General features: G+C 68.4%; 186 protein-coding genes, 1 tRNA gene and 2 pseudogenes (1 of these 189 cut by a window edge). 82 read left to right on the top strand and 107 right to left on the bottom strand.

Annotated features, from left to right (window positions below):
* From KY572_RS26390 to rfbB, 5 genes are all read right to left on the bottom strand, one after another.
* Positions 1 to 414 carry the 5' end (the start) of a hypothetical protein gene (locus KY572_RS26390; RefSeq protein ID WP_224245729.1) on the bottom strand. The gene continues 624 nt to the left of window position 1, outside the view, so 414 of the gene's 1,038 nt are visible here — the first part of the coding sequence; the start codon lies at positions 412 to 414; the stop codon falls past the left edge of the window.
* Between the two features lie 124 nt (positions 415 to 538).
* The gene (gene rfbC / locus KY572_RS26385) at positions 539 to 1,093 is read right to left on the bottom strand and encodes a dTDP-4-dehydrorhamnose 3,5-epimerase (protein WP_224245728.1); all 555 of its coding nucleotides are present in this window, start codon (positions 1,091 to 1,093) and stop codon (positions 539 to 541) included.
* Complete coding sequence (gene rfbA, locus KY572_RS26380) at positions 1,090 to 1,971, bottom strand: glucose-1-phosphate thymidylyltransferase RfbA (protein WP_224245789.1); 882 nt, start codon at positions 1,969 to 1,971, stop codon at positions 1,090 to 1,092. The genes rfbC and rfbA overlap by 4 nt, the downstream gene beginning before the upstream one ends.
* Positions 1,971 to 2,882, bottom strand: coding sequence for an SDR family oxidoreductase (locus tag KY572_RS26375; RefSeq protein ID WP_224245727.1), 912 nt, complete (start codon positions 2,880 to 2,882; stop codon positions 1,971 to 1,973). The genes rfbA and KY572_RS26375 overlap by 1 nt, the downstream gene beginning before the upstream one ends.
* A 19-nt stretch (positions 2,883 to 2,901) precedes the next feature.
* A complete protein-coding gene (gene rfbB / locus KY572_RS26370; RefSeq protein ID WP_224245726.1) occupies positions 2,902 to 3,921 on the bottom strand; it encodes a dTDP-glucose 4,6-dehydratase in 1,020 nt (339 codons plus the stop codon).
* A 112-nt stretch (positions 3,922 to 4,033) separates the two neighbouring features.
* Here rfbB and KY572_RS26365 point away from each other — a divergent pair, with 112 nt between their 5' ends.
* The 10 genes from KY572_RS26365 to KY572_RS26320 all read left to right on the top strand — a co-directional run bounded on the left by KY572_RS26365 (position 4,034) and on the right by KY572_RS26320 (position 15,523).
* Positions 4,034 to 5,665 carry a glycosyltransferase gene (locus KY572_RS26365; protein WP_224245788.1) on the top strand — a complete coding sequence of 544 codons (1,632 nt, stop codon included), beginning with the start codon at positions 4,034 to 4,036 and terminating at the stop codon, positions 5,663 to 5,665.
* Entirely contained in the window at positions 5,655 to 6,113 is a 459-nt protein-coding gene (locus KY572_RS26360) for a hypothetical protein (protein ID WP_224245725.1), read from the top strand. The genes KY572_RS26365 and KY572_RS26360 overlap by 11 nt, the downstream gene beginning before the upstream one ends.
* Positions 6,114 to 6,282: 169 nt before the next feature.
* The gene (locus tag KY572_RS26355; RefSeq protein WP_224245724.1) at positions 6,283 to 6,867 is read left to right on the top strand and encodes a D-sedoheptulose-7-phosphate isomerase; all 585 of its coding nucleotides are present in this window, start codon (positions 6,283 to 6,285) and stop codon (positions 6,865 to 6,867) included.
* A complete protein-coding gene (locus KY572_RS26350) occupies positions 6,864 to 7,463 on the top strand; it encodes a D-glycero-alpha-D-manno-heptose-1,7-bisphosphate 7-phosphatase (RefSeq protein WP_224245723.1) in 600 nt (199 codons plus the stop codon). Before KY572_RS26355 ends, KY572_RS26350 begins: the two co-directional genes overlap by 4 nt.
* Positions 7,460 to 8,458 (top strand): class I SAM-dependent methyltransferase, encoded by a 999-nt coding sequence (locus tag KY572_RS26345; RefSeq protein ID WP_224245722.1) that lies wholly within the window; start codon positions 7,460 to 7,462, stop codon positions 8,456 to 8,458. The genes KY572_RS26350 and KY572_RS26345 overlap by 4 nt, the downstream gene beginning before the upstream one ends.
* A 10-nt stretch (positions 8,459 to 8,468) precedes the next feature.
* Positions 8,469 to 10,883, top strand: coding sequence for a methyltransferase domain-containing protein (locus KY572_RS26340; RefSeq protein WP_224245721.1), 2,415 nt, complete (start codon positions 8,469 to 8,471; stop codon positions 10,881 to 10,883).
* On the top strand, positions 10,880 to 12,070 hold the full coding sequence (locus KY572_RS26335; RefSeq protein WP_224245720.1) for a hypothetical protein: 1,191 nt from the start codon (positions 10,880 to 10,882) through the stop codon (positions 12,068 to 12,070). The genes KY572_RS26340 and KY572_RS26335 overlap by 4 nt, the downstream gene beginning before the upstream one ends.
* 3 nt (positions 12,071 to 12,073) lie before the next feature.
* Complete coding sequence (gene rfaE1, locus KY572_RS26330; protein ID WP_224245719.1) at positions 12,074 to 13,546, top strand: D-glycero-beta-D-manno-heptose-7-phosphate kinase; 1,473 nt, start codon at positions 12,074 to 12,076, stop codon at positions 13,544 to 13,546.
* A gap of 21 nt (positions 13,547 to 13,567) precedes the next feature.
* Entirely contained in the window at positions 13,568 to 14,335 is a 768-nt protein-coding gene (locus KY572_RS26325; RefSeq protein WP_224245718.1) for a class I SAM-dependent methyltransferase, read from the top strand.
* A gap of 36 nt (positions 14,336 to 14,371) precedes the next feature.
* On the top strand, positions 14,372 to 15,523 hold the full coding sequence (locus KY572_RS26320) for a phytanoyl-CoA dioxygenase family protein (RefSeq protein ID WP_224245717.1): 1,152 nt from the start codon (positions 14,372 to 14,374) through the stop codon (positions 15,521 to 15,523).
* Between the two features lie 35 nt (positions 15,524 to 15,558).
* On the opposite strand, the gene KY572_RS26315 is transcribed toward KY572_RS26320, so the two are convergent.
* The 5 genes from KY572_RS26315 to KY572_RS26295 form a co-directional block, all read right to left on the bottom strand.
* Positions 15,559 to 16,221: a hypothetical protein gene (locus KY572_RS26315; RefSeq protein WP_224245716.1), complete on the bottom strand. Its 663-nt coding sequence runs from the start codon at positions 16,219 to 16,221 to the stop codon at positions 15,559 to 15,561.
* A gap of 145 nt (positions 16,222 to 16,366) precedes the next feature.
* A complete protein-coding gene (locus KY572_RS26310) occupies positions 16,367 to 19,855 on the bottom strand; it encodes a HEAT repeat domain-containing protein (RefSeq protein ID WP_224245715.1) in 3,489 nt (1,162 codons plus the stop codon).
* 97 nt (positions 19,856 to 19,952) lie between these two features.
* A complete protein-coding gene (locus tag KY572_RS26305; protein ID WP_224245714.1) occupies positions 19,953 to 23,678 on the bottom strand; it encodes a rhamnosyltransferase WsaF family glycosyltransferase in 3,726 nt (1,241 codons plus the stop codon).
* Positions 23,679 to 23,686: 8 nt separating this feature from the next.
* Positions 23,687 to 25,024 carry an ABC transporter ATP-binding protein gene (locus KY572_RS26300; protein WP_224245713.1) on the bottom strand — a complete coding sequence of 446 codons (1,338 nt, stop codon included), beginning with the start codon at positions 25,022 to 25,024 and terminating at the stop codon, positions 23,687 to 23,689.
* A gap of 14 nt (positions 25,025 to 25,038) precedes the next feature.
* Positions 25,039 to 25,818 carry an ABC transporter permease gene (locus KY572_RS26295; protein ID WP_224245712.1) on the bottom strand — a complete coding sequence of 260 codons (780 nt, stop codon included), beginning with the start codon at positions 25,816 to 25,818 and terminating at the stop codon, positions 25,039 to 25,041.
* Positions 25,819 to 26,058: 240 nt separating this feature from the next.
* Between KY572_RS26295 and KY572_RS47880 the strand changes: the two genes are divergently transcribed.
* Positions 26,059 to 29,313 (top strand): AMP-binding protein, encoded by a 3,255-nt coding sequence (locus tag KY572_RS47880; RefSeq protein WP_224245711.1) that lies wholly within the window; start codon positions 26,059 to 26,061, stop codon positions 29,311 to 29,313.
* A gap of 72 nt (positions 29,314 to 29,385) precedes the next feature.
* Here the strand turns inward: KY572_RS47880 and KY572_RS26285 are convergent, their stop codons facing one another.
* The 4 genes from KY572_RS26285 to KY572_RS26270 form a co-directional block, all read right to left on the bottom strand.
* Positions 29,386 to 30,774 carry a TolC family protein gene (locus KY572_RS26285; protein WP_224245710.1) on the bottom strand — a complete coding sequence of 463 codons (1,389 nt, stop codon included), beginning with the start codon at positions 30,772 to 30,774 and terminating at the stop codon, positions 29,386 to 29,388.
* 222 nt (positions 30,775 to 30,996) lie between these two features.
* Entirely contained in the window at positions 30,997 to 34,101 is a 3,105-nt protein-coding gene (locus KY572_RS26280; RefSeq protein ID WP_224245709.1) for an efflux RND transporter permease subunit, read from the bottom strand.
* A gap of 26 nt (positions 34,102 to 34,127) precedes the next feature.
* On the bottom strand, positions 34,128 to 35,252 hold the full coding sequence (locus KY572_RS26275) for an efflux RND transporter periplasmic adaptor subunit (RefSeq protein WP_224245708.1): 1,125 nt from the start codon (positions 35,250 to 35,252) through the stop codon (positions 34,128 to 34,130).
* Positions 35,253 to 35,275: 23 nt separating this feature from the next.
* Positions 35,276 to 35,806, bottom strand: coding sequence for a GbsR/MarR family transcriptional regulator (locus KY572_RS26270; protein ID WP_224245707.1), 531 nt, complete (start codon positions 35,804 to 35,806; stop codon positions 35,276 to 35,278).
* Between the two features lie 352 nt (positions 35,807 to 36,158).
* On the opposite strand from KY572_RS26270, the gene KY572_RS26265 reads away from it, so the two are divergent.
* The 3 genes from KY572_RS26265 to KY572_RS26255 all read left to right on the top strand — a co-directional run bounded on the left by KY572_RS26265 (position 36,159) and on the right by KY572_RS26255 (position 40,070).
* Positions 36,159 to 37,352, top strand: coding sequence for a vWA domain-containing protein (locus KY572_RS26265; protein ID WP_224245706.1), 1,194 nt, complete (start codon positions 36,159 to 36,161; stop codon positions 37,350 to 37,352).
* Between the two features lie 102 nt (positions 37,353 to 37,454).
* Positions 37,455 to 38,678, top strand: a complete 1,224-nt coding sequence (locus KY572_RS26260) for an extracellular solute-binding protein (protein ID WP_224245705.1) — start codon at positions 37,455 to 37,457, stop codon at positions 38,676 to 38,678.
* A gap of 48 nt (positions 38,679 to 38,726) precedes the next feature.
* On the top strand, positions 38,727 to 40,070 hold the full coding sequence (locus KY572_RS26255; protein ID WP_224245704.1) for a hypothetical protein: 1,344 nt from the start codon (positions 38,727 to 38,729) through the stop codon (positions 40,068 to 40,070).
* Here KY572_RS26255 and KY572_RS26250 read toward each other — a convergent pair.
* The 4 genes from KY572_RS26250 to KY572_RS26235 all read right to left on the bottom strand — a co-directional run bounded on the left by KY572_RS26250 (position 40,001) and on the right by KY572_RS26235 (position 42,881).
* Entirely contained in the window at positions 40,001 to 41,050 is a 1,050-nt protein-coding gene (locus tag KY572_RS26250) for an MvdC/MvdD family ATP grasp protein (RefSeq protein WP_224245703.1), read from the bottom strand. The genes KY572_RS26255 and KY572_RS26250 overlap by 70 nt on opposite strands.
* On the bottom strand, positions 41,047 to 42,069 hold the full coding sequence (locus KY572_RS26245; RefSeq protein WP_224245702.1) for an MvdC/MvdD family ATP grasp protein: 1,023 nt from the start codon (positions 42,067 to 42,069) through the stop codon (positions 41,047 to 41,049). The genes KY572_RS26250 and KY572_RS26245 overlap by 4 nt, the downstream gene beginning before the upstream one ends.
* Before the next feature lie 32 nt (positions 42,070 to 42,101).
* On the bottom strand, positions 42,102 to 42,293 hold the full coding sequence (locus KY572_RS26240; RefSeq protein ID WP_224245701.1) for a microviridin/marinostatin family tricyclic proteinase inhibitor: 192 nt from the start codon (positions 42,291 to 42,293) through the stop codon (positions 42,102 to 42,104).
* Between the two features lie 162 nt (positions 42,294 to 42,455).
* Positions 42,456 to 42,881 carry an ester cyclase gene (locus KY572_RS26235; protein WP_224245700.1) on the bottom strand — a complete coding sequence of 142 codons (426 nt, stop codon included), beginning with the start codon at positions 42,879 to 42,881 and terminating at the stop codon, positions 42,456 to 42,458.
* A gap of 174 nt (positions 42,882 to 43,055) precedes the next feature.
* Here KY572_RS26235 and KY572_RS26230 point away from each other — a divergent pair, with 174 nt between their 5' ends.
* Together KY572_RS26230 and KY572_RS26225 are read left to right on the top strand one after the other, a co-directional pair.
* Positions 43,056 to 43,997 carry a polyprenyl synthetase family protein gene (locus KY572_RS26230; RefSeq protein WP_317987902.1) on the top strand — a complete coding sequence of 314 codons (942 nt, stop codon included), beginning with the start codon at positions 43,056 to 43,058 and terminating at the stop codon, positions 43,995 to 43,997.
* A gap of 104 nt (positions 43,998 to 44,101) precedes the next feature.
* Positions 44,102 to 45,325 (top strand): hydroxymethylglutaryl-CoA reductase, degradative, encoded by a 1,224-nt coding sequence (locus tag KY572_RS26225; protein ID WP_224245699.1) that lies wholly within the window; start codon positions 44,102 to 44,104, stop codon positions 45,323 to 45,325.
* Between the two features lie 71 nt (positions 45,326 to 45,396).
* Here the strand turns inward: KY572_RS26225 and KY572_RS26220 are convergent, their stop codons facing one another.
* A complete protein-coding gene (locus KY572_RS26220; RefSeq protein WP_224245698.1) occupies positions 45,397 to 46,785 on the bottom strand; it encodes an FAD-binding protein in 1,389 nt (462 codons plus the stop codon).
* 210 nt (positions 46,786 to 46,995) lie between these two features.
* Here KY572_RS26220 and KY572_RS26215 point away from each other — a divergent pair, with 210 nt between their 5' ends.
* Positions 46,996 to 47,967 (top strand): aromatic prenyltransferase, encoded by a 972-nt coding sequence (locus tag KY572_RS26215; protein ID WP_224245697.1) that lies wholly within the window; start codon positions 46,996 to 46,998, stop codon positions 47,965 to 47,967.
* Between the two features lie 46 nt (positions 47,968 to 48,013).
* On the opposite strand, the gene KY572_RS26210 is transcribed toward KY572_RS26215, so the two are convergent.
* Entirely contained in the window at positions 48,014 to 49,432 is a 1,419-nt protein-coding gene (locus KY572_RS26210) for an FAD-dependent oxidoreductase (protein WP_224245696.1), read from the bottom strand.
* 261 nt (positions 49,433 to 49,693) lie between these two features.
* Here KY572_RS26210 and KY572_RS26205 point away from each other — a divergent pair, with 261 nt between their 5' ends.
* From KY572_RS26205 to cysC, 3 genes are all read left to right on the top strand, one after another.
* Positions 49,694 to 50,671 (top strand): L-tyrosine/L-tryptophan isonitrile synthase family protein, encoded by a 978-nt coding sequence (locus KY572_RS26205; protein ID WP_224245695.1) that lies wholly within the window; start codon positions 49,694 to 49,696, stop codon positions 50,669 to 50,671.
* Positions 50,668 to 51,501 carry a TauD/TfdA dioxygenase family protein gene (locus KY572_RS26200; protein ID WP_224245694.1) on the top strand — a complete coding sequence of 278 codons (834 nt, stop codon included), beginning with the start codon at positions 50,668 to 50,670 and terminating at the stop codon, positions 51,499 to 51,501. Before KY572_RS26205 ends, KY572_RS26200 begins: the two co-directional genes overlap by 4 nt.
* Before the next feature lie 151 nt (positions 51,502 to 51,652).
* Positions 51,653 to 52,288 (top strand): adenylyl-sulfate kinase, encoded by a 636-nt coding sequence (gene cysC, locus KY572_RS26195; RefSeq protein ID WP_224245693.1) that lies wholly within the window; start codon positions 51,653 to 51,655, stop codon positions 52,286 to 52,288.
* Between the two features lie 152 nt (positions 52,289 to 52,440).
* Here cysC and KY572_RS47875 read toward each other — a convergent pair.
* A pseudogene (locus KY572_RS47875) lies at positions 52,441 to 52,674 on the bottom strand (serine/threonine protein kinase); the annotation flags it as partial.
* Positions 52,675 to 53,159: 485 nt separating this feature from the next.
* Between KY572_RS47875 and KY572_RS26185 the strand changes: the two are divergent.
* Positions 53,160 to 53,525, top strand: a complete 366-nt coding sequence (locus KY572_RS26185) for a helix-turn-helix domain-containing protein (RefSeq protein WP_224245692.1) — start codon at positions 53,160 to 53,162, stop codon at positions 53,523 to 53,525.
* 12 nt (positions 53,526 to 53,537) lie between these two features.
* On the opposite strand, the gene KY572_RS26180 is transcribed toward KY572_RS26185, so the two are convergent.
* Positions 53,538 to 54,125, bottom strand: a complete 588-nt coding sequence (locus KY572_RS26180) for a head protein (protein WP_224245691.1) — start codon at positions 54,123 to 54,125, stop codon at positions 53,538 to 53,540.
* Between the two features lie 218 nt (positions 54,126 to 54,343).
* Between KY572_RS26180 and KY572_RS26175 the strand changes: the two genes are divergently transcribed.
* Entirely contained in the window at positions 54,344 to 54,703 is a 360-nt protein-coding gene (locus KY572_RS26175; protein WP_224245690.1) for a hypothetical protein, read from the top strand.
* Between the two features lie 298 nt (positions 54,704 to 55,001).
* On the opposite strand, the gene KY572_RS26170 is transcribed toward KY572_RS26175, so the two are convergent.
* The 4 genes from KY572_RS26170 to KY572_RS26155 all read right to left on the bottom strand — a co-directional run bounded on the left by KY572_RS26170 (position 55,002) and on the right by KY572_RS26155 (position 58,528).
* Positions 55,002 to 55,076 (bottom strand) — tRNA-Gly (locus KY572_RS26170).
* A gap of 74 nt (positions 55,077 to 55,150) precedes the next feature.
* Positions 55,151 to 55,831, bottom strand: coding sequence for a CDP-diacylglycerol--glycerol-3-phosphate 3-phosphatidyltransferase (pgsA, locus tag KY572_RS26165; RefSeq protein WP_224245689.1), 681 nt, complete (start codon positions 55,829 to 55,831; stop codon positions 55,151 to 55,153).
* 11 nt (positions 55,832 to 55,842) lie between these two features.
* Positions 55,843 to 57,888, bottom strand: a complete 2,046-nt coding sequence (locus tag KY572_RS26160; protein ID WP_224245688.1) for a tetratricopeptide repeat protein — start codon at positions 57,886 to 57,888, stop codon at positions 55,843 to 55,845.
* Positions 57,845 to 58,528: a lytic transglycosylase domain-containing protein gene (locus KY572_RS26155; protein ID WP_224245687.1), complete on the bottom strand. Its 684-nt coding sequence runs from the start codon at positions 58,526 to 58,528 to the stop codon at positions 57,845 to 57,847. Before KY572_RS26155 ends, KY572_RS26160 begins: the two co-directional genes overlap by 44 nt.
* A gap of 83 nt (positions 58,529 to 58,611) precedes the next feature.
* Between KY572_RS26155 and nadB the strand changes: the two genes are divergently transcribed.
* Genes nadB through KY572_RS26140 form a run of 3 tightly spaced genes read left to right on the top strand, consistent with a single transcriptional unit; the run spans position 58,612 to position 61,534 of the window.
* Positions 58,612 to 60,201 (top strand): L-aspartate oxidase, encoded by a 1,590-nt coding sequence (gene nadB / locus KY572_RS26150; protein WP_224245686.1) that lies wholly within the window; start codon positions 58,612 to 58,614, stop codon positions 60,199 to 60,201.
* A gap of 6 nt (positions 60,202 to 60,207) precedes the next feature.
* Positions 60,208 to 60,939 (top strand): rhomboid family intramembrane serine protease, encoded by a 732-nt coding sequence (locus tag KY572_RS26145; RefSeq protein ID WP_224245685.1) that lies wholly within the window; start codon positions 60,208 to 60,210, stop codon positions 60,937 to 60,939.
* A gap of 1 nt (position 60,940) precedes the next feature.
* A complete protein-coding gene (locus KY572_RS26140) occupies positions 60,941 to 61,534 on the top strand; it encodes an LOG family protein (protein ID WP_224245684.1) in 594 nt (197 codons plus the stop codon).
* Positions 61,535 to 61,570: 36 nt separating this feature from the next.
* Here the strand turns inward: KY572_RS26140 and KY572_RS26135 are convergent, their stop codons facing one another.
* The 9 genes from KY572_RS26135 to KY572_RS26095 all read right to left on the bottom strand — a co-directional run bounded on the left by KY572_RS26135 (position 61,571) and on the right by KY572_RS26095 (position 70,419).
* Positions 61,571 to 62,200 carry a hypothetical protein gene (locus KY572_RS26135; RefSeq protein ID WP_224245683.1) on the bottom strand — a complete coding sequence of 210 codons (630 nt, stop codon included), beginning with the start codon at positions 62,198 to 62,200 and terminating at the stop codon, positions 61,571 to 61,573.
* Positions 62,197 to 62,763: an orotate phosphoribosyltransferase gene (pyrE, locus tag KY572_RS26130; protein WP_224245682.1), complete on the bottom strand. Its 567-nt coding sequence runs from the start codon at positions 62,761 to 62,763 to the stop codon at positions 62,197 to 62,199. Before pyrE ends, KY572_RS26135 begins: the two co-directional genes overlap by 4 nt.
* Positions 62,764 to 63,693 (bottom strand): ParB/RepB/Spo0J family partition protein, encoded by a 930-nt coding sequence (locus KY572_RS26125; RefSeq protein WP_224245681.1) that lies wholly within the window; start codon positions 63,691 to 63,693, stop codon positions 62,764 to 62,766.
* Positions 63,694 to 63,761: 68 nt separating this feature from the next.
* A complete protein-coding gene (locus KY572_RS26120) occupies positions 63,762 to 64,415 on the bottom strand; it encodes a bactofilin family protein (RefSeq protein ID WP_224245680.1) in 654 nt (217 codons plus the stop codon).
* Positions 64,416 to 64,418: 3 nt separating this feature from the next.
* A complete protein-coding gene (locus KY572_RS26115) occupies positions 64,419 to 64,742 on the bottom strand; it encodes a bactofilin family protein (RefSeq protein WP_044192222.1) in 324 nt (107 codons plus the stop codon).
* 57 nt (positions 64,743 to 64,799) lie between these two features.
* Entirely contained in the window at positions 64,800 to 65,141 is a 342-nt protein-coding gene (gene bacN, locus KY572_RS26110; protein ID WP_224245679.1) for a bactofilin BacN, read from the bottom strand.
* Positions 65,142 to 65,190: 49 nt separating this feature from the next.
* A complete protein-coding gene (locus tag KY572_RS26105; RefSeq protein WP_224245678.1) occupies positions 65,191 to 66,030 on the bottom strand; it encodes an alpha/beta hydrolase in 840 nt (279 codons plus the stop codon).
* A gap of 14 nt (positions 66,031 to 66,044) precedes the next feature.
* Positions 66,045 to 67,811 (bottom strand): tetratricopeptide repeat protein, encoded by a 1,767-nt coding sequence (locus tag KY572_RS26100; protein WP_224245786.1) that lies wholly within the window; start codon positions 67,809 to 67,811, stop codon positions 66,045 to 66,047.
* Positions 67,812 to 67,956: 145 nt separating this feature from the next.
* A complete protein-coding gene (locus tag KY572_RS26095; protein WP_224245677.1) occupies positions 67,957 to 70,419 on the bottom strand; it encodes an ATP-binding protein in 2,463 nt (820 codons plus the stop codon).
* A 569-nt stretch (positions 70,420 to 70,988) separates the two neighbouring features.
* Between KY572_RS26095 and KY572_RS26090 the strand changes: the two genes are divergently transcribed.
* From KY572_RS26090 to KY572_RS26070, 5 genes are all read left to right on the top strand, one after another.
* The gene (locus tag KY572_RS26090; protein WP_224245676.1) at positions 70,989 to 72,812 is read left to right on the top strand and encodes an OmpA family protein; all 1,824 of its coding nucleotides are present in this window, start codon (positions 70,989 to 70,991) and stop codon (positions 72,810 to 72,812) included.
* A gap of 35 nt (positions 72,813 to 72,847) precedes the next feature.
* Positions 72,848 to 74,449, top strand: a complete 1,602-nt coding sequence (locus KY572_RS26085) for a hypothetical protein (protein WP_224245675.1) — start codon at positions 72,848 to 72,850, stop codon at positions 74,447 to 74,449.
* A 27-nt stretch (positions 74,450 to 74,476) separates the two neighbouring features.
* Entirely contained in the window at positions 74,477 to 76,762 is a 2,286-nt protein-coding gene (locus KY572_RS26080; RefSeq protein WP_224245674.1) for a protein kinase domain-containing protein, read from the top strand.
* A gap of 120 nt (positions 76,763 to 76,882) precedes the next feature.
* A complete protein-coding gene (locus KY572_RS26075; protein WP_224245673.1) occupies positions 76,883 to 79,330 on the top strand; it encodes an ABC transporter permease in 2,448 nt (815 codons plus the stop codon).
* 453 nt (positions 79,331 to 79,783) lie between these two features.
* On the top strand, positions 79,784 to 80,170 hold the full coding sequence (locus KY572_RS26070; protein WP_224245794.1) for a hypothetical protein: 387 nt from the start codon (positions 79,784 to 79,786) through the stop codon (positions 80,168 to 80,170).
* A 150-nt stretch (positions 80,171 to 80,320) separates the two neighbouring features.
* Here the strand turns inward: KY572_RS26070 and KY572_RS48205 are convergent.
* The 27 genes and pseudogenes from KY572_RS48205 to KY572_RS25935 all read right to left on the bottom strand — a co-directional run.
* Positions 80,321 to 80,500: pseudogene (locus KY572_RS48205) on the bottom strand (FadR/GntR family transcriptional regulator); the annotation flags it as partial.
* A gap of 109 nt (positions 80,501 to 80,609) precedes the next feature.
* On the bottom strand, positions 80,610 to 81,359 hold the full coding sequence (locus KY572_RS26060; RefSeq protein WP_224245672.1) for a TlyA family RNA methyltransferase: 750 nt from the start codon (positions 81,357 to 81,359) through the stop codon (positions 80,610 to 80,612).
* Positions 81,356 to 83,104, bottom strand: coding sequence for a 1-deoxy-D-xylulose-5-phosphate synthase (locus tag KY572_RS26055; RefSeq protein ID WP_224245671.1), 1,749 nt, complete (start codon positions 83,102 to 83,104; stop codon positions 81,356 to 81,358). The genes KY572_RS26060 and KY572_RS26055 overlap by 4 nt, the downstream gene beginning before the upstream one ends.
* Positions 83,101 to 83,994 carry a polyprenyl synthetase family protein gene (locus tag KY572_RS26050; protein WP_224245670.1) on the bottom strand — a complete coding sequence of 298 codons (894 nt, stop codon included), beginning with the start codon at positions 83,992 to 83,994 and terminating at the stop codon, positions 83,101 to 83,103. Before KY572_RS26050 ends, KY572_RS26055 begins: the two co-directional genes overlap by 4 nt.
* 4 nt (positions 83,995 to 83,998) lie before the next feature.
* Positions 83,999 to 84,388, bottom strand: coding sequence for a response regulator (locus KY572_RS26045; protein WP_224245669.1), 390 nt, complete (start codon positions 84,386 to 84,388; stop codon positions 83,999 to 84,001).
* A 23-nt stretch (positions 84,389 to 84,411) separates the two neighbouring features.
* Complete coding sequence (locus KY572_RS26040; RefSeq protein WP_224245668.1) at positions 84,412 to 84,738, bottom strand: exodeoxyribonuclease VII small subunit; 327 nt, start codon at positions 84,736 to 84,738, stop codon at positions 84,412 to 84,414.
* Between the two features lie 82 nt (positions 84,739 to 84,820).
* Positions 84,821 to 86,605, bottom strand: coding sequence for an exodeoxyribonuclease VII large subunit (gene xseA / locus KY572_RS26035; RefSeq protein ID WP_224245667.1), 1,785 nt, complete (start codon positions 86,603 to 86,605; stop codon positions 84,821 to 84,823).
* Entirely contained in the window at positions 86,602 to 88,350 is a 1,749-nt protein-coding gene (locus tag KY572_RS26030) for an FHA domain-containing protein (RefSeq protein WP_224245666.1), read from the bottom strand. The genes xseA and KY572_RS26030 overlap by 4 nt, the downstream gene beginning before the upstream one ends.
* A 40-nt stretch (positions 88,351 to 88,390) precedes the next feature.
* Entirely contained in the window at positions 88,391 to 89,983 is a 1,593-nt protein-coding gene (locus KY572_RS26025; RefSeq protein WP_407660000.1) for an FHA domain-containing protein, read from the bottom strand.
* 78 nt (positions 89,984 to 90,061) lie between these two features.
* Positions 90,062 to 90,952, bottom strand: a complete 891-nt coding sequence (locus tag KY572_RS26020; protein WP_224245665.1) for a type II secretion system F family protein — start codon at positions 90,950 to 90,952, stop codon at positions 90,062 to 90,064.
* A 12-nt stretch (positions 90,953 to 90,964) separates the two neighbouring features.
* Complete coding sequence (locus tag KY572_RS26015; protein ID WP_224245664.1) at positions 90,965 to 91,810, bottom strand: type II secretion system F family protein; 846 nt, start codon at positions 91,808 to 91,810, stop codon at positions 90,965 to 90,967.
* A gap of 40 nt (positions 91,811 to 91,850) precedes the next feature.
* The gene (cpaB, locus tag KY572_RS26010; protein WP_224245663.1) at positions 91,851 to 92,669 is read right to left on the bottom strand and encodes a Flp pilus assembly protein CpaB; all 819 of its coding nucleotides are present in this window, start codon (positions 92,667 to 92,669) and stop codon (positions 91,851 to 91,853) included.
* Positions 92,670 to 92,937: 268 nt separating this feature from the next.
* Entirely contained in the window at positions 92,938 to 93,672 is a 735-nt protein-coding gene (locus KY572_RS26005) for a hypothetical protein (protein ID WP_224245662.1), read from the bottom strand.
* Positions 93,669 to 93,896, bottom strand: a complete 228-nt coding sequence (locus KY572_RS26000; RefSeq protein ID WP_224245661.1) for a hypothetical protein — start codon at positions 93,894 to 93,896, stop codon at positions 93,669 to 93,671. Before KY572_RS26000 ends, KY572_RS26005 begins: the two co-directional genes overlap by 4 nt.
* Positions 93,893 to 94,657, bottom strand: a complete 765-nt coding sequence (locus KY572_RS25995; protein WP_224245660.1) for a hypothetical protein — start codon at positions 94,655 to 94,657, stop codon at positions 93,893 to 93,895. The genes KY572_RS26000 and KY572_RS25995 overlap by 4 nt, the downstream gene beginning before the upstream one ends.
* Positions 94,654 to 95,454 carry a hypothetical protein gene (locus KY572_RS25990; RefSeq protein ID WP_224245659.1) on the bottom strand — a complete coding sequence of 267 codons (801 nt, stop codon included), beginning with the start codon at positions 95,452 to 95,454 and terminating at the stop codon, positions 94,654 to 94,656. The genes KY572_RS25995 and KY572_RS25990 overlap by 4 nt, the downstream gene beginning before the upstream one ends.
* Positions 95,435 to 96,646, bottom strand: coding sequence for a TadE/TadG family type IV pilus assembly protein (locus tag KY572_RS25985; protein WP_224245658.1), 1,212 nt, complete (start codon positions 96,644 to 96,646; stop codon positions 95,435 to 95,437). Before KY572_RS25985 ends, KY572_RS25990 begins: the two co-directional genes overlap by 20 nt.
* A 10-nt stretch (positions 96,647 to 96,656) precedes the next feature.
* Positions 96,657 to 98,729 (bottom strand): pilus assembly protein TadG-related protein, encoded by a 2,073-nt coding sequence (locus KY572_RS25980; protein WP_224245657.1) that lies wholly within the window; start codon positions 98,727 to 98,729, stop codon positions 96,657 to 96,659.
* 3 nt (positions 98,730 to 98,732) lie between these two features.
* Positions 98,733 to 99,701, bottom strand: a complete 969-nt coding sequence (locus KY572_RS25975) for a TadE/TadG family type IV pilus assembly protein (protein WP_224245656.1) — start codon at positions 99,699 to 99,701, stop codon at positions 98,733 to 98,735.
* Between the two features lie 100 nt (positions 99,702 to 99,801).
* The gene (locus KY572_RS25970) at positions 99,802 to 101,388 is read right to left on the bottom strand and encodes an anti-sigma factor family protein (protein WP_224245655.1); all 1,587 of its coding nucleotides are present in this window, start codon (positions 101,386 to 101,388) and stop codon (positions 99,802 to 99,804) included.
* Entirely contained in the window at positions 101,385 to 102,020 is a 636-nt protein-coding gene (locus KY572_RS25965; RefSeq protein ID WP_224245784.1) for an RNA polymerase sigma factor, read from the bottom strand. Before KY572_RS25965 ends, KY572_RS25970 begins: the two co-directional genes overlap by 4 nt.
* 74 nt (positions 102,021 to 102,094) lie before the next feature.
* Positions 102,095 to 102,502 (bottom strand): DUF2085 domain-containing protein, encoded by a 408-nt coding sequence (locus tag KY572_RS25960; RefSeq protein ID WP_224245654.1) that lies wholly within the window; start codon positions 102,500 to 102,502, stop codon positions 102,095 to 102,097.
* Positions 102,471 to 103,517 carry an ABC transporter ATP-binding protein gene (locus tag KY572_RS25955; protein ID WP_224245653.1) on the bottom strand — a complete coding sequence of 349 codons (1,047 nt, stop codon included), beginning with the start codon at positions 103,515 to 103,517 and terminating at the stop codon, positions 102,471 to 102,473. The genes KY572_RS25960 and KY572_RS25955 overlap by 32 nt, the downstream gene beginning before the upstream one ends.
* Entirely contained in the window at positions 103,514 to 104,506 is a 993-nt protein-coding gene (locus tag KY572_RS25950) for an ABC transporter ATP-binding protein (protein WP_224245652.1), read from the bottom strand. Before KY572_RS25950 ends, KY572_RS25955 begins: the two co-directional genes overlap by 4 nt.
* Before the next feature lie 43 nt (positions 104,507 to 104,549).
* A complete protein-coding gene (locus KY572_RS25945) occupies positions 104,550 to 105,527 on the bottom strand; it encodes a GspE/PulE/PilB domain-containing protein (protein ID WP_224245651.1) in 978 nt (325 codons plus the stop codon).
* Positions 105,528 to 105,536: 9 nt separating this feature from the next.
* Entirely contained in the window at positions 105,537 to 106,301 is a 765-nt protein-coding gene (locus KY572_RS25940; RefSeq protein ID WP_224245650.1) for a GspE/PulE/PilB domain-containing protein, read from the bottom strand.
* Between the two features lie 88 nt (positions 106,302 to 106,389).
* On the bottom strand, positions 106,390 to 107,217 hold the full coding sequence (locus KY572_RS25935) for a DUF4292 domain-containing protein (protein WP_224245649.1): 828 nt from the start codon (positions 107,215 to 107,217) through the stop codon (positions 106,390 to 106,392).
* 43 nt (positions 107,218 to 107,260) lie between these two features.
* On the opposite strand from KY572_RS25935, the gene KY572_RS25930 reads away from it, so the two are divergent.
* From KY572_RS25930 to KY572_RS25920, 3 genes are all read left to right on the top strand, one after another.
* On the top strand, positions 107,261 to 107,962 hold the full coding sequence (locus tag KY572_RS25930) for a MotA/TolQ/ExbB proton channel family protein (protein WP_224245648.1): 702 nt from the start codon (positions 107,261 to 107,263) through the stop codon (positions 107,960 to 107,962).
* A 15-nt stretch (positions 107,963 to 107,977) separates the two neighbouring features.
* Positions 107,978 to 108,436 carry an ExbD/TolR family protein gene (locus KY572_RS25925; RefSeq protein WP_224245647.1) on the top strand — a complete coding sequence of 153 codons (459 nt, stop codon included), beginning with the start codon at positions 107,978 to 107,980 and terminating at the stop codon, positions 108,434 to 108,436.
* Between the two features lie 88 nt (positions 108,437 to 108,524).
* Positions 108,525 to 109,883, top strand: coding sequence for a hypothetical protein (locus KY572_RS25920; RefSeq protein WP_224245646.1), 1,359 nt, complete (start codon positions 108,525 to 108,527; stop codon positions 109,881 to 109,883).
* 71 nt (positions 109,884 to 109,954) lie between these two features.
* Here KY572_RS25920 and KY572_RS25915 read toward each other — a convergent pair whose 3' ends face one another.
* Both KY572_RS25915 and KY572_RS25910 read right to left on the bottom strand, forming a co-directional pair.
* The gene (locus KY572_RS25915; protein ID WP_224245645.1) at positions 109,955 to 111,289 is read right to left on the bottom strand and encodes a hypothetical protein; all 1,335 of its coding nucleotides are present in this window, start codon (positions 111,287 to 111,289) and stop codon (positions 109,955 to 109,957) included.
* Positions 111,290 to 111,331: 42 nt separating this feature from the next.
* Positions 111,332 to 114,046: a TonB-dependent receptor domain-containing protein gene (locus KY572_RS25910; protein ID WP_224245644.1), complete on the bottom strand. Its 2,715-nt coding sequence runs from the start codon at positions 114,044 to 114,046 to the stop codon at positions 111,332 to 111,334.
* Positions 114,047 to 114,289: 243 nt separating this feature from the next.
* On the opposite strand from KY572_RS25910, the gene KY572_RS25905 reads away from it, so the two are divergent.
* Together KY572_RS25905 and KY572_RS25900 are read left to right on the top strand one after the other, a co-directional pair.
* Complete coding sequence (locus KY572_RS25905) at positions 114,290 to 115,369, top strand: M35 family metallo-endopeptidase (protein WP_224245643.1); 1,080 nt, start codon at positions 114,290 to 114,292, stop codon at positions 115,367 to 115,369.
* Between the two features lie 169 nt (positions 115,370 to 115,538).
* Positions 115,539 to 116,033, top strand: coding sequence for a protease (locus tag KY572_RS25900; RefSeq protein ID WP_224245642.1), 495 nt, complete (start codon positions 115,539 to 115,541; stop codon positions 116,031 to 116,033).
* Between the two features lie 84 nt (positions 116,034 to 116,117).
* Here the strand turns inward: KY572_RS25900 and KY572_RS25895 are convergent, their stop codons facing one another.
* The 4 genes from KY572_RS25895 to KY572_RS25880 all read right to left on the bottom strand — a co-directional run bounded on the left by KY572_RS25895 (position 116,118) and on the right by KY572_RS25880 (position 120,290).
* On the bottom strand, positions 116,118 to 117,965 hold the full coding sequence (locus KY572_RS25895; RefSeq protein WP_224245641.1) for an acyl-CoA dehydrogenase: 1,848 nt from the start codon (positions 117,963 to 117,965) through the stop codon (positions 116,118 to 116,120).
* 201 nt (positions 117,966 to 118,166) lie between these two features.
* Positions 118,167 to 118,820: a MaoC family dehydratase gene (locus KY572_RS25890; RefSeq protein ID WP_224245640.1), complete on the bottom strand. Its 654-nt coding sequence runs from the start codon at positions 118,818 to 118,820 to the stop codon at positions 118,167 to 118,169.
* On the bottom strand, positions 118,820 to 119,269 hold the full coding sequence (locus tag KY572_RS25885) for a MaoC family dehydratase N-terminal domain-containing protein (protein ID WP_224245639.1): 450 nt from the start codon (positions 119,267 to 119,269) through the stop codon (positions 118,820 to 118,822). Before KY572_RS25885 ends, KY572_RS25890 begins: the two co-directional genes overlap by 1 nt.
* A gap of 19 nt (positions 119,270 to 119,288) precedes the next feature.
* Positions 119,289 to 120,290, bottom strand: coding sequence for an NAD(P)H-dependent amine dehydrogenase family protein (locus tag KY572_RS25880; protein WP_224245638.1), 1,002 nt, complete (start codon positions 120,288 to 120,290; stop codon positions 119,289 to 119,291).
* A gap of 248 nt (positions 120,291 to 120,538) precedes the next feature.
* Between KY572_RS25880 and KY572_RS25875 the strand changes: the two genes are divergently transcribed.
* From KY572_RS25875 to KY572_RS25865, 3 genes are all read left to right on the top strand, one after another.
* A complete protein-coding gene (locus KY572_RS25875; RefSeq protein ID WP_224245637.1) occupies positions 120,539 to 121,660 on the top strand; it encodes an HD domain-containing phosphohydrolase in 1,122 nt (373 codons plus the stop codon).
* Between the two features lie 189 nt (positions 121,661 to 121,849).
* Positions 121,850 to 122,275: a hypothetical protein gene (locus KY572_RS25870; protein WP_224245636.1), complete on the top strand. Its 426-nt coding sequence runs from the start codon at positions 121,850 to 121,852 to the stop codon at positions 122,273 to 122,275.
* Positions 122,272 to 122,874, top strand: a complete 603-nt coding sequence (locus KY572_RS25865) for a hypothetical protein (RefSeq protein ID WP_224245635.1) — start codon at positions 122,272 to 122,274, stop codon at positions 122,872 to 122,874. Before KY572_RS25870 ends, KY572_RS25865 begins: the two co-directional genes overlap by 4 nt.
* A 10-nt stretch (positions 122,875 to 122,884) precedes the next feature.
* Here the strand turns inward: KY572_RS25865 and KY572_RS25860 are convergent, their stop codons facing one another.
* Together KY572_RS25860 and KY572_RS25855 are read right to left on the bottom strand one after the other, a co-directional pair.
* Complete coding sequence (locus KY572_RS25860; RefSeq protein WP_224245634.1) at positions 122,885 to 124,951, bottom strand: peptidylprolyl isomerase; 2,067 nt, start codon at positions 124,949 to 124,951, stop codon at positions 122,885 to 122,887.
* Between the two features lie 182 nt (positions 124,952 to 125,133).
* Entirely contained in the window at positions 125,134 to 125,343 is a 210-nt protein-coding gene (locus KY572_RS25855) for a hypothetical protein (RefSeq protein ID WP_224245633.1), read from the bottom strand.
* A 118-nt stretch (positions 125,344 to 125,461) separates the two neighbouring features.
* On the opposite strand from KY572_RS25855, the gene KY572_RS25845 reads away from it, so the two are divergent.
* The 9 genes from KY572_RS25845 to KY572_RS25805 all read left to right on the top strand — a co-directional run bounded on the left by KY572_RS25845 (position 125,462) and on the right by KY572_RS25805 (position 137,615).
* Complete coding sequence (locus tag KY572_RS25845) at positions 125,462 to 126,016, top strand: hypothetical protein (protein WP_224245632.1); 555 nt, start codon at positions 125,462 to 125,464, stop codon at positions 126,014 to 126,016.
* 46 nt (positions 126,017 to 126,062) lie between these two features.
* Positions 126,063 to 126,998 carry an AAA family ATPase gene (locus KY572_RS25840; protein WP_224245631.1) on the top strand — a complete coding sequence of 312 codons (936 nt, stop codon included), beginning with the start codon at positions 126,063 to 126,065 and terminating at the stop codon, positions 126,996 to 126,998.
* Entirely contained in the window at positions 126,995 to 128,320 is a 1,326-nt protein-coding gene (locus KY572_RS25835; RefSeq protein WP_224245630.1) for a DUF58 domain-containing protein, read from the top strand. Before KY572_RS25840 ends, KY572_RS25835 begins: the two co-directional genes overlap by 4 nt.
* A 363-nt stretch (positions 128,321 to 128,683) precedes the next feature.
* Positions 128,684 to 131,410, top strand: a complete 2,727-nt coding sequence (locus KY572_RS25830; protein WP_263452007.1) for an SNF2-related protein — start codon at positions 128,684 to 128,686, stop codon at positions 131,408 to 131,410.
* Positions 131,411 to 131,773: 363 nt separating this feature from the next.
* A complete protein-coding gene (locus KY572_RS25825) occupies positions 131,774 to 132,253 on the top strand; it encodes a hypothetical protein (RefSeq protein WP_224245629.1) in 480 nt (159 codons plus the stop codon).
* A 64-nt stretch (positions 132,254 to 132,317) separates the two neighbouring features.
* Positions 132,318 to 133,751 carry a SitA5 family polymorphic toxin gene (gene sitA5, locus KY572_RS25820; protein WP_456077670.1) on the top strand — a complete coding sequence of 478 codons (1,434 nt, stop codon included), beginning with the start codon at positions 132,318 to 132,320 and terminating at the stop codon, positions 133,749 to 133,751.
* Between the two features lie 17 nt (positions 133,752 to 133,768).
* The gene (locus KY572_RS25815) at positions 133,769 to 134,491 is read left to right on the top strand and encodes an immunity 52 family protein (RefSeq protein ID WP_224245627.1); all 723 of its coding nucleotides are present in this window, start codon (positions 133,769 to 133,771) and stop codon (positions 134,489 to 134,491) included.
* Positions 134,492 to 134,609: 118 nt separating this feature from the next.
* Positions 134,610 to 136,712, top strand: a complete 2,103-nt coding sequence (locus tag KY572_RS25810) for a trigger factor (RefSeq protein WP_224245626.1) — start codon at positions 134,610 to 134,612, stop codon at positions 136,710 to 136,712.
* A 21-nt stretch (positions 136,713 to 136,733) separates the two neighbouring features.
* Positions 136,734 to 137,615 carry a hypothetical protein gene (locus tag KY572_RS25805; RefSeq protein ID WP_224245625.1) on the top strand — a complete coding sequence of 294 codons (882 nt, stop codon included), beginning with the start codon at positions 136,734 to 136,736 and terminating at the stop codon, positions 137,613 to 137,615.
* Positions 137,616 to 137,875: 260 nt separating this feature from the next.
* Here KY572_RS25805 and KY572_RS25800 read toward each other — a convergent pair whose 3' ends face one another.
* The 3 genes from KY572_RS25800 to KY572_RS25785 all read right to left on the bottom strand — a co-directional run bounded on the left by KY572_RS25800 (position 137,876) and on the right by KY572_RS25785 (position 142,635).
* Complete coding sequence (locus tag KY572_RS25800; protein ID WP_224245624.1) at positions 137,876 to 138,697, bottom strand: alpha/beta fold hydrolase; 822 nt, start codon at positions 138,695 to 138,697, stop codon at positions 137,876 to 137,878.
* A gap of 186 nt (positions 138,698 to 138,883) precedes the next feature.
* A complete protein-coding gene (locus KY572_RS47870) occupies positions 138,884 to 141,931 on the bottom strand; it encodes a sensor histidine kinase (RefSeq protein ID WP_317987900.1) in 3,048 nt (1,015 codons plus the stop codon).
* A 65-nt stretch (positions 141,932 to 141,996) separates the two neighbouring features.
* The gene (locus KY572_RS25785; RefSeq protein ID WP_224245623.1) at positions 141,997 to 142,635 is read right to left on the bottom strand and encodes a response regulator; all 639 of its coding nucleotides are present in this window, start codon (positions 142,633 to 142,635) and stop codon (positions 141,997 to 141,999) included.
* Between the two features lie 124 nt (positions 142,636 to 142,759).
* Between KY572_RS25785 and KY572_RS25780 the strand changes: the two genes are divergently transcribed.
* The 11 genes from KY572_RS25780 (at position 142,760) to KY572_RS25730 (ending at position 153,124) form a co-directional block, all read left to right on the top strand.
* Positions 142,760 to 143,131 (top strand): hypothetical protein, encoded by a 372-nt coding sequence (locus tag KY572_RS25780; protein ID WP_224245622.1) that lies wholly within the window; start codon positions 142,760 to 142,762, stop codon positions 143,129 to 143,131.
* Positions 143,132 to 143,253: 122 nt separating this feature from the next.
* Positions 143,254 to 143,913, top strand: a complete 660-nt coding sequence (locus tag KY572_RS25775; protein ID WP_224245621.1) for a hydrolase — start codon at positions 143,254 to 143,256, stop codon at positions 143,911 to 143,913.
* 88 nt (positions 143,914 to 144,001) lie between these two features.
* Positions 144,002 to 145,858, top strand: a complete 1,857-nt coding sequence (locus KY572_RS25770) for an amidohydrolase (protein WP_224245620.1) — start codon at positions 144,002 to 144,004, stop codon at positions 145,856 to 145,858.
* The gene (locus tag KY572_RS25765; protein WP_224245619.1) at positions 145,848 to 147,473 is read left to right on the top strand and encodes an MFS transporter; all 1,626 of its coding nucleotides are present in this window, start codon (positions 145,848 to 145,850) and stop codon (positions 147,471 to 147,473) included. The genes KY572_RS25770 and KY572_RS25765 overlap by 11 nt, the downstream gene beginning before the upstream one ends.
* A complete protein-coding gene (locus KY572_RS25760; RefSeq protein ID WP_224245618.1) occupies positions 147,470 to 147,697 on the top strand; it encodes a DUF1427 family protein in 228 nt (75 codons plus the stop codon). Before KY572_RS25765 ends, KY572_RS25760 begins: the two co-directional genes overlap by 4 nt.
* The gene (locus KY572_RS25755; protein WP_224245617.1) at positions 147,694 to 147,858 is read left to right on the top strand and encodes a DUF1427 family protein; all 165 of its coding nucleotides are present in this window, start codon (positions 147,694 to 147,696) and stop codon (positions 147,856 to 147,858) included. The genes KY572_RS25760 and KY572_RS25755 overlap by 4 nt, the downstream gene beginning before the upstream one ends.
* A gap of 63 nt (positions 147,859 to 147,921) precedes the next feature.
* Positions 147,922 to 148,110, top strand: coding sequence for a DUF2380 domain-containing protein (locus tag KY572_RS48200; protein ID WP_224245781.1), 189 nt, complete (start codon positions 147,922 to 147,924; stop codon positions 148,108 to 148,110).
* A 4-nt stretch (positions 148,111 to 148,114) separates the two neighbouring features.
* Positions 148,115 to 148,837, top strand: a complete 723-nt coding sequence (sitI6, locus tag KY572_RS48195; protein ID WP_224245616.1) for a SitI6 family double-CXXCG motif immunity protein — start codon at positions 148,115 to 148,117, stop codon at positions 148,835 to 148,837.
* Positions 148,838 to 149,026: 189 nt separating this feature from the next.
* Positions 149,027 to 150,118 (top strand): hypothetical protein, encoded by a 1,092-nt coding sequence (locus tag KY572_RS25740; protein WP_224245615.1) that lies wholly within the window; start codon positions 149,027 to 149,029, stop codon positions 150,116 to 150,118.
* Between the two features lie 206 nt (positions 150,119 to 150,324).
* A complete protein-coding gene (locus KY572_RS25735) occupies positions 150,325 to 151,665 on the top strand; it encodes an ISAs1 family transposase (protein WP_317987899.1) in 1,341 nt (446 codons plus the stop codon).
* Between the two features lie 685 nt (positions 151,666 to 152,350).
* A complete protein-coding gene (locus KY572_RS25730) occupies positions 152,351 to 153,124 on the top strand; it encodes a hypothetical protein (RefSeq protein WP_224245613.1) in 774 nt (257 codons plus the stop codon).
* Between the two features lie 188 nt (positions 153,125 to 153,312).
* Here the strand turns inward: KY572_RS25730 and KY572_RS25725 are convergent, their stop codons facing one another.
* The 3 genes from KY572_RS25725 to KY572_RS25715 form a co-directional block, all read right to left on the bottom strand.
* Complete coding sequence (locus tag KY572_RS25725) at positions 153,313 to 153,900, bottom strand: ATP-binding protein (protein ID WP_224245612.1); 588 nt, start codon at positions 153,898 to 153,900, stop codon at positions 153,313 to 153,315.
* Between the two features lie 89 nt (positions 153,901 to 153,989).
* Positions 153,990 to 155,486 carry an IS21 family transposase gene (istA, locus tag KY572_RS25720; RefSeq protein WP_224245611.1) on the bottom strand — a complete coding sequence of 499 codons (1,497 nt, stop codon included), beginning with the start codon at positions 155,484 to 155,486 and terminating at the stop codon, positions 153,990 to 153,992.
* Positions 155,483 to 155,869: a hypothetical protein gene (locus KY572_RS25715; protein ID WP_224245610.1), complete on the bottom strand. Its 387-nt coding sequence runs from the start codon at positions 155,867 to 155,869 to the stop codon at positions 155,483 to 155,485. The genes istA and KY572_RS25715 overlap by 4 nt, the downstream gene beginning before the upstream one ends.
* A gap of 426 nt (positions 155,870 to 156,295) precedes the next feature.
* Here KY572_RS25715 and KY572_RS25710 point away from each other — a divergent pair, with 426 nt between their 5' ends.
* From KY572_RS25710 to KY572_RS25700, 3 genes are read left to right on the top strand one after another with little or no spacing between them, the layout of a single operon-like run.
* Complete coding sequence (locus KY572_RS25710; RefSeq protein WP_224245609.1) at positions 156,296 to 157,420, top strand: hypothetical protein; 1,125 nt, start codon at positions 156,296 to 156,298, stop codon at positions 157,418 to 157,420.
* Between the two features lie 45 nt (positions 157,421 to 157,465).
* The gene (locus tag KY572_RS25705) at positions 157,466 to 157,939 is read left to right on the top strand and encodes a DUF7452 domain-containing protein (protein ID WP_224245608.1); all 474 of its coding nucleotides are present in this window, start codon (positions 157,466 to 157,468) and stop codon (positions 157,937 to 157,939) included.
* A gap of 29 nt (positions 157,940 to 157,968) precedes the next feature.
* Positions 157,969 to 158,442 carry a DUF7452 domain-containing protein gene (locus KY572_RS25700; RefSeq protein ID WP_224245607.1) on the top strand — a complete coding sequence of 158 codons (474 nt, stop codon included), beginning with the start codon at positions 157,969 to 157,971 and terminating at the stop codon, positions 158,440 to 158,442.
* Between the two features lie 529 nt (positions 158,443 to 158,971).
* Here KY572_RS25700 and KY572_RS25695 read toward each other — a convergent pair.
* Both KY572_RS25695 and KY572_RS25690 read right to left on the bottom strand, forming a co-directional pair.
* The gene (locus KY572_RS25695; RefSeq protein ID WP_224245606.1) at positions 158,972 to 159,226 is read right to left on the bottom strand and encodes a Flp family type IVb pilin; all 255 of its coding nucleotides are present in this window, start codon (positions 159,224 to 159,226) and stop codon (positions 158,972 to 158,974) included.
* Between the two features lie 408 nt (positions 159,227 to 159,634).
* Complete coding sequence (locus KY572_RS25690; RefSeq protein WP_224245605.1) at positions 159,635 to 161,059, bottom strand: serine/threonine-protein kinase; 1,425 nt, start codon at positions 161,057 to 161,059, stop codon at positions 159,635 to 159,637.
* Between the two features lie 185 nt (positions 161,060 to 161,244).
* Here KY572_RS25690 and KY572_RS25685 point away from each other — a divergent pair, with 185 nt between their 5' ends.
* Positions 161,245 to 162,159, top strand: a complete 915-nt coding sequence (locus KY572_RS25685; protein ID WP_224245604.1) for a DUF1444 family protein — start codon at positions 161,245 to 161,247, stop codon at positions 162,157 to 162,159.
* Positions 162,160 to 162,180: 21 nt separating this feature from the next.
* Here the strand turns inward: KY572_RS25685 and KY572_RS25680 are convergent, their stop codons facing one another.
* The 9 genes from KY572_RS25680 to KY572_RS25640 all read right to left on the bottom strand — a co-directional run bounded on the left by KY572_RS25680 (position 162,181) and on the right by KY572_RS25640 (position 178,301).
* Positions 162,181 to 163,578: a DUF1552 domain-containing protein gene (locus KY572_RS25680; protein ID WP_224245603.1), complete on the bottom strand. Its 1,398-nt coding sequence runs from the start codon at positions 163,576 to 163,578 to the stop codon at positions 162,181 to 162,183.
* Between the two features lie 2 nt (positions 163,579 to 163,580).
* On the bottom strand, positions 163,581 to 165,884 hold the full coding sequence (locus tag KY572_RS25675; RefSeq protein ID WP_224245602.1) for a DUF1588 domain-containing protein: 2,304 nt from the start codon (positions 165,882 to 165,884) through the stop codon (positions 163,581 to 163,583).
* Between the two features lie 81 nt (positions 165,885 to 165,965).
* Positions 165,966 to 171,254 carry a trifunctional serine/threonine-protein kinase/ATP-binding protein/sensor histidine kinase gene (locus KY572_RS25670; protein ID WP_224245601.1) on the bottom strand — a complete coding sequence of 1,763 codons (5,289 nt, stop codon included), beginning with the start codon at positions 171,252 to 171,254 and terminating at the stop codon, positions 165,966 to 165,968.
* Positions 171,255 to 171,368: 114 nt separating this feature from the next.
* Positions 171,369 to 172,190 (bottom strand): trypsin-like peptidase domain-containing protein, encoded by an 822-nt coding sequence (locus KY572_RS25665; protein ID WP_224245600.1) that lies wholly within the window; start codon positions 172,188 to 172,190, stop codon positions 171,369 to 171,371.
* Between the two features lie 59 nt (positions 172,191 to 172,249).
* Positions 172,250 to 172,438, bottom strand: coding sequence for a hypothetical protein (locus tag KY572_RS25660; protein WP_224245599.1), 189 nt, complete (start codon positions 172,436 to 172,438; stop codon positions 172,250 to 172,252).
* A gap of 45 nt (positions 172,439 to 172,483) precedes the next feature.
* Entirely contained in the window at positions 172,484 to 174,337 is a 1,854-nt protein-coding gene (locus KY572_RS25655) for a c-type cytochrome (RefSeq protein WP_224245598.1), read from the bottom strand.
* A gap of 37 nt (positions 174,338 to 174,374) precedes the next feature.
* Positions 174,375 to 175,904, bottom strand: a complete 1,530-nt coding sequence (locus tag KY572_RS25650) for a c-type cytochrome (RefSeq protein WP_224245597.1) — start codon at positions 175,902 to 175,904, stop codon at positions 174,375 to 174,377.
* Positions 175,894 to 177,339, bottom strand: coding sequence for an NADH:flavin oxidoreductase (locus KY572_RS25645; RefSeq protein ID WP_224245596.1), 1,446 nt, complete (start codon positions 177,337 to 177,339; stop codon positions 175,894 to 175,896). Before KY572_RS25645 ends, KY572_RS25650 begins: the two co-directional genes overlap by 11 nt.
* Positions 177,340 to 177,371: 32 nt before the next feature.
* Positions 177,372 to 178,301 (bottom strand): lysoplasmalogenase, encoded by a 930-nt coding sequence (locus tag KY572_RS25640; protein ID WP_224245595.1) that lies wholly within the window; start codon positions 178,299 to 178,301, stop codon positions 177,372 to 177,374.
* Between the two features lie 33 nt (positions 178,302 to 178,334).
* Between KY572_RS25640 and KY572_RS25635 the strand changes: the two genes are divergently transcribed.
* A complete protein-coding gene (locus tag KY572_RS25635) occupies positions 178,335 to 183,842 on the top strand; it encodes a trifunctional serine/threonine-protein kinase/ATP-binding protein/sensor histidine kinase (RefSeq protein WP_317987898.1) in 5,508 nt (1,835 codons plus the stop codon).
* 19 nt (positions 183,843 to 183,861) lie between these two features.
* On the opposite strand, the gene KY572_RS25630 is transcribed toward KY572_RS25635, so the two are convergent.
* From KY572_RS25630 to KY572_RS25610, 5 genes are all read right to left on the bottom strand, one after another.
* The gene (locus tag KY572_RS25630) at positions 183,862 to 184,353 is read right to left on the bottom strand and encodes a hypothetical protein (RefSeq protein WP_224245593.1); all 492 of its coding nucleotides are present in this window, start codon (positions 184,351 to 184,353) and stop codon (positions 183,862 to 183,864) included.
* Between the two features lie 103 nt (positions 184,354 to 184,456).
* The gene (locus KY572_RS25625) at positions 184,457 to 184,828 is read right to left on the bottom strand and encodes a Smr/MutS family protein (protein ID WP_263452004.1); all 372 of its coding nucleotides are present in this window, start codon (positions 184,826 to 184,828) and stop codon (positions 184,457 to 184,459) included.
* The gene (locus KY572_RS25620; protein WP_224245591.1) at positions 184,767 to 185,060 is read right to left on the bottom strand and encodes a hypothetical protein; all 294 of its coding nucleotides are present in this window, start codon (positions 185,058 to 185,060) and stop codon (positions 184,767 to 184,769) included. Before KY572_RS25620 ends, KY572_RS25625 begins: the two co-directional genes overlap by 62 nt.
* A gap of 60 nt (positions 185,061 to 185,120) precedes the next feature.
* The gene (locus KY572_RS25615; RefSeq protein ID WP_224245590.1) at positions 185,121 to 186,173 is read right to left on the bottom strand and encodes a DUF72 domain-containing protein; all 1,053 of its coding nucleotides are present in this window, start codon (positions 186,171 to 186,173) and stop codon (positions 185,121 to 185,123) included.
* Between the two features lie 213 nt (positions 186,174 to 186,386).
* A complete protein-coding gene (locus tag KY572_RS25610) occupies positions 186,387 to 187,310 on the bottom strand; it encodes a diacylglycerol/lipid kinase family protein (RefSeq protein WP_224245589.1) in 924 nt (307 codons plus the stop codon).
* A gap of 142 nt (positions 187,311 to 187,452) precedes the next feature.
* Between KY572_RS25610 and KY572_RS25605 the strand changes: the two genes are divergently transcribed.
* Positions 187,453 to 188,073, top strand: coding sequence for a hypothetical protein (locus tag KY572_RS25605; RefSeq protein ID WP_224245588.1), 621 nt, complete (start codon positions 187,453 to 187,455; stop codon positions 188,071 to 188,073).
* Between the two features lie 3 nt (positions 188,074 to 188,076).
* Here the strand turns inward: KY572_RS25605 and KY572_RS25600 are convergent, their stop codons facing one another.
* A complete protein-coding gene (locus KY572_RS25600) occupies positions 188,077 to 188,697 on the bottom strand; it encodes a hypothetical protein (protein ID WP_224245587.1) in 621 nt (206 codons plus the stop codon).
* An 86-nt stretch (positions 188,698 to 188,783) separates the two neighbouring features.
* On the opposite strand from KY572_RS25600, the gene KY572_RS25595 reads away from it, so the two are divergent.
* Positions 188,784 to 189,545, top strand: a complete 762-nt coding sequence (locus KY572_RS25595) for a hypothetical protein (RefSeq protein ID WP_224245586.1) — start codon at positions 188,784 to 188,786, stop codon at positions 189,543 to 189,545.
* Positions 189,546 to 189,569: 24 nt separating this feature from the next.
* On the opposite strand, the gene KY572_RS25590 is transcribed toward KY572_RS25595, so the two are convergent.
* The 7 genes from KY572_RS25590 to aspS all read right to left on the bottom strand — a co-directional run bounded on the left by KY572_RS25590 (position 189,570) and on the right by aspS (position 196,990).
* The gene (locus KY572_RS25590) at positions 189,570 to 189,770 is read right to left on the bottom strand and encodes a hypothetical protein (protein WP_224245585.1); all 201 of its coding nucleotides are present in this window, start codon (positions 189,768 to 189,770) and stop codon (positions 189,570 to 189,572) included.
* Positions 189,767 to 190,624 carry a hypothetical protein gene (locus KY572_RS25585; protein ID WP_224245584.1) on the bottom strand — a complete coding sequence of 286 codons (858 nt, stop codon included), beginning with the start codon at positions 190,622 to 190,624 and terminating at the stop codon, positions 189,767 to 189,769. Before KY572_RS25585 ends, KY572_RS25590 begins: the two co-directional genes overlap by 4 nt.
* Positions 190,625 to 190,664: 40 nt before the next feature.
* Complete coding sequence (locus tag KY572_RS25580) at positions 190,665 to 191,765, bottom strand: TadE family protein (protein ID WP_224245583.1); 1,101 nt, start codon at positions 191,763 to 191,765, stop codon at positions 190,665 to 190,667.
* A 7-nt stretch (positions 191,766 to 191,772) separates the two neighbouring features.
* Positions 191,773 to 193,317 carry a TadE/TadG family type IV pilus assembly protein gene (locus KY572_RS25575; protein WP_224245582.1) on the bottom strand — a complete coding sequence of 515 codons (1,545 nt, stop codon included), beginning with the start codon at positions 193,315 to 193,317 and terminating at the stop codon, positions 191,773 to 191,775.
* A 46-nt stretch (positions 193,318 to 193,363) separates the two neighbouring features.
* A complete protein-coding gene (locus tag KY572_RS25570) occupies positions 193,364 to 194,101 on the bottom strand; it encodes a pilus assembly protein (RefSeq protein WP_407659997.1) in 738 nt (245 codons plus the stop codon).
* Positions 194,102 to 194,320: 219 nt separating this feature from the next.
* Complete coding sequence (locus KY572_RS25565; protein WP_224245580.1) at positions 194,321 to 195,091, bottom strand: hypothetical protein; 771 nt, start codon at positions 195,089 to 195,091, stop codon at positions 194,321 to 194,323.
* A 75-nt stretch (positions 195,092 to 195,166) separates the two neighbouring features.
* Complete coding sequence (gene aspS, locus KY572_RS25560; RefSeq protein WP_224245579.1) at positions 195,167 to 196,990, bottom strand: aspartate--tRNA ligase; 1,824 nt, start codon at positions 196,988 to 196,990, stop codon at positions 195,167 to 195,169.
* Between the two features lie 63 nt (positions 196,991 to 197,053).
* On the opposite strand from aspS, the gene KY572_RS25555 reads away from it, so the two are divergent.
* The 6 genes from KY572_RS25555 (at position 197,054) to KY572_RS25530 (ending at position 203,095) form a co-directional block, all read left to right on the top strand.
* Entirely contained in the window at positions 197,054 to 198,133 is a 1,080-nt protein-coding gene (locus KY572_RS25555) for a hypothetical protein (protein WP_224245578.1), read from the top strand.
* A 32-nt stretch (positions 198,134 to 198,165) separates the two neighbouring features.
* Positions 198,166 to 199,428, top strand: a complete 1,263-nt coding sequence (locus KY572_RS25550; protein WP_224245577.1) for a hypothetical protein — start codon at positions 198,166 to 198,168, stop codon at positions 199,426 to 199,428.
* Between the two features lie 18 nt (positions 199,429 to 199,446).
* On the top strand, positions 199,447 to 200,199 hold the full coding sequence (locus KY572_RS25545; RefSeq protein ID WP_224245576.1) for a hypothetical protein: 753 nt from the start codon (positions 199,447 to 199,449) through the stop codon (positions 200,197 to 200,199).
* A gap of 206 nt (positions 200,200 to 200,405) precedes the next feature.
* The gene (locus KY572_RS25540) at positions 200,406 to 200,630 is read left to right on the top strand and encodes a YHS domain-containing protein (protein WP_224245575.1); all 225 of its coding nucleotides are present in this window, start codon (positions 200,406 to 200,408) and stop codon (positions 200,628 to 200,630) included.
* Positions 200,631 to 200,758: 128 nt separating this feature from the next.
* Positions 200,759 to 202,081 (top strand): hypothetical protein, encoded by a 1,323-nt coding sequence (locus KY572_RS25535; protein WP_224245574.1) that lies wholly within the window; start codon positions 200,759 to 200,761, stop codon positions 202,079 to 202,081.
* Positions 202,082 to 202,147: 66 nt separating this feature from the next.
* Positions 202,148 to 203,095, top strand: a complete 948-nt coding sequence (locus KY572_RS25530; RefSeq protein ID WP_224245573.1) for a threonine/serine dehydratase — start codon at positions 202,148 to 202,150, stop codon at positions 203,093 to 203,095.
* Positions 203,096 to 203,099: 4 nt separating this feature from the next.
* Here the strand turns inward: KY572_RS25530 and recJ are convergent, their stop codons facing one another.
* Complete coding sequence (gene recJ / locus KY572_RS25525) at positions 203,100 to 204,812, bottom strand: single-stranded-DNA-specific exonuclease RecJ (protein ID WP_224245572.1); 1,713 nt, start codon at positions 204,810 to 204,812, stop codon at positions 203,100 to 203,102.
* Positions 204,813 to 205,230: 418 nt separating this feature from the next.
* Here recJ and KY572_RS25520 point away from each other — a divergent pair, with 418 nt between their 5' ends.
* The 4 genes from KY572_RS25520 (at position 205,231) to KY572_RS25505 (ending at position 209,096) form a co-directional block, all read left to right on the top strand.
* The gene (locus tag KY572_RS25520) at positions 205,231 to 205,815 is read left to right on the top strand and encodes an outer membrane beta-barrel protein (RefSeq protein WP_224245571.1); all 585 of its coding nucleotides are present in this window, start codon (positions 205,231 to 205,233) and stop codon (positions 205,813 to 205,815) included.
* Positions 205,816 to 206,042: 227 nt separating this feature from the next.
* Positions 206,043 to 206,612 (top strand): hypothetical protein, encoded by a 570-nt coding sequence (locus KY572_RS25515; RefSeq protein ID WP_224245570.1) that lies wholly within the window; start codon positions 206,043 to 206,045, stop codon positions 206,610 to 206,612.
* A complete protein-coding gene (locus KY572_RS25510; RefSeq protein ID WP_224245569.1) occupies positions 206,609 to 207,547 on the top strand; it encodes an SEC-C metal-binding domain-containing protein in 939 nt (312 codons plus the stop codon). The genes KY572_RS25515 and KY572_RS25510 overlap by 4 nt, the downstream gene beginning before the upstream one ends.
* 175 nt (positions 207,548 to 207,722) lie before the next feature.
* Positions 207,723 to 209,096 (top strand): deoxyguanosinetriphosphate triphosphohydrolase, encoded by a 1,374-nt coding sequence (locus KY572_RS25505; RefSeq protein WP_224245568.1) that lies wholly within the window; start codon positions 207,723 to 207,725, stop codon positions 209,094 to 209,096.
* A gap of 150 nt (positions 209,097 to 209,246) precedes the next feature.
* Here the strand turns inward: KY572_RS25505 and KY572_RS25500 are convergent, their stop codons facing one another.
* Positions 209,247 to 210,785 carry a serine/threonine-protein kinase gene (locus KY572_RS25500; protein ID WP_224245567.1) on the bottom strand — a complete coding sequence of 513 codons (1,539 nt, stop codon included), beginning with the start codon at positions 210,783 to 210,785 and terminating at the stop codon, positions 209,247 to 209,249.
* 238 nt (positions 210,786 to 211,023) lie between these two features.
* Here KY572_RS25500 and KY572_RS25495 point away from each other — a divergent pair, with 238 nt between their 5' ends.
* The 3 genes from KY572_RS25495 (at position 211,024) to KY572_RS25485 (ending at position 213,140) form a co-directional block, all read left to right on the top strand.
* Complete coding sequence (locus KY572_RS25495) at positions 211,024 to 211,494, top strand: NUDIX hydrolase (RefSeq protein WP_224245780.1); 471 nt, start codon at positions 211,024 to 211,026, stop codon at positions 211,492 to 211,494.
* A 355-nt stretch (positions 211,495 to 211,849) separates the two neighbouring features.
* Complete coding sequence (locus tag KY572_RS48190) at positions 211,850 to 212,569, top strand: immunity 52 family protein (RefSeq protein WP_407659996.1); 720 nt, start codon at positions 211,850 to 211,852, stop codon at positions 212,567 to 212,569.
* A 100-nt stretch (positions 212,570 to 212,669) separates the two neighbouring features.
* Entirely contained in the window at positions 212,670 to 213,140 is a 471-nt protein-coding gene (locus tag KY572_RS25485) for an NUDIX hydrolase (protein WP_224245565.1), read from the top strand.
* 313 nt (positions 213,141 to 213,453) lie between these two features.
* On the opposite strand, the gene KY572_RS25480 is transcribed toward KY572_RS25485, so the two are convergent.
* Entirely contained in the window at positions 213,454 to 214,125 is a 672-nt protein-coding gene (locus tag KY572_RS25480) for a hypothetical protein (protein ID WP_224245564.1), read from the bottom strand.
* A 284-nt stretch (positions 214,126 to 214,409) separates the two neighbouring features.
* On the opposite strand from KY572_RS25480, the gene KY572_RS25475 reads away from it, so the two are divergent.
* Positions 214,410 to 215,909, top strand: a complete 1,500-nt coding sequence (locus KY572_RS25475) for a protein kinase domain-containing protein (protein ID WP_224245563.1) — start codon at positions 214,410 to 214,412, stop codon at positions 215,907 to 215,909.
* Positions 215,910 to 216,265: 356 nt separating this feature from the next.
* Here the strand turns inward: KY572_RS25475 and KY572_RS25470 are convergent, their stop codons facing one another.
* Positions 216,266 to 218,839 carry a glycosyl hydrolase family 18 protein gene (locus KY572_RS25470; RefSeq protein WP_224245779.1) on the bottom strand — a complete coding sequence of 858 codons (2,574 nt, stop codon included), beginning with the start codon at positions 218,837 to 218,839 and terminating at the stop codon, positions 216,266 to 216,268.
* Positions 218,840 to 219,875: 1,036 nt separating this feature from the next.
* Positions 219,876 to 220,001 carry a hypothetical protein gene (locus tag KY572_RS47365; RefSeq protein WP_263452000.1) on the bottom strand — a complete coding sequence of 42 codons (126 nt, stop codon included), beginning with the start codon at positions 219,999 to 220,001 and terminating at the stop codon, positions 219,876 to 219,878.
* Between the two features lie 270 nt (positions 220,002 to 220,271).
* On the opposite strand from KY572_RS47365, the gene KY572_RS25465 reads away from it, so the two are divergent.
* Positions 220,272 to 221,783 (top strand): sigma 54-interacting transcriptional regulator, encoded by a 1,512-nt coding sequence (locus tag KY572_RS25465; protein WP_224245562.1) that lies wholly within the window; start codon positions 220,272 to 220,274, stop codon positions 221,781 to 221,783.
* Positions 221,784 to 222,035: 252 nt separating this feature from the next.
* The gene (locus KY572_RS25460) at positions 222,036 to 222,308 is read left to right on the top strand and encodes a hypothetical protein (RefSeq protein ID WP_224245561.1); all 273 of its coding nucleotides are present in this window, start codon (positions 222,036 to 222,038) and stop codon (positions 222,306 to 222,308) included.
* A gap of 72 nt (positions 222,309 to 222,380) precedes the next feature.
* Here KY572_RS25460 and KY572_RS25455 read toward each other — a convergent pair whose 3' ends face one another.
* Both KY572_RS25455 and KY572_RS25450 read right to left on the bottom strand, forming a co-directional pair.
* Entirely contained in the window at positions 222,381 to 225,818 is a 3,438-nt protein-coding gene (locus tag KY572_RS25455) for a serine/threonine-protein kinase (protein ID WP_224245560.1), read from the bottom strand.
* A gap of 478 nt (positions 225,819 to 226,296) precedes the next feature.
* The gene (locus KY572_RS25450; protein WP_224245559.1) at positions 226,297 to 229,257 is read right to left on the bottom strand and encodes a hypothetical protein; all 2,961 of its coding nucleotides are present in this window, start codon (positions 229,255 to 229,257) and stop codon (positions 226,297 to 226,299) included.
* A gap of 216 nt (positions 229,258 to 229,473) precedes the next feature.
* Between KY572_RS25450 and KY572_RS47865 the strand changes: the two genes are divergently transcribed.
* Positions 229,474 to 230,613, top strand: a complete 1,140-nt coding sequence (locus KY572_RS47865) for a peptidoglycan-binding domain-containing protein (protein ID WP_317987897.1) — start codon at positions 229,474 to 229,476, stop codon at positions 230,611 to 230,613.
* Positions 230,614 to 230,686: the final 73 nt, after the last annotated feature.

Genomic DNA, 230,686 nt, shown 5'->3' with positions numbered 1-230,686 from the left:
GCGCGGAACGTTGATCGTCGAGCCCGTCGCCTGGGCGATGGTGCTCTGGTTGGGGTTGGCGACGGCGGCGCTGATGTGCTGGGCCGCGGTGATGCCGGAGAGCGGAATGGCGGCGAGCGAGCCCACGCCATTGAGCCGGTTGAGCCCCAGCGACAGGCCCGGAGCCGTGGTCGGATTGAGGCCCGCGAGGCCGGAGGGCACCTGGATGCCGTTGGCCACGTTGTTGGCCACGGTGAACGCCGACTGGAGGAACTCCGACGCGGAGCTGTGACCCGTCTGCTGGGGAGCCGGAGGCGTGGGACGCGCGGTCGGGGTGGGCTGCGGCGTCGGCGCGGGGCGAGCCGTCGGAGTGGGACGGGTCGTCGGCGTGGGCTGCGGGGCGGGGCGAGTCGAGGCGTCTCCAACACGAGACATGTAAAACTCCTGTACGAGTGAATTCCTTGCCCAGGATTATAGCGAAATACCCCCCCGGAGTTGCTTCCGGGCCTCCTGTCCATTCACCTCTGGAAGCAGGAGAAATACCTCCTCCTACACCGCCTCACCCCGCGTACACAGGGAGGACGGGAGCATCCTTCAGGCGCGGAGCGGCGGCGTCCTTGGCGGACAGCTTGGGCGCGCCGGAGATGGGCCACGGGATGGCCAGGTCCGGATCATTCCAGATGATGGCGCGCTCATGCTCGGGGGCGTAGAGCGCGGTGCACTTGTACTGGAAGTCAGCGGACTCGGAGAGGACGCAGAAGCCGTGGGCGAAGCCCGGCGGCACCCAGAACTGGCGCTTGTTCTCCGAGGACAGCTCCACGCCGACCCACTTGCCGAACGTGGGCGAGCCCTTCCGGATGTCCACCGCCACGTCGTAGACGGCGCCGGCCACCACCTGGACGAGCTTGCCCTGGGGCTGGGGCTCCTGGAAGTGGAGCCCGCGCAGGGTGCCCTTCACGGAGCGCGAGTAGTTGTCCTGCACGAAGGGCCCGGGGATGCCGGCGTCCGCGTAGCGCTTCGCGTGGAACGTCTCCAGGAAGAAGCCGCGCTCGTCACCGAAGACCTTGGGCTCGAGGATGAGGACGCCGGGAATCTCGGTGGGGATGACCTTCACGACACCGCCCCCTTGGGCCCGAGCAGCGCCAGCAGGTACTGGCCGTACTCGTTCTTCTTCATCGGCTCGGCGAGCGCCGCCAATTGGGCCGGGTTGATGTAGCCCATGCGGTAGGCGATCTCCTCGGGGCAGGCCACCTTGAGGCCCTGCCGCTGCTCGATGATCTGGATGAAGTTGGAGGCCTGCATGAGCGACTCGTGGGTGCCGGTGTCCAGCCACGCGTAGCCGCGGCCCATCACCTCCACCTGGAGCTGGCCGCGCCGCAGGTACTCGGCATTCACGTCGGTGATCTCGAGCTCGCCGCGCTTGGACGGCTTGAGGTTGGCGGCGATGTCGAGCACCTGGTTGTCGTAGAAGTACAGCCCGGTGACGGCGTAGTTGGACTTGGGCTGCGCCGGCTTCTCCTCGATGCTCAGCGCGCGGTTGTTGGCGTCCATCTCCACCACGCCGTAGCGCTCGGGATCCTTCACGTAGTAGCCGAACACGGTGGCGCCGTTCGGCTGCTTCGCCGCGCGCTGCACCATGTCGCTCAGGCCGTGGCCGTAGAAGATGTTGTCGCCCAGGATGAGGCAGGAGTTGTCCTGGCCCACGAACGGCTTGCCGATGATGAACGCCTGCGCCAGGCCCTCGGGGCGCGGCTGCTCGGCGTACTCGAAGCGGACGCCCCACTGCTCGCCACTGCCGAGCAGCTCCCGGAAGCGCGGCAGGTCCGTGGGCGTGGAGATGATGAGGATCTCCCGGATACCCGCCAGCATCAGCGTGGTGACCGGGTAGTAGATCATCGGCTTGTCGTAGATGGGCAGCAGCTGCTTGCTGACGACGCGAGTCAGCGGGTACAGGCGCGTGCCGGAACCGCCGGCGAGAACAATGCCTTTCATCATCCACCTCGAGGGGGCGTGGTTCCAGCCTTCCACGCCGCATGGAACCGAGCGAGCGACTCGGACAGGGACAGGGGCTTGGCCGCGAGCTGGGACTGGACCTTGTCCACCTTCAGCCCGCTGCGCAGCGGCCGGGGGCTGGGCAGCTTGAGGTCCGCCAGCTTCGAGGGCGTGATGGCGCTCGCATCGAAGCCGAACACCTCGCACAGCGCGCGGCCGAAGGTGACGCGATCGACCACCTCTCCGCCGCAGGTGTTCCAGATGCCGCCCAGCTTGCGAGCGCCCAGCTCCACCAGCATCGCCGCGACGCTGTCGGCGAAGCTGGGCGAGACGAACTGATCCTCGAAGAGCTTGATGGGCTGCTTCTTCTCGAGCGCGCCCACCAGCCACGCGCCGAAGTTGGGGCGGCCCGCGGCGGGCCAGCCATACACCACCGCCGTGCGGGCAATCGCGCAGCCGGGAGCGAAGACGCGCGCGGCCTGCTCGCCCATGTGCTTGGTGATGGCGTAGACGCCGCGCGGGTTGGGCAGGGCCTCCTCGTCGTAGGGGCCGTGGTCGCCGTCGAAGACGTAGTCCGTGGAGACGTGGACCAGGTGCGCCCCCACGCGGCGCGCGCCCTTGGCCACGGCGGCCACGGCGGTGACGTTGGCGGCGTAGGCCTGCTCCGGGTTCTTCTCGCAGGCATCCACCTCCGTCATGGAGGCGGGGTGGATGATCACCTCGGGCGAGGCGGCCTCGATGGCGGTGAGCACATCCGCCTCGAGCGTGAGCTCGACGGGCACGTAGCGGTACGCGCCGCCAGTGCGCTTGCCTCCCCTGCCGAGCCCCACCACCTCATGTCCGGCCTGCACCAGCTGCTCGCAGACGCGGCTGCCGACCAGCCCGTTGGAACCCGTGACGAGGAAGCGCATGTGCGTGCTCCGGCCGGTGCTAGCCCTTGAGGCGGGCGCGGTACTGGGTCTCGAAGTACTGACGGTAGGCGCCGCTCGTGACGCGCTCCCACCAGGAGGAGTTGTCCACGTACCACTTCACCGTCTCGGCCAGGCCCTGCTCGAAGGTCTGCGAGGGCGCCCAGCCCAGCTCCGCCCGGATCTTCGAAGGATCGATGGCGTAGCGGCGATCGTGGCCGGGCCGGTCCTTGACGAACTTGATGAGGGACTCGGGCTTGCCGACCAGGCCGAGGATGGCCTTGACGATGTCGATGTTCTTGCGCTCCGAGTTGCCGCCGATGTTGTAGACCTCGCCGGCCTTGCCCTTCTCCAGCGCGGTGACGAGCGCGGAGCAGTGGTCATCCACGTGGAGCCAGTCGCGCACGTTGCCGCCGTCGCCGTAGACGGGCAGCGGCTTGTCGTGCAGCGCATTGACGACCATGAGGGGAATCAGCTTCTCGGGGAACTGGTAGCGCCCGTAGTTGTTCGAGCAGCGGGTGACGACGACGTCCATCCCGAAGGTGTGGTGGTAGGCGAGCGCGATGAGATCCGAGCTCGTCTTCGACGCCGAGTAGGGGCTGGACGGCTGGAGCGGAGACTTCTCGGTGAACAGGCCGGTGGGCCCGAGCGAGCCGTACACCTCGTCGGTGGACACCATGAGGAAGCGCTTGAGGCCGCGCGAGCGAGCCGCCTCGAGCAGCCGCTGGGTGCCCAGCACGTTGGTGGCGACGAAGACCTCGGGGCCGAGGATGGAGCGATCCACGTGGCTCTCGGCGGCCAGGTGCATGATGGCGTCGATGGAGTGCTGCGCCATCAGGTGCTCGACGAGCTCCGGGTTGCCGATGTCGCCGCGCACGAAGACGTGCTTGGGGTCGCCCTCCAGCTCCGAGAGGTTCTCGAGGTTGCCCGCGTACGTGAGCTTGTCGAGGTTGACGACCTTCCACTCCGGGCGGTGCTTGCGGATGTACTTCACGAGGTTGGAGCCGATGAACCCGCAACCCCCCGTAATCAGGACGTTCATTTCGACTTACTCTGAGAAATCAAGGGATTTGGCCTGGGTATCGGATCGGCTCCGTCACGTCAAGGTTACCTTGTGCGAGCGGCGCTCCGAGGGTAGAGGCGCACCCATCGTGATGCGTCGGAAAAGCAGGCGTGCCAGCGGACCATCGGCCGCCCGGGCCGTCCACCAGCTGTTGCCCAGGCTCGCCTGGGGTGACGCGGTGGGCAATCAGGTGCGCTACCTCCAGGCGCTCCTGCGGAGCTGGGGCTACGCCTCGGAGATCTACGCGGATCAGTGGGACGCCGAGTGCAGCGAGCAGGTCCGGCCGGCCGAGACGTGGCCGCGAGAGGCGGACGAGGACTCGGTGCTGCTCATCCACCACAGCTTCGAGTCGCGGCAGGTGCCGCTCATTGCGCGGGGGCCCGGGCGCAAGGCGCTCGTGTACCACAACGTGACGCCGGCCTCGCTCTTCGAGGGCTTCGACCGGAAGGTGGCGGCGGCGTGCGAGGCGGCCCGGGAGGAGCTGCTGGCGCTGCGGCCCCACGTGGAGGCGGCGTACGCCTACTCGCGCTTCAGCGCCGAGGAGCTGACGGCGGGGGGCTTCGAGCACGTGTCGGTGCTGCCCTTCGCGCTGGACTGGAACGCCTTCCACGCGCCGCCGGATCCGACGTTCCAGGCGGAGTTCGACGACGGCTGCGCGAACATCCTCTTCGTGGGGCGGGCCGTGCCGAGCAAGCGCATCGACGACGTGATGCGCGTCTTCGCGGCGTACCAGCGGCTCTACCAGCCGCGCAGCCGGCTGCTGATCGCGGGCTACCTCAACCGGGAGACGCCCTACGGGACGTACCTGCACGGGGTGAAGGAGCTGCTGGGAGCGGAGCGTGTCCACCTGCTGGGCCGGGTGAGCGCCGCGCAGCTCTCGGCCTGCTACGCGGTGGCCACGGCGTACCTCTCGATGAGCCGACACGAGGGCTTCGGCGTGCCGCTGCTGGAGGCCATGGAGCGCGGAGTGCCAGTGGTGGCGTATGGCGCGGCGGCGGTGCCCGAGACGATGGGCGGAGCCGGGCTGGCCACGCGGACGAGGGAGCCGATGGAGGTGGCGCAGCTGCTCGCGGTGCTGGAGCGGGAGCCGAAGCTGCGACAGAAGGTCATCGAAGGGCAGCGGGAGCGGCTCGCCTCGCTCGGGCAGCAAGCCGTGGCCGAGCAGCTCCGGGAGGGCTTGCGTCCCCTGCTCGAAGGCACGCTGGCTCCGCCGGCGAAGCCTCCCTCCTCCGCGCGAGTCGAGCTCGTGTGCCCGGGCTATGCCAGCCACCCACGGGCTCCCGCGTCCCTGCTGGCGCGAAGGCTGGCGGAGCAGCTTCCCGAGGCTCGCGTGCTCACGCTGAGTGCCACTCCCCTGCGCTCCGTCAGCCCTCGCGTGGAGCAGGAGGGCGGCACCGCCGTCTGGCACTTCAGCCCGGATCAGCCGCTGTCTGGAGCGCCAAGCGCGGGCACGCCGCTGCCGGGCTCCGCGTCGCTGGAGCTGGCCGTGCGGACCTCGAGCGCGAGCGCGGTGTTCCTCGATGTGGGGACAGGCGTGGCGCGAAGCGTGCTGCCCCACGTGCAGGCACGCGCGTGGGCGGTGCACGAGGCCACGGCGTCCGTGCCAGCCGAGGCCCGGTCCCTGGGCGAGCGGCTCATCCCTTACGATGCCGGCGAGGTGGAAGCGGCCGTCCGCCGGCTGGTGGAGCCCCTGCGCCGCCCAGGAGTCACCCATGCGCGCTGACGAACTCTTCACGGACCCGGCGCTCGCCGCGACGGTGGCGGCCGCGACGGAGCGGCTCCCCTCCCCCACCCCCGAGGCACGCGAGTCCCTGCGGGCCACGCTGGATCGGACCGAGCGCGCGCCCACCGAGGCGCAGTGGCCGCCGCTGCTGGAGACTCCGCGCCAGAAGAAGGACTCGCGCTACGCGGAGCCGGCAACGTCCCACCGCCCCGTGGTGGGCCCGGCCCTGGTGCTGGCCAAGCGCGCCTTCCGGCTGGCCTTCCAGCCGTTCATCAACGAGGTGCTGCGCAAGCAGGTGGAGTTCAACGAGGCCATCCTGGACTCGCTGGCGCTCATCTACGAGCAGCAGCGGGAGAGCGCGCGCACCCAGGCCGCCTGGCGCAGGGAAGTCACCGAGCGACTGGCGCGACTCGAGGCGTCTCGCCCCCGGACACCCCGTCGCAAGTAGGCCGCCCCGCCTCCTTATATGTACGTTTACACCTGCTGTCGGGGGACAGGCATCCAGGTGAGCGTCACCCTCTGCCTCTGGAGATGATCGATCAGGTCCGGTAAGGGTCTGTGTCTGGACATCCAAGCGGGGCCTGGGCTAGGTTGCGCGCCGCTTTAGGGGGTTTTCCGTGGCTTTGCCGTCTCTTGAGGAGTCCCTTGCGCTCGTTCGCCGTCGGCGCCGCGAGTGCATCGAGGCCCTCTCCAGCTTCACACCTGAACTCGACGAGCGGATCGCCCAGGCGGGAACGCTCCTTCGCACCGCACTGGCCTCGGGCAAGCGCGTGTATGCCTTTGGCAACGGCGGCTCGGCCTCGGACGCCGAGCACTTCATCGCCGAGCTGGTCGGCCGCTACCTCAAGGAGCGGCCGGGCCTGCCGGGTCAGGCCTTCACCGTCAACAGCTCCACCATGACGGCCGTGGGCAACGACTACGGCTATGAGCGGGTCTTCGAGCGCCAGGTCGAGGCCTGGGTGCAGCCGGGCGACGTCGTCATCGGCATCAGCACCAGCGGCAACTCGCCCAACGTGCTGCGCGGCATCGAGGCGGCCCGCAGCCGGGATGCGCGGGTGATCGGCCTCACGGGCGGCCAGGGCGGCAAGATGGCGGCCCTGTGCGAAGTGAGCCTCATCGTCCCCTCCAAGGACACGCCGCGCATCCAGGAGGGACACATCCTCATCCTCCATACGCTGGCGGAGCTGGTCGATCAGGCGTGAGTGTCGGCACGCCAGCCGTCTTCCTCGACCGGGATGGCGTCCTCGTCGATGAGCTCGGCTATTTGACCCGCGTAGCGGATCTGCGCCTGTTTCCGGGCGCGGGTGCCGCCGTCCGGCGCATCCACGCGCTGGGATACCCGGTGGTGGTCGTCACCAACCAGTCCGCCGTGGCGCGCGGGATGGTGAGCCCGGCCGGGCTCGAGGAGATCCACGCGGAGCTCCGCGCGCAACTGGGTCGGGAGGACGCCAGACTGGCCGGCCTGTACATGTGCCCGCACCACCCCGAGGCCCCGCTGCCCGAGTGGCGGCAGGACTGCGACTGCCGCAAGCCACGCCCCGGCATGCTGGTGCGCGCGGCGCGGGAGCTCGGGCTGGCGCTGGATGAGCGCTCGGTGCTGGTGGGAGATCAGCATACGGACCTGGAGTGCGCTCGACGGGCGGGCATCAGCGCGCTGTTGGTCCGGACTGGTAAGGGACAAGACACTGCTCGCACGCTGTCCGAGCGGGGCGGCGTCATCGGCATTTGCGATTCGGTCGCGGACGTGCCAGACGTCCTCCGCGCATGGGCCGGGCGACATTCGGGAGTGATGACATGAATTCACAGAGTCCAGCCAAGCGCCTGCCGGGTCAGGAGGGCGCCGAGCCCTCCCCGGTGGTGCGCCTTCCCCGCCTCAACGCCGAGCGCATCCGCGAGATGAGCGCGCGCGGCGCGGAGAGCGTGCGGGAGTCTCCGGTGCGCTGCCCGGCCTGCTCTGGCCCCTGCGCCAACGTCAACTTCGAGGAGCGGTGGACGCTCTTCGGGGAGACGTACACCCTGGTGCGCTGCGCCGACTGCCGGACGATGTCGACGTTCCCGCTGCCGACGCCGAAGGTGCTCGATCAGGTCTACGCCACGTTCGCCTATCAGTGGTACGCCGACCATTACCCGGCCAAGTTCCTGGACAGCATGCAGCGGCTGCTGGAGCTGCGCCGCGAGCGCATCCCGCTGGGCAAGCGCATCCTCGATTTCGGTGGTGGGCAGGGCTACTTCTCGGCCGCGGCCCGGCTGCTGGGCTACCAGTCGGAGACGTATGATCCGGTGCTCGGCGCGGGCCGTCCGCCGGCGCCCGGCTCCTACGACACGGTGGTGTCGTTCCACGTGCTGGAGCACTCGCCGGATCCGGCGGGCACGGTGGAGCTGATGCACCGCTTCCTCAAGCCTGGGGGCACGCTGGTGCTGGTCGTCCCCAACGGGCTGGGCGAGGGCTACGAGAAGCTGGGCAGCGCGTGGACGTGGGCGCAGCCGCCGCTCATCCACCTGCACCACTTCAGCGAGCAGGGCCTGGCGGTGCTGCTGCGCCAGGTGGGCTTCGAGCTGTCGCGGGTCTCCTTCCACGAGCGCTGGGATGCCAACCGCGTCAGTGACGTGGCGCTGGCGAAGACGTTCGCCCGGCTGGACAGCGCCTGGGGCACCACGCGCACCAGGCGGCTGGTGGCTGCACGCAACTCGTTGCTCCGCTTCGGGACGTTGATGCTGGCGCAGGCCTGGTCGCGCGTGACGCCCTCGTCCGCCCTGTCCGAGCTGCGCATCATCGCCACCCATCGTCCGTGAAAGCCTCGCCATGAAGCAGATCGCCATCGGAATCGCCGCGCCCGGCTTCACCGCGGTCGCGGGCCCCGTGCTGCGCGACGCGCGCTGCATCAACTTCCGCCTCGCTCCGCACCGCCTGTCCCCGGTGGACATGCTGGATTCCGTCTTCGCCTCGCCCGGGCGCTACACCGCCGAGATGCTGCGGCGGCTGGTGCGCCACGAGCGCTCGTCCGAGGGCTACATCGTCGTCAACCCGCGCTTCGCGCCGCAGCTGCACGCGGTGGCCAACGCCGTCCAGGTGGCCAACGCCCACCGGGCCGGCGCGGACGCGCTCCTGGTCCATGATCGGCACGGCCGGGTGGCCGCCACGTATTTCCGCCACGGCATCGAGGACGCGGACGTGCCCACGCTCTCGGCGCTGAGCGCGCTGGACGCTTCCGCGGACCGCGCCCTGCTCGAGGCGGCCTTCGGCTGGAAGACGGGCGTGGTGGGCTGCGACGCGGACTTCGGCGGGGTGGACGCCAACGGCTTCCTGCTGGGCAGCTTCGATCCGGTGTCCGCCGCGTTCCCCGCGGCCATGGCCGTGGAGGCGCTGGGAGAGCTCGTCCGGGCGCACGGCCACAAGGAGGCGCGCCGCCGCGTGCGGCAGGTCGCCGTGCTGCCCTTCCACGCCGGGGACATCCTCTTCCTCTGCCAGGCGCTGCAGGCCGAGCCGCTGGCCAGCGCCATCGTGGTGCTGCGCGACTACGCGGACATCGTCCGGGACGTGGCGCCGTGGCTGGAGGTGTTCGAGGTGGACGCTCCGGCCCCGGGCCGGGACGGCTACCAGCCCTCCAACGAGCTGCTGCTGCTGGTGGACATGGTGAAGAAGGCGCGCGCGCAGGCGGCTCGCAAGGGCGCGCGGCTGGAAGGCGTCTTCCACCTGATGCGGCCGCTGCGGGACTACGCGCGGACCAGCTACCACCTGCGGCAGGCGGCGTGGTTCGCGCTCGGGGGCGACGCCGAGCAGGACGCCGACATCTGGCCGCAGTGGCGCGCCCAGCCCCGGCAGCTGCGCTGCACGCCGGGGCGCCGCGAGCGCGTCATCGTCCACTTCGACGGCGGCTGGTCACTCAAGTCCTTCCCCTACGCCCACCGGCAGCCGCTGGTGTCGCTGTTGCGGGATGCGGGCTTCCGGCCGACGGTGCTGGGCAAGCCCGATCCGCGCCTGGTGGGCTGCGACTTCGTGCCCTTCACGACGGTGGGGAAGTTCCGCAAGCTGCTGGAGGACTCGGCGGCGGTGGTGGGCGTGGACTCGTTCCCGGCGCACTACGCCGTCCACCAGGGCGTGCCCACGCTGCACCTGTTCGGGAGCACCCACCCGCGCAACTCCGAGTATCCGGCCTCGTCCCTCACCGCGACGCTCCACCACATCCAGCCCTGCGTGCCGTGCGGCCACCCGACGACGTGCAAGCTCGACCAGAGCGACACCTGCCGCGCCTTCAGCAGCCCGCACGACATCGTCGCGGCGCTGCTGCGGATCTGCCCGCCGCCCTCGCGGGTGAAGGCTCCGGTCGTGAGCAGCCCGGCGGAGGAGCTGTCCGCGGCCGTCGCCTACGCGCAGGCGCATGTCCCCTTCCCGCCCGCGCCGCGCAGCCTGGAGCCTGGCACTCGCGCCGAGCTGGTGCGCTCCCTGCGCGAGCGGCTGCGCACCGAGCCGGTGGACCGCTGCCCGCTGTGCGCGACGCGTGAGCGCGACACGCTGGGCTCCAAGCACGGGCTGCCCATCGCGGAGTGCAAGCAGTGCGGCCTCTGGTACGCCTCGGAGCGAATCCACGAGGAGGACGTGCCCCGGCTCTACGACGGCTCCTACTGGACGCGGATGATGGACGCGCACGGCTACCCCACGGCGCCGGAGCGCTACGCCTTCGACTACGCGCACGCGCTGGAGCGGGTGGCCTTCTGCCGGAGCTACGTGCCCGGCGGCAAGGCCCTGGACGTCGGGTGCGGCTACGGCGCGCTGGTGCGCCGGCTGTCGGAGTACGGCTACGACGCCATCGGGTGGGACATGCCGGACACGGCGCGGCAGGCCCGGCGCAGCTCCGGTGTCCGCGTCGTCACCTCGCTGCCCGAGGGCAGCCAGTTCGAGCTGATCACCGGCTTCGACGTCGTCGAGCACTTCTACCACCCGCGCGAGCAGCTCGAGCGACTGGTGGAGGCGCTGGCGCCGGGCGGGGCGCTGATCCTGGAGACGTTCCGCACGGACTGCGCCGACGTGCAGGCGCAGCGGCTGGAGCACGAGGACATCAAGCCGGTGGAGCACCTGCACATGTACCGGGAGGCCCACGTTCGCCAGCTCGTCGAGGCCGCGGGGCTCCAGGTGGAGACCGTGCACTATCCGGAAGGCGAGAGCCGGGCCCGGTTCCGGCTCGTGGCAAGAAAGTCCAACGAGGAGTCGAAGCGGTGAAACGCGTCATCTATTGCACCATCGCCAGCGCCAACTACCTGCCGCGCGTGTTCGCGCTCAAGGAGAGCATCGAGCGGAACCGCCGGGGCGCGGACGTCCGCATCCTCCTGTGCGAGCACCCGCGCGTGGTCCGCGAGCTGGAGGAAGAGCTGAAGCAGGAGTTCTACGCGCCGGACGAGATCGGCTGCCCGCAGTGGCGGCAGATGGCCTTCTATTACGACTGCATGGAGTTCAACACGGCGGTCAAACCCTTCTTCCTCAAGACGCTGATGGATGAGGGCGCCGACGCGGTCGTCTACTTCGATCCGGACATCGTCGTCTTCGGCGGGCTGGAGGAGCTCGAGTCCTCGCTGGAGACCCACGACGCCATCCTCACCCCGCACCTGTGCGAGCCCATGGAGGATGACGGGCACACGCCGGCGCTGATCGACTTCAACCGGGTGGGCCAGTTCAACCTGGGCTTCATCGGGTTTGCCCGCAACGAGCGCTCGGAGCGCTCGCTGCGCTGGTGGGCAAACCGGTGCGAGCGCGACTGCATCTCGGATCTGAGCCAGGGGCTCTTCACGGACCAGGCGTGGGCGAACCTGTTCGCCTCGTTCCTGGAGGTGAAGATCCTCCGCTCGCAGGCCTACAACATGGCCTACTGGAACCTGTCGCAGCGCAAGCTGTCGCGCGCGGCGGATGGGCGGTGGATGACCGGGGACGGCCCGCTGGTGTTCTTCCACTTCTCGGGGCTGCCGCTGAACCAGGTGTCGCTGGTCTCCAAGCACCAGACGCGCGTGCGCGCGCCCGAGGGCACGCCGCTGCACCAGATCCTCGGCGAGTACGCGCAGCAGCTGCAGCGCAGCCCGTACGCGCCGCTGGAGAGCTTCGAGTACTCCTTCTCCCGGTTCACGGACGGCACCGTCATCCCCCTGTGGATGCGCCGCCGCTTCCGGGACATGAGCGGGCCGGAGCGCGCGCTGGTGGCCAACCCGTTCGCCGAGCGCGGCATGCTGGAGCGCATGCAGGAACTGCTGAACGTGCCGCCACCCCCGGGCTCCCCCGGCAACCCCCTGCCCCTGCGCTACAAGGCCGTCGACTTCCTCAACGAGCAGGTCAAGCGGCAGATGCCCGCGCTGCACACCAACGCCAAGCAGGCGGCCTCCCGCGTCTCCGCGGGCCTCAAGCGCATCCTCCGGAGCTGACCGATGAGCCTGTCCCGACGTGAAATCCTGGAGCGGATGGAGGGCCTGAGTGTCCTCGTCCTGGGCGACGTGATGCTGGACGAGTACCTCTTCGGGGACATCCAGCGCATCTCCCCCGAGGCGCCCGTGCCGGTGGTGGCGCTGGGCCGTCAGCAGTTCCGCCTGGGCGGCGCGGGCAACGTGGCCAGCAACCTGGCCGCGCTGGGCGCGCGGCCGATCCTCGCGGGCGCGGTGGGCGCCGACGCGGACGGGCAGCGCCTGGAGTCCATCCTCGCCGAGCACAAGGTGGAGCACCGGCTGGTGCGCCTGCAGGGGCGCCCCACCACGCGCAAGACGCGCGTGCTCGCCCGCAACCAGCACGTCGTCCGGCTGGATCAGGAGGCCAGCGCCCCGCTGGATGAGACGGCGCGCGCGGGCCTGCTGGACGCGGTGAAGTCCACGAAGCCGCAGCTCCTCATCGTCTCGGACTACGGCAAGGGCGTCATCTCGCGCGGGCTCATGCGCGAGGTGGTGGCCTGGGCGCGGAGCCAGGGCATCCTCATCCTGGTGGATCCGAAGAGCACGGACTTCACGATGTACGCCGGCGCCGACTACGTGACGCCGAACGCGCGAGAGGCCTCGCTGGCCTCCGGGCAGCCCACGGGCACCCAGGAGGAGTGCGTCACCAGCGGGCGCACGCTGCTGGGGCAGACGGGCGGCAAGGGCATCCTGCTCACGCGCAGCGAGCGGGGCATGGGGCTCATCGACTCGCGCGAGGCCCACTTCGTGTCGGCGCGCGCGCGCACGGTGTACGACGTCACCGGCGCGGGAGACACCGTCATCGCCACGTTCGGCCTCGCCCTGGCGGCGGGCGCCGAGCCGGTGGAGGCCATGGCGCTGTCCAACTTCGCCGCGGGCGTGGTGGTGCAGCGGGTGGGCGCCGCGAGCTGCACGCGGGAGGAGATCGCTCGCGAGGCGGGCATCGAGTACCCGGCGAGCGGCCCCTCCTCGGACGATCTCCGGCTGCGCACGCCGCGGATGATGTCGCTGACCGAGGCGGCGGCGGCGGCCGAGCGGTGGCGCGCCGAGGGCAAGCGCGTCGTCTTCACCAACGGCTGCTTCGACATCCTCCACGCCGGCCACGTCGTGCTGCTGGAGGAGGCTCGCTCACGTGGCGACGTGCTCGTCGTGGGGCTCAACACGGACGACTCGATCCGCCGACTGAAGGGGCCCACCCGGCCCGTGCAGCCGCTCCAGGACCGGGCGCGCGTCATGGCCGCGCTCCACGCGGTGGACGCCGTGGTGCCCTTCGCCGAGGACACCCCGCTCAACGTGGTGCTGGCCCTGCGGCCGGACGTGCTGGTGAAGGGCGGCGACTACGAGGTCGCCACCATCGTGGGCGCCAAGGAGGTCCAGGGCTGGGGCGGAGAGGTGGCCGTCATCTCCCTGGTGCCCAACCGCTCCACCACCTCGCTCATCCAGAAGAGCAAGTCGTAACCCGCCTTCAGGACCTCCGAAATGCTCAGCCCTCCCTTCCCCCCCATCGAGCTGCGACGCGTCGTTGGCCCGACCGACGAGCGCTCCTTCGACAACCCCACCGGAGACAACATCTGGGGGGATCTCGCGTTCGGTCCGCTACGTCCGGGAGAGGCCTATCGCAAGGTGTTCGACTTCGGATGCGGGTGTGGCCGCGTGGCTCGCCAACTCATCCTCCAGCGCAAACCGCCGGAGCGCTATGTGGGCGTCGACATCGCGCGGAAGCTGATCACGTGGTGCCAGGAGAACCTCACCCCGTTCAACCCCAGCTTCCACTTCCACCACCACGACGTCCACAACCCCACCTACGCCCCGGAGAACGCTCCCAACCGCTTCCTGCCCTTCCCCGCGGCGGACAACAGCTTCACCCTGGTCAACGCGCACTCCGTCTTCACCCACATCTACCTGGACCAGTCCATCAGCTACCTCGAGGAGTGCAAGCGCATCCTGGACGCCGACAAGGGCATCATCCGGTCCACCTGGTTCCTCTTCAACCGGGACTGGTTCCCCATCCTGGCGGATGAGCAGCAGTGCCTCTACGTCAACGTGCTCGATCCCACCCAGGCCGTCTATTACGACTGGAAGTGGCTGTGCTCCCTCTTCCGACAGCTGGAGCTCAAGGTCGTCCACATCGAGTGGACCCAGCTCCGCGGCCATCAGAGTGTGCTCTACCTCGCCAAGGGCGAGAAGTTCCAAGACCGGCTGTCAGAGCTCAAGCCTCCTCGCGAGGTGCTGGGTTTCTGGGATTGATTCCAGCCGAAGCAGATTCAAGGAGTTCATTCCATCATGATGCGTGAGTTTCTGAAGCAGCGAGTCCTGGATGCGGGGCGCCTGGCGCTCCAGAAGGTCGAGCAGTACAACCCGGGCCTGGCGCAGCGCCTGCGCCAGGAGGCGAAGCAGATCCTGGGACGGCCCGCCGCCGTGAACCCGGCGCCCGTGGCGGCGCCCCCCGTGGCCAGCGAGCCCCCGCGCGCGGAGGTCAAGCCCAAGATCATGGAGTTCGAGCCGGCCACCCTGCCCTGGCTGGACAAGCCCGAGGCCGACATCGAGGGCTACGTGAAGGGCCTCGGCGGCGCGGTGGAGAATCCGGAGGAGCTCATCGGCCAGCTGCGGAGCTGGCGCGACAACGGCTTCGTCATCCTGCCTCGGGCGATCGAGCCGGAGCTGATCGATGCGCTCCTGGCGGACGTGGATGAGCTCTTCACGAACTGCTCGAAGTACTCCATCCTCATCAACAGCGAGAGCAAGGGCATCCGCCCCGCCCGGGACTTCAAGCCCGAGGACTTCACGGAGCACCACTCGCGCGTGCTCGACTTCCACAACAACTCCATCGCCGGCAAGCGCATCTCGCTGCACCCCAAGCTGGTGAAGATGCTGGAGCACATCTTCCGCGAGCCCATCGTGGCCATGCAGTCGCTGACGTTCACCTACGGCAGCGAGCAGACCACCCACGCGGACTACGCCTACGTGGTCCCCCGCATCCCCAGCCACCTGGCGGCCACCTGGGTCGCGCTCGAGGACATCAAGCTCGAGGCCGGCCCGCTGGGCTACTTCCCGGGCTCGCACCACCTGCCGAAGTTCGACTTCGGCAACGGCATCTTCCTCACGCCCGAGTCCACGAAGAACGAGTTCCACTTCCGTGACCACCTCGAGGCGCAGTGCCGCAAGGCGGGCATCGAGCGGCAGATCTACCTGCCGAAGAAGGGCGACGTCTTCGTGTGGCACGGGTCGCTGGCGCACCAGGGCAGCCCGCAGCTGACGCCCGGCCTGACGCGCAAGGCGTTCGTCACGCACTACTCCACGGTGCGAGCCTACCCCTACGATCGCCGGCAGGACGGCGTGGAGCCGAAGAAGCACTACCTCAACGGCGGCGTCATCTACAGCAACCCGAAGAACCCCAAGGAAGAGGACATCTTCACCCGGGGCGGGAAGGTCTGATCCGCCGCTGAGCCGGCGCCACGCCCTTCGGCTGCTCAGAAGCGCTGGCGCCGGTCCTCGCGCGTCTCGCGCCGGTCCTCGCGCAGCTCGCGGCGGTCCTCGCGCAGCTCCTCGTGGTTCTGGTGCATCTCCTGCTGCGCCAGCCCGATGAGCTCCACGATCAGCGAGCGCATCCGCTGCAGATCCGCGGGCCGGCGGCTGCCCATGAGGGGAGACATCTCCCTGGCGATGATGGCCCGGGACCGCTGAGAGGCCGCCTCGGCGCGCGCGTCCCGGATGTCGTCGCGCTTGTCCCGGCGATCGTCCCTCAGGTCCCGGCGATCATCCGCGAACGTCGTCGGCCGGCCCCAGAGCTCCTCGCGGCGGCTTCCCCGCACCTCGCGGGTGTCCTGCCGGATCTCGGCTCGATCCCGCGCCATCTCGGCGCGCCCCTCGGCCAGCTCCTGGCGCAGCAGCTCTCGCAGCCGGTTCTCCACCGCCGACATGTCCCGCTCGTTCCGCCGCGACCACGCGGAGTCGAAGCGAGCCAGGGCGTCCTGCAGCTCGGCGAGATCCCGGCGATCGTCCCGGATCTCTCGCTTGTCCTGGCGCAGCTCCCTGCGGTCCTGGGTGCGCTCATGGCGGTTGCGCCCGTCCTGGGCGTACGCGGCGCTGGAGATGAAGAGAGAGGCGATGAGGGCGGCAGAGAGGCGTTTCATGGTGTTCATCCTGGGGTGCTGGGAGAGCCTTTCTGGCTCCCGTCCACGCTGACATGGACGGACCCGGGCTCTCTTTATTCGGCCACCCACGTCAGAGGCAGTCTACCCCCTGCGCGCCGCTGGGAGCAGCTTGCCTGCCCTGCACCTACCTGGGCTGGACGAGCGGGAGCACTGACGCGCCGCCCCTCTGAGAGGAGGCTCGGGCCTTGTCCGCGCCCTCCCGCGCCTTGAGCAGCTTGACGAAGTCGTCACTCACCGTGTGATCGCGCGTCTCGGCGGCGTACTCCACGAGGAGATCCCTCAGCTCCCGGGCCTTCTCCGGAGGAAGCAGGTAGGCCATGAGGAAGTAGACGCCACGGAAGCGCGGGTCGCCCAGGTGCTCGAGGACGCGCAGGTTCCCGTCCGCCAGGAAGGTCTGGGCGATGAAGAACTCCTGGATCTTGTCGTGGCGGAAGCGCCACTCGCGGTGCGGCTGGCCATCGGAGCCCTGCCACTGGCGGCAGACCACCAGCTTGAAGGCCTCCATGCGCAGCAGCTCGCGGTCGAACGGCTTCTCGGAGATGATCGTCCGATCCTCGCGCCGCATCCGGTACGCCTCCTCGGCGAGCTCCTTCAGCGGGAACTCGGCCAGGTGGACCTCGGCATAGTCCCGGGCCATCAGCTCGTACTGCTGCTGTCGCAGGTGGGAGAGGTCGGGCTCATGCCCGTCCGCCAGCAGCTGCGCAACCACCGTGAGGTCCATCGGGTTGGAGAGCACCTCGCGCATGGCCCGGCGCAGCTCCTCGGGCAGCTCGGGAGACAGGGCCCGCGACACGAAGTCCTCGCAGGCCTGGCGGTAGGCCTCGCCCTGGCGACGCGCCTTCGTCCCCTGCGCCGGCTCGCGGCTGGAGAGGAAGCCGGCGGCCTCGGCCTCGGAGAGCGGCTGCAGCACGAGCAGGCGGGCCGTCGCCGGAGGCGTCCACTCGATGCGCTGCGTGGTGAGCAGGATGTTGCCGTGGAAGTTGCGCTCCACGAACTGGACGATGCGGGCGCGGGTGTCCGCCGTCACCTCGTTGAGCCCGTCGATGTAGATGTCGAGCGCTCCGCTATAGATGATGCTCTGCAGGAAGCTGCTGTCCCGGGCGTGCCCCTCCAGCTTCGCCTGGATGGCCTCGATGACGCCGTTCTTGCACCGCTCCGCGGGCAGATAGACCGCCAGGCGCTTCGAGTGGAGCAGCAGGTACCGCAGGAACATCGACTTGCCGAGCCCCGAGGCTCCCTCCAGCACCACCTGTCCCTGCAGCCGAGGCAGGACCTCGAGCAGGCGCTCACGCTTGCCAGTGGAGGACAGGACCTCGGAACGGCTGAAGTAGGCCTCCGCGGAGAAGCGCTCGAGCTCGGCGTCCGCGAGGAGCGGGCGGCTGAAGGGCACCAGCAGCCGGCGCCGCAGGAACGGCACCCACGTCAGCAGCAGGCTCACGTAGCCCAGGCCGGTGATGTTGCGCACCCAGGGGTTCCAGAAGAAGAACGCCTGCACCTTGGGTGAGCGGGGATAGAAGAAGAGGAGCAGGATCCAGAAGCCGGCATGGGACGCCCAGCCCCAGCTGAAGGTCTTCAGCATCCGCCAGCGCTCGATGGAGTCGATGCTCCCCTGCACGGTCTCCGCGTGCATGGGCCGGAACTCCTGCAGGGCCTTCTTGTGCCCCTGCAGCAGGGCGACATCCGAGGCGGACCACTGGCCTCGGGTGAGGCGCGCCACGGTGGCAATCCGCTCGGAGAGCTCTTCTCGAAGCGCGGGGTACTTCGCGGAGAGCTCCCAGAGCTCGGCGAAGGCCTCGAGCGTCAGCCGTGCCTCGTCGATCGAGATCTCCCTGGGCTGATCCTGGATCGCCCGTCGGCCCAGCCAACGAAGCGCCCGCTCGACCCGGGGATCTCCTCCTCCGACGAGGTGCGCGCATGCCATCCACAGCCAGTACCGACTCGGATCGGCACTGGCCTTCGCGATCAGGCCCGCGACCACGGGGAGCTCGAGAGGAGCCATGCGCGCCAGGGCCACGGCAACTCGAGCATCTTGATCGATGCTCTCATCGAACCGGATAGCGGGGTCCTGCAGGAACAAGCTGGCGAGGCGTGAAGCCTCGTTCCGGGCCGCATGTCCCATGGCCGCCAGCGCCTGAAGCGCTGCGACACGAACGAGCTCGTTCTCATCTGTCAGGCGCTGGGCAACGCGATGTGCCTGGGGGCCAGCCGCCGGACCCACGGCTTGCAACACCCGGAGCGCTCCCTCACGGACGGCAGGCATGGGCTCATCCAGGTGCGCACCGATGCTCGAGAGGTGCTCGGGAGTCAGATCCTTCATGCCTATCAGGACTGCCTTCACGACTTCACGCACCCCGAACTCTGGATCCTTCAAGAGCTCGATGATGTCCGGAATGTGCTTCCTGGCAGCCGGGCCCGAGCTCGCCAGGGCGAGCACGGCCGCCCCGCGAACCCTGTCCACTGGATCCTTCAAGAGCAGCGAGAGCGCGGGGATGTATTCCTGGGACTTCTCTCCCAGCTGCGCGAGTGCTCTCGCGGCGGATGCTCGATCGGAGGGATTCGAGCCCTCCAAGAACCCGACGATGACCTGGGAGCGCTGTCCAGCCATGCCTTCCAGGCTCACCAGCGCGCCGATCGCCGCCTCGCGAATGGTGTGCTCGGGATCCTGATGAAATCGTGCAGCTTGCTCCCGGGTCATGCCCTTCATCCCCACGAGTGCTTCCATCGCGGATCGACGCACGTCCCTGTCCGGATGGCTCGTGAGTGCGAGAATGCGGGGAATGTGCGGGCGAGCCACATCCGCCCACTGCACGAGCACCTTCACGGCCTGTTCACGCGAATCCCAGCTCGAGTCCTTCAGCCGTTCGATGATGACGAGGGCCCGCTCCTCGGAGGCACCTCCCAGCTGGAGCAGCGCCTCCATCGCCGCCACACGGACGTCAGCGGCGGGGTCCTCGAGCAGCCGTGTCACTTCGGGAGCATAGGGCCTGCCCGCGTCTCCCAGCGCTCCCAGGACACGAACGACTTCCGCACGAGGAGCTTTGGAGTGATTCAGGAGCTGAGCAATCTCAGCGGCACGAGGGCCGGCAAGAGCCCCTAGCCGCTGCAGCTCTTTCGCCGCCACTTGCGCGCTCTCCTTATGACCGTCGCGAAGCAGCCCGACGAGCAGGGGCGAGAGCTGGGCCTTCCCTTCCACGCGGGCCAGCGTCCTGATTGCCTGAGCCTGCACGGGGGAGCGCGAGTCCTGCGCCTGCTCGAGGACGAGCGGCGCGAGCTCTGGCGAGACCTCTCCAAACCGCTCCAGGATCTCCAGCATCGTGCCTCGGACGAAGGAACTCTTCGCTCGCAGCAATTCAGCGACGCGGGCGCCACGAGTGAACGCCCGCACCTGCTGTTCGAGGGCTGGCTCGAGGCTCGACTGCTGCAGCTGGTCATCGACGAGCAGCACCAGCAAGGCCCCCGCCACGATGTCTTCGTTGGGGTCCTCGAGCGCCGCGAGGAGGCCCCGAGCCTTCGTCGGAGCCTCCGTGGGCGTGCTCGCTGGAGCAGCCCAGGCGACACCACCGAGCGCCATGCACGCGCTCGCCATCAGCACCAAGAGGGTCCGTCCGCGCACAGCCACTCCGATCGCTCGGGCCCCCCACCCCTGGCCCAAGGAGGCATTCTGCCCCGCTCCGCAGGAAGAGGACAGCCGAGGCTCAGGTGCCTTCGGGCTACGTCCGCCCCAGCAGCTGGGCGAGCACCTGGTCGACCTGCTCCTCCCAGGTGGTGCGCCCCACCCGCTCGATGGCCGCCGCGGAGAGCCGCGCGCGCAGCCCCGTGTCCGCCACCGCCCGGCGCAGCTGCTCCAGGATGCAGGACAGGGTGGGCTCGGCCAGCAGGCAGTTGCGCTCGTGCTCCAGCAGCCAGCGGTTGGCCGGGTTGTCGTTGGTGACCACCGTCACCCCGCAGGCCATCAGCTCGAAGGGCAGATACGACGGGTGCTTGGTGAACATGAAGCACAGGCCCACATCGCACTCGCGATACAGGTCCGCCGTCTTCTCGTAGGGCAGCACGCCCAGGTTGGTGATGACGCCCTGGAGCCCGTAGTGCTCCGGGCTCCACCGCTCGCCCGCGGAGACGATCTCCACCGCGCCGCCCAGCTCCGCCTTGAGCTGGCGCAGCGTGGCCATGCCGAGCTCGAAGGCGTTCCGCTCGCTGCCCGGCCGCCCGTAGAAGAAGATCCGGATGGGCCCCTGCCGCCGCGGCCGCTGGGCGTGGAAGATGGAGCGCTCCACCGCGGGCTCGAACCAGCACCCCTCCATCGGGTAGTGCGAAGTGATGTAGTCGTGCAGGCCGCGCGTGTTGAAGATGCCGTAGAGCCCCAGCCGGTACGTCTGCTCGGCCAGCGCGGACTCGGCCCCCGCGGGAAGGAACGCCGGCTCGAAGTCCTGGACGAAGTAGGCCTTCGCCGTCGCCCGGGGATGCGACAGCACCGGGTAGGCGGACTTCCAGAGCGTCGCCACCGCCAGGTCGCACTCGGGCAGGTCGGCCACCTCCTCCAGCCCCTGGAGCACACGGAACGTCCCGGGAGGCTTTGGGAAGAGCACGGAGACTCGCGCCGCCATCTCCGCCGCCGTCACTCCGGGGTTGTCGTAGATGATGAACTCGCTCTGCGTCCCGTGGCGCTCGCGGAGCAGCTGCGCGAACCGGAGGATGGTGTGGATGCCCGCGTACGGGTGGTGGAACGAGGGCAGGAACCAGGTGACGCGCTCCAGCTTCCCCTTCTGGCGCAGCGCCGCCAGCCTCGCCGGCGCCTGGGCCCGAGCCTCCCGAACCTGCGCGGAGGTGTGGTCCAGCGCCGAGAGGTGATCGGCCACGTGGCGCTGCCTGCGGGCACGCTCGACGGCGGCCGGGTCCTGCGCGCTGGGGAGATCGCGTGACAGCGTCCGCAGCGCCAGCTCCTCGCCATTCTCCGGGTGGCGGCGCAGCGAGCAGTCCGGCCCGAGCAGCGTGAGGTTCGGGTTGTAGAAGGGGTCCCCGTCGCGCAGGTACGGCCGATAGGAGACGAAGGACTCCCAGAAGTCCCCCTCCGGCATGCTGTCCAGGCGCCGGCTCGCGGACTCGTGGTGGTACAGCTTCGCGTGCGGCGTGTAGACGACGCGCAGCCCCCTGCCCACCGTCCGCAGGCCCAGGTCCACATCGCTGCCGCAGACGATGAAGCGCTCGTCGAAGCCGCGCAGCGCCTCGAAGAACTCGCGGCGCACCATCACGCAGGCGCTCGTCACCGCCAGGAAGTCGCGCGTCCAGTCCGGCAGGCCGAAGGGCGTCCACCGGCCCTCGTCCGGCAGGCGCCAGAACGGATGGCCCGCGAAGCCCGTCATCCCGACCATCACGCCCGCGTGCTGCACCGTGCCGTCCGGGAACAGCAGCTTCGCGCCCACCTGCCCCACCTCGGGGCGCTGGGCCTGGCCGATCAGCTCCTCCAGCCAGTCCGGGTGGATGATCTCGATGTCGTTGTTGAGGAACAGCAGCAGCTCGCCCCGAGCCTCGCGCGCCGCGAAGTTGTTGATGGCCGGGTAGTTGAACGGGTGGTCCCACGTCAGCTTGCGGATGCGCGGATCGGTGAGGCTCTCCAGCAGCGCGAACGTCTCCGGCTTCTTGCTGTTGTTGGAGACCAGCAGCAGCTCGTAGTTCGAGTAGGCCGTCTTCCCCAGCAGGCTCGTGGTGAGCGTGCGCAGCAGCTCCGGCTTGTCCTTGAAGGGGACGATGATGGAGACGAGCGGCTGGCCCTTGACCGGGTAGCGCACCCGGTAGTGTCCCGGCCCCACCGCCTCGGCCACGCCCTCCTCGCCCTGCCGCTTCAGGTGCTCGTTCAGCGCGCGGACCGCCGCGTCCGTGGCCTCCCTGCCCTCCCGTCCGCCCGAGCCCCGCCGGTGGTACAGCACCGCCGGCACGTGGCCGATGTGGCGGGCCCGCTCGGACAGGCGCAGCAGCAAGTCATAGTCCTGCGCGCCCTCGAACTCCGGCCGCATGGCTCCCACGGCGTCCAGCAGCGCCCGGCGCACCACCGCGAAGTGGTGGATGTAGTTCACCGAGCGCATCAGGTCCGGAGACCAGTCCGGCTTGAAGAAGGGCTCGAAGCGACGGCCCGACTCGTCACAGCGGTCCTCGTCCGAGTACAGCAGGTCCGTCTCCGGCTCCCGCTCGAGGCGCAGCACCACCTCCGCCAGGGTGTGCGGCGACAGCAGATCGCCCTCACCCAGCAGGCCGACGAGCTCACCCTGGGCCAGCGCGAGGGCGGCATTGGCGGCCGCCGCACGCCCAGAGGCGCCTGGACGGGCCACACGGATGCGCGAGTCCTCTCGAGCGAACTTCTCCAGCACCCGCGCGGCCTGGGGCGCCTTCGTCCCGTCGTCCGCCAGGCACAGCTCCCAGTTCTCGTAGGACTGCGCCCGGACCGACTCGATGCAGGCGCGCAGCAGGGGCTCCGGCGTCCCGGAGACCACCGTGATCAGGCTGACGAGGGGCCGCCGCTGCAGCCCCTTCACCGCCTCCGCCGCACGAGCGAACGCCTGGGGCTCCCGCTCGCGGTACCAGGCCGCGTAGTCGTCCTGGCTGGGAACCGACGCCGGGGTCCGCGTGCCCAGCATGTCCGCCAGGCAGAGGGTGATCTCCTGGTTGTAGGTGATCTGCCGGCGGAACACCTCGCGCCACAGCGGCGAGGACACTCGCGCCCCGAGCGACTGCGCCCGCCCGAGCGGATCCGCCAGGTTCAACAGCTCGGCCACCCGGCTCGCCGCCTCGTCCGGTGAGGGAGGCCGGGGCTTCACCGCATCCGCGAGCAGGTCCACCGCCTGCTGGTTCCACTGCCGCTGGCCCGCCAGCAGCTCCCGCAGCAGCGGCCCAAGCGCCGTCAGGTACGAGCGCTTCACGAGCCTCACCGCCCGCCCGAGCCCCTGCCGGCGATGGGTCGGGATCTCCCACTCGGTGGGCTCCAGCAGCGGGGTGAGCCGCTTGCGCACCCACTCCGAGAGGTCCGTCTGCGTGCTCGTGGCCCGCATGCCGAACAGGTGCTCCAGGACGGCGAGCATCTCCCGATTGAAGGCGTGCTGCGGTCGCAGCATCTCCACGTGGAAGGGCTTCAGCCCCTTCGTGAAGACGCTCTTGGCCGCGGTGATGGCCCGCCCCAGCTGCTGGCGGTGGGAGCCAGGCACCTGGAACTGGAAGACATCCGCCACGCGCTGGGCCGCCTGCATGGGCGTGTGGGCCCGCGCCTGGGACTCGGGCATGCGCCGCCGCAGCTCCTCCTCCAGGAAGCGCAGGGTGCGCTCGTGGGCCGTCAGTTGCTCGCAGCCTGGACCGCTGCAGGGCCTCAGCCCCTCCACCAGGCGGCGCTGGGCCGCGATCATCTCCGCCAGATCGCCGACGGGGACAGGAGTCTGGGTGTCTTGGGACATGGAGGCGATCAGATCTCGGCGGCCCGGGGAGCCGCGGACTCGACCGGGTGGGCGACTTCCACGGACCAGGTGTGGGGCGGCCGCATGATGCCCTGGTCCGCCACGTTCGAGCGCACCTTCAGCTGGTGGAGATCCCGCTGCCAGTCATAGTCCGGCCCATGCTTCGGGTGGGCCCGCACCTGGATGGAGTAGCTCCCCGGAATCAGCCCCACCCGCCCGAGCGACATGCGCAGCCTGCCCGACGGCGGCAGCGGCACCGGCAGCGCCACGCCCTCGATGAAGGTGCTCGTCTCATAGACGCGTGTCCCGTTCGCATCGAAGAGCGCGATGCTGAACCCCACGTCCTCCACCGGGCGCCGGGCCATGAACTCGAGGGTGATGTCCAGCGGCTCCTCGGTGTCCACCTCCTGCACCTCTTCCCCCGAGGGCTTGCAGAAGCGCACCGAGGAGATCTCCACGTCGTAGGTGCCCGAGCGCATCTGCGGCGCGCCCTTCGGACCGGTGAGCGGCTCGTTCGCCGGCACCGGCGCCACCTGCGGCAGCTGTCCACCGTCCTTCGACAGCGCCGGAGGCCCCAGCGACACCGACTGCTCCTCCGCCAGCGCCACCGCCCTGCGGTACTCCTCCACCAGCGCCGTGGAGTTGCCCACCCCGCGGATGCGCCCCGCGTCGATCCACACGCCCAGATCGCACCAGCGCTCGATGGTGCCCAGATCGTGGGTGACCAGGACGATCGTCTTCCCGGCCTTCTTGAACTCCATCATCTTCGCCATGCTCTTCTTGGCGAAGTGCTCGTCACCCACCGAGAGGATCTCGTCGACGATCAGGATCTCCGGGTCCACGTGCGTGGCCACCGCGAACGCCAGCCGCGCGTACATGCCGCTGGAGTACGTCCGCACCGGCTCGTCGACGAAGTCCCCCAGCTCGCTGAACTCGATGATCTGGTCCATCCGCGCGCGGATCTCCGCCCGCGTCATCCCCAGGATGATGCCGTTGATGAGGATGTTCTCCCGCCCTGAGAAGTCCGGGTGGAAGCCGGCGCCCAGATCCAGCAGCGCCGAGATGCGGCCCCTCATCTCGATGGACCCGGACGTCGGCGAGTAGATGCCCGTCATCAGCTTGAGCAGCGTGCTCTTGCCCGAGCCGTTGCGTCCGATGATGCCCACCGTCTTGCCACGGGGGATGGTCAGATCGATGCCTCGGATGGCCTCGATGTACGTCTTGTCCTCGGGCAACCGCTGGCCCTTCAGCCAGCGCACCAGCTCCGACTTGAGCGTCGTGTACTCGCGCCGGATGGTGCTCTTGCGGAAGCGCTTGACGAGATTGCGAATGACGATGGCGTCCATGATCGGTGTCTCGCTCAGACGATCTCCGCGAACTCCTCGCGGCGACGCTCGAAGATGCCGGAGGCCACCCACAGCAGGGCCACCGCGATGCCCATCCACAGCGCCAGCGGCGCCAGCGCGGGCACCCGCCCGTCGTAGAACAGGGCCTGGTACGAGGTGACCATCACCGCCATGGGGTTGGCCATCACCAGCACCTCCCGCAGGTGCTCGGGCAGCGTCTCCGCCCGGTAGAAGATGGGCGTGACGAAGAACCACATCGTCACGATGTTGCTGAGGATCTGCTGCAGGTCCCGAAACGCCACGTTGATGGCCGAGAACAGGTACACCAGCGCCAGCGTCACCCAGAGCTGGACGAACAGCACCAGCGGAAACAGCAGGATGTGCCAGCTCAGCGGGTGGCCCAGCGCCAGCCCCAGCAGGAGCAGCAGCGGCACGGCGAGCAGGAAGTTCACCAGGTTGGTCGTCACGATCGTGGCCGGCAGCACCTGCGCCGGGAAGCGCACCTTGGTGAGCAGATCGCGCCGGTCGCTGATGGCGCTGGCCCCGCCCACCACCGAGCTGGTGAACCAGATCCACGGCAGCAGGCCGATGAAGACGAAGTACGTGTAGTGCTCGATCTTCTGCCGCATCCACACCGAGAAGAGCAGCGAGTACACCGCCATCTGCATCGTCGGGTTGAGGAACGTCCACAGGAACCCGAGCACCGAGCCGCGGTAGCGCGCCTTCAGCTCCCGCTGCGTGAGGCTCAGCAGCAGGCCACGGTACTGATAGAGTTCTCGGAGGTTGCGAAGCATGCGGCGGTATCCCTACACCAGAGGATGGCGGCCCGCGAGCGTCCCGAGCCCTCCAGGCAGGCAGCCAGGCCCGACACGGGGGGCTCGCTCCCTCCGGCCGCACGCCTCGTTGGGGGGCCCAGGATTGGATTTTTCCGTTGCTTTTCCAAGGGATGGACAGCTCCCCGCCCTTCGATGGATTCTCGGAGGTCCAGGCCCGGGCCCAGGCGCCGGACCTTTCCTCGCGGGTGACAGGACGCCGTGAAAGAGCAAGCACACTCCCCAGGCAGCGGTGGGGTTCGTCAGGTCTGGAAGGATGCGCGGACCTTCGCGGACATCCTCCGGCGCCGCGCGGCGGAGCTGGGCCAGGCTGCGGCCTTCACCTTCCTGGGCGCCACGGCTTCCGAGGACGTCACCCTCTCGTACGCGGAGCTGGATCGGCGCTCGCGCGCCATCGCCATGGAGCTGGAGTCGCGCGGGCTGTCCGGGCAGCGCGTCCTCATCGTCCTGCCGCCGGGCCCCGCCTACGTCACCAGCCTCTTCGGCTGCCTCTATGCGGGGGTGATCGCCGTCCCCGTGCCGCCGCCGCTGTTCGACTCGCCCAGCGCGGGGGTGGACCTGCTGGCCAGCATCGCGCAGGACTCGGGCGCCGCCGCCGCGCTCGTGGGTGGGCAGCGCCCCCCGGAAGGCCAGCGCCTCACCATTGACGGCCTGGCCTCCCACATCGAGCTGATCCCCGCCGAGGCCCCCGCGCCCTCCGGACCTCCGGCGGACTGGACGCCGCCGTTCGTGGACCCGCGAGCCATCGCCTTCCTGCAGTACACGGCGGGCAGCACCGCCACCCCCAAGGGGGTGCGGGTGACCCACGCCAGCCTCCTGGACAACTCCGAGGCCCTGCGCCGGGGGCTGGGGCATGGCCCCACGGACAAGCTGCTCCTGTGGCTGCCCACCCACCAGGGGCTGGGGCTGCTCGAGGGCGTGCTCCAGCCGCTGTTCTCGGGCATCCCCGCGCTGCTGATGGCGCCGCAGCTCTTCTTCCAGCAGCCCCGGCGGTGGCTGGAGGCCATCTCCACCCACGGCGTCACCATCAGCGGCGCTCCGGACTTCGCCTACGAGCTGTGCGTGCGCGCCGTCAGCGAGGAGGAGCGGGCCGGGCTCGACCTGAGCCGCTGGCGCGTCGCCTTCACCAGCGGCGAGCAGATCCGCGCCGAGACGATGGAGCGCTTCTCGGCGCACTTCGCGCCCTGCGGGTTCCAGCCGAAGACGTTCCGGGCGGTGTACGGGCTGGCCGAGTGCACCTACCTGGTGGCCTGCGGCAGGTCCGAGGACGGCCCTACCCTGCGCGGCGTGGGAGTGGACGCGCTGGCCCAGCAGCGCATCACCGAGCGCCGCGGGGCCGCGACGAAGCTGGTGAGCTGCGGCCCGGCGTCCAGCGTGCAGGTGATCATCGTCAACCCCACCACGCGCGCGCTGCGCGGCGAGCAGGAGGTGGGGGAGATCTGGGTCACCGGCCTCAGCGTGGCCGATGGCTACTGGGGCCGGGTGGGCACCACGTCCGAGGCGTTCCGCGGACGGCTGTCCGGCTCGGCCGCCGGCATGCGGGCCTTCCTGCGGACCGGCGATCTCGGGGCCATCTCGGGCGGCGAGCTGTACGTCACCGGGCGCGTCCAGGACGTCATCATCTGGCAGGGCCAGGATCTGCGGCTGCACGACTTCGAGTTCGACGTGGAGGCAAGCCACCCGGCGCTGGTGCCCGGCGGCTGCGCGGCCTTCGCGCACAAGCAGGGGCGAGAGGAGCAGCTTCTCGTCGTCGCCGAGGTCTCCCCGCGCGACGTGGCCCAGGCTCCGCCCGCGAAGCAGCAGGCCCTGCTCCGGGACATCACCCGGGCCATCCGCCTGAACGTGAACCAGCGCCACGGCGTGCTGCCCACCGAGATCCTGCTGGTGGGAGCGCGCACCCTGCCGAGATCCTCGCTGGGGCGTGTCTCACGGAACGCCGTGCGCTCGGCGTACCCGTCCATCGCGTCCCCGCCGCTCCTGCGCGATCGCGGCGAGGAGCCCACCCCGGAGGCCGCGCCGGCCGAGCCACCTCCGCCCGCGCCCCCCGTGGAGGCCGCGCCCCAGCAGGAGCCCCCCGCTTCGGCGCCGACGCCGACGGGCCTCGTGCCGTTGACGCCCGCGATGTACGCGGTCCATGCACCGGGCCGAGGCCTCCAGCACCCCACCGGCACCAGCCGGATCTTCGAGCTGCCCGAGGGCACTCGCGGCCACCACGCGGAGGAGGCCCTCCACGCCGTGTGGGCGGCGCACGAGACGCTGCGCCTGCGCTTCACCCGCTCCGTTCAGGGCGGGGCCGAGGGCTGGTCCGCGCTCATCATCCCCGAGAAGAGCCCCGTGCCGCTGACGCGGATCGACCTCACCGCCCGCTCGGATGAGGAGTCCTGGCAGACGGTCGAGGGGATGGCTCGCGGCCTGTGCGAGGAGATCGGCCAGTGCACGGGCGCCCTCGTCTCCTTCGTCTTCTGTGAGCGAGGCACTCGGAACCCACCCTGGCTCCTGGTGGCCTGCCACCCCGCCCTGCTGGACGAGTCCTCCTGGCGCATCCTCGCCACGGATCTCGCGGAGGCGTGCGATCAGGCGCGGACCCGCGGGCGTGTCCGGATGACGCCCCAGAGCGGCTCACTGGCGCGCTGGGTGCTCGAGCTCATCTCCGAGACCCAGCTCCCCCGGATCGCCACCGATGCGCGAGCGCACTGGCTGGGTCGCTCGCTGGAGCCCGCCCCGGAGCGGCCTTCCGCGGCGAGCACCTCGGCGACGCCCGCGCCCGGAGCCCTGGCCGTCGTGGATGCCGCCGCGCTCCAGCGGGCCGCGACGCTCTACGAAGTCTCCCGCGAGGCCATCCTGCTGGCCGCCTGCGCGTTCGCCTACCGCTCCCAGGTGCAGCGCTCCACGGTGCGGGTCAGCCTGCGGCAGAGCGCGCGGACGAGCAGCCACTACCAGGTGGACGCCTCGCGCATGCTGGGAAACCTCGACTACTCCTTCCCCGCCGTGCTCGCCCTCGAGGCGGAGGCGCCTCCGCAGGAGCTGGCCCGGCACGCCCACGTGGAGCTGCTGGAGGCACCGCTGGGAGGCCTCGCCTACGACGCCCTGCGCGCCTACGGCTCGGACCCGGCTCTCACCGACGAGCTCTCGGCGCTGCCCGCGGCCGACTTCAGCCTGCACCTGAAGGACGAGGGAGCCCCCTCGAGCCGCGAGACGCTGCGCACCCTGGCCATCTTCGAGCATGGCCCGTCGGGAGTGAGCGCCATGCGGCTGCGGGTGGAGGCCCAGCTGTCCGCGGGACAGGCGCAGCTGCTGTGGCACGGCGCGACTTCGGATGGAGCGCTGCTCAGCGCCCTGGCGAAGCTGACCGAGCAGACGATCCGCACGCTCTGCGCGCACGCGGACAGCGCCCGGGCGACGGCCGCGCTCGATCGCGGCACGTCACGGGCGCCCAGCGCGCGCCACTCGCACTGAGGAGAGGCGCGCGCTGGCTTCCAGGCACGGCAGGGAGGGGCATCCGCTTCCCTGCCGCGCCACCACCTCGAGCTACTGCTCGCCCTGCTGCGGCGCCAGAGGCGTGGGAGCGAACATGCCGGCGGCCTTGAGCACGCGCAGCGCGGCCAGCGAGGCGTTGAGCGTCTCGCCCACGAACCCCGTCTCCGCGGCCGCCAGCGAGGTGTTGGCGTCCGTCACCTCGAGGTACGTGGCCGTGCCCGCCTTGAAGCTCACGTCCACCAGGCGCTGGCTCTCCCGCGCCAGGCGCAGCTGCTCCTCGGCCTTGAGGCGGTTGGCGCGCGCGCTGGCCAGGTCCAGCAGCCCGCGGCGCACCTCGTCCCGCGCCCGGTTCTCCGCGGCGCTGGCGTTGGCCTTGGCCTCGGCAATCTTCGCGCTGCTCTCGCGCAGCTCCGCCTCGCGCAGGCCGCCGTCCCACAGCACCCACTGCAGGCCCAGGGTGATGGCCCAGCTGGTGTTCTGGCCCGTGAAGCCCGCCGCGTTGGCCCACCGGTAGGCGGCCGACAGGCCCAGGGTGGGCGCGTACCGCCACTTCACGCTGCTGCGCCCCGTCTCCGCCAGCTCGATGTTCCGCTGCGCCGCCACCACGTCCGGCCGCTTCTGCACCGCGGCCTCCAGCTGCTCGATGCCCTCGGGCAGCACCGGCTCCTCCGGCACCACCACGTCGAAGTCCGCCGGCTCGTTCAGCAGCGTGGCCAGCGCCTGGATGGTGCTCAGGTAGGAGTTGCGCGCGCGCAGCAGATCCTGCTCGGCGCGGGCCCTGTCGATCTGGGCGCGCAGCAGCGCCACCTTGGGCTGGGCTCCCACGTCGAAGCTCACCTGCGCGTCCTTCTCACGCGCGGTGTACACCACCAGCAGCCGCTCCTGCACCGTGACGGCCTGCAGCAGCCCCGCCGCGCCGAAGTAGAGCTGCGCGGCGCCGAAGAGGATCTCCCGGCGCGCCGCCTCCACGTTGAGGGTCGCCACGTCCTCGGCGATCCCCGCGCTCTTGATGGCCATGCACAGCGCCGGAGCGAAGATGGCCTGGTTGAGCTGCACCTGGGCGCCCAGCTGGTTCAGCTTCTGGATGGGCACCTCCTGGACGCCCACGGGGACGAGGGCGAAGTTGGTGGGCGCGCCCGGCAGGTTCGGGTCATCGCTCGTCGGCCCGCCGACTTCCCGGATGGCGTAGCCAGTAGGAAGCGCGAAGGTAGCCTCGACATTGTTGCGGGTATAGGAGGCCCCGGCGGAGATCTGCGGCAGGTAGCCGCTCCACGCCTTCGAGGACAGCTCCTGGGCCTGGGCCAGCCGGGCCCGCGCGGCCTGCAGCTCCAGGCTCTGGGACTCCGTCCGGGTGAGCACCTCCTGGAAGGTCAGCTTCCGGGGCGCGGCGCCTGGCTCCGCGGCCAGGGCGACGAGGGCAACGAGGGCAAGGGGGTTCATGAGACCCTCCAGGGCACTGCGAGACTCACGACGAGAGACAGCAGGTGGAAGCGCATAAAGACGGTTCGTCCTGTCTGAGGAAGTACTGCGGGACGAGGGCGGACACACTACTCCCGTCCAGGTCCAAGACCACGGAAACACTCAGGGCGCGGAGGACGGCTGAGTCCTCTTCCCGTCTGGGAGGAGCGGGGCGGAGGCCACCTCCGTCCCCCGCGCCGTGAATCAGGCGGCGTCGGCCTTCGGGTGCAGCTCGCCGGCCGCGGGCTTCTCGGTGTCGGTGGGGCGCTTGCCAGACACGCGGCGCCGCAGGCCGTCCACCAGCGAGTAGAAGACGGGCACCACGCCCAGCGTCAGCACCGTGGAGGTGGTGAGGCCGCCGATGATGGCGATGGCCATGGGCACGCGCGTCTCCGCGCCGTCGCCGCGAGCCAGCGCCACCGGCACCATGCCGGCGATCATCGCGATGGTCGTCATCAGGATGGGGCGCAGGCGGATGGGGCCCGCCTCCAGCAGCGCGTCCCGCGTGCTCTTGCCCTGCTCCTTGAGCTGGTTGGTGAAGTCCACCAGGAGGATGCCGTTCTTCGTCACCAGGCCCATGAGCATGATGATGCCGATCATCGCGAACATGGACATGTACTCACCCGACAGCAGCAGGCCTCCCAGCGCGCCGATGATGGCGAAGGGCAGCGACATCATGATCGTGACCGGATCCAGGAGGCTGCCGAACTGGGCCGCCAGGATCATGTACACGAGGATGATGCCCAGGAAGAGCGCGAGCACGAAGGCCTTGCCGGCCTTGGCCAGCTCCTTACCCTGACCCTCGAAGTCGGTGACGATGGTGGGCGGCAGCTCCTGCTTGGCGAAGTTGGTGAGGAACCCGATGGCCTCGCCGAGGCTGTAGTTGCGCAGCTCCGCCAGCACGGTGATCTGACGCTTCTGCGCCTGGCGATCGATCTGCGAGGGGCCCTCGTCCGGGCGGATGTCCGCCACGGTGCGCAGCTCGACGAGCTGTCCCATGGGCGTGCGCACCGCGAGGGCGCCGACCTGATCGGGATCAGCCAGCACCTCGGGAGGCAGCTTCACCTTCACGTCGAAGGTGTCACCGCCCTCGCGGTACTGGATGACGGCGTCACCGCCCAGGAACGAGCGCAGCGTGGTGCCGAGCATGGCGGCGGGCACGCCGATGCTGGCGGCGCGCTCGCGGTCGATCTCCACCGAGAGCTGCGGCTTGCCCGAGCGGTAGGAGAGGTCCACGTCCACGAAGCCCGGCTGCTTCCTCATGGCGTCACGCGTCTTCTCCGCCGCCGCGATGACCTCCTGCCAGTTGTCGCCACGGATGTTGAACTGCACCGGCTGGGAGCGAGCGCCACCGCCGCTCACGGCCGCGTAGTCCTGCGCGTTCAGCAGCACTCCCGCGCTGCGCACGATGTTCTGGCGCACGAACTGCTTGAAGTCCTGCTGGCCATACTCGCGATCGTGCAGGGGCACGAGGTTCACCATCAGCTCGCCCTTGTGGACCTCCTCCTGCACGCCACCCCCCGCGGAGGTGTAGACGCTGTCCACGCCCGGCAGCTTCTCCAGCTGGGCGCGGACGCTGGCCAGCTCCTGCTGCGTGCGCTCCAGCGGCGTGCCCACCGGCATCTCCACCGTCACCTTCGTCATGCTCATGTCCTGAGCGGGGATGAAGGTGAAGTTGATGAAGCGCGCCAGGAAGAGCGTGAGGAAGAGCACGCCCACCGCGAGGCCCATGGTCACGGCCCGGTGATCGAGCATCCACCGCAGGGCGCGCCGGTAGGTGTTCTCCGTGGCCGTCAGCACCCGCTCGATGCCCCGGGAGACGGCGCCCGGCTCGCCGTGGTGCTTGAGCAGGCGGCTGGAGAGCATGGGCGTGAGCGTCATCGAAACGAAGTACGAGATGGCCACCGCCACGGCCACCGTGACGCCGAACTGGTAGAAGAACTTGCCCATCATGCCTTCCATGAAGGCCACGGGGATGAACACCGCCACGATGGAGAGCGTCACCGCGAGCACCGCCAGGGCGATCTCCTTGGTGGCCTCGTAGGCCGCCTCGAAGGGGCCAGCGCCCTCTTCCATGTGGCGGATGATGTTCTCGATGACCACGATGGCGTCGTCGATGAGCAGACCGATGGACAGCGTCAGCGCCAGCATCGTCACGACGTTGAACGTGAAGCCCAGGGCCTGCATCACCGCGAAGGTGCCAATCACGGAGGTGGGCAGCGCCACCGCGGACACCAGCGTGGAGCGCCAGTTGCGCAGGAACAGCAGCACGATGACCACGGCGAGGATGCCGCCCAGCACCAGGTCCTCCTGCACCGCCGCGATGGAGGAGCGGATGAACCTGGAGCCGTCCGTCACCGTCGACACCTTCACGCCCTTGGGCAGCAGCGCGGTGATCTCCTCCAGGGACTCCATGACGTCATGGGCCACCTGCACGGTGTTGGCGCCGGACTGCTTGCGCACCACCATCGCCACGGCGCGCTCGCCGTTGAACGTCGCCCCCGAGCGCGCCTCCTCGGGCCCGTCCACCACGTTGGCCACGTCCCGGATGCGCACCGGCGCTCCGGCGGGGCTGGCGATGATGAGGTTGCGCAGCGCGTCCACGCTGCGCGCCTCGCCCTCGAGCTTCACCACGCGCTCGGCGCCGGGCTCCGACGTGCGGCCGCCCGGGATGTCCACGCTCTGCGCGCGCAGCGCCTGCGTCACGTCCGAGATGGACACGCCGTAGCTGCGCAGCAGGCCGGGATCCACGATGACCTGGATCTCGCGCTCCTGGCCACCGACCAGATCGATGCCGCCCACGCCCTGCTTGCGCTGCAGCGCCGGCTTCACGACGTCATCGGCCAGGCGGGTGATCTCCTGGATGGGCAGCGAGCCGCTGACCGCCAGGGTGAGGATGGGCGCGGCGCCGATGTCGAACTTCTCCACCACGGGCGCCTCGGCCTCGTTGGGGAGCTTGGACAGGGTGGCCTGGACGCGGTCACGCACGTCCTGCGCCGCCACGTCCACGTTCTTGTCGAGCGAGAACTGGACGATGATCTGCGACACGCTCTCCACGTTCACCGAGCGCAGCGTCTCCACGCCGCTGAGCGTGTTGAGCGCCTCCTCGAGCGGGTCGCTGATGTTGTTCTCCACCGTCTCCGGGTCCGCGCCGGGCAGGATGGTGGTGACGGTGACGACGGGGAAGTCCACGTCGGGGAACTGATCGACGCCGATCTTCGGATAGGCGAAGAGGCCGAACACCACCACCGCCATGATGAGCATGGCGGTGAAGATGGGCTGACGGATGAATGTCTTGATGGGATCCATGAGATGTACCCGTTCGGTCCTCTGAGTTACTGCACCACGCTCACGGCGAGCCCCTCACGCAGGGAGGCGGCACCCTCCACCACCACCTTGTCCTGGGGCTGCAGGCCGGAGCGCACCTGGGCGAAGCGCGGCGTCACGGGGAGCGCCTGCACGTCGCGGCGCACCAGGCGCCCGTCCTCGACGATGAACACGTAGCTGCCCTTGTCGTCCTTCAGCAGCGCCTGCGACGGCAGGAAGAGGCCGGCGAGCGCCTCGCTGCGGGAGAAGTCCAGCTCCGCCAGCGAGCCCGGCCGCAGCGGCGTCTCCGGCTTGCCCGTCACGTCCGCCAGCACCTCCACGGTGCGGCTGCTGGCGTCCACCACCGCGCCCACCGTGCGCACGGTGGCCTCGAAGGGCGTGTTGCCGGGGATGACGCGGCCGCTGAGCTTCATGCCGTCCTTGAGCGCGCTGGCCAGGGACTCGGGCACCGGCAGGCGCACCTCCAGCTCGTCCACGTTGGTGATCATGAAGATGGGCGTGGGCGGCATCATCGCCACCGTGTCGCCAATGTTCTTCATCCGCGCCGTCACCACCCCGTCGAAGGGGGCGCGCAGGGTGTGGTCACGCAGCGTCTCCTGGGCGGAGCGCCAGGCGGCATCGGCCTGGGAGAACCCCGCGGCGGCCTGACGCTGACCGGCCTGGACCTTGTCGAGGATGGCCTGGGCCGCGCTGCCGCCCTCGAAGAGCTTCTTGGTCCGCTCCAGCTCCGTGTTGGCGTTGTCCAGCGCCGCCTTCGCCATCTCGCGGGCGGCCGCGGCCTGATCCACGCCGATGGCGATGTTGGAGGTGTCCAGCACCATCATCGGGGCGCCCTTCTTCACGCGGTCACCCACGTTCACCAGCAGCTTGTCGATGGTGCCGGTGGCCGGAGCGCTGAGCGTGGCCTCGAGCCGGGCGCGCACCTGGCCCGTCACGCGAGCGACGTCCCCCTGCAGCTTGTCGAGCGCGGGCGTCGCGCGGACACCCACCGTGGGCTGGCCGTTGCCGGCGCTGGCCCCCGCGGGCAGCTGAGCCTTCTCGCCCTTGTTGGCGCGAGCCTCGGAGCAGCCCATGCCCGCGGTGGTGGCCAGCGTGCCGATCAGGAGGAGACGGGAGAGGGAGCGTGGATTCATATGCGTGGGACCTCGAGAAGAACTCAGGAAACGGAACGAGAGGGCTCGGGCGTGGAGGGCGCCTCGGACGGCTTGGCGCGGGTGCGCCAGCGCTCGCGCGCGGAGGTGAGCATGCCCAGGAAGAAGTCGAAGAACTCGATGGCGGACAGCAGCCGCTGCTTGCACGCGCTCTCCTCGCGACCGAGGTAGTCCAAGCGGCTGCGCATGATCTGCAGGAACTCCGTGATGCCCTTGTTGGCGTCCTCGAACCGATGCTCCCAGGCCGAGTCGCTGAAGATGTAGTAGTGGCGGCGATCCCCCGGCAGGCCGATCTCCTCGACCAGACCCTTCTCGTGGAAGTGCCGGATGTTCGTGGACACCGAGGCGGGGCTCACCTTGAGCAGCTCGGCGATGCTCCCGAGCGCCAGCGGCTTGGGGGCCAGCATCAGCAGCCCCAGCATGCGCCCGCCAATCCTAGGGAAGCCCGCCCTGTTCTCGAAGTGAAGTCCCAGCGCTTCGATGAACCGCTGGTCATCGGCTGTTAGACACAGCCCATCCTTCTCATCCACCTCCATGGCAGCCTCCTTTCCCCTGGGTTGGTTGAACGCCGTGCTCAAATAGTTTCTTCGGTTCGTTCAGTCAAGACTGAAAGATTAAGAAATATAAAGGGTTCCGATGACGATTAGGTCACAGAGCCCCAATTCCATGTGGGATGAGGCCCGCCAGGTGGCCAAGGGTTCAAAAAGACTGGCGTCCTGCGTCAAGACCCGGGAGGTCTCCAATCCATGCACTCCTGGTGAGGGCGGGTGGGCGCGGGCGCGCGGCGTCTTCCAAAGGGCGTAGACCTTTTTCGAGCGAGGCCCGTTTGAGGGTGTGCACGGCCGCTTCCACTGCGTGCCGCCAGACTTCCCCACATCGGAGACGCTCATGCTCAAGCCCCTCGCTCTCGGCCTTGGTCTGCTCACTTTCCCTACCGTGGCCCTGGCCAACGGCCCCACCGCGCCCCACCAGGCCCAGCCCGCGAAGGAGAAGCCCGCGCCCACGGGGGCCTCGCCGGCGGCGCTCGACGCGGCTCACAGCGCTCCGCGGGTGCAGATCGCGATCCTGCTCGACACCAGCAGCAGCATGGATGGGCTCATCGACCAGGCCAAGCGCCAGCTGTGGACCGTGGTGAACACGTTCCAGAAGGCGCGGCGAGGCACGAAGCTGGCGCACCTGGAGATCGCCCTCTACGAGTACGGCAAGAGCTCGCTGGCGGCCGAGGGCGGCTACATCCGGCAGATCCTCCCCTTCACCACGGACCTGGACAAGGTGTCCGAGGAGCTGTTCGGCCTGAAGACCGGCGGCGGGGACGAGTACTGCGGCATGGTCATCCAGAAGGCCACGCGCAACCTGGAGTGGAGCAAGGCCCAGGGGGACCTGAAGCTCATCTACATCGCGGGCAACGAGCCCTTCTCGCAGGGGCCGGTGACGTACGAGAGCGCCATCTCGGATGCGAAGGAGCGAGGCATCACGGTGAACACCATCCACTGCGGCTCGGCGCAGGAGGGCTCGAGCACGGGCTGGACGGCGGCGGCGAAGTTCGCGCAGGGCCAGTCGCTCAACATCGATCAGAACCGGGCCGTGGCGTACATCGCCGCGCCGCAGGATGACGAGATCGCCCGGCTGGGGCGCGAGCTGAACAAGACGTACATCGGCTATGGCAGCAAGGGCGTGGAGGCCAAGCGGCGCCAGGAGGCCCAGGACACCAACGCCTCGGCGTTCGCGGGCAGCGCCACCACCCGCGCGATGTCCAAGGCGAGCCGCCTCTATGACAACTCGGGGTGGGACCTGGTGGACGGGACGAAGAAGGGCAAGGTGAAGCTGGACGCCCTGAAGGATGAGGAGCTGCCGGAGGAGCTGAAGGGCAAGAGCGCGCAGGAGCGCCAGGCCCTCGTCGACGCGAAGGCGAAGGAGCGCGAGGAGATCCAGGCGAAGATCCAGAAGCTGCAGGCCGAGCGCCAGAAGTTCGTCGCGGAGAAGGAGAAGGCCGCGGCCTCCGCGGGGGCCGACACGCTCGACAAGGCCATCATCGAGTCGGCCACGAAGCAGGCCGCCGCGCAGGGCATGGCGCTGGAGTGAGCCGTGCGTATGTCGGGCCGCGCACGCCTCCCGGTGGGGCGCGGCTTGACGCGACGGAGTGAAAGAGGTTCCCGTAGGGCCCTCACCTTCGAGGTCCCTCGCATGAGACGCGGCTTCCTCTCCCTGCTCCTCCTCTGGCTGACGACGCCCCTGCTCGCGTGGGCCCAGGGCGGGCCCACCGAGCTTCAAGTCTGGCACGGCTACCGGGCCGCCGAGCGCGCCGGGCTGGAGAAGGTGGTCGCCGCCTACAACGCGGCCAAGGGCGGCTCGGGTGTGAAGGTCGCTCTGCGCGCCATTCCCTCGGACGCCTTCACGGACAAGATCACCGCCACCGTGCCGCGAGGCGTTGGGCCGGACATCTTCATCTTCCCGCAGGACCGGCTCGGAGGCTGGGTGGAGAGCGGCAACACGCTCGAGCCGCTCGACTTCTTCCTGGATGACGCCGTCAAGAAGCGCTTCATCCCCAGCACGCTGGAGGCGATGACCTATCGGGGCTCCGTCTACGGACTGCCCCTGAACTTCAAGGTCATCACCCTCATCTACAACAAGAAGCTGGTGGCCAGGCCGCCGAAGACGACGGGGGAGTTGCTGGCCGCCTGCAAGAAGGCAGCGCCGGCCCAGGGCTCCACGTGCCTCGTCTACCCGTACACGGACTTCTACTACCACGCGGCGCTGATGAACGCGTTTGGCGGCCGCGTGTTCGATCCGGGCCCCACGCCTCGCCTGGACGCGCCCGAGAACGTGAAGGCGATGGAGCTGCTGCTGCGCTGGGTGGACAAGGATCGCATCCTGCCGCCCGAGCCCTCCACGGTGCTGACCACCTCGCTGTTCAACGCCGGCCAGGCGTCCATGGTGTTCTCGGGCCCGTGGTTCCTGGGAGAGATTGCCCCGGAGATCGACTACGGGCTGGCCCCGCTGCCCACGGTGGACGAGGCCGGTGGCAAGCCGATGCGGCCGTGGATGACGGTGGAGGGTGTCGCCGTGGCCGCGCCGTCCAAGAACAAGGAGGCGGCGTTCGACTTCGTGAGCTACCTCACGGGCCCGGAGGGAGCGAAGATCATGGCGCAGGTGGGGCGCCAGAACCCCGCCTTCGAGCCCATCTATAAGGATCCGGAGATCGCGAAGGACGCGACGCTGGCCGCGTTCCGCACTCAGGCGGAGACCGCCGTCCCCATGCCCAACGTGGCGGAGATGACGATGCTCTGGTCCCCGATGACCTCGGCCATGAACGCCATCACGCGCAAGGCCTCCTCCCCGAAGACGGCGCTTCAGGAGGCGCAGAAGGCCGTGCGGAAGGACGTGGCGAGCCTGCGGCGGAAGCGGTAGCGCGCGCGCGGTCCCTCCTGGCAGCTTCAACATGCGATGAGGACTCTCATGATGCTCTCTCGGACGCTCCGTCTCGCCGTTGCCGCCTCGACGCTGCTCGGGCTCTCGGCCTGCTCGGATGATGCCCCGCCTCCCCCTGAGTGCTTTGTCATCGGCTCGCAGCCCCCGCCGGTGACCGGGCTGGGGCTCTTCCTTTCGGGCCAGCAGGTCACCGTGGACGTCATGCCCTTCAGCAGCAGCTGCGGCATCGACGATCCCCAACCCACCTCCGTCACCGCCGAGGTGGAGGGGCCGAGCGGCGAGCCGGTCGCCCACCAGATCGAGCTCGGTGAGCGCGGCCTGCCCTCGGTCCTCACGTTCACCCCCGAGCGCCCGGGGCCGCACCACATCCTTGTGGCGTTCTCCCAGGTGGGAGGCATCCACCAGTTCGACTTCCTCGTAGCGAGCGACCGCACCGCGGAGACTTCCAGCACGCCGCTGCCTGGCACGTGTGGCTCGCTCGAGCGCACGCTCCAGGGCGCCTGGGTCTGTGACACCCGCGTGCTGCGCGACAGGACGAGCGCGCGGGTCTTCTCCAGCAGCTCCAGGCTGGCCGTCTCCGGGGATGTGATCTGGGTGGTGGGGAGCTCGACCGTCGAGCGGTACGTGGACACAGGCACGGAGCTGCTGCTGACGGGCTCCCTCTCCCACTTGCAGAGCACTCCGGAGTTCCTGGTCGCGGTCGCGGAGGAGCTGGTCGTGCTGCATCAGCACTCGCTGGTGCGCTACACCTTCCAGGACGGTGACCTGGAGGCTGGAGCCGCCGAACCCTGGACGCGCCCCATCGCGCAGATCCAGTCGCACAGCCCCTATGCGGCCCTGGTGCGCAACGGAGACTGGCTGGCTGTCGCCACCCGCGCCAGGTTGGGGAACGACTCCGCCGTGCAGGTCTGCCGGCACCAGCTGCTGTCCGGGAGGTTCCAGCGCGCGCCAGGGGAGTGCCTGCTGCTGCCCGGAGAAATCTACGGCTTCGAGCCCGGCATCCTGTGGACCAAGGATCCGCCCGTGCCCGCGCCCTCGGGGCTGACCATGGGGCTCATCCGCCGCTGGGTGTGGGCCCAGGGGCAACTCCAGGAGCAGGGCTCGCTGTCGATCGGGGCCAACATCGTCCCGCTCGCCACGCCGCTGATGCGCCCCTCGGCGGTTCCCATCGTCGCTCGTACCGACTCGGCGCTCTGGAAGCCCTACATCGCCGGCGTGGTGACCTGGGTTCCGCGGCAGAAGACGCTCGTCCTCGAGGCGCTCGACACGAAGCTGTTCAGTCCCTATGCCTCTCATGGCTTCTACTGGGGAACGGAGGTCTCGAGCTCGACGTCGAGCACCTGGGTGCGGATCCGACCGCCGGTTCCCTGAGCCCCATACCGGCGCACCGCGCGTCCGGTCAGCACGTCCGCCAGGGCCTCGGCGATGGGCAGCCCCGGGTACTGCGTCAGCCACATGAACTCGCCCGCCGGGTTCACCTCGAGGAAGACGTGGCGTCCCTCGGGCGTGACGATGAAGTCGAAGGCGCCATAGTTGAGCCCCAGCGCCGCCATCAGCGCCAGCACCTGGCGCTCGACCGGCTTGGGCAGCGTGTAGTGCTGCCAGGCCTCCAGGAGCGCCAGCCCCTGCCGGCGCCAGTCGTTGCGGGCCCCGGGGAGCGCCTGCGAGTCGATGGCGGCGGCCATCACCCGGTCTCCCACCACCGTCACGCGCAGCTCGAGCGCCTTGGCGATCCGCTCCTGGAAGGTCATCGGACACAGCTCCAGGCCCTCCAGGTCCTCAAGCGCCGGAGCCTCCAGGGGCGTCGTGAACACCACCTGCTCCTGGCCTTGCTCGTCGTAGACGGCGAACGACGACATCATCTTCGTCACCACGCCTCCGGCGCAGCTCGCGGCGAAGGCGCGCACCGCCTCCGCGTCGTTGGTCATGATCGTCCGGGGAACATCCAGCCCCAGGGAGCGCGCCAGCTCGAGCTGCAGCGGCTTGTGCTCCGCGCGCCGCACGGTCTCGAGCGCGTCCAGCTGGAAGACGCCGAGCGCCGCCAGCATCCCGAACACCACGCGCCGGCTCTCCTCCACCGAGGGCTGGCGCAGCTGCGGATCGAGCTCCCTGGGAATGCGCTCGCCCGTCGCGCTGCGGCGATACCAGACCGCCGAGATGTCCTTCAGCGCGAGCACCCCCTCGGGTCCGGACAGCCAGCCGCCACCGCGCTCATCGAGCACGAGCCGGACCTGGGTGGGGAACAGATCGGTGTCGAAGCGGTAGGACGGCACGCCCCGGTCCGCGAGGGCGCGTGCCACGGCCGCGGGCGCCATCTGGTCACTGGAGCGGGTCACGATGAGGATGGTCATGGGCTCTCCGGAGCAGGCTGTCGGGGGAGGCCGTCTTCGACGACGAGCGCATCGGCCAGGGCCGCGGCAATGGGCAGGCCGAGATCGCGCTCGAGCATTCCCCACTCACCCCCAGGGTTCACCTCGAGGAAGACGTGCCTCCCGTCGGGTGTGACGATCAGATCCGCGGCGCCGTACACGAGCCCCAGGCTCGCCACCAGGCGCTGCAGCCGAGCGGCCACGTCCGCTGGCAGCTCACCCGGCGCCCAACCACACTCCCCGCGCCCGGCCCGCCTCCAGTCCACCTGGCCCGCCGCCGAGCCCGAGGCATCGATGGCGCCCACGAAGCACTGGTGGCCTACGACGATGACCCGCAGCTCGCGGGCCTTGTCGATGCGCTCCTGGAACACCATGGGGCTCTGGCTCAGACCGTCGAGCTCCTCGAGGTGCTCGGGGCCGATGGCGCTCGTGTAGACGAAGGGCTGGTCTCCCTCCATGGACTGGCTCAGGGGCGTCAGCATCTTGGCGACCATGCGGCGCTCGACCTGCTCGAAGAAGGAGCGCACGCGGGCCGGCTCATTGGTCACCAGCGTGCGTGGTACCTCGAGGCCCAGCGAGCGAGCCAGGCGGAGCTGCTGCAGCTTGTGGGTGGCGGCGCGCCCGGCTTCGAGCGGGTTGATGAAGCGGCAGCCGGCGGCCTCCAGCCCCCCGAGAAATCCCTCGATCGCCGCCTGCGACTCGCGCACGCAGCCTTCGCGCCAGACGGGCTCCATGTCCTCGGCGATCCGAGGGAGCCCCAGCCGCCGCAACCACGCGGCGCGGATGGCCTCGCCCGGAATCTCCTGGGTGGCGGTGCGCAGCGTCACCCCACCGCTGTCGCCATCCATCTCGGTCGTCAGCTCGAGTTCGGAGGGAAAGCCATCGGTGTCGACGCGCAGCGGATGTGCTCCCCGCCGCGACACCTCCTGCGCGACCCGGTCCACCGTGAAGTGGTCCCGGCTGTGGGTGACGAGCAGGACGATGTCGCGAGCGGGGAGCATGGGAGAGGTCCTCGGGGTGAGACGACGAGTGGCTACTTGGAGAAGTCCTCGTCCGAGTCCGAGGGGTACTTCATCGTGAAGAACTCATCCGAGTCCGAGGGGTACTTCTTGGTCTGGAAGGTGGTGCCTCCCGACGCCTGCTCCAGGTCCTGCGCCTCCAGCAAGCGCGCGAAGAACGGCTTCTTTCCCTTCTGCTGTGCCTTGTCCGCTGCGGTCTTCTTCATCACCCGTCTCCTTTGCCGCCTGTTCATCAGGCGGCTGCGCGAGGACTCGACGCGGTGCGCGCCGTGTCCTCGATGAGGTTCGACAGGTCGGAGACCGGATGTGAGGAACCAAGATGTCGAGCGGGGCCCCCTGCCCGTCCAGCGCGGGAGCACTCGAAGCACTCAGGCAGCTGGCAGTACGCCGATCTGCCGCAGCAACCGGAGGTTGTCGGCGAGCTGCCATGTCTCGGCGATCTTCCCGTCGACCAGGCGGTAGATGTTGATGCCCTCCCAGCGCACGGGATTGCCCGTGCCAGGCCGCCCGAACAGCTCTCCCGTGTGGGTGCCATGCGCCACATAGCGCGCACACACCCGATCTCCCTCCGCGAACACGTCGATGAGATCCATGCGGATGTCCGGGATCCCGGCCAGCAGCATCGCGACATGATCCTTGGTGCCCTCGGCCCCGACGCGATCCGGGAACAGCTGGCCGATGTCATGACGCTCGAAGCCAGGGCTCAGGAACTCGGAGACCCGAGAGACATTGCGCTGGTTGAGCAGCTCTTCGAACAGCCTCACCACGAGTGCCTTGTTCTGTTCCGGGGTCACGCGTCGTCTCCAGTGCAGAGTGCTCGGCCACGAGGCGACCGTGCGGGGGCAAGCTCCCCCATCGTCACTCTGAGGGCCTGAGGGTTGAAAAGCCAGCGTGGCCCCTCGGGAGGATTCCGGCCGGGGCACATCACACATTCAGGGAGCCTGCTCCATCGAAGAAGACTCCTCTGGATGGCGGTGATGATGATGCTCGAGTCGATGGATGTGGAACAGGGTGCGGTCCCCTCCCCCTTCGAAGCAGACACCTACGTGGCGTCGCGGAAGGCGCAGCTGGAAGCGCTTCTGCTCGCCCGTCTGGTCGAACTCCCCCCCAGCTCGCCGCTCCTCGTCAGGAAGGCGTTGCGCTACTCGCTGCTGGCCGAGAGCGAGCGAAGACGGGCGGTGCTGTGCCTGGCTGTCGCGGAGGCCGTGAGCGGCGCGCGCGTGCCCCCTCGGGTGGTGGAGGACGCCGCATGCGCGCTCGAGCTCATCCAGACCTGCTCGCAGATCCACGAAGACCTGCGGGCCATGGACGACAGAGCCCTGAGCCGCGGACGGCCCTCTTCCTCGAGAGCCTTCGGCGAGACCCTGGCCACCCAAGCGGGCGACGCTCTGATCCTCGAAGCCTTCCGTCTGCTCTCGAGCGGACCGGAGCCAGTGCGCGCCCGGCTCTCCCGGGAGCTGGCCATGGGCACGGGCCTGATGGGCATGGTGAGCAGGCAGGTGCCCGACCTCGTCAACGACCGTGACGCCCGCCTGGCCTACCTGCTGCAGGTGCACTCGATGAAGACCGGCGGCTTCATCCGCGCCTCGTGCCGCATGGGAGCGCTCGCCGCGGGAGCGGACGAGGACACCCTGGCGCGCGTGGATGTCTACGGAGACGCCGTGGGGCTCGCCTTCCTGATCGGCGACGACCTGCGGGCCAGGGCGAGCGACGCGACCGCTGAGACGGAGACCGTCGCCGGCCGTATCACCTTCGCCTCCGTGCTGGGTCTGAAGACCTCGAGAGCCCTCGCGGTCCGGAAGGTGGCCGAAGCGATCGCCGCCATCGAGCCACTCGAGGGACCAGACGGCCCCCTGGCCGCGATCGCTCGTGACGCATTGGATCCCCTACACCCGGAGCAAGTGCAATGAAGCATGACTGCGATGCAGCTCCCCTCCTTCGACAAGTCCTTCCAGACGCTCCCGAGCCGCGCGGCTCGCAGCGAAGCGGCGAACCGGAGACGTGCCCCGTACCGGTGACGTCCCGGCTGGCCGGCTTCCACAAGCTGTCGCGGCGGGAGCGCCTGGAGAAGCTCCAGCGGATGCTCCAGCTCACCGATGAGGACTCCGAGCTGCTCCAGGACTCCCCCGGGCTCCCGGCGGAGCTGGCGGACCGGATGATCGAGAACATGGTGGGCGTCTTCTCCCTGCCGATGGGGCTGGGGCTCAACCTCTCCGTCAACGGGCGCGACCACCTGGTACCCATGGCGGTGGAGGAGCCGTCCGTGGTCGCGGCCGTCTCGTTCGCCTCCAAGATCGTGCGAGAGGCTGGCGGCTTCCAGGCCGAAGCCGACCCCTCCATCATGATCGGCCAGGTGCAGGTGGCGCACTACGGCGATCCCACCGAGGCCTCGAACCGCATCCTGGCGGCGAGGGAGGAGCTCCTGGCGCTGGCCAACAGCTTCCATCCCACCATGGTGCGCCGGGGCGGCGGAGCCCGGGATCTGGCGGTGCGCGTGCTCCCGGCTCCCGAAGGCCCGAGCGGAGAGCCGCTGCTCATCGTCCACCTCCACATCGACTGCCTGGAGGCCATGGGCGCCAACCTGACGAACACGATGGTGGAGGGGATCGCCCCGCTCATCGAGCGGCTCACCGGAGGCAAGGTGTATCTGCGCATCCTCTCCAACCTGGCGGATCAACGCCTGGCGCGAGCCTCCTGCCGGATCCCCGTGGAGCTGCTGACGGATGGCCATCGACCGGGCCTGGCCCTGGCCGAGGGCATCGTCCAGGCCAGCCGCTTCGCCCAGGCCGATCCCTACCGCGCCGCCACACACAACAAGGGCATCATGAATGGCATCGACCCGGTGGCCATCGCCACCGGGCAGGACTGGCGGGCCATCGAGGCCGGGGCGCATGCGTTTGCCTGCCGCGATGGGCGCTACCGGCCGCTGTCCACCTGGGCGCTGCAGGAGGGCTCCCTGGTGGGAAGCATCGAGCTGCCGCTGGCGCTGGGAATGGTGGGCGGGCGCGTCAACGTGCACCCGGGAGTGAAGCTGGCGCTGAGGCTGCTGCGCGCCACCAGCGTGCGGGAGATGGCGCAGGTGTTCGCCGCGGTGGGACTGGCGCAGAACCTGGCGGCCCTCCGGGTCCTGGGCTCCGAGGGCATCCAGAAGGGCCACATGGCGCTGCATGCCCGCGGCCTGACGGAGCGACAGGTGGAAGCGCAGGCTGCGTCCTCCTCCCTGAAGCAGAGCGCCTGAGCCGAGCAGCAACTGGCCCGGGCGCGCACCGCCCCCAGCGCAGGCTGAACGCTGGGGGCGGCCCTCGGAGCTCACTGAAGAGCGCCGGGGCCAAAGATGCCGGGGCCAGGCGTCAGCACGTTGTCCGGATCGTAGCGGCGCTTGGCGGCCGCGAAGCCTTCCCAGACGGAGCCGTAATGACGGCGCCAGTCCTCGTGAGAGAGCGGAATGGCGCTGATCGCGTAGTGCGTCCCACCCCAGGAGCGGTTGCGCTCGAAGAGCTGGCGGTTGTGGGCAACCATCCGAGCGGCATCCACCGTCTCCGGAGACGCGGTCCGCAGGATGTCGACCAGGAAGAAGGTGTCCTCCTCCGGGACGCGGAACAGCGGCCGGGTGAGGCGGTCCCGCTTGAACGGATACAGCAGGATCGGGAAGTAGGGAGACAGCTCCGCGTGAGCGACCTCCTGGAGCACCTGGCCGAGGAACTCCTCGAGCCTCGAAGCCGGCACCAGCAGATCGCACCACGGATGCGGATGGGCGAGCAGTCCGAGCCGCTCGACCTCGGCGAGCGGAGGCACGAGCCGGTTCAGGAACTCGAAGTACGTGCAGTCCATGATCTGCTCCGAGCCCCGCTGGTACGAGAGGCCCTCCAGCAGCCGAGCATCCTCCGGCCGCGCGGGGGGCGTGTAGTACGCGATCCCCAGCATCCGGTACATCCACTGTCCTCCCATGGGAACGATGCAGCCGACCACGTAGTCGAAGCGCCCGTCCTCGATCGCCCGGAGCTCGTCCTGGAGCTGCTGGGCCGGATCGGCATAGCCGAGATCGAAGACGCGGACGTGAGTCGGAGCAGGCAGCAACCGCAAGGTGGCGCGGACGATGATGCCGCACTGCCCCATGCCCGCCAGCGTGGCCTCGAACAGCTCCCGATGGAGCGTGGGAGAGCAGGTCACCCGCCGGCCCTCGCCTGTGACGACATGGAGCTCCAGCACGTTGTCCACCTGGACGCCGTGCCGGAAGCTCGCGCCGCTCACCCCGCCCATCGACAGCGTCCCGCCCACGGACAGGTTCAGGTAGTCGGTGAGGATCGGCGGAGTCAGGCCCTGAGGGAGGGTCCGTGCCACCAGCTCGCTCCACGAGATGCCGGCGTCCACGTCGACCCGATCCTCCCCCATCGAGTGGATCTCCGAGAGCGAGCCCATGTCGATGACGATGCCCGCCTGCACCTGGGCGTGTCCGTACATGGCGTGAGCCCGGCCGCGCGGGCCGATCTTCACTCCATGCCTACGGGCGAACTGGACCGTCCGGGCGATGTCGTCGACGGAGCCAGGCCGGAGCACCGCCGAGGGCCGGCGGCTCACCACGTGCCCGAAGTCATCCGCCGCGCCTCGCAGCTCCGGCTCGGAGGAAACCAACACCCCATCCAACCCGGGCACGGGATCGCGGCTCGGGCCCTGCCACTCCAAAGACGTACTCTCCATGAAGACTCCCCTGTCGAAGCGCTTGGACTCTCAGGTCAGACAGCGCCGCGCGCGGTTGTGATGACCCGCGAAGAGGGCAAGGCGTCCCCCGGAAGCATGTCGTCCTTCAGGTGCTCGCTCGCCAGCCTGCCGGAGGGCGCCAGACGTTCATCACTTTCCGCCAGGCCCCACTCTGCCTGCATGACATCGAGTCACTTGGAGACAGGCTGAATGGAACTCATCGACACCCAATCCTTTGAAGAAGAGCAGTTCATCACGGACATGCGCCAGCTCACCCGAGGCCTCGGAGCGGGCTTCAAGGAGGACACGATCCGAGCAGCGCTGAAGGCGTTCAGGACGGAGTTCCACGAGCGCCCCGTCCAGTTCAAGGCCACCACCAAGCCCGGGGATGGCCTGTACTACCGCATCCTCGATTCGGAGCCGATCAACCGCACGGCCGTGGCGCGGGAGGCCGGACTAGTGGGACCCGAGCATCCTCAGCTGCTCACCCTGCAGAGCCAGATCCTGGACACCTGCCCGGGGAGCTTCAGCGCCGGGCTCGACTTCGACGCCGGCTTCGGGATGGCCAAGGCCTGGTCCTTCACCGGCTGCACGCCCATCGAGCGCCTCTGCCAGCGGGTGCCGTCCCTGCCTGACAGCGTGCGGAACGCGCAGGGGCTGCTGCGGCACTTCGGGCTCGACACCACGTACTTCGTCTCCTCGGACTTCCAGCACCACACCACGAACGTGTACTTCGGCTGGGACATGGAGCTGCGGACGGAGCAGTGGCTCCAGTCGTTCGCCCATGCCATGGGCTCGGTGACGCCCTCGTCGGAGGTCTGCTACGACATCCTCGCGACGCAGGCCAACTATGGGTGCGTCGCGCTCACGTTCTCGTGGCAGCAGGACAAGCCGCTCCGGTGGTGCACCTACGCGCCCGAGATTCCCTACGACGCGCCGAACCCGGAGATCCACCTACCCGCCCTGGGCCGCCGGCTCGAGGTGCTGCACCACGCGCCCACGCTGAACGCCAACCCGCAGTACATCCTCGCCTGGGCGTTCTCTCCGAATCGGGCGTACGTCAAGCTGGAGCGGGGCTACGCGCGGGACGTCAGCTACTTCCTGCGCGTCAAGATGCAGGTCGACATCGATCGGGACAAGACGCGCTCCATCGTGCTCCCACGGCTGAAGCAGGCCGTGTGAACCCAAGCCCCAGGGCTCCCCGCCCTGGGGCTTTTTCTTTCAGCCCTCAGAGCCGGGCGGGCGGCAGGGGGCTCACGTTGGCCCTCCGCGGCAGCCCCACGAACAGGCTCTTCAGCGCATAGGCGAGGAACGGGAAGAGGATGCCCGGATTCATGAGCGTCTTCCCCTTGGCCTGCATGTGCACGACCAGGAAGAGCTGGTGGCAGAGCCGCACGTTCCAGGAGGCCATGTCGATGAGCGTGACCATGCTCCACTGCACCAGCCTCAGCCCGAAGGGACGCCGCCCCTGGGTCTGCGGGTAGCGCAGGTCCGTGAAGGTGGACATCCGCCAGGGCGTGGAGATGACCTTGCACAGGCGTCGCTGGAAGCGGGTCGACAGCCCTCGCAGCTGTCCCGGTGAGGAGCGAGCCTGCTCGGCGAGGCACTGCGCGAGCAGCCGCGCGCCCAGGGCGCTGACCGTCATCCCCTGGGCGTAGATGGGATTGAAGGAGCAGGCCGCATCGCCGAGGACGATGAAGCCCTCCGGGAGCCGTGGCAGCCGCTCATAGTGGGTCCACCGGCTCGCGGGGTACTTGTGCACGATGGGCGGCGTCAGCGGCCGGGCGTTCTTGATGGCGTCGTAGATGGTCCGGGTGGGCAGCGTGCGCGCGTACTCCAGGAACCCCTCGTCATCGGTGGGCGGGTGGTCACCGAAGTAGCCGTTGAGGCTGACCTGCCACCGCCCGTCCTCGACGTCGCACATCATGCCCGAGCGCCAGGACTCTGGAGGCCGGGCGAACAGCAGCACGTACCGCCAGTCCTCCTTGAAGTCCGGCGGGCGCTCATAGAACCGGCTCGTGTAGGCCAGGTTGATGCTGACCTCCTCCTGCTCCGGCCTGCCATAGCCGAGCTCCTCCAGCCACCGCGGCGCCCGGGTTCCACGGCCGCTCGCGTCCACGACCAGCGAGGCCTGGAGCGTCTCCTCTCCCTCGGGGCCCTTCACCCGGACGCCCTGGATGCCCGTCCGATCGGCATCTTCGATGAGCCCGTCCACGGAGCAGCCGTGCCGCAGCTTGACGTTCGGCAGCGCGGCGACGCGCCGGTAGATGAGCCACTCCATGAAGGGGCGGGTGCTCATGACGCCCTCCACCCGGCTCTGGTAGCGCGGCTTCCAGGAGCCGAAGTGGAACCAGGCCACGTCACGGCTGGTGTCGGCGATCATGCCGCCCTCGCGCTGCACCTGCTGGATGAGACCGGGGAAGAACCCCGCCATCACCTGCAGTCCCGTCTGGAGGATGGCGTGGACATGGCGCCCCTGCGGAGCGCCCTTGCGAGGCTCGGGCCCCAGAGGAGGAGGATCCCGCTCCAGGAGGACCACCTCCTCGAAAGAGTCCGAGAGGACCCTGGCGCTCAGCAGGCCTGCGATGCTGCCGCCAATGACCACGGCTCGGCCCATGGCCTGCTTTCCGGTTCGAGTGCTGCTCATGTTGTGCTCCCTCTGGCGGCCGGGGGCTGGGAAGGAATGGAGCGTGGGAGCACGGTACGTCCCCCCTCTGGCGCCATTCCCCGTCGGCTCGCTCAGCAGGACTGGAGTCCGCTCGGGCTGGATGTGACGCATGCCTGCCGTGGAGAGAGCTGACGGAAGGCCGCCTGGGTCCCAGCCGACGGATGCCCCTCGGCGATCCGGATTCTCACAACCCACGTGAGGGCCATCCACCTCCGCAAAGCCACCGCGGAGGTCTTCCCCATGTACTCAGAGATCCAGACGAGCGACGTGTCCACCATCTCCAGGCAGATCCTCGGTCTGCTCTTCCAGTTCCGGCGCATCAGCTCCGGCCATGGCGAGGCATGCGCACGAACCCCGTGCGAGCAGTGCTTCGCGCCTCACCTCGAGCAGGTGAAGAACGTCGTGGCGCGCGGAGAGCCGATCCACTTCGTCCTCCCCGCCTTCCCGGCGAAGTCTCCCAACCTCCGCAAGGTGCTCGGGCCCCTGCCGGACATGGCGGAGCGGGTGGCGCTGGACTTCCTCCAGTCGCTCTGCGAGCACATCGGCCACATCTATGCGCCAGGGGCGCGCCTCACCATCTGCTCGGACGGGCGCGTCTTCAGCGACATCGTGGGCGTGCGAGACGCGGACGTCACCCGCTACAAGCACGAGCTGATCCGGATGCTGGAGGAGATCGGCGGCAGCGCGATCCACTTCTTCGCGCTGGAGGATCTCTTCGGAGACATCGCATTTGACGAGATGCGCCGGCAGCTGACCGAGCGCTATTCCACCCCGCTCGAGGAGCTGCGCTGGCGTGTCCAGAACGAGCCGGCCACGCAGAACCTCTTCAACGGCATCCACCGCTTCATGTTCGAGGATCAGGTCGTGCTGCGGCCGGACGAGAGCCGGAACAAGCTCCGCGAGGCGTCGAAGGAGCTCGCCTACAAGACCATCCAGCGCAGCAACGCGTGGAGCAGCCTGGTCGGCGAGCAGTTCCCCAGCGCGCTCCGGCTCTCCATCCACCCGCAGCCGCTGCACTCCTCGAAGATTGGCATCCACATGGTGGGAACGAAGGACAACTGGCTCACGCCCTGGCACGGGGTGGTGGTGGATACCGGCAAGGGCCTGATGCTCGTCAAGCGGCAGGAAGCCGAGCGCATGAACGCGTCGCTCGTCATGCGCAAGCAGCGCCCCAGCCACTTCGTGGCCCCCACCTTCATCCAGGAGCTGGCGTCATGATGATCAGCACGGAAACCATCGTCCCGCGCGAGGCCGCCATCGAGCTGTCGAGCCAACCCGTCCAACCCTTCGGGCTCCTCGTGGAGGCCAATGGCACGGGGGCGGACCTGCGCGAACTGCCGGCGTCCCTGCTGCGCCAGTGGACCCAGAAGCACGGCGTCGTCATCCTGCGCGGCTTCTCGGCGCTCCCCAAGGAGGAGATGGTCGGGTACGCCCGCACCTGGGGCGAGCTGCTCACCTGGGACTTCGGTGAGGTATTGGAGCTCGTCATCCACGAGCGGCCGCGGAACTACCTGTTCACGCCAGGCAACGTCCCTCTGCACTGGGATGGCGCCTTCGCCCGGGTGGTGCCGCGCTTCCAGTTCTTCCAGTGCCGCAAGGCCCCCCGGCCCGGCGCGGGTGGCGAGACGATCTTCAGCCACACCCCGACCGTCTGGCGGCGGGCCACCGCCGCGCAGCGCGAGGAGTGGAGCAAGGTCGTCATCACCTACACCACGGAGAAGGTGGCGCACTACGGCGGGCAGGTGACGGTGCCGCTGGTCTCGCGGCACCCGGATACCGGAGCCACCACCCTGCGGTTCGCCGAGGAGCTGAATGACGAGAGCGTGAAGCTCAACCCGCTCTTCATCGAGATCGCCGGCATCCCGGCCGAGCGGCGCGAGGGCTTCCTCCAGGAGCTGCGCCAGGCGCTGTATGACCCGCGGGCCTGCTACGTCCACGCCTGGCGCGACGGCGACATGCTGCTGGCGGACAACCACGCCCAGCTGCATGGGCGCAACGCGTTCCAGGCGGACTCACCCCGCCACCTCCAGCGGATCCACATCCTCTGAGTGGCGGGTAGTCGCCTGGACCGCGCGGCTGGATGGATGGATGGATCGCGCAGTGGTTGCGAGGCCAACACGGAAGGCCCGCTCGGCAAGCCGCGGGCCTTCCCGGAGTACCCGTGCTACCGTGCCTCATCGAAGGCGGAGCGAAGGTCTCGTGAGCAAGCAGCCATCCCCTACCAGCCCCGCGGGCCAGGATGCAGGAGACGCGGAAGCCGGCACGAGCGATGGGGCCGAGCGCCGGACGGGCTTCATCCTCTGGCTGACCGGCATGTCCGGCGCGGGCAAGAGCACGCTGTCGCGCGCCGTCCGGGAGCACCTGGAGCCGCTCCTGCCGGTGGAGATCCTCGACGGGGATGAGGTGCGCAAGCACCTGTCGCGCGGGCTCGGCTTCTCGCGAGAGGACCGCGTGGAGAACGTGCGGCGCATCGGCTACGTGGCGCGGCTGCTGGCACGGCACCGCGTGGCGGTGATCGTCGCGGCCATCTCGCCGTACCGGGACTCGCGCGATGAAATGCGTCAGCTCTCCACCGGGACCGGCATCCCGTTCGTGGAGGTGTACGCATGGGCGAGCCTGGAGGCCCTCATCCGCCGCGACGTGAAGGGGCTCTACAAGAAGGCCCTGGCCGGAGAGCTCCCGCACTTCACCGGCATCTCGGACCCTTACGAGCCACCCGAGTCCCCCGAAGTCATCGTGCGTACGGATGAGGAGACGGTGGAGGCAGGGCGCGAGCGCATCCTGGAGACCCTGCGCGCCTGGGGGCTCATCGCACGGACTCGACGCGAACATTGAGTCACAGAGTCGAAGTCTCCACCTGGGATCCTATGGTACTCCAGCGTGCAGGGCGGGAGCACACCGCGCGTCACCCTCGGCGTATTCGGGCCGCCCGCCACTCCGAAGTCCACGACGACCGGCTCGCCATCCGCGGAGCGAACGATGATGTTCGCCTCCTTCAAGTCCCGGTGAACCACGTGCTCCCGGTGGATTGCCTCGAGGGCCTTCCCCGCGATGAGAACCTTCCGGGCCACCGCACGGGCATCCGGGTTCTCCTCCTGGGCCCACACGTCCAGCCGCCGCCCCTCCACGTAGACCATGATGACCACGAGGTACTCGCGCGTGTCATCCGGCCAGAAGCCACACCCCTCGAAGCCGACCACGTTCGGATGGGCCAGCCGCATGAGGATGTCCACCTCGCGCTTCGCCCCAGCCCCCTGCAGCCTTCCGGTGGATGAACTTGAGCGCGTACAGCTGCCCGCCCCGACAAGCTCGGTACACCGTGCCGAAGCCGCCGGCTCCCAGCTTCCCCTCGATCAGGAAGCCGCGGACATCCGTTCCAGGAGGGATCTCCAAGGGCGCAGGCGTCGTCATGCCCCCGCTCCGAGGGTCAGGCCATCCGGGCGCATCCGTGTCGGGGCAGCTCCCTCGCCCATGCGTTCAACCTCCCCGAGCTGGCGCCGCAACCCGACCTGGGCACACCCTGCTCCTGGCTCGGAGTGTAGCCCCATCGCCGCTACTTCTACCCTACCCGTGTCAGGTATACCAAGGTAGCTCCGCACAAGCAGCACAGCCTGGAGGCGCTCCTGACCTGGCCCACGGATGAGGGTTTGTCCCCCAGATCGGGCAAGCCGGGAGATAGGCCTATCAGGTATTCTCCCCTTCACCTATGAATGAAGAGCTAGCGAGGAAGATCGGCGAGGCGGCCCGTGAGGCTCGGCAACGCGCGGGACTGACCCAGGCGGAGGTGGCCTCTCTCGTGGAGATCACCTCCATGGTCTACAGCCGCATGGAGCGCGGGAAGGTGATGCCCAGTGTCCCGACTCTGCGCCGACTCTGCACGGTGCTCCACATCTCTGCGGACGCGCTGCTGGGGCTGACAGGCACAGGCGCCGCCGACGAGCCCACCAGCTCCTCTCGCGGCAAGCAGGAGGAGTCCCCGCCCGGCTTGCGCCGCCTGCTCACGCTCGTGCTCCGGATGGACGAGACCCAGCTCCAGGCACTCACCGGCATGGCTGGCGCCCTCCTCCGATAGAGGGGCGCCCTTTCAGGGCTTCTCCGGAGTACCCACGGATTCCAGCCGAGACTTCGCCGCCAGGACAACGGGGTAGATGGCTCGCAGGTTGATCCTGTGGTGATACGCCACGAGATGGTACTCGCTCGCAATCGTGATGAAGACCTGACGTGGCGGTTCGGGCTGGAGCGCAAGCCAGGCCTCCGCCTCCTCACGCGTCTGGAAGGAGGCGGTTGGAGCCGGCAGCCCTCCCCGCGTCATTTCTTCCAGATAGAACTCAAGGGCCGGGTGACGGAGCAAACTCCTGCGGTTCCGCTCGGAAGCATACATGACGATGTGATACTCACCCGCAATCAGCACATATGCTTGATCGGGTGGACGGGGATGAGCGTTGAGCCAGGCCTCCGCCTCTTCTCGTGTCTGGAAAGACACGCTGACCAGCGGAGGAGCATTCGCATCAAGGCTCTTGCGGTAGTCTTCGAAATCGGCTGACTGGCCGGTAGCTGCGATGAACCTGAGCGCATCGACCGCCATTCGCAGCTTCTCCTTGTCCTCTGCCGATGAAGCTTCTTCCCAGAGTCGCCCCAACAACTCCTGCGCATCCAGAGAGCGTGTTGACATGCCTACCGAGTTCCTCCCACTGCATGGTTCTCGGGTCCAGCTCCCGCTGTCGCCAGAAGCACCGCTGGCGCGAGGACGATGAGCCCAGCCCCTGCGGAGACAACAACAAAAGTCACACCCGCGACTACAATGACGCTTCCCACGAGAATGGATGTGCGGTTGCGTTTCAGCCAATCCATCGCCCCATCCCAGGTAGAGAACTCTCGAGGCTTGAGCTCTTGAAGCTCTTCACAGTCGTTGTATGGCTGTCTGCACCGTCCCTGGCAGTACTCCAGCTTCCCACCGAGTCCGCGCCCTGCGGTGATATGCCCATACCCACGAAGAAGCGGGCGGCTCATGCACTCTTCAATGCACTCGAGGTACTCCGCATGGCAGTCCCGAGGGTGAGCGGCGGCGTGAATGATGCGCCCCTCCAGGCCTTGGTACCGCTCAAGATCGAAATCCTCGGCACGGTGCCAGGAGGAGGAGACCTGTCCATCAGGACGCTCACTCATGACGAGCACGAGATGAGCGGGCGCTTCCCCCTCGACGGGGATGGAGGAGTGAGTGGTACTGCAGGAAACAAGCACCATCCCTAGAAGCGCGACGGTCAGCTTTTTCACGATCACTTCTCCACAGGTCACACCGAAGTTCACCTCCGAAGTGCCCCGAATCGCCAGATCAAGGTCCCGCTTCTTCGCGCCGGCAGCTGCCTACCTGGGCCCATGATCACGGCTGCCCCGAAGACGAGCCCGTGCATCGGCTGCCTGCTCTCCCTTCGAGATTGAAGACCTTGCTCTGGTCGACCGAGGCCCTCCAGGGACGGTGGCGACATCAAAGGCCCAAAAAGCCAGCGGCCGGAACCCTTTGAGGAGTTCCGGCCGCCGGACTTCATTCTGGAGCGGGAAAAGGGATTTGAACCCTCGACCCTCGCCTTGGCAAGGCGATGCTCTACCGCTGAGCTATTCCCGCATCTGTCTGCCCCTCGCCGCTGCGTCGCCGCACCGTCGAAGCGAGGGCGGATATACCCACCTGCTCCGAGCACGTCAAGCGTTCTGTGCGTCGGTTCCTCCTCCTCGCCTGGCCAGCATGGCGAGGAACGCTCGGAAGTAGACCACCGCGCTCCACACCGAGAACGCCCCCGACAGGTACACCAACACCCTGCCCACCTTGTTGTAGTCCACCGTCACCACCTGGTACCCCAGGTCCAATGGGTGGACGTAGTGAACGCAGAGTGAAATCACCCCCACCAGCTGCAGGCTCGTCTTCCACTTGCCCTCCTGCCCCGCCGCGATGACCATCCCCTCGCTCGCCGCGATGGTCCTCAGGCCGCTGACGATCAGCTCCCTCGCCAGCAGCACGATCACCACCCACGCCGCGATCCGCCCCAGCCGCACCATCATCACCAGCGCCGCCATGACAATCAGCTTGTCGGCCAGTGGGTCCATGAACTTCCCCACCACCGTGATGAGGTTCCACTTGCGCGCCAGGTACCCGTCCACCACGTCCGTGATGGACGCCACCGCGAACACCACCCCCGCCATCAACGAGTAGAACGGGTCCGCGTCGTACGTGAACCACACGAAGACCGGGATCAGCAGGATCCGTCCCAGCGTCAGCATGTTGGGCAGGTTCCAGAACTCCTGCACCAGGACGCTCGGCTTCCGGGCGGCCTTGCGCCTCGCCCGCTCCTCCCGCTTGCGCTGCTTCTTGGTGGCTCGGTCCATGAGCCCCCCTTCTAGCGGACTGGCAGGCAGATGAGGGCAAATCCTTCGCCGCTCAGCTCCACGGCTGTCTTCAAGACTTCACCTCCCGCCCCCACCAGCAGCGCCACCACCCGCGGCGTCAGGTTCCCCTGCCAGCCCACCAGGTACGCCAACGGCACCGTCACCGCCGCCTCCATCCCCACCCTCACCGAGCGCAGCGGGCCCGTCAGGCTCAACAGCACCTTCCCGTTTCCCCTCAGGTGCACCAGGTCCAGGTCCGGCGCCACCTCCGAGGGCACCCGGCCGTTCTCGAACATCACCGGCTCCTCGAAGGCGAACACGTACTCGTCCCGGAAGTAGGCCGACTCGTCCCCCAGGTCCACCGCCTGGAAGATGCGCTCCTCCGCCGGTTCCACGAACAGCACGCCCCGCCCCGTGGCTCGCACCACCCGCGCCGAGCCCTCTCCGAAGGCCTTGTCCGTCGTCCGCCCTCGGAAGCGCTTCATCTCCGGCTGGAAGGTCAGCGAGCCCGTGAAGGCCACCAGCCCCTCCAGCCGCGTCAGCAGCTCCCCATCCACCCGAGCGGAGAAGCCGCTCGCCCCCACCGTGAACGCACTCTGCGCGCTGGCGCCTCCCAGCTCCACCGCCGGGGCGAGCTCGCCCAGCAGCGGTGCCCCCCTCCCCCGCCAGGCATCCTCTCCTGTGGGCCCGGAGACGGCAGCCGGTGCCATTGGTGCTGGAGTCGGTACGGCCGCTTCAGCCCCCCAGGTCGCCTGGGGCTGCTCCTCGAGCCGTGCCTCGGGGAGCTCGGCCGCCTCGGAGACCGCCTGAGCAACAGCAGGTACCGGTGTGCCCATCGCCAGCGTGGGGTGGGACTCCGCGACGGGAGCCTCGGACAGGGCCTCCGGCGAAGTCTCGGGCGCTGGGGGCTCCGGCGGCTCGGCGGCTCGGGGCTCCTGGTGCTGGGCGATGGCCGCAAGGTCCTCCGGGTTCTCGGGCTCCGCCGTCAGCACCGGCATCCCGTCCTCGGAGACCTCCTCCACCGACAGCACCGGCAGGCTCGGCTCGGCCCCAGGAGGCGTCTCGGAGATCTCCGCCACCGGAATGCCCGGCGCCTCATCCACCGAGATGGAGATGTCCGAGTCCTGCTCCGAGGCATTGGAGGCAGCCACCACCGGCCCCTCGGCTCCGGAGTACTCGCTCTCGGGCTGGTACGCCGGGGCCTCCCCTCCGGCCATCGCGGCCTCGGGCGTCGCGCCCTCGGCAGCCGCCTCCCGCGCCTGGCTCTCGTCCAGGTGCGAGGACTCATCCAGCCCGAACTGCGCACCCCAGTCGTCCTCCGCGGGCGGAGCGACAGGAGCCACGGCGGGCGCCTCGGGACGAGCCTCGGCCACCGGCACGGGCACGGGCGGCACCGGCTCGGCCTGCTTCGCGGGCGCCTCCTCCACCACGTCGATCACCAGATCCGTGCTCACCGGCGGCGGCGTCTCCGGCACCGGCACTCCGCCCTGCTCTCGCACCACCTCGGCGCCCTCGAGCTCCGCGAAGCCCCGCGCCCTGGCCGGCTGCACCGGCGCCGGACGGCTGAAGCCCTCGCCCGCGATGGCCCGCGCCATCTTCTCCGCCATCGCGTCGCTGCCGGCCAGCAGGAAGTGCTCGCGCGCCCGGCCGTACTCGCCCTGCTGCGCCAGCGCCAGCCCCAGGTAGTTGTGCGCCTTCTTGTGGTCCGGCGCCAGGTCCACCGCCACTTCGAACTCGCGCACCGCGCGCTGCAGCGCGTTCGTCTTCAGGTACACCAACCCCAGGTTGACCCGCAGCGTCGGATCCACCGGGTTGTCGCGCACCAGCATCTCGTAGAGCTCCGCCGCGCGGTCGAAGAGCCCCAGCTTGAAGTACGCCAGCCCGAGCAGGTTCTGCCCCTTCTCGTGCTTCGGCTGCATCTTGTGGGCGCGCTCGAGGAAGTCCTTGGCCTCGATCACCTTGCCCGCAGCCAGCAGCTCCCCACCCCGGTAGAGGAGCTGCAGGAACTCGTCGTCAACGGGGTTCGGCTCCCGCCCCGTCGCTCGCGTCGTCGCCATCGTTGGTCGCTTCGCGGGGCTCGTTCTGGGCGAGCCGCTCGCGCTCTTTGTAGTGGTAGTAGAGCTGGAGGACCTTGCGCACGTACTCCTGCGTCTCCTCGTACGGAGGCGTCTTCCCCCCGTACTTGCGCACCGCGTCCGGTCCTGCGTTGTACGCGGCGATCATCTTCACCATGTCCCCGTCGAACTGGTTGGCGAGCACCCGCAGGTAGCGCACCCCCCCTTCGATGTTCTCCTTCTCGTCGAAGATGTCCTTCACGTACATCTCCGTCGCCGTCTGGGGCATGAGCTGCATCAGCCCACACGCCCCCTTCGGAGACACCGCGTTCGCGTTGAAGTTGCTCTCCGCCTGCATGATGGCCCGCACCAACGAGGACGGAATCCGGTACCGCTTCGCCGCCGCGCTGATGTGCGGCTCCAGGTCCGACGGAGCGCTCGCGCGGCCCCGCACCGGCGCCGACACCACCTGCGCCTGCGTGAAGGTCCCCTTCAGCCGCTTCGCCCGCTTGCTGCCCGGGGGCGGCACGTTCGTATAGATGATCGTCCCGTCCTTCTCGACGTACCGGTAGATGCCCTCGGAGGCAGCGGCTCCCATCGGGAGCATCAGCAGGGCTGTCAGCAGGACGAGGCCAGCGCGCATGGCCCCCAAACCTTAGACGGGTGCTCGAAAGTCCTCAAGAAAACGCCTTGTTTCCAGCACTTACACCCATTAAGGCTCCGCCCATGCCCCAGCGCTTCGATTTCCTCGTCCTGGGTGGCGGGGTCGCAGGCCTCTCGTTCGCTCTCCAGGCGGCTCGGCATGGCTCCGTCGCCGTCCTCACCAAGCGCGAGCGTTATGAGAGCAACACTCAGTACGCCCAGGGGGGCATCGCCAGCGTGCTGGCTCCCACCGACACCTTCGAGGCCCACGTCCAGGACACCCTCGTCGCTGGCGCCGGCCTGTGCCACCAGGACGCGGTGGAGGTGACGGTGCGCGAGGGCCCCGACCGCATCCGGGAGCTCGTCTCGCTCGGCGCCGAGTTCAACCGGCGCGCCTCGGGGGACTTCGATCTGACGCGCGAGGGAGGCCACTCGGCCCGCCGCATCATCCACGCCGGCGACATCACCGGCCGCGAGGTGCAGCGGGCGCTGCTGGCCGCGTGCGACGAGCAGAAGAACATCACCTTCTTCCAGAACACCGCCGCCATCGATCTCATCCTCAACCAGCGCCCCAGCCCGGGCCGCGCCAGCCGGTGCCTGGGCACCTACGCCCTCACCGAGAGCGGCCACATCGAGACGTTCCTGGGCAAGGTGACGGTGCTGGCCACGGGCGGCGCGGGCAAGGTGTACCTCTACACCTCCAACCCGGACGTCGCGACGGGCGACGGCGTGGCCATGGCGTACCGGGCCGGCGCCCAGATCGCCAACATGGAGTTCTACCAGTTCCACCCCACCTGCCTGTACCACCCGGAGGCCAAGAGCTTCCTCATCAGCGAGGCGCTCCGAGGCGAGGGCGGCAAGCTGCGGCTGCGCAGCGGGCAGACGTTCATGGAGCGCTACCACCCGCTGGGGGCCCTGGCGCCTCGCGACGTGGTGGCCCGCGCCATCGACGCGGAGCTCAAGCGCACCGGTGATGACTGCGTCTACCTGGACATGACGCACCTGGGGCGCGCCTTCCTCTCCGAGCGCTTCCCCAACATCTACGCCACCTGCAAGGCCTTCAACATCGACATGGCCGTGCAGCCCATCCCCGTGGTGCCCGCGGCCCACTACATGTGCGGCGGCGTGGTGGCGGACCTGAACGGGCGCACCTCCGTGGCCGGCCTCTACGCCATTGGCGAGGTGGCCAGCACCGGCCTGCACGGCGCCAACCGTCTGGCCTCCAACTCCCTGCTCGAGGGCCTGGTGTTCGGCCACCGCGCCGCCCAGGTCACCGCCGAGGAGGTGCGCAGCCTCCCCGCGCTCCCCCAGGAGCCCCCCGAGTGGGATCCCGGCAGCGCGGTGGACTCGGATGAGAGCGTCGTCGTGACCCACAACTGGGACGAGATCCGCCGCCTCATGTGGAACTACGTCGGCATCGTCCGCACGGACAAGCGTCTGATGCGCGCCCGGCGCCGGCTGGATCTGCTGCGCGAGGAGATCCGCGACTACTACTGGCGCTTCAAGGTGACTCGGGACGTCATCGAGCTGCGCAACATCGCCGACGTGGCCCACCTCATCGTCGACTGCGCCAGCCGCCGCAAGGAGAGCCGCGGCCTGCACTTCACCCTCGACTACCCCAACACGGACGACCATCACTGGAAGCGCGACACCGTCGTCTCCCGGGAGATCTGAGGCCCGATGGCGCGCTCGCCTCGCATCCTGGAAGATCCGTCCTCGGGGGGCTCCCCGCCGGGCCCGCAGCCCGACGCCCCGATGCCCAGGCCCCGGTGGACGCCCGTGTGCGGCACCCTCATCGTCAGCTGCGTGGCGCTGTACCTCCTGGGCGCCAACCAGATGCTGCCCGCGCTCTCCTCGAAGCAGGCGGGCCTGGAGCTGGCGGAGGCGGGCATTCCGCTCGCCGTCTACGGGCCGCTCGTCCAGCAGGGCGAGTACTGGCGCCTGCTGAGCTGTGTCTTCGCTCACGGCGGCCCCATCCACCTGCTGTTCAACATGATGGTGGTCTACTCGCTCGGCTTCATGTTGGAGCGGAACATCGGCAGCTGGCGCTTCCTGGGCCTGTGCATCGTCACCGCCCTGGGCGGCTCCTCCTTCGCCCTCTTCTTCGACTTCGACCGGCCCATGGTGGGCGCCTCGGGGATGATTCTCGGCTGGGCGGGCGTCATGCTCCCCATCGCCACGGAGCAGGGGCGCAAGCAGCTGGGCGTGTGGCTGGTGCAGATGGTCGTCATCAGCCTGCTGCCCGGCGTGAGCTGGGCGGGACACCTCGGGGGCTTCCTCTTCGGCCTGCCCTGCGGCCTGGCCCTGCGGCTGGGCGCTCCCGTCTATGCCCGGGCGCTCCCGCTCATCCTGTTCATCTCGGCGGTGGTGGCGATGTTCGCCGCGCACCCGGAACGGCGGTGGGGGTTCTGACATGGATGTGAAGACGGTGTGTGTCTTCTGCGGCTCCCGACCGGGCGCCCGGCCCGAGTTTCTCGCCGCGGCCCGCGAGCTCGGCGAGGAGCTGGTCCGTCGCAACCTCACCCTCATCTACGGCGGGGCCAGCGTGGGCCTCATGGGTGCCGTGGCGGACGCGGTCCTCTCCGCCGGCGGCCGAGCGGTGGGCGTGCTGCCCTTCAGCCTCCAGCAGCGGGAGATCGGCCACCAGGGGCTCCACGAGCTGCACCTGGTGAACTCGATGCACGAGCGCAAGGCGCTCATGGCCAAGCGATCTGATGCCTTCGTGGCCCTGCCCGGCGGCTTCGGCACCTTCGAAGAGCTGTTCGAGATCATCACCTGGGGCCAGCTCGGCCTGCACGCCAAGCCCATCGGGCTGCTGGACGTGGGCGGCTACTTCCAGCCGCTCATCACCATGGTCCGCCGTGGCGTGGAGGACGGCTTCATCCCCCAGGCGCAGGAGCGCCCCTTCGCCGTGAGCGCCTCCGCGAGCGAGCTGCTGGATCGGCTCCAGGCCGGCCCGACGATGCAGGTGACGGAGAAGTGGCTGCGCCGGACCGAGGAGACGTGAGCCGGCGTCTCCGGCTCCGCTCCGCCCCCTCACGCCTCAGCGCGCGTGCACCCGCATCTGCCCGTGGCCCAGCGTGGAGGCCATCCGCAGCTGGATGTGCGTGGCGCTCTCCGGGATGACCGGCGTGCCATCCGGCAGCACCTTCGGGAAGCGTACCCGGTACCCCACCCAGAACACCCCCAGGTAGGGGTACATCGCGCGCATGTCCAGCGTCGCCCGGCCGATGCGCTCGATGCTCACCGGCTCCACCTCCACCGACGGCGTCAGCATGACGATGCGCCAGATGGAGTTGCGGTTCGAGAAGTCCTCGAAGCGGTAGTCGTTGACGTGGACGCCCAGGAAGAACTCGTTGAACTGCGTCTCCTCCGTGCGCTCCTTTGCCAGCAGCTCCTCCACCCGGGCCTTCGGCAGGAACTGGAACTCCGCCAGCCGCCTCACCCGCGCCTCGCGGAAGTTCATCGTCTGGAACGTCGCCCCGGCGAACACCCGCGTGTCGAAGCCGTCGTAGATCTCCGCCCGGTCCGAGTACCTGCCGAAGATCTCCTGGTACTTCTGCTCGGAGCGACGATCCGTCAGCTGCGGCGCCGGATCGCCGATGGTGGGCGGGGTGGTGGTGCAGCCCGACAGCAGCCCCAGCAGCGCCGCGACGCGGAACCCCTTCTTCACGGGATGAAGTCCTTGCGATTGAAGAGCGTGAACAGGCGGTAGCCAGCGGACTCGACCGCCTCGCGGCCGCCCTCGAGCCGGTCCACCAGCGCGAAGGCCCCCAGCACCTTCAGCCCCTCGGACTGGGCCCGCTCGATGGCCTTCAGCGTCGAGGCCCCCGTCGTCACCACGTCCTCGACGATGGCCACCGGAGCGTTCTGCCCCAGCGCGCTCAGGCCCTCGATCCACTGCCCCGTCCCGTGCCCCTTGGGCTCCTTGCGGACGATGAAGGCCTCCACCGGCGTGCCCGCAAGGTAGCTGGTCAGGCTCACCGCCGAGGCGATGGGGTCCGCCCCCAGCGTCAGGCCGCCCACTCCCACGGCGAGGGGAGCCTCGCGGACGATCGCGTCCAGCAGCAGCCTGCCGATGAGGAAGTGCCCCTCCGCCAGCAGCGCCGTGCGCTTGCAGTCGATGTAGAAGTCCGACTCCTTGCCGGAGGAGAGCACCACCTTGCGCCGCTCGAAGGAGCGCTCGGTGAGCAGCTCCAGGAGCCGCGCCCGATCCCGAGCCAGCGCGCTGTTCATCTACAAGCCCTCCAGGTACGCCACCAGCTCCGCCGAGTACCGCAGCTGCATCAGCAGCTCCGCCCGGCGAGCCTCATCCAAGGACGTGAACACATCCGCCAGCAGCGAGAGATCCTGGTTGAGCGCTCCCAGCCGCTGCGCCGCGTCCGCCGCCAGCTCGTCCGCGTCGACCTCTTCCTCCATCGACTCGGGGGCCAGCGAGTCATCCGTCGCCAGCGCCTTCTCCAGCATGTCCCGCGTGGCGGCGCTCAGGCGCCCCTCCGCCTCGAGCTGGTCCCGCGTGGCCTCGAGCTGCTCGCGCTCCACCGGGTGGGCGTGGATGGCCGAGGCCAGCGCCATCAGCAGCGCGTCCTCGTCCGGCAACCCCGTGTGGATGCGCACCTGCACGCGATCCCGCTTCAGGAAGCGCAGCGCCGCCACCCGCCGGAAGCCACAGATGATCTGGTAGCGGTTGTCCCCGGCGGGGCGCACGTCCACCGGGAAGAGCTGGCCCAGCCGCGCCACGTCCGTGGCCAGCTTGGAGATCTCCCCCTCCGGGCGGATGCGGAAGGTGGTGTCCTCGTCGATCTGCTCCAGCGGAAGCGCCGCCAGGATCGACTCGCTGGCCGGGCGCGGAGGCAGTTCGGCAGCCGCCTGCGCGGCCTCGTCCGAGGATTCATCCGAGGACTCCTCCGGCGATTCCTCCACGGCCTCTCCGGCGTCCGCCCCGGAGCCAGGCTCGGAGGCGGCGTCGGGCTGGTCGGCTCCCGCGGCGGCCGTCTCCGGCAAGGGCTCTCCCGCGCCCAGCAGGATGGCCTTCCCCGCGGGCTGCTCGGCGGCAGGCGCGTCCGACCTCGGAGGCACGCCCTCGCCCTCTCCGGGTGCCGAGGGTGACTCCCCCGGCTCGTCCGGCTTCCCGTCCTCTCCGTCGACCCTGTTCTCGGCGTCCATCGGCACCCCTGGCTCGGTCCAGCGCCGTAACGCGGCACCTCACGGTGCCGGCACGACGAAAGCCCGTTCTAGCGGGCCTTCTTCTTCACCACGACCTTCTTCTTCGCGCCAGCGCCCACGACTGGAGGAACCGGGGCGGCGGGCTCTCCCTTGGGGGGCGTCCCAGCAGCCCCAGCGGCCCCGGTCGCCCCAGCGGCGGGGGCGGGCGGCGGCGGTGGCACGGGCTTGGTCGCAGGCCTGGCGGCCGGCGGCGGCGGCGGAGCGGGACGACCGGCCGGACGTGCCGCCGGAGTCGTCGGACGCGCCGGAGCAGCCCCCGGACGCACCGTGGGACGCGCCACCGCGGGGCGCGAGGCCGGCACGCGGCCCGGCTCCACCTCGCCCATGTCCACCCGACCGCGGAAGCTGGCGCCGTCCACGATGATGACGCGCGGGGCGCGGATGTCGCCCACCATGCGGCCCTCGCGGGTGAGCTCCACGCTCTCGGTGGCGTTGATGTTGCCCACCACCACCCCGCTGACGATGGCGTTGCGCACCGCCACGTTCGCCTTCACCACGCCCGTGGTCTCCACGATGAGGGTCTTGCTGAGCGTCAGCTCGCCCTCCACGCGGCCACGGACCGTGAGGTCCTCGTCACCCGTCAGCTTGCCGCTGATGAGGATGGACGGCCCCACCACCGTGTTGTCGCCGGTCGCGCCGGCCGTCTCTTTCGCGATGGCCACGCGTCAGCGCTCCTTCTGATCCATGTCGACGTTGCCCTTGAAGGAGGCTCCGTCGGCAATGAGGATGCGAGGGGCCTTGATGTCGCCCACCACGCGGCAGTCCTGCTTGAGCTCGACCTTGTCGCTGGCGACGATGTTGCCCGTCACCCGGCCGGCGATCTCCACGTTCTGCGTCTCGATGTCCGCCTCGACGACGCCGCTGCCCTCCACGAAGAGGCTCTCCTTCAGGGAGATCTTCCCCTTCACCGTGCCCTGGATGACCAGATCCTCGTCACCGGAGATCTCCCCGTCGATGACGATGCTCGAACCAATGACCGTATTCGCCATGAGTGTTGCACCCCTCCGAAGGGTTGTGCTTCGTCGTCCCTCGACGGCAGGGACTTGCTAGATGTCGTCCGGCAGCTTCACTTCCATCTCGATGGAGCCGTTGAACACGGCCCCATCCTCGATGATGACGCGCGGAGCCTTGATGTCGCCGGCCACCTTCGCCGACGCGTTGATGGACACCCGCGTCGAGGCGTCGATGTTGCCGCTGGCCTCGCCGTTGATGGTGAGCTCCTCGGCGCGGATGTCCGCCTGGACCTTGCCCGTGCTCTCGATGGTGAGGTGGTTCTTCAGGGCGATCTGCCCCTCCACCCGCCCCTCGATGACGAGATCTCCGCCGCCCGTGAGGCTGCCCTTGATGACGATGCCCTTGCCGATGATGCCCGTTTCGCTCTCAGCCATGCGGTGAACCTCGGGAGCGTCAGTCGCTGAAGACCGCGCCCTGATTATGTCAGAGATGGGCGGAGATCCAGTTGGAGATGTCCCGGAACACCTCGTCGCGCCCCACCTCGTTGAGCGGCTCGTGCAACATGCCGGGATACTCCTTGAACTTCTTGTCCGTGGACCCCACCGTCTCGAAGAAGGACCGCGCCGCCGCCGGCGCGGCCACGCCGTCATTCGATCCGCAGAAGATGAAAATGGGTGCTGTCACCCGAACGGCCTGGGCCAGGGCCTCGGCCTGGGCCTGGGTGGACTCGACGAACCAGCGCGGCGTCACCGTGCGGATGTAGAGCGGGTCCTCGGCCGTGGCGCGGACGATGGCCGCGTCCCGCGTGAGGTGCTCCGGCTTGAGCTCGTTCTGGATGGGCAGCCAGGGAATCACCTTCCCCACCAGGCGCGCCGCCAGCAGCTTCGTGGCGGGAGGAACGATGGCCAGCTTGAGGTAGGGGGCTGACAGCACCAGCCCGCCCGCGCCATCCAGCCCACCGCGCGCCGCCAGGTGGGCGGCCATCAGCCCGCCGTGGCTGTGCCCCAGCAGGAAGACCTTCTGCCCGGCGGCCGCCTTGCGGACCCGCTCCCAGAAGAGGGCCAGATCGTCCACGTAGTCCGGCCACCGGTCGCAGTAGCCGCGGCGGCCGTCCGCCCGGCCGTGGCCCCGGTAGTCCATGCCGTGAACCGCGAAGCCCTCGGCGACCAGCGCCTCCGTGACGGGACGGTAGCGGCCGATGTGGTCGGCATAGCCGTGCACGATCGCCACATGGGCCCTCGGCGGAGCCTCCGGCAGGTCCAACGTCCAGAAGAGCCGGAGGTGGTCCTTCGCGGTGAAGAAGCCCTCGTCGTGGCGCGCCATATCGAGCCGTGAACTTAGCGGCCCGCAGCCTCCGTGGACAGCATCTTCAGCTTCCGCTCGAGCAGCATCCGCTGGAGGGGGGGATCGGCGGCCTCCGGGTCCAGGGTCAGCACCTCGATGGCGCGGCGCCACGTGGTCACCGCCTCCGCGCGCCGGGAGGTCTGCCGGTAGGCGTCTCCCAGGTGTTCCAGGATGACGGGCTCGTCCGGTTCCAGCTGCGTGGCCCGCTCCAGCGCCTCCACGGCGCGCTGATACTCCCCGCGCTGGAAGTAGACCCAGCCCAGCGAGTCCAGGAAGGCGCCGGTGTCCGGCCGCAGCTCCAGCGCGCGCAGCACCAGCCGCTCCGCCTCGGAGAGATCGCGGCGCTTCTGGGCCAGCAGATAGCCGATGAAGTTCATCGCCGCGGCGTTGTCCGCGTTGATGGCCAGCACGGCGCGCATCTGCGCCAGGGCCTTGTCCGCGTCTCCCTGCTGATCGTAGGCGGCGCCCAGCGCGTACAGGAGCGCCTCGTCCCGCGGCTTCCGGGAGACGGCCTCGCTCAGCAGCGCCACCCCCTCCGCCGAGCGGCCCCGCCGGTGCAGGGTGGAGGCGAGCGCCTCGTACAGCTCGGGGGCGGGGGTGCGTGCCAGGGCCTCCTTCAGCACGGCCTCGGCCCGGTCCGCGGCGCCGCTCCGCTCGAGCGCCCGGGCATACTGCACCCGCAGGCTCGCGTCGTCCGGAGCCTCCGCCAGGGAGGTCTCGAAGAGCGCGAGCGCCTGGGAATGCTGCCCCGCCCGCGAGAGGCACTGCGCGCGCCGGGAGCGCACCTCGTCGAAGAGCTCGGAGGACTCGGGCACCTCGGCGTAGGCGGCGGCGGCCTGGGCGTAGTGGCGCTGCCGCTCGTGCACCAGACCGGCGTAATAGGAGATGCGGGGCTCCTTCGGGCGCCCGCGGCGGGCCATGTCCAGCACCTCCGCGGCGGCGGCCGTCTCCCGCGAGGCCAGGAAGGCGAAGGCCACCCGCACCGTCAGCTCGGGATCGTCCGAGAGCGACAGCAGCCGGTCGAAGTAGGCCCGCGCCCGCGTGGCCGAGCCGAGCTTGAGGGCAATGCGCCCCGCCGACAGCAGCACGTCGCGGTTGTCCGGGTCATGCTCGAGCGCTCGGGCCAGACACTCCTCGGCCTCGGAGGAGCGCCCGCTGGCCTCGTACAGCCGCGCCAGCGTCATCGAGACCTCGACGTCCGCCGGATCCCGCTCGATGGCCTGGACGAGCAGCTTCTCGGCCCGGGCCTTGTCTCCACGCTCGGCCAGAGCCAGGCCCAGGCGGCGGTACCCGGAGGCCTCCCCCGGGAGCGCCGCGGCCAGCTCCTCCACCACCTTCACCGCCTCCTCCGGCTGCTTGGCCTCCAGGTGGAGCTGCGCCAGGACGAGGTAGGCCTCGGGCTCGCGAGGCTTGAGCGTCACCGCCCGGCGCAGGTGCATCCGCGCCTTCGGGTAGCGCCCAGCCTCCAGCAGGACGCGCCCGAGCATCACGTGGGCCGGGTAGTACCGGGAGGCCACCTCCACCGCCCGGCGCAGCTCCGCCTCCGCCTTGTTGAGGTCCCCCAGGCGCGCGTACTCCTCGCCCAGCTGGGTGAGCAGGTAGGGGTTGCCCTCGTCCGTGGCGAGCGCCAGCCGCAGCTCGTCCGCCGCCGCGCGGTGGGAGCCCGCATGGTGCAGCAGCCGGGCCTGGAGGAAGTGCGCGTAGCTGGCGGGTGAGGAGAAGTCCTCCCGCTCCACCCCCGCGTTGATGGCCTCACGCATCGCCTCGCGGTCCACCTTGGGGCGCCTGGGCGGCGCGGCCGCCGCGGACAGGCCCACGAGGAGGAGCAGCGGCACGGCTCGGCTGGCACGAAGGGAGCGCACGCTGGCTCTCATTGTAGCGCGTGCGCGTCCGCCGCGCAGGTCGTCAGCTCAGACTGGCGATGGGGGCCCCGAGCCTGTCCAGAATCCGATCCACCGGATCGCTGTCCTGGCTCACGTCCGCCACCGCCTGCTGGTAGGCGATGCCCGTGACGGACTGCATCTCCGGCAGCAGGCGCTGGATGACGGTCCGTGCGCCTCCTACATCGCACTCGGGCAGCATGATGGCGAACACGCCCGAGCCCATGTGGGCCACGGCGTCCGGCGCCCTCAAGAGCTTGCGCAGCACGTCCGTGGCGCCCTTGGGCACGTCGGCCTGGGGGCGCTCCGGCCGCAGCACCGCCACGCACATGTGCCGGTGGTAGCGGCGGCTCTTGGACACCTCCACCTCCAGCTTCACCAGCAGGCCGCGCTTGTCGTACAGGTTGGTGCCCGGGTCGCCCCCCATGCGCACCGCCGGCGAGCCCACCCGGTTGCCCTCCCCCACCCCGCCGGGAGGCGCCTTCAGGGCCCGCTCGGTGCGGTTGAGCAGCTCCATCGCGTTGAAGGGCTTGCTCATGTAGTCCACGGCGCCCAGGTTCAGCGCGCGGACCTTCTCCGCCACCCCCTGGTGCGCGGACAGGAGGATGACGGGGATGTGCGCCGTGTCCGTGGAGGACTTGAGCGCCACCGTGGCCTCCAGGCCGTCCAGCTTGGGCAGGAACACGTCCATCACCACCAGATCCGGGCGCAGGTTGCGCGCCTTGGCCACGCCCTCCTGCCCGTCGCGCGCCACCTCCACCCGGTAGCGCGAGCGCAGCACCTCCGCCAGCACCGCGGCGATCTCCGCCTCGTCCTCCACCACCAGCACGCGCGGCTGCTGCGGCTCGATGGGCACCGGCGTCTGCGACTTGCGCAGCGCCTCCTGCGCCATGGGCAGCGTGAAGACGAAGATGCAGCCGCCCTCCGGCGAGTTCTCCGCCCAGATCTCCCCGCCGTGCAGCTCGACGAACTCCTTGCAGATGGCCAGCCCCAGCCCCGTGCCCTTCGGCCCGTGGCGGTAGCGGTCGAACACCAGGTGCACCTCGTCCGGCGGGATGCCCGGCCCGTCGTCCTGCACGGTGATCTTCACCGCGTCGCCGTCCGGCCGCGTCAGCCGGATGGCTCGCACCACCACCTGGCCCTTGTCCTTGGCGTGGTGGATGGCGTTGGTGATGAGGTTCTGCAGCACCTCGTGCAGCTTCACCTCGTCACCGATGAGCATCAGGCTCTCGGACGACTCGGCGCGCAGGGTGATGCCGCGCTGCGAGGCCAGGATGTTCAGCTCGGTCGTGCTCTCCTTGCAGAGCACGGACATGTCCAGCTTGCGCGGCTCGATGGACAGCCGCGCCGCCTCGCCCTTGCCCTTCTCCAGCAGCGACTCGACCAGGCCGAGGATCTTCCGGCCCTGGCGGATCATCGCCTCGACGGACATCTTCTGATCCGCCGTGACAGGGCCCTCCAGCAGCAGCCGGCCGTGGCCCAGCAGCACCTGCAGCGGGGCGCGCAGATCATGGCTGCACACCGCGATGATCTCGTCCTTGAGCCGGTTGAGCTCCTTGAGGCGGCGGTTGGCGTCCGAGAGCTCGCGGTAGCGCTCCACGTACGCCAGCTCCAGGTCCTCGCGCTTGCGCTTGACGGCGGTGTGCAGCCGCGCGTTGCGGATGGAGTTGGCCAGCACCGCGGCCACCGCCTGCGCGAAGGCCTGCTCGTCCCGGCCGAACGTGGTGCCCACGCGCGAGTGCCGCAGGAAGAGCGCGCCCATCAGCTCGTCCTGGCACACCAGCGGCTGCACCAGCACCGAGTGCACGCCCACCGCCATGATGTTGGGCCGCACCTCCGCCATCAGCGGATCGTTCTCCGCGCGCTCGATGAGCACCGGCTGGCGCGTCTCCAGGGCGCGGCGCAGCTCCGGGTAGCGGGAGATCTCGATCTCCAGCTGCACCAGCGACGGATCCTCCTGCGTGGCCACCACCGTGCCGGTGCGGGCGTGCGAGCCCTCCACCAGCACCACCGAGCAGCGATCCGAGCCGGTGACGCGGCCCACCTTGTCCACCGCGATGCGCAGGATGGCGTCCAGCTCCAGCGAGCTGGTGGCCGCCTCGGTGATCTCCAGGAGCATGCCCATCCGCAGCCGGGTGCGCTCCTCCGTCTCTCGCAGGCGGCCCGCGCGCAGCGCCGCCTCCAGCCGCGGCACCATCTCCTCGGCGCCGCGGATGACGCCGTCCACCGCCAGCTTCTTCAGCGTCTCGGCCGAGCGCGAGCGCGTGGCGTCCGCCAGCACCGGCACGTTGCGCAATTGGGCGATGTTGCGGATGCCCTCGAGCGTCTCCGCCGCGCGTTTGGCCGCCGTGGCCAGCAGGATGACCTCCGGCTGGAGGCTGCCCGCCGCCTGCGGCACGCCCTCCACGTCATCGGCGACCGCGCACTGGAAGCCGCTCTCGGAGAGGCGGGAGACCAGGGACTCGCTGGCTGCTCCCGCACCGATCACCAGGACTCGACCTCGCTGCTCCGGCGATACGGTGACTCTCAAGGCATTCCCCGACGAACAGGAGCCGCCACGGCTCCGGAAAAAATGGAACTCAAGCCCTGCCGCGCCTGAGTCGTGATGTTGGCCAACCGAATCATGCCGTTGAACCCGCTCGCGGACCAGCAGACGCCCCGCAGCCACACGTGGACCAAGAATTGAGAGGGTGGAGGCGAAGCGTATACTCCGCCGCCGTGCGTCCCTCGCGAATCTTCCCGCCGCTCAGCCTCCTGCGTGCCTCTCTCCTGACGGCGACCCTCGTCGCGTGCCTCGCCCGCGCACAAGCCAAGGATTCAGGGAGTACACTTCCTCCCAGTTCCCCACCCACCTCGGCATCACCGACAACAGTAAAATCCGCTCCTGCTAACAATGACAAGCAGCCGGCCTCTCAACCGCCCGCTGCTCCCGCTCCTGCGAGTGCCTCCACCCAGGAGCGCTTCGTCGCGGAGGGAGGAGATCCCACCCCCTCCACCCTGGGCAACGGGTGGACGGCGCCCCAGAACCTGCGCCACACCTCCAGCGCGGTGGGGGGCGTGGGGCTGCTGCGGGTGGCGGGCGCGGACCTGGGCACCCGGGGACTGCTGCGCTTCTCCGCCACCGGCGAGTACTTCAAGAACGGCAGCTTCCCGGTGCGCGACGCGGAGAACACGCGCACGGCCGGCACCTTCGCGCTCGCCTATGTGCCGTTCGAGTTCCTCGAGGTCTCCGCCTCCTATACCGCCGCGTCGAACACCAACTCGCGCTCCTCTCCCAACCTGATCCAGGCGCTGGGGGACATGACGCTGGGGGTGCGGGGGACGCGCGAGTGGATCCCCGGCCTGTGGGCCGGCGGCGAGTTGCGCGCCCTGTTCTTCTCCGGTGTGGGCAACCAGGACCTGGATCGCGCGGCCTTCGGATTGTCGCCTCGAGTGCTCGCCACCTATGACTTGAGGCGGCTGGACTCCCGGCTGCCGCTGCGCGCCCACGGCAACCTGGGCCTCATCCTGGACGGCACGGGAGAGCTGGTGAGCAGCGCCCGCCTGAACGCCGCCGAGGAGTACGCGCTCAACGTCAACCGCTTCAACCGCCTGGGCCTGGGCCTGGGCGTGGAGGCGCCGCTGCGCGGGGTGACGCCGTTCCTCGAGTTCAACCTCCACTACCCGCTGGGCGTGGGCGGAGACGGGCTCGTGGCCCCGGACGGGCAGACCGTCTCCGCGGCCGGCGCGGCCTACAAGACGTTCAACCTGGGCGCCAAGGTCACCGCCGTGCGCGACGTCACCTTCAGTGTGGGCGCCGAGTTCGGCCTCACCCGCACCGTGGGCCTGGGCGTCCCGGCCACCCCGCCCTTCAACCTCTTCTTCGGCGCCTCGTACACCGTGGACCTGCTGGACCGCGGAAGGACGCGCGTCGTCGAGACGGTGCGCGAGCGGAAGGTGGACGCGCCGGAGCCCTCCCGGACGGTGCAGACGACCCCTCCGCCGCAGACGGTCCAGGCGCCACAGACGGCCCAGGTGTCGGGAGTGGTGCGAGATGCGCAGACGCGCCAGGCGCTCGCCGGCGTGCTGGTGACGGTGCCCGGTGCCGGCCTGCCTCCGGTGGCGACCGAGGCAGGCAGCGGACGCTTCCTCACCCACCAGCTGCCCGCCGGCCCGGTGCGGCTCGCCGCGCGGAAGGAGGGCTACCGCCTGGTGGAGCATGACCTGAGGCTCACGGCGGGAGAGACGTCCACCGTGGAGCTGCTGATGGAGGCCGAGGCCCGCCCAGCCGTGTTCACTGTCTCCACCACCTCTCAGAAGAAGCCGGTGGCGGCCACCGTGAGCTTCCAGGGCCCCAAGAGCCAGGAGCTGTCCACCTCCGAGTCCGCCTCCGCGCCCGCGAAGCTGGAGCTGCCGGCCGGCCGCTACGTGGTGAACGTCACCGGCAAGGGCTTCCTGGCCCAGACGCGCACCGTCCAGGTAGCCGACGGCGCCGCCCAGGAGCTCTCCTTCGAGTTGGAACCCGAGCCCAAGAAGCGGCTGGCGGAGGTGAAGGAGGACCGGATCGAGCTGGCCGAGCAGATCCAGTTCGGCACCGGCAAGGCGGTGATCCTCCCGGCCAGCTACCCCCTGCTGGCGCAGGTGGTGGACCTGCTGGTGCGCGGCGGCTTCAAGCGCGTGCGCATCGAGGGCCACACCGACAACCAGGGCGACTCCGCGGCCAACCTGCAGCTGTCCAAGGATCGGGCCCAGGCGGTGGCCGCGCACCTCATCAAGGCGGGGATCGACGCGGCGCGTCTGGAGTCCGAGGGGTTCGGGGACACGCGCCCCATCGCCCCCAACCTCACCCCCCGTGGGCGGGAGCTGAACCGGCGCGTGGAGCTACTCATCGTGGAGCGGTGATTCCAGGGCCCGGCACGGAGTAGAGTCCCGGGCCCATGAAGGACCTCCTGCTGACGCTCTCACGTTGCGCGCTGTTCCCCCTCTCCATTCTGGCCCTCGCGTGCGGGGGCGGTGGCGAGCCGAAGCCGCCGCCGAAGGATCCGCCCCAGGCCACCCTGACGGTGCCCCGGCCCAACACCGCCGGGCAGAAGCTGACGGTGCAGGTCAGCGCCACGGGGTGTGATCAGATCCACAGCCTGTCGATCTACGATCGGGACGACTTCCTCAAGAGCGTGCCCTACAGCGGCCCCGGCGTCGTGTCGGTGGATCTGGCGATCAACGAGATCAAGTACACGCGAGGCATCGCCGCCAACCTCTCGCTCCGGGCGCGCGTGGTGTGCACGGACGGCCGGCAGAACGACTCGCAGCCACAGGCGGCCGTCTTCTTCCCGGCCGAAGAGGTGATCGAGGCCCCGCAGGGCGTCCAGCTGGTGCCGGACAACTTCGTCACCGAGGGCGTCCAGCCGTTCAGCACCTTCCTCGGGTGCGGCAACGCCGAGGGCGGCCTCCCCAGGCTCTACCACGTCAACAAGAACGGCGGCGTGCTGAAGTCCATCAACATGCCGTTCCTCTGCACCAACGGCACCGTCATCACCCCGAAGCACCCGACCACGGGCAAGCGCTGGGTGTGGACGCCCAACGCGGGCGCCATGGCCGTGGACGCGAACCTGACCATCAGCGGCCGCATCACCGTCCCCCTGGACCTGCTGAGCGTGGGGCCGGACGGAGACGCCCTCATCTACGATCTGGGCTCGGGAGGCCTGCCGTCCCAGGTGGCCCGCATCAACCACCAGACCGGCGGCACCCGGTGGAGCGTCGCTCCGCACGGCTTCCTCATCGCCGCTCCGCATCCGCGCACCGATGACGTCATGCTCGCCAGCATCACGACCTCGGGCGCTCCGACGGGCCGGGCCTTCATCGTGGTGACGCGCGTGGACTACGGCCGGGCCAACCCCGCCACGGGCGGCGTGGAGCTGAGCAACTTCCTCATGAAGGAGGTGGCCAGCGACGGCATCGCCCCGTCCACGGCGCCCCCGGTCGCCTTCAACACGGATGGCACCCGGCTGTACATGTCCTTCACGGGCATCGGCGGCATCACGCAGATCTTCTCGTGCGCCACCCAGGCCAATGGGTGCGAGGGCGCGCTTCAGGCCTGGGCGGAGCCTCCCACGCTGAACTCGCAGATCGTCTCGCTGGTGCCCTACGCCGCCGGGAGCCGGATCGCCGCCATCGCGCCCCAGAAGGTGTGGATCCTGGACTCGAGCACCGGCGCGGTGACCAACAAGGGAGGCGAGCCCATCATCCCCACCGGCGGGCACGTGGTGCTGCAGATCCAGACGGGGGCTCCGCCCTTCCCGCTCGCGTTCTACCTGCTGGCCGGTCCGCCGCCTCAGCAGGATCTGCCGGCGCCTCAGCCGCTGGAGATCGTCGCCACGGAGGACGCCTCCAAGGGCGAGCTCTACCGCTACCAGGTCAACGCGGGCAGCCTCTCGGTCGCCATGGATGACAACGGCACGCTCTGGATGCGCCAGATTGGCGACCTGGTGCGCCCGCTGCCCCTGGACAGGTACCGGCAGGTGAGGCCCGTCACCCCGTAGCCCGGGCGGCTTTCCCGGAGGGACGCCGTGAGACGGGTCTCCATCGCCCTCGCGCTCGCACTCGTGCTCGGGGCCTGTAAGTCCGAGACCACCGAGAGCCCGGGCCAGAAGGGCGTCGTCGACCTGAGGTACTGGAGCTTCGACGCTCAGGGGCCGGTAGCCCTGGGCGGCGAGTGGGCGTTCCACTGGCTGCGGCTCGAGGACGGCGGCTCCCCGGCGCGGGAGCCTGATGGCTACCTGCCTCCGCTCATGTGGAACGGGCGCTCCCTGGGAGACATGGAGCTGCCCGCGCGGGGCTACGCCACGCTCCGGCTCAAGGTGCTGCTCCCCTCCGAGCCGCAGCGACTCCTGCTGGAGACCAGCCCGGCCGACAGCGCGTACCACCTGACGGTGCTCGACGCGCGCGGCACCCCCCTGAGCACCTTCGAGGCCGGCACGGTCGGCACCACGCGCGAGACGACCCGGCTGCTCGCGCGCCCGGGGCGCATCCCGATCGACGCCGCGAACGAGCTCACCCTCGTCCTGCGGATCAGCAACTTCCAGATGGCGCGCGGCGGGCCCTGGCTGCTGCCGGTGCTCGGAGACCGGGCCACGCTGCAGCGGGAGTGGGAGTCCGAGCGCTACACCGAGCTGGTCGTGGTCGGCATGTTGCTCATGATGTCGCTGCACTTCCTGACCATGTTCGGCCTGCGTCGGGACGAGCCGGCCCCGCTCTGGTTCAGCCTCTTCTGCTTCTCGCTGGCCGTGCGGACCCTGCTGCTCGGGCGCTACCTCGAGGAGGCCTACCCGGACACCGGCCTGGGCGTCCTGCTGCTGCGCCTGGAGTACCTGGACCTGCCCGGCATCGTCGTCTTCTTCGTCCTGTTCCTGGCGGAGATCTTCACCATCCGCCCGCGGTGGTTCGTCCGGACGGCGGTGGTGACGTGCAGCGGCTTCGCGGCGCTCGCGTTGCTGGCTCCGCCCGAGGTGTTCACCGCGGGCCGGGACGCGCTGCAGGCGTTCCTGCTGTTCGGCATCGGGTGCTTGCTCGTATCGCTCGTGCTCGAGGCGTTCCGCGACAGGAACCGGCTGGCCATGGTCATGCTGGGCGCGCTCACGATCTTCACCGCCGCGGTGATCCACGACATCCTCGCGGAGCACCACGTCATCCACAGCACCTTGAGCGCGCACTCGCTCGGGGGCATCTGCTTCCTGTTCATCCAGTCCGCGCTGCTCGCCAGCATCAACCAGCGCATGCGGCGCGGCCTGGAGGACGCCACCGCCCGGCTCAGCGCGCAGAACCGCGAGATGGCCCTGCTCAACGAGGATCTCCGCGTGCAGGTGGCGGTCCGCTCGCGCTCGCTGGCCAGCACCCTCACGGCGCTGCTCTCCGCCAGGTCCTCTCTCAGCGAGCCCCAGCCCGGCCGCATCGTCGGCAAGCGCTACGAGCTGGAGAAGCACCTCGGCACGGGAGGCATGGGCATGGTGTTCTCTGCGAAGCGGCTCTCGGACCAGCGCCGCGTCGCGCTCAAGCTCATCGCCAGCTCCTACGCCAGCAACCCGACGGCGCTCGCCCGGCTCGCGCGGGAGGCGGAGAGCGCGGCGGCCATCGATCATCCGAACGTCGTGCGCGTGCTGGACATCGATCTCGACGAGCATGGCACGCTGTTCCTGGCCATGGAGCTGGTGGAGGGCCAGAGCCTGGAGGACCATCGCTCGCGCTTCGGCGACGTCGCGTGGGCGCTGCCGCTGCTGCCGCAGATCCTCGAGGCGCTGCGGGCCATCCACGCCGGGGGCGTGCTCCACCGGGACCTGAAGCCGAGCAACATCCTGCTCGCGAACGGCGTCGTGAAGGTGGTGGACTTCGGCATCGCCCGCCCGATGCGGGAGGCGGAGGGGGGCCGCGTCACCGTGGAGCTGACGAATGACACCTCCACCGAGGTGACGCTGACGCGCGCCGGGAGCATCCTCGGCTCACCGCCCTACATGGCTCCCGAGCTCGCCGATGGAATGGCGAACTCGTCGACCGCCTCGGACATCTTCTCTTTCGGGTGCGTGGCCTACGAGCTCCTCTGCGCCCGGCGGCCCTTCGACAAGCCGCTCGTGCTGGAGAAGGCCGTCGACCGGCACCTGCGCACCGCCCCGCCTCTGAGGAAGTGGTGTCCCCAGCTCGATGAGCGCCTGGCGACGCTGATCGATCGCTGCCTGGGGCCCGCGCACTCCCGGCCGACGACCCAGGAGCTGCTCGCCGCCTTCACGCGCCCGGACTCGCGCGACGAGCCCCCCGCCGACCCGGCCTCGGCGCCTCCTCCGTCGGTGGCCCACCGCGCCTGACGCCACGTGTCCGGAACTGGGACTGATGTTCCCACTTCCGAGCATGCCTCCTGGGCAACCAGGGCTGCACACAGGCATCGGGACACCGAGGCAATCAGCATCGGCTCGGAGTGAACGGACGTGGCATCCTCATTGCCTACCCGCTGCCAGCGCATGTCCACGCTCCTCCAGGAAGTCCGGCTCGCCCTCCGGTCGATGGTTCGCGAGAAGGCGTTCACCGCGGTCGTCGTCGCCACGCTCGCGCTGGCCATCGGCGCCACCACGGCCGTCTTCAGCGTCGTGTACCAGGTGCTCTGGCGGCCCCTGCCCTATCCGGAGGCGTCCCAGCTCGTCCGCCTCTTCCAGACCACCACGCCTGGCGCGGGCGCGGGGCCCCTCCGAGACCGGACGCGCGTGAGCCTTCCGGTGTGGACCGCGTGGCGTGAAGGGGCGCGGAGCCTCTCCCAGGTCGAGGCCTTTCGAGGAGAGAGCACCACCCTCCGGGAGGCCCACTCCGATGAGCGGCTGAAGGTGGCTCGGGCTTCGGCCGGCTTGCTTCCCATGCTGGGAGTGCAGCCCATCCGTGGGCGGCTCTGGGGGGCGGAGCTCGAGGTTCCGGGGCGTGACCGCGAGGTCGTCCTCTCCCACTCGCTGTGGCAGCGCCTCTATGGAGGGGATTCCGGAGTCGTCGGACGCAGCCTTCTGCTGGATGACCAGGTCCACACGATCGTGGGCGTCCTTCCCGGCGGCTTCCAGTTCGAGCCGGAGATCGAGCTCTGGAAGCCTCTGGCAGCGGGCTCGAACGCCGAGCTGGGCACCACGCTGCGCGTCGTGGGACGGCTGCGGCCGGAGTTCACCACTGACCAGGCGAGGGCGGAGCTGGCCCAGCTCGCGGTGAACGCCGAGCGTGTTCCTGGCGAGGAGCTGACCGGCGTGAGCCTGGAGCCCCTCCATCAGCTCTGGGTCGAGCAGACCTCCTCCCAGCTGGAGATCCTGACCGCCGTGGCGGCCCTGCTGCTGCTGCTGGGGTGCGCCAACCTCACCAACCTGCTGCTGGCGCGCGGCAGCTCGCGCATGCACGAGATGGCCGTGCGCATCGCGCTGGGCGCGAGCCGGGCCCGGCTGGTCCGGCTGCTGTTGATCGAGAACCTGGTCCGCGCCCTGCTCGGTGGGGCCGTCGGGGTGCTGATCGCGCTGTGGGGACGCGGGCTGATGAGCACACTCATCCCACCCCAGTTCGTGACCGGACCGGGCGTCGAGCCGTTCATCCTCGTGATCGCCTCGGTGCTCTCGGTCGCCACGGCGGTGCTGGTGGGCCTGCTGCCCGCGCTTCATGCGACTCGCGGGGACGGGCAGGCCGTGCTCGCTCCCGTGGCTCGCGGCGCTCGCGGCGCCTCGATGGGGGTGGCCAGGTCCGTGCTCGTCGTCGTCCAGCTGGCGCTGGCCATGGTGCCGCTGGTGGGCACCGGCCTCATGCTCCGCACGGTCTGGAAGCTTCAGCACGTCCCGCTGGGCTTCGAGCCCCATGGCGTCACCGTGGGCGAGGTCTTCTTCCCTCAAGAAGAGTACGCCAGCGAAGCCGCCGCCTCGGCGGTCGCCCAGGAGCTCGTCGCCCGAATCGAGGCGCTGCCAGGTGTGAGCGCGGTGGGGCTCACCGGCGCCCTGCCCTTCTCGGGAGAGGTCTGGCGGCAGACCACGGGCTTCCGCGTCGTGGGGGACACGGCTTCCACCGAGACGACCGCTCAGGCCGGATACGTGTCCGCCACCGAGGGCTACTTCAAGGCGCTAGGGATTCCTCTAAAGGAGGGCCGATACCCGAGCGCGCTGGACACGGCCCACAGCCCGCCTGTCGTCGTCGTCTCCGAGGCGTTCGTGCGCCGCCATCTGCCGGGGCGGAGTGCGCTCGGAACCCGGATCCAGCTGAGCGTGAGCTGGGGCCCACAGCAGCCTCGCGAGATCGTCGGTGTCGTCGGGGACGTGCCCATGGAGCGACTGACCGCCGCTCCGCTGGGAGACGTCTACGTCCCCCTGAGCCAGGACATGCCCGGCACCCTGCGCCTGGCCGTGAAGTCCCAGCTCCCCGCAGGGCAGCTGGCGCCACTCCTGCACCAGCAACTGCGCGCTGCGGACACCCAGCTTCGGATGGTCAAGGTCCGCCCGATTGAAGAGATCGTCGAGGACAGCTACGCCCGGATGCGGGTGGTGAGCGGGCTCCTGGGCGCCTTTGCGGTGCTCGCGCTGGTGCTGGCCGCCGTGGGGCTCTACGGAATCCTGGCCTTCTGGGTGGCTCAGCAGACACGAGAGCTGGGGATCCGGCTCGCCCTCGGCGCCACCCCATCGGGCCTGCTGCGCATGGTCGTCAGGCAGGGCCTGCGGCTCACCAGCCTCGGCCTACTCGCGGGGCTGGCGAGCGCCGCGCTGCTGGCACGAGCGCTCTCCGCGATGCTCTACGGCATCTCCACGTACGATCCCCTCATCTTCGTGGGTGCCCCCGCGGTGCTGATGCTTACAGCACTGGTCGCGAGCTGGCTCCCCGCCACCTCCGCCACGCGTGTGGCCCCGAACGAGGCTCTCAAGAAGGAGCCCTGAGGCCGTGTCCACCGGCAGAGTGGCCTCGCTCTCGCTCGGGACAGGCTGCCTTGCCACGGCAGTTGAAGCTCCCTGGCACGGGGCAGATAGGTCTCCGGCGTTTGCTGCTGGCACTGCCGAGGAGGAAGGAGGCGCCCAGTCAACAAGCAGAGTGGGCGCAGACCAGGAACTGCCAGGAACAACCCCGGTGGCAGAGCGAAAAGCGGGTGGAGGCGGAATGGGTTCGGGGCCGCAAGAATCCTCCTGCCACTCATCAACAGAGAGCTGGGCGGGTGGGGCCGAAGGAGCGTTCCGGCTCGAAGTGGCACACCCGTTGGCGCCTTCCTCCTCGTCGCCCGAGCCCCCGCCTGTCGGCCGAACTTGTTGCGAACTGGTATGACAAGCATACCAGTTGGTGGCGTTCTCGCCCGACACGGGCACCTCCCTGGCAGGCGGTGGGGGCTCGGGCGCGGCGTGTGCGTCGCGCATCGGGGCAAGGCGGTCGAGCAGCGGCTCATCGGCGGCCTTCAGCAGCGCCGGCAGCTGTTGGCGAAGGGCCTGAGCGTCACGGTCGGCCAGGGCGTTGAACACGCACTGGGCCCACTGCTGGAGGGCCGCGGGTTGCAGCGCGGGGAGCAGCGCGTCCGCCATGCCTCGGAAGGCTTTCTCCAACGACATCAGGAGCAGCAGGTGGCCGGGACGGTCCGCTGCTTGGGCCGCCAGCCGCAGCAGGTCGAACTCTCGCTCCACCCACCGGCTGCGCTTCTCCTGCCAGCGGGCCTCATCTCTCAGCGCGAAGCTGGCATTGAGCAGCTGCTCCACAGCGGGCTGGCTGGCGTGCTCGCAGCAGGCGGCCAGTAGTTCCACCGTCACCTCCCGCTTGAGGGCGAAGTACCCCTCGAGCAGCGGCCGGCGGTCCATGTCTTTGCGGCCCTCGGGCAGCAGCAGCTTCAGGCTCTCCAGCGACAGCGCTTCGCCCAGGGGCACCGTACGGCTCTGTCGGCCGGGGTGTTGACGGATGAGTCCTCTGGCGGCCAGCCCCTGGAGGGCTCCTCGGATGGTGGTGCGCGACACTCCATAGCGCTGGGCCATCTGCCGCTCTGAAGGCAGCCTGCCTTTGGGCCACTGCCCCAGGGCAATCGTTTGCTCCAACTGCTCCGCCACTCTCGACACCAGCCCCTTGTGTTCCATCCCCGCCACCCTTCGCGTTGCACGCCCCTCCATCCAAGCAGAGGACTCTGACAACGGATGCGGCAGCCCGCGGAAGGGACGGCGTTCATCGGTGGGAGCAGCAACGGTGCTAGGGTGTCTCGCTCTTCTCGGCGACGAGCAGCGCCTCGACGTTGCCGGCGGGCCCGGGCAGCGTCGAGTCCATCACGCCGCGCACCGTGAGCCCCTGCTCTCGGGCGAAGGCCACCACCGCGTCGATGGCTTCCTGCCGTGCGGCGGCATCGCGGACCACACCGCCCTTGCCGATGCGCTCCCGCCCCACCTCGAACTGCGGCTTCACCAGCGCCACCAGCAGGCCGCCGTGCTCCAGGAAGGGCAGCACGGACGGGAGCACCTGCGTCAACGAGATGAAGCTCACGTCGATGACGACCACACCCACCTTCTCCGGGAGATCCTCCTCGGTGAGGTAGCGAGCGTTGACGCGCTCGCGCGAGCGCACGCGCGAATCCTTCCGCAGCTTCTCGTGGAGCTGACCGTAGCCCACGTCGATGGCGTGCACCCGGACCGCGCCCTCCTGCAGCAGGCAGTCCGTGAAGCCACCCGTGCTCGCGCCGATGTCCGCCGCCACCCGCCCGCGCACGTCCAGCTTGAAGCGATCGATGGCGCCCTTGAGCTTGAGCCCGCCCCGCGAGACATAGGGCAGCACCTCGCCCTTGAGGCGCAGCTCCGCGTCCACGGACACCTGCGCCCCGGGCTTGTCCACCCGCTGGTCGTCCACCACCACCTGGCCCGCCAGGATGAGCGCCTGGGCCTTGGCTCGAGACTCGGCCAGCCCGCGCTCCACCACGAGCACGTCCAGGCGCTCCTTGCGCGACTTCACCGGCCCTCTCCCAGCAGCTCGCGGCCCGCGCGCCGCAGCCCCTCGGTGTCCAGCCCCAGCGCCGCGCGCTGCACCCGCGCGTCTCCATGTGGGACGAACGTGTCCGGCATCCCCATCAGCTTCACGCGAGGCGAGCGCCCCTGTGCCGCGTACAGCTCCAGCACCGCGCTCCCCAGCCCTCCGCGCGTCGTCCCCTCCTCCGCCACCACCACGTGCCCGCTGTCCGCCGCCTCCAGCAGCGCCGAGGCATCCAGCGGGCTCACGCAGCGCGCGTCCAGCACGCTCCACCCGCGCTCCGCCTTCGCGGCCGACAGCGCCGCCAGCCCGAGCGGCCCGAGCGTCACCAGCGTCAGGCGCGGCGCCTCCGCCCTCCACAGCCAGCGCGCCCCCTGGATGGGCGCCGCCCCGAGGAGCACCTCCGGCGGCACAGCCGGCAGCGTGCCACGCGGGAAGCGAATGAGGGTCGGCCCCGAGGCCTCCAGCGCCGTGGCCAGCATGGGAGAAATGTCCTCGCCCACCACCGGCGCCATCAACCCCAGCCCCGGCACCGCCCGGAGCGAGGAGATGTCATAGGTGCCCTGGTGCGTGGCCCCATCCGCGCCCACCAGCCCCGCCCGATCCACCGCGAAGACGACAGGCAGCCCGGGCAGGCACACGTCGTGGATCACCTGATCGAACGCGCGCTGAAGAAACGTGGAGTAGATGGCGCACACGGGCCGAGCCCCCGCCGCGGCAAGCCCCGCGCAGAAGGTGACGGCGTGCTGCTCGGCGATGCCCACGTCATGGACACGCTCCGGATAGCGCGCCTTCAGCTCCACCAGCGCGGAGCCCTCCAGCATGGCCGGCGTCACCACCATCACGCGCGGGTCCCTCGCCATCGCCTCCTCCAGCGCGGCGGAGAACGCCTCGCTGAAGGTGCGCTGGCCCTTGCGCGAGCGCACCAGCTTCCCGTCGCGCCACTCGTAGGGCCCCATGGCGTGGCCGCGCGTCTGGGCGTCCTCCTCCGCGGGTGGAAAGCCCTTCCCCTTCTGCGTCAGCGCGTGCACCACCACCGGCCGGGACGAGGCGCGGGCCTCGCGCAGCGCCGCCACCAGCGGCCCCAGCTCATGCCCGTCCACCGGCCCCAGGTAGGTGAAGCCCAGCCCCTCGAAGAAGGCGCGGGCCTCCCGCGTCCGCAGCAGCGCGGGGATGGCGCCCACGTTGGCGGAGATGGACATCTGGTTGTCGTTGAGCACCACCACCAGCGGCAGCCTCGGGCCTCCGGCGTTGTTCAGCCCCTCGAAGGTGAGCCCTCCGGTGAGCGCGCCGTCCCCCACCACCGCCACCACGTGCCCCTTCTTCCCCAGCACCCGCCGCCCCTCGAGCAGCCCCAGCGCGGCCGACACCGCCGTGCAGGCATGCCCCGCCAGCAGCGCATCGTGCGGGCTCTCCCGCGGATCCAGGAAGGGCGCGATGCCCTCCGCCTGCCGCAGCGTTCCCATGCGCTCGCGCCGCCCGGTGAGCAGCTTGTGCGCGTACGCCTGGTGCCCCACGTCGAAGAGAATGGCGTCCTGCGGCGAGTGGAACACCCGGTGCAACGCCACCACCAGCTCCACCGCCCCGAGCGAGGCACCCAGGTGGCCCCCCACCCGTCCACAGACGGAGATGATCTCCTCCCGGAGCTCCTCACACAGCCGCGGCAGCTCCGCCTCGGGCAGCGCCCTCACGTCCGCGGGCGCGTGGAGGCCCGGGAGGAGTCGCGTCACGAGTTCCGCTCCACCATGTAGCGCGCCAGCACCGCCAGCGGGCCCCCCGCGCCTTCGATGGGCTCCACGGCCGCCACCGCGTCCGCCACCATGCGCTCGGCCAGCACCCAGGACGCCTCCAGCCCGATGACCGCCGGGAAGGTGTACCGGCCCGCCGCGGCATCGGCTCCCACCGGCTTGCCCATCAGCTTCGGATCGCCCGTCACATCCAGGATGTCGTCGGCGATCTGGAACGCCAGCCCCACCGCCTCGCCATAGGTGTCCGCCCGGCGCAGATCCTCGGCGCTACCGCCCGCCGCCAGCACGCCCATGCGGCACGAGGCCCGGATCATCGCGCCCGTCTTCAAGCCGTGCAGCCGCGTCAGGTAGTCCATCTGCGCGGGACGATCCTCGGCGATGTCCAGCACCTGCCCACCCACCATGCCCGCGGCGCCCGCCGCCATCGCCAGCTCGCGGCAGAGCGCCACCCGCACCGGCTCCGGCCCCGAGGCCAGCAGGGTGAAGGCCTCCGTGAGCAGCGCGTCCCCGGCGAGGATGGCCATCGCCTCGCCAAACACCTTGTGCGAGGTGGGCCGGCCCCGGCGCAGATCGTCATCGTCCATGGCCGGCAGATCGTCGTGGATGAGCGAGTACGTGTGGATGTACTCCAGCGCGCACGCCGCATCCTCCGCGGCGCGCAGCGCGGTGCTCTGCTGGGCGATGGCGTCCGCGAACGTCAGGCACAACACCGGCCGCAGCCGCTTGCCACCCGCCATCAGCGAGTAGCGCATGGCCTCGGCCAGACGGGACGGCGCCCCGGACGGCTCCAATCGGGCCGAGCGTGCATGCAGCAGGGCCTCGATCCGGGCCTGCTGAGCCTGCAGGAAGTTCTTCAGATCAAAGGTACTCACGAGCTCAGTGCTCCTCCGGCGCCGGGGCCGGGATCAACTCTCGAATACGGGCAATCAGCCGGTTGAGATCCAACGGCTTCACGAAGTAGTCCGCCGCCCCGGCCTCCATCCCCTTGCGCCGATCCTCGGGCTCGCCCCGGCCGCTGACGAAGATGACCGGTATGTCGCGGAAGTTCTCGTTCTTCTTCACCGCTTTGCACAGCTCGAAGCCGTCGATCCAGGACATGTTCACGTCCAGGAGGATGAGGTGCGGACGACGCAGCTGCAGCGAGGAGATCAACCGCAGCCCGTTGGCCGCGCTCGACACCTCGAAGCCCTCCGTCTCCAGCGCCATCGCGAGCAGCTCGCGCGTGTCGCGGTCGTCATCGACGATGATGATTCTGGGCTTCTCCATGCTGCCCCCGCGCGCTGAGCCCGTCAGAACGGAACGTCATCTTCCGCAGGCGCCTTGTTCGCGGCCGGAGCCCGGGGAGCCGCCGCCAGCGCGGGCCGATTGCCCGCCGCCAGTGGCGCCACCCCGTCCCGACCCTCCTCGTCCACCAGCAGCTGCTCGATGCGCTGCTCCGCCTCGTTGAGCAGCTTCTCGCCCTTGCGTACCAGCCGGATGCCCTCCTCGAAAGCCTTGAGAGACTCCTCGAGCGACAGCGAGCCGCTCTCCAGCTTCGCGACCATCTCCTCCAGCCGCGCCACCACCTCCCCGTAGGGCTCGGGCGCTGCCTCCACCGCCTTGCCTGACTTCGACACGTCCGACTCCTCCAACCCATGAAGATGGGCGCGCGACTCTAGAGGACGCCCCCGCCCGGGGCCAGTGCGGACTGTCGGTGTGTCAGCAGTCCACCGGCCCCTTGACGGCCGTCACCGTGGCCTCGATCTCCTCACAGCCGTCCAGCGTCTTCGCCCCACCCGTCGCGAGTTTGATACCCAGCAGCTCTCCCGGCTGCACGTCCGAGACGGTGCGCACCACCGCCCCGTCCCGCCGCCGGAACGTCACCGAGTATCCCCGGGAGAGCACCTTCAGGGGACTCATTGCATCCAGCCGGGCCTCCAGCCGCTGGAAGTGCCGCTGGGCCTCCGAGAGCACGTGCCGCTGCAGGCTCTCCAGGCGGGCCTTCTTGTCCGCCAGCCCCGCCCGCTCCGTGGCCACCCGCGCCGTCGGCGAGGCCCGCTCCAGCCCCAGCTGCCCCCGGGCCAGCTCCGCCCGCCGGGTGGAGATGCTCGTCCGGGCCGCCTCCTGGAGCCGCGCCGCCAGCCGCAGCAGGTGCGCGCGCTGCTCCCCGAGCCGGGCCTGGGGCCGCGCGCGCTGGAGCCGCTCGTGCAGCCCCCGCAGCCGCTCTCGGCGCTCGCGCTGGGCCGGCCGCAGCGCCCGCATCATCGCCTCGAGCTGCTCGGAGAGGAACAGCCGCTCCTGGCCCAGCCGCCGCCGGGGATCCACCAGCCGCCCGGACAGGCTGCCCTGCCGCTCGCGCAGCTCCACCAGCCGCCGCATCATCCCCTGGCGCAGCCGCGAGGCGTGGGTGGCCAGCGTCAGCTCCAGATCATCCAGCACCGGCGAGAGCCGCTCCGCCGCCGCGCTGGGCGTGGGCGCCCGCCAGTCCGCCACGAAGTCCGAGATGGTGAAGTCGATCTCGTGACCGATGGCCGACACCACCGGCACCGGCGCGGCGTGGATGGCCCGCGCGACGAGCTCCTCGTTGAACGTCCAGAGATCCTCCACCGAGCCGCCGCCGCGCGTGACGACGATGACGTCCACGTCCGTGCGGCCCAGCCGCTCGATGGCGTCCGCCACCTCCTCCGCCGAGCCCTCGCCCTGCACGCGCGCGTCACACAGCAGCACGCTCAGCCGAGGGTTGCGCGAGTGCAGCACGCGCAGGAAGTCCTGCAGCGCGGCGCCCGTGCGGCTCGTCACCACGCCGATGCGCCGGGGCAGGAAGGGCAGCGGGCGCGGAGGCCGCACGCGCCTGTCTCCAATCAGCCCCTCCGCCGCGAGCCGCTCCTTGAGCTGCTCGAAGGCGAGCGCGCGGGCGCCCTCCCCCACCGGCTCCAGGCGCTGGACGATGAGGCTGTAGCGGCCCTGGGGCGCGTACACGTCCACGCTGCCCTCGGCCACCACCTCCAGCCCGTCCCGCAGGGCGAAGCGCATCCGGCCCGCCGTGGACGCCCACACCTTGGCGTCGATGCAGGCCTCCGCGTCCTTCAGGGTGAAGTACAGGTGGCCTCGGGCGTTGGCGCCCCGGAAGCCGGACACCTCGCCCCGGACGAAGACGCGCGCGTAGCGCGCCTCGATGGTCTCCTTGAGCTGCCGCGTCAGCTCGCCCACCGTCAGCACGATGCGCGCGGGCCGGGCCGGCGCCCCGGGCAGCGAGGGCAGCGGCGCGGACACCTCCTGCGCCACGGCGACGGGCCGCTCGACGACGGCCGGCTTCTCCACGGCAGGCGCCTTCTCGGGCGCAGGCGCCTTCTCCGACGCGGACTGCGGCGCCCGAGGCGGAGCCGGCGGCTCGGCGGGAGCCACCACCGCCAGCGGCCCGGCGGAGACCTCGACCGGCCCGAACAGATCCCCCTGCACGGTGGCGGGGGGCTGCTCCTCACCCGCTTTGCGGCGCCGCTTCATCTCGAGAGGTCAGCGAGCCACTTCTGCGCCTTCTGGTGCGTCTCGTCATCCGAAGGCGTCATGGCGATCACTTCCTTGAACTTCTGGATCGCCTCCTCGGGGTTGGCGTCCTTCTGCGCGTACGCCAGCAGGTAGATGTCCTTCGCCTTGCCCCTCAGATCGCTCAGGATGTTGGAGGCACCGGCGTTGGACGGGTCCGCCTGGAGCGTGCGCTTGGCGAACTCCACGGCGCGAGCCCACTGGCCCGAGGCCTTCGCCGCCGAGGCGCTCTTGTAGAAGATGTTCGCCGCGCGCGTGCCGGCGTTGCGAGCCATCTTGCTGGGCCCACGCGACCCGCTGATGTCCTTGTCCAGCGCCAGCAGCCGAGCCAGCCCCTTGGCGTCCAGGTCCTCCAGCTTCTTGTAGAGGTTGTTGAACTCGGTGATGTCCTTGAGCAGCTCCTTGCACTTGGGCGACTTCGCGATGCACGCGTTGAGCAGCGCCACCGCGCCGGACACGTCCGCGTCCACGAAGCGGGCCACGGCCTGCTCCCAGGGCGGCGCCGTGGGCGGCGGGGGCGGCGGAGCCACCGGCGTGTCGCGGACCTTGATGAGGCGCGCGGCCTCGTCGTTGATCAGCCTGGCGTCGCGGCTCTCCGGGAAGGCCGCCAGCACGTCGTCGGTGATGGCCTTGGCCGGATCCAGCTGCTTGCCGTCCAGCAGGCCGCGCGCCTCCTTCGTCTGGGCGTCGGCGGTGTCCTGCAGCTGGCGCTTCAGCTTGGCCACCAGGTCGAACATCGTCGTGTCCTGGCTGACCTTGTCCAGCTCCACCTTGGCCAGGCCCAGCTTCTTCTCGGCGAGCGCGGCCTGCGCCGCCGCCACGTGCTGCTGGTTGGGGATCTCTCGATCCACCCGCTCCAGGTAGTCCTGCAGGCCCCCGCGCTCCGGATCCCTCGACTGCAGCTCCGTCAGCCGGGCCTTGGCCTCGATCCACTTGCCCTCGCGGATCTGCTTCTTGGCGTCCTCGAAGATCGCCGCCAGCTCCTGCTCGCGCTTGATCTCCTCCAGCCGGGCCAGCTGCTGCGCCTGCTCCATGGCGGTCCTGCGCATCTGCACGACCACCAGGCCCGCGCCCGCGAACAGCACGAGCACGCCGGCGGCCACCACCATGAGCTTCTTCTTCTTCTGGGCGGCCGGATCCACCGGCTTGGCCATCGTGCGGCCGGGGCGCACGCGCTCGGAGCGGCCCGGACGCGGCGGCGCCGCGCCACTGGCGGCCGGACGCGGGCGCGAGGGGCCCGGCGTGATCGCCACCATCATCGTCGAGTTGGCCACGTCGGAGAACGTCACCTCCGAGTCGCCCATGGTGATGACGTCGCCGTTGCCCAGCACCGTCTCGTCGGTGATGGGCTCGCCGTTGACGAGCGTGCCGTTGCCCGAGCCCAGATCGCTCACCGTCCAGCCGCTGCCGACCCGGCGCAGCATGATGTGCTTGCGCGAGACGGAGCTGTCCTGGATGCAGATCGGGTTGTCCGTCGAGCGTCCGACGACGTACTCCTCGTCCTCGAGGTTGAACTCCTCACCGGCCTTGGGGCCGGCGGTCACCACCAGCTTGGGACCGTTGAAGGCCATGGGCTCGGCGGGCCGCACCGCCGGCGCCGTCGTCCCCGTCCTACGCACGGGGCGCTGCTGTCCCGTGCCGCTGGGGGGACCGCCAGAGCCAGAAGTGGATGTCGACCGACGTCGCGCCGGGGGAGGATTCGCCATGGGAAATCACCGCTTCCTGCATGCTACATGAGAGCCGGAATTATATCGGAAGCTCGTACTGATTTGCCTTCTCTAGGGCCAGATTGTGGCAGCGATGCTCGGTGGTAGGGAAGCGCCGCATGACCTCCTCCACGGTGGCTCGGGCCTTGTCTCCGTCCCGGTACTGCAGGCTGCGTTGAAAATCGAGCATCAGGAGACGGCACTGCCGGTCCAGCTCCTGGGCCGTCTGCGCCAGCATGAAGAGCACGTCCGCGTGCAGCTCCGGCTTCTGGTCGAGCGCCTCCAGCGTGAGCCACGCCGAGCGGAAGAGCTTCCAGGACTTGAACAGGTTCTCCGAGCCTACATCCTTCTGCTCGTAGAAGCGCCGGCCCGCGTCCGCCTCCTTGCTCGCCTTGGCGAGCAGCTGCTCGGCTGGCAGCTCCGGCACGGGGATGACCTCGACGTACACGTTCCACACCCGCCAGGGGTCCTTCCCCGGGGGGTTGAGCACCGAGTCGAAGGACAGCTGGTTGGGCTGATCGCGGTGCAGCAGGTGGATGGGGAGCATCATCTGAAGCTCGCGCTCATCCGCCTCCAGGTTGTCCTGGGGAACCCACCCGAGCGCCGCCCCGTTGAGGCTGATGGCCAGCTCGTGCGCGGAGGCGACGTCCCGGGCCTGGTAGTGTAGGACAGCGAGCGCCCGGGTCGGAGAGGCGTACTGGAAGTGGAACGTCTTCTGATCCGGCTGCGTCCAGGTGACGCCCTGGCCCAGGCCGAAGGAGTCCGCAATGGGCGTGAAGCCCAGCTCGGCGGGCTCCGGCCCCTGGGGACGAGCGGTGCCCTGCTCCGGGCCGAGCACCACCACCAGCACGCCCACCACGGCCACGATCACCAGTCCGGCCACCACCCCGGCGATGGACCTGTGGCGCGGGGACAGTTCCTCCCACCAGGACAGGAGCTTGCCGCCGAGGGAGTTGCCTCGCTGGCGGCGCAGCCGGGCCCGCTCGGCGGCGGACGGCCCGCTGGCGGCCGGCGAAGCGGCACTCGGGCGCTGAGCCCCACGGGGAAGCGGCGGCTCGGTGACCCGGGTGACGGTGGAGGTGGAGTCAGAGTCCTCCGAGGCCGCGGCGGCGGCCTTCGCGAGCGCCGCGGCCTTGAGCACCGCCTGCTGGGGGATGATCGTCGTCGGCGCGGCGGGCACCGCCATCGCGCGCGCCGCGGCCTCGAGCACCGCCTGCTGGGTCATGACCTCCGTCGGCGCGGGGTCCACGCCCTTGAGCTCCACCTCGAGGAGGGTCCGGTGACGGCCGGTGTCCTCCCGCTCGATGGCCTGCATCTCCTGCACGGTCTGCGCGCGGGTGACGAGGGTGCTCGACCGCGGCCGGGCCGCCGGAGCGGTGACGGGACTTGAGGACGCCGAGGCCTGCGTCTTCAGCGGGCTGAAGATGAACTCGACCGCGCCGATGGCCAGCCGCTCTCCGCCGCGAAGCTCTCGCTCCTGCGCGCGCGCGAGCGGCCTGCCGTCGCACAGAGTGCCGCCAGTGCTGCCCAGATCCTCCACGAAGCTCCTGCCGCCACGCGTGAAGATGCGCGCATGGCGGCGGGACACCCCTTGATCGTGCAGCACCAGGTCATTCTCGGAGGTGCGGCCGATCCGGATCTCTTCATCCTCGAAGGTGATCTCCCGCCCTTCCTGGAGGCCCTTCGCGATGGTCAGCCGGAACCCCAGGGCCTAGCCCCCGACGTTGCCGAACATGAACTGGAACACGATGGGCCCGAAGAGGACCATGAACACCGTGGGGAAGATGCACGCGATGAGCGGGAAGAGCATCTTCACCGGGGCCTCGCCAGCCAGCTTCTCGGCGCGCTGGGTGCGGTCGATGCGCATCTGCGTGGACTGGATGCGCAGCACCTTGCCGAGGCTGGTACCCATCTTGTCCGCCTGGATGAGCGCGGTGACGAAGGTGGTGAGCGGCGGCAGGTCCACGCGGACGATCATGGCCTTGAGGGCCTCCTCACGCGTCTTGCCCATCTTCAGCTGCTTGAGCACCAGGGCCAGCTCGTCCTTGAGCGGACCCGCCTTGCCCTTCTCCACCACCTTGGCGAGCGCGCCGGTGAAGTCCAGACCCGCCTCCACCGACAGCGTCAGCAGGTCCAGGTTGTAGGGCAGCGCGCGGGAGATGAGCAGGTGGCGCTTCTTCACCTGATCGTTCACCCAGATCTGCGGGTAGAACATGCCGAACTTGGCCATCACCAGCGACCAGGCCAGGTTCAGCCCCAGGCCGTTGGCGAGGATGAGGCCCATCAGCAGGCCGACGACCCAGCCGATCTCCTGCAAGGCCATGATGTCCTCGGGCTTGTAGCCCGAGGGATCGCCGGCCTTGATCAGGTTCTTGCGCATCTTGGCTTCGTAGCTGGGCCACATGACGCGCCGGTTCATGGCGCCCAGCTTGCGGATGGCCACCGAGCCAACGCCTCGGACGCCACCCGCGGACTCCTCGGCCACCTCGGTGACGAAGCGCTCGAAGAAGTTGTTGTAGAGGCCCACGCCCAGGAAGGCCGCGGCCGCGGCCGCGAACAGCGCCGAGCCACCCAGCAGGAACGTGGTGATGATGTCGTGCACGGTCGCTGCTCCTTAGATGTCGATGTTGACGATGCGCCGGATGATGAGGATGCCCAGGATCTCCATGATGGCGATCAGGGTCACCAGGATGTAGCCGAACAGGTGGTTCATCATCGGCTCCATCAGGTCGGGACGCATCGAGTTGAGCACCATGCCGAGCACCGCCGGCATGGACGCCACGATCCAGCCCTGCAGCTTGCCCTGGGAGGTGAGCGCGTCGATCTTGCCCTCCAGACGGAAGCGCTCGCGGATCACGGTGGAGATGGTCTCGAACATCTCCGCCATGTTGCCGCCCAGCTGGCGCGCGATGTTGGTGGACACCACCACCAGCTCCAGGTCGTCGCTGCCCACGCGCTTGGCCATGTTCACCAGCGCCTCTTCCTGGGGCACGCCCAGCTTCATCTCCTTCACGAAGAGGCCGAACTCCTGGGACAGCGGCGGCATCGCCTCGCGCGCCACGTGCTCCACCGCCTGCGGGAAGGTGAGGCCCGCCTTGAAGGCGTTGGCCATGGCCTGCAGCGCGTCCACCAGCTGCACGTTGAACTTCTTGATGCGGCGCTTGCGGTAGTACTTCACCAGGAGCATCGGCAGGAAGAAGCCGAAGATGGTGCAGCCCACGCACATGATGGGGTTGAAGATGATGTAGCTGAGGATGCCCAGAAGGCACATCGACGCGATGTTGAGGATCAACATCTGCCGCGGGTCGATGAACAGGAACATGTCACTCAAGTCGTTCATCGACTTGGCGACGTAGCGCTCCTGATATTGCTCGTAGGCCTTCGCGAGCACGGTGAAGATCACCAGGCTGAAGAAGAAGACCGAGCCGGTGACGAGGAGTAGGACTATTCCTGGCAGCATGCGCTGACGCTCCCTGGGGGGCTGGACTCAGGCACGCCGACTACTGCGGGCCGGGGGAGGCGCTCTTCTCGGAAGAGTTGCCCTTGATGATCTGGATGATCTCGGCGCGCTTCTTCTCCAGCACGCGGGTGCGCTCGCCGGAGAGCAGCGTGCTGATGGTGGCGCGGCCGCGCTCCTCGATGATGTCCACGTCGTCATCGTTGCGCAGCGACAGCGTCAGCGCGCCCAGCTCCTGCGCCAGCACCAGGATTTCGGCCTCCTCCGGGATGACCATCAGCGAGATGTTGCTGTACTCGCGCTGGTTCTCGGGGATGAGGTTCACGTTGGTGGTGCCGGTGATCTTGCCGGTGGCCAGCACGATCACGTTCTGCAGCAGCGTCACCGCCACGCTCTCGTCCGTCTGCGGGTCGCGGAAGGTGCCGATCACGTCCACGTGATCGTTGGGCCGGATCCAGCCGCCCACCGCCGTGGCCGCCTTGGCGTCGATGGTGATGGCGCGCGTCTTCTTCTGCACCTTGGTGGACAGGCGCTCGGCGGCCTTCGTGGTCTCGAACTGGCTCCAGAGCAGCGGATCACCCGCCTGCAGCGGCACCAGCACCTTCTGGTTCACCACGTAGGACGCGGAGTCCGGCTTCACCACCGACGAGGTGACGAACTGCTCGGGCACCGAGCGCTGGGAGATCATGTCGAAGGTCACCACGGTGCCCTCGGGGATGTCCTGGGAGGCCACCACCACCGGCACCAGGTTCCAGCCGCGGCGGACGTCCGCCTCCTTCTTCTTGATGGCGGAGTACGCCACGACACCGGCCAGCAGACCGAGTACCAGTGCGACGACGAGTGGAGTCTTACCCTTCAGCATTGCTCGAGACCTCCCAGGGGGGGCGCGGGGACGCCGTGCGGCGATTGGAAACTTGTCGAGGGAATGGAACGCGTGGTCACGCGGGGTCCAAAACGGGGTGCGATGTTATCCGCATGACGCCGCTGGTGTCAAAGCGACCTCCCTGGATAAGCCCGGAATCCCTGGACTTCCCGAAGAGGCCTCTCTCGCTACGCGGAGCGGCATCAACGATCTTCAGGGGTTCGAAGTCCTCCAACCTACCTGCTGGGAGGGCATGGAGGCATTCGTCTCAGGGGGCAGGTCCACCCGGGTCGGGCAGGTTCGGATTGTAGAGGCCGTGGAGCACCACGGGGGCACCGGCGTCGTCCACGAGCACCCGGGGCAGGCCGCCTTCGAGCCCCACGAGGCGGAGCTCGAAGGCGGCCCCGTCCGGGCTGACCCAGAGCAGCAGCGAGCCCGGGACGAGGGGCTCCGGCCGGGCCTCGGGCGTGCGCACTCGCACCACCTGGGGCGGCACCTGCCGGAAGGAGCGCGTGCGGATGGGGCTCTCGGCGGGAGCGGCTCGCGCGAGCGCCTCCTGCCAGGGCTCGTGCGCCACGGGCACCTCGCCGCGCTCCTGGAGCTGGCCCACCATGAAGGCCTGCACGCGCTGGCCGAGCTGGATGAGCCGGGTGTTGAGGGCGAGCTCGGAGGGGAACTCCCGAGGAGGGCTCCCGGCGGCGCCGAGCACCGCGACACCCGCGCTCCCGAGGATGAGCCAGGAGACGCCCAGGGGGGCGGAGCGGCCTCGCGCCAGCGCCACCAGCAGCCCCGCGCCGCCCGCGGCCGCCAGCACCGAGCCCAGCACGAGCAGGGCTCTGGGCGGCGGGCCGGCGTGGTAGGGGCGCCCGAGCGCGAACAGCCCCTGCCGCCACTCCGGAACGGCAGCGGCCACCACCCCCGCCGCGATGGCGAGGAAGATGGCCGCGTGAATCAGGCGCAGGCCTGGCGGAGAGCGGCCCGGCGCCTCACTCCTCCCCGTCACGGGAAGGGCAGGTTCAGCACGAAGTAATAGGAGTCGTAATAGACCTGGTACGCCTGGAGGAACAGGTCGATGACGTTCTGGTCCTGCGAGCCGCCCCAGTCCATCTTCACCGACGAGGCGATGATGAGGGCGACGATGAGGACCCAGTTGATCATGGAGTACTCGACCATCGCCTGACCGCGCTGAAGGCGGCGGTGGGTCCGGGTCTGGTTCAGGTGCTTCATGGCTTCTCCTCCTCCAACCAAGGGAGCTGGGGGAACGCCTTCTCCGCATACTCCAACTTGACCCGCGGTGTCTTGGGGTCTGGCAGCAGCATGCGGCTCTTGGCGTTCACTCCATACTCGAAGACCTCGAGCGCGTGGGCAATCCGGGGGATCTCCACCTTCGCGAGCTGGAGGATGGGGACCTCACGGCTCACCCACGTGCGCTTGATGACAGTGCTGCGGTAGAGAACTTCGACGGGGACGGCGGACACCGTGCCCGCCGGGGTCATGAGGCGTGTCTCCTGCCCCGAGCGTACCACGGGAGGGTCCGCCAGCCGCTGAGCGGAGCGGGCGGGCCGGGGCTGCGGCGACGGGCGCTTCGTGAGCACCCAGTCAAGCGCCTCCTGGGAGTACTCCTGGGGCCGGTCGAAGCCCATGGCGACGATGAGGCGGGTGATGCCGCTGGCATCGAAGGCCACCCCGTTGCCCCGGGCCACGAGCATGCGCATCTGCGACAGCGGCGCGCGCATGGCCGGGTGGGTGCCCATCTCCATCTCCAGCCAGAGCGCGTCGCGGCCCTGCGCGTCCTTCTCCTCCCCCACCACCGCCAGGCGCCAGTAGTGGACGCGCGCCCCACCGCCGTCGAGCTTGTACGTCACCCAGTCGCCCACCTGGGTGGTACGCAGGCCCTTGGCCAGGTGGTCCAGCAGGCTCTTGCCCGGCATGGCCGCGGGGGCCGGGGTGGCCACGAGCAGCACGAGCGCCAGCGCCAGCATCCTCATGGCGAGCCCTCCGCGCGGGCCTTCTTCTCCTGCTGCTCGCGCTCCCAGGCCGCGCGGCTCTGGCGCACCGCCTCGTTGTTGGGCAGGGCGTCCGGCCGGTCCGAGCCCACCCACATCTGGAGCACCGCCGTCGTCTGCTCGTCCACGCGGCTGAGCGTCGTCACCACCTGCGCGCCCTGCCGGGAGTGCTCCAGGGTGAAGCGCGGCCCGTCCTCCGTCTTCATCCCCGCCTCGCGCACCAGGGAGTAGCCCTGCCGCGTCATGGACTCGGACACCTGCTGGCGGACGCTGTCGAGGCTGCCCTGCACCAGGGACGAGCGGTGCTGCGAGCCGCCCGGATCGTCCCGCGTGGTGAGGTCCTGGCTGAACAAGGTGCCCTCCAGCTTCACCAGCCCGCTGCCCGGCTTGCGCGGGGCGCGCACCCAGAGGTCCCTCAAGGCCGTGAAGCCCACCGTCTTGCCCAGGTGCCGGCGCACCACCACGCCGCGCTGCAGGCCCTCGCGCGTGTAGAGGGCGGACACCACGGCCTCCTCACGCAGATCCCCCTCCACCACCGTGGGGTAGCCCAATTGGCGCCAGTGGCGAGCGAAGTACTCGACCACCTTCTCCATCGAGTCGTCGGTGGTGAAGTAGGCCAGCCGGTAGTACTCGCCGGCGATCACCAGATCGTTGCCGATGCGCGTGTGCACGGCGCCCGGGTACACGGGCAGCTCCTGCTCGGCGCCCGCGGCCATCGCCACGAGGAGCACGCTCGACAGCCCGACGCGGGCCAGCGCTCTACTCGCAGTCGATCGCATACGGCTTGCTCTCATCGCCTCGGGTGCCCTCGTCGCTCTTGGGCGCGGAGGGGTCGGCGGCCTGGGCGTTCTTGCAGCCCATGAAGTACTGGCCGCGCGCCTTGAAGATCTGGATGTACTGGGACTTGTCGTAGGGCTGATCCCGGAACGGCGCCGTCTCGAAGCACGTGGGCCGCGGCCAGTCGATCTGGGAGAACTTGTTCAGGTTGTTGAGCCCGCCCTCGGCCTCGGGGGGATAGGACTCGATGCCCGTGTCCTCGCCGATGCACTCGCGCCCCCAGTCCGAGGCGGCGTCTCCCGACGGGCTGGGGCCATAGTTGTGCGAGACGACGAAGGTGCCCACGAAGTCCGGAGCGAAGTTGCTGAAGAAGTTACGGAACTGGTCGACGCCCGCGACCTCCGACTCCAGCTTGTCCTTGATGCCGAGGAACACCATCCGGTCCACCTGCTGGTAGAGGCCGTGGGGCATGTCCGCGGGCCCCTTGCGGTGCGCGCCCGCGCGCCGGCCGCGCATGGTGGCATCCGAGCCGTCCTCCAGGTTCCAGGGATCGGCGTACATGGAGAAGCGCGACTGGAGCCCCAGGCTGCGGATGCTCCGGCCGCCGAAGGGGTCCACCGTGAAGAAGCCCCCTGCCCCACCCTCGTCCAGGTAGCTCTGGGGGATGAGCACGTCGTTGAAGCGCATGCTCACCTCGCCCTCCACCCAGCCCTTGGTGTTGAAGCCCCAGCCGCCGAGCAGATTATTGACGCCGACGTTGGCCGCGCCGACCACCTCGCTGGCCAGCCCGCTGCCGTCGTTGCCCAGCGCGAGCCCGGCCTCGAAGAGGGGGATCTCCTTGTTGCGCACCGTGCCCGCCACGTCGGCGTACTGGGCCACGAAGTTGCCGCGCGGCGCGTCCGGCTCCACCGAGTCCATGTCCCGGAAGCGCTCGACGGCCTCTTCCATCATCTCCCGCTGCGCGTCGGCGAAGGCCTGATCGTGCTGGGCGTTGGCGGTGTCGCTCAGTGTGTAGCTCGTCATCTCCCAGACGACGTAGCGCGCGAACTCCTGGAGCTTGAGCTTCGCCCTCACCAGTTCGGTGAGGTACATGCTGAACAGCAGGATCATCACCAGCACCGGCGCGATGAGGGCGAACTCCACCGTGGCGGCACCACGCCGGGCGTATGGACGCTGGGCTCTGGGTCGTCTCATCGGTGGGGCCTCAGTGGGTGATGATCTTCGGCGGAATGGCCTTCAGCTGTCCTGGCAGCCTGTCCGCCAGATCCCCTACCAGCGGCAGCGAGTGCCTGCCCTGGTAGACGGAGGCCAGCCGAGGCCGCCAGTACGGGTTGAAGAAGTTGGGCTGCTCGGCCCAGTTGCCCGGCCGGTGGTAGTAGGTCTGCCCGCGGGAGATGACGTTCAGCCCCTCGATGGCGTTGAGGAACTTCATCCGGTTGTTCTTCATCTCCAGCGTCGCGGTGTTGCTGGAGAACTTCCACTGCACCTTGCCCTCCGTGTTCAGGAGCGCGGGCGCGTTGGAGCCGACACCCGCGTGGTCGGTGTTGCCGGCGTTGGTCATCTGCGCGGCCGTCTTGTTGAGCACCGCCCAGGTGGAGGGCTGGTTGAAGTCGTGCTTGTAGCGGGTGGCCGAGCCCTCGCTGCTCACCGCGCTGCCGCACGTGTCGCCGTACTGTCCGGGCTCGAAGTGCATGAACGGGACGATGCCCGGCCAGGGGTGGTTGCCGTCCTCGGCGGGCATGACGTTGGCCGTGAAGACGTCGATCTCCGGGGCCGGACAGATGCCGAACACCTTGCCCCGAGCCACGCAGACCTCGGTGCGGTGGACGCCGATCTCCGACTCGGGCCCCTCTGGCCGGTAGAGCCTGCGCCAGCTGTCGCCCACCGGCTCCTGGGTGTAGTGGACGCGCCAGTGCACGCCGCCGTCGTCCCACGAGTCCTCGGACGCGTTCATCGCCCAGATGCTGGTCTTCATCGTGTTCTTGAAGGTCAGCTTGTTGCCGCCGCTCTCGCCCAGGCCCTTGCGCGGATCGCCCCAGCACTCGCGGGGGTTGTCGTCGTCGCGGCACGCCAGCGGGTTGCGGAACAGGGGGCCCAGGTTCTCGGGGCCGAACTTGAGCCAGTACAGATCGTCCGAGGCCAGGTTGTCGCCCTGGGCCAGCCGGCCGAGCGTGGGCTGGATGCCGTCGTTCCAGTCCCGGATCGTGTTGCGAGGCTCGTCCAGGGCGATGGCCTTGGCGCGGTTGGGGTTGTTGGCCGTGACGAAGCGCGTCTGCCCGTACTTGGCGAACTTGAGCAGGGGCGTGTCCACGTCCGTGCTGAGCAGATCGCGGATGGGGCCCAGGCCGTCCGGCAGGGGGATGAGATCTCCCAGCTTGCGCGAGGTGACGAAGCCCTCCGGGCACGAGCCGCCGCTGGCGTCGCAGCCATAGCGGGTGGCGTTGGTGATGCCGGCCATGACGCGCTTGGCGCGCGCCTCCTTCTCCGTGTGCTTCTTCTTGGTCGGCTCGATGGGCGTCAGCGGGTTGTGGGGCGCCGAGAGCGGACTGCCCCCCGACTCCCGGTAGTGCGCCTGATCGAAGAGACACGTGTTGAGCGCGCCCGAGGCGAGCTGGCTCAGCTTCGAGTCCACGTTCTTGTCGTTGTCGAAGATGACCGAGTCGGTGGTCTGCAGCACCTGGGTCGACGTGGCCAGCATCACCGCCTGCGAGGCCAGGAACATGGCCGAGTTGAGCAGGCGGTGGACGGGGATGAGCCCGCGGCCTATCCACTTGTCCGGGTTGAGGCTTCGTAGGGCGGTCTGGAACACCTGGATCAGACTCTTGAAGGTGGACATGAACCGGTCGATCACCCTCAATATCTGACTGACGTACGGCACGACGTTCTCGAGGATGGGACAGGCCACCGTCCAGAACGCCCCGGACGGATCTCCCGAGCACGGGTTGAGCGTGCGCATGAACCCGTAGATGTCGGTGACGAAGGCCTCGGCGAAGTAGATGAGTGACAGCAGGGACTGCCACATCATCGCCGAGACGTAGTGCGACACCTGGGTGCGGTTGGCGTACGCGTAGAAGTTGAAGGCGCGCGCCTCCATGGCGGCCATGGAGTAGGCCGCCGCGTCCGCCGTGTTCTGCAGGCGCACGCGCTCGTGGATGGTGTGGCCCAGGTTCACCGTGGTGAGCACGGCGATGGACATCACCAGCACGAGCAGCGCGGCCACGACGAGGGCCTGTCCCTCCTGGCGCTTGAAGCTCTGTCGAAGAACGCGGGTGAACATGGACTACAGGCCCCAGTCCGGGTTGAGGTGCAGGATCCACTTCCGGTGGAAGTTGGACTGCATGCGCATGGAGTAGGTGGCCGTCAGCGGCAGGAAGTAGCGCCGGCCCACCGCGTCCGAGATGAGGGGGATGCTGCCCGTGGCCAGCCCCCAGAGGACCCACATCTCCGGGGCGTACACGGTGTTGTAGCCGCGCTGGTGGTCCAGCCCCTGGGCCTTGCCCTTGAGCGCGTCCAGGTTGACGTTCTTGTTGAGCAGGTTGCTCTTCTCCAGCGTGGGCCTGTCGATGCCGCCGTAGAGCGCCACCTGCGCGTTGGAGGCGTACCACGAGGTGAAGATGACCCAGTTGGCGAACGGCACGCGCATCTCGTACCAGTAGCGCAGGCGGATGGTGAGCCGCGTGGCCTTGCGGTACACCGTCTCCGCGTCGTCCGGCTCGGGCAGGTTGAAGAACTTGCGGATGTTGTTCTCGAGCGCCGGCACCTCCGGGAAGCTGTCCGCCCCGTCGAAGTCCAGCTCCTGCCAGTTGTAGCCCTCGCGCAGCTTCCAGATCGTGTCGATGGGCGTGAAGTAGGCCGGGTTGATGGTGTCCACCCGGATCATCCCGAACAGGTTGGAGCCGTTGAAGGTGGACGGCGGCTTCACCTGCGTGGCGTTCCACGCCAGCGTGCGCAGCGCCGTGTCGTACGTCTGGTGCAGCGCCCAGGTGGTCGCCAGGCTCGCCAGGTCGTCGGTGCGCCCCATCGTCGGCAGCAGCGCCACGATGGCCGCGTCATGCATGCGCTCGTTGTTGCCGTTCCAGACGATGCCCGCCCGAGCCGCCTGGTACGCCGCGTACTCCGTCATCAGCTTGGCGTGCTGGATCATCGTGAGCTGGATGATCCCCAGCGCCATGAAGACCATGAGCGGCATGATCAGCGCCGCCTCCACGGCGACCTGGCCCGACTCCCGACCTGACACCCCTGAATCCATGCTTCCCATTATCAGGAGGAGGGAACGGCGGTCGCATCGGTCAATTGGACCGACTCTTCCCTTCCTTTCCCGACTTCCGCCCAGACTGGAATCACGGGGCTCACGGAGCGTCGGCCGGAGCCGCCGAGGCCGGGGCCTCCATGTCGGCGGCCTTCTTGGCGGCCTTGGAGCCGGCCTTCTTGGCATCCCGGGACTCGGGGGCATGCAGATCCAGGCGCTTGCGAGCCATCTGAGCGGCTCCGGAGCGGGGCCCCTCCTCCAGCACCAGGGAGCAGGCCTGGATGGCCGCCTCGCGCCGGCCGATGGCGAACTCCGCGTCACAGAGCCGGTTGAGCAGGCCCAGCCGCAGGCTGCCGGTGGCCCCCGCGCTCAGCGCCTGGCGCAGGAGCAGGGCCTCGCGGACCCGATCCCCGGAGCGGAGGGCCTCCTCCGCCATCTTGGACAGCTCGGCGGACGAGGGCTCCGCGGACTTGCCCTTCGCCTCGGGGCGCATCACGGGCCTGGCGCTCGCGGTCGCCATCGCGGGAGGCGGAGGCGGAGACGGCGCCGGAGCCGCGGTGCTCGCCGACTGCTCCCTCTTGGTGCTGGAGGCCTTGGCGCCAAACAGATCATCGAAGTCGTCCCCGGAGGTGTCGGCCCTGGGCCGCGAGGCGGACTCCGTGCTGGCGCGACTTCCGCCGCCCAGCCGGAGCGGCTCGCTCTTGGGAGCCTCCTGCTGCTGGACCTCGGCCACCGCTCCGTTCGCGGCCTCGGGCCCTGCTCCCTCCGTGGGCTGTGTCGCGCCGGGCGCGGCCATGGGCTCCTGGGGCATGCCTCCCTGCACCGAGCCTGGCGTGGTCGGCTTGTTCTGGAGGAGCGCTCGCGACTGGGTCACCGCGTCGCGCCGCACGTCGTCGTAGCTCCGCTCCTTCTCGACTCCGCTCTCGTCCGCGAAGCGGTCCACCCCGTCGTCCTCGGCGTCCTTCGTACGCCCGGAGCCGGCGCTCGCGCCCGCGTTGCTCCAGTCCTGAGGAAGCTTCTTGGTGCCAGCCACGAAGGCCTTCTTCCGGGGAGCCTGCTTCATCGGGTAGCCGTCACCCAGCTCCGCCATCTCCTCGGCCGCCGGAGACGGCGGAGGAGTCAGGTCATCCGCCATCCCCGTGGGCTGGGGCCTGGCGGGCGCGGCCTCGGCCAGGGCGTCCTGCTTCGCCGGCGCCTGAGGAGCGGGCGCGGGAGCCATGGCCACCTGCGCGGGCGCGGGCTCGGCGCGAGGGGGCACGGACAAGGCCACCGGGGCAGGCTCCGCGTCGCGCACCGACTCGCTCTTCGCCGCGGAGAGATCCGGGCTGAGCTTCACCGACTTGCTCACCTGGAGGGTGACGAGGCCGAAGACGGACACGGCGGCGACGCCCGCGACGGGCAGCAGCCAGCGCCGCCACCAGGTGGGCTTGGGCGCGGGGCCCGCGGCCGCGTTGCGAGCGGCCTGCTGGGCATAGGCCATCAGCGATTCCAGGCCCGCGTCGGGAGCGGGCTCCATGCTCAGCTGCGACATGGTGGTGCGCACGCCGCGGATGTCCGCGAGCAGCTCGCTGCACCGGGCGCACCCCTCGAGGTGGGACTCCACGGCGCGGGCCTCGTGGGGAGGCAGCTCGCCGTAGACGAAGTCGAGGAGCCGGTCCTCTTGCGCGTGCAGGTTCTGGGGCTTCATCCCGCCACCGTCCTTCCGTCCTCGGCCAGATCCCCGTCCACGCCCAGCTCCGCCAGCCGTCGGCGCAGGCCCTCCAGGGCGTAGCGCATGCGGCTCTTCACCGTGTTCTCGGAGACGCCCGTCACCTCGGCGATCTCCTTGAAGGCAATGCCGCTGTACTCACGCAACACGAAGACTTCGCGCTGCTCTTCCGGGAGGCTGGCCAGGGCGCGCTCGATGAGGGGGCGCAGCCGGGCGTTGTACGCGCCGCGCTCGGGGCTGGCTCCGCCGTCCGGGAGTCCTTCTCCCAGCGGCCGGCCCTCGTCGCCGCCGGCCCCATTGCCCGTGGGTGCCTCCAGGGAGGAGGCCTGCCGGTAGCTTTCCTTGCGCGCGCTGTCCACGCAGAGATTCCTCGCGATCGTATAGAGCCAGGTCGTGAACCTGGCCTTGGCCTCGTACTCCCTGGAGTTGCGTACCACCTTCAGCCACGTCTCCTGCAGCACGTCCTCCGCCCGTGCCCGGTGCCCCGTGAAACGGAGGATGAAGTTGAAGACCGGCGTGCGGTGCCTGCGCACCAGCGTCTCGAACGCACGGGCATCTCCCGCCTTGAAGGCGAGCATCAGCCGTTCGTCTGAGATCTCCGGTCCCACCACTCCCCCGTACGAGGCCACGGGTCATCCCCGTCCCCTCCCACCCTCACCTTCAACGGGCGAGGCGGCGGTTGGGTCTAGTCGGGGCGTGGCCTTCGGTAAGTGGCGAGAATGACAGGGACCGCGACGGCTGTCACGAGGGCAGCCTGTGCCAGGAGGACGGCGGGCAGGGGCCTCTGGACATGGATGTAGAGGGACCGGGCGAGCGCCAGCCCCAGGAGGACCCCCGTCCCGGTGCGCACGAGGTTGGTGCCTCCCCTGGGCCGGAAGCGACCGAGCGCCCAGTCCCCCAGCGCCGGCAGGGTGAGGCCGAGCACCACCGGCACGTCCCACTTCCACTCGAGCGGGGCCCGCAGCGCGAAGAGGGCGAAGAAGCCGGCCAGCAGCACCGGGTAGGTGCCCAGGCAGCGCGCGCAGACACGCACTCCGCCCAGCACATAGGTGCGGTTGTACTCATCCTCCCGATGGTGGCTGAGCCAGAACACCCGGCGCTCCTTCCGTTGCGGGGGCCTGCACGCTACCTCGGGCGTCCTGCTCCGCCAGGAAGCACGCGGCGGTGTGGCCGTTGCCCAGCGCATATAAAGGAGGTGTCTCGCGCCGGCACCGCTCGAAGGCGTGGGGGCAGCGCGGGTGGAACGCGCAGCCCGGCGGAGGCGCCAGCGGCGAGGGCACGTCTCCCTGGAGGATGATGCGCTTGCGCGGGTGGTCCGGGTCCGGCACGGGCACGGCGGACAGCAGCGCCTGGGTGTACGGGTGGCGCGGGCGGCGGTACAGCTCGGCCGCGTCCGCCAGCTCGACGATCTTCCCCAGGTACATCACCGCCACGCGGGTGGAGATGTACTCGACGATCTTCAAGTCATGCGCGATGAAGACATAGGTGAGCTTCAGCTCGCGCTGCAGGTCCACCAGCAGGTTGACGATCTGCGCCTGGATGGACACGTCGAGCGCGCTGATGGGCTCGTCCGCGATGACCAGGTCCGGCCGCATGGCGATGGAGCGCGCGATGCCGATGCGCTGGCGCTGGCCGCCGGAGAACTCGTGGGGATAGCGCTCCATCGCGTCGCGCGGCAGCCCCATCAGCTCCAGCAGTGCCAGCACTTTCTCCTCGCGCTCGCGGCCATGCGCCAGCCCGTGGATGGCGAAGGGCTCGCCGATGATGTCGCGCACCGTCATGCGCGGGTTCAGCGAGGCGTACGGGTCCTGGAAGATGAGCTGCATCCGCCGTCGAAGGGGGCGCAGCTCGTGCTGCGAGAGGCCCGTGAGCTCCTGCCCCTCGAAGCGGATGGAGCCGGCGGTGGCATCGATGAGGCGCAGCAGCGTCCGACCCAGGGTGCTCTTGCCGCAACCGCTCTCCCCCACCAGCCCGAGCGTCTCGCCGCGCATCACGTCGAAACTCACCCCGTCCACGGCCTTCACCGTGCCGCGCACGCGCCCCAGCAGGCCGCCGCGCACCGGGAAGTGCGTCTTCACGTCTCGCACCTGGAGGAGCGGCTCGGTCATGACGCGGGCACCGGGTTGTGGCACGCGGCGGACTGGCCGTCACGCTTGAGCTCGAGCGGCGGATCCACCCGCGCGCACACCTCGAGGGCGCGCTCGCACCGGTCCCGGAAGCGGCAGCCCACCGGCAGGCGGCGCAGGCTCGGCACCATGCCGGGGATGGTCTTCAGCCGCTGGCGCCCCGCCCCACCCTGCACCTCCTGGAACGACGGGATGGAGCGCAGCAGGCCCGCCGTGTACGGGTGCGCGGGCCGGCTGAAAAGAGCGCGCACCGGGGCCTGCTCCACCACGCGGCCGGCGTACATCACCACCACCGCGTCGCAGCTCTCCGCCACCACGCCGAGATCGTGGGTAATGAGCATCACCGCCATGCCCCGCTCGGCCTGCAGCCGCTTGAGCAGGTCCAGGATCTGCGCCTGGATCGTCACGTCCAGCGCGGTGGTGGGCTCGTCCGCGATGACCAGGTCCGGGTTGCACGCCAGGGCCATGGCGATCATCACCCGCTGGCGCATGCCGCCGGAGAGCTGGTGGGGATAGGCGTCCACGCGCTGCTCGGGCGCGGGGATGCCCACCTGGCGCAGCATGTCCACCGCGCGCGCCTTCGCCTGCTTCCGGTCCAGCTTCTGGTGCAGCCGCACCGCCTCGCCGATCTGCTCGCCCACCGTGTACACGGGGTTGAGCGACGTCATCGGCTCCTGGAAGATCATGGAGATGTGGTGGCCGCGGATGCGGCGCATCTCCTCCTCGGGCAGCGCCAGCAGGTTCTGGCCCTTGAAGCGGATCTCCCCGCCCACCACCCTGCCCGGCGGGTCCGGCACCAGCCGCATGACGGAGAGCGCGGTGACGCTCTTGCCGCAGCCGCTCTCGCCCACCACTCCCAGCGTGCCTCCGGGAGGGATGGAGAAGGAGACGTCGTCCACCGCCAGCACCGGGCCCTCCTCCAGGGAGAACCGGGTCTTCAGGCCGCGGACTTCGAGGAGGGGCTCGCTCATGGGCAGGGACACGGGACGCAACGGGAACCGCCCGGCACGCCCCTCACTTCCGGGACAGCTCGTCCAGGAACTCCTCCTCCTGGATGACGCGCTTCTTGATGAGCAGCCGGACGAGGGCCGCCACCATCTGCGCCGGCATGATCTTCTGCGTGGGAACGGCCGGCTCCTCCCCCTGGGAGATGCGCTCGAGATCGTCGAGCACCCGCAGATCCTCCTCCGAGAAGTTCGGGGGCAGGTTCCGCTCGGGCGGCTTCACGTTCTTCGCGGCCCCGCCGAACATGATCACCGGCACCTTCGGAGCCCCGGGCGCCTCCGGCTCGGGAGGCGGGGGCGGCGGGGGCTGCGGCGGCGCGGGAGGCGGCGCGGGGGGACGCTTCTTCGTCCCGAGCAGATCGTCGATGAAGTCGGTCGCCGCTTCCTTCGGCGGAGGCGGCGGCATGGCGGGCGACGGGCTCAGGATGGGAGGCCGCGGCCGGGGGATGGGCGGGGTGTCCTCGTCGTTCATCAGGTTGCCCTGCACCACGGGCGCCCCGCGCTCGATCTTCATCCCCCCGTCGTCGTCCATCGCCTGGACGATGTCGAACTTCTCCCCGCGCGCCATGGCCAGCGCGTTGTCCAGGTCATCCGAGGAGGCCACGTACACGCGCAGCGTCTTGTGGAGCTGGAAGCGCAGCTCGTCGATCAGGGAGAGATCCCCCGGATCCTCCACCGCCACGTGCAGCCGCTCCGTCTTGCCCTCCTGCTCGAGCTTGAAGGGCACGATGCGGTGCTCGGACTGGAAGTCGAGCGAGAGCAGCGCGGTGACCTCCGGAGGGATGTCCGGCAGCTCGATGAAGGGCAGATCGAACTGCGTGGCCAGCACGCGCGCCAGCTGCTTGGGGCTGATCATCCCCATGGACACCATCACCGAGCCCAGGCGGTGACCGCGGCCAAAGGACCGCTTCTGGCCCAGGGCGGTGCGCACCTGCGCGTCCGTCACGAACCCAGCTTCGACCAGCAGCTCGCCGATCTTCTTGCGCATGGCGGGATGTTACCGCTTGACCTTCGCGATGTACTCCTCGCGAGTGAAGACGCCCTTCTCGATGAGCAGCTCCACCATGGCCTTGAGGGCGGCCACCTCCTTGCGCTGCACCTCCTCGACGGTCTTCAGCAGCTCGGAGGGGCTGCCCGTCGCCGCGGGCTTCACCGCGGGTACGTCCGACACGGAGGGCCGAGCCGGTGCAGGCGCCCCGCCCACCGGCGCGGGCCGAGGCGGCGCGGACACCTGCTGCGACGAGCCGTCCCGCATGTTCTTGATGACCGTGCGGCCGTGCGCGTCCATCACCTTGAAGTTGGTGTCCGCGTCGGCCAGCTCCGCGTTGTCCTCGTAGAGGCGGGCGTAGGCGCGGGCAATCGAGGTGCGGCCGGCCACGTTGGGCACGATGCGGCACTTGGTGATGGCGCGCAGCTCGTCCAGGTGGCGCACGTTGAGCGGGTCCGCGACGGCGACCACCAGCGTCTTCCCGTCGTCGCGAAGCTGCAGCGGCAGGATCGCGAAGTCCCGGGCCGTCTGGGCGGGGACTTTGGATCGCACGTGCGGCGGCAGTGTCTGCACCGCGTCCAGGTTCACGGCGGGGATGTTCAGCTGCTTGGAGAGCGCCCGGACCAGGATGTCCTCGGAGACGAGGCTCATGCGGACCAGGATCTCTCCCAGCTTACCTCCCCACTTTGCCTGCTCCGCCAGAGCCGCCTTGAGCTGGCTCTCCTGGAGCACGTTCGCCTTGATCAGCAGTTCGCCAAGCTTGATCTGTGCCATGTCGCATCCGGGGGGAAACCCGACAGTCCCCGTAAGAGGGCCATTTTAGACCGAGATTTACCTTTCCGGGCATTTACCGCCGCAGATTTCAGGAGCCGGGCGGTACGGGGGGCGAGGGAGCAGGCCCCGGGGCCACCTCCCTCCCCCGCGCATCCACCTCTACCACGCGCGCGCCCTCGGGGGGCGCCAGCTCGAAGAGGGTCAGGTCCGGAGGCCCGTTGAGGGTGACATCGCTGTAGCGCAGGCGCAGCTCCGTCTCGGCCACCTCCGCCAGGAGCTTCACCTCCTTGGGGAAGACGACCGAGCCCTCCTGCTTGATGTTGCCGAAGGCCAGGTCGTACCCGGGGACACCCCTCACCTCGCTGCGCACCACCCGGTGGTATTTGGTGTGGACCTGGAGCGTCTGGGTGACGGGCCCCCGGAAGAGCTTGAGCACGTAGACGCCCTCGCCCCGGTCCAGCTCCAGCGTCTTGCGCTCGGCGGGGATGAAGGGCACCTGCCCGAGCATCACGGCCACCAGCTCCTCGCTCGGAAGCACCACCGGCAGGAAGCGCGACACGTTCTCCGGGCTGGCGGGCCCCTGGTAGAAGACGTTGCCCTCCGTCTGGTACAGCCCGAAGCGTTGGCCGTCCGACACCAGGGCCGCCACCGGGCGGTTGAAGAAGTCGAACGTCTCCATGTGCAGCAGGCCCGGGCGGCTGATGGCCAGGAACACCGAGAGGGTGCCGCTGCCCTGGGGAGAGCTCACGTGCAGCTTGGCGTCCCCCTGCAGGGTCACCAGGTTCTCCTGGGCCTTGGTGACGAGCGTAAAGAGGCGCTCGGGGTCGTCGATGGGGCCCTCGGGGCCGAACTCGATGCGGTGGGGACAGCCTGAACAGAGAAGGACCAGGAAGATTGCTGCGGCCGCGCGGTTCATGGCTTAAGTCTCGGTCCTTGCCGAGCCTCCTGGCCACCATTCCATGAGCCTGAACGAACTTCTTCACTATCTGCGCCTGGGCGGCGTCACCCTCGCCCTCCTCCTGCTGGCCTCCGTCGTGGCGCTGGGGGTGGCCATCGAGCGCCTCATCGCCCTGTGGGGGGTGAGCGAGCGCTCTCGCAACCTCGGGGAGACGGTCCAGAAGCACCTGCTGCGCGGGGACGTGGCCGCCGCTCGGACGGCCGCCGAGCGCTCGGATGCGGTGGCGGCCGACATCTTCCTGGCCGGGTTCGACCGGATGGAGCGGGTGAAGACGAACGGGGGCGGCGTGGAGTCGGCCGTGGAGCGCGAGCGCGCCCAGGTGGGGCTCAAGCTGCGGCGCAACCTGTGGATCCTGGCCACCATCGGCTCCATCACGCCCTTCGTGGGCCTGTTCGGCACGGTGGCCGGCATCATGCGCTCCTTCAAGGACCTGGGCCTGGACGTGGAGTCGGGCGGCACGGGCGGCACGGCGGCGGTGATGACGGGCATCTCCGAGGCGCTGGTGGCCACGGCGGTGGGCATCCTCGTCGCGGTGCAGGCGATGGTCTTCTACAACTACTTCCAGGCGCGGCTGTCGCGGGTGCTGGTGGAGCTGCGGCTGATGGGCGACGAGTTCGTGGAGCTGCTCAAGGAGCGCCCCGCCCCGCCTCCGGCTACGCCACCTTCCTCCGAGGCGCCGGCTCGCGACGCCTCGCACGCCTGAGCGCAGGAGCCACCCATGGCGATGGGAAAGACACCGGGCAACCGGGACGGCGACGAGGGTGACGAGGGCGTCTTCGCCGAGATCAACATCACCCCGCTCACGGACATCTTCCTGGTGCTGCTCATCATCTTCATGGTGACGAGCACGGTGATCGTCCAGCAGGGGCCGGGCGGCGGCGCGAAGTCCGGCCTCAAGGTGAACCTGCCCAAGGGCGGCGCCACGGACGTGACGGCGCGCACCACGGACCTGTCGGTGGCCGTGCTCGCCGACGGGCGGTACGTGCTGGGCGGCAACGTCGTCAGCCAGGACGAGCTGCGGGTCGCCTTCGACAAGGCCAAGGTGGACAACCCGGACACGCTCGTCATCGTCCAGGCCGACGAGGGCGTGCCGCACGGCACCGTCGTGGGCGTGATGGAGCTGGCCAAGAAGGCCGGCCTGGCCCAGCTCGCCATCGGCGTGCGCGAGGGCGAGTAGCCAGGGCTGAGCCCCGTTTCCCTAGGGCCGGCGCGGGGTTACACCGGAGATGCAACTTTTTCCGGGTTCAGTCGATAATCCCGGCACCATGAAGACCACCCGGACCGATACGCGCCCCGCGCCCGCCCGCACCGATGTCGCCCGCGAGGCGCCGAAGCCGCAGCCCCGCAACGAGCTCAAGCCACAGGCGCGCAAGCTGGACGAGGGCGCCTCGCTCTTCGACGCGAAGGCCCGGCAGCAGCCTCGCGCGGAGGCGCTGGGTGGCCCGGCGATGGCGCTCCAGCCCTCGCGCGTGGCTCCCGGCAGCTACCCGAGCGTGGCGGACGTCAACGCCATCGCCGACATGAAGGATCCGGTGGCGCGCAACGTGGCCATCACCCAGGGCTACCACGATCTGTCCAACGCGCTGGGCGAGATGCTGGGCAAGGAGAACGCCAACTGGTCCACCTTCGCCACCTGGGCCTCGAAGCAGGCCGGCTCGAGCATCCGCCAGGAGGATCTGCCGAAGTTCCTCATGGACGCCATCAAGACGTCGGGGCCGGTGGGCCAGGCGATCTCCAGGGTGGATGACGTGATGCGCAAGCTCGGGCTGCCCGCGCTGCCCATCGGGGACATGGTGGCCGGCGCCAAGGAGGCGCTCGACAACGTGAGCAAGGCCATCGCGGACGGCAACCAGTTCGTCTTCCGGGAGATCGGCCAGGAGTTCGCGCGCTTCGTCGACACCTTCAAGGACGACACCCACTACGACGCGGCCAAGGTGGAGAAGTACCTGTCGCAGCTCCCCGCGGACAAGCCGCTGCTCAAGGAGGCCTTCGGCGCCTACACCCAGGCCATGTTCGAGCAGGATCCGAACAAGAAGGCCGAGCTGATGCTGCTGGCCAACAACAAGATCGGCCTGCACGAGCAGACGCAGCTGCAGCCCTACATCGAGAAGGCGCTCAACACGCCCATCCAGGACACCTTCCGGAAGATCCTCAACCAGTCCATCGACGCGGGCATCCAGGGGCTGCCGTTCGGCGCGAAGCAGGCCGCGCAGCTGCTGGACCGCACGGGCCTGGTGGACGCGGCCGTCAACCCGCTGGTGGACGCGATGTCGGGCCTGTTCCGCCGCTTCTCCACCGAGCACATGATGAAGCTGGCCGTCCCCGGTGGCGCGCTCAAGCTGGGCAACGACCTGCCGCCCCCGCCGGAATGGGCGAAGGACATCTTCCCGCCGCACCTGCGCACCATCGACAACCCGGAGCTGAAGCAGGTGCTGTCCCAGTTGGACAAGAGCCAGAACAGCCTCGAGGGCACGGCCGCCAAGGACTGGAGCCGGCTGGACCAGCGGATGAACTACATCATCGACCTGTTCCGCTCGCGCCAGGCCGACCCGCACCTCTACGATCCGCCGTTCGGTCGGACCGGCCGCTACCCCGTGGCCCCCACCCAGCCGCGCGTCAGCTGAGCCCCACGTGGAAAGGCCTGACCCGGAGTACCGCTCCAGGTCAGGCCTCAAAGGAAACCGCCGCGAGAGCCTCAGCTCTCCGGGAAGGCCGTCCAGCCCTCGAGCCAGTTGACGTCACCCACCGCGCCGCGGAAGGTCGCGCTGGTGTCGAAGAAGCCATCCGCAGGCGGGGTGGCGCCGGTGAGGGCCGCGTCCGGCTTGAAGATCGGCGCGGTGCCCGCCTTGTAGAGGGCCTTGCTCAGCTTCGGATCCGCCACGCTGTTGGTGGCCTCCGCCTCGGTGCCGAACCGCGACCACTCGCTGAAGTCGCCGCCGTCGCTGGAGGACTTCACGAAGAAGGTGGTGGCGTCGTACATCAGCTTGGTGGACCAGAAGGTGGTGTTCTTCACCGTCAGGCCGCCCGAGCTGGCCTGCGCGATGGAGTCCGGTCCGTTGATGTCCAGGGCGAAGTCATTGAAGTAGCTGATGATGGAGTTGTTGATGCTGCCCGCGGTGCCCACGCGGAGGATGGCGCCACCCTGCGTCTGCGCCGCGTTGCCCTTGGGCTGATCCGAGCCCACCAGCGTCACGTTCCACAGCGTCGGGTTCGAGCGGGGCAGCGCGTTCGGAGAGGAGGCGCTGTTGTCCGCCTCGATGCCGTGGTTGCCCAGCAGGCGGCTCTGCTGGACGATCACGAACTGGGCCTTGCCCGTCCAGCCCTGGTCCCAGTCCAGCCCGTCATCGTCCGGCAGGGTGATGACGATGTGCTTGAGCGAGGCCGTCCCGCCGAACATCTCCACGCCGTCGTCCAGGCCGCGGTGCACCTGCACGTAGTCGATGACCGTCTTGGAGCCGCAGCCGCCCAGCGTCAGGCCGTTCAGCTCGTTGTTGCCGCCCAGGCGGAAGCCGGCGAACTCGATGCGGGCATACTGGACGGTGCCGCAATCGTGCGACGCGTCGGTGCCGCCGTACTGGGTGTCCTCGCTCTCCGGGTAGCCCTCGATGTTGTCCACGCCGCCCTGCACGTTGATGGGCGCCTTGCCCAGCAGGACGAGGCCGCCCCAGTTACCCGGCTGGCGCGAGCCCGGAGCGATGGCGCTGGTGAACACGATGGGCGCCGCCGCCGTGCCCCGAGCGTCGATCCGCGCGCTGCTCGTGATGGCCAGCGAGGTGTTGGACTGGCCCTGGATGAGCGTGCCGGGCTCGATGGTCAACGTCGCGCCCTTCACGAAGACGTTGGCCTTGAGGAGGTAGGTGTGGTCCTTCGTCCAGGTGGTGTCGGAGGTGATGTCCTGCGTGACCTCGCAGACCTCCTGGCCCTGGGCGCAGACGTCACCCTGGGGCGTGTTGTCCGTCGTGTCGTCCTCACCGCAGGCCGCGAGCGCCGACAGCGCGCACACGCAGGCCCAGATCTTCATCGATCGCATCGTTGCTCCATCTGAAAGGTACTGCGGGGTTTCGAAGGAAAGTCAGCGCAGCGTCCACTCGACCTGCGCGGTGGCCGTGAGGCCGGGGCGGTAGCGGAAGACGTCCGTGCCCAGCTGCTGGAAGACGGCGGACTGGTTGAGCAGGTTGGTGCCCGTCAGCTTCAGGCGCAGATCCTCGGAGAGCCGCTGGGTGAGCGTCAGGTCCACGCGGTGGAACGACCGCTCGTAGGTGTCCGGCAGGCGGTTGAAGCCCACCTCCGAGATGCGCCGCCCGAAGACGTTGTAGAGCAGCGTCACCTCGGTGCCCCAGGACTCCTGCAGGTAGCCGACATTGACGTTGGCCACATAGGGAGACTGGCCCTGCAGCGGACGGCTCTCACTGGTGCTGATCTGCTGCTGGCTGCCCAGCTTCACGCGCGAGGAGATGAGGCTCAGGTTGGCGCCCACGCGCAGCGAGCGCAGCGCCTCGCTCACCCGGCCCAGGGAGGCGCGGCCTTCCAGTTCGAGCCCCAGCGCATCCGCCCGGTCCGCGTTGCGGTAGCCCACATCCCCCTGGATGGAGCTCACCACCACCTGCTCGATGGGATCGAGGAAGCGCTTGTAGAAGCCGCCCACGGAGAAGACCTCGTTCTCGGTGGGGAACCACTCCCAGCGCAGGTCCGCGTTGTGGATGCGCGAGGAGACCAGGTCCGGGTTGCCGCTCACGCTGCGGCGGCGGATGGCGTCGTAGTAGAGGAACGGGGCGATCTCGCGGAACTGGGGCCGGGCCACCGTGAAGCTGTAGCCGGCGCGCAGGTTCGCCTTGTCCGTCACCGCGTAGACCAGGTTCAGCGCGGGCAGCGGGTTGACGGTGGTGCGGCGCGTGGCCTCGGGCACCTGGCCCTGGGCGAAGGGGCTGCCGGACTCGAGCCGCTGGGAGAAGACCTCGAGCCGCACCCCCGCCGTGGCGCGCAGCCGCTCCATCAGCGGCAGCTCCGCGTTGACGAAGCCGGCATAGAGGGCCTGGTTCCCGTCGTAGCGGTCGGTGACGAAGGTGCGCTCCTCGGCGAGCACCGAGGGGCCGATGTTCTCCGCCCCGAACAGCTCCTCGGCCGGCAGGGCCAGGAGGGCCGGATCCTCGCCGACGAACATGAAGGCGAAGCGCCGCGCATCGAAGGAGCGCTTGGACAGCTGCGCCGAGCCGCCCACCTTGAACTCCGCCGGCCCCACCGGGAGGCTCACGGTGGCGCTGGCGCCGCCGCTGGTGTCCTGGAGGTGGGAGAAGAAGCGCTCTCCGCTGTTGGCGGCCTGGCGGAAGCGCCGCACGCCCTCATCCTCCAGGTACATCAGGTCGCGGGTGTCCGGCTCCTCGGCCTGGGTCACGGACACGTTGCCCTGCCAGCGCAGCACCACCGAGCTGTCCGCGCCGAAGCGGTGCGTGCCCCGGAGCTGGTTGAAGCTCAGCATGCGCTCGGAGAACTTCAGGCGCGTGGCGTCGAAGTCGGCGCCGTCCGTGTCGGAGAAGCCCTGCAGCACCTGCGCGGAGTCCTCCGTCGAGCGGCTGAAGAGCGCCAGCATGCTCACGTCGTTCAGCGCGTCCAGCTGGTAGCCGGCGTTGAGCAGCACGCCCAGGTTCGTGTTCGTGGCGCCGAACTCCGAGCTGTAGATGTCCTTGGGGATCAGATCCTGGTCGTCGATGCGGAACGTCTGGACATCGGCGTTCGTCGCGGCGGCGCTCCGGGAGAAGGTCGCGCTGGCCAGGTAGCCGAAGGCGCGTCCCCCGCTCCACTGGTGGGTGTTGCCCACCGACACGTTCAGGCTGCCGTTGGGCAGGCCGGCGGACTTCCGGCTGCTCCAGACGTTGGAGAAGCTCTCGCTCACCTGCTCGGCCTGGGGATCGCGCGTCGTGAGCGGCCGGTCCTCGGGGACGCTCTCGGGCAGTCCCCGGCTCCCGTCATCGAAGCCCAGCGCGTCCAGGCTGCCGCCGGCGTAGCTGCGGCGCGAGTGGAAGGTGGACTCGGAGTTGGCCCCCAGGGACAGCTTCACCTGGGTCTGGAACGTCGCGGGGTAGGAGTTGGTCTCGATGCCGAGCACGCCGCCCGCGAAGGCGCCCCCCATCTCCGCCGAGTAGGTCTTCTGCACCGTCAGCGTGGACAGGAGCGCGTTGGGGAACAGGTCCAGCGGCGCCTGGTGTCCGTCCGGGTCCGTGCTGGGCAGCGACACCCCGTTGACGACGGTGGCGGCGTAGCGCCCGCCCAGCCCGCGCAGGAAGACGTTGCGGCCCACCACCGTGGCGGACGTCACGCGCTTGACGGCGTCGCCCGCGTTCGAGTCCGGCGAGCGGGAGATCTGCTCGCTGCCAATGGAGTCCTGCACGGTGTTGGCCATCTTCCGCTGGAGCAGCAGGCCGCTCTCGCTCTTGGTGTCCACCGTGCCGATGACCACCACCTCTTCGACGAACGCGCCCTCCACCGGCTTGAGCGCGATGTCACGCGTCATGAAGCCCTGCGCCACCTGGACGTTCTTGACGTCTACACCCTCGTACTGGTCACACCAGAAGCGCACGTCATACTTCCCCGGCGGGAGGGCCAGCTCGTAGTTGCCCTCCAGATCGGTGTCGACGGTGATGTTTCCTCCGGCAATCACCGACACCGGACACACCAGCAACGGCTCACCCGTCTTGGCGTCCGTGAGCCGCCCGCGAAGGCCCGAGCCTTCCTGCGCCAGGGCGGTACTGCTGACTGCAACGAGAACCGAAATCAGTTGGAAGCGACCCATGAACCCTCCAGCTCCGCCGCTGTGGGGAGCCGAAACCGGGCGCTTCTTTACGCTCCAACTTTGTCAGCCACGTCACACGCCATGGACAACTTGGGGGCGATTCCGTCACGAGCAACGACTCTCAAGGATTCCGGCGAAACCAAAATAGGTGCTGGATTACATCGTTGTGGCTTATAACTGAGCTGCCCTGAAGGTCCTGCCTCAGGGCTTATCCGCAGTGCATCCCCCGAAAGGAAATCCCCCATGATGAAGGCCTCTCGTCGCTGGTTGGTCGGAGGAATCGTTGGCGTCTCCCTGCTGAGCGCCTGTGGCGCACCGGAGGAGCAGTCCGGCGACACGCGCGAGGTGCTCGCGCCCGAGGCAGTCGCCGGTGACGTAGCGGTGAAGGTGTCCGCGGGCACCTCCTCCATGGCGGCCAAGGATGACGTGCTGGTGACGGTCACCCTCACCAACGTCTCGGGCCACCCGGTGCGGCTGCTGAAGCGGAACACGCCGGTGGACGGCATCAAGAACGAGCTGTTCCACATCACCCGCGACGGCGCCGAGGCGCGCTACCTCGGCCGTCACTACAAGTGGGCGGCTCCGCAGGCCGAGGATTATCTCACCCTGGCCGCGGGCGAGAGCGTGACTCGCACCGTGAACCTGTCGGAGGTCTACGAGTTCGAGCAGACCGGCAGCTACTCCATCGCCTACGCCGAGGGCGTCCACGGCGAGGCCGCGCAGTTCACGTCCAACAACGTGGACGTGTGGGTCGAGGGCCGCCCCCACGTCCTGCCGGAGGAGGCCGGTGGCCGTGAGGTGACGGCGTTCGGCCTGTCCACCACCAGCTGCAGCAGCACCCAGACCTCGGCCATCAGCTCGGGCTTCAGCAGCGCGAAGACGTACGCGGCCAACTCGCTGGCCTACCTGACCAACACCACCCCGAGCGGCACCCCGCGCTACACCACGTGGTTCGGCGCCTTCTCGAGCGCCAACTGGAACACCGCGAAGAGCCACTTCTCGGCCATCAACAACGCCTTCAACAACGCCGCGGTGGTCGTGACCTGCGCCTGCACGGACAGCGCCTACGCCTACGTCTACCCGACGCAGCCGTACAAGATCTGGGTGTGCAACGCCTTCTGGAACGCGCCCACCACGGGCACGGACTCGAAGGCCGGCACGCTGGTCCATGAGATGAGCCACTTCAACGTGGTGGCGGCCACGGATGACCACGCCTACGGCCAGACCGCCTGCAAGAACCTGGCGAAGACCAACGCCAAGCGGGCGCTGGCCAACGCGGACAGCCACGAGTACTTCGCCGAGAACACCCCCGCGCAGAACTGACGAAGCGCGGCGGCATCCGAAGTGACACGGAGGCGGGGGCGGCGACGCTCCCGTCTTCTTTTTTCCAGGGGTTGAGCTTTTCATGACTCGAGGACATGTCGGTTGGATCGCGCTGTGCTGCCTAGCGCTCGGCGGCGGCGGCTGTGCATCACACAAGGAAGGAGCGGACATGACGGCCCCCACGGGGACGGAGGGGCTCCAGGCGGGAGCCGCCCTGCAGTGCGAGGCGAGCGTGCCCCCCACGCTGAAGGTCGGCGAGCCGGTGGTGGTCACCTTCCGGATCCGCAACCCCACGCCGCAGACGCTCTACGTGCTCAAGTGGCGCTCGCCGTTCGAGGGGCAGCCGCGCAGCAGGTTCCTGGAGATCACCCGTGACGGCGTCGAGGTCCAGTACCAGGGGCCGATGATCAAGCGGGGCGATCCATCAGCGGGTGACTACGCCTCCGTTCCCGCGAGCACCGCCGACACGAAGGGCGAGGCCGAGCTGGCGATCGAGGCGTCCCTGGCCTACGACTTCTCGCAGCCGGGCACCTACCGCATCGCCTACCGGGGCCCGCTGATGGATGCCACCGCGCAGGAGTCCGAGGTGCCCCGTCCCCTGGCGCAGCACCGCGCCATGCCGGTGGAGTGCCCCGAGGTGCAGACGACCATCGTCGCGCCCTGAGCCGCCCGGCTCGGTGCTTCAAAAAGACGACGGCCACCCGGGTGGAGACCCGAGTGGCCGTGGTGGAAGGCTTCGCTCCAGTGGCTACAGCGACGCGGCGAAGGCGGCGTCTGGGATCTGCATGGGCGAGGAGTCCTCCTGGGCCATGAGCCGCGCGGCCTGCTCCACGTTGGGCAGCACGTTGCGGGCGTACCAGAGGGCGCTCCACTTCTTGCCGTCGTAGAAGGCCCGGTCCGGATCCGTCGCCGACAGCTTCTCGGCCGACTTCTCCGCCAGCACCGCCGCCTCCAGCAGCAGCCAGCCCACCGCCACCTCGGACATCATCTGCAGGAAGCGGTTGGCCGACAGCGGGATGAGCGGCACCTTGGCCGGATCCTGCGACCAGCCCAGCAGCGCCATGGCGCTCGACATGAGCCCCTCCTGCGCCGCCGCCAGCTGCTTCACCTCGGCCCCGAACGTCTTGTGCTCGCGGTTGGCCTCGATGAAGCCGCCCACGTCCTCCATGAACTGCTGGAAGTGCGCGCCGCCGGCCTGGCCCAGCTTGCGGCCCACCAGGTCCATCGCCTGGATGTGGTTGGTGCCCTCGTAGATGGAGAAGATCTTCGAGTCGCGGCAGTACTGCTCCACCGGGTAGTCCTTGATGAAGCCCGCGCCGCCGTAGACCTGGATGGCCTGCGCCGTCAGCCGGAAGGCCTGGTCGGACGCGTACGCCTTCACCAGCGGCGTGAGCACCTCCACCTGCCCGCGGTGGTAGGCGGCCCGGTCATCGTCCTTGCCGGCCATCTGCCTGGCCTTGTCGGTGTGCATGGCCAGCTTGATGATGAGCGCGCGCATGCCCTCCACGTGCGCCTTCATCTCCAGCAGCATGCGGCGTACGTCCGGGTGCTCGATGATGGAGACGCGCGGCGCCGTCGGATCCTTGAACTTGGTGAAGTGGCCGCCCTGCTTGCGCTCCTTGGCGTACTCCAGCGCGTTGAAGTAGGCCGCCGAGGCCAGGCCCACGCCCTGGATGCCCACGGCGATGCGAGCCCCGTTCATCATCTTGAACATCTGGCTCATGCCGATGTGCTCGACGCCGCCCACCAGCTCGCCGAGACACTTGTCGTTCTCGCCGAAGTTCAGCACACAGGTGGCCGAGCCGTTGATGCCCATCTTGTGCTCGATGGAGCCCAGGCTCACGTCGTTGGACTCGCCAGAGCCGCCGTCGGCGCCCACGCGCAGCTTGGGCACGATGAACAGCGACAGGCCCTTGGTGCCAGGCGCCGCGCCCTCCACGCGCGCCAGCACCAGGTGGATGATGTTCTCCGCCAGATCATGGTCGCCCGCGGAGATAAAGATCTTCGTGCCGCGGATGTTGTAGGTGCCGTCCGGGTTGCGGCGCGCCGTCGTCTTGGCCGCGCCCACGTCCGAGCCCGCGTGCGGCTCGGTGAGGCACATCGTCCCGCCCCACGTGCCGTTGAGCAGCTTCTCCACGTACTTCTTCTTCTGGTCCGCGGTGCCGCACTCGGCCAGCAGCTCCGCCGCGCCGAACGTCAGCCCCGGGTACATGTTGAACGCCGCGTTGGCGCCGCAGAGCATCTCCTCCACCGCCACCTGCAGCATCATCGGCGCGCCCTGGCCGCCATGGTCGGTGGCCACGCCCACCGTCTTGAAGCCCTGCTCCCAGAGCAGCTTCCATGCATCCTTGAAGCCCTTGGGCGTGAGGACGGTGCCGTTCTCCACGCGACAGCCCTCGCGATCGCCCGTGGTGTTCAAGGGCCCGAGCACTTCCTTGGAGAACCGGTAGGTCTCCTGGAGGACGGCCTTGGCCTCGTCGGGGCCCCAGGCCTCGAAGGGCACCTGTCCCGCCACCTGCCCGAAGCCGAACTGCTCGAACAGGGTGAAGAAGAGCTCTCGAAGATCTGTCTTGTAGTGGTTGATTCCGGCGGACATGGCCTCTCCCGTCATGAGGGGCTCGCTGCCCGGCCACACGAATGGTCAGCGGCGCCCAGTGAGACAGGAAAAGTCTTACGTCGATTGATTCGAGAGTCAACCCGAACTGACGCCACGCGTCGTGCGGTGGGCAGACGACCCCCACCGGCGTGTCCGGAACCCGGCGGCGCAGGGGTGAGCCATGCGCCAGACTTCTGGGTGCTACTTCTTCAGCTTCTTGGCCGCCGCGACAGGCGCGGGCGTCGTCGGGCTGGCGGTGGCCGTCTTGGCGGACTTCTTGGCGTTGCTCGGGGCCTTCTTGGCGCCCGTCTCCTCCGTCTCGGAGCCCTCGCCCTGCCCGCCTGCCTGGGGAGCGAGGATGCTCTCGCGCGGCACCTCCACGACGATGGGGGACTGGCCGGAGCGCTGCCGGTTCTCGTCCTCCAGCGAGTAGAAGAGCTGGATGACGGACTGCCCCTTCATGAGCAGCTCGCCGCGCTGGTTCTCCGCCCAGAGATCGATCTCGACGAAGTAGCGGCCGCCGGTGCCGTGCCGGTCACTGACGCGGCCCTTGCAGACCACGGTGTCGCCCGGCCACACCATCTTGATGAAGCGCACGCCGTAGCGGCGCAGCTGGCCGCCGCGGGCCCAGTCACTGATGAGCTGGCCCAGCATGCCCATGATGAGCATGCCCGGGGCGTACACGGAGGGCATGCCCACGCTCTTGGCGTAGACCTCGTCCACGTGCACCGGGTTGTAGTCCCCGCTGGCCCCCGCGTAGCGCGAGAGCTGGACGCGATCCACCGGCGCCTTGGCCAGCGCCGGGAGCTCATCGCCCACCCGGATGGATTCGAAGTAGAGCTTGCGCGCGGGCATCAGGCGTTCTCCTTCGCTGCGCGGACGATCAGGGTGCGGCGGGCGCGGAACACCAGGTTGCCCTCCTCGTCACGACCCTCGTCCTCGATGACGGCCACGTCCATCTTCCCGGCCGGGCCACTGCGCTCCAGCACGTCGGCCACCTTGGTGGCCACGTAGATGCGGTCCCCGGCGAAGATGGGCCGCTCGTACTCGAAGCCCTGCTCGGCGTGCAGCAGGCTCTTGATGCCCACCCCGAGCAGCTCGCGCAGGTCCGCCGCCGAGTGGAACGACGCGGGGAAGGTGGGCGGCGCGACGATGGTCGGGTAGCCGGAGGCCCGGGCGTACTCCTCATCGTAATAGATGGGGTTGTAGTCGCCGATCGCCTCCGCGAAGCGTCGGATGGAGCCCTTCTCCACCTCGTTGAGCGTCGGCGGCGACGAGCGACCAATCGCGTTCTTGTCCAGCATATCCCCTCCCTCAATCTCTCTAGCGACCGGCAGGCAGCTCGAGCACGGTCAGCAGTCCGGCCTCGGCGGCCGTCAAGCGTGGGGCGGCATTGACCAGCGTATTCGCGGTGGCCCTGTCGCCCGCCACTCCCCCTGGAATCTCCACGACAACTTTCGGGTCCGCGTCGATCTCGATGCGATCCTTGGGCTCGTCGGCCCCCACGGCGATGGTCAGCTCCAGCCGGACCCGCTCCTGCTCATCCTCCAAACCGACGACGGACTGGAAAATGCCGGCCACCCGGCCCTTTCGCACCGGAAAGGCGCCGCCGGTGATGTCCTCCTCGGCCAGCACGGGCGCGACCTCCTCCTCATAGTCGTCACAGTCCAGGCCGAGCCCCAGGGCGCACAGCGCCGCGGACTCCACCAGCCCCACGTGGCCCAGCTGCTCCTTGTCCACCAGGGAGAAGAACTCCTCCTCCGTCAGGCCCGCGCCTATCTTGCGCTGCAGGGCCTCGCGCCGGGTGCGCGCATCCACCACGCGCGTCACCGACACGCGCCGCACCGGGCCGCACGCCTGTCCGGCGGTGGCCACCAGGCGATCCATCACGAAGCCCGGGTTGACGCCGGTGCCCAGCACGGCCACGCCGGCCTTCTGGGCGGCCCGGTCCAGCTTCTCGGCCAGCTCCGGATACTTGAGGAAGGGGAAGGCCAGCTCCTCGCAGGTGGAGACCACCGGCACGCCGAGCTTCACCGCGGCCAGGATCTGATCCATCACCTGCGCCAGGCGCGAGCCGGTGGCGTGCAGCAGCACCACGCCCTTGCGGCGGCCCACCGCGCGCTCGAGCGAGTCGGCCACCTTCACCTTCGGCGTCGGCTGTCCGAGCACGTCCGCCAGCGGACGGCCAGCGATCTGCGGACTGGTGTCCACCGCGCCGATGAGCTCCACCTCGGCGGAGGCCAGCGCCGCGCGAGCGATCTCCTGCCCGATGAACCCAAGCCCCATGACCACCACCGGGACCGGCCCTGCGGGGGCTCTAGCCATCGGAGAACTCTCCAGAATTCAAGGGGTTAGCCTCATTTTCAGCGCCGTCGCGCACCATAAACCACCCCCCGGCGGACAGGCAAGCATGACGTGGCTGTCAAGGACGTGGGCAGCCGGCTATTTGCCAGCAGTTTCCCGGGTTTGGAAACCTGCACCTGGGTCCAGTGGGCCATAGCCCCCCCCTGTCTGGTTCGGAGGGAAGGCGTGTATAACCCTCTCCAGACTTTGCTGCTGGAGAACCCCATCTCATGGACCGCATCCTCGTGGTGGATGACGACGTGCGCATCCTGGCCGCGCTCTCACGCATCCTCCAATCCGAGGGCTACGAGGTCGTCACTCACAGTGATCCCGTCCAGGCCGCGCGTGAGGAAGGGTTCCAGGTGGTGCTGACGGACTTCATGATGCCGTACCTCAACGGCATCGAGTTGCTGTCGGCGCTGCGGGAGAAGAACCCGCGAGCGGTGCGGCTGATGCTGACGGCGGCGGCCGACTTCCGCACGGCGTCCGAGGCGGTGAACCGGGGCGAGGTGTTCCGGCTGCTGGGCAAGCCCTGGTCGCTGGCGGACCTGACGAGCAGCGTGCGGCAGGCGTTCGAGCACCACCGCCTGGTGGACGCCAACGAGCGGCTAACGCGCGAGGTGGCGGAGAAGAACGCGGAGCTGCTGGCCATCAACCGGGATCTCGAGCGGCTGGTGGTGGAGCGCACGACGGGGCTGCTGGACGGGCTGATCAGCGCGCTGGACTACCGCGACACGGAGACGCAGTGGCACTCGCGGCGCGTGTCGCTGTACGCGCGGCGGCTGGCGGAGGAGATCGGGCTGCAGGGGGCGGCGCTGGACGTCGTGGAGCAGGGAGCGCTGCTGCATGACATCGGGAAGATCGGCGTGAAGGACTCGATCCTGCTCAAGCCCGGGCCGCTGACGCCGGACGAGTGGGTGGAGATGCGCAAGCACCCGGAGTTCGGCTTCCGGATGCTGGCGAAGATGCCGTACCTGCACGACGCGTCGCTGATCGTGCTGCAGCACCAGGAGCGCTGGGACGGCAAGGGCTACCCGGCGAACCTGACGGGCGAGGCGATCGTCATCGGCGCGCGCATCTTCGCCATCGTGGACACGCTGGATGCGATCACCTCGGACCGGCCGTACCGCAAGGGCCGGCCGCTGCAGGTGGCGCGGGATGAGATCGGCCGCTGCGCGGGAACGCAGTTCGATCCGGCGCTCGCGGCGGCGTTCCTGCGCATCCCGGACTCGGAGTGGGCGCGCATCCGCGGCCAGGTGGAGGCGATGGAGGCCGAGGAGCTGCAGCGGTTCAGCAACCTGCCGCATCCGATGGCCACCACGCAGCCGCACGCGCGAGCCACCGGGACCTGAGCCAGGGCTCCGGGAGACAGCAGGTGCCTCGGGAGCCCGGCGCGCCCGAGCGCTCCGATGACCGAGCTATGCTCCTCCGGGATGAACCTCGCAGGATACACCCGGCCCTCTCGCCTACTCCTCTTGCTGGGCCTGCTCGGCGTATGCGGCGGAATGGCCTGCGCTCGAGGCAGGCCCGGGACCAATCCCGTGGTGGGCGTCATCACGCCGGAGTACTTCCGCTTCCGGGACGTGGTCGCGGACGATGACCCGAGTCTCCCCAGTGGCGGCTGGCGCGCGGTCTGCATCCATGCCCAGATCAAGCACGGCGACTCCGAGGCCAGAACGGTCTGCAAGTTCGAGGTCGGCGTCCCGATCAGGAACATGAAGCAAGGGGAGATCCCGCTGGAGGCGGCTCGGTTTGCCGCAGCATCCATGGCCAACCGTGCCGCCCGCATGGTTCTTTCGCAAGCACACCCGGGAGAGATGTTCGCGGTGCTGTGCACACAGTTCAGAGGGGTCTACGAACCCATGTTGAGGACCCAGATCGCGGGCGCTACCGTGGGCGAGTGCAGGACCGAGGGTGTCGAGATCGTGCCCTTTGGGATCACGACCGCTTCAGAGCCCACGCCATGATGGACCTGACAGAGGCAGGACTCATCCAGCTCGCGCGGAACTACTACCCCTCGGGCTTTCCGGTCAGGACGGACGACTACTCTCAGGAGCTGCATCCCTACCAACGCACGCCTGAGTATGCCCGGTGGCGCGCGGCATGGACCCAGGCGCTGGTGTGGCCAGAGTGGAAGGAGTTGCTGCGAGAGCTGCGTGGCCCCTTCGGAAACAGCTTCGCGGATTGCACGCAGCCGTGGGGCAAGGCCTGCCGACGCTGTTGTGTCTATGTGGAGCGCCCTCTACCAGGCGGCGCCAGATGGGTCATCCAGGTGGCGGCTGCTGCCAGCATCCTGGCTCCGCTCTACGTAACCTATTGCACAACCACGAGGGTGGAGCACCGGCAACACCGCGACCTTCACTTCTCGTTTGAACCGCTCGAAGAAGTCAGGGAGCAGACGGCGCAGCTCGCATTGCTGGTGGAGCATGTGCTGGGCTACCAACCCTTCCCTCTGCAATTGGCCAACGTCAAGGTGCCTGGAATTCGAGTGAGCCACATCGGAGAACGGGAAGAAGCGACACTCCTCGACGCGCTCTTCGATGACGACCTCGCGAATCTGCCCTGAGTCGCGCCCGTCAGGGCTGCGCACGCACCTCGAGGATGACGTCTCCCTCCAGCAGGGCGTCCACCACCTCCATGCCCGACACCACCTCACCGAAGGAGGTGTAGCGGCCATCGAGGTGCGGCTGGGGCGTGTGCGTGAAGAAGAACTGGCTACCCCCCGTATCCTTGCCCGACAGCGCCATGCCGATGACTCCGCGCTGGTACGGGATGCGCGTCATCTCGCAACGGATGGAGTAACCCGGACCGCCCTCCCCGTCCCCACGCGGATCGCCTCCCTGCGCGACGAAGTCCGGCACCACGCGGTGGAAGGTGACGTCGCGGAAGTAGCCCTTTCGCGCCAGGGCGTAGAGGTTGCCCGAGGTGATCGGCGCCTCTCGCGTGTCCAGCGCGACCGTGAAGTCTCCCTTCCGTGTGCGGAAGGTGAGCTTCGCTCCCTTGGGCGCCTCGGGCGCACGGAACGTCTCGGGCGGTAGCTCCACGCGCGCGGAGCGCACGGGCTGGCCTGTCAGGTGGGTGAGCTGCTCGGCAGCCACGCGGCGCACGTTGGCGTGAGGATGCGCCAGCCACGTCCGCAACACTGGCTCCGCCTCCTTCCCCACCAGCGCCACCAGCGCTCCCGCCACCGACTCGGCCATGTCCGTCTCCTGCGGCACCCGAGCCGCCAGGTCGCGGACCTCGGGCAGGGCCTCCGCCGCGTTCATCTTCCCCACCACCATGGCCGCCCCCGCGGCCACCACCAGATCCTCTCCCTTCATCAGAGCCCGCAGGGGCTCCAGCGCCTCCGGCACGGGCCGGGTTCCCAGGGCTTCCAGCGCGGCCGCACGCACCCGCGTGTCCGGATGCCGCAGCCAGGCCACCGCCTCGCGCATGCCCCCCTGCCCCGGCGTCTGGCCCACCTCGCGCAGACCGACCGCCAGCCGCCGAGCCTCGGGGATCCGATCGAAGCCACAGGTCAGCACCTCGGCGAGCACACCCCTCTGGCGATCCATCGCGGCCGCGAGACGGCAGTCGAGCCACGACACATCATCGAGCGCCACCTCCGAGCCACCTCGAGGTGCCTCCCGAAGCGAGCGCCGCAGTTGCTCCAGCACCGGCCGCCCGGCGGGAGGGAGCCCCTGCTGCGCCACCGCCAGGAGCGCATGCCCCGCGGCGGAATCTCCCGCGGCCACGGCTCCCGCCTGGCGATTCAAGGTCCGCAGCGCCTCCAGCGTGGCGCACGAGCCGCTGCAACCCGTGGAGAGCTTCGCCAACGAGCGCGCCGCCTCCGCCGCCACGCGAGCCACCGGATCCCCGAGCAGCCGCCCCAGGAACGTCGCATCCTCCTGCCCGCCCACCTCCGCGAAGCCCTTCGCGCAGATCGCCCGGACCTCCGGGGACGCGTCCGAGACGCACTTGCGCAGGAGCTCGAGCGCGGCAGGCCGCCGGACGTAGGAGATCAGATAGGTCGCGCCATAGCGCGTCTCCGGAGACTGCTCCGCCGCCAGCAGCGGCCCCACCTGCTCCAGGGGCACATCCGCGAGCGAGGCCCCCCGCCGAGCGGCCACGCCCAGCGCCAGCGCCGCGCGACCCGCCACTCCCTCCCGCGTATCCCCGAGCCGCTCGATCAGGCGCTGCACCGCCCCGGGAGTCGCTACCTTGCTGAAGGACTCCAGCAGCGTCCGCCGCACGACGGGCTCCGCCTCCGTGGCCTCGGCCGCCCGGAGCGCCTCCGTCAGCCGGGCCTTCACCTCATCCGGCAGCGGCTCCCAGGAGAGCCCCAGCTCACCCGCCGCGAAGGAGGCCTCGTCCCGGACCTCCAACTCGGGCGCGGTGAGTGCCGCGAGAATCACCTCGAGCGTCGAGGGATCCTGGATCCGAGCGAGTGCACGCAAGGCCCGCGCTCGCACCGCCGCGCCCCGCTCGCCCTGGGCCCACGCGATCAGCTGCCCCTCTCCCAGCGAGCGGCGATCCTCCCACTCGGCGATGCGGGCCATCGCCTCGGAGTCCCCCACGTGGACCGGGGGAACGTTCCGGAAGCAGGCCGGCAGGCTGGCCACGAGCAGCAGGCAGACGGAGACACGAGCGGACCGGAGGGACATGAGGGGCGGCGTAGGCCAAATCCCCGCTGAAATCCAGGGGTTACAGTGCAACCCGTTTGACTTGCGCGGCGCGGCGCCAGAAGATGCAAGGCCGTCTCTCTTGCTGAAGGAGCACCGGCCCTGAAATGCCCCGGCTGTGGCACCCAGGTCGCGGATGGAACCTCCATCTGCCCCAAGTGCGACTACATCATCGACGCCTCCTTCCTGTCCGCGGAGCCCCCTCCGAGCGGCGCGGATGATGAGGCAACGGGCCCGGCCGCAGGGCCTGCGCGCCCGGCTCGCGCGGGAGGCTCCGGCTCGCGTGCCGCCGTCAGCAGCACCGGCACCAGGCGCACCGCCACCTCTTCCGGGCGGACCGGCTCGCGCTCCGCGATCAAGGCCGTCGCAGGCACCGGCGCCACCGCCAAGGCTTCGGATGCGGCCCCTCGCGGCAAGCCCACTGGCCGCACCGGCTCCCACCGCTCCGTGCCCGCGGCCCGCCCCGCGCCCCAGCCAGCGGCGTCCTCCAACATGGAGCTGGACGACGCCGAGCCGCGCAAGCCGCTGCTGCCTCCCTCCCCGGCCTCGAAGGGCTACAGCAACACCAACAGCACCGGGAAGATCGTCGCGCCCGAGGAGATCCTCTCGGATGCGCGCGACTTCGTCGGCGAGCTGTCGCGCTCGGACAAGATCACCTTCGCGGGCGCCTGCGTCGCCGCCCTCTCCTGCTTCCTGCCCTGGAAGGAGACGGCCGCGGATGGAGATGTCCTCGGGCTCATGAGCGCGGGCGTCGGCACCCTGCTCTGCGCGGCCATCGTCATCAGCGCCATCTTCATCCGGGTGCGCCGCACCATGCCCAAGGTCAGCCCCATGGTGCCCTGGGGGACCCAGCTCGGCATGTCGTTCTTCGGCGTCCTCTACACCGTCATCTTCATCAAGTCCGCCTTCGACTCCACCGAGGTCCCCTCGGCCATCGGCAACCAGATGATCATGAACTCGTCCCCCAGCTTCGGTGTGTTCCTCGGGCTGCTGGGGACGCTGGGAGCGCTGGCGGGCTCGGTGATGGGGATGAAGGAGCGCACGTAAAAACTCCGCGCCCTCGCGCGGCCACCGGACTAGCGTCACCGCCGCGATGCCCAGCGACTCTCCTCTCTCCCGGCTCACCGCGGCGCTCGAAGCGACGGTGGTGGGCCAGCCCCACGTCATCACGGACCTGGTGACGGCCTTCCTCGCGCGCGGCCACGTGCTGCTGGAGGGCGTGCCCGGCGTGGCCAAGACGCTCATCGCCCGCAGCATGGCCTCCGCGCTCGGGCTCCAGTTCACCCGCGTCCAGTTCACGCCAGACCTGATGCCGACCGACATCCTCGGCACCAACGTCTTCCACCCCGCGGAGAACGCCTTCCGCCTGGTGCGCGGGCCCGTCTTCACCGAGGTGCTGGTGGCCGACGAGATCAACCGCACCCCGCCCAAGACGCAGGCGGCGCTGCTGGAGGCCATGGAGGAGCGCCAGGTCACCATCGACGGCACCACCCACCCGCTGCCGCCACACTTCTTCGTGGTGGCCACGCAGAACCCGCTGGAGCTCGAGGGCACCTACCCGCTCCCCGAGGCGCAGCTGGACCGCTTCCTCATGCGCGTGCGCGTGAGCTACCCGGAGGCGGACTCGGAGGTGGCCATGCTGCGAGGGTTCCACCAGCGCGAGGGCCGCCCCGCCTCGGTGGAGCGCGTGCTGGACGTGGCCACGCTGACGGAGCTGCAAGCCCGCGCGGCCCGCATCACGTGCGACGAGTCCATCCTCTCCTACGTGGTGAAGCTCACCCGCGAGACGCGCGCCAGCCCCCGGGTGCGCCTGGGAGCCTCACCGCGCTCGGCGCAGGCGATCCTGGCCGCGGCCAAGGCGCGCGCGGCCCTGCAGGGCTCGGACTTCGTCACCCCGGATGACGTGAAGGCCGTGGTGCCCAGCGTGCTCAACCACCGCCTGCTCCTCAAGGCCGAGGCCGAGGTGGAGGGCATCACCCCGGACGACGTGCTGCGACAGACGCTGGAGCAGGTGAAGGTCCCCCGGTGAGCCTGGGCCGCCCCGTCCCTACCGGGCTCGCCGTGGCGCTGCTGGCGGCGGCTCTCGTCCCCTCGGCCCTGGCCGTGGCGAGCCCCGCCTTCGCCTGGCTGGCCCTGGCGCTCGACGTGGCCGTGGTGGTGCTGTGCGCGGTGGACTTCGTGAGAGCCCCTCGGGCCTCGGACGTGGAGGTCCGCCGCGAGGTGGAGCCCATCCTGCGCTCGGGCGTGGACAACCCCGTGCACCTGGAGCTCACGAGCCGCGGCAGCGCCCCCATCCGAGGCGAGCTCCGGGACGAGGCCCCGGTGGACGTGGAGGCGCAAGGCCACCGACAGCCCTTCTGCGTGGCTCCGGGCCTGCGTCCGACACGCGTCACCTATACCGTGCGCCCTCCCGCGCGCGGGGACGTGCGCTTCGGAGCGCTCCACCTCCGACTGCTGGGCCCGCTGGGGCTGTGCGCGCGGCAGATCCGCATCCCCGCCGAGCAGGTGGTGAAGGTGTACCCGGACCTCACCGCGCTGACGCAGGAGGCGCTGGCCCTGGCCCGAGCCTCGGATGCGCCCGCGGAGCGTCCCCAGCGGCGCCCGGGCGAGGGCCGCGAGTTCGAGTCCCTGCGCGAGTACCGCACCGGAGACGACTACCGCACCATCGACTGGAAGGCCTCCGCGCGCCGCGCCCGCACCATGGTGCGCGTGTACCAGCCAGAGCGGAACCAGCCGGTGCTGCTGCTGGTGGACTGCGGGCGCCACATGGCGGGCAAGGTGGACGGCCGCCGCAAGCTGGACCACGCGGTGGACGCGGCGCTGCGGCTGGCCAAGGTGAGCCTGGACGCGGGAGACCTGGTGGGAGTGCTCGCCTTCGCCAGCGACGTGCGTGCCTACCTGCCGCCACGCAAGGGCCGCGAGCACCTGCGCCTGCTCACCGAGGCGCTCTACCGCGCCGAGGCCGCGCTCGAGGAGAGCGACTACGGCCGCGCCTACGACTTCGCCTTCGCGCGCAGCTCCCGGCGCTCGCTGGTGGTGCTCTTCACGGACCTGGTGGACCCGGACGCCGCGGGCACGCTGGTGGCTCGCACGCTCATGCTGCGCCCGCGCCACCTGCCCCTGGTGGCCTCGCTGCTGGACGAGGACCTCCAGGCCGCCGCCACGAGCGTGCCGGGAGAGCCCCAGGACGCCTACACCCGGCAGGCCGCCGCGCGGCTGGAGGACGAGTACCGGCGCACGGCGGTGACGCTCCGGGACTCCGGGGTGCTGGTGGTGCGCGCGCCGGCCCGAGGCTTCAGCGCGGCGGCCATCAACACCTACCTGCACGTCAAGTCGCGCGGGATGCTCTGAGCGCCCGCCGGCGGCGCGGGATTCGCCGGGCCCTATCCCACGCATCATCCCCTGAGCACCTCACCCGCGAAGGGGTGCGCGCGCAGCCCACTCGACACCTTCGCCGCGCGAGAACTCCTCACGCGCCCACCGTCAAGTCCATTGTAGGGGACCGGGTGGACCCGCACTCATCATCGCGTCGCTGATAAAGAACCGTGCCAATCGCTCCGGAGCCGATTTTTCGGCCTCGGACGAGACCCCCTTTACACGGCGATCTTGCTCCTCAAAATGTCGCCGGCTTGATAACGAGTGCGCACGCCGAAGGTGGCGGTGCGCCCGCGAACGGATGGAGACAGGGTCTTGGGTGCGGAGGTCGCACGGGGTTTGAGAGTCGAAGTCGTGGTATCGGCGGCGACGGTGGCGGCGCGGGGCGAGGGAGAGCCGGGTCGGCCTCTCACGCCGTTCCATGAGCGGCTGCTCTCGGAGGAGCTCACCCTCCGGAGCGCGGACTCGCACCAGCGGATGGCCAACGCGCTGTCAGAGGCCAAGGTCGACCTCAACCCGCATCAGGTGGAGGCCGCGGCGTTCGCGCTCGACTCGCTGTCGCGCGGCGGGTGCATGCTCGCGGACGAGGTGGGCCTCGGAAAGACGATCGAGGCGGGCCTCACCATCGGCCAGCTCATGGCCGAGGGAAAGACGCGCATCCTCATCCTCGCGCCGGCCACGCTGCGCGCGCAGTGGAACAGCGAGCTGAAGGAGAAGTTCGATCTGGAGTCCGTCCTGGTGGACGGCCGCACCGTGCGGGCCACGGGCAACTGCTTCGATCAACCCTTCCCCGTCATCTGCTCGCACCCGTTCGCGGCCAACAAGGCGGCGCTGGTGGCGGAGATCCCCTGGGACGTGGTGGTGATCGACGAGGCGCACCGCCTGCGCAACGTCCACAAGCAGGGCCACAAGACGGGCCAGGCGCTGCGCGCCGCGCTCCAGGGCCGCCCCAAGCTGCTGCTCACCGCCACGCCGCTGCAGAACGACTTGATGGAGCTGTTCGGGCTGATGTCGCTGCTGGACGAGCAGATCCTCGGCCCCGAGCACGCCTTCCGCAGCCGCTACCAGGTGGATCCGGAGTGCGGCGGCCTGAAGGAGGACGCCGTCGCCGAGCTCAAGGAGCGCCTGGCGCCCGTGGTCCAGCGCACGCTGCGCCGGCAGGTGCGCGAGTACGTGCGGTACACCAACCGCCGCAGCATCGTGGAGGACTTCGCGCCCTCGGCCGAGGAGCAGGATCTCTACGAGAAGGTGAGCGAGTACCTGCGGCGCTCGGAGGCGGCGGCGATCGAGCCGGGCAAGAAGACGCTGCTCACGCTCTGCTACCGCAAGCTGCTGGCCTCCTCCACGTACGCCATCGCGCCCACGCTGCGGCGGCTGGCCGACAACCTGGAGAAGCGCCTGGAGGCGGCCAAGCTGGGCGCCCAGGCCATGGCCCTCTTCGAGCCCGAGGAGGCCAGGCAGTACGCCGAGGAGGGCGAGGAGTGGTCGGATGATCCGGCCAAGCCCACCAGCCTGCGCACGCTCCAGAACGAGGTGTGGGAGCTGAAGCAGTACGCGGACCTGGCGGACTCCATCAAGGTGAACGCCAAGGGCGAGGCGCTCAAGCGCGCGCTGGACCGGACGTTCACGGTGATGCGGGCGCACCAGTGGCCGGAGAAGGCGCTCATCTTCACCGAGTCCAAGCGCACGCAGCAGTACCTCTTCAACCTGCTGTCGGACAACGGCTACCGGGGGAAGATCTCCCTGCTGTCCGGGGACGTGGCGGCCACGCCCGAGGAGCGGCGCGCGCTGGTGGACGACTTCCGCAACCGCTCGCAGATCCTCATCTGCACCGAGGCGGGCGCCGAGGGGCTCAACCTCCAGTTCTGCAACCTGGTGGTGAACTACGACCTGCCGTGGAACCCGCAGCGCGTGGAGCAGCGCATCGGCCGGTGCCACCGCTACGGCCAGCAGCGCGACGTGCTGGTGATCAACTTCCTCAACCGGCAGAACGCGGCGGACGCGCGGCTGTTCGAACTGCTGGAGAAGAAGCTCAACCTCTTCGACGGCGTGTTCGGCGCGTCGGACGAGATTCTCGGCGCGCTGGAGAGCGGCGTGGACTTCGAGCGGCGGGTGCTGGACATCTACCAGTCCTGCCGCCACCCGGACGAGATCAACGCGGCGTTCGACAAGCTGCGCTCGGACATGGAGCAGCGCATCAGCACGCGCATGACGGAGATGCGCTCGGTGGTGCTGGAGCGCTTCGACGGGGACGTGCGCCGGCGGCTGAAGCTGGCCAGCGAGCAGACAAAGGAAGTGCTCGCGCGCAGGCAGCAGGAGGCGCGGGCGCTCACGGGCTCGGTGCTGGGCAACCGCGCCTCGGGCCGGCTGCAGGTGGCCAAGGCCGCCTACGCGGTGCGGGACAGGACGCACGACGCCATCAGCTACCTGCAGCTCGACGCGGCGGGTCTGCCCTCGAGGCTGGCGCGGCTGGCGGGCAGCGAGGGCTGGTGGTTCGTCTACAAGTTCGAGCTGTCGGGCATCAAGCCGGAGGAGAAGCTCGTGCACCTGGTGCTGGTGCGCGAGAAGGACGGAGGCTTCCGCGCCCTGCCGCTGTCGGACGGCGCCCACTTCGTGAAGCTGTCAGCGAAGGTGGAGAAGCGCCGGCAGACCGAGTCGGTGTCCGTGTCGCTGATGCAGGAGCAGGCGCTGCTGGCTGCCAAGGACGAGCTCATCCGCGCCGCCGAGCGCCGCAACGCGTGGGAGCTGGACCGGGCCCGCGAGCGCGCGGACCGCTACGCCGAGGACTGCCTGCTGGAGTCTCGCGAGGCGGTGGAGAAGGCGCGCGAGCAGTGGGTGGAGGCGCGCAAGGCGGTGATGGCGGCGGAGGAGGCCGCGGACCGCATCAAGGCGCGCGCCCACGCGGACCGCATGGAGCGCGAGTACCGCAAGAAGCTGGCCTCGCTGCGCAACGAGGAGGAGAAGCGCTACGCGGCCAAGGACCGGCAGATCGCGGACCTCACGCAGAAGGCGAAGGTGGCCGAGAAGCGCTCGCTCATCGCCTCCGCCTACTTCTGGCTGAGCTGAGCACCGGCTCGCGCCCCAGGAGCCGAAGGGCGGTGCTCACGGATCGCAGTCGACGGCCCGCTTCTCGCGGCGCCGGGAGGCGACGTTTCCGCGGTCGTCCAACTGGATGACTGACCTTCAGCATGGAACGCCGCGAATTCCGGTGTGACAGCCTGTTTCAGCCACTACGGATCCACCGAGCCCTCTGGCACACATTTCCCCTCGTGCCCTCTTGATGTGAACTCGCGCAGCACATTAGAGGTGTCTGTACGCAGTACCGACCCACGAAGCGGGAGGAGCGGTCATTGCGAGCAGGCAGCGGGATCCTGGCAGCCCGGCGTCGAGTGCTCGGAGGAACGAGCCGCCCCCGGATGTGAGCCCCTGATGCTCGTGCCGGGCAAGGAGTCGGAGCCCGCGATCCTCGTGGGCTGGCTGGACGTAGCACGGAAGGAAGCCCAGGTCCGCGGCCACGGCGTGATGGAGTTGCTCCACGAGAGCCGCTACGGCGACGCGCCGGACCTGCGCGAGGAGGAGTATGAGCGCTTCCTCGACAAGCTGATGGACGCGCTGTTCGAGAGTGGCATCCGGCTCGTGATGCTGGTGCCGGACATGCTGGACCAGGAACCGACCCTGGCCAATCCCATGCCGTCCTCCGCGGCTCAGCGCTCGGCGCAGGCCATGTCCGGCGCCGCGCAGCCGACCCAGCCCTCCCCTCTCGTCACGCGCAAGGGAGTGCAACTCCTGGCGCTGGCCTTCGTGCTGGGACTGAGCGCCCAGCCCCTGTTCTCCTGGACCGCGGGAGCGATCCACTGGCTCACGCACGCGCCCGGCTGGATCCAGCAGGCGAGCCAGGTGCTTCGCTAGCGGGACGGAGCACCGTAATCTCGGGTGCTCCCGGCACGCGGGAGCCATGGCCAGGAGGCTCTCCATGCCGCGCTCGGCGGTCCTGCTGCTGCTCGTGTTCTTCTCGGGGTGCAGCGCCTCAACGAGGAGCCTTGTCCGCTTGGACACAGGCCAAGGCGAGCCCATTGTCCACACTCCGCGTCGCGACGTAGCGCCGGCAGCAGTGAGCGATAAGGATTTCAAGAGGGCCGTCGCGCAACAGGCCCCCTCTGTGCCTCCAGCCGAACGGCCCTTGGAGCACGCCCGGCAGGTATTCGGATTGCCCGAGCGAAGCGGCTGGTACCGGTACGAGGGCAGGAGCCAGCGCCTCATGGCCTCGGAGCCGGGGAGCACCCGGAACCTGCGCCTGTTGCCCGAGGATGAGGAACTGAAGCGCCGCTACCTGCTGTGGTGCGAGCAAGACTGGGGAGGCGGAGATTGCCTGCGCTTACTGGTGGACAAGCCCTTCCTGGATGGAGACGCCAGGTACGCGCTGGCCATGGCCATTGCGCACAGCAAGGTACTGGGCGCCATGAAGGAGGAACTCGCCCGGATGGTGAGCCCTCAAGCGGTGGTGGCCACAGTGGTGGGCGGCCTGACCATGTACGCCATCTTGCTCGCACTGCCCGAACCAGTGAGCAAGGGCATCGCTGCGCTGATGACGCTGGGGGCCATGGCCTACCTGGGCTGGGACACCGTCTGGCGCCTGATTGATGGGTGGCTGGTGCTGATGAAGGAAGTGGATGAGGCCACCACCTTCGATGGCGTCTACGCAGCCGGAGAGAAGTTCGGGGAGACGATGGGGGAGAAGGCGGCCCGAGCCTTCGTCATGCTGGGCACGGTGGCCCTGGGAAACACGGCTTCGGGCATGGCAGCGACGCTCCCGAAGTTGCCGGGAGCCGGGCAGGCGGCAGTGGTGGCCGAGGCGCAGCTGAACCTCCGCTTCACGGCCCCAGCGCTGGCGCAGGTGGAGTCGGTCGCCATCACTGCCGAGGGCATCACCATCGCGCTGGCTCCCAATGCCGTAGCGATGGCGGCTCGCGACAGCTCAGGTGGCAAGGCTGGAGCGCAGGCTGCGCCGCCCAGCGCCGGCGGCCCGGGAGAATGGGTCAAGGCGAACGAATCCATGTCCGAGAGCGCCCAGGCCTATCAAGCCCAGAGGACAGGGGCGCCCAAGGGCTATGCCTACCGCGTCAAGGTGGGTGACGAGGAGGTGGACTTCGATGGCTTCGCCCAAGGAGTACTGCTCGAGGTCAAAGCCCCCGGCTACGCGCAATGGGTCGACAAGAAGCTGAACTTTCTCGAGATCTTCGAGGGTCGTCACAAGCTGCTTGCTCAGGCGGAACGCCAGTTCAGAGTCGCCAATGGAACGCCTATCCGGTGGCTCGTCGCCGAAGAGAAATTCGCAGGCGCACTCAGGAAGATGTTCAAGAGCGCTGAACTCCCGATTGAGGTCGTCCATGTTCCCCCGATCCCGTGAGGAGCGATAGCCCTCCGATGATAGAGACCTACTACGCGGGCTCCTATTGGCTCGCCCGGCGTGAATCCGCTGAGGCATGTGCACGACGCGCGGAGCGTTTCTTCCTCCTCCTGGGACGCTGTGACCCGGCGTGGACCCGCTGGTATGAGCCGGCAGGTTCCTTCAAGGAAGCGCGCGACCGCCTGTTCACCACAGACGCGGAGAACTTCCAGAAGCTGTTCGCACGAAAGGAGCACCGGATAGGAGATGGCTATTCCTTCCACCTGTGGGCAGGTGACAGCCAGGAGGAGACCTCAGGCGTTGACGGGAGATGCGGCTCTGCTGACCTCCGGCTTTCCTCGAACAGCGTGCTCAGGCCTTACGATGAGGGGCTCATTGGAGAGCGGGTGCTGACCGCTCCCGTGATGACCGAGGTGTTGCGCGCCATGGCCATGGCCTGGGACCCGGAGTGGGGAGTGGCTACATCCGAGGCGCACCGGGATACCGTGGTGAAGGGGTTCCCACATGCAGGCACCTTCGTAGGCTGGGTGATGTACTTCTCGCGGCTGCGCGGCAAAGTGCCCCCACTTCCTGCTCCCGTCCGCATCGAACCCGTGGAGGAGAAAGGCACCCTCGTCATCCTCACGCCCGAGCGTTTCACGGCTTCCAACCCGGAGCACGTCGCGCTGGCAGCTCGCGTCCACGAATTGCTGGACCGGGCCGGTATCCTGCGGAGGTTGCAGCCCTGGCCGACAGGCTGACCAAGATCACGAGGACGACTTCGGGCCGTTCCTGCAAGTCCACGGCAATCTCACCGCTCAGGCAATCGCGACCGGCGGCTCCCGGATACGCGTCGACGGGAACGTCACGACCGGGGACATGGTCGGCGTCTACAATCACGGCAGCTTCGCGGCCGGTGGCGAGCTCGTGGCCCGCACCATCGCCACCGAGCACACCATCACGGCGGAGGGCCAGCTCGACGCGTACCGGTACCTCGGCTGGGGCGCGAAAGTCTTCTCCGTCTCGGAAGGCGTCGAAGACAGGCAGGCCCCCTACGAGGCGAAGGGCGTGTTCGTCCCCGCGGTGGTGATCGTGCAGGCGGTGAAGAAGGGCGTGAAGGACGCGGTTGGTCGCGCGAAGGCGAACATCCAGCAGGATCCGGCGCTCCAGGCCAAGCGGGCCAAGGACACCTTCACCGCGGTGGCGGACGGCATCAAGGGCGCCCGGGAGCAGCTGCCGGCCCTCAAGCGCGGCGGCGACTTCAAGGGCACCTGGAAGAAGAACTGGTCCAACGCGGCCAACCCCCAGGTCAAGCTCGACAAGGGCTCGCTCGTGAAGCAGGGCGGCAAGGTCTTCAACCTGGTGAGCAACGCCAAGAAGCTGCCCGGCCAGCTCAACACGGCCATCCAGGACGCGCGCAATGGCTTCCGCGCGGGCGCCAGCGCCGAGGAGCGCGACCGTGCCATCGGCTCGGTGGCCACCGCGAGCAAGACGGCGCTGAACACCGCCAAGAGCGCGGTGAAGCTGGGCCGTGACGCCACCAACGTGGCGAGCACCTACCGCCAGGCGTCCCAGGGCTTCAAGTCCGCGATCGACGATGCGGGGCTCAAGACCACCAAGGGCGCGCAGCGCAAGGCCGCCCTGGCCGCGACGAAGGCGGCGTTCACCGAGGGCGCGAAGAAGACGGACATCAAGAACGCCGCGCGTCAGGCCGTCACCGAGCTGGGCGACGGCACCCGCCAGGGCGTGAAGAACGTCATCACCGACGGCGCCAAGAAGGCCACCACCAAGGCCGCCAACCGGGCGCTGACCCAGGGAGCGACGCAGGCGGCGGACGCCCAGGCGTTCTTGACAGAGCCGTGTCACACTCGGGCCCTCCTCCAGGAAGCTGGAGGAGCCGAAGGTGACACGGCTTCACGTCATTCCCGAGCCCGCCATGGGTTACGATCCCACCCGTTCCAGCGAGCGACTGCCCCCATGGACACCACGTCCGTTCCACTTCCCGAGGCCAGGCTCAACTCGAGCGCGCCCATCCGCGTCACGGTCCCCGCTCCGGCGCCGCTCACCGAGGAGGAGCTCACCGAGCGCTTCACCCAGCTGGCGCGCGAGCACGCCGAGCTGCGCGACCGCGAGTGGGGCGAGCCGGTGGAGCTGGGAGATGACGTCCGGCTGAACATCATCGGCTACGCCAACCAGAAGCTCATTCCCTTCAGCATCCGCAGCGGGTGGTGGATGCAGCTGGAGCCCCAGGACGCGCTGCCCGGCTTCTCGGAGGCCCTTGCGGGCTCGGCGGTGGGCGACTGCGTGGGCATCGAGCTCGTGCTGCCGGAGAGCTATCCAGTCGCGTCCCTGCGCGGAGTGCGCGCGCGGTTCATGGTCGATCTGCTGGGCGCGCGAGAGGTGGTCCTGCCGGATCCGAGCTCCGAGGAGTTCCTGCGCAAGCTGGGCCGAGGGAGCACGCTGGCGGAGGTGATGAAGTCCCTGGGCCAGGAGCTGCTCGAGGACCGGGAGAACGAGCAGTGGCTGGAGGCGCGCAACCGGGTGCTGGACGAGCTGGCCTCGCGCGTGGAGGTGAAGCTGCCCGCCTCCCTCATCGACGAGGAGATCCGCCGCCGCTGGGAGACGGCCGAGGGCGAGGTGGTCCGGGAGAATGACTTCTCTCCGGCGGAGGCGGCGGAGGCGCTCCAGGCGTGGAGGACGGATCCAGCCACGCGGGCGGACGTGGAGAAGCGGCTGCGCGTCTCGCTGGCGCTCAAGGCGGTGGCCGAGCGTGACGGGCTGAAGCTGGAGCTGGGGGAAGTCTTCGGTGTGCTCGAGAACTACATGGAGGCGTACGGGCTCGAGGCCTCGGAGGTGCGGGAGGCGCTCGTCACTCCCGCGACCGCCGCCCCCCTGCGCAACCTCGCCTGGCACCTGCGCGCCGTCGAGCACGTGATGGAGCAGGCGGAGATAGAATTCGAGGCGTCACCCCCCTCTCACTGAGCTACTCGCGCGGACCTCCCAATGACCCTGATCGCGCAGTTCAACAACGCAGGTACCCGGCTGAACCTGCTGCGGAAGAAGCCGCTGTTCCTCAGCATCAACCATCGGCCCAATGCCAACTGGTGCAACCGCACGAGGCCCCTTGCCGCGGGCGCCCCATTCGTGCACCTCGTCCCGGGAGACATCGCGGCCATGGTGGTGGGCAACGCGGTCGCGGCCCCCAACAACGCCGTCATCGAGCAGAACAACATCAACATCCATCTGAACATCACGGAGGCCAAGATCGCCTTCTATGGAAACTCCCCCGTCTACGAGCTGCATGCCTATCAGGCCAATCCGGGCGGAGCGATCGGCTGCCAGTACCTGAGCTGGGAGGACTCCTGCATCGTCTCGATGGACCTGAGCAATGTCGGGCCGCCGCTCTTCATGTCGGGCCCGTTCAACGGGTGCCACTTCTACGTCACCCGGAACACGGTGACGAACCAGATCCGAGTCCACCACGCCAACGCCAACATGGTGGGCCTGGCCGGCGCGCCCAACCACGGACGGCCTGATCTGGCGGAGCACTACCTGGATGCCTTGATGCAAGCCGCGCTCGGCCCCAACGAGAACATCATCCACCAGATGCGCAAGGGGCAGTACCTGGCCAAGATCTGGAACGTGGGGGCGAACGCGAAGATCGAATCCGGCGTGACGCTGGCCTATCGCAACCGCAAGGAGGGCCAGAATCGCAGCAACGTCGTGCTGCACGAGACCATGTGCCTGGTCTTCGGTGTCCGCACCGCTCCGAATACGTGGGACTTCTTCTTCAACGTCGCGGGCATGGTCGATTACAAGCGGCCCGGCTTGCTGCCGAATCGAGCTGGCTACCTGAAGGCCATCATTCCCTGGCAGCAGATCTGAGCTTCGTGGCTCCTCCAACCCATCAAGAGCCTTCGACGAGCCACGTGGCGGCGCTCGGGGACTGTCAGAGCTTGGACTCGAAAACTCGGAGGCTCGAAAGGCGGCTACGCCGAAGGCGCCGCCCACGGTTCGCTACGGTACACTCCGGGCACAGAACAACACGACGCACCGCGGCGCCGTCACAGGTGCAGCCCCCCACGCCTTATGGGCGAGTTAGCTCCATCCAAGGCTCCACGCGCTGGCCACCCGCGCCCGCCGGCTCAGGACTTCAGGAAGGCCAGCAGGTCGGCGTTGAGCTGATCCTTGTGCGTGCTGCCCAGGCCGTGCGGCGCGCCGGGATAGACCTTCAGCGTGGCGCCCTTGATGAGCTTCGCCGAGCGGTGGGCCGATGCTCCGATGGGGACGATCTGATCGTCATCGCCGTGGATGATGAGCGTCGGCACGTCGAACTTCTCCAGGTCCTTCGTCTGGTCCGTCTCGGAGAAGGCCTTGATGCAGTCGACTGCGTTCTTGAAGCCGGCCTGCATTCCCGCCAGCCAGAACGCGTCCCGCATGCCCTCTGAGACCTTGGCGCCCGGCCGGTTGGCTCCGAAGAAGGGAATGGTGAGGTCCTTGAAGAACTGCGAGCGGTCGGCGAGGACGCCAGCCCGGATGCCGTCGAAGACGTCCATGGGCAGGCCCCCGGGGTTGGCCTCGGTCTTCAGCATCAGCGGCGGCACCGCCCCCACCAGCACGGCCCTGGCCACGCGCTTCGTGCCATGGCGGGCAATGTAGCGGGCGACCTCGCCGCCACCCGTGGAGAAGCCCACCAGCACGGCCTTCTGCAGGTTCAGCGTCTCGATGAGCTCCGAGAGGTCATCGGCGTAGGTGTCCATGTCATTGCCGTTCCAGGGCTGGCTCGAGCGGCCATGGCCACGGCGATCATGCGCGATGCAGCGGTAGCCATGGGAGGCCAGGAAGAGCATCTGGTCCTCCCAACTGTCGGAGTTGAGCGGCCAGCCGTGGCTGAACACCACCGGCTGACCCGTGCCCCAATCCTTGTAATAGATCTGCGCCCCATCCTTCGTCGTGAACGTGCCCATCGTCAGCTCCTGCTCCGGGGGTTGGTATCGAAGCAAGCCGACGGTAGCCCTTTGGACGTGCGCTCGCATTCCGCTGAAGGGTGGCGGGAGGCCCCCCCCCTTTCGGGTGATGCGCCCATCCCATCCTGGTTCACGTGCGCCGCCAGGCACGCCGTCAACACCTGCTGCTCCGGCTCGCGAGCGCGCTCAGCGTCCTCGTCCCAGGCGGACGGCGGCCTTCAGCCGGCTCCACCGGGTGGCTCTCGGCCTCCGCCGATAGACGATCGCCGCCGGGACCTTCAACTCCACTTCCGTGCCGGCGTCGGTCCGGCTCCACACCCGCAGGGTGGCGCCGATCCTCGTTGCCCGCTCGTGCATCCCCGCCAGGCCCCAGTGGCCGGGGCGGCCGCCCTTCTCGAGAATCTCCGGGGCCACGCCCGCGCCGTCGTCCCGGATCCGCACGCGCAGCTCGTCGGAGTCGTAGTGCAGCTCCACTTCCACGGCCGTGCCCCCTGCATGCTGGAACGCGTTGAGCAGGGCCTCCCGGGCGATCAAGAAGATCTCCCCCTGCACCGCTGCTTCCAGCTCTCGCGGCCCCCCTTCCACGAGCAGACGGAAAGACATCGGCATGTCCTCCGCCAGCTCTTCGCCGACCTGCACGAGCACGTCCGGCAGGCCGCGCCCATCGTGGGCGGACGAGCGCAGCTCCATCACCCGGTCGCGGCCCTCGGCAAGGACCTCGTCCGCGCGGTCCAGGGCCTTCTCCATCGCCTGCCGTGCTGGCTCCTGCTCGGGGATCTGCTCGGCGACGGCCTGGAGCCGGAGCACCAGCCCCTGCACGCTCTGCAGCAGGGTGTCATGCAGCTCCCGGGCGATGCGCTCGCGCTCCGCGTGCCGCTCCTCCAGCAGGCCGCGCATCTTCGCCGTCACCTGGCGCAGACGCAGCAGATACAGCAGCCAGAGCAGCAGCAGTCCAGCCGCCACGCAGAGCGCGCGGAACCACCAGGTCTGGTGGACCGCGGGCGGAACGACGAACTCGAGGCTCGCGCCGCGCTCGTTCCACACGCCGTCGTTGTTCGATGCGACCACCTGGAAGCGGTATCGCCCCGGTGACAGGTCGCCGTAATAGGCGGTGCGCCGCGTACCGACGTCCTGCCAGTGCTCGTCCACGCCTTCCAACCGGTAACGGAACCGCACGCGCTCGGGGATGGACAGGCTGAGCGCCGTGTAGTTGATCTCCAGGTTCGCGGGATGCAGTGGCAGCGTCACGTCCGACGCTGGCGCGAACCGCTGGCCATCGGCCTTCAGGGAGAGGATGGACACCGGCGGAGGCAACGGATTGCGGGCGATCCGCTCGGGATCGATCCAGACCACCCCGTTGCTGGTGGCGAACCAGAGGCGCCCGTCGTCGCCCGCGACCGCCGTGGGCAGCGGACGCATCAGCGTCGGCCTGGCCGGAAGCCCGTCGAGGAAGTCGAACAGCTCGTAGCGCACGCGATGGCCGGGATCGCCCGCCGCGTGCCGGATCTCCTCCGCCGGAATGCGAAAGACCCCTGGCACGGCATGCACCCACAAGCTGCCGTCGGGGCGCTCGATGATGCCGGTCACATTGCGGAACGACTCGTCACCTCCGGCAACGAGCGGACGAAAGCGCTCGCCGTCCAGGAAGGCCAGTCCGAACTGGCCGCCGGCCCACACATACCGGCCGCCTGCGGCCAGGGCGGAGATCCTCCCCAGCCGGAGCCCCTCGGCCTCGGTGAACCGCCGGACCTCGTCGCCGTCGACCCTCGTGATGATGCCCTTCACATGGCCCAGCCATACCCGCCCGCGGCCATCGGTCATCGCGGTGTGGATGCGCTCGTCGTCCGACAGTCCCAGCACCTCCTTCATCGAAACCCAACGGCCGTCCTTCCACTGCATCACGGTGTTGGCTGCCGGGACCACCCAGAGCGTGCCGCGACGGTCACGAGTCATGGCCTGCACCTGCGTCACCGAGTCCTGGAGCAGCGGGGTGACGTGACCGAGGCGGCCATCGTCCAGCCGCCACAGCCCGTTGTCCGCTCCCAGCCAGACCACACCCTCCTGGTCGCGGTAGGCGGAGCGGACCGGGGACGCGAGCTGCTCGAACGAGACCTTGCCGTCGCGCAAGCGCATCAGCTGGCGGTTGGTGGTACCTGCCCAGACCTCGCCGCCCTTCCCGGCGACCAGGGCGAAGTCGTGCGAGCCGCGCGGGAACTCCGCCAGCACCATGGGGCTGACGCGGAAGCGATCGAGCCCGCCGCTGGTGCCCACCCAGAAATTGCCCTCGCGATCCTCGAGCACCGGCCACGCGTAATCTCCGCTCAGGCCGTCCTTCTCGGTGAACGACTCCACGGCGCCATCCACCGCCGTCGCGTCACCGGCGGGCAGCCGTTCGGGATGGGCGATGCGGCGAATCCCATCCCCCAGGGAGGTCACCCAGAAGCTTCCGTCGCGGGCGAACAGCATGCCCGCGGACTCCAGGCGCAGGCTCGGTGAAGCGTCCGTCTGTCCATGGCCGGGCACCGGAATCGGCCTCACGACACCGCCCGATTCAGACATCCAGATTCTTCCATCCGGCGCCTGAGTCAGCTGGAGCGTCCAGTTGACGCTGATGCCCGTGGGAACGAACGTCCGCGCGCCGCGCGGCAGATACAGCAGGGTCTTGTCGGTGGCGACCCACAGCACCCCGTCCCGGTCCACGAAGACAAACCGGGACGGCGCGCCCGGATATCCCCAGGATGCCCCGACCTTCTCCCAGCGAGTGCCGGCCAGGCGGAACAAGCCATCGACCGCGGCGACCCAGAGCTGGCCCTCCTTGTCGGTGGCGAAGGCGGAGACCGTCCTGTCCGGAGCGCCCTCGGCACCGCCATACCGGGTCACTCGTCCCTGCTCCAGGAACGCGACACCTCCAAACGAGAAGCCCATCCACAGCCCACCGCCGCGCGCTGCGTGCAAGGTCCGGATGGAAGGGAGAGGCTCGCCCGAAGGCGGCTCGAAGCGCTCGAAGCGGACGCCATCGAACCGGTACAACGAGGCGGCCGCGGAGAGCCACAGGAACCCGTCTTCCGTCTGGGCGAGCGCGGAGACCTGACCGGGAGCTCCTTCCTTGATCGTCCACCGGGTGTGGTGGAACTGCGTGAGGCGCCGGTCCTGACTGGATGGCTGCGCCGTGGCCGCGAAGGACGAGAGCACCGCGACGAGCCCGAGCAACAGCGCCTGATGCCAGACCCTCACGGGTCCCCTGCTCCTCGTCATCCTCATCGGTACCCTACCCGGGTACGAGCCGCGGCCGCTGCGCATCACGTCCCGATATCGATGATTCCCCGCTTCACCGCAACAACCACCGCGTGCGTCCTGTCCTTGGCGCCGAGCTTGGTCAGGACGTTCTTCATGTGCGTCTTGACCGTCTCCTCGGAGATGCCCATCCGGGCGGCGACTTCCTTGTTGGCGCTGCCGGTGGCGACGAGGCGCAGGACGTCACATTCCCGGGCCGTCAGCTCGTCGTCCGCCACGTGCTCGGCCATCTCGGTGGCGATGTCCGCGGCGATGCGGCGCCGTCCCGCATGCACGCTGCGGATGGTCTCCACCAGCTCCTTGCGCAACATGCTCTTGAGCAGATATCCGGCCGCGCCGGCCTTGATGGCGCGCAGCGCCTGCATGTCGCCCCTGTAGGTCGTCAGGACGATGATCCTCGCGCTGGGGAACTCGGCGCGAATCGCCGTGATGGCATCGATGCCATTCATCCTGGGCATCTGCACGTCCATCAGCGTGATGTCTGGCTGATGCTCGCGAAAGGCTTGCAGGGCCTGCTCCCCATTCTCCGCCTCGGCGACCAGCGCCATGTCCGGCTGTCCGGCGATCATGCTGCCGAGCCCTTCACGCAGCAGCGGATGGTCGTCGACAATCAGGATGCGAATGGGCGGGTGGGTGGAGCTCATCGATCAGCCAGCGAACGGACCCTGGATATCCGTCATCGACATCGTCGGAATCCCCCGAAAGAGGGAGGCCAGGCTCCCTTATCCCAGATATAACCGGGGTGCTACCAGCAGGTAATGTGGAACGGTGCAACGCCTCTTCTCCATGTTTCCCGAAGGTGGCCCCGGAGCCGGACTGCTGCTGCTCCGCTTGTCGGTCGCCTGCTCCCTGCTGCTCCACCCATCCGGCGGACCGTTGACGCATGCGGTGCTCGTGCTCCCGGCCATCGGACTCTGCCTGGGCCTGCTGACACCTCTGCTCGCTGTCATATGCGGCCTGTTCTCCCTCTACGACTTCATGGTCATGGGCGGCGCAACCCTGCCTGAAGCGGGTGTCGAGCTGCTCGCCGCGGGTGCACTGGCGCTCCTCGGCCCCGGTGCTCTCTCGCTGGATGCCTGGTTGTTCGGAAGACGCGTCATCACCCTGCCGTCGCGCAAGAACACCCGTGCCGATGACTAACGAGCCGGTGAGCGTGGACTCCCTCTTTCGGGTGAGCCATTTCACGCGCTTCCGGGTGTTTTTCACCAAATCCTGACGCCCTAGTCTGTCTGGCCTCACCCAACCCCAAGAGGCACAATCCCATGACCCCCAAAGCCGCTCCTACGCCCGGCAAGGGCCTGCTGTCGCCCACCGACCATGCGCTGATCCTCATCGATCACCAGTCACAGATGACCTTCGCGACGCGCTCGATCGACATCGCGCTGCTGCGCAACAACACCGCGCTGATCTCCAAGGCCGCCGCGGGCTTCCGCGTGCCGACCCTGCTGACCACGGTCGCGGAGAAGAGCTTCTCCGGGCCGCTGTTCCCGGAGATCACCGAGGCGTTTCCTGGAGCGAAGGTCTACGACCGCACCAGCATGAATGCCTGGGAGGACCGGCAGGTGATCGCCCAGATCAACGCGTTCGAGAAGCAGCGCCTGGTGATCGCGGGCCTGTGGACCGGCGTCTGCATCGTGGGGCCCGTCCTGTCGGCGATCGACCAGGGCTTCCAGGCGTATGTCATCACTGATGCCTGCGGCGATGTCTCCGACGAGGCGCACGAGCGCGCGGTGCAACGGATGGTCCAGGCCGGCGCGGTTCCGATGACCAGCGTGCAGTACCTGCTCGAGCTGCAGCGCGACTGGGCGCGGGAGGCCACGTATGCCCTGACCACCGGCATCGCCAAGATCCACGCCGGCGGCTACGGCATCGGCATCCAGTACGCCAAGACGATGTTCGGAGCGTCCGAAGGCGGTCACTGATGGCCATGCGGCCATCGGATGTCGCAAGCAATCACGATTGTCTCCGGCGCGAGCCGCCGGAGTGGAAAGGACTGTACCGATGGCCGACATGATCGTCAGAAACGCCCGGATCACCACCCTGGACAGGGACAACCCATCGGCGACGGCGCTGGCCGTCGCGGGTGGCAACCTGCTGGCCATCGGAGACGATGCCTCGGTGATGGCCCATGCCACCGCGGGGACCCGGATCATCGATGCCGGGGGGCGGCGCCTGATCCCCGGCCTCAATGACAGCCACCTCCACCTGATTCGCGGTGGCCTGAACTACAACATGGAGCTGCGCTGGGACGGCGTGCGCACGCTGTCCGACGCGATGGCGATGCTCGAGGCGCAGGTGGCACGGACGCCGGCACCGCAGTGGGTCCGTGTGGTGGGCGGCTTCAGCGAGCACCAGTTCGCCGAGAAGCGGCTGCCGACACTGCGGGAGCTCAACGAGGCCGCGCCAGAGACTCCGGTGTTCATCCTGCACCTATACGACCGGGCCCTGCTCAACCGCGCCGCGCTGCGCGCCGTGGGCTACACCCGGGACAGTCCCGAGCCGCCCGGTGGGCGGATCGAGCGGGACTCGGCCGGCAATCCCACCGGCCTGCTGCTGGCCAAACCCAACGCGCTGATCCTGTACGCGACCCTGGCGATGGGACCGAAGCTGCCACCGGAGTTCCAGCTCAACTCCACCCGCCATTTCATGCGCGAGCTGAACCGGCTGGGCGTCACCTCGGTGATCGATGCCGGCGGAGGCTTCCAGAACTATCCGGAAGACTACGAGATCATCCAGAAGCTGCACGCCGACGGCGAGCTGACGGTACGCATCGCCTACAACCTGTTCACCCAGAAGAAGGGGGGCGAGCTCGCGGACTTCGACAAGTGGTCGCGGATGCTGAAGCCGCTCCAGGGCGACGGCATGCTGCGCCACAACGGCGCTGGCGAGATGCTGGTCTTCTCCGCGGCGGACTTCGAGGACTTCCGTGAGCCGCGCCCGGAGCTGCCACAGGGGATGGAGGGCGAGCTGGAAGACGTGGTCCGCCTGCTGGCCCAGCGCCGCTGGCCGTTCCGCATCCATGCCACCTACGACGAGAGCATCAGCCGCGTGCTCGACGTCTACGAGAAGGTGAACCGCGAGGTGCCCTTCGACGGCCTGCACTGGTTCATCGACCACGCCGAGACCATCTCCGAGCGCAACATCGAGCGCGTGCGCGCCTTGCGTGGCGGTATCGCCATCCAGCATCGCATGGCGTACCAGGGCGAGTACTTCGCGGAGCGCTACGGCGGAGCGGCGACCCGGAACACGCCGCCGGTGCGCAAGATGCTGGACGCGGGCGTACCGGTGGGCGCCGGCACCGATGCCACGCGCGTGGCCAGCTACAACCCGTGGGTGGCGTTGTACTGGCTGGTCACCGGCCGCACGGTGGGCGGTCTGTCGATGTATGGCGATGACAACCGGCTGGAGCGAGAGGAGGCGCTGCGCCTGTATACGCACGGCAGTGCTTGGTTCTCCCACGAGCAGGATCGCAAGGGCCTCCTGAAGGTGGGCCAATATGCCGACTTCGCGCTGCTGTCCTCGGACTACCTCCACGTGCCGGAAGAGGCCATCCGGGACATCACCAGCGTGTTGACCGTGGTGGGCGGCAAGGTGGTGCACGGCAGTGATGACTTCGGCCCGCTCGCCCCCACGTTGCCCAGGCCCATGCCGGACTGGTCGCCGGTGAACCGGTTCGGTGGATACCAGGGCGGCACCCAGGCGCAGGCCCGAGCCATGTTCTCGCGAGCGCAACGGCACTCGCACTCACACGGGACCTCATGTGCCGTACACGGCCACGGCAGGGATCACGCCGCGCGCCACTCTCCGCCGGTCAGCGGGCTGCGCGACTTCTGGGGTGCGTTGGGATGCTTGTGCCATGCCTTCTGACGCTCCAGCGGTTGGCGCATGGGCACCGCTTCGCCACCCCGGATTCCGCGCGCTCTGGCTGGCGATCCTGACCAGCAACATCGGAACCTGGCTCCAGGATGTCGCCGCCTCCTGGTTCATGTCGGAGCGGACGAGCTCACCGCTCATGGTCGCGGCGGTGCAGGCCGCGACGACGCTGCCAGTCGTCTCGTTCGCCCTCGTTGCAGGCGCGCTGGCGGACATCGTCGACCGCCGGCGGTACCTGCTCGGGGCGCAGCTGTGGATGCTCTTCGTGGCCACGGGGGTCGCCCTGCTGGCACATGCCGGGCGGCTCGAGGCATGGACCCTGCTGTGTCTGACGTTCGCGCTGGGCACGGGCGCGGCGCTGGCGATGCCTGCCCAGGCGGCGACCACCGCCGACCTGGTTCCTCGCCCGATGCTGGCACCGGCCGTGGCGTTGAGCTCCATCGGTGTGAACATCGCCCGCTCCATTGGTCCCGCGCTGGGCGGGCTGATCGTGGCGCGATTCGGCGCGGCCTGGGCGTTCTCCCTGAACGCGCTGTCGTTCCTGGGCGTGGTGTTCGTCCTGTGGCGGTGGAAGGCGGCGAAGTCCGTCTCGACCTTGCCCGCCGAGTCCTTCGGCGGCGCGCTGCGCGCGGGGCTGCGCTATGCGGTGCAGGCCGGCGAGTTCCGCTCGGTCCTGGTCAAGTCGGCCTGCTTCTTCGTGTTCGCCAGCGCCCTCCCCTCGCTGCTGCCGATCGTGGTCCGGCAACAGCTCTCCGCCGGGGCAGGCACCTATGGAATGTTGCTGGGGTTCATCGGCGCGGGAGCCATCGGTGGAGCCATCGCCTTGCCCAAGCTCCGCGAGCGGTTCGATGCCGACAGGCTGGTGCCCGCCGCCACCCTGCTCTATTCCTTTTCCATGCTGGCCCTGGCGGGCATCCGCGACCCGCGGATCCTCTGCGTGGCGATGCTGGCCAACGGCATGTCGTGGATCACCGTGCTGTCACTGCTGCAGACGGCCGCGCATGTCTCTGTCCCCTCCTGGGTGCGCGCTCGGGCGCTGTCGCTCTACATCGTGGTCTTCTCGGCGGGCATGGCAGCGGGCAGCCTGATCTGGGGCACGCTCGCGCAGTACACGGGCACCGGGGTAGCGCTGACAGTGGCGGCGGTGGCGGCGGTGCTCGCGGGTGTCTTCTCGCTGCGCTTCCGTCTGAGCACGGCCATGGCGCGGAACACCACCCCGTCCGCGCATTGGCCGCGGCCGGCCGTGGCCGGGGAGATCGAGCATGCGCGTGGTCCGGTGCTCGTGACGGTGGAGTACCTGATCGAGCCGGCGAATCGCGAGGAGTTCCTGCATCACATCCACCTGCTCGGAGGCACCCGTCGACGCGACGGGGCGGGGCAATGGGGGGTGATGGAGGACGCGGCGCGGCCGGGGCTCTTCCTCGAATACTTCATCGTCGATTCCTGGCTGGAGCACCTCCGCCAGCATGAGCGAGTCACCCAGGAGGAGCAGCGCCTGCAGGACAAGATTCGCGCCCTGCATCGCGACGCGCAGCCTCCGTCCGTGCGTCACTTCGTCGGTGCCTCGCCAGCGAGCCCTCACTTCGTCACGTTGGAGAACGTCCCATGAGCTGGAAATTCTGTGTCGGGCTGCTGCTCGGGCTCACCATCGGCTTCGGTTGTCGCTGGCTGGCCATTCCTGTACCCGCGCCGCCCATGCTGGTGGGCGCTTCACTCGTCGTCGCCATGACGACCGGCTACCTGCTGGCCGACCGTTTCATGGCGACGCACCCCGCGCGGCATCACCAGGACTGCGGCGGGCCCAGCGGTGAGACCAAGGAGACGCGCACATGATGGAGCTCATGGTCGGTCCTGTCCTGGCGTTGGCCATCGGAGCCGGCTGCCGGCTGCTCGACATCCCCTTGCCCGCCCCGCCGAAGCTGCAGGGCGCGCTGCTGGTGCTGGCAATGACCGTCGGCTACCTGCTCGGCGATAAGTTCCTGGGAATGCGCTGAGCCGCGCTCTTGGAGGAACCCAGGGGTGCATCGAGGCTGAGCGCGCTCTTGCCAGGTCTCGTCGTGCTTGCCAGCGGGTGCGGTCCCTGGAATCAAGCGTGGCGCGATTTCCAGAGGGCCAGACCCGGAGCGACCCGGCAGCAGATGTACGAGCATGCATGGGAGCTGATCAAACGCTTCAAGCTGGTTGGCTTCATCGTGCCCTATTACGACAAGCCTCCCTATCTGCTGCCGCCGCCAATCGAGTATTGAGCCCATGACCCGCTTCTACGAACTCGGCCACGACGAGTCCTCTCCTTGGAAAGGGTGGTTTGAAGCCAGACACCTTTGGAAGATGCCAGGAGCCCATTGTCCCCAATGCGATGCCATCTGGAACACTCCTGCCATCGCCTACCCATGCGTGGACCTGTCTAACCACCCGGAGCGTCACAAACTCGAGAAGGCTCGGCTGGAGGAGGATTTTGCGGAGTTCGAGCGTCTGCGTTCGGTGCTCCGTCCCTTTGTCCCTCAGGAAGCGCCTCTTGAGCCAGGAACCATGTTCGGACCGTTGGTAGGGACCATCAAGGGAGAGCTTGGACCTCTCGTCCTCCCCCGGTCTGGGTTCCACATGCTGGCGCGCCGCGACATCTTGGAGCTTCTCCAGTCCACGAGTGTTCGAGGACTGCTTGGCTGTCCCACCCGACTGCGCTCCAGCCGGAGCAATGGGCCCGAGTTCCTTGAGCTCCAGATCGAGCCTCACGGCCTGCTCCACCCCCAGTGCCTCCCACCGGGCAAAGTCGCGCCATGCGCCAGGTGCGGCCGTTACGACATCAGTCTCCCCGAGAGCCCCATCCTCGACGCGGCCTCGCTCCCACGGCACCTGGACCTGTTCCGCTTGGCCAACTTCCCCACCCTCCTCATCGCCACCGAGCGCTTCAAGGAAGGAGTAGAGCGCCACGCACCCCACTGCCTCTCCTTCCGCGAACTGCCCCCACGGTGAGCGGGTGGTGACAGCGCTCTTGCGCCTGGTGACACCGCTCACCAGCCCCTTGCCTCCACCTGCGCGTAACCACTGGAGATCAAACAGGCCTGCGGACCCCAGCGTGAGCCTGGAGCGCGGCATGTCGGATGCAGAGGGACACAGCCATACCTCGCTGCACACCGAGCGAACTCCCCCGAGGATTCTTCCATGCCCCGCATTGGCTCCAAGCTGACCCGCGCCAGGCCGCTCTCCCCCAACCCCAAGGCGACCTCCTCCACCCTCTTCCAGCCGAAGCCGCTGGCGCGCGCCAAACCGCTGTCCGCCATGGACAGGCCCGCGACCAGGCCCGTGAAGCACCCGGGGGACGCGGTGGGCGGGCCCAGCCATATCCCTTTCAAGGGGGGCGCGGGAGAGGCCGGGAAGGTGATGGTCAGCGGCGGTGACAACAAGCTCAAGGTGCCGCCCAACGCCCATGAGACGAAGTATCTCGACAAGCCGGGCAAGCCCTTCGAGACGCAAGCTCTCGGCGGCACGGTGAAGACGAACGTGGGCTCGGCCAAGGTCTCCACCGCCACCCAGAATGGCGGCGGCGTGCACCACTACTCGGCCCAGGCCGAGTTCAACGGGCCCTCGGCCTCCTACCAGGCGCAGAAGGTCCACGCGGGACGGCTGGGCCTCTCCACGGCCCAGCTCACCGCCGAGGCCAACACCTTCAAGTCCTCGGCGCAGGCGGGCATCTCGGCCGACAGGCGCAATCACCAGTACACGGCCGCGATGACGGCCAAGGCGGAGACGGGCGTGGGTGTCACCGCCAGCGCCAGCCACGACTTCAACCGCCACGTAGGAGGCTTCGTGAAGGGCGACGCCAAGGCTGGCGCCAGCGCCTTCGCCGAGGGCTTCGCCACCCTGGATCCCCGGGCCACCACGGCCCTGGTCTCCGGCAAGGTGGGCGCGGCCGCCACCGCGGGTGTCTATGGCACCGCGGGCGGACACCTGGGACGGCTACACGGCTCGGTCACCGGCGGCGCGGTGGCGGGTGCGGCCGCCCAGGCCATGGGCCGGTTCGGTGTCGAGAACGGCGTCCTGCGGCAAGTCACGGACTTGCATGCCGCGGCGGGCGTGGGCACGCACTTCAAGACGGATGTGGCCGTTGATCTGCGCCACCACATCAAGCCCGGTATCGTGGAGGGCCTGCGGCCCAGCCTGGCGACCGCCGCTGGCGTGGGCTCGTCCGCGGGCGTCGTGAAACCCGAGAAGTCTCACGCCGAGCAGCTCTTCGCGAAGGTGTTCGGCTTGTAAGGCGGCCTCACTACGACTGGCTCCCTGTCACGGCCAGGCCTGATTCATGATCAGGGGAAGAGGAGAGCAGAAGGTGAGTGAGGACGGGCACCTGCGCTGTGAGAGGTCCGTCCTGGTGGTCACCGCCCGTTGCGGAGCCTCGTTCTGATCGCGTCCCTGGGATGTCGTGACAGGTAGGCGGCGAAGCATCCTACCTGGCCGGTTCCATGAAGGAGAGAGGTGAGCTACAGCGCCCCCGGGAGAAGGCGGAGGGATGGAGCTGGCGAGCCCCATCCCCCCAAGTGGCTTCCGCTGGGAAAAGGCGCAGGAGCCGGGAGCAGTGGAGCATGAGTGGAGTGTCAGGACAACGGCGGCGCGCGTTGAGATGGGCCGAGGTGGAGTGGAGCCAGCAGGTGGTGGACCCACGGCAGACGCGAGGCAGAAGGTACGAGCACCGCGGGCTGCTGATGCTGTTGGTGGCAGCGTTCGCCTGCGGGCTGAAGAGCCTGAGGCGAGTGGAGGACTTGGCCACTGACTTGGGCGCGCGCGTGCGCCAGCACCTGGCGGTGCCAAAGAGGGTGTCGGACCCCACGCTGTGGAGACTGCTGGCCCGCCAGTCGACGGCGGGGCTGCGGCAGACGGTGGCCGTCCAGGTGCGGCGGCTGCTCAAGTCCCCGGACGTGGAGAAGGTGGCGCTGCCGATGGGAGTGCTATCGGTGGATGGCAAGTCGTTGTGGACCAGCCAGCAGCATCAGGTAGCAGGCCTTGAGGCGGTGGCCAATGACGAGGCGGGTACGCCGCTGTGGCGCCTGGGCACGCTGCGGGCGGTGCTCACCAGCGTGGTGGCCGCTCCCTGCGTGGACTTGGAATTCATTGGCGCCAAGGAAGGTGAGAGCCCGGCCTTCCACCAGCTGGTGCCGCGCGTGGTGGAGAGCTGGGGCGAGCACTTCCAGGTGATAACAGCGGACGCAGGGCTGACGGCAGCGGAGAACGCCGCCCTGGTGCGCTCACTGGGCAAGCATTACCTGCTGGGGCTCAAGGGCAACCAGCCCACCTTGCACGGCCATGCGATAGAGAGCCTGGCCGACAAGCGGTGTGCCGCCCGGGCACGCACCGAGGACCGAGCGCGTGGGGAGACGGTGGTGCGAGAGCTGTGGACGCATGCGCTGAAGCCTGGCGAGGTAGAGTTTGCAGGAGCCCAGCTGCTGCTGTGCGTGCGCCAGACTCACCTGAAGAGGGATGGCACCCAGAGCATCGAATGGCGCTACTTCGTCACCTCTCTGTCCACCGTGGAGCTGAGCTTTGCTCACTTGCTGCGCCTGGTGCGGCTGCATTGGGCCATCGAAAACCGCCACCACTGGACGCTCGACATGGTGCTCGAGGAGGACGACCGGCAGCCTTGCCTGCACTCGCGCTCCTCGCTGGAGGTAACGGCCTGGCTGCGGGTGCTGGCCTACAACCTGGTGTCGGCTTGGCGCGCGACTTTGGACCAAGCCTGGCCCCTTGGGGTACACTCCTGCCCAGGCTGCGCTCCCAGGTGGCGTAGCCGGCGCATGGACGCTTGCTGAGGGAATACGCACCGTGGCAGCGTCAGGCGATGCTCCGACGCCCTCCCTCTTCCGCGCGTGCCACATGGACTCTTCAGAGGCTCATAGCGATGAGCCTTATCATCCTCCTCGTCTCATGTAGCACTCCCTCGCATGTAGGGACTGGCCCGCCAGTCCCACAACATCTATCCAGGTACGCTCTGGTCATCGAAGAGACGGCAGAGGGGCAGGTGATCCATTCCTGGGTCCCTGCCAGCAACTTCGACCTGTCGCGGTATGCGTACCGCCCCAGTGCTGGAGGTGCCGAGCGAAGGATCGTCCACGCATCCTTCAGCCGAGACTGCGAGGAAGAGCGCGATCAATGTGAAGAGATGTGCAAGGCGAGTCTCAAAGGCCGCAATTGGTCGCATGCAAGCGCGGGCTCAAAGGCAGAGATATGCCGCAGGCGGTGCAGACCTGCCTATCTGGATTGCAGCCGGCTTCGTGAGCAAGCCGATGCTGTGAAGTTCCCAGTCACTGACAAAGCAGTGGATTGGCTCAAGCGGCATCGCGAGGAGATCTTGCTGGGGACGGTTATCGTCATCGCAGGGGTAGCCTTCACCGTGGTCATCGTTGGCAGCGCAGGCACTGCCCTGGTTCTTGTGCCGGCCGTGCTTCTCGTCTCCTCCGAGGTTCCTCCCATGCCCTACGCTGTAGAGGAAGAGTCGTGACGACACTCTCTGATCTGGCGGATGCCCATGAGTTCATCGGAATCCGGTGGAGCAGCGGCCCTTCACCCGATGAAAAGCGGATCCTCGAGCTGACGCGAGACATCCTGGACTTCATTTTTGCCACTGGGCAAAGCTATCGCTTCGAGGATTTTTCGCATCATCTCCAGGAGGGCGTTGAACATCCCCCGCAGGGCCTGACAGGATTGAGTCTCCGCTTGAAGAGCGCAGAGCGTTTTTTCGAGAGACTCCTCCAGCCACCAACCACCGCTGGCGAAGCCGCTCGAATCCATGCCATCCTTGAAGCCATCCGCTTCGTTGCTGCAACCAACCAGTACGAAGCCTTGGATGTGTACTTGAAGCATGTGGAGTCCCATGGCCCCCCTTTCGTAGTGGCCTCTTTCGAGACGCCAAGCGAGGCAGAGTCCTGGCTCCAAAACCACCCACATCCACCCGATCCCGCCAGGATTTTGATTGGGGATCGCTCTCACGACGTGGTTCATGATCGGGAGACGAACATCCGCCGTCTGCCACGGAACCGCGACATCCATGACTATCTCGCGGAGCTCAAGCAGCTGAAGCCGCCCGTGGCCATCGCATCCTTCGCCACACGAGAGGAGGCAACAACCTGGCTCTGGAAGCAGCCTGAGCCCGCCACGCACGCGTGGGTGTCCATCGCGGGCGAACTCTATCTCGCGGCGTATTACCCCAACATTGGCCATCGAGCTCTCTACCCACTCTCCATGGTCGAGGACACTGACGCCTCGGCTTAGAGCCTATCTCAGTAGGTAGGGAATGAAAGTGGAGACGATCTTCAGGAAGCGCGGCGTAGCGATCGCGGCGCCGGAGATCGCTGGAGCCTAAAAGGGAGAAGCCAAAGGCGTGAGGGAGAAGCCAAAGGCGTGGAGGATGGCGAGCTCGGGTGAGTCGAGCAGCTGGCCAGTGGTAGGGATGAGGTGGCTCATGCGGCGTTCTCGAGTTCCTGGTCGGAGCGCCTGGACTTTCCGGCGATGCGGACCAGCAGCCCCTTGTGGACGAGGCGGTCGGCGATGGCCGAGGCGGCCGCGCTGTTGTGGAAGAGCTTGCCCCAGTCCTTGAAGGGGAGGTTGGTGGTGACGATGGTGGAGGCGCGTTGATAGCGCCTGTTGAAGACCTGGTAGAGCAAGTCAGCCCCGCGAGCGTCGAAGCTGAGGTAGCTCAACTCGTCGATGAGAAGCAGGTCGGGCGCCGCCCAAGCGGTTAGCCGCCGGTGGAGGGTGTTCTTGGCCTGTCCTGCGACGAGGTCATTGACCAGGTGTAGACGGCAGTGAGGATCCGACGAATTTTGACGGTCGTGTCGAGCGCGGGTTGACCGCCGGCAAGAAAACGCCCCCGGCCGCGAGCAGCGACCGAGGGCGAGGGGAGCGAGAGCCAGAGCGAGGCTCAGGTCCGTTTGCGAGCCTTCCTGCGGGGTGAGGAGCCTGACAGAGGCGGCGCGCTGGGGTGAGCCTGCCGCCAGGAGTCGGCCTCGATGTCGAGCACGTGGCAGTGCTGGACTCGTTGCGAGCAATGGCTTTGCCGCTCAGGGCGTCGAGCTGGCTGGCGGCGTATTCGAGCCCGAGCGCGCGCAGCACCTCGTCCAGGGAGAGAGAGGAGAGGTCACTGGCCGGGTTGAGGGGTGGGCTTTTGGGAGACGAGCTCATCGTAGGACTCCAGGGCGTGGGGTTGGACTTCGAGGGAATCGGCGGCGGCGTTTCCAGTGAGGATGGGCTCGGGCGGCTCGGTGAGCCCTGCGGCGAAGCGGCCCTGGTCGATGAGCGCGCGCACGTAGCGAGCCCCGAAGGTGCGCTGGGCCAGCGCCTTGGCCATGCCCGAGGCCACGTCCGCTTCGCCGTAAAGCTCGACGAGCCGGCTCAATTTCGTCAGCTCGTGGTCGAGCCGGATCCTGCTGCGTGCCACCTCCTGGATGTAGAGGCGAGCCTCGGAGCTGAGCGCCATGAAGCGATCCTTCTGCTTGGGCTTCTGGGCGGCCTTTCTGCGCTCCAGGAGCTTCTCGAGGTGAGCGGGCTCTTCGATGGCCTGGTGGCGCTCCCACGAGCGGGTGTGGCGTGCCACCTCTGTGGCCTCGTGGAGGATGCGGACGGTGCTGGCTTCGGCGCGCACGTGCACCGTCTTGCCCACGTACTGTGGCGGCACCGAGTAGGTGTTGGCGTCCAGCCGCACGCGCGCCTCCTTCGAGACGATGCTTGGCAGGACCAGGTCCGTATCGTAGGGGTGCTCCGGCAGTGGATGCAGGCGTGGCCGCTCCACCAGCAACCTGTCGGCGGGCCGCTCCCGAGTGGCCGCATGCAGACGTGCGTTGGCGGTCCCCTCCAGCCAGCTGGCCGCTTGCGCTCGCAAGTCGTCCAGAGAGGAGAAGGAGCGGCCATAGAAGAAGGAGCTCCGCACGTACTTGATAGCGTTCTCCACCCGGCCCTTGGCTTCGGGGTAGCGGACTGGAGCCGCGGTCGGCTCGAAGAGGTAGTGGCCGGCGAAGTCGAGGAAGCGCGGGTTGAATTGCACCGTGCTGCCCACGTGGTGCAGCACCACCGACTTGAGGTTGTCGTAGAGGATGCGCTTGGGCACGCCGCCGAAGTACTCCAGCGCCCGTCGGTGCATGGCCAGGAACGTCTCCATCCGCTGGTCCAGGCTGAAGTCGATGAACAGCGCTCTGGAGTACGACAGCACCATGGCGAAGGCGGACAACGGCCGCTGATGGCTTCCAATGCGCAGGTGTCCAAAAGAGCCCCAGTCCACCTGGGCCTGCTCTCCGGGCTCCATCTCGATTCGCAGATAACTCTTGCGCACCCGGGGCTGACGCACCTTGGCGATGTAGCGCCGCACCACGGCTACTCCCCCCGGGTAGCCGCGCTCTTTCAACTCGGCCAGCAGCCGGATGCTGGTCAGCTGAGGCGCCTCTGTCAGCCGCTCCACCAGGTAGGGCTTGTACGGGTCCAGGATGCTGCCTTTGGCCACCTCCCCGGAGCCGGGGCCGCTCTCCAACGCGTGCCGTACGGTGGAGTGGTGTACGCCGAACCTGCGCGCCACCGTCTCAATCCGCCAGTGCAGGCGCAACACCAGCCGCCGCATCTCCGCTCGGATTTCCGGCGAAATCATCGCTGCCCCGTGGCGGCATGGGTGAGCAACCGTCGGGCGGACGTGAAGTCCCCCAGGGTGAAGAAGCGCTCCTTCCACAGTTTGCCCCGCACCGGCGCGCTCCACTCCACGGTGATGGAGGGGCTCTGGGCCGCCTCACCCATCATCCGCGCCCATCTCTCGGGGGAGCGGCGCACTTGCTCGGCGTCCGCATCGAGCACAGCGAACAGGGGGCGCCCATGCCAGTCGGCCAGCGACTCGAGCAACTTCGCCAACGCGCCCGGATGCATCGGCTCGGGTGCCAAGCGCGCCTTGAGCAGCGTGCCCGCACCCGACTGGGAGAGCAGGATCTGGGTGTAGTCCTCTTGGGGCTGCAGCGTCAGCCACAACGGCGGGGGTGACATGGAACACAACCTCGACGCGGCGACGAACCCACGCCGGGAAATCCGGCCGGCTGTCCGCGGCGGGCTGGACAGGTATCCCTGGCGAGGGCGGCGCTGAACCTTGATGCGTGACTTTCTGCTCGCGGCGCCGCGCCCTCACCCCCGCGCTTCCTCGCGCTCCCCGCGATCGAAAGCCCGCGTTTCGCGAGGATCGTTTCCAATTGGGGGGCTCTGGCTGGCGGTCCACGCGCTCTAGAAACGCTTCCAGACTCTTCGCGCGGATCATCGCGGCCCTTTCCAACTTCGGCCCGCCTCGTAGTGCTCCGCACCTCAACAACTCGCGGATGCGGCCGAGTCGGGACGGACAGGAGAGGGTTGACCACGCCACAGGAGTCTCGATAGCGTCACTCAGAGTGAAGTCTCGCCATCAGCAATCGGGAGCCATTCATGAGAGCACTGCAAATGGTAGTCTGTGTCATCCTGTTGTCATGTTCCTCCCCGTCTCCGCCTGCCACAGTCCCCCCTCGTATCGACGAACGCGTGCGTGTCCTTGCTGATGATCTTGTTGCCGTCGCTTTGGTCGACGCCAGCAAAGTGACGTTCCCGTTGTCGCGGGCCAATGATGTCAAGAACCTCAGCCCTGGCGACATTATCGTCAGCAATTATCAGGAGGGCTTCCTTCGGCGAGTCGTTTCGGTAGCCGAGACTGCAAGCGGATGGGTCGTCGAAACCGCTGTCGCGGTTCTCACCGATGCCATTATCGATGCAGATATTGACGAGACATTTACGATCCCCATTGCCAACGAGGACTTCTCCGGGGATGAACTGCTCTCCGTCCCCCAGGGTCGAGTAACAGCAAAAGTGGGAGTCATCAATGTTCAGCAAACCCTGAGACTGACCGCCAAGATCAGAAACAGGCGGTACGAGAATGTGGAGGTCAATACAGTCGGCTCGGTTGATGCCCGAACAGTGATTGAAGGCTTGCTGACAGCGCAGGCGAGTCACTCCATCCGCAAGCCACTGTGGGAAAGGCGAATTGCAACCAAGGTGGTGTGGATTAAGATCGTCCCCATCCGCATTACCGTCGACGCCGCATTAGAAGCCATTGGGAGCGTCGAGACCAAAGGCTACGTGAAATGGGTGGCGGGAGCCTCAATGCATGCCGAGAAGAAAATCGGAGTGCGTTATGCTGATGAAACCATGACGCCGTTTCACGAACCACTGGATTACAACCACGAGTTCAGTGGGCCAGAGGTCGACATTGGGGCCCAGGTAACCCTTATTGCAGGCGTGAGTGTGCCAATCACCACGCGAATTTGGTGGGGACCAGGGGTCTTGGTTACGACCAAAGCACCACTTAAGTTGGTCGGTAACTTTTCTGGGACGCCACCCACCGCCTCTTGGTGCACCTCCTTCGATCCGTCTCTTGAGGCTGGCGTGCTGTTCTATTCGCGCGACAACTCAATCTCCGCAACTCTTTGGGAGGCTTCCTACCCATTCGAGGCGGGCCTCGGTGTTGACGGCTGTTCGTTGTGGGATCTTGGTAAATGGGACAAGGCGTTTTGGCGCTAGCTAGATGGGTCGTCATTACTTGCCACTTGCGCACACGAGTTTCCTATGATCCGCATCCCGATTTGGGCAGCAGCAGTTTTGATTGTAGCGATTCCAACCATCATGTGGGCAAGCGAATTGGTGATTCCGCACGTATTCGCGCCCGACACCACGATCAAGGCCGCTGAAGTCAACGCCAATTTCGAGGCGTTGCGATCGGGAGTGGCTGGCACTGACGGGATGGTCGTAAACGGCGGCGGTGTTGTCATTGAGTCATGGACCGACTCCGCAGGCAGTTGGGCGCGATATGTAACACCTCTGTCGCACCCACTGCTCAACAACAACCCCGACGCCATCGTCATTGCTGGCAGGCGATACAAGACCTGGGCCCAGTCCTCCCAGCCTTGGTGCAAGGTCGATGATTACAATGATCTGAGTACCTATTACGAGGGTGGGCGATGGTACATTTCCGACACCTGCCCGCACCTTAAGTATAGCGTGCTCATTCTGAATGGTCCTCGCTCGACGCCTCAACCCTAACACGCAAAGTCATACAAAAGGAGAGCAAGATGATTCGCATTCCGGTTTGGGCAGTTGCGGTTCTCATGGTGGTGGTTCCAACCATTATCTGGGCGGGAGACGTGATGCTGCCGCACGTGTTCATGCCAGAAACAACCATCAAATCTGCCGAGGTCAATGCCAACTTCGACGCATTGCGAGCGGAGGCGTCAGCGTCTGATCGGATTGTCGTGAGTGGTGGGGGGGTTGTCATATGGACAGGCGACAATGGGAACGGAGGCACGTATTCGCAGTACGTGACGCCACTGTCCCATCCGTTGCTAAACAACAACCCCAATGCGTTGTTGTTTGTGACGAAGGACATTACGGGCGATCCCGATGGTGACTATTACGACACCTGTAGGACCAGCGATGATCAGGAAACAAATGTGTACTATGAGCAGGGGAAATGGTGGATTTACAGTACCTGCCCCCAGTTGAAGTATCATGTGCTGATCTTTCGCGGCACTCGGGCAAGTCCCTGATCGCAGGTCGGCCGTGCTGTGCTCCGTGGCCGTTTGACGCCAGGATTGATAGCACGTAGAGCGTTGACCGATATGATATGGAAGCGCTCCTCCCAAGCGGGGTGAAGATCGCGGCAGGGTTCCCGGGTGCAGGAAAGGGAGACGGGACACCCCTGCTGCAACAGGACTGCCCAGGCGGTGGACACCTTTGTCTCGGCTTCCATGATGGACCGGCCCTTGTCACGTAGGGCAGCACTGTCTCTTTCCCCTCGTCGCTGTCCCTGTTGTCCCGGCGGTGCCACGGCCGGCGGTGCGGGCCTGCTTCCCCGGACGGATTGAAGTCTGCCCTCGTCACCCACCGCCGTGGCACTCGCATCCTGAGCGGCTACGACGCAAGGGTTCAGCCATCCTTGGTGAATGGCCCAGGGTGAAGGAGAGCGACGCCTGGCTCAGCGCGCACCGGTAGGTCGCAGAGGGCAGGAACGAAGAAAAGCGGCTGGGGGCTCCCTCTCGGGCCCGAGCCGCCTTCCTCGTGGGTGAAGCGCGAAACCTAGTAGGAGTTGTTCTGGCCGAAAGTCTTCATCGTCTTCTTGTTCAGCGTCTCGTTGGACTCAGCGCCCTCGTTGGTCACGTTCGCGTTACCAGCGAGCGCCGCAGCCGAGGCGCCGAACAGCTTGCGGATGTTGTCACCAAACAGCGTGATCACGCCGATGGAGGCGATCGCGATCAGGGACACGATGATGATGTACTCGGTCATTCCTTGACCACGAGACTTGCGCACCTGCTTCTTCGAGACGGCCTTCATTGAAACTCCTGGGTTGAGAGGCGGAGGGGTAAAAGGTGAAGACTCCCTATTGAGCGTAGCGGGCGGGAGCAGAGCGGGAGATGAGGTACGCTGACGGGGAGCCCATGCGCCGCACGCCGAGCCGGCGCAGACACACGCCTGCCCAGACCAGCCGCCTTCCCAGGAGGGACACGGCAGGGGCCTGACTCTCTTGGCTGGCTGGGGCGGCGGGCATGAACTGTCTCTCTGGGGACACGATTTGAATCAACAGAGAGATAGAGCAGTGCTTGGCGCTTGCCTGTACCACTTCAGGCGCAGGACGACGGTCGGGTAGAACCGGGCGCTGGCTGGCCCCGAGCCCCCATAGAGCCGGACGGGTTCAGTGCCGCCGGCGTGGATCCGATTACCGCCGCTTGCGGCGGGCAACGCCTATCGGAAGTCCGAAGGCGCGGAGGTCGGTGGAGGCTTGCGGCGGGATTTCAAGGCGGGGGCGTAGCACCGAGCCCTGAAGAAGATGTAGCCGTTCTCCTCGCACGCCTCAGCATCCTTCGTGCTCAACTCCACCCAGCAGCCGCCGTTGATGGGGATCTGCGTCCGCCCTGGGCACTGGCCTTTGGCATCCGGCGTGAGCTGCCCCGGCAACGGCTTGGGAGGCGCGTCCTGGCTGAGCGCCTCTGGCTTGGAGAACTCCCGGCCCCATGGCTGCGTGGCTTCCGATGCACTCTCCCCCACCCCGGCGGCACCTCCCTCTCGTGGAGATGCCGGATTCGAAGCGTCCTGCTTCCTCGCGGAAGGGCTGGGGAGCGGCGCGTGTACCGCCAGCAAGGTCCACAAAACCAGCAGTGCTCCTACGAGCACCCGTACCCTTCCCCGCTGCTTCCACGGCTGAATCGGCGGCGGCATGGCCTGACCTTGCTCCGCGGCAGCCTCGAGCTCCTGGGCGAGTTCCCCCGCTGTTCCTCGAGCCTCCGGAGTCACCGAGAGCATGCGCAGGATCAGCGCGCTGAGCTGGGAATCCACCCGGGGTCCGAGCTCCCCAGGCGCCGGCAGAGGGGCCTCCACCGGGTACCATGTGCCCTGCTCGTCCTGCCGCAGCTCCGGGCCGGGGGGATACTGCCCGGTCACGAGCCTGTAGGCGGTGACGCCCAGCGCATAGACGTCGTCCGCGGGCCCTGGCAGGTAGCGAATTCCTGGAGACTGACCGGAGCGAAGCTCGAACAGCCAGGCCTCGGGGGAACGGTAGGGCGGTGTTCCCGGTGGCAGCGGCTGCCAGGTCAGTCGCGCGGCGGACGGGTAGTGCCCGGCGCCGAAGTCCGTGAGCATGGCCCGGCCGTCTGAACGCCGCACCAGCACGTTGTCGCCCTTGACGTCCCTGTGCACGGCACGGCAGGCATGGGTGGCCTCCAGCGCCCGCGCTAGCTGCGCCAGCACCTGGAGCTGCCGCCGCTGCGTCGGGGGATGCTCGCGTGCCCACTCGTACAGCGGCGTGCCCTCCACCCACTCCATCACCACGAACGGAAAGAACGCATCGGACGGATGCCGCCAGAAGCCGTGGCCGAGCAGACGCGGAATGCTCGGGTGGCGCACGAGCGACAGCAGCCCCACCTCCCGCTGGAAGCGCGGCTCCCAGGGCACCAGGGCCATCTTGAGCGCGACGGGTCCCTCTGACTCGTACCCGAACCGAACCGCTCGGTAGACCACCCCGAAGCCACCATGACCGTGGCAGCCCAGCAACAGCCAGTCCTGCACCCGGGTGCCCGGAGGCAAGCAGAAGAGATGCCCCACCCGTGGTGGCTGATGCTCCATGAGGTTGCCTCGCAGGGAGAGAGGGCCCTTCTCCCCCTCCCGCGCCATCCTACCTCATACGTCGTCCTGGCTCCCGACGACCGTGGCCTTCTACGGCACTTCACCGGCCACCCAAGAGGCTGCGACGAGCAAAAGAAGATGGATGCGGACGCCAGCGGCAACCTGAACGTGGGCCTCCATCCCCATCCACCGCGCCTGGACACGCCCGCCTCGTCGCTGGTAGCACCTGCGGCATGAGAAGCTCCCAGTACGGTTATCTGCTCCTGGTGATCGGGGCGATGGCGACGATGATCGCTTGCCAGAAGAATGCGAAGACGGACGGCTCGAAGCTGCCGGAGCGGCTCGCGGAGAAGCTGAGCGATCCTGAGCTGGAGCCAGGAGCCTTCACGAATCTCTGCGCCGAGGCGCTCAAGACCCTGGATCCCCAGGCCACGGTCTCGGTCGTCGGCCCCTTCCAGGTGGCCATGAACTCCCAGGGAGTCGACCTGGTGGCAGGGTTCGAGAATCCCTGGCGAGCAGCACCGGCAGCGCGCGCCGAAGCCGTATGGGCTCAGGTGCTTGGGGTCCGTGAGGCGAGCAAGGCCATGGCCGGGCAGGTCGTCGGTGAGCTACGGGAGATCGTGCCGCTGGTGAGAGGCGAGGTGGATGCCGCCGTTCAGCTGATCAAGGCCGGTAAATCCAAGCAGGTCGCCTACCCGCTCACGGCAGACCTCTGGGTGCTCTACGCATTCAACAAGCCCACGCAGTTCCTTCCGGTCATGGACGAGGATCTGCGGAGGCTGGACCTGGATCGGGCTCAGGTCCGCGCCACCGCCCTGGAGAACCTCAGGCAGTTCATCCCGGGATTCGAGAGGAAGGGCGGTAAAGGCACCTGGATGCTGATCCTCCCCAACACCGGCGGCAACTTCGAGGCAAGCCTGTTGCTACTGGACGAGATCTGGGACGACCTCGAGAAGGAGACCCAGGGCGAGGTGGTCGCGGCGGTCCCCGCGCGAGATCTCCTCTTCGTGACGGACTCCCAGAACGCAGCGGGCGTGAGCAAGGTCAGTGCCCTGGCCGCGGATGCCTATGCCAAGGGAGACCACCCCGTCTCGAAGCAGGTCCTTGTCCGCCGAAGTGGGGAGTGGAAGCCCTGGGCCCCGCCGTAGTCGGGTGAGGCCCGAGGAGGGCTAGCCGTACAGCTCGCTGAGCGGGCCCTGCGCGATTCGGGTCGGACCCTCGTTGCCGAAGGTGTTGAAGTCCGCGTCGCCCGCGGCGTGTCCCAGGGTGTTGAACAGGTTCGACACCTGCCGGTTATTGGCCTGCCCCATCTCCGGGTAGATCACCGTCCGGCCATCGGTGCGCAGCCCGAGCGCGTTGCCGCCCAGCACCAGCGTCGGCCACTCGGCGGCGGTCGAGTGGTGCTGCTCGCCGTTGTCGGACATGAAGACGATCGCGGTGTGATCCAGCATCGACCCGGAGGCGCCCACCTCCGGGGTGGCAGCCAGGGTGCGCGCGAGCTTCGCGATCAGCTCGACATGCTTGCGGGTCACCGCCGCAATCGCCGTCCAGTTACTGGGGTTGTCGATGCCGTGCTGAAGGTCGTGCCGGCCGATCGTCGGGATGATGCTCTCGTAGTGCACGTCGAACCCAGAGCTGCCCGACGCGAGCACCACCGTGTTGGTGAGGCCGCCGAGCAGGCAGGTGGTGGCGATCTGGAACTGCGCCTCCAGCCACATCAGCGAGTCCGGGGGCGAGCCGGCGTTCTTGATCAGCGGGTTGTCGGCCGGCGCGGGCGGCAGCAGCGGCTGCACCGACGCCGCCATCGACGCCAGCTGCGTCTCTCGCGCGCGGAGCCCTTCCAGCGACGCCAGGTAGCGCTCGAGCTTGATCCGCTCGTTCGAGTTCCCCTTGAACGTCGCCAGGGTCGCCTGCACGTCGGCGCGGGCGAAGTCGAACAGCGCGCTGCGCTCGGCGCCTGCCGTGGCGCCCTTGGCGATTGAACCGAAGATCGAATCGTAGGCGAGCGCGGGGTTGACCAGGATGGGCGCCGGGCGCTTCGGGCCGAAGCTGCAGGTCTCGTAGACGATGGGGGTGGCCGCGGAGCTGGTGCCGAGCCGGATCGCCTCGTACGGCGCGGTCCGCTTGAGCTTGGGGGCCAGCACCGCGTCGATCGTCGCCGCCGCGCCGTTCACCGCGCAGCTCAGCGCGCCGGTGCCAGAGGAGTGGCCACCGCCCGTGATGTTGCTCGACAAGCCGAGCAGCACCGCGGCGCGGTTCTCGAGCGAGATCCTCGACGAGGAGGCCTTCAACGGATCGAGGCAGAGCGCCGAGCCGACCGCGTCGCCCGTCAGCGTGCGCGCGGTGGTCGGGTACACCCGCGAGAACATGATGTCGTTGCCGATGCTCGCGCTGCCCAGCGAGGAGCGCGCCTTGGCGCTCAGGAACGCGACCGGGTAGATGCCGTTGCACTCGAGCACGATCACCAGCCGCCGGGGCAGTCCCGCCGGGGCCGCGGCCTCACTCAGCAGGGGACCGAACAGCGCCATTCCGGCCGCCGTCTTCAGAATCGTTCGTCGGTTGAGCATGGTCATTCTCCCGCTCCGGGAATGCGGCGGCTGGTCCAGGTGTCGCTCTTGATCAGCGCGCCCACCATCCTGGTGAACGAGCCTCCAGTCGAGTCGTAGGCCTGCTCCATCTTCGCGAGCGTGCACGCATCGGTGAGGTTCTCGTCGCGACCCATGTAGTAACGGAACGCCTGGCGGATGAAGCAGCGCTTCACCCACGGCGACTTCGCGAGCTTCTCCGAGAACTCGACGGCGTCGCGCACCGGGCCGTTCAGCTCCGGGTCGGGCAGACCGCTCAGCGTTGACGAGCCATTCGGGGGGCCGAGCGAGCCATCCGCGGCGTGGTCATGCGCGCGCAGGTAGCCAGCGTGGTTGTAGATCTCGAACGGGTACCCGAGCGGGTTCATCAGCGAGTGGCAGCCCTGGCACTCGGCCTTGTTGGTCGCTTCGTCGAGCCGCACGCGAGCGCTCTTGTTCGGGGCGTGCGGTCCCACCTTCGCCATCACCCGCACCGAGCTCAGCGGCGGGATGTAGCCGCAGAGCAGGTTCTCTCGGACCCACTTGCCGCGGTGCACGATCGACGGATCGTCCTCGAAGTTTCCGCCGTGCGAGCCGAGCCACGCCGGGTGGGTGAGCACGCCAGCGCGCTGGTTGGTGGGCAGCGTCACCCAGCGAGCCGTGTCGACCGGCTGGGTGACGTTGTAGATCTGTCCGGTGTACCGCGTCGCGTTCGGGGCCGGCGTCGGCTGGGTGGTCGAGGCCAGGTAGTACCGGCGCGTGGTGAGGAGGTTCTTCAGCACGTCCTTGTCCTCGACCACCACCCGCGCGACGAGGTCCTCCATCTGCTGCACCAGCGTCGGCTCGTCGCCGTAGTAGCCGTCCATCAGGTTCGAATAGGAGGAGAGCTGCGAGCGGTAGCCGCTCGGGTCGCCGTCGTCGAACGCGGAGAGCGCCTCGGGGCGCTCCTTGAAGATCTCGGGGATCTTCGAGTAGCCGAGCCACTCGCGGAAGAACCCGGTCGCGCCGTCGCCCAGCCAGTACTGCCCGCGCGCCGCGCGCTCGTCCTCGTTGTAGTCCTGAATCAGATCGAACCGGCTCGGATCGGTTCCGCCCACGTTCTTGAGGAAGAGGGCCTCGGCCGTCACCGGGTCGCGGACGGTGCCATTGGCGGCGGCCGCCGCGATGTCCGCGAGGTGGCCTTCGAGGGGCGCGGAGAAATCGGGGTAGACCCAGGTCGGCGTTGCTCCGGGGGCGCGGCTTCCGACGGCGTACGCGAGCTGCTGACCGAGCTCCCAGGCGGTGAGCTGGGTGCGGCCGGTGGCGGTCGGATCGCCGCTCTCGGTGCGGAACAGCGCACCGGCGGTCATCCACGCCGCGTTGGAGATGCGGTTGATCGAGTGGGTACGGGTGTCGGTTCCGCCGGACGAGGGCGGCTCGGCGGCGAGGATCGTGGTCGCGAACTGCTGCAGCCGGTTCAGCTCGCCATCGCTCGGCTCGCGGAAGAGGACTCCGTGAAGCAGGAACTCGTGCAGGTAGTGCCGAACGCACGCGGCGGTGGGGCGATCGTCTTGCCGCATGCAGCGGAGCGTCGTGTCGAGCCGCAGGCGCTCGAGCCGATTGTCGCCGGTGTACGGCCCCGCCCACGGTGGGCCTGCCTCGTTGAGCACCGGGAGGAACAGCTCGATCGTCGCCTCGTCGAGCGTCGCGTCGGTGGCGTAGGTGCTGTAGGCCTCGCCCGCGCCCGGGTCGAACGGGTTGTCGAAGAAGGTGAAGCCGGTCCAGCCGCGGGTGACCGAGCCGCCCACGTTGCGTGTCCACTGCCAGCGGTTCATGCGGCGGATGCGCGTCGGCGCGTCGGAGACCGCGTCCTTGCAGGTGAACAGCTCGTTCTGCGGGAGCAGGTTCGGCGGGCTGCGCGGCACCTCGCCGCCGTCGGCGCAGGCGGGCATGCCCGCCTCGATCCACGAGGAGAGCACCGCGATCTCGTCCGCGGTGGCCGGGGCCCCGCCCGCGGGAGGCATCGGGCTGTCGGTGCTCTTCATCCGCTCGACGCAGCGCTGGGCGACCGACTGCGACGGCTCTTTCTGGGACTGGAGGCGAAGGAAGTCCAGCGATGCGAGGGAGATCGGCGCGCCGTTGATCGGGCTCGCCGCGTGGCAGCTCACGCAGCGCTCCTGAACCAGCGCCTGGACCTTGCAGCCATCGCCGTCGCCGTTGCCGTTGCCGTTGCCGTTGCCGTTGCCGTTGCCGTCGCCGTCACCGTCGCCGCCGGAGCTTTGCCCGCTGCAACCCACGCCCAGCGCCAGCGTCACGGAGAACACCGCCACGAATGCAATCCGCAGATGCCTCATGAACAATGAGGATACACGGATCTGCGCGGAAATCGCGAGTCTCGATCGTTCGCGCACCTATTGCAGTGGCAGTTCGAGCGTGGCGGTCGCACCCCGGCCCGGCCCGTCACTGTCGATCTGGAGCTTGCCTCCGAGCAGCTTTGCCGCCAGCGCGCTGGAGTGCAGTCCGAAGCCATGCCCATCCTTGCGCGTGGTGAAGCCGTGCGTGAAGAGCTTGGCGCGCACCTCGGGGATGATCCCGATGCCGCTGTCGATGACCTGGAGCCGCGCCATCGTCCCCTCCACGCTCAGCCGCACCTTCAGGTGCCGCTGCTCCTGGGGCAGCGCGTCCATGGCCTGCTTCGCGTTGCTCAGGAGGTTGATGAGGATCTGCAGCACCTTGTGCTTGTCCACTCGCACCAGCGGCACGGGCGTCAGCTCCAGCTTCACCATGACACCATGCCGCCGCAGCGAGACGTTCTGCAGCCGCAGCGCATCTTCAATGAGCTGCGACAAGTCACACTCGTCCAGCATCAGCGACGTCTTGGCATACGTCTGCTGCACCTGGACGATGGAGCGGATGTGCTCGATGTGTGAAGCCATCGCCTCCAGATCCTCGCGCAGCACTGCCTGCTCGCGCGTGAGCACCTCTCCCAGGGCCGTGAGGTATTCGGTCAAGCGGCTGCCCCTGGGGTCGTGGCTCAGGAAGTCCGCCAGGTCGGACTGGTGCTGCGCGAGCAGGGCGGAGACCTGCGTCACCTTGCCCGCGTGAGAGGACCCCACCGCCCTGCGCATCTGTTCCAGGTTGATGACGGCGCTGGTGAGCACGTTGCCCACGTTGTGCAGCACGTTGGAGGCGATCTCCGCCATGCCCGCCGCCCGGGCGGTGTCCACCAACTGGACCTGCGCCTGCTTGAGCTCATGCGTGCGAGCCTCCACGCGCCGCTCCAGCTCATCGTTGGCCCGGCGCAGGGCCTCCTCCGCCCGACGAACCTCCGCGTACAGCTCCGCGTTCTCGATGGAGATGGCCGCCTGCGAGGCCAGGTGCTGCATCATCGACAGCCGCGCGGGCGTGAACGCCCCCGAGACCAGGCTGTTCTCCAGGTACATCACTCCCGCGCACCGCTCCTGGCGCATCATCGGCACACAGAGCACGGACCGGACACCACTGCGCTCCAGGTAGGGATCGGCGGGAAAGCCGTGGGGCCTGGAGGCGTCGCCCATCAGCACGTGCTCATGGGTGCGCTGCACATAGGCGATCAGCGTCCAGGGCAGCACCTGGGCCGCCTCCTGCTCCGAGAGCGCAGTGGCCTCGTGGGAGGAGGCCTCCGCGCTGGCCACGACCGCGAGTCTGCCTCCTCGCGGCAACAGCAGCGCGCCTCGCTGCGCCCCGGCGTTCTCCAGTGCGACGCGCATGAGGGTGGACACCAGGCGCTCCAGGACGATCTCGCCGGAGATGGCCTGCTGCGCCTTCACCGCCGTGATCGCGTCGATCTGCATCGAGTCCGTGGAGGTGGTCGTCGTGCTCGTGGAGGCAACCGAGGGCACCAGGTGCGGCCACAGCGCGTCCAGGTGCTTGACCTTGCCCTGGGCGCCCCACGCCACGTAGGCGGCTCGGGCCTCGCGGGCGTATGCATCCGCGATGATGGGCGCCTGGCGCTTGCGGTAGAAGTTGGCCGCCAGCTCGCTGGCGAGGCCCACGTTCTGGATGAAGCCGTTCTGCCGGGCGGACCGGATGGCGGCCTCGTACGCGTTCATCGCCTCCTCCAGCCGGCCTCCCAGACGGGCCCGCTCGGCGCGCACCAGCTGCGCCGGCGACGAGAAGGTCTCCGGGCAGTTCACGGCCCACTCCTCCAGCTGCTGGTGGTGCCGCTCGAGCTCCTTCAGGTCCTGCTGCCGCCGCTCCGGGCTTCCTGCCTCGTAGGAGGCGGCCAGGCTCAAGGAGCGATAGAGGTGGTAGTCCTGGATCTGGATGATGCTGATGAAGCACCACAGGAAGCGGCCCATCTCGTCGCTCGCGACGCGCGCCTCCTCGTAGGCCCCGCACATGAAGCGCGACTGCATCTTGTTCAGCCAGTACCACCCCTGCATCAGGTGCATGTGAGCCGGGGTCAGCCCCGCCTCGAAGCTCGCCTCGTCGAAGTCAGCCCCGCTCATCGTATCGAACGAGTGCGAGCGGCCGCGCAGCTGCTGCACGTAGCGCTGGATGAGGAAGAGCACGTCCTGCAGCCCCGCGAAGCCGCCCTTGCTCATGAAGTCGAGCCGCGCCACCGACTCTTCATACACCTCGTCCAGGGAGTGCCCCATCGCGAAGCGGTTCCAGACGCTGTGCAGGCCGGAGTAGCACGCCAGCTGGTAGTCGCCCGTCTGCTGGGCGTACCGAGAAGCCTCGAGGATGGCCTCCTGCGCCTGGGCCAGGGGCCGGTTGAAGTAGCAGACGAGCTCCAGGCTGAGGAGCGCCTTGGCGCGGTAGGCCGTCAGGTCGTAGCGCTCGACGAGCTGCCGCGCGAGCACACCGAAGGCATAGCCCTGCTGGGGCCTCTTGAAGAAGAAGCCGGTGATGACCCCAAACCAGCCGTAGCCGTGCGCCGCGGCATCGGTGTTGCCGTAACGGATGGTGAGCGAGGCCATCCGGCACAGGTGGAGGATGAGCAGGTTGTTGTCCGAGAAGTAGGCCGGAGCGAAGAGCAGGGACAGCACCCTCATGACGACCTGGGTGTTCGCGTCCGTCATCAGCGGCAGCTCGAGGAGACTCGGGATGGGGCGCTCCCCCAGGAGCTCCCAGACCTCGTCATGGGCGGCGACGACCTCCTCCCAGGTGGGGCGGAGCTTCATCGGCATGCCCAGCCGCGCCAGGCACTCCAGCAGACATGAGGCCGCGGCGTCGATGTCACCGCCGATGAGGAGGATCTCGTTCTTCACGGTGTAGGCGTCGGCGATCTCGGTGAGGCTCCTGGCGTGCGACAGGAGCTCCTCCGTCAGCTGGAGCGCCTCGGCGGAGTGACCCGTCATCAGCTCGCTGCTGGCCCGCTCGAGCCGCACCTTGAAGGCCAGCTCCGGATCCGTCCGCCAGGGCTCGCCCGGGATGAGCGCGAAGGCGGTCGTGAGGTAGGTCACCGCCGAGCCATGCGCGCTGGAGGCCCTGGCCCTGGCGCCAGCCTCGGCGTTCAGGCGCGCGATGGCGTGACGCTCCCGCTCATCGGTGAGCAGGGCCACCGCCACGTTGAACTGGCTGACGATGTCGAAGAGCCGCTCGCGCACCTCGGAAGGCGACAGGCTGCCGAGCAGCAGCCGGCCGATGCGCAGATGGAGGGCCTCGCGCTCCGCCTCGGGGATGAGGACATGCGAGGCCTGTTGGATACGATCGTGCAGGAAGCGGTAGTGCTCGGGGCCGGTGCGCATCACCAGGCCCTCCTGGAGCGCGGGCTCCAGGTCCTGTTCCACCTGGCGCTCCTCCAGGCTGGAGATGATGACCAGCAGGGAGAGCGGGAAGCTGTTGCCCACGCAGGCGGCCAGCCGCAGCAGGTGCTGAGTCTCGGCAGGAAGCTGGCTCAGGGTGCCCACCAGGAAGTCCACCACGTTGTCCGAGTAGCCCTTGGCGCGCACCCCCTCCGCGTCCCAGCGCCACCCACCCTCGACCGTGCGCACCAGCAGGCCGTCCTGGTGCAGGGCCTGCATCAGCTGGAGCAGGAAGAAGGGGTTGCCGTCCGTCTTCTCGTGGACCTGGGCCGCCAGGGGCGCCACCACCCCAGGCTCCGCTCCAGGCAGCGCGTCGCTCACCAGTTGCACCGTCTGCTCCAGGCTGAGCGGCGCCAGGTGGATGTCGGTGACCCGCGCGCCCGCCTTGCGCACCGCCGTCACCATCGCCGTCACCGGATGCGCGGGGCCCACCTCGTTGTCGCGGTAGGCGCCGATCCACAGCACCGGCGGGGCGTCGTCCTGGGCCAGCAGGTGCTGCAACAGCTGCAGGCTCGCGGCGTCCGCCCACTGCAGGTCATCCAGGAACACCACCAGCGGGTGCTCGGCATTGGCGAAGATGCCCAGGAACTGCTGGAACACGCGCGTCAGCCGCCTGAGGGCATCCGTGGGTGGCAGCTCCGGGACGGAGGGCTGCCTGCCGGCCACACGCTCCAGCTGCGGGATGAGCTCCACCAGCACCTGCCCCTCGTCCTTCCAGGCCTCCCGCAGGCGCTCGCGCCACCCGGCCAGCTCCTCGTCCGTGCCCGCCAGCAGGTGTTGCACGAGCCCGCGAATGGCCTGCGACAGCGTGGCGTATGGCACGTCTCGCTGGAACTGATCGAACTTGCCGCTCAGGAAGAAGCCTCGTTGCCTCACCACCGGCTTGTGCAGCTCGTGGACCACCGACGACTTGCCGATGCCCGAGTAGCCACTGACCAGGAGCAGCTCGGCTCTCCTGCCGCACGCGGTACGCTCTAAGGCTTGCAGCAGCGTGCCCACCTGCGCGGAGCGCCCGTAGAGCCGCTGGGGGATCTGGAAGCGCAGGGGGATGTCCTGCGCTCCCAGCACGAAGGGCTCCTGGGAGCCCTGTTGCAGGCTGGCCTGGCAGCGCAGCAGATCATTCTTCAGGCCGGTGGCGCTCTGGTAGCGCTCCTCGGCGACCTTGGACAGCAGCTTGAGCACCAGCGTCGAGAGCTCCGACGGGATGGCCGCGTTGAGCTCCCGGGGAGGCCGGGGCACCACCGCCATGTGCGCGTGGAACCACTCCAACGCGTCGCGCCCGCTGAACGGCTTCCTCCCCGTGAGCACCTCGTAGAAGGTCACCCCCAGCGAGTACAGGTCCGTTCGGTAGTCCACCGCGCGGTTCATCCGCCCGGTCTGCTCCGGCGACATGTACGCCAGCGTCCCTTCGATCAGGGTGGAGGGCACCGCCTCCACGTGCTCGACTCGCTGCAGCGTGGCGGCGCCAAAGTCGATGAGGCGCGGCTGACCCGTGGGTGTCAGTAGGACATTGGAAGGCTTGATGTCCTTGTGGATGACTCCACGCAGATGGATCTCCGCCAGCGTCGTGGCCAGCCCGATGGCCAGCTCCAGGAAGCGCTGGATAGAGAAGGGCTCGCCGAGGGCGTCCGACAGCGGGGTGCCCTCCAGGTGCTCGAGGATGAGCACGGGGCGCTCCCGCGCCAGCTCGCAGGCCACCGGCCGGGTGACGCCTGCAACTCCCTGAAGCCGCTGGAGGATGCTGAACTCCCGGCGGTAGCGCTCGCGCTCCAGCGAGGTGACGCGAAGCTGATTCGGGCTCTTGAGGATGACGTGCGCGCCATCCGTGTCTCGCACCGCCTGAAACAACTGATTGGAGCCCGTGGTTCGGATGGGCCCGACCAGGGTGTACCCTTGGACATCCAGCATGGTGCGAGGCCTCGGAGGTGGTCCGATGCAACCCTAACGGGCGTAGGGCCACTCCTGCTGGGTCTCCGTGGGGAAATGGGGAGGGTTTCAGGTGACTCAGCGCTCGACGAGGGATCAGCGCGGCTGGAGGGCGGGCGCGGAGAGCCCCTGTGCGAGGTGGGTGCGCACACTCTCCACGGGATGGGCCTGGCCCCACAGAGTGCCGTCGACCAGCCCACCCGCGAGGTGGATGCCCACCACCTCGCCCCGAGCGTTCACCACCGGAGCCCCACTCGTGGCGCGCATCACGAGCGTGGTGTCCTCGAAGCTGTACGCCAGCAGCCGAGGCTTCGAGGTCGCCACACGCGCCCGGTGCATGCGCTGGCTCGCGGTCTTGCCGCCCAGCACCTCGGCCACCAGCCACACCTCCTCCCCTACCTCCGCATTCTTCGCCGACAGACGCAGCGCGCGCGGCGCAAGGCTCTCGGGGGCACGGAACGCCGCCACGTCCATGGACCAGTCCACCTCGTCCGTGTCCGGCGCATGGCCCGCTGACGGCAGCACCACCATCGGCCCGGCGGGGTTCAGCTCCTGGCCGTCCAGCTCGCGGAAGCCCGCGGCCTTGACGAAGCGGCCCAGCTCGCCCGCCAGCACCTGCCGCTCGAGCCCACCCGCCGGACCGAAGAGGTGGTGCGCCGTGAGCCCCAGCGGCCCCGGCTGTCCCGGAATCGTCACGAAGAAGGCGGTCCCCGCCGCCAGCGGTCCCTGCTCCGTCTCGAACACAGGCCGCACGACGAAGCCCTCGGGCACCGAGGGCGGTACGGCAGCGACTGGCGGTCTGGCGGGAGCGGTGGGCGGTGCTTCACCGGCCGGCGCGGAGGAAGAAGAGCTGCGGCAGCCACCCGTGAGCGCTACCGCCAGCAGGCTGAGAGACAGGACTCGGAGCTTGATTCGCATGGCAGGAGGCGCTTCCTACCGCAGATGCTCCCGGGAACCCAGGCTCGCGGGCATGCCCCTCAGGGAGCGGTGACGAGCGGGAGCGATGCCGACGGCTCGATGCCGCCCCCCGATGCGGTCGTGATGTAGTCCACTTCCTGCAGCACCGATTGGCCGCTGGGATCCACATATCGCCTGTTCGGCTCCTCGAGCGCGCCCCAGGCGAACGCCGCCGAGTTCGATCCTCCGCCCGAGATGGACAGGCTCACGTGGACATGACTCCTGGTTTTCACGGTCATGGTTGGCTCCTGGCACTACAAGGACTTGAGGAACTCCAGCAGCGCTCGCTTGGCGTCCGGAGGCAGCTCCACGCCGTAGAGGTGCCCCTGGTTGCCATTGCCCGGAACAGCGGTGTCGTAGCGGAACAGCGGGAAGGCCACTCCTCCGCGAACCACCCGCGGCCGGTCCGTGACGAAGCCCACGCGCTCCGGGTCATAGACGTCGTTGCCCCGGAAGAATGCCGTGGGTCTATTCGAGACGGGCTCCAGCAGATCCTTCAGCGTGGGCACCGAGCCGTTGTGCAGGTAGGGCGCGCGCAGCCAGAGCCCCTTCAGCGGCGCGGCGAGATATCCCGGCTCCTTGCGGAACGAGGACAGCGCCCACGCATAGCCCGAGGTGTACTGGTTGTAGGCCTGCGCCGCCTGTGGGGTCCACATCTCCATCCGGTGCGAGTCCGTGCCCACCTCGGCAGCGGGGATGATCCGATCGGTCCCCTGCCCCTCCGTGCCATGGCACGACGCGCAGTGCTCCGTGTAGACGCTCCTGCCCTGCTCCTTCAGCGGCTCATCGAGGGCGAAGGGCCAGGCCGGCGAGGACAGTTGCTGGAGGAAGGCCTCCACCCGCTTGAGGTTCTCCTGGACGTCCGGCCTGTTGATCACCTTGGGAGGAGCGCCATCCCCGATGGCCGAGCTGACCACCACTTCCCTCAGCGACGGGTTCAGGCCGTCCCAGTGGTAGGCCCGCCCAGGGCGATCCTTCAGGGACCATAAGGGCGGCATGTCCGAGTTGCCCACCGTCCCATCCATGGGCTGCCCAAGGGTGCCAAACTTGACGGGATTGAACGGATCGACGCGTCCCCGTCCCCAGGCAGGGCGGGAGTCCATCCAGACATAGCTCTCCTTCTGCTTCAGCAGCGCCTTCCGCGTCATGGGAATGAGCAGGTAGCGGTACAAATGGCGCTCCACGAAGGAGAGCGGGTACTCGCGCTCGATCTGCGGCAGGAGGACGTCCGCGGTAAAGCGCGAGTCCGAGGCGCACGCGAACAGGAAGCGGAGGTAACCCTGCGCATCGAAAGCCTGCCCGGCACCTCCCGTGACGATGGTGGGTGTGGCCTCGTCCTCGCTCTTGCGATAGCTGGAGGTGTGGCACGCGGCGCAGTTCAGCCCCACCCGTGGAAAGCCGATCGTCTGTTTGGTGAAGCCCACCGGCAGTTCCTGCCCATACTCCCAGAGCATACCCAGCGAGGTATAGCCCCCAGCCGCGGGGAGCTTCTCCGGGAAGACCCGGGGCAGCACCAGCCAGATCCAGTACGGCATGCCCGAGTCGAACTCGGTGCCGATAGAGCCGTACTTGAAGTGCTCCTCCGCGGAGGCGGTGCGCACCGGCTGCTCGCGAAAGAGGTAGAACCACGCCCCGTACCAGGGCAGCAGGACGAGCAGCGGCAGGGCGCTCCACACGTACCAGGGCCGCAGCACCCACGGTAGCGCCGGATATCTCCCCTGCTCCTGCTTCACGGCCCGGTACAGGAGGATCGCCTGGGGAAGCCCAAAGCACAGGTCGAACACAGCGAAGATCAGGTACGTGGCAGGGTTACCCCTGAGCACGACCAGGGCGAAGAACGTCACCCCCGCGAAGCGCGACACCACCGCCAGCATCGCGGCCGTCCGCGAGCGGAGCGGCTGGGTGGCTGGCACATAGAAGGCGCTGAGCAGTATCAGCAAAAAGGCGACGAGGCGTGGCCAGACGGGCGGCGACGCGGCAGGCAGGCCCAGCTTCGAGATGAGCCAAGCCGGGTGGAACAGTGCGATCACTGCGATGACGAGGTTGGCGGCAATCCCCGCCCACATCACCCGGCCGAACCAACGGGAGAAGGTGTTTTCCGTATTCATCTTGGGATTCCTCGAGCGGTCTCGTGCTGGAGCGTCTTCAGAGGGACTTCATGAACTCGACCAGGGCCCGCTTCTCGTCAACCGTCAGGTCCACGCCATAGGTGTGTCCTGCGTTGCTGTTGCCTCGAAGGCTGACGTCGAAGCGGAAGAAGGTGCGGTCCCCCTCGCGCTCCACCGTGGAGACGAATCCCACGTTCTCCTGATCGAAGACGTCGTAGCCTCGGTAGAAGCTCCTGGGACGCTTGTCCGGGGGCTCCAGCAGATCCCTCAGCGTGGGCACCGAGCCATTGTGCAGGTAGGGCGCTCGGAGCCAGATGCCATCCAAGGGCACGTTCGCGTATCCATCCGTCTTGCGGAAGTTCGTGAAGACGTGCCTGCACTCGGCCTCGCCCGCCTTGCCGGCATAGCCCGCGTAGAGGGTGTTGAAGCTCGACAGGAGCGGGTAGCTCCACACGTCCAGCCGCTCGCGGTCCGTCTGGATGTCGCTCCAGGCGGTCACCTTGCCCGTCTTCTCGCCGCCGAACGCGTGGCACCCGGCGCACCACTGCTCGTAGAGAGGCTTGCCGCGTGCAGCCAGGGCGCTGTCGATGGCGAACGGGTACTTGGGAGGCGGCAGATCCTTCAGGTAGGCCTCGATGCGGTTGAGGCTGCCGCAGTCGAGGGCAGGCGGAATGACTCCAGCGCCCAGTGCGGCGCTCATGTTCCGCTCGTGCACGCTCTTGTTGTTGCCGTCCCAGTGCAGTTCCATGCCCGCCTCTTCGCGAGCCCCCTGGTTCCACACGGCCGCGTAGTCGGTGGTCCCCACGCTCGTGTCATGGGACATGTCGAAGTTGAACTGGAGGGTCTTGTACGGATTGAAGGTGTCCACCCGCCCCGGCCCCCAGTCCGGCTGGCGATAGATGAACGCAGTCTTCGCGGCCTGTTCAATCAGCGCGCTGCGCGTGGCATCCACCACGACGTACCGATAGACGAGCCGCTCCAGCCACCCGAGCTCGAAGCGCCGGTCGATGTAGGCCATCACGCTGTCGGACGTGAACCGGGGATCCTTGGCGCACTCCGACAGGAACATCACGTAGCCCTTCAGGTCCAGGTTGTTCGCCGGCATCGCTGTGTAGATGCGCTTCGGACTTCCAGGCGCCTCGCGCACCGTACCGGAGTGACAGAAGGCGCAGTTGAGCCCTACACGGTCCACGATCACCCGCCGCTGGGAGGTCCCCACCGGCAGGTCCCTGCCCGGCTCGGACAGGAGCCCCAGGGACGCGTAACCCTCCTCCGGCCGCGACAGCTTGTCCGCGCACAGCTCCGGAAGGACCTTGAAGATGTAGTAGGGAATTCCCTTGTCTGGCTCACTGCCGATGGAGCCGTACTTGAAGTGCTCTTCGATGTCCTCGTACGTCACGGGGGCATTGGGATTGAAGCCGCGGTACAGCGACCAGGCTAGCAGCCCCAGGAGCATCAGCCCCAGCGCGAGCAGAGCCCGCTTGCGCCAGCGGCGGTCCGCGCGCTGCACCGGGGTCAAATCCTCGAGCACGCCCAGCTCGTCCTGAACGGAGGGATCACGCGACATGACGCCGGACCTCCTCCAGGGACGCCGCCTCGTCCTGCTCCTCGAAGGACGTGGGGTGGAACACCGACATCACCTCGGTGATCATCCGCTGGTAGTCGCCATCGAAGCGGCTGACGTCGTAGCACCCCAGCGGGTTCTCGATGGCGTTGACCAGGCACTTGTTGCAGTGGGTGCACGGCCGGTCAGGCAGATCCCGCCCCTTCGCGAAGTAGGTGTTGACCAGATCGGTGTTGGCGATGAGGGGCCGGGCGATGGAGACCGCGTCACAGAACCCCTCGTCGATGACCTTGCGAATGAGCGAGGCATTCTGGAACCCACCGGTGCAGATCACCGGGATGTTGACATTCCTGCGGATCTCGCGCGCCTCGGCGACGTTGAGCCCCTCCAGATCGGTGACGTCACTGCCCATGCCGAGCTGCTTGTGGAGCTCCGCGTTCTGACGGGCCTTCTTCTTGACGAGGCGGCTCCACAGCCAGCCGAACAGCCCGTTGAGGATGCGGTAGCGGAACAGCGCGTAGTTGCGCAGGGTCAGCACGCCGCTGGACAGCATCGTCTCGTAGGTGCGGGCCGCAGTAGCGTATGGGAAGGACGGCGCCACCGGATTCAGCGGATGCGGGAACATGCTGCCGGTGGAGACGTGGAACGCATCCACTCCGGCCTGCTCAAGCCACTGGCAGATCTGGATGCTGTCCCGGAGCGAGTTGCCCTTCTTCTCGTAGAAGAACGGGGCATCGTTGTGGTCCACCGCGCTGATCTTGAACTGCAGGTGGAAGTCGCGGCCCACCACCCGGCGGATCTCCTTCACGATCTCCAGGGCGAAACGAGCCCGGTTCTCCAACGAGCCGCCGTAATCGTCAGTCCTGTCGTTGATGCCGGAGCTGAGGAACTGGGTGATGAGGTAACCGTTGGCTGCGTGCAGCTCCACACCGTCGGCCCCCGCCTCCCGGGCGCGACGCGCGGCCTGCCCGAACCAGGAGATCACCTCCTTGATCTCCTGCGCGGACATGGCCCGGCACAGGATGCCGTGGAACGGATCCTTGCTGTTGGTGGAGCTGACGGCCGTGGAGAACTGGTTCTCCACTCCTGCCTGGTCGCGCTGCCGCCCCGAGTGGCTCAGCTGGAGGATGTACCTGCAGTCGTACTTGTGAACCTCCGCCACGAGCCGTCGCCAGAATGGGATGCGGTCTTCGCTCTCGAGGGTGGCGTAGTTGGGCATGATGCGCCCACTGCGATGCACCGGAACGTACGAGGACACGATCGCGCCGACGCCGCCCCGCGCAAACTTCGTCTCCCAGTTGATCCGGGTCTGCGTGCCACTGCCGTCGTAGTTGTCAAACTTGCCTGAGACGTTGGAGCGAAAGATGCGGTTCTTCACCTTCAGGTTCCGGCACTCCAGCTGCCGGAAGATGACATCCCCGTGCGAAGTGTTCGTCATGGTGAGCCTCGTTGGGTGTGGATGAAGGAGGATCAGGCGGCGGCCTGCATCGTGGGCGGCGTCTCGGGCCGCGCCTCGGGCTGAGCAGTAGGCCGCGACAACTGGCCTTCCCGCGGCTCGAGGAAGCACCCTCGCACCATCAGGTACAGGCCGAGGATGTACGTGGCCATGATGGAAAAGCGCTCAAGTGGCATCACGCTCACATACCTGGTGATCGCAATGATGCTGTCGGACTGCACGAACAGCACGACTCCCGCGAGGATGGAGGCCGAGGACTCCCGGATCTGCGTATTCGCCCGCAGGCGCAGAAGGGCTGTCACCCCGTTGGACAACAGCACGACCATGTAGCCCGCGATGGACAGGGCCTGCACCGTAGCGTGCTGCTTCGGCTCCACCAGGCTGTGGTAGATGACGGAGTAGAGGGTGTAGCCGTAGACGACGAACGGGAGCCCGTAGACGAAGGACATCCACCGAAGCTCCTGCTTATCGCGCGGCGCGTATGACCAGATGAAGAACAAGTGCGCCACGCCGAACGCGCCCAGTCCGACGAAGAAGAAGTAATCGGGCTCCGTGCTAGGGACGGCCGTTGAGATCAGCAGTGCGATGTCGCCGACCCAGCAGAAGAGGAGCGCCACGTAGAAGGAACCCCTGCGGATGGTCGACGCAACACCTCGGGTGCTCAGGAAGAGAATGCCGGCAAGGGCAGGCACGAGCATGGGTTTGGAGATGCGGATCAGCCACGACACCCAGCCCGCCGGCTGTGCCTGCTCGGGATGGCACGGCGTCAAGTCGGGGTGGCACATCGTCACGTCGGGGGGGCACAGCGTCGCGTCGAGGCGGAACAGCGTCACGTCGGCGATGAGGTTGGCGGTCAGGTTGACGGCCGTCGCCGCGATGAGCAGCACATACAGGAACCCTGCGGGGCTCTTCGTGAGGGACGAATCGGGAGCATCGCTCGACATGGACATTCCTCCTGGGCTGGTGCCTTCCGAGGAATGACGCTACCGGTGGGCCTTCCGTGGGGCTGTGAGCCAGCTCTCAGGATTCCGGTGAGACGCTTCACACCGCCAGGGTTGCTTCTCCCTGGCGGCGATGCTCACCTATGTGGACTCGCCACGTCTGACACGCAGATGACCTTGATTGCCGGCTACCACCTGCTCGCCACCCTCCATGACGGGAGCCGCTCGACCCTCCTCCGAGCCCGGAGGAGGAGCGATGACAGTCCCGTGGTCCTCAAGATCCCGAAGTCTGACTACCTGGACCGGCACCGGGTCCTCGAACTGCGGCGTGAGTACGCCATTATGCGGACACTGCCAGGTGAGCGCGTGGTGCGAGCCTTGGAGGTGGAGGAGTTCCCCGACCGAGTCGTGCTGGTCCTGGAGGACTTCGGCGGCACGTCGCTGAAGCACCTGCTTGCCGAGCGCCGCAGGTTGCCTGCTGGCGAGTTCCTCGACTGCGCCCTCAAGGTGGTCGAGGCACTGGACACGGTCCACCGTCGCAACATCATTCACAAGGACATCAAACCCCATAACATCATCGTCAACCCGGCGTCGGGGGTCGTGAAGCTCGGGGACTTCTCCAGCGCCTCGTCTATCGCGAACGAGGAAGGCGCCGCCTCCAGCAGCCCCGCCATCAGCGGCACGCTGGCATACATGGCCCCGGAGCAAACCGGCCGGATGAGCCTGGGAATCGACTTCCGCGCGGACTTCTACGCGCTGGGCGCTACCTTCTACGAGATGTTGGTGGGAGCCCGGCCCTTCTCATCCACGCAGGATCCGCTGGAGCTCATCCACGCCCATCTGGCGAAGACACCGCCCGCCCCTCACGAGGTGGAACCCTCGGTGCCACTGGTGCTGTCGCGGCTGGTGATGAAGCTGCTCGCCAAGAGCCGGGAGGACCGCTACCAGAGTGCTCGGGGCCTGCTGGCCGACCTGGCGGAGTGCCAGCGGCGGCTGCGCGAGGACCAGCCGCTGGACGCCTTCGAGTTGGGCCGCTCGGACCGGCAGAGGGCCTTCCACTTGCCGCAGCGGGTGTATGGGCGCTCGCCCCAGCTGGACTTCCTGCTCAGCGGCTACGAGCGGGTCGTCGCCGGGGAGCGGGCTCTGGTGATGGTGTCAGGACGCGCGGGCGTAGGAAAGAGCGCACTGATCAGCGAGCTCCAGCCACGGATCCTTGTGACCCGGGGCCGCTTCATCGGAGGCAAGTGCGATCAGCTCCATCGCAGTACCCCCTTCGCACCGTTCGCCCAGGCGGTCACCGCGCTCATCCGCGAGCTGCTGTCTCAACCGGCGGAGGCTGGCGAGTGGGCCCTCCGCGTTCAAGAGAGCCTGGGCACCAACGTGGCGGTGCTGGCCGAGGCCATCCCCGAGGTTCAGCTCCTGCTGGGCGAGCAGCCGCCACCCGCGCCCCTGCCCGCTACCGAGTCACGCAACCGACTGCACTTCACCCTCCAGCGCTTCCTCCAGCTCTTCGCCGGCGTTGGCCATCCCCTGGTCCTCTTCCTGGACGATCTGCAGTGGGCCGACAGCGCGACCCTGTCGCTGCTGCAGCACCTCGCGCGTTGCGCCGAGCTGAGCCACCTGCTGATGATCGGCACCTACCGTGATCACGAAGTCAGCGCGGGGCACCCGCTGTTCCTCATGCTGGGCGAGCTGGAGGCGGTCAGGATCGAGGTGCGGCGGCTTCACCTCTCTCCCCTGGAGCCCGAGGATGTGGCGGCCATGGTCGGTGAGGCACTGGGCACGGACATGGAGAAGGCCCGGCCGCTCGCACGACTCGTACACGCCAAGACTGGCGGCAACCCCCTCTTCATCAAGGAGTTCCTCCGATTCCTCCACGCTCAGCGCCTGCTCACCTTCGACGAGGACTCGTCCAGTTGGAGCTGGGATCCACAGCGCATCGAGCACCACGCCCTGCCGGACAACGTGGTGGAGCTGATGGCGGATGGCCTTCGCGCGCTGCGGAGCGAGGCGGTGGAGACGCTGCGGGTGGCAGCCTGTCTGGGCGTCCACTTCGACTTCCGTGCACTCGTGGCCGCGCTGGAGCAGCCCGCAGAGCGCACCGCCGCCGCACTCTGGGCTGCAGTGGAGCGAGGCTTCGTGGTGCCCCTCCATCCCGACTACCGGCTGCTGGATCCAGCGCTGCGTCAGCCACTGCCACCCGAGCTGACCGTCCCATTCCGCTTCCTACATGACCGGGTGCGCCAAGCGGCCTACTCACTGCTGCCCGAGAGAGAGAGGGCCGCGGTGCACGTGGAGATCGGCCTGCGCCTGTTCCACGTGGCGCGAGAGGCTCGCCGGCTCGACGAGAGCCTCTTCTCCATCCTCCCCCACCTGGACTTTGCCCCTGCTCGGGTGGAGGGAGAGGCGCTTCGCCTGGAGCTGGCTGGCCTGCATCTGGCTGCCGGGCGACAGGCCAAGGCCTCCGGCGCGTACCGGACCGCCTACGAGCTGTTGCAGGGAGGCATCGCCTTCCTCCCCGAAGAGGCCTGGGAGCGGGAGCACACACTCACCTTCGCGCTGCATCTGGAGCTGGCCGAGTGCCGCCATCTGGCGGGCGAGCGGAAAGCGGCGGTGGCCGGCTTCACGGAACTGCTGGGACGTGCGCGTGGCAAGCTGGAGCAGGCCAGCGTCTACGCCCTGCGGGTCACCCTGGCCAGCGACAGCGGCCAGCACTCCACGGGTATCCATATGGGGCTGGAGGGGTTGCGCATCCTGGGCATCGAGCTGCCCGAGACGCCCACTCCGGCCACCGTGGGGGCAGCTCTCGCCACCTTCGCCCAGCAGCTGGCAGGCCGCTCGCCCAAGGACTTGCTGGAGCTGCCCACCATGCAAAACCCCGAGGCCCAGGCAGCAGTGGCGCTCCTGGCGAGCATCCTGGTGTCCGCCTATCAGGTAAACCCGAACCTGATGGGGCTGCTCGTCCTGCAGATGCTGACCCTGTCCTTGGAGCACGGGAACAGCCCTCTGTCAGCTTTCGGCTACGCTTCCTACGGCATCATTCTGGTGGCCGCGCTCGACAACCCCAAGGCTGCCTACGAGTTCGCTCAGCTGGCCATCGCGCTGACCAACCGCCTCGAGAACCCAGTGCTCCACACCCGCGTGCGCTACGTGTCGGCCGCCTTCATCAGCCACTGGACTCACAGCTTCAGCGAGACGCTGCCCGAGCTCACGGAGACGTACAAGCGCATGCTCGAGAACGGCGAGCAGCTACACGCCGGCCACTGCATCAGCATCCGCCAGCACCAGCGGATGGCCTCGGGCACGTCGCTGCAGGAGCTGATTGCGGAGCACGAGAAGCTGCTGGACATCCTCGTGAACAAGGATCCGGGCACCTACAACGGGATGTTGGAGCAATACCGCTTCGTTCATGCGCTCATGGGCAAGGCACAACCCGAGCACTCCCAGCCCCCTGAGAGTGACAGCCTCACCACGCGAACAGGCATCGATATCACCCACGCGGACTGGAACTACACCTTCGGTGTCTACGAGAAGGCGTTGGAGCATGCCAACCGCGCGGCTCCCACCATCCAATTCCTGGCTGGCATGCAGCAGGCGGTGACACATACCGTCGTGCATGCGTTGACAATGACCGCTCTCCATGAGGGGGCGGACGCCGAACGCCAGCGCCAGTTCCGAAACACGTTGACGGACTACGAAGCGCTCATGCGCAAACGCGCCAGCCGATGCGCGGAGAACTACGGCCACGAGGCGCTGCTCGTCTCCGCGGAGATCGCCCGCATCGACGGCCGGCACGCCGAGGCGCTGGAGCTGTATGACCAGGCCATCGAGGCGGCGCGCGGCAGCGGCTTCACCTCGGTGGAAGCTCGGGCCAACGAGCTGGCCTTCCGCTTCCACCTCGGCCTGGGCCGCCGCACCATCGCGGGCGCATACCTGATCGAAGCGCTCTACGCCTACGAGCGCTGGGGAGCCACTGGCAAGGTGAACGCACTGGCGCGCGAGCAGGCGCCGCTGCTGCTGCCCTGGAGGATGCGAGCCATCGCGCCACGCCCCGGCCAGTCCGCCTCCGCGACGGACGCCACCAGCAACCCAACGGACGAGAGCACCGGGAAGCTCGCCTCCGAGGCCCTGGATCTGGCCTCCGTGGTCAAGGCCTCGCAGGCAATCTCCAGTGAGATCAAGCTCACCCAGCTGTTGGGCAAGCTCATGCGCATCGCCGTCGAGAACGTAGGGGCCCAGCGAGGCCTGCTCGTACTGCGCCGAGGAGAGGACTTCTTCGTGGAGGTGGAGAGCAGTAGCGATGCGCCCCAGCAGGAATCCATCCCGCTCGTCGAGTCCACCCGGCTGTGCCAGCCGGTCGCCGCCTACGCACTGCGCAGCGGAGAACCCGTGCTGCTGGATGACGCCTCGACCCATGGCGCCTTCAAGAGAGAGCCGTACATCGTCCAGCACCGGGTGCGCTCACTGCTGTGCGCTCCCATCGTCCATCAGGGGCGCGTCACCGGCCTGTTCTATCTGGAGAACAACCAGACCGCCGGCGCCTTCACCGAGTCCCGGCTGGGAGTGCTCCGACTGCTGTCCGGTCAGACAGTCATCTCCATCGAGAATGCCCGCCTCTACGAGCGGCTCGAGGAGTACAGCCGGACGTTGGAGCACCGCGTGGCCGAACGCACCGCCGCGCTGAACTCCGCCAACGCAGAGCTGCGCCAGGCGCTGGACAGCGTCAAGGCGATGCAGGATCGGATCATCCTCCAGGAGAAGCTCGCTTCGCTTGGCGCGCTCACCGCAGGCATCGCCCACGAGATCAAGAACCCCCTCAACTTCGTGAACAACTTCGCCTCACTCGCCCAGTCCACGGCGGAGGAGCTGAAGGACATGCTCCAGGCGCAGCCGTTGCCTGCTCAGGTACGCGAGGACGTGAACGCCCAGCTGACGGATCTGGCCCTCTTCGCGCAGAAGGTCTACGAGCACAGCGAGCGTGCCAACCAGATCGTGAATGCCATGCTGAAGCATTCTCGCGACTCGAGCGGCACCCGCCAGGAGACGGATCTCAACCAGCTTGTCCGCGAGGCACTGGAGATCACGCAGCCCAGCCTCCGAGACGTCCGGGGTGGACCCGAGATCCAGGTGGAGACCGTCCTGGAAACAGGACTGCCGCTGGTGAGCGCCGTGTCCGAGGAGATAAGCCGCGTGCTGGTCAACCTGCTGACCAACGCCTTCTACGCGGCGCGACAACAGGCCGCGATGGCCAGTGGCTCGCACCAGCCCCGGGTGGTGGTGACAACCCAGGCCCTGGAGCGTCGCGTGGAGATCCGCGTCTGGGACAACGGCGCGGGCATCCCTGCGGACGTGCTGAACCGGGTCTTCACCCCGTTCTTCACCACGAAGCCTCCCGGCGAGGGCACGGGGCTAGGCCTGTCCATCAGCCACGACATCGTGGTGAAAGGGCACGGCGGCGAGCTGCGCGTGCAGACCGAGGAGGGCCGGTACACGGAGTTCATCCTCTCTCTCCCCCGAGTCCACGGCCCCCTGGTAACCGGCTGAAGCAGCTCGCTCGTCCGTGCTACTGCCCCGGCACCTGGGTGCTCGAGGTGCCCGGAACAGTCTGCTGGAAGCCGGGGCTCCCCACCGACTGCTGCTGATAGGGGGAGACACCGGGTGACGTCGGCACGGAGCCGAAGCTGCTCGTGGGCGGCTGCAGCACGTAGTTGCTCATGGACTGCGACTGGCTGGAGTTCCCCAGGAACGAGAAGTCCAGACCGTAGCTGCTCGTGGAAGGCTGCTGGAGCTGGTAGCTGCCCGTGAAGGGCTGCTGGAGCTGATAGCTCCCTGTCATCGGCTGCTGGAGCTGATAGCTGCCCGTGAGCGGCTGCTCGAGCTGGTAGCTGCCCGTGAGCGGCTGCTGGAGCTGATAGCTCCCCGTCATCGGCTGCTGGAGCTGGTAGCTGCCCGTGAGCGGTTGCTGGGAGCCGTCGTTGAGCTGCTGTGCGCTCGCTGTCTCGGCTGCTCCCCAGGCCAGCACAGCGGCGGCCGCTGCCAGGATTCCCTTTCGCATGATCCTCTCCTCTCCCGTGAGCCGAGGATGGCCTCACGGCGCAGGCGCCAGATGTCTCGTTCCAGACAAAGATGGCCGTGCGAGGCGCCAGCAGCAAAGGGACCTACGAGCCCTCGGAGCCCTGCTCCTGCTTCGACCCGGGCTCCAGGGCCTTCAGCCGGACCCAGGTGGCGCCCCAGCCTCCATCGCCCTCGCTGGCGGACTGAAAGGATTCCACTTCTGGCAGCTTCGGGAGCAGGCTGTGGACCGTCCGGCGCAGCGCGCCCGTGCCCTTCCCGTGGATGATACGAACGTCCAGGATGCCCTTCTGCCGACACGCCCAGAGGTACTCGGTGACCAGATCCTTCACGTCCCGAGGCTGAAAAAGATGCAGGTCGAGGTTCCCGTCGATGGGAATTTCGACCACCTCATCCTCAGAGGGCGCTTCCTCCGGGAGCGGCGGGGACTGCGGCGGGTCGCTGGGTCTGTGGCGCATGGAAGCCCTCTTCCTCCTGCTTCTTCCGCTCCGCCTCGAGCCGCGCGCGCTCCTTGGCCTCGCGGAACTGCTGGGACAACGACTTCACTTCGCCCTTCAGGGCGGTGAAATGTTTTCCCACGTCCTTCATGGAGGAGCCCGCGTTGCCCTGCTTCTCTCCAGGGCGCCCACTCCCCGCGCCCCCTGCGGAGGTGAGCTGGACCACGAGTGCCGCCATCATGAGTGGCTTCATGCCTTCCCCTTCTAGCAAGAGGTGTGCACGACCTTCCAGGCATTCCAGGTGTAAAATTCCTTACGCACCCCTCTCTGATGCGCTGCGTCGGCCGCTCACCACCTGATCAATGCTGTCGGCCAGCTTGAGAGCAGACAAGGGAGCGCTGCCCTCCGCCTTGTTGTTGATGATGACGAAGGCCGGTTGCCCCTTGTGCAGGGCGGCGGAGCAGATGCCAGCCAGCGCCTCGCGGGTGACGGCGTCCTCGTCCACCAGGCGGTCGAAGGGAGCGAAGCGGGCGTAGGCCTCCTCGTAGCCGAGGTGCGGCGGCAGCATCCACCGCGCCACCAGCGCCCGCGCCTCGAGCGCCCGCGTGCGCACGGCCTGGTGCACCACCGGCGGCATCTGCCGCCAGGCCGAGAGCACCGGGCACACGCCCAGCTCCGAGAGCACCTGGGCAAAGCCCTCGGTGAGCAGCTCGTCGTTGCGGACCTCCACCGCGTAGAGCGGCCCACGCGGCAGGGCGGCGAAGAAGGCGTGGAGCCGCTCCACGAAGCGCCCCGGGCCTCCGAGGCTGCGCGTGTCCTGGGGCGGGAACTGGAAGACGAGCGGCCCGGCCTTCTCCCCCAGCCCCTCCACGAAGGGCGCCACCACCATGTCCGCCGCGTAGCTGGCCTGGAGGAACCGATCGTTGCTCTGCCCCCGGTGGACGCCGTAGCGCTCGTGCAGGGGGTAGCGCGCCATGGTGCAGACCTCGTGCGCCTTCACCAGGAAGCGGAAGCCCGGGGGCACCTGCGCGGCGTACTCGGCGAAGGTGACGGCGGAGATGGGGCTGTAGAAGGTCCGATCGATGCCCACCGTGCGCAGCACCGGGTGCCGCCCGTAGGCCGCGAGCCCCTCGCGCGCCAGCATGGACTGCGCCACGTCCCGGTCGTAGACGAGCCCCGCCCACCCCGGGAAGGCCCAGGACGAGGTGCCCAGGTACAGGCCCTGCGGCAACCGCTCGCCCAGGGCGCGCACCTCCTCCGAGATGGGCGCCGGGCCCACCGGCTCCGCCTTCCGAGAGCGGCGCGCCTGCGTCGGAGAGACGGCGCCGGTGAAGAGATCGAGCTGAGAGGGTCCTCGCTGAGACATGAGCCACTCCGGGTTTCCTGAGCACCTGGCCACCGGGGACATGCCCCGGCGACCCTTGAAGGCGGGGGATAACGCCAGCAAGCATACAATGCATCAGGTTGTGCTGGATGTGCCCGACTTCGTACGTAGGCTGCCTGCGTTACAGACAGCCGAGCTCCAGCACTCGGAGGACCATTGGCTGCGACCGCCCAGGCCGCCTCGACGCCGACGCCGTCACACCTTGAGGCGGATGGCGCCCGGCAGCACCGTCATCTTCACCGGCAGCCGGCCAGGCACCTCGCCGTCCACCTCGATCAGGACCTCCTGGCCCTCCTGGCTCTCGGCCTCGAAGGTGCGGCAGCGCAGGCGCCTGGTGCCCTTCCACGTCACGTGCTCGCCGCTGTAGATGCCCTTGGAGCGGAAGACGAAGTCCTTGAGCCCGTAGCCGGACCAGATGGTGATGTCGAACAGCCCATCGTGCGTGAGCGCGTCCGGAGCCACGCACATGCCGCTGCCGAAGTAGCGCCCGTTGGCCACCGCCACCACGTTGATGGGCACCGTCTCCTGGGCGCCGCCGTCCGCGCGCAGCTTCACCGTGGGCGGATCGAACCGGAACATGCCCTTCACCGTGCCCCACACGAAGGCCATGTTGCCGCCCAGCGTCTTGTTGCTCGCGTTCACCTCGTTGGCCACGAAGGCGCTCACCCCCAGCGAGGCGATGTTCGCGAAGTAGCGCTGCTCCGGCTTGCCCTCGTGGTTGACGTACTCGACGAGCCCCACGTCGAAGGGCTCCGTCTTGTCCGAGCGCAGCCGCGCCAGCGCCGAGTCCAGCTCCAGGTCCCACCCGAAGGCCCGCCGGAAGTCTCCGCCCGTGCCTCGGGGGATGACGCCCAGCGCCGCGTTCGGGTTGATTGCCCGACCGTTCTCGAAGAAGCCGTTGACCACCTCGTTGATGGTGCCGTCCCCGCCCACCGCGACGATGCAGTCGTAGCCGTCGTGGATGGCCTTGCGGGCGATGCGCGCCGCGTCCATCGCCCCGGCCGTGAACTCCTGCCCGAACTCACCCACGGCCCGACCTACCTGGGCGGACAGCTCCGCCCAGCGCTTCCCCGTCTGACCACCGGCGCTGCGCGGGTTGACCACGAGGAACGTCTTCATTCAGCCCCTCTCCTCCTGCCTGGAGACGCCTGTTTACGTGCTGGCGAGGCCGCGCACCACTCCGCGACTCGCGCGAGTGGCGCCAGGACCCGATACGGGGGCGGTACAATAGCCTGTTCGTGTCATGCTGGGCGTACCCACCGTGAAGGAAACTCCTAGGACTCCCACCTCCGCCATCCTCTTCCACGGGGTGGCGCTCGCCTTCTTCAGCGGCTGCGCGGTGTGGCTCGTCCGCGAGTCGCAGCGGCTCGGCGGCCGTCAGGGCCTGATCGATCTCGGCGTGGCCGTGGCCTCCGGAGGCCTAGCGCTCCTGTCCCTGCTGGCGCTGTTCACCCTGCTCCGGGCCCGCGCGCTCGTCGTGCTGCGCACCCGGGCGGAGGTCGGCACCTACCTGCAGGTGCTCGCCGCCATGGTCGTCCTCGGCCTCGGGGCGCTGCACCTGCTCTCCACGGATGGGCGGCCGGCGCTCGCCGGCTTCTGTCTGGGGCTGGCGGGGTGGCTGTGCGGCATCGGCCTCCACCTCATCCCCGCCCTCTTCCTGGCCTCGGATGGCTTCATCGACCACCTGGGCAAGCGCACGCGCTTCTCCGAGCTGGAGTGGTTCCAGCTCCAGAAGACCCGCGGCGACTTCCCCCGCTCGGAGCTCCAGGCCGGCCGAGGCAACCAGCTCCGGCTCCAGGCCCGCCTCGTCGGCGCCGAGCACGAGGAGCTTCGCCGCACCCTGCTCCAGGCCGGCCTCTCCGCCCGCGCGCCGGGGCGCTGAGGCTCACTTCTTCGCGGGGGGCTCCGGCCAGATCGCGCTCGGCGCCGTGCCCTTCCAGGGATCGCCGCCCACGCCGAAGGCCACCAGCTGGTACGACTGGGCGCCAGACACGTGGGTCAGCCCCAGCGCGGGCACGGAGGGAGACCAGCCCGCGGAGATGCCTCCCGGGTACGCGTACTCGGTGACGTTGATCTTGCGGCCGGCGATCGTCTCGACGGCCTCCTTGAGCACCCGGGGCTGGATGTTCGGCTCGCCGGCCTTGGCGAAGGCCTGGGAGGAATCTCTCGGCGGCTGTCCGGGCAGCATCATCCGCAGGAGCAGCACGTTCTTCGCCGAGAACCGATCCCCGTTGACGAGGAACTGGAGGGTGATGCGCCCCGTCATCGGCACCTCCACCTCGAGGATGATCCAACGGCCGCTCTTGCCCGCGTGGCGCCCGGTGCCGCCCACCTTGAAGACGAACTCCAAGGGGCCCTCCGAGGACTCGCCCACGTAGCGCGCCCAGCCGCCCTCCTTGATGACGAGCGGCAGCCCCAGCATGCTCCCCGTGACGCTCTCCTGCGCCCGCGCCGCCGTGGCGCCGGTGAACAGCAGTGCCACCGCGATGATCCCTGCCCTGCTCATGCCAACCCTCGCTCCTGCCCCGAGCCCTCGCGGCCCAGGCAAACGGCTTGTCCCTCGAAGAGAGAAGGGCAGATAGTACCCCTCCCATGCGCCGCCTCTTGAACGCCTCGTGTCTCTCGCTCGTGCTGCTCGGCTCCTCGAGCTCCGCCGCTCCGGATGCAGGCACCCAGCCCGCCGCTTCCCCCGCGCCCGTGACGCCTCCTGCCTCCGGAACGGCGACGGATGGCGGCGTCCCCTCCGCCACCGATGGAGGCAGCACCATCCACCCTTCCCGGCTCGCGGAGGCGCGCGCCCTCATCCCGCCGCCCCTGCTCTACGGCCAGTTCCAGCCCACCGTCGGAGCCTGGGTGGAGTACGAGTTCCGCTCCAAGCAGGCGACCTTCCCCGTTCGCGCCGCGGTGGTGGGGCACACCCTGCGCGACAACACCACGCCGCTGTACCAGCTCGAGGTCACCTACGACACGAAGCCGCGCACCCTCGTCGTGCTGTGGATCGAAGGCGGCACCCACCCCCTCGTGGAGCGCCTGGCGGTGTCCGTCCCTCCCAACGCGCCCATCTCCATCCCGGTGGATCTCCTGGCCGATCAGCCCGAGCTGCGCGGAGAGCAGACGCGGGCGCGAGACACCGAGGTGCGCGGCGGCCCGTTCGCCGGCAAGGCCCGCCAGCTCACCTTCCGCCTGGAGACCGGGAGCACCATGGAGGTGGTCACCACCCCGAAGGCCCCGGTCTTCGGCGTGGAGTCCCTGCGCGGCCCCGAGGCCACCTGGGTGGCCAGGAAGAGCGGCACCGGCGCCCGCCCCGAGCTGAACGCCGTCCCCATCGCCGTGCCGCGCGTGCCCGGCCAGTGAGGAGCGCGGGCCCGCCCGTCCGGCTCAGCCGATCGGGTAGCCCAGGACGACGTAGAAGCCGCGCACGTAGATGGTGTAGGCGGCCAGCATGTCCGGCGCGAACGTGGAGAGCGCCACTCCGCCCACCAGCAGCGACATGAGGATGATCGAGAACTCCGCCATGGCCTGCCCACGCGAGCGAGGGCGCTTCAGCCAGCGGTAGGTGCGAGAGAGCACTCCACTCATTGCTTCGGCTCCTTGAGTTCAGGGGCACGCTCCATGACGAGCGTGACGAGGGACTGGGGCAGCCCCTCCTTTTCGATGGGCGACAGCGAGAGCGAGACGCGCTCGCCGGCCCGCGAGAAGTCGAGCATCTCCACGCCGTTCGAGGAGTGGCTGTCCTTCTGGACGAAGCCGCGCCCGGCCATCTCCGCCTTGTAGAAGTCCGCCAGCATCTGCGGCGTGCCGTGCGCCACCTGCGTCACGGTGGAGCTGCCATCGGACGGGCCCGGGCTGCGATCATCCACGCGCAGCACCGTCACCGCGCCCGGCGGCAGCGGGAGCGCCTCGGGCGCGCTGCCCTGCAAGTGCACGCCCTGGGGCGCCTCGACGATGGAGGGGAACACCATGGTGTGCGCCTCGCGGCCGCTGCCCACGCCCACCGCCGTGACGGAGATGAGCGCGCCCATCATCGGGTCGTAGTAGTTGACCGCGCCGCCGCCCTTGCCGTCCGGCTCGGTGACGACGTGGTAGCCCCGCTGGCGGAACTCGCGGCGGTAGAAGTCGAGCACGTCCGCCGCCGGGCTCCGCGTGTCGAAGAAGGACATCTCCATCGGGTTGCCGTTGGCCTCCAGCATGCCCATGGGGGTGATGTTCGCGCCGGGGTAGGCGGGGAACAGCTTGCGGACCCGGTCCTTCCCCACCGCCGGAGCGGGCAGCGGAGCCTGGGTGACGACCGCGGCCTGGGCGGGCGCGGCGCTGGCCTCCGGCTCGGCCGGCGGGGGCTCGCGCAGCACCAGCGCGGTGGCCACCAGCATCATCAGGCCTCCGAAGCCCACCACCCGCGTCAGGGTGCCCGTCCTGTCCGACAACCCGCTCATGCTGCTCCGGTCTCGTCCCGCGTGAGGGCGCCCGGCATGCCTACTCCTGGCATGCGTTGCGCCCGTAGGTGAAGTAGCTGGTGCCCGGGCCCGACGGCTGCGAGTACTCGGACTCGGTCTGGTTGGACTGCCGGGCGCCCTGGAAGAACTTGCCGCGGCAGTTGTAGGAGCGCATCGGCCAGTTGTCGTTGTAGTCGCCCGAGCTGCGGTAGCCGCGCTTCTGCTTGATGATCGTCGGCTCGCAGCTGTTGAGGCAGGCCCGCGTGTCGCTGCGCCAGTAGGCCGCTTGCAGCCGATCTCCCGGCACCGTGCGCGTGGGCGTGGTCGCGTTGTAGTACCCGTTCTGGGGCACCGGGCGCATCAGGAACGAGTCGCGGACGTAGCTGTCGCTGAACGGGAAGTCGAGCCCGAGCACCGAGAGCACCGTGCCGATCGCGTCCAGCGCTCCTCCCGCCGAGCCCGAGGTGATGCCCGCATAGGTGATCTGCCGGGCGCGGTCATAGGTGATCTGCTGCACCCGCGCGTACGTGTTGTTGGGGTTGTCGCCGTAGCCCCACGCGCGCCACGTGTCGTGGAACATGTAGAAGCGCTCGTTGAGGGTGAGGTTCAGCCGATCGTCCGAGAAGCCGGTGGTGTACAGGGCGATCTCGTTGGGGATGATGGCGTTCTCGATCTTCACCTCGACATCCGCCTGCACGGCGCCCTGGTTGGGGTCCAGGTCCATCTTCTGGGCGACCTCGCCCGCCACCGCGCCGAGCACGCTCATGGCCGCGCCGGCGATCCCGCCCGCCCCGCCCTTGGTGCCCATGTCCGACAGGCTCATGCCCGTCAGCGGCGCGGGAGCATTCCTGGCCGTCACGTTGATGGTGAGCCGGTTGCGGTAGGCCGTCCCCAGCTCCACGCCCTTGGTGGTGCCGTCGAGATCCTTGTAGCGGTCCTTCGCCTCGGCGGCGATCGCACCCAGGTCCGGGCGCACCGTGCGCTCGAAGGCGACGAAGCGGGCGATCTCGGCGGCCTTGATGCGCGCGTGCTGCACCTCCCAGAAGTAGTTGGACCAGAGGACCAGCACCACCAGGATGGGCGCCAGGATGGCGAACTCGACCACCGCCCCGCCCCGCTGGGCCCTGCGCCCCCTGAGCATTCGTCTTTCAGTAGTTGAGTCCAAAGACGGCCTCCACCTTGCCCCACTCGGAGATCATCACCTTCATGGACTCCTCTTCCCAGTGGGTGACCGCGGGAGCCAGGCGCGCCGTCCAGACCGGGTTGAAGAAGTTGGGCTCCTCCTTCCAGTCACCGGGGCGGTGGTAGATGGCGCGGCCCACGGCCAGGGCCATCATGCCGCCGGTCTTCTCGCGGAAGTTCTGCGCGGACGGGCTGTCGCCGCCGACCATGTCCCACGTGAGATCCAACACCCCGTTCTCGTCGTAGGTGCCCGAGCCCTTCATGTACTCGGTCTGCATGTTGAAGATCTGCTGCTTGGCGATCATGTCCTTGGTGAGGATGACCAGGCTGCACGGGTAGCTGAAGTGGTACTGCCAGGGCTTCATGAAGCTGGTGTCCGAGGTGAGGAACGGAGTGATGCCCAGCCAGGGGTGGTGGTTGTCCGTCTTGCGACGCCCGTACTCCTGGTGGTAGCCGTCGCGCGCGTCCGCCGCGGCCCGGAAGCGCAGCTCGAACACCGTGTCCCAGCCCGAGAGGAAGTTGAAGCAGGGGATGCGGACATCGATGGAGATGTCGTCCGAGGCGTAGAGCTGATCCTTGCGGTTGTTCTCGAAGTTCTCCGAGAAGCTCTTGATCTGGCTGTCGGCCGTCTTGTTGATGCGCAGCTCGCCGACCACCACGCACAGGTGGAAGTCCCAGTCGCGGCCGATGAGGATGGGCCCCTTGCCCTTCGCCGTCCACTCGCGGCGCACGGCGTTGGCCAGGTTGCCCATCAGCAGGCGGTACTTCGCCATGTCCGGATCCGACAGCGCGTTGTCCTTCTTCATGAGCTTGGAGCGCTTGCCCAGCCCCGTGGGGTCCGACCAGTCGATGGTCGACTCGCTGCTGTGCGGGCCGTCGTCGATGGCGTGCAGGAAGTTCTTCGCGTTGGAGAAGTTGGTGGTGACGTTGGCGGCCAGCGCTTCCCAGCCCGAGGTCGAGGTGTAGTCGAAGTCCATCGCGTAGCCCGTCATGGCGTTCTTGTCGGTGCCGGCGATGACCTCCGTTTCGTTGAAGGTGATGAGGTCCAGCACCGTGCCCACGAGCATGGCCTCCTGGGCCAGCCAGAGCGCGACGTTGAGCGCTGTCAATATGGGTACCAGGCCTCGTGAGACCGTCTCGACGACGGTCTTCCATGTCTTGATGGCGGTCTCCACCGCCGCGAATATTCCGCCGATGACGGGGATGGCCTTGAGGTAGCTGGCCGCCACGCGGATCGTCTTGTCCAGGTACACGGCGTGGCTCACGTAGGACATCACCGTGAGCATGGCCGAGTAGTGAACGATCATCGCGCGGTTGGTGTAGGCCAGGAAGTTGTAGGCGCGCGCCTCCTTCACCGCGAGCGAGTAGGCCTGGGCGTCGGCGGCGTCCTGCAGCTTGATCTTCGAGTAGACGCCGTGGCCGATGCTCACGGAGGTCATCACCGTCACGCAGAGCACCAGCAGGGCGATGACGCCGATGACCATGGCCTGGCCCCGCTCGTCGCGCCGCATTCTGCGAAGAATCCCGTACATATCCGCTCCGCTCGTCGCCGACGGCTCAGCTGTCGACGGCGCACTTCCCAGGCCCGCGTGAGCCGTTGTTGAAGAGGTTGGACTGCATGCGCATGGAGTAGGTGGAGATCAGGGGGATCACGAACGTCCCCTGGGTGGCCAGGGTGCGCAGCTGGATGTAGTCGCCCCCCTTGGCCGCTCCCCGATCCTCCAGATAGCGCGTGGCGGCCATGCCGCCGGCCTTCTGCACCTCGAACTGGACGCCGCTGAGGTCTCCCAGCGACTCACGCCCCATGAAGAAGCTGTGCATCATCCAGTTCGCGAAGGGGATGCGCAGGTTGTAGAAGTACGTGACGCGCACCGACAGCAGGTTGGCCGCGATGACCTCGTCGTTGCGCACGTCGTCGTAGTCGATCTCGCGCCCGTCCATGTGCGAGCCGTAGGTGGAGAACAGGCTGGAGAGCTGGCTCTTCCTGGGGTTGACCACCTCGAGCCGGAGCAGCGGCAGCGCCGCGCCCGTGTACATCTTGTTGCCCGGGATCGTGGTGTACGCCTTGTAGAGCACCATCGCCTTGCCGAGCGTGTCGACACGGCCCGAGCCGCCCGAGGGCGGCGGCCCCAGCGTGGGCAGCACCGCCGAGAACGCGGCGTTCTCCATGATGTCGCAGTCGCCGTGGTTGACGATGCCCGCTCTGGCGGCGCGATACGCGGCGTACTCATTCATCAGCCGCGCCTGGTGCATCATCCCCAGCTGGATGATGCCCAGCACGAGGAACACCATCATCGGCGCGACAAGGGCCGTCTCGACCGCCGCCTGCCCGGATTCCCGATGAAGTGGCCTACCTGGAGGATTCATGCGCCTGTGTAGTTTCGCACGAACTCTCCCTGGCAGTATCCGTCAACTGGACTACGGTTTTCCCTATACATCAAAACGATGCGCGCATCGCGCACCTTGGAGCAGGAAGTGCGCAAGGACCTTCCTAGCCCCACGCCAATGGCCTCCTCAGGAGGGGCCGTCGATGATGCGTCGTAGACCCTCGGCCATCTGCTTCGCGAGCTCCATGTAGAGCCCCTCGAGCAGCTCGAACTGCGCCAGGCGCTCCGCCACATCCCGGTCGGCCCCAGCCTCGATAGCCTGCTGCGCCCGCACCCGCATCGGGTGCCGGAGCTTCAGCAACAGGTCCATGAAGTGGACCTCCGCCACCACGTCCTTCGCCGTCACGACCCGCGTGGAGACGAGCGTCCTCCGGGTGTCGTGCAGCTCGTTGCCCGTCACCCGCCACGTGCCCAGGGAGTGCACCTCCACGAACCGCCCATCCACCAGCAGGTAGTAGGCCTTGCTGGTCATCACCCCGGTGTCACCGTCATGGGCGTCGGTGAAGGCGCCCAGGAAGTTCGTCGCGCCCTCCAGGTGGAACGCCGGCACGTCGAGCCACTCGGCCTGGCGATACCGGGCCGGCAACGAGCCCGCGAGCACCTCGAGCTCGGCCTCGCTCTCACTGGGCTCCGGCTCCGCCAGGGCGGCGCGGATCGGCCTCGCCACGAGCTTGATTTCGGGCAGCACGAGCTCGCAGAGCTGCTCGAGAAGCCCGGCCTCCGCGACCAGGCGGGCCTCCTCGTAGAGCTCATACCCACGCTCGGAGGAGTCCTCGGGATCGAGGGCCTCCACGCTCCTCAGGAGATTGTTCAGTTCCTCCGAGGTCTTCTGCACCCGCTCCGCGAGGGCCTCGTACTCGGCGAGCTTCTCCTCGGCACTCTTCTGATCGTCGGACACGCGCCGAGCCTATCCCGGCTGCCTTGCCGGAGGCGACACCGCGCGCTCCGGCAGGGCTCGTCCGAGCGCTGCTCGCTACTTCTGCTGCGCCGGGGGCGGCGCGGCGCGGACGTGGACCTCCTTGAGCTGCTTCTCGTCCACGTCGCCAGGAGCCCCCGTCATCAGGTCCGTGCCCGTCTTCGTCTTCGGGAACGGGATGACGTCGCGCAGGGACTCGGCGCCGGTGAGCAGGAAGGACAGGCGGTCCATGCCCAGCGCGATGCCACCGTGCGGCGGCGCGCCGAACTTCAGCGCGTCCAGCAGGAAGCCGAACTTCGCCTTGGCCTCCTCGTCGTTGATGCCCAGCGCCTTGAACACCTCGGCCTGGACCTTCGGATCATGCAGCCGGATGGAGCCGCCGCCGATCTCGAAGCCGTTGAGCACCACGTCGTAGCGGTGGCACTTCACCCGGCCCGGATCCGTCAGCAGGTACTGCACGTCCTCATCGTGCGGCCGCGTGAAGGCGTGGTGCGCCGCCGCCCACGTCTTGGTCTCCTCGTCGTACTCGAACAGCGGCGGGTTCACCACCCACAGGAACTTCCACTGGCCGCCGCTGCCGTACTCGGGGATCAGCCCCAGCTTCTTGGCCACGTGCACGCGCAGGTTCGCCATCACCGTGTGCACCAGCGACTCGCGGCCGAACTGGAAGACGATCAGATCGCCCGTCTTCGCGTTGCACGCCTGGTTGATGGCCTGCCGCAGCGCGCCGGAGATCGTCTTCGCCAGCGGGGACTGCGTCCACTCGCCACCCTCGCCCACCTTGGCGCGCGCCAGGCCCCGGGCGCCCGCCTGCTTGGCGAACTCCTCCAGCTTGTCGGACTCGGCGCGGCTGAGCGCCTTCTCCGCCGGGATGACCATCGCCTTGACGATGCCCTTGTGCTGCACCGCCTCGTACATCAGCGGCACCCCGCCGCCCTCGCCGTGCTCGCGGATGAGGTCCGTGAGGACGATGTGCTCCAGCCCGAAGCGCAGGTCCGGCTTGTCGTTGCCGTACTTCGCCATGGACTCATAGAAGTCCATCCGCATGAACGGCGTGGGCACGTCGATGTCGAGGACCTCCTTCCACAGCTTCTTGATGAGCCCCTCGATGATCGTGAAGACGTCGTCCTGGGTGACGAAGCTCATCTCCACGTCGATCTGCGTGAACTCCGGCTGCCGGTCCAGGCGCAGGTCCTCGTCCCGGAAGCACTTGACGATCTGGAAGTAGCGCTCGAAGCCCGCCACCATGAACAGCTGCTTGTACAGCTGCGGGCTCTCGGCCAGGGCGTAGAACTTGCCCGGGTTGAGGCGGCTGGGCACCAGGAAGTTGCGCGCGCCGCCGGGCGTGTACTTGCCCATGAACGGCGTCTCCAGCTCCAGGAAGCCGTTCTCCACCATGTACGCGCGCGTCAGCGCGTGCATCTTCGAGCGCGTCATCAGCGACTGCTGCAGCGGCCGCCGGCGCAGGTCGAGGTAGCGGTACGCCAGGCGCTTCTCCTCGCTCGTCTCGATGTTGTCCTCGATGAGGAACGGGGTGGGCTCGGAGCGGTTGAAGATGGTGAGCGCGTCCGCCTTCACCTCGATCTCGCCCGTCTTCATCTTCGCGTTCACGTTCTTGCCGCGGGAGATGACCTTGCCGCGGATGCCGATGCAGAACTCCAACCGGAGGCTGCCGGCCAGCTCATGGGCCTCCTTGGCGTCCGGCTCGAAGACGACCTGGGTGAGCCCCTCGCGATCCCTCAAGTCGATGAAGACCGCGCCGCCGTGGTCGCGCCGGTTCTGGACCCAGCCGAAGAGGACGACTTCCTGGCCGATGTGCTCCTTGGTGAGCTGGCCACAGCTATGCGTACGCTTGACCTCGGTAATGAACGGGACCGCCATGACACCGCCTGCGCTGGTGAGTGTTTCGAGAGAAGGGGCGGCACCATACGGAGCGTGGAAACGATGCGTCAAGGAATCCGGAGAGGGGTCCGTCCGCTGTCACCCTGTGCGCTGGGCCTGCTCTGCGTACTCGGGGCCCTGCCCGCGCCAGCCGCCTCGCTGACGGCCGAGCTGAGCGCCAGCCAGGACTCCCGAGCCCTGACGCTCCTGGGCGACGTGGAGCTGCGCGAGGAAGAGACGTTCCTCACCTTCGGCTACAGCGGCCTGCGCCCCGAGCCCGACACCGCCGCCAGCCACCAGCTCTCGCTGGGCGTGGACCATGCCCTCTCCGAGCACTGGCTCATCTCCGGCTCACTGCTGGTGGGGCTGCCGAAGTCCACCCTCACCCCGCTGGCCATCGAGCGTCCCCGGCTCGGACTGCCGTCGCTGGCCGCCCGCACCGCCTACAGCAGCCAGGGGCTCTCCCTCTCGGCTGGCTACGACTCGGGAGGGCTGTCGGACGTGGAGTACGGGCTCGATGCGAGCCTCGGCCTCACCCGCTACCCCCTGCGCCGCTCCATCCTCACCCGCCAGGGCACCAACGCCCCCACCGTCGCCTTCCAGCACACGGAGCGACTCGGAGTGCTGCGCCCCACCCTGGGCGCGCGGCTGATGCTGGGCACGCACTGGGAACTGGGCCTGCGCGGCGGCCTCTACCTCTACAGCGATGATCCGCTCAGCGCCGGCCAGTTCACCGAGCAGGAGCAGCAGGCGCTCGCCGAGCGCTATACCCAGGAAGGAGAAGATCGCGCGCTGCAGCGTGCCTTCCTGGAGCGCCTCTACCGGGATCTCGGCACCTCGGTGGCGGGGCGACTGGCGGAGGTGAACGTGGTGGCGGGCCTGCCCAGCGCGCCGGTCCGCTTCGACGTGAGGCCGGCGGTCACCTACCGCTTCAGCTCCAAGGTGCGAGCCCAGCTCTCCTACGGCTTCACCCAGTACGTGCCGGGCCAGGGCCATGGCCACGTGCTGGGCACCCGGTGGACGTTCCGCCTGGGCGAGCCGCTCCGGCTGTGGGCCGCCGCCGCCGTGCAGTCAGACGTGCCCGAGGCCGCCGACCCGGTCTACACCGGCCTCCTCACGCTGGGCGCGGAGTACACCTTCTGAATGCCCGGGCGGCCGTAGTAGAACCCCGGTCCATGCATCGAATCGCCATCGTCGCCGCGCTCGTCCTGCTCGCCGCGTGCGAGCCCGTGCCGCCGGATCCCGTCCGGGTCCGCGCCCTGGTGCTCTCCAGCAATGGGAGCTACGTGACGCAGGAAGTGACCCTCACCACCGTCACCGATCCGTTCCGCATGGAGGGCTCGGTCGCCAATCTGCTCGGGGGGGCTCGCATCATCTCGGACTCCCAGGATCCGGAGATCCAGGCGGCCCAGACGGAGGAGCAGCTGGCCAACGCGCTCATCAAGTCCAAGGGCCGCCCCGTCAGCCCCAACTTCATCGAGCAGGAAGGCGTGCTCTGGCCGGCGGACTTCCACACCTGGAACATCGTCACGGCCTACTACAACTTCGAGCGGGCCAACGCGTACTTCAACACGGTGGGCAACATCCCCCAGGCGGACTTCGGCGGGCCGGCCACCGTGTACTACTTCCCCGAGTTCGTCCTGAGGGACTCCAGCCCCGAGGCGCTCAAGGACAACGCCCTGTTCTTCGCGCCCACGCAGTCCTTCATGGTGGTGCCCTTCGACGAGCTGCAGCGCGCGCCGCTGGCCATCAACTCCGGCATCATGGCCCACGAGTACTCGCACCTGGTCTTCAACCGGAAGGTGTATGGCGGTGCCCGGCTGCCGGCCCCCATCGTCCTGTGGGGCAGCGCGGGCGCCAGCCCTGGCGCCAACCTGGTCAAGTCCCTGGACGAGGGCTTCGCCGACTACCACGGCTTCGGCGTCACCTGCGAGAGCACCACCGGCTGCGATAAGATCTTCCTGAGCACCTCCTTCGATGAGCGGGTCACCGCCGATCGCGACCTGTCCAAGAACGACCGCTGCATGGACATCTTCCTGCGCGATCAGCTCAACAACGCCACCCTGAGCGCCTTCTCCGGCCAGGGGCTCGAGTACAAGGTGGGCTCCATCCTGGCCAGCGCGCTCTACCAGGCGGGCGAGTCCACCGGGCAGCGCAAGGTGCTCCAGCGCGCCATCATCTCCGCCTACTCGGACCAGTCCGGCACCAACCCAGGCCTCCAGCAGCTCATCACCCTGAGCCTGAACGATCAGCTCAAGTTCAACCTCGTCTCCGTGACGGCGGTGCTCGTCAACCACATCACGGACGTCCCGCTGAAGACGGCGGTGTGCAACGAGCTGATCGATCACCTCCAGATCCCCGCCGCCGAGCTGGTGGGCCCTGGCAAGCCCTGCCCGTCCGCCGCCCAGGGCGGCAACACCTGCCCCCGGCTTCCCTGAGTCATGAGGACCTTCACCTTGCATCTGCGCCGCCTGCCCCTGCTGCTCGGGGCCCTCGCCCTCTCCGCTCCCGCCCTGGCCCTGGCCCAGGAGGAGGATGACGCTCCCATCGCCTACCCGGATGAGGAAGACTCGGAGGACTCTCCCCGGAAGCTGCCGCGCCGCAGCGAGGATCCCACCGCGGACTTCGACCGGATGCGCGACGACGAGGAGGCCGAGGGCGAGTTCGAGCGCCTGGCCGGAGAGGATGATCCGAACAAGGGCCTGGTCGGTGAAGTCATCGTCGGCGCCATGCTGATGGACAGCTCGCGCGGCCGGGTGGCCGACCCCACCTTCGGCCTGGGCCTGCGCTTCACCTGGGAGTTCGGCCGCATCCTCAACAACGAGCCGCTGCGCGAGACGGTGTGGGCGGACCTGCGCTGGACGATGGCCGGCCTGAGCGACGGCACCGAGCTCATCAAGGGCAGCACGCGCACCCACTACTTCAGCGTGGCGCCCGCCTACGAGTACGTCTTCGGCGAGTCGAAGACGTACGGCATCTTCGGGCAGCTGGGCGGCGGCTTCGCCTTCCAGACCACCTCGCTCACCATCGGCGAGGAGCAGACGGCGGTGAAGGGCATGAAGCCGCTGCTCCAGTACGGCGTGGGCTTCCGCGGCCGGCCGCGCGTCTCCGAGAAGATGGCCGTGGCCTTCCGCATCGAGCTCATGCGCTTCCGCCGCGGTTATATGGACGACACCTTCGTGGGCGGCAGCATCGGCACGGCCTTCTGAGGCCGCTCGCACGTTCTTGGAAGGCTGGAACGGGGCGGAAACATTTTCCGCCTCGGGGTTCCAGGGTTGCTCCCCTGCCTGCCCGCGATCCGTTGCCATTCTCGGGCCTTACCGGCCCGAGCCGCTGGCACGCACCGTGCTTAGCTTGGGCGCGGGTGGGACGGATGCGCCAGGCCTGGGCCGCCGTCCCGAGGTGGGAGGCGAGCGTGAACAAGAGCGTGCAAGGACGTCATCTGGATCCGGTCTGTGGTCGACACCTGGAGGAGCCAGAAGGGCAGCCTTCGACGGAGTACAAGAAGCGCCGGTACTTCTTCTGCTCGGAGAACTGCCGGCACGCCTTCGAGAAGCAGGCGGAGCGCTTCCGCATGAACGAGCTGGCGCGAGCCGGCGCGCTGCTGTCTCCCGGCCGGGTGCGCTGGGGCATCTCCTGAGCGCGAGCTGGCTGAGCAGCACTCCCTGAGGGGCCAGCCCCGAGGGAGCCGGGATCCAGCGCAGGCGCGTCCTCGCAATCTCCCAGGACCCGCCGGGCCCGTCGTGCCCGTCTGCCCTGGAGCCCCCGATGTACCGCCTCGTCCCGCTTGCCCTGTTGCTGCTCGTCGCCTGTGGAAAGTCCTCAGAGACACCGGAGGATCCGCCGGGGAAGACGCCAGAGGTGGTGGGTGGCATCCAGGGCTCGCTGGTGGTCCACATGCCCATCCGGCCCTCTTCGGAGAGCCTGGTCAGCGCCCATGCCCTGCTGGGCGACGGGAGCCGGTTCCGCCTACCGCTGGATGCGCAAGGCTCGGCGCGCTTCGAGGATCCGTCCATCGTGGGCCCCCAGGACGTCAGCGTCGTCTTCGTGAGGACGCCCGACTACGGCGGGACCGAGGTCTACACGGTGCTCGGGATCAACCAGCCGGAGGTATGGCTCAGCCACCCGTTCGGCCCGTCGGAGCAGACCTCGCTGCAGGGCACGGTGTCCGGCAAGGTGACGGGCGCCAGTGGGAACGGCACCGTCACCGTGACCGCGGTGAATGCCTTGTCCGCCTACCCTCGGAACCCCGCCGCGGACGGCGCCTTCACGCTCGAGGTGCATGGAGTCGCTCCGGGCCAGGCCACGCTCTTCGCCTGGGAGGTCGCTGACGATGAGTTCACCGTCCTGCGCGCCGGGCTCAAGCGGGGCGTCACCGTGGGCGGAGGACAGGCGGTGAGCGGGCAGGACGTGGCGCTCGATCACCCCGTGGACCAGCTCCTCGATGTCGGGGTGGAAGGGCTGCAGGCCTACGGCAGCGTGGCGAGCGCGGAGTACCTCTTCTTCGAGGGAGAGGCGGAGCTCTTCCGCACGGACGCCTTGGGCTCCGTGCCCTTGAAGGTGCCCACGGTGGCGCGGACGCCTCCGTTCGACACCACCCGGACGATGCTGAGAGTCAAGGCGGGGGACCGCGAGAGACTGCCCTCCGGGCGCACGACGGCGGAGGTGCCCGTGGCGAGCACGGCCACCAGCGCGAGCGTCAAGCTCCTGGCGCCGATGCGCTTCGAGTCCCCGACCGTGGGGACGAACAAGGCCCCGCCCGCCGTCCCGCGCTCGGGCCTCACGGTGCGCTGGAGCGCGGACCCCGAGGCGCAGCTGCACCGGATGGGCATCGCCGCCGCGGCGGGCCAGGCGGGGCGCCTCAACTGGATCGTCTGGGCGCCTCCGTCCATCACCTCGTTCACCCCCTTCGCGCTCCCAGCGGAGGTGTCTCCCCACGCGACGCTCGCCACGGGCCGGCACGCGATCGAGATCTCCGCCTACGCCCGAGGCGATGTGCAGGGGTATGAGGCCTGGTTCGGCAGGGACTCGCTCCGCGACGGCCCGGCGCAGCGAGACACCGGGCTGATGGGCTACGTGAACCTCCAGTAGCGCGCCGCGGCTTTGCCGGCTCGCCGGGGACGAGCTAGACAGGCGGCTCCCCACCCCGAGCGAGCCGTGACCCTTCCGATCTCCCGCGACGACATCCGCGCCACGTACGAGCGCATCCGGCCTCACATCCGGCGCACGCCCGTCTGGAACCTGCCGCCGGGCACCTTCGGGCATGACGGCCCGGTGAGCCTGAAGCTGGAGTTCCTCCAGCACGCGGGCACGTTCAAGCCGCGAGGGGCCTTCAACACCCTGCTGACGCAGCCGGTGCCCAAGGCGGGCGTCGCGGCGGCCTCGGGAGGCAACCACGGCGCGGCGGTCGCCTACGCGGCCAGGCAGCTCGGCGTCCCGGCGCGCATCTTCGTGCCGGAGATCTCCAGCCCCGCGAAGGTGGAGATCATCCGCCGCCTCGGGGCGGAGATCGTCATCGGAGGCCAGCGCTACGCCGACGCGCTCAGCGCCTGCACCCGGCACGTCTCCGAGACGGGCGCGCTCTCCATCCACGCGTACGACTCGATGCCCACCATCCAGGGCCAGGGCACCGTGGCGCTCGAGTGGGAGGAGGACGGGCCGGGGCTGGACACCGTGCTGGTGGCGGTGGGCGGAGGCGGGCTCATCTCCGGCATCTCGAGCTGGTGGGCGGGGCGAGGCGTCAAGGTGGTGGGCGTGGAGCCCGAGGGCTCGCGGGCCCTGCACGCCTCACTGGAGGCGGGGCGCCCGGTGGACGTGACGGTCGAGTCGATCGCGGCGGACTCGCTGGGCGCGCGCAACACGGGAGAGCTCGTCTTCTCCATCGCCCGAGCCGCCGTGGACCACGTGGCGCTCGTGAAGGACGCGGCGATCCGCGAGGCCCAGCGGACGCTCTGGCGGGACTGGCGCATCGCCTCGGAGCCGGGCGGCGCGGCGGCGCTCGGGGCGCTGCTCTCCCAGGCCTACCGGCCGAAGCCGGGCGAGCGCGTGGGCGTGCTCCTGTGCGGCGCCAACGTGGAGCTGAGCAAGCTCGCGGAGCTGCTCTGAGGGCTCACGCCGCGGTGCGCAGATCCTTGAGGCGCAGGGACACGCGGCGCTGGCCGCGGAAGGTGTCCACGCCCACCTGGAAGGCCAGGTCCACGGGGCCCTCGACGAGGGTGAGCCGGTCCGCCATGCCGAAGCCGATGGCATCCACCTCGGGAGCGTCCACGAGGGCCAGCTTGAGGTGGGCCGAGCCGTAGCCCGTCTTCGGCGTCACCACGCGCGGGCGAGCCATCTGCCGGCGCAGCACCAGCACCGGCTCCGGGTTGCCCTGGCCGAAGGGCCCCAGCTTCTGCAGGGCCTCCACCGCGCTCTCGTCCAGGTCGCGCGGCGTCACCACCGCGTCCACCTTGCACCGGGGGATGAGATCCTCGGGCGACAGGCGCTGCATGGCGATGCGCTCGAAGGCCTCGCGGAAGGCGGGGAGCCTGTCGGCCTCGATGGTGAGGCCGGCGGCGTACTTGTGGCCACCGAAGCGGGCCAGCATGTCCGAGCACCCGCTGAGCGCGTCGAACAGGTGGAAGGCCTCGATGCTGCGCGCCGAGCCCTTCCCCACCCCGTCATTGACGCCGACCATGACGGTGGGCCGGTGGAAGCGCTCCACCACGCGCGAGGCGACGATGCCGATGACGCCCGGGTGCCAGCCCTCGTTGTAGAGGACGAAGCCGCGAGCCTCCTTGCGCGTCTCGGCCTGCTTGAGGGCCTCGGTGAGGATGGTGCTCTCGATGCCCTGGCGCTCGGCGTTGGCGCGATCGAGCACCTGGGCCAGGCGGCGCGCCTCCTCGAGGGACTCGGAGGTGAGCATCTGGAGCCCGAGCGACGCGTCATGCAGGCGGCCGGCGGCGTTGACGCGGGGCCCGAGGCGGAAGCCCACCTGCCCGGCGGTGATGGGAGCATCCGGCTCCAGGCCAGCGGCTTCCTTGAGCGCCCGGACACCGGGGCGGCGAGCGGCGGTGAGCTCCTGGAGCCCGTGGGCCACGAGGATGCGGTTGGCGCCGGTGAGGGGGACGACATCGGCCACGGTGGCCATGGCCACCAGGTCCATGAGGGCGCGGAGGTTGGGCTCCTTGCGGTTGGCGAAGAAGCCGTCATCTCGCAGGCGCTTGCGCAGGCCCATGCAGAGGTTGAAGGCCACGCCGGCGGCGCACAGCGTCTTGGTGGGGTACTCGCAGCCCGGCTGGTGGGGGTTGAGCACGGCCACCGCGGGAGGCAACGTGGCAGGTACGGTGTGGTGGTCGACGATCACCACATCCACGCCCAGGTCGCGCGCGCGGGAAATCTCGGCGGTGGCCGATATTCCGCAGTCCAGCGTGATCAGGACGCGCGTGCCCTCAGCCGCCAGCTTCTCGACCGCCTGGATGTTGAGGCCGTAGCCCTCGCCCAACCTGTGAGGAATGTAGGTTCCCGGGCGAGCCCCCAACTCCCGGAGGAAGAGCGCGAGCAACGAGGTGGAGCACACCCCGTCGACGTCATAGTCGCCGTAGAGGGTGATCTTCTCGTTCTGGCGGAGGGCGCGGGTGATGCGCTCGGTGGCGGCGGCCATGCCCTTCATGCGGAAGGGATCGGGCAGATCCGCGAGTTTGTCCGAGAGGAACGCGTGGGCGGCCTCGGGGGTGCGGTAGCCGCGGTGCAGGAGGATGCGAGCAGGCAGAGGATGCAGACCGAGCTCCCCGGCGAGGGACTTCGCCTGCTCGTCAACCGTCTCGGGTAACACCCACCGCACCGTCGGACTCCTCTCCCGGGTAGGAACGCCCGGCCCGCCGATCATACCGCTGAACAGGCATGACAGTACCTGAATGGTCTGACCAGCAAGGGCCAACCTCGAGGATGACACTTCCCTTCCTGAACACGCGATCAGGAAGGCGCTTGTGTGCCCCCTCGGGTTGGGGAGGAAGAGCGAGGAGGCAGGCGCCTGGGAGTCTGGCGACCGTCTCGTCCGGGTTGTCCCCAGCAGGTTCTAACGGGCTCGGCGGCGCATCCCATGTCCCGGAGCTGTAGGGGGCTGGGCGCACGCGCGATGGGCCTGAGCAGTCGTTGGGGGCCCGCTCGGACGGGGGCTCGGCCGCTCGCCAGGGCAGGGACGACGGCGAGGGACCGGGTGAGCAGCTTGTGTGCACACCACCTGACTCAGGGAGGAAGGGATGCACAACAAAGGACTTCGGGTGATGGCGTTCGTGCTGGGGCTGGGGGTTGCGGGCACGGCGCTGGCCAGGGATGAGGACAAGAAGGGCGATCTGAAGGTGTTCTTGAGCGGCGGCGTGAGCGAGTACACCGGCGAGCTGGGAGAGGACATCAACACGGGTCCGGCGTGGGGCCTGACGGTGAACGTGCAGCCCACGAACATCCTGGGCTTCGAGCTGGGCTACACGGGCTCGAGCAACACGGTGGACAACGGGCTGCTGCCCGATGCGCGGCTGACGCGCAACGGGGCCACGGGGCTGATCAAGCTGGCGCCGCCCTTCATCGAGGTGGTGAAGCCCTTCGTGGGCGCGGGCCTGGGCGCCTCGTACGTCTCGGCCAGCGGGGGGGCGGGGCTCTACGACTCGGACCTGGTGGAGGAGGTGCCGGTGGCCGCCGGCGTCGAGTTCAACAAGGGAGGGCTGACGGCGGGCCTGCGCGCCACGTACCGGCTGCTGGTGGATGAGAGCTTCGCGTCCGACGCGTCGCTGGGCAATCCGCAGGGCGGCCTCTTCGACGCCTCGCTCACCCTGGGCGGCCGCTTCTAGCGGCGGGCTCAGCGCAGCGGAGTCCGACGGGTTCGAATCCCATCGGGGACACTGAAGTTGGGGCCGGAAGCTGCTGATTCGTCAGCGGTTTCCGGCTTCGGTGCTTTCAAGCACCGGAGTGTCTCCCGAATGCTTCCAAGCCGGCCGCGTATGCCGTAGTTCCATCGAGGTGGAACATAGGTGGTCTTGCGCCTGCTTGCATTGGCTCTTAAGTGAGAGACCTCCCCATGAAAGCCTCCACGCCCCAGCCGTCTGTTCAGGTCCAAGTGGTTCCCAGCCAGTTCCCGCGCATCCTGGAGAGGGCCGGTGATGACAGGACCTTCAGGGCGCAGCTTGAACGCGCGAACGTCATCCTCGTACCTGAAGAGGACTACCGAGGGGCAGATGGACCGGTATTCCCTCCTGGCACCGAGAACTTCTTCAGGTACCTCCAGGACAACCAAGCTGACTCCCTCACAGTTGACCTAGCTGTTAGGGACGAGGATTACCTGGAGCTGGGCCTACATGGGGAGGAATTGTGGATCCCGACCCTGGTCATGATTGCAGGAAACCAAGCCCAGGTGTCCCTCCTCATTAACCTCCTGTCAAACTACGTCTACGACTGGCTCAAGCGAGGACCGTCCCGGAAGGAGGGGAACGTAAAGGCAGAGGTGCTCCTCGACGGGCAGAAGAAGACCGTGTCCATCAAGTACGAAGGGCCGCCCGGGACCTTCGAAACGGCCTTTTCTGAATCCCTGCGTGCCGCGTTCAACGAGCAGTCCGGTGGAGACTCCAAAGCGGGGAGCAAGAAGAAATGACGTTTGTTTCGAGGCTCGACCGCGCCGCCATTGCTGAACTGGTAGAAAAGGCCGCGCAGTTGGCCCAGCCAAGATCCGAACTCCAGGCGTACCGTGCCCATGGGGGAACTCTTTCCGCCACCGGTCGCGCGCACCTCACGGCAGCCAAAGCTTCGGCAGTAGCAACAGGTGACCAACATCTTGCAGCGGCGGCGTGGATCCTGGAGACCATCGCCACGGCACAAACGGCGTATGTAGAGGCCGTGGAACAGTGCCGCCAAGACCACTACTACGATGCATGGGTAGCGTTCGAGCGCGCGGAGATTCAGCTCTCCTTCCTCGCGTACCACTTCGATGATGCGGCGGATCGCTATGGCGTCGCCTTCATGCTGGAGCACATTCCACGCTTCCAGTCCTTGTTCCCGTATACGGCCTTCTTCAGTCCAGGGTTCATAAAGAAGAAGGTGCTCTGCAGCATCTGCGGGCACCATGTAACTCCCCGCAAGACGTGTGGGCACCGGGTATTTGACCTGTACGACGGCGAGATGTGTGGCCGCAGGATCGCGGAGTCAGTGATTATGGAAATCTCCTTCGTGAAGACTCCGGTGCAGAAGTACTCGGTCCTCTTCACGACCACTCCGTACAACTACGGCAAGGTCCACTACGTTGTGTCGCGCTTGGCCTCGGCATGGGATGGCTGGCATGTGCGCACGGAAACACGCCGCTTTACGAACGAGAAGTACCTCCAACCCCCGTTCGCGCGCTGCGCCCCAAACGCTCCGTGTCCTTGCGGCTCACTCAAGAAGTTCAAGAAGTGCTGCGCTGGTAAGAAGACACACGAAGCGCTGCACTGCATCGTGATCTTCGACGTGGAGCCGCCACCTGGCGTCTCGCTCGCTGACCAGATGATTTGTCGCCACTCGGTAAACGACCCGCTGGTCAACGCACCGAAATAGCCTGGAGTACCTGTGTGCCAAGAAAACGGGGCGGCACAGTAAGTGCAGCACTGGAGAGTGTTGAGCGGAAGCCATCGCTTATGCATAATCTTCAGAACCGCATCCAGTAACCCGCGCTTGACCACACCCTCGATTCGCCCTGCGGGTTGAAGTCACCAAATACACGAGGTCAGCTTTGGACTGGAACAAGTTGCTGTCGAAGAAGCGCCTAAAGAATGACGGCACTCTCTTGGAGAAGGCAGAGGAACCCGAGCGCAGCGCCTTCGAGCGCGACTGGGACCGGATCCTCTTCTCAACGGCATTCCGCCGGATGCACGACAAGACCCAGGTCTTCCCATTGCCTGAGGACGATGTCGTCCACTCAAGACTCACCCACAGTTTGGAAGCTTCCTCGGTAGGGCGGTCGCTTGGCGTTGCTGTCGGGAAGAGGATCCGAGAAAGAGAGAAGTATCCCGAGCGATTCCCGCACGATGTGGGCACAGTTGTTGCTGCCGCATGCTTGGCTCACGACATCGGGAACCCGCCCTTCGGACACAGTGGAGAGTCCGTAATTGCTTCCTTCTTCGAGCACGGCGATGGAAAGCAATTCCTGCCCGAACTTTCCGACCGCGAGCGCACGGACCTCTTGAAGTTCGAGGGCAACGCGCAAGGATTCCGACTGCTGTCCCGTCTTCAACATGAGGGGGATGGGGGCTTGCAACTAACTGCAGCGACGCTCGCCACGTTCACCAAGTATCCAAGGGAGTCAAGCAAACCGGAAGAATTCCCTTCCAAGAACAACACTCCGCCACGAGCGGACTTAAAAAAGCACGGCTTCAAGCAAGCAGAAAGGAACTTGTTTCAATTGATAGCAGAGGAGGTTGGCTTGATACCTCAACAGTCCGGCTTCGATGGCTTGGCTTGGACGCGACATCCTCTTGCGTTTCTGGTCGAAGCTGCCGACGATATCTGCTACTCGATTCTCGACATCGAAGATGGGGTGCGCCTCGGTTATGTCGCAGCGGACGAGGCCGAGTCAGCCCTCCTGCCGGTTGCCCGGAAAGCCTCGGCATTCAGCGAGAATGAATTCAAGCAGAAGAGCCATAACAAGCGTAGCAGCGTTGGCTACTTGCGCGCCAACGCAGTTGGTCAGTTCCTGAGGGAATGCGTCGAAGCATTCATGGACAATGAACCCCAAATCCTAGAGGGGAAATTCGAACAGTCGCTGTCAAAAATTATCCCCTCCGGAAGTGATTTGAAGAAGCTGCAGCAACTTGCTCAAAGCAAGTGCTACAGGGCCACGAGCGTACTGGAGATTGAACTCGCTGGGTATGAAGCGCTGGGTGGGCTTCTGTCCTCTTTTGTCCCTGCTGCGTTAAAGGAAGCCCCCTCGCAGCGCGAGGAAAAGCTGGTTTCACTTATGGAGCAAAGGTTTGGGAAGAAGAACACCTCGTCCAAGTACGACAAACTTCTTTGGGTAACGGATTACGTCAGCGGGATGACTGACCGTTATGCGCTCTCTCTATTCCGGCGTATTAGTGGCATCTCTATTCCAGGGCGCGTGCTCTAATCCCAGTATTCAGGTGAGTCGATCCTGATTGCGTATCACACTGAAGCGGCCGCTCTGCCGTAGGACGTGGCAGAGGCATGTCCCGACTGAGAAGTATAGATGGGATGAGCGGCTACGTGCTGCCCATATGGATGACTGTCGCCTGCCTGTTCACGGTTTATCCGCAGCAGGTCTGCGCCGGTTCGCATAAGCAGGCAGGTAACACTCCTCATTCCACTCGTACGCATACTCCTCACACGGCGGGCGCGCGTTGTCGATGCGGTTCCAACATCCGCCGCGAAGCTCCACCTCTCCGTTCGGCCGGCACGGGGGCTTGCGCTGACCGGGGAGCGGCTCCTGGGGGAGCGGTTCTCCCGCCGGAGACACTCTTTCCCCCAGAGGTTCTGGCAAGAACGTCTTGCCGGAGGAGTTCTGGGCGCTGTCCCCCACGGCAACGCTCCCATCATCGCTGGGCCCCATCCCGGGAGTGGCCCGCGCCCCCTCTTGGCTCCGCTCCACCCTCGACGCCCAGATCATGGCGATTACCCCTCCCAGGAGGGCCACTGCGGCAGCTACCCTCCAGGGTGACGCGAGAGTTCGAGGCACAGCCGACCTGCTGACCGTTGTGGTCCGAGCGCGTGCCTCCGCCCGCCGTCGTGTGAGTTGCTCCCTGGCAGCGACATCCCGCTCCTCGGCCAGCCGCACCGCTTCCGGAGAGCGCCACCGAGGTTGGTGCGCGTCTCCCCAGCGGAACATCGGAGCATCCGCCTCGGCTCGCGCACCTTCCGCCGCCTGTTGCAGCGCCTCCGCCGCCTCGCGAGCCTGGCCATGAAACCGCTCGACAGGAGCCGTGGCCAGCAGGCGCAGGATGAGGGCATCCACTTCCCGGCTCACCTGGGGATTGAGTTCGCTCGGTGGCCGCGGCCCAGGCCCGCCCTCCCGCCACACCTCGGCTCCGGGCTCTTCCGGGTGGGTGAGCGGCGGGTATTCGTCCGTCAGCAGCCGGTAGGCCATCACTCCGAACGCGAACAGATCATCACATGCGCTGGCCGGGTAGTGAGCGGTGGGGTGGCGAAGGAAGGTGCGCAGGAAGGCCCACGCCTCGGGGCTGCGGTACGTAGGCGTGCCCGGCGGCAACAGCTTGGAGGTGAGCGTCGCGGCTCCCCGATAATGCCCGGCTCCGAAGTCCGTGAGGGTGACCCATGCATCTGCTGGCCGCACCAGCACATTGGCTCCCTTCACGTCTCGGTGCACGCTCCCGGTCGCGTGCGTGGCCTCGAGCGCTCGTGCCACCTGCGCCAGCACTCGGAGCATCTGCCGCAAGGATGGGTTGCGTCGCGCAGCCCACTCGTACAGCGGTTCGCCCTCCGCCCATTCCATCACCAGGTACGGAAACACTCCGGACGCGTGCTCCCACAGTCCCTGCGCCTGCAACCGTGGGACGTGGGCACTGCGGATGCGCGAGAGCAGCGAGGCCTCCCGCGCGAAGCGCTCGTCCCGAGGATGGATGGCCAGCTTGAGCGCAAAGGGCCCGGCATTGCCCTCTCCTGCCCGCTTCACTCGGTACAGCGAGCCGTAGGCGCCGCGGCCTCCGAACCCCACCACCTGCCACGGGCCTACCTGCGTGCCCAGCGGCAAGGCCAGCGGATCCACTTCCTGACTGGGCTGTCGCTGTCTCCCCATGGGGTTCTCCGTCACGCGGGAGCTCATTGCCGCGCACTCCGTACCCTACCTCATGGGGCAGATGCACGCAGCCTCACTTCCCACAGCAGGCACGCTGGCACTCCCCGCCGACGAGCCCCATGCGGGCCTACGTTCCACGCACCAGCTGCTCGTGGACAAGTCTCACTGCGGTTCTCGTGAGCAGACCCGAGGTGTGACGAGGCTCCCGCCCCGGAGGCACCAAGGAGTACAAGCTCCCCATGAACTTCACGCCTTGGGGTGGAAGGTGAGCGGGGACCGATCCTGGGAGGGCGACTGGAAGGCCCGTCTGCATGAGCGGGTTCAAGATCGTGGGTACGATTCGCTCACCGCTTTCGCCGAGGCGCGTCCCACTGCCTCACTGGTGGCATTAGCCGAGGAACTGGGCGCGGACGACATCGCCGGCGTGCAGGTATTCAGCGTGTTGGTCGAGGAGGCGGAGCGGAGTCATCAGGTGACGCGCCTGGTGCGCGGGCAGCTCGTGCGCGAGCTGTCTCAGCATCTCCCGAACGGCTGGCCGGCCGTGCTGGACGAGGCCACCCTCTTCGATGTCGCCCATGCACTTGCCCGTTGGACAACCTACACCCCCGAGACTCATCAGAAACGTGTCAAGCAGGCCAGGGCAGCGCTGCGAGCCACGCCGCCGCCACCCGGCTGGCGCCCTCTTGGCCCTGACAACGAGCTCCTCCGCACGCTCCTGCCCGACGAGGAAGCTTGAGGGCGGAAGCGCGCGCAGCAGACTTCCGCGAAGATGCCCGGTAGTCAGCAGCCCTCCCCTACCTCTCTGCTCTCGCTCGGTCCCTTCAACACGAGCCTTCTCCTCTCGAGCCAGCCGTATTCATGGAGGAAGGCCCCTTCCTTCACTGGTATCCAGGCGCTCCCTTCATTGACGGGACTGGCATAGCCCCCCTGTAATCTCGGGTGGTGCTCCCGAGGCGTGGGGGCATTGCCAGGAGGCCCCACATGCGGCACGGGGCGGTCGTGCTGCTGTTCGCCTCCTTCGCCGGGTGCAGCACCCCAAGCGATATCGAGGTCGTTCATATCCCCCCACCCCCGTGAGGAGTCGCCCTCTGATGATAGAGACGTATTACGCTGGCTCTTGCTGGCTCGACCGGCCCGAATCCGCCGAGGCTTGCGCGCGACGTGCGGAGCGGTTCTTCCACCTCCTGGGGCACTGCGACCCAGCGTGGACCCGCTGGTATGAGCCGGCGGCATCCTTCGCGGAAGCACGCGAACGCGTCTTCGTCACAGACGCGGAGAGCTTCCAGAAGCTGTTCGCGCAAAAGGAGCATCGGATCGGAGATGGCTTCTCCTTCCATCTGTGGACAGGTGAAAGCCAGGAGGAGACATCCGGGGTTGATGGCAACTGCGGTCATTCCTCTCTGCACCTCCCGTCCACTTGCGTACTCCGGCCTTATGAGGAGGGTCCTCTTGGGGAGCGCGTGCTGACCGCACCCGTCATGGCCGGAGTGCTGCGCGCCATGGCCATGGCCTGGGACCCGGAGTGGGGAGTGGCCACATCCGAGGCGCACCGGGACAGCGTGACGGACAAAGCGAAGCCAGGCACCTTCGTAGGCTGGGTGATGTACTTCTCGCGGCTGCGTGGCACGGTGCCCCCACTGCCTGCCCCCGTACGTATCGAGCCCGTCGAGGACCAGGGCACCCTCGTCATCCTCACTCCCGAGCGGTTCACCGCTTCCAACCCGGAGCACGTCGCGCTCGCTGCTCGCGTCCACGAACTGCTGGCTCGAGCCGGGCTGCTAGGACCATTGAAGCCCTGGTCAACAGGGTGACGGCGTGGCCGTGGGTCGCGCGCTCGCACGACACGAAGAACGTCGCGAAGCGTATGAAGGACTATCAGGTCCCGGTGAATTTCACCCCGTGGAGAGGATCGTGAGCGACGGACAGGCCTGGCAGGGCAACGTGAAGGCGCGCCTGTATGAGCGGGTGCAAGAGCGTGGCTACGCCTCGCTCACCGCCTTCGCCGAGGCACGTCCCACCGTGCCCTTGTATGTGCTGGCTGAGGAACTGGGGAGGGACGACATCGCCGCCGTGCAGGTGTTGAGCGGCTTGCTGGCTGAGGCCGAGCAGCGCAAACACGTCACGCGCTTTCTGCGCGACGTGCTCGTCCGCGAGCTCGCCGAGAGTCTCCCCAACGGCTGGCCGGCCGTGATGGACGATGCAACCCGTGGGGAGGTGGCCTTGGCGCTCGGCACGTGGACCGCCTACACCCCGGCCACTCATGAGGAGCGCGTCAGGAGGGCTGGCGACGCGCTCCTCGCCACGCCGCCGCCACCTGGCTGGCGCCCTCTTGGCCCTGATGATGAACTCCTACGCACGCTTCTGCCCGACGAGGAAGCCTGAGGGCGGAAGCACACGCAGACGAGAGCCGTATCACTTCAGACCACCGCGGGCTGCCCCGCACGAGCCAGGAGCTGGCACTCACAGGAGGCCGGACTCACGTGGCCGTGGGGCGTACCAGGCCTCTGTTCCAGGCACCACGGGCACTCGCGCTGCGTGCCATGGGGCCGGAGCATGCTGCCCAGGAAGAGATGAAGGCATCGGGCACAGCGCTCGTAGCCCGGGTATGGAGCCGACAGTTCTTTCGTGTTCATGGCGCAGAGGCCCTCCCCTCTTCGGGGAGGGCCGGGTGCTCAGTGCTGCGTTCTGACCGCGCTCAGGCCGCGCGCGAGGAACGCAGGGCCGTGCTCAGCAGCGCGGCGATCTGCTCCATCTGCTCGAGCGGCACGTCCTTCAGGCTCATCACGGCCTTGCCCTTGCGGTTACGCACCTCCACGCGCACCCCCGTCTGCTGCGGGAAGTAGCCCGTCAAGGCCGCGCTGCACTGCTGGGCCCGCGCATCCACCTCCGCCGGCAGCGGCGCGCTCGAGGTCGGCCGCCGCAGCCGCTGGATCGCCTTGCGCAGATCCACCACCGTGCACTCGCCGAAGAACTTCTCCTCCAGCTCGCCGTCGGCTCCCGGCACCGAGATGAGCATGGTGCTCGGATCATTCGCGTCCAGCTCCACGCCCGCTGCCTCCACGTACACGATGAGCTGGTTCAGCAGGCTCACCCCGTACTGGCTGCACACCTCCGCGGAGAAGGCGCGGGCCACCGCGCCGTAGGTGACGAGCGTCGAACGCGACAGCTCCTTGATCTGCTGGGTGAGGAACTCCGGCGCGTTCTTGAACCCCGCCTTCTCGGCCAGCCTGGTGTCCACGATCAAGTTGTACTGGACGCCGATGGCGTGGAAGTTGGCGTTGCCGGCTGCCAGCAGCTGGCGGATCTGGGTGCAGCGCTCGAACAGCTCCTGAGACGCCACCCCCCGGGTGTCGTTGGTCGTTGTCATGGTTGTTTCCCCCCTGTGGGATGTTGCAACTGCGTTACAGCACGAGACGTGGAGCGGTGCGCTGCCCAACGTCCCGGCCCACGCGTTGACGCGCATGAACGCGCTGAAATGACGAACAATCACGCACGTTTGTTGGCGCCGTTCGACATGTCGACGGCAGCGTTCGACACGTCGACAAAACTTCGACACGTCGGAAGTACAGCCTCATGCCCGAACGTCCGGTCATCTCCTCATGCCCGAACGTCCGGTCATCTCCTCATGCCCGAACGTCCGGTCATCCCCTCATGCCCGAACGTCCGGTCATCCCCTCATGCCCGAACGTCCGGTCATTCCCTCATGATGACTGGCGCGAGCGAACCCGCCCCACCGCCGCCCAGCTGGTGGACCTCTTCATCGCCGTGGTGCGCGTGGTGGCGGGGCTGCACCGCCGCGGCATCCTCATCCGCGACTTCAAGAGCGCGCACGGGCTCGTCCCGGAGGACCAGAAACCGGGGCTGGTGGACATGGGCAGCGCGCGGCTGCCAGGCGGCTCCACCCTCACCGTGGGGCTGGCTCCCGGCACGCCTCACACCTTTCCGCCCGAGTCCATTGCCTTCCTGCGTGAGGGCTCATGGAAGAAGGGCGCGCGCTTCACCGCCACGCCGGCCGGCGACCTCTACCAGGTGGGCGTCTTCATGTTCGAGGCGCTCACCGACTGCTGGCCCTTCGACGCACGGATGCCTGCGGACGAGCTGCTCACAGCCATTCAGACCGTCGTCCCCCGCGCGCCTCACCGCCTCAACCCAGCCGTGCCCGAGTCGCTCAGCCGCATCGCCATGCGGCTACTCGAGAAGCGCCCGGAGGACCGCTTCGCGAGCGCCGAGGCGCTGCTGCAGGCGCTGTGGGAGGCCAACAAGGAGCGCTCCACGAAGGAGTGGAAGGTGTCGCTGGCCCTGCCCCCTGGAGGCCCCACTCCCAGGACCCAGGACGAGGAGGAGGAGCGCCGCTTTCACCAGCAGCAGGCCGAGCGCCGGGGCCAGGAGGCGCGCCAGCAGCAGCAGGAGCGCTCCGCCGTGCAGACGCTGGAGCAGTTCTCCGCCGCCATCCAGCAGATGGAGGCGGAGGTTCGCACCCTGGAGGAGAAAGCCGCTCTCCGCAGGAAGCGATGGAGGAGAATCGGCCTGGGGGTGGGGCTGGTTCTGCTGAGCCTCGGCCTCCTCACCGCCGGCTGGGAGTGGTTGGCTCCCGCCTCATCCGAGAAAGGAAGTTCGCTCGTGTCCACCCTCCGCAACTCGTGGCCCGTCAGGACCGTGGCCGCCTGGCTGTGCACCACCTTCAGCGTCGGCTGCGCCGCGCCCCAGCTGCGGCCCATTCCCGAGGACTGTCCCCCGGACACAGTCCAGCGCATGAAGGAGCTGAACCTGTTCAAGAGGGACATGATCGGCAGCAATGCCCTCCCTGTCGTCATCGATATCCACCAGCCCGGCATGGATGGGCAGCTGGGCGTCTACCACGCGGGAAGGATCGTCAGCCGGGTCGAGCTCCCCGAAGGATGGAAGCACGACTATCCCGTGCCCGACGGGACCCTGCTGTACGGGCAGCTCTGGACGGAAGGCCTCTCTATCGAGGGAAGAGAGGCCGTCTACGGCCGCTACACGGAGATGCTCCTGCCGGACGGGCGTCGCTTCCCGGTGTGCTACACCCTCGGGAGTACTGGCTACAAGGTGAAGCGCCCGGGCTCGAAGCCCGGCGAGCCTGTCTTGGAGAGAGACAGCCTTGTCATCCCTGTCGAGCGATGGCCGTAGCAGGAGGACCCCTTCACGGAACGCAGAGCCCTGGCGGGCGACGCGGTTGGCTTGTGAGGGAGGCTCCCGTGACAAGGCCCCTGCCTGGCCACGGAGGTCCCCTGTGAGCGGACCGGTCCCCAACTGGTATGACAAGCAGACCAGTTCGCAGAAAGTGCGCCCGGCACGCGGGCGGACCGGACACGGTCGCCGGTGGGACTCAAGACCTCCCGTTTCAGGTGGCGCACACCTCCGGTCCGCCCTGTGTTCGAGCCGCGATGAAGGGCTGTCGTAGCATGCTGCAGTGAAGGGAGGCGCTGACGGGGGAACAGGCAGATGGTCAAGCACATCAACACGCAGGAGGCCTCTCGTGTTGTCTAGGGGTTGAGCTTGTTCTTGAGTGCGGTAACCAGAGAGCCTTGAGCATCATCTCCGCTCAGTTCCCAGATCATCGCCCCTGCCAACCCCTGAGACCGGATGTAGTCACCCTTGACGCCCAGGGAGACAGGGTCGTCGTAGCTCACCCACAGCCCCGTGGAGGCGTTGAACAGATAGGGTACCTGCGCCTCCGGGTGGCGGTACTTCACGGCCGTGGGTTCCAGCGTGCTCCGGATGTAGTGATAGTCGAACATGCCGGTGTTGCCGGTGCTCCAGTCATCCCAGTTCCCGCGCGCCGCCCCGGCCGTGGCCTGGTAGAGCCCGTCCCCCCTGGGCCCAGGGCGCGTCCCCTGCCAGCCCCGCCCATAGAAGGGCACCCCCACCACCAGCCTGCTCGCCGGCAGCCCCGCGGCCAGGTGCCCCTGCACCGCCTCGTGCGTGCTGTCGCGCTGCCCCCGAGATGGGTTGGCGACCTGGTTGTACAGCGCCGCGTGGAAGTTGGCCGTCGTCTCCCAGCCCCCATGCATGTCGTAGGTCATGAGGTTCACGTGGTCCAGGTAGGGATGGATGAGATCCAGTCGGATCTGCAGGTACGCCCGAGCCGCCGAGCCCGTGGCGATGCTCAACTGCAAGCCCGGGCGAACCGCGTCCAACTGACGCCGGAACTCGGCCAGCATCGCCGTGAAGTTCTCGCGGTCCTCGGGGCGGCCGGGGAACAACCCGCCGAGGACGGGGAACTCCCAGTCCACATCGATGCCGTCGAACACCCCCGCCGCGGCCCCCGAGGGCAGGCCGGGCACGTTGCCGCGGATGTAGAGGTCGATGCACGACTGGACGAACGCCTGCCGCTTCTGCGGAGTGCTCACGGCCGCCGAGAAGCCCCCAGACCAGTCCCACCCCCCGAGGGAGATGAGCACCTTGAGGTGTGGGTGTCTCGCCTTGAGCTTGCGCAGCTGGTTGAAGTTGCCCTTCAGCGGCTGGTTCCACGCGTCCGCCACGCCATCCACACTGTCGGCGGCGGTGAACCCCATCTGATAATCCGCCCAGGGGTCCCCGTCAGGCGACGGGAGGATGACGCACCGGCCGTCCACCACGTTACCGAAGGCGTAGTTGAGGTGGGTCAGCTTCGCGGCCATCCCGTTGGTGTCGAGCGTCTTCGGGTAGAAGCCGCGGCCATAGACACCCCAGCGGACGAAGTAGCCCACCACCTTCAGGGTGCCCATGCTGGCGGTCTTCGCGGTGAAGGGAGCACTGGGGGCGGAGCGGTTACCCGCGGCATCCCGCGCCTTCACCGTGAAGGTGTACGAGGTTTCTGGCTGCAGCCCCGCCACGCTCACCCGGTTCGCCAGCGGGGCGGCGACCGGCGTGCGCGCCCCATTGAGGAACACCTCGTAGCCAATGACCCTTACGTTATCGTCGGCGGCGGACCACTCCAGATCGAGCCCGCTCGGCGTGCTGCCCACCAGGCGTATGCCCGTGACGGTGGAGGGAGGCTGTGTGTCTGGAGCGGTTCCGCTACAGGGCAGACCATTGAAGGTGCAGCTCAGCGGCTCACCCGGGGTGCCGGCATGGCTCCCGCAGAAGCCAAAGGTCGCCACCGCCCCTGGCGCCAGCCCCGCATTCCACGTGTCATCCCGCACCGTCTGGATCGCGCCCTGCGCTGACCACCGTCCCATCCACAGCGAGCTGATGGTCATCCCAGGCGGCAGCTCGAACACCACCGTCCACCCATGGATGGGCGCTCCGGTGAAGTTCGGCACGCCCATCTCCGCGCAGTAGCCGTCGCCCCAGCTCGAGGTCAGCCGGAAGGGGTTGAAGGGGGCCGCCGTGGTCGCCGTGAAGGGAGCGCTGGCGGCCGAGCGGTTGCCCGCGGCGTCCCGCGCCTTCACCGTGAAGCGATACGAAGTGCTCGGCTGCAACCCCGTCACGCGCGCGCGGCTCGCCGCGGGCGTGGCCACGGGCGTGTTCGCGCCGTCTTGGAAGACCTCGTACCCCGTGACGCCAGTGTCATCGGTGGAGGCCGTCCACTGCAGCTCGATGCTCTGCGGAGTGCTGCCCGCGAGGCTCAGCCCAGAGACAGCCGAAGGCGGCTGTGTGTCCTCGGGCGGCGTGCTGCCGCCGCAGGTCCGACCATTGAGAGTGCAGCTCAGCGGCTCACCCGGGGCGCCGCCGTGGCCGCCGCAGAAGCCGAAGGTCGCCACCGCTCCCGGCGCCAACCCGGCATTCCACGTGTCGTCCCGCACCGTCTGGATCGCGCCCTGCGCTGACCACCGCCCCATCCACAGCGAGCTGATCGTCATCCCGGACGGCAGCTCGAACACCACCGTCCACCCGTTGATCGGCGCCCCCGTGAGGTTGGGTACGCGCATCTCCGCGCAGTACCCGCTGTCCCAGACACTCGTCGTCCTGAACGTGAACCCGGATGTCGAGAGAAACTCACCCCGTGAGAGTTCAGGGGGGCTCTGCGACACCTGCTCCGAGCAGGCCAGCGCAGTCGAGAGCACCAGCACGAGCTCACGCAGCAACGGGGAAGTTCTGGACGAACAGGCATTCCGACTGGCGAAGCGGCGCATGATGGCCCCCCAAGACGCCAGGCGCATGCTCTCAAGGACTCAGCGACCGGCTGTTCTCAGGTATTTTCCAGTTTCATGCCAAGGCTCACCCGGGCGGAAAGCCCGCGGTGAACTCATGAATACGCTGGGTTGAAACATCTCGCGTGGCGAACAGCCACAGAGGCGTGTCGCAGCCTGTTGCAGATATCAATGCCGCGATTGTCGACGTTCGCGCGAGGATTGCGTGAGACGCAATGAGCAAGAATCGAGGACCCCGATGCCGTGTGGTGGGTGAACTGCCGGTCGGTCATCCAATGCACCTACAACTGCGATGGAGTGTGTGTTCCAACGGCCTGCTGATGCCTCGGACGGACGGGGCTCCTTGCCGAAGACGCGGCCCGCCGGTTGGAACTGGAGGGAGGCTCCCGTGGCAAGGCCACTGCCTGGCCACGGAGGTCCCCTGTGAGCGGACCGGTTCCCAACTGGTATGACAAGCAGACCAGTTCGCAGAAAGTGCGCCAGGCACGCGGACGGACCGGACACGGTCGCCGGTGGGACTCGGCACGCTGCTCACCACGCCGCCGCCCCCCGGCGAACACCGGGAGAGCGCCTGCGCCTCATTGAGTGGAACCGCCATCCAGACCCTCCGGCGTCGCGCTCCCGCCGTCCGAACCTGGAGACGGAGAAGGGGACGATACGCCGGGTGAAGGAGAGGAACCTCCATCTTGAAACCCTGGCGGCCAGGGACGAGACGGATCATTCCAGATGCCATCCAACGCAGGAGGAACCCCTGGCTCGGCTCGCGTCTTCTGGTGACCCGCGTCCGCCAGCTCGAGCGCGACGATTTCCTCTGGTTGTCCATCACTGACACGCCGCAGGACTGGCCACTCGCGTCCGCGAGTTGCTGGCTCAAGCCCGGACCCGGAAGCTCAGGGCCGTGCCACGGCCTCCACTGGGAGCGGCGGTTGCGCTTCGATGGCGGTCGTCCTCCGTAAGCAGCGGCGCGTCGAACACGCGGTTGGGGAGATAACCTCCATAGAAGCGCACCACGACGCTCTCACGCCTGCAGGACGTAGAGGGGCATCCGGGGGTGCCTGGCCAGCAGTTCCACCTTGAGCCAGGACTCCTCCCCTCCCCTGTTCGCCAGCCGCAGGATGGGGTGGCCCGCGGCGTCCAGGCCCAATGCTGTGCTCCCATGGTGTGCGAAGGCGGCTCTTCTCCTGCAGCGGATCCACGAGACGGAGAGGGTTTCCCCTGAGCTCCCAGGGCAGGACGGACCTGTCCTCGAGGCCATGCGCTTTCGGGAGCGCGGCTCCTATGCGGTCCGCTCCGATGTACGCTACGGTGCGCCTCATCCTGTGGGAGAGGGCACGTGATGACGAAGAAGGGTCCTGAGGACGCTTCGACGGTCGACTGGCACCAGGCCCCTGGTGAAAAGCAGCCACCCCGTCTCATGGCTGCGCTGAGCATCGTCTCGCATCCAGTGCCCCGGCGCGTGGGACAGCGGCTGGTGTTGCATGAGCTGACCGAGGGCCGCTCCGTGGCGCTCTCCCGCAACGAGCCGGACTTCATGCACCCCCACGGGGGCCTGGCCGAGCCGCTGGCGGATCCCTTCCTGAGCCGCAACCCCGTGGTGCTCTCCGCCGGGCCCGCGGGCAGCCTCTGCCTGGAGGCGCCCGAGGGGAGCAAGATCTCCATCGCGGGAGAGCCGCTGCGGGGCTCGCGGGTGCTGAGCGCCGTCGAGGTGGCGACGGGCGTACCGCTGGAGCTGGCCGAGCGGGTGGTGGTGCTCCTGCACCTGGCCGCCCCCCAGGCGCGTGCCAGCGCGGAGGCGCTGGACATGGTGGGCAACAGCCTGGGCCTGCAGCGCGTGCGCAATGACATCGAGCACGTCGCGGATCTGGACGTGCCCGTGCTCATCCGAGGGGAGACGGGCTCAGGCAAGGAGCTGATCGCCAAGGCGCTCTACCGGCGCAGCCCGAGGCGTGACCGGCCCTTCATCAGCGTCAACCTGGGCGCGCTCCCGAAGGAGCTCGCGGCGGCGGAGCTCTTCGGAGCCGTCAAGGGCGCCTACTCCGGCGCGGTGAGAGACCGGGAGGGCCTCTTCCGCGCGGCCCACGGCGGCACGCTGTTCCTGGACGAGGTGGGCGAGGCCTCTCCCGAGGTGCAGGTGATGCTGCTGCGGGTGCTGGAGGAGCGGGAGATGTTCCCGGTGGGCTCCTCCACCGCGGTTCCCACGGACGTGCGGCTGGTGACCGCCACGGATGCACACCTGGAGAAGCTCATCCAGGAAGGCCGCTTCAAGGGCCCCCTGCTGCACCGGCTGGCCGGGTATGAGATCCGGGTGCCGCCCCTCCGGGAGCGGCGCGAGGACATCGGCCCGCTCTTCCTTCACTTCGCGCGCGAGGAGCTGGAAGCCATTGGAGAGACGCACCGCCTGAGCAACCCGGAAGGCTGGAGCGAGCCGTGGCTGCCGGCGTCGCTGGCCTCGTGGCTGGTGCGTTACCCGTGGCCTGGCAACATCCGTCAGCTGCGCAACCTGACGCGGCAGATCATCATCAGCAACCGCGGGCAGCCCGGCGGACTGCGGCTCGACCCACGGCTGGAGCAGGAGCTGGCTCCTCCTCCGGCGCCGCCCCGGGTGTCCCCCCCGGTGGAGCCCCCCGCGCCCGAGCCGAAGAGCACGCTCCAGCACAAGGTCTCGGACTTCTCCGAGCAGGAGCTGAGCGCCGCCTTGGAGGCTTGCGGCTGGGAGATCAAATCAGCCGCGACACGGCTCGGCGTGGCCCGCTCCTCGTTGCAGGAGTGGTACCAGCGGCACGTCAACCCCACCCTGAGCGCTGAAGAGTTCAGCCGCACCTACGAGGAGTGCCAGGGCGACATGGACAGCATGGTCCAGCGCCTCCGGATGTCTCGCTGGGCCATCGTCCGCCGACTCCGGGAGTTGGGACTCCAACGGCCCTGAGCCCCCCGCCGGCTGCGCCCCGGGCGCGGCTCCGTCATGCCACCGGCACGGCGCTGTCATGTCGGCGCGCGGTTTCCGGGCCCGACTTGTCGGGCTTCGGACATCCCCGCCCTGGGGAATCGTTCCCGCGGGTGGCACGTCCGTTGAAGAAACAACCTGCAAGGTCGTCGAGAGGCGCAAGCCGAGAGTTCACTTTGAATTCCCTCTCCCTCGACGGCTGAGTCACAAAACCTCAATCCCTGAGACAACCCCATGAGTCACGACACCCAAACCGCTTCTGAGAACAACCACTCCGCCTCCGCGAGCGACCGCCCGACCCAGAACCCCACGGAGCCCAACGGGCTGGTGGGCTTCCTCCGAAAGCTCATCCTCTCTGCCTTCGCGGTCAACCAGCAGACCCAGAACCCCACCGAGCCCAACGGGCTGGTGGGCGTCCTCCGGAAGCACAGCCTCAAGCTCGCAGCGGCGCTCTCGAGCAAGCCCCCCCCGAATTCCAATGAGATGACGCATCCGGCAGCCTCCTGAGCCGCACAAGCCCCGTCAGCGCCCAGGCGCGAGCCCCTCTCCTCGCGCCTCTCCGCGTCACCCCAGCGGCTGCTACGGGGCGGGCTCCGCTCCACGCAAGCACCGGCGGAGTTCGAGTGTGCCCGGCACCTGGGGTGAGCCCTTCAAGACGGCCTGCAGCTTCTGGAGCCCAAGCCGCTGAGCCTCCCTGGCGCTCTCACCCAGCCCGAGCGAGGCCCATTCACAGCAGAACCGGCCAAAGGCAAGCAGGTACTCGGTCTTCCGCGTGTCGTGCGTGCGGTCCGTGAGCTCGAGGGCCCGCTGGAAGTCACTCACCGCCTGCGCGAAGTCTTCATCCAGATTCTGGCGCTGGCCCAGGTGGAGCCGCCAACGGGCCTGGAGGCCCCGAAGCTGCCCGCGGTAGCGCCAGATCTGCGGATCGTCTTGCGTGCCAGCCAACGCCGCGCGGAGGGTGTCCTCGGCGAGCCGCAGGCTCTGAGAGGGATCGCGCTCCTGGCTCAGCTCGAAAGCCCCCATCAGGACATGAACGGCTCCCAGGTTGGCCTGGATCCACCAGGCCGACGGGGATTGCTCGTGCGCGAGTGTCAGCGCGGAGCGTGCCGCCAGGAGGCTGGCCTCGGGTGACTCGCCCCGCTCGGATTGATAGAGCGCGCGCAGGACCCATGTATCACTGACGTTGCTGAGGGCACTGGTGAACTGGGGATTCAGCCCGTAGGCCTTTTCATAGCTGGACTGCGCTTGATTCAGGAGCGAAAATGGCTCACGCGCGTGCCTCCACTCCTCGCGTGCCAGCTCATTGAGCACGGCCCCCAGGCAGTCATGGAGATAGGGCTCCCGAGCATTGATGCGAATCGCACGCTCGTACGCCGCGCGCGCGCCTTGCCACTCCGCTTGGGCATCGCCCCCCCGGACCAGGATCCGCGCCGCCTTCCTCTCATGAACCTTGCCTGCATAGTAATGGACCACGTGGTCCTGAGAGCCCAGGGCCATGGCCTTCTCGACGGCTTGCTGAGCCCGCTTCAGGTCTTCCTCCGGCTCCTTGACGTCCTGGCGCCGCTCTCGCCTGAGGAGGTTCTTCGCCAGGTTGGTCCAGGCTGGACGTAGCTCGCCATCGAGCACGGTCGCCTGACGAAAGGCATCGATGGCATGGTCGAGATGGGAAGCCGTGCTCTCGGAGCCGGTCCCGTATTCGGCCCAGGAGGCGAAGAGCAGGCCGCGCTGGTGCATGTAGCTGGCATCGCGGTCCTTCTCCTTCACCTGATCGAGCAGCTCGAGCGCCTGGGTGAGCGGAGTGCCCGGAGGCTGGTGCGTGAGGGCGAGGAGTCGTCCTTGGAGGATGAGCACCTGTGCCAGCTCCAGGTGGACGCGCGGCGCCTGGGCGTGGGCCTTCCGGGCGGTGGCGAGGGCATGCTCGATGAGCGCACCTGCCTCGGCGTAGCTGCCCGCGTTGAGCTTGTGCTCCGCCAGGCGCTGGTGCAGCTGGGCGTCCAGGAGCAAGGCCTCGACGGACGCTGGCGCGATCAGCAACGCGCGCGAGATGGCAGCCCTTCCGCGCCGGAAGCACTCCTCCGTGTGGCCCTTGTGATGGATCTCCATGATCAGCTGCGTGAGCTCCAGCTCCGCCTGGGCCAGGGGGATGGCCAGCTCGCTACGGCCGATCTCCTCGGCGGAGGAGTAGGCCTGGCGGCCGCCATCGAAGTCCTTCCGGGCCTTCTCGAAGTCGCCTGCCGCCACGAGCCGGGCCGCACGGACCCGGAGGATGTCTCCCCGGAGCTGAAACGCTTCGTATTGCCAGGGCGCTGGGGCCTGCATCGCGTCGAGCCACTTCAGGGCCGCATCGAAGTCTTCATCATAGAAAGCGATCAGCGCGCTCCCCCAAGCGGGAGAGAAGCCATCCGCCTCCTCGCTCAGCGCGAGGTAATCCATGGCGCCTCGACGGTAAGGGCTCTCGAGCAGCCGCGACGCGTCCAGCGCCGGCTCGGTCCGTCCCTGCTGAACGGACAGCCGCGCCGCCTCGAGACGCTCCCTGCGGTACAGCTTGCTCATCACCCGGGCCAGAGCGAGGGCCACCCGTGGCTCCCGGAAGTCGGCGGCCCATGCGGCCTGCAGCTTCTCCAGGGCCTTCTCTTCCTCGCCGAGCGCCAGATAGCCGCAGCCCTGCGCGTAGTACCCCGCCCCCACCGCCAGGGGCCCCGCTTCGTGGATCTCCGCCTCCAACGCCATCACCTGCGCGTGAAGCTCCCCACGCAGCCTGCTCGCGTCATGGATGGGAGCGAGCGCATCGAGGCGGGCCAGGGATTCGATGCGCTCGATCCTCGTCGTGAAGCGGCGCGTGAACTCCTCGCGTTGGAGCGCCTGGCGGCGCGTGTATCCCGCCCACCCCAGCGCGCCGGTGACGGCCAGCAGCGCCACCGCGGCCACGGCCACCATGCGCCGGTGCTTCCGGGCCTTCTTGTACAGCTGGTAGCGAAGACCGGTGGAGCGCGCCTTGACGGGCTCGCCCGCGAGGAAGCGGTCCAGATCCTCGATCAGGGCGAGCATCGAGTCGTAGCGGGCCGAGCGCTCCTTCTCCAGACACTTGAGGACGATGGCTTCGAGATCCTGGGGGATGCGGGGATCGATGGCGCGCGGAGGCTGCGGGTCCACGGTAGCGATGTGGTTGAGCACCTCCAGGGCATTCTCACCGGGGACAGGCAGCTTGCCCGTCAGCAGCTGGTAGAACGTCGCGCCCAGGCTGTAGACGTCGGCCCGCCAGTCCAGGCGTTTCACCTCGCCGCGAGCCTGCTCCGGAGCCATGAAGTGGGGAGTGCCGAGCACCGCCCCCGTCTCGGTGAGCCCCTTGGCCCGCCAATCGCGTGCCAGGCCGAAGTCCACCACGTAGGGATGGAGTCGGCCATCCGCGGCCTGCTCGACGAGGATGTTGGAGGGCTTGATGTCGCGGTGGATGAGCCCCGCCTCGTGGGCGGCATGGATGCCCAGGGCCGCGTCGCGCACGAGCATGGCCTGCTGGGCCACGGTGAGCCTACCGGTGAAGGAGCTCAGCGGCTGCCCGTTCACGTGCTGCATGGCGATGTACGGGAGCCCCTGAACCTCGCCCACCTCGTGCACATGACAGACGCTCTCGTGCTGGACGCGGGCCTGGGCGCGAGCCTCGGAGATCAGCCGGCTGACGAGCTCCGTGCTCTGCCCGCGGACGAACTTGAGGGCCACGTTGCGGTGCAGGCGCGGATCATACGCGAGGAACACCTGTCCCATGCCCCCCTGGCCCAGCAGCCTGACGAACTGATAGCGCTCCCAGCCGGGGACAGGGAAGGCCACATCCGCTGGCGCGCCGGGGCCGCGAGCCGAGCCTGGCGGCAGGGTGTCCGCCTCGGACGGGTTCGGCTTGCGCAGTTCCGGCGTCTCCAGCCTGTCTTGCAGGAGCCCGAGGAGCGTCTCCTCGGAGATGATGCCCCGTTCGTGCAGCAGCTGCAGGGGGCTGCGAGCCTTGGCACGGGACTCCTCACGCAAGGCATCCACTTCAGCCGGTGAGATGAAACCCCTCTTCAGCGCAACCTCGAGGTCTTCCTCGCGCGCGTCATGCATACAGCCTCCCCCCAACAGCTACGTTCGGTTGCCGCTCGTGGAGTTGCGGCAAGGGATGGCAGGGGCTGCCCGGCCATCGTCAAGCCTCCGGTTCATAGAGCAAGACAGGTGCCACCCACGAGTGCCCTTTCGGGCAAGCGAGAGCGGAGCTGCGCCAGGCGGCTGCTGGGAAGCATGCCGCCGGAGCCGATCCGACATGACAGCCGTCATGTCGGCTGTCCTCGCGACCAACCCACTCCTGGTTGGTGCTTGTGTGGACTGAAGCAAGGCGCTGGGGCTGAAGGGGTGGGGAGGCTCCCGTGGCAAGGCCACTGCCTGGCCACGGAGGTCCCCTGTGAGCGGACCGGTGCCCAACTGGTATGACAAGCAGACCAGTTCGCAGAAAGTGCGCCAGGCCAGGCAGCTACGGGAGGCCTCCGGTGTCCAGGAACCCGATCGCCTGGCTCTGAGCCTGACTGCGGATCTCTGGCGGGACATTGGGGGAGCTCAGGAAGCCGTGGCGCTGTGAGGGTGGCAGCTGCACCGTGTCGAACGTGAACTTGAAGGCCGTCACCTTCTTCTTGTTGTCGCTGGCCCGGTTGGCGGCGGAGATGAGCGCCTCGGTCGTCGGGTTGGGGACGACCTGATCCTGGTCGATGGATTGGATGAGCGCCTCGCGGCCCTCGGGAACGGCGGCCCCGTTCTCCACGTGATAGGCGTAGTTCACGGGATCGGCCGGGTCGAGGATCATCCGGGAGTACCCGAGGTACCGATCGAAGACCGGCGTGCCCTGCTGGATGCCCTGGGCAGCAAGGCCTTCCAGGAAGCGGACGCGCGTGCTGACGAAGGAGGGAGAGGTCAGCAGCAGCTGGGTCAGGTCTCCGCCTGGGACATTGAGCACCACGTGCCGGACGTCCGGTGATACGGAGGTGTAGAGACTTCCCAGGAGGCCCCCGAGGCTCTGGCCCAGGTAGTCGATCCGCGTGCCATCGAGCTTCCCAGCCCCCCGCGCCGCGAGCAGGGTGTCGAGCCCTCCCGCCTCGAGCACGCGCGCGAGCTGCGCGTGATCGAGGGTGCCCTGGCGGAAGTTGTCGCGCATCGCGAACAGGTTGGACATGTCGATGAAGTTCCAGCCGGAGATGTACGGCATGCCGGAGCCGCCCTTGAAGCTCCCTCCCTCGCAGACCCCCTGTGTGGGGTCCGTCAGGCTCGTCGACAGGCAGCGGCCCTGGTTCGCCTGAGCGCACACGAAGTCGCCAGGAACCGCCGCCGCGGAAGACGGATCACAGGCGCTCCGTGTGGCGGAGATGCAGCGTCCATACGAGGGACTGCCCGCGACCGTGTCGCACGTCCCCGTGGCGCAGGCCTTGTCGGGAGTGTCGATGGGGAGCCCATTGCTCGGATCCATGAGGCCCGCGGCCGCGGTGATACCCGCGCAGCTGCTGCGGTCACCATGGAAGACGGCATCCACCGCGACGGTCGCGCGCCCTGCCCCCGCCAGCGCATCGAGCAGGGGGAGCACGCTGTCGCGGCTGCCCATGAACCCGTGGCTGAAGAGGGTGATGGGGTAGCCCTGCGCTGGCGTGCTGGCGCCTGGCAGTGTCAGCAGGAACGGAACGCGATCGAACCGAGGCTGGGCGGGGTTCAGGGTCCCCCCGCTCCCCGTCAGCGCGAAGGGCAGGAAGAGCGCGCCCTGGAAGGCCTTGCCGATGTTGTCGCTGGAGAGGCCTTGCGCCGCCAGCTGCGCCTTGAGCTGCGTCGTGATGTCGACCAGGTAGAGCGGCTGGTTGGGGAGGCCCGCGGGGCCGTACACGGCTGCCGGCAGCGCGTGTATCTTCTGGAGCGTGGACACCGTGCTCTGCGTGGTGAACGCCCATGCCAGCGCGAGCTTCGAGCGCGGCATCCCCTGCTCCGCCAGCGTGTCGAGCGTCGCCGCGAGCCCCGCGCGGAGCGGCTCGAGCGTCTGGGCCTGCAGGTCCGAGACTCCGGTCACCTGGCTCTTGCCGTCCACCACCAACGGGTGGCTCAGGCGCAACAGCGCGAACACCACCGTGGGCGCCACGTGCCGGCCCCGCTCGTCCTTCAGGTCCGTCGTCACCGTGGCCACGTAGGTGGACTGCCCGTCCAGCGGCACCTGCGGCACGAGCTGCAGTTGCTGCGGGTTGTTCGGGAGGGTGCCGTCCGGGTTCCGGCTCGAGGCGCAGTCGATGCACGCCTTCACGTTGGGGGCCGTGCCACCTGGCGTCAGCTTGAGGATCCTCGTGCCCGCTGCCAGGCTCGTCGCGTCCACGCGGCCGGTGTCGAGGGCCCCTCGCACGTCGCTGTTCTCCGAGAGGATGGGCGCCGTGGTGGAGAAGCCATCCAGCGTGTTCAGGCCCTGGATGAGCTGCACCTGCGAGGGCGGGGCATTGGGCGGTATTGGCAGGTTCAGGTGCGCGGAGCCATCCGGGTTGCGCAGCAGCAGCAGATCGTTGGGGAAGGGCATGACGCCGGTGGCGGGATCGAACGTCACCTCCGGGTGGTTCATGATGCGGAAGGTCCACAGCAGCACGATGTCGCCGCGATTCACCCCCTGCTCCGCGATGGAATCCAGCAGCGGCTTGTAGGCGCGGCGCAGGTCCTCGAGTCGCAGCGCTCGGGCGAGCTGTTCCTCGAGGCGCTCGGCGGGCTCCACCTTGTCCGAGGGGATCTTGTCCGTGGCGAGCGCGCAGTCCGGAGACTTCAGATCGTCACAGGTGACGAGCGGCGTCCGCTGGGAGACGAGCTCCCACATCGGCGAGCCCACCAGCGCCTTGCCGCCCAGCCCCTTCAAGCCCGCCTCGCCCGCGATGAGCGCCACGGCGTACCGGCCTCCCTTGGGCCAGCCGCCGGCAGGCGGTGCGAGGGTGAGTTGGTCGGTGTCCTCGTCGTAAGCCACGGTCGGCGTGACGGGTGGCGTGGCGATGGGCGTGCCCTCCAGCAGATCGATGAACTTCACCGTCGAGACAGTCACCGTGGTCCTGTCCAGGTCGACGAGCTTCGTGCCCACCGTGACGCGGGTGGGAGCGCCGTTGAGGGTATTGAGGTAGTCCCGAGTAAACTCCTGCTGTGCCGCGGTGGCGCTGGAGTCGATGGGCCCGTTGATCAGGCCCGTCGTTGGATCGACGAACAGATCGTTCGGTGCGGGGACGACCATGGGAGAGGCGATCGGGTCGAACGGGGCGACCACGACGGGCGGCGGTGGCGGGGGTGGCGGCGGCGGGGGTGGCGGCGGGGGTGGCGGCGGCGGGGGTGGCGGCGGCTCCGGATTCGGATCCTGGATGACGGGGGGTGGCTCGGGGGAGCTGGCGGGAGCACAGGCCACGGCGGCCAGGGCCCATGCCACGACGAACAGCAGCTTCTTCATGGTCGCTTCCTTCCAGGTGACACGCAGGATCGCGAATCCCAGGCGAACGGAAGGACGACTCGTGCCGCCCAGTCACGAACCCCTTGAAATCGCTCGACCTCGCCTCGGCGCGAAGGGAGAGCCCCTCCACAGGGCTCCTCATCGTCTCATACTCCGCAACTTCCGGCCTCAGGGCTCGATAACCTTTGTACGGTCACTCTTCACGAGGTTCTCGAAATGCGGGTTTCTGCCGCCACACGCAGCACCACTGCCGCAGCCAGTTCACCTTCCAAGCCCACCCTGAAGCTCGGCTCGTCCGGCGCCGCGGTGAAGACCCTTCAGCAGGCGCTGGCCAGCGCGGGCTTCTCGCCAGGCGCGGCCGACGGCCAGTTCGGTCCGAAGACGGCCGCGGCCGTGAAGGCCTTCCAGAGCGCGAAGGGCCTCGCCGCCGACGGCGTTGTCGGGCCGAAGACGTGGGCCGCGCTGACCGCGGGCGGCTCGGGCGGAGCCACCCCCACGCTCAAGCAGGGGTCCAAGGGCGCCGCCGTCACCAACCTGCAGAACCTCCTCTCCCGGCACGGCTTCAACCCGGGCCCGGCGGACGGCCAGTTCGGCCCGAAGACCACCGCGGCCGTGAAGGCCTTCCAGAGCGCGAAGGGCCTGACCGCTGACGGCGTCGTCGGACCGAAGACGTGGGCCAGGCTCAATGGCGCGGCGGGTCCCTCGGCGCCTTCGGCTCCGGGCGGCAGCGGCCCCACGCTCAAGCAGGGCCACAGTGGCCCTCCGGTGGCCGCGCTTCAGAACCGGCTCAATCAGCTCGGCTTCAATGCCGGGGCGGCCGATGGCCAGTTCGGTCCGAAGACCACCGCGGCCGTGAAGGCCTTCCAGAGCGCGAAGGGTCTGACCGCCGATGGCGTCGTCGGGCCGAAGACCTGGAACCAGCTCGGCATCACGGTGAGCGGCACGCCCTCCACTCCCCCCAGCACCGGTGGCGTGCACGGCAACTCCACTCTGGCCAACAAGGCCCGCGCGGTGGCGTTGAGCATGGGTGGCTACTCGAGCCAGGGCCTCTGCGCCACGGGTGTGAGCCGCGCCATTCAGCAGACCTACGGCATCAAGGTGTGGGGCAACGGCAACCAGATCGACGACAACCTGCCGAGGAACAAGTTCAAGCAGGTGAACCTGTCGCTCGCCGAAGCGCTGAAGATCCCCGGCCTCATCCTCACCTGGGAGAAGACCTCCACCCGCCTGGGCAGCATCTACGGCCATACCGCCATCACCTCGGGCGACGGCCGCAGCTCCTACAGCGACTTCGTGGAGAGCAACACCCTGGGCGCGAGCGGCCGCAGCGGCTTCAAGGTCTTCATGCCCATCTAAGTAGGTAGGCAAAAGTTCCTGACACAAGAGCCGGGAGGGGCCTACGTTGGAGGGATGCAGAAGGGACGAGGCC

Source organism: Hyalangium gracile (assembly GCF_020103725.1).
GTDB classification, from domain to species: domain Bacteria; phylum Myxococcota; class Myxococcia; order Myxococcales; family Myxococcaceae; genus Hyalangium; species Hyalangium gracile.
This window is presented reverse-complemented; position numbering and strand designations above follow the sequence as displayed.

Coding starts and splice junctions, on each gene's coding strand:
- rfbA (WP_224245789.1), bottom strand. CDS start 1,971: ATGAAAGGCATTGTTCTCGCCGGCGGTTCCGGCACGCGCCTGTACCCG.
- KY572_RS26375 (WP_224245727.1), bottom strand. CDS start 2,882: ATGCGCTTCCTCGTCACGGGTTCCAACGGGCTGGTCGGCAGCCGCGTC.
- rfbB (WP_224245726.1), bottom strand. CDS start 3,921: ATGAACGTCCTGATTACGGGGGGTTGCGGGTTCATCGGCTCCAACCTC.
- KY572_RS26365 (WP_224245788.1), top strand. CDS start 4,034: ATGCGTCGGAAAAGCAGGCGTGCCAGCGGACCATCGGCCGCCCGGGCC.
- KY572_RS26360 (WP_224245725.1), top strand. CDS start 5,655: ATGCGCGCTGACGAACTCTTCACGGACCCGGCGCTCGCCGCGACGGTG.
- KY572_RS26345 (WP_224245722.1), top strand. CDS start 7,460: ATGAATTCACAGAGTCCAGCCAAGCGCCTGCCGGGTCAGGAGGGCGCC.
- KY572_RS26340 (WP_224245721.1), top strand. CDS start 8,469: ATGAAGCAGATCGCCATCGGAATCGCCGCGCCCGGCTTCACCGCGGTC.
- rfaE1 (WP_224245719.1), top strand. CDS start 12,074: ATGAGCCTGTCCCGACGTGAAATCCTGGAGCGGATGGAGGGCCTGAGT.
- KY572_RS26325 (WP_224245718.1), top strand. CDS start 13,568: ATGCTCAGCCCTCCCTTCCCCCCCATCGAGCTGCGACGCGTCGTTGGC.
- KY572_RS26320 (WP_224245717.1), top strand. CDS start 14,372: ATGATGCGTGAGTTTCTGAAGCAGCGAGTCCTGGATGCGGGGCGCCTG.
- KY572_RS26315 (WP_224245716.1), bottom strand. CDS start 16,221: ATGAAACGCCTCTCTGCCGCCCTCATCGCCTCTCTCTTCATCTCCAGC.
- KY572_RS26305 (WP_224245714.1), bottom strand. CDS start 23,678: ATGTCCCAAGACACCCAGACTCCTGTCCCCGTCGGCGATCTGGCGGAG.
- KY572_RS26300 (WP_224245713.1), bottom strand. CDS start 25,024: ATGGACGCCATCGTCATTCGCAATCTCGTCAAGCGCTTCCGCAAGAGC.
- KY572_RS26295 (WP_224245712.1), bottom strand. CDS start 25,818: ATGCTTCGCAACCTCCGAGAACTCTATCAGTACCGTGGCCTGCTGCTG.
- KY572_RS26285 (WP_224245710.1), bottom strand. CDS start 30,774: ATGAACCCCCTTGCCCTCGTTGCCCTCGTCGCCCTGGCCGCGGAGCCA.
- KY572_RS26280 (WP_224245709.1), bottom strand. CDS start 34,101: ATGGATCCCATCAAGACATTCATCCGTCAGCCCATCTTCACCGCCATG.
- KY572_RS26275 (WP_224245708.1), bottom strand. CDS start 35,252: ATGAATCCACGCTCCCTCTCCCGTCTCCTCCTGATCGGCACGCTGGCC.
- KY572_RS26270 (WP_224245707.1), bottom strand. CDS start 35,806: ATGGAGGTGGATGAGAAGGATGGGCTGTGTCTAACAGCCGATGACCAG.
- KY572_RS26265 (WP_224245706.1), top strand. CDS start 36,159: ATGCTCAAGCCCCTCGCTCTCGGCCTTGGTCTGCTCACTTTCCCTACC.
- KY572_RS26260 (WP_224245705.1), top strand. CDS start 37,455: ATGAGACGCGGCTTCCTCTCCCTGCTCCTCCTCTGGCTGACGACGCCC.
- KY572_RS26255 (WP_224245704.1), top strand. CDS start 38,727: ATGATGCTCTCTCGGACGCTCCGTCTCGCCGTTGCCGCCTCGACGCTG.
- KY572_RS26250 (WP_224245703.1), bottom strand. CDS start 41,050: ATGACCATCCTCATCGTGACCCGCTCCAGTGACCAGATGGCGCCCGCG.
- KY572_RS26245 (WP_224245702.1), bottom strand. CDS start 42,069: ATGCTCCCCGCTCGCGACATCGTCCTGCTCGTCACCCACAGCCGGGAC.
- KY572_RS26240 (WP_224245701.1), bottom strand. CDS start 42,293: ATGAAGAAGACCGCAGCGGACAAGGCACAGCAGAAGGGAAAGAAGCCG.
- KY572_RS26230 (WP_317987902.1), top strand. CDS start 43,056: ATGGCGGTGATGATGATGCTCGAGTCGATGGATGTGGAACAGGGTGCG.
- KY572_RS26220 (WP_224245698.1), bottom strand. CDS start 46,785: ATGGAGAGTACGTCTTTGGAGTGGCAGGGCCCGAGCCGCGATCCCGTG.
- KY572_RS26215 (WP_224245697.1), top strand. CDS start 46,996: ATGGAACTCATCGACACCCAATCCTTTGAAGAAGAGCAGTTCATCACG.
- KY572_RS26210 (WP_224245696.1), bottom strand. CDS start 49,432: ATGAGCAGCACTCGAACCGGAAAGCAGGCCATGGGCCGAGCCGTGGTC.
- KY572_RS26205 (WP_224245695.1), top strand. CDS start 49,694: ATGTACTCAGAGATCCAGACGAGCGACGTGTCCACCATCTCCAGGCAG.
- KY572_RS26200 (WP_224245694.1), top strand. CDS start 50,668: ATGATGATCAGCACGGAAACCATCGTCCCGCGCGAGGCCGCCATCGAG.
- KY572_RS26185 (WP_224245692.1), top strand. CDS start 53,160: ATGAATGAAGAGCTAGCGAGGAAGATCGGCGAGGCGGCCCGTGAGGCT.
- KY572_RS26180 (WP_224245691.1), bottom strand. CDS start 54,125: ATGTCAACACGCTCTCTGGATGCGCAGGAGTTGTTGGGGCGACTCTGG.
- pgsA (WP_224245689.1), bottom strand. CDS start 55,831: ATGGACCGAGCCACCAAGAAGCAGCGCAAGCGGGAGGAGCGGGCGAGG.
- KY572_RS26160 (WP_224245688.1), bottom strand. CDS start 57,888: ATGGCGACGACGCGAGCGACGGGGCGGGAGCCGAACCCCGTTGACGAC.
- KY572_RS26155 (WP_224245687.1), bottom strand. CDS start 58,528: ATGCGCGCTGGCCTCGTCCTGCTGACAGCCCTGCTGATGCTCCCGATG.
- nadB (WP_224245686.1), top strand. CDS start 58,612: ATGCCCCAGCGCTTCGATTTCCTCGTCCTGGGTGGCGGGGTCGCAGGC.
- KY572_RS26145 (WP_224245685.1), top strand. CDS start 60,208: ATGGCGCGCTCGCCTCGCATCCTGGAAGATCCGTCCTCGGGGGGCTCC.
- KY572_RS26140 (WP_224245684.1), top strand. CDS start 60,941: ATGGATGTGAAGACGGTGTGTGTCTTCTGCGGCTCCCGACCGGGCGCC.
- pyrE (WP_224245682.1), bottom strand. CDS start 62,763: ATGAACAGCGCGCTGGCTCGGGATCGGGCGCGGCTCCTGGAGCTGCTC.
- KY572_RS26125 (WP_224245681.1), bottom strand. CDS start 63,693: ATGGACGCCGAGAACAGGGTCGACGGAGAGGACGGGAAGCCGGACGAG.
- KY572_RS26115 (WP_044192222.1), bottom strand. CDS start 64,742: ATGGCGAATACGGTCATTGGTTCGAGCATCGTCATCGACGGGGAGATC.
- bacN (WP_224245679.1), bottom strand. CDS start 65,141: ATGGCTGAGAGCGAAACGGGCATCATCGGCAAGGGCATCGTCATCAAG.
- KY572_RS26105 (WP_224245678.1), bottom strand. CDS start 66,030: ATGGCGCGCCACGACGAGGGCTTCTTCACCGCGAAGGACCACCTCCGG.
- KY572_RS26100 (WP_224245786.1), bottom strand. CDS start 67,811: ATGCGTGAGGCCATCAACGCGGGGGTGGAGCGGGAGGACTTCTCCTCA.
- KY572_RS26085 (WP_224245675.1), top strand. CDS start 72,848: ATGAAGGACCTCCTGCTGACGCTCTCACGTTGCGCGCTGTTCCCCCTC.
- KY572_RS26045 (WP_224245669.1), bottom strand. CDS start 84,388: ATGGAGAAGCCCAGAATCATCATCGTCGATGACGACCGCGACACGCGC.
- xseA (WP_224245667.1), bottom strand. CDS start 86,605: ATGAAGCGGCGCCGCAAAGCGGGTGAGGAGCAGCCCCCCGCCACCGTG.
- KY572_RS26030 (WP_224245666.1), bottom strand. CDS start 88,350: ATGGCGAATCCTCCCCCGGCGCGACGTCGGTCGACATCCACTTCTGGC.
- KY572_RS26015 (WP_224245664.1), bottom strand. CDS start 91,810: ATGCTGCCAGGAATAGTCCTACTCCTCGTCACCGGCTCGGTCTTCTTC.
- cpaB (WP_224245663.1), bottom strand. CDS start 92,669: ATGCTGAAGGGTAAGACTCCACTCGTCGTCGCACTGGTACTCGGTCTG.
- KY572_RS26000 (WP_224245661.1), bottom strand. CDS start 93,896: ATGAAGCACCTGAACCAGACCCGGACCCACCGCCGCCTTCAGCGCGGT.
- KY572_RS25995 (WP_224245660.1), bottom strand. CDS start 94,657: ATGAGGATGCTGGCGCTGGCGCTCGTGCTGCTCGTGGCCACCCCGGCC.
- KY572_RS25990 (WP_224245659.1), bottom strand. CDS start 95,454: ATGCGATCGACTGCGAGTAGAGCGCTGGCCCGCGTCGGGCTGTCGAGC.
- KY572_RS25985 (WP_224245658.1), bottom strand. CDS start 96,646: ATGAGACGACCCAGAGCCCAGCGTCCATACGCCCGGCGTGGTGCCGCC.
- KY572_RS25980 (WP_224245657.1), bottom strand. CDS start 98,729: ATGTTCACCCGCGTTCTTCGACAGAGCTTCAAGCGCCAGGAGGGACAG.
- KY572_RS25975 (WP_224245656.1), bottom strand. CDS start 99,701: ATGGATTCAGGGGTGTCAGGTCGGGAGTCGGGCCAGGTCGCCGTGGAG.
- KY572_RS25970 (WP_224245655.1), bottom strand. CDS start 101,388: ATGAAGCCCCAGAACCTGCACGCGCAAGAGGACCGGCTCCTCGACTTC.
- KY572_RS25955 (WP_224245653.1), bottom strand. CDS start 103,517: ATGACCGAGCCGCTCCTCCAGGTGCGAGACGTGAAGACGCACTTCCCG.
- KY572_RS25950 (WP_224245652.1), bottom strand. CDS start 104,506: ATGAGCGAGCCCCTCCTCGAAGTCCGCGGCCTGAAGACCCGGTTCTCC.
- KY572_RS25945 (WP_224245651.1), bottom strand. CDS start 105,527: ATGCGCAAGAAGATCGGCGAGCTGCTGGTCGAAGCTGGGTTCGTGACG.
- KY572_RS25940 (WP_224245650.1), bottom strand. CDS start 106,301: ATGGCACAGATCAAGCTTGGCGAACTGCTGATCAAGGCGAACGTGCTC.
- KY572_RS25935 (WP_224245649.1), bottom strand. CDS start 107,217: ATGAACCGCGCGGCCGCAGCAATCTTCCTGGTCCTTCTCTGTTCAGGC.
- KY572_RS25930 (WP_224245648.1), top strand. CDS start 107,261: ATGAGCCTGAACGAACTTCTTCACTATCTGCGCCTGGGCGGCGTCACC.
- KY572_RS25925 (WP_224245647.1), top strand. CDS start 107,978: ATGGCGATGGGAAAGACACCGGGCAACCGGGACGGCGACGAGGGTGAC.
- KY572_RS25920 (WP_224245646.1), top strand. CDS start 108,525: ATGAAGACCACCCGGACCGATACGCGCCCCGCGCCCGCCCGCACCGAT.
- KY572_RS25915 (WP_224245645.1), bottom strand. CDS start 111,289: ATGCGATCGATGAAGATCTGGGCCTGCGTGTGCGCGCTGTCGGCGCTC.
- KY572_RS25910 (WP_224245644.1), bottom strand. CDS start 114,046: ATGGGTCGCTTCCAACTGATTTCGGTTCTCGTTGCAGTCAGCAGTACC.
- KY572_RS25905 (WP_224245643.1), top strand. CDS start 114,290: ATGATGAAGGCCTCTCGTCGCTGGTTGGTCGGAGGAATCGTTGGCGTC.
- KY572_RS25900 (WP_224245642.1), top strand. CDS start 115,539: ATGACGGCCCCCACGGGGACGGAGGGGCTCCAGGCGGGAGCCGCCCTG.
- KY572_RS25895 (WP_224245641.1), bottom strand. CDS start 117,965: ATGTCCGCCGGAATCAACCACTACAAGACAGATCTTCGAGAGCTCTTC.
- KY572_RS25890 (WP_224245640.1), bottom strand. CDS start 118,820: ATGCCCGCGCGCAAGCTCTACTTCGAATCCATCCGGGTGGGCGATGAG.
- KY572_RS25885 (WP_224245639.1), bottom strand. CDS start 119,269: ATGCTGGACAAGAACGCGATTGGTCGCTCGTCGCCGCCGACGCTCAAC.
- KY572_RS25880 (WP_224245638.1), bottom strand. CDS start 120,290: ATGGCTAGAGCCCCCGCAGGGCCGGTCCCGGTGGTGGTCATGGGGCTT.
- KY572_RS25875 (WP_224245637.1), top strand. CDS start 120,539: ATGGACCGCATCCTCGTGGTGGATGACGACGTGCGCATCCTGGCCGCG.
- KY572_RS25865 (WP_224245635.1), top strand. CDS start 122,272: ATGATGGACCTGACAGAGGCAGGACTCATCCAGCTCGCGCGGAACTAC.
- KY572_RS25860 (WP_224245634.1), bottom strand. CDS start 124,951: ATGTCCCTCCGGTCCGCTCGTGTCTCCGTCTGCCTGCTGCTCGTGGCC.
- KY572_RS25845 (WP_224245632.1), top strand. CDS start 125,462: ATGGAGCTGGACGACGCCGAGCCGCGCAAGCCGCTGCTGCCTCCCTCC.
- KY572_RS25840 (WP_224245631.1), top strand. CDS start 126,063: ATGCCCAGCGACTCTCCTCTCTCCCGGCTCACCGCGGCGCTCGAAGCG.
- KY572_RS25825 (WP_224245629.1), top strand. CDS start 131,774: ATGCTCGTGCCGGGCAAGGAGTCGGAGCCCGCGATCCTCGTGGGCTGG.
- sitA5 (WP_456077670.1), top strand. CDS start 132,318: ATGCCGCGCTCGGCGGTCCTGCTGCTGCTCGTGTTCTTCTCGGGGTGC.
- KY572_RS25815 (WP_224245627.1), top strand. CDS start 133,769: ATGATAGAGACCTACTACGCGGGCTCCTATTGGCTCGCCCGGCGTGAA.
- KY572_RS25810 (WP_224245626.1), top strand. CDS start 134,610: ATGGTCGGCGTCTACAATCACGGCAGCTTCGCGGCCGGTGGCGAGCTC.
- KY572_RS25805 (WP_224245625.1), top strand. CDS start 136,734: ATGACCCTGATCGCGCAGTTCAACAACGCAGGTACCCGGCTGAACCTG.
- KY572_RS25800 (WP_224245624.1), bottom strand. CDS start 138,697: ATGGGCACGTTCACGACGAAGGATGGGGCGCAGATCTATTACAAGGAT.
- KY572_RS25785 (WP_224245623.1), bottom strand. CDS start 142,635: ATGAGCTCCACCCACCCGCCCATTCGCATCCTGATTGTCGACGACCAT.
- KY572_RS25775 (WP_224245621.1), top strand. CDS start 143,254: ATGACCCCCAAAGCCGCTCCTACGCCCGGCAAGGGCCTGCTGTCGCCC.
- KY572_RS25770 (WP_224245620.1), top strand. CDS start 144,002: ATGATCGTCAGAAACGCCCGGATCACCACCCTGGACAGGGACAACCCA.
- KY572_RS25765 (WP_224245619.1), top strand. CDS start 145,848: ATGCCTTCTGACGCTCCAGCGGTTGGCGCATGGGCACCGCTTCGCCAC.
- KY572_RS25760 (WP_224245618.1), top strand. CDS start 147,470: ATGAGCTGGAAATTCTGTGTCGGGCTGCTGCTCGGGCTCACCATCGGC.
- KY572_RS25755 (WP_224245617.1), top strand. CDS start 147,694: ATGATGGAGCTCATGGTCGGTCCTGTCCTGGCGTTGGCCATCGGAGCC.
- sitI6 (WP_224245616.1), top strand. CDS start 148,115: ATGACCCGCTTCTACGAACTCGGCCACGACGAGTCCTCTCCTTGGAAA.
- KY572_RS25740 (WP_224245615.1), top strand. CDS start 149,027: ATGCCCCGCATTGGCTCCAAGCTGACCCGCGCCAGGCCGCTCTCCCCC.
- KY572_RS25735 (WP_317987899.1), top strand. CDS start 150,325: ATGAAGGAGAGAGGTGAGCTACAGCGCCCCCGGGAGAAGGCGGAGGGA.
- istA (WP_224245611.1), bottom strand. CDS start 155,486: ATGATTTCGCCGGAAATCCGAGCGGAGATGCGGCGGCTGGTGTTGCGC.
- KY572_RS25715 (WP_224245610.1), bottom strand. CDS start 155,869: ATGTCACCCCCGCCGTTGTGGCTGACGCTGCAGCCCCAAGAGGACTAC.
- KY572_RS25710 (WP_224245609.1), top strand. CDS start 156,296: ATGAGAGCACTGCAAATGGTAGTCTGTGTCATCCTGTTGTCATGTTCC.
- KY572_RS25705 (WP_224245608.1), top strand. CDS start 157,466: ATGATCCGCATCCCGATTTGGGCAGCAGCAGTTTTGATTGTAGCGATT.
- KY572_RS25700 (WP_224245607.1), top strand. CDS start 157,969: ATGATTCGCATTCCGGTTTGGGCAGTTGCGGTTCTCATGGTGGTGGTT.
- KY572_RS25695 (WP_224245606.1), bottom strand. CDS start 159,226: ATGAAGGCCGTCTCGAAGAAGCAGGTGCGCAAGTCTCGTGGTCAAGGA.
- KY572_RS25690 (WP_224245605.1), bottom strand. CDS start 161,059: ATGGCGCGGGAGGGGGAGAAGGGCCCTCTCTCCCTGCGAGGCAACCTC.
- KY572_RS25685 (WP_224245604.1), top strand. CDS start 161,245: ATGAGAAGCTCCCAGTACGGTTATCTGCTCCTGGTGATCGGGGCGATG.
- KY572_RS25680 (WP_224245603.1), bottom strand. CDS start 163,578: ATGCTCAACCGACGAACGATTCTGAAGACGGCGGCCGGAATGGCGCTG.
- KY572_RS25670 (WP_224245601.1), bottom strand. CDS start 171,254: ATGCTGGATGTCCAAGGGTACACCCTGGTCGGGCCCATCCGAACCACG.
- KY572_RS25665 (WP_224245600.1), bottom strand. CDS start 172,190: ATGCGAATCAAGCTCCGAGTCCTGTCTCTCAGCCTGCTGGCGGTAGCG.
- KY572_RS25655 (WP_224245598.1), bottom strand. CDS start 174,337: ATGAATACGGAAAACACCTTCTCCCGTTGGTTCGGCCGGGTGATGTGG.
- KY572_RS25650 (WP_224245597.1), bottom strand. CDS start 175,904: ATGTCGCGTGATCCCTCCGTTCAGGACGAGCTGGGCGTGCTCGAGGAT.
- KY572_RS25645 (WP_224245596.1), bottom strand. CDS start 177,339: ATGACGAACACTTCGCACGGGGATGTCATCTTCCGGCAGCTGGAGTGC.
- KY572_RS25640 (WP_224245595.1), bottom strand. CDS start 178,301: ATGTCGAGCGATGCTCCCGATTCGTCCCTCACGAAGAGCCCCGCAGGG.
- KY572_RS25635 (WP_317987898.1), top strand. CDS start 178,335: ATGACGCTACCGGTGGGCCTTCCGTGGGGCTGTGAGCCAGCTCTCAGG.
- KY572_RS25630 (WP_224245593.1), bottom strand. CDS start 184,353: ATGCGAAAGGGAATCCTGGCAGCGGCCGCCGCTGTGCTGGCCTGGGGA.
- KY572_RS25625 (WP_263452004.1), bottom strand. CDS start 184,828: ATGCGCCACAGACCCAGCGACCCGCCGCAGTCCCCGCCGCTCCCGGAG.
- KY572_RS25620 (WP_224245591.1), bottom strand. CDS start 185,060: ATGAAGCCACTCATGATGGCGGCACTCGTGGTCCAGCTCACCTCCGCA.
- KY572_RS25615 (WP_224245590.1), bottom strand. CDS start 186,173: ATGTCTCAGCGAGGACCCTCTCAGCTCGATCTCTTCACCGGCGCCGTC.
- KY572_RS25610 (WP_224245589.1), bottom strand. CDS start 187,310: ATGAAGACGTTCCTCGTGGTCAACCCGCGCAGCGCCGGTGGTCAGACG.
- KY572_RS25600 (WP_224245587.1), bottom strand. CDS start 188,697: ATGAGCAGGGCAGGGATCATCGCGGTGGCACTGCTGTTCACCGGCGCC.
- KY572_RS25595 (WP_224245586.1), top strand. CDS start 188,784: ATGCGCCGCCTCTTGAACGCCTCGTGTCTCTCGCTCGTGCTGCTCGGC.
- KY572_RS25590 (WP_224245585.1), bottom strand. CDS start 189,770: ATGAGTGGAGTGCTCTCTCGCACCTACCGCTGGCTGAAGCGCCCTCGC.
- KY572_RS25585 (WP_224245584.1), bottom strand. CDS start 190,624: ATGAGCGGGTTGTCGGACAGGACGGGCACCCTGACGCGGGTGGTGGGC.
- KY572_RS25580 (WP_224245583.1), bottom strand. CDS start 191,765: ATGCTCAGGGGGCGCAGGGCCCAGCGGGGCGGGGCGGTGGTCGAGTTC.
- KY572_RS25575 (WP_224245582.1), bottom strand. CDS start 193,317: ATGCGGCGCGACGAGCGGGGCCAGGCCATGGTCATCGGCGTCATCGCC.
- KY572_RS25570 (WP_407659997.1), bottom strand. CDS start 194,101: ATGATGGTGTTCCTCGTGCTGGGCATCATCCAGCTGGGGATGATGCAC.
- aspS (WP_224245579.1), bottom strand. CDS start 196,990: ATGGCGGTCCCGTTCATTACCGAGGTCAAGCGTACGCATAGCTGTGGC.
- KY572_RS25555 (WP_224245578.1), top strand. CDS start 197,054: ATGCGTCAAGGAATCCGGAGAGGGGTCCGTCCGCTGTCACCCTGTGCG.
- KY572_RS25550 (WP_224245577.1), top strand. CDS start 198,166: ATGCATCGAATCGCCATCGTCGCCGCGCTCGTCCTGCTCGCCGCGTGC.
- KY572_RS25535 (WP_224245574.1), top strand. CDS start 200,759: ATGTACCGCCTCGTCCCGCTTGCCCTGTTGCTGCTCGTCGCCTGTGGA.
- KY572_RS25520 (WP_224245571.1), top strand. CDS start 205,231: ATGCACAACAAAGGACTTCGGGTGATGGCGTTCGTGCTGGGGCTGGGG.
- KY572_RS25515 (WP_224245570.1), top strand. CDS start 206,043: ATGAAAGCCTCCACGCCCCAGCCGTCTGTTCAGGTCCAAGTGGTTCCC.
- KY572_RS25510 (WP_224245569.1), top strand. CDS start 206,609: ATGACGTTTGTTTCGAGGCTCGACCGCGCCGCCATTGCTGAACTGGTA.
- KY572_RS25500 (WP_224245567.1), bottom strand. CDS start 210,785: ATGAGCTCCCGCGTGACGGAGAACCCCATGGGGAGACAGCGACAGCCC.
- KY572_RS48190 (WP_407659996.1), top strand. CDS start 211,850: ATGATAGAGACGTATTACGCTGGCTCTTGCTGGCTCGACCGGCCCGAA.
- KY572_RS25480 (WP_224245564.1), bottom strand. CDS start 214,125: ATGACAACGACCAACGACACCCGGGGGGTGGCGTCTCAGGAGCTGTTC.
- KY572_RS25475 (WP_224245563.1), top strand. CDS start 214,410: ATGCCCGAACGTCCGGTCATCCCCTCATGCCCGAACGTCCGGTCATTC.
- KY572_RS25470 (WP_224245779.1), bottom strand. CDS start 218,839: ATGCGCCGCTTCGCCAGTCGGAATGCCTGTTCGTCCAGAACTTCCCCG.
- KY572_RS25465 (WP_224245562.1), top strand. CDS start 220,272: ATGGCTGCGCTGAGCATCGTCTCGCATCCAGTGCCCCGGCGCGTGGGA.
- KY572_RS25460 (WP_224245561.1), top strand. CDS start 222,036: ATGAGTCACGACACCCAAACCGCTTCTGAGAACAACCACTCCGCCTCC.
- KY572_RS25450 (WP_224245559.1), bottom strand. CDS start 229,257: ATGAAGAAGCTGCTGTTCGTCGTGGCATGGGCCCTGGCCGCCGTGGCC.
- KY572_RS47865 (WP_317987897.1), top strand. CDS start 229,474: ATGCGGGTTTCTGCCGCCACACGCAGCACCACTGCCGCAGCCAGTTCA.